This is a genomic window from Azospirillum himalayense (assembly GCF_042657465.1).
Lineage (GTDB): Bacteria > Pseudomonadota > Alphaproteobacteria > Azospirillales > Azospirillaceae > Azospirillum > Azospirillum himalayense.
In genome coordinates this window covers 1-225,032 of the sequence record NZ_JBHSLC010000007.1, presented here as the reverse complement: position 1 = coordinate 225,032, position 225,032 = coordinate 1, and the positions used below count along the sequence as shown (strand labels likewise).

The following is a 225,032-nucleotide window of genomic DNA, read 5'->3' as shown; positions in this document are numbered from 1 at the left end:
GAGCGGCGATGATCGAAAGCTAGCGCGCACAATCCGCCAGCCCGTCCCGTTCCACCACCGCCATGCGCCGCTCGATGACCCCCGCCCGCCGCGCCACATAGGCGCCGGGCGGGTTCGGGGACCAGTTGCGGGGATTGGGCAGGACGACGGCCAACAGGGCGGCCTCGCGGCGGGTCAGGGCCGAGGCCGGCTTCTTGAAATGGTGGCGGGCGGCGGCCTCGGCGCCGTAGACGCCGTCGTCCCACTCCACGCTGTTCAAATAGACCTCCAGGATGCGGCTCTTCGGCCACAGCGTCTCGATCAGCAGGGTGAACCACGCCTCCGCGCCCTTGCGGGTCCAGCTGCGGTCCGGCCAGAGGAAGGCGTTCTTGGCGGTCTGCTGGCTGATCGTGCTGCCGCCGCGCAGGCGCCGGCCCTCCTCGTTGTCCTCGAAGGCGCCCTCGATGGCCGCCCAGTCGAAGCCGCCATGACCGCAGAACAGCGTGTCCTCCGACGCGATGACCGCGCGGGCGAGGTGGGGGGATATTTGCGACATGGGCACCCAATCGTGCGCCAGCCCGGAGCCCCCGGCGGCGCGGATCAGCATCAGCGGCGTGGCCGGCACCGGCACCACGCGGTAGAGCGCCGCCCAGCCGACGCTGAAGGCCACCAGGGCGACGGCCAGGGCCATCAGGAGTCTCAGCAGACGCCGGACCGGAAACCGCATGCGCTCGACCTCTCCTCTGCGACGCTCAAGGACGGTGGAGCACTTTCGAGGGGGCGGGCCGATCGGTCAACACGGGTTTGCTCGCATTGCAGCGGCGGGGGCCACTATACTGCGCGCCATGGATCTGACCTCGGCGCCCTCCCTCCCGTCCTTCAGCCTTGATGACGCGCCGGCCCTGGTCGCCGGCGCGCGGCGCGTGGTTCTGCTGACCGGCGACGGCGAGGTGGAGGAATTGGCGCCCGCGGCGGCGGTCAAGCGGGCGCGCCGCCAGCCGCCGCTGGTCTGCCACGCCAGGGCGATGGCGCGGCGGCTGGGGACCGAGCCCTTCGCCGCCTTCGACCTGCTGGAGCTGTTCGCCTTCGTGCTGCCCGCCCGCTTCTGCGTGCCGACCCCGCGCGGGCTGGCCGAGGCGCTGGACCTGCCGATCCCCGACGGGCTGGAGGACGATGCGCTGGCCCTGCACCGGGCGGTGCGCAAGCTGCTGGGTTTGCTCGGCACGCCGGGGCGGGAGGAGGCGTCCGACCCGGTGGCCTTCGCCTGGGAGATGGGGCGCGCCGGCTGGTTGTGGGCACCCGCCGTGCTGGCGGCGCTCGGCAAGCCGGACGGGCCGGAGAAGGGCGCCGGCCGCGCCGGCCTGCGCGTCTGGACCCGCATCAAGGACTGGCAGGACGGCCCGCCCGAGCCGCCGCCGGCCCACCACCCGGTGGAGCCGGACGAGGCGCGCCGCCGGCTGTCGGTGATGCTGTCGGCCAGCGTGCCCGGCAAGGTGGCCGAGCCGCGGCCGCAGCAGGCCGACTACGCCAGCGCGGTGTCCGCCGCCTTCGCCCCGCGCTCCGCCCCCGACACGCCGAACGTCGTGCTGGCGGAGGCCGGAACGGGCGTCGGCAAGACGCTGGGCTATCTGGCGCCGGCCACGGTGTGGGCGGAGAAGAACGGCGGCACGGTGTGGATCTCCACCTACACCCGCAACCTCCAGCACCAGATCGACGCGGAACTGGACCGCCTCTACCCCGAACCGGCGACCAAGGCGCGCAAGGTCGTGCTGCGCAAGGGCCGGGAGAACTACCTGTGCCTGCTGAACCTGGAGGAGGCCGTCCGGGGCATGCCGATGCAGCCGCACCACGCCATCGGGGTGGGGCTGATGGCGCGCTGGGCCGCGGCGACGCGGGACGGCGACCTCACCGGCGGCGACTTTCCCGGCTGGCTGGTCGACATCGCCGGGCGCGGGCGGACGCTGGGCCTCGCCGACCGGCGGGGCGAGTGCATCTATTCCGCCTGCGACCATTACGCCCGCTGCTACATCGAGAAGAGCGTGCGCCGCGCCCGCAAGGCCGACGTGGTGATCGCCAACCACGCGCTGGTCATGGTGCAGGCGGCGCTCGGCGGCGGCGAGGAGCCGACGCTGCCCACCCGCTACGTCTTCGACGAGGGGCACCATGTCTTCGACGCGGCGGACAGCGCCTTCGCCGGGCATCTGACCGGGCGCGAGACCCAGGAGCTGCGGCGCTGGCTGCTGGGGGCGGAGGAGACCGGGCGCAGCCGCGCCCGCGGGCTGAAGCGCCGCATCGAGGATCTGGTGGCCAGCGACGAGCGCGCGCAGGAGCTGATGGACGCGGTGATGCTGGGCGCCCGCGTCCTGCCGGCGGAGGGCTGGGCGGCGCGGCTGTCCGCCGACAATCCGCAGGGGCCGACCGAGGCCTTCCTGCTCGCCGCGCGGCGGCAGGTCTATTCCCGCACCGCGGGGCAGGGCGGCCCCTACAGCCTGGAGGCCGACAAGGCCTATCCGGTGGACGGGCTGCTCGACGCCGCGGAGGCGCTGGAGGCGGCGCTGGTCCGGCTGGCGGAACCGTTGGCCGGGCTGGCCAAGCGGCTGGCGGCAAGGCTGGAGGACGAGACGGCGGAGCTGGACAGCGACCAGCGGCGGCGCATCGACGCCATGGCGCGCAGCCTGACCCGGCGCGGCGTGCTGACGGTCGAGGCGTGGCGGGCCATGCTGAAGACCCTGCCGGTGGAGACCCCGGCGCAGTTCGTCGATTGGTTCGCGGTGGAGCGGATCGACGGGCGCGACGTCGACGTCGGGCTCTACCGCCACTGGATCGACCCGACCGTGCCCTTCGCGGAGGCGCTGGCCGGGCCGGCGCACGGCATGGTGGTCACTTCCGCCACGCTGACCGACGGCACCGGCGACACCGCCATGGACTGGCAGGCGGCGGAGGACCGCTGCGGCGCCAGCCACCTGCCGAAGCCGGCGCTGCGCGCCCAGGTGCCCTCGCCCTTCGACTACCCCAACCGCACGCGGGTGATGGTGGTCACCGACGTGCGCAAGGACGATCTGGGGCAGGTGGCCTCGGCCTACCGCACGCTGTTCCAGGCGGCGGGGGGCGGCGGGCTCGGGCTGTTCACCGCGATCAGCCGGCTGCGCGCCGTCTACGACCGCATCGTGGAGCCGCTGGACGCCACCGGCATCCCGCTCTACGCCCAGCATGTCGACCCGCTGGACGTGGCGACCCTGATCGACATCTTCCGGGGGGAGGAGCACGCCTGCCTGCTCGGCACCGACGCGGTGCGCGACGGGGTGGACGTGCCGGGCCGCAGCTTGCGGCTGATCGTGTTCGACCGCGTGCCCTGGCCGCGCCCCGACATCCTGCACCGCGCCCGCCGCGACGCCTTCGGGCGGCGGCGCTACGAGGACATGATCGCGCGGTTGCGGCTGAAGCAGGCCTTCGGCCGGCTGGTCCGGCGGGCCGACGACACCGGGGTGTTCGTCCTGCTCGACCCGATGATGCCCAGCCGCCTGTTCGGCGCCTTCCCCGAGGGTGTGGAGGTGCGCCGCGTCGGCATCAAGGAGGCGGTGGAGGCGACGGCGGAGTTCCTGCGGGGCTGGTGAAGGCCCCGCAGGAATTGGACAGCGCCTCAGGCGGCGCGGATCGCCGCCAGGAAGCTCTCCACGTCGCGGCGCAGGTTCTCCGCCTGGGAGGCCAGCCCGCCGGCCGCACCCAGCACCTGATGGGCGGCGGCCCCGGTGGTGCCGGCGGCCTCGGTCACCTGGGCGATGTTGCTGGACACCTCGCGCGTGCCGATCGCCGCCTGCTGGACGTTGCGCGAGATCTCGTTGGTCGCCGCGGACTGCTCCTCGATCGCGGCGGCGATGGAGGTGGAGATCTCGTTGATCGCCGCGATGGTGCGGCCGATCCCCTCGATGGCGCCGACCGAGCCGGCGGTGGCCTCCTGGATCGCCTGGATCTGCGAGGCGATCTCGTCCGTCGCCCGGGCGGTCTGGTTGGCGAGCTGCTTCACCTCCGACGCCACGACGGCGAAGCCCTTGCCGGTCTCGCCCGCGCGGGCCGCCTCGATCGTCGCGTTGAGCGCCAGAAGGTTGGTCTGGCCGGCGATGTTGGTGATGAGCTGCACCACCGCGCCGATGCGGTGCGCGGCGTCGGCCAGCCCGCGCACGGAGTCGGTGGTGCGCCCGGCCTCCTGCACCGCTTGGCCGGCGATGCCGGTGGAGCGGGTGACCTGCGACCCGATCTCCCCGATGGAGCTGGACATCTCCTCCGCGGCGCTGGCCACCGTCTGCACGTTGGCGCTGGTCTGCTCCGCGGCGGCGGCGGCGTTGGCCGCCTGGTCGTTGGTCTGACGGGCGGTGGCCGCCATGCTCTGGGCGGTGGTGTCCAGCTCGGTCGCGGCGGCGGCGACGTTGCGCAGTGCGTCGGCGACCTGCTCCTCGAAGGAGGCGATCAGCCGCTCGACCGCCTCGGTCCGCCGCAGCTTGGCGGCCTGCTCGGCGGCCTGCTCGGCGGCCAGCCGGTCGGCCTCGATCAGCCCGTCCTTGAAGACCTGGACCGCGGTGGCCATGGCGCCGATCTCGTCGCCGCGGTTGGCGAAGGGGATCGCCGTCGTCTTGTCGCCGCTGGCCAGCCGGCGCATCGCCTCGGTCATCGCGCCGACCGGCGAGGAGACGCCGCGGATCATCATCAGCGCGCCGCCCAGGCAGACGGCGATGCCGATGACCAGCGCGACGATCAGCATCGTGCTGGACTGGGCGTAGACGGCGTCGGCGTCGCCGCTCGCCTTGGCGGCCCCGCGGTTGTTGTGATCGATCATGACGTTGAGCGTCCGCCCGACCTCCTGGAAGCCCTTGTCGGCCGCGTCGCGGAACAGGGCGTTGGCGGCGGCGTTCTCGTTGCGCCGCGACAGGGCGGTGATCTGACGGTGCAGGGTGAGATACTGCGCCCATTGCTGTTCGAACTGGGCGAACAGCCCGCGCCCTTCGGCGGTGCGCAGCGTCGCCTCGTAGGTCCGGCGGGCGTTGGCGATGCTGGCTTCCATCTCGTCCATCCGCTTCTCCACCGCGGTCATCTCCGTCTCGGTGGCGCTGAGAATGTGGGTGCTCTGCAGGATTCGGAAGTTCGACACGGCGTCGTTCACGACGTTGACCTGAACGACCCGCGGCATCCAGAAGCTGGCGATTTCAGTCGATCTGTCGTTGACCACCGACAACCGGTTGATTCCCAAGGCGCCGATACCAGCGAGAAGCAGGGATAGAAACGCAAAAACAGCGAACGTTTTTGTTCTGACGCTGATGTCATTCATGATGCTTTTTCACTTTTATGTTGTTTTGGTGGTCGGTTTCCTCGCGTGCTCACCGAAGCAGGGTTTTTATTTTTCTTGTCTTCGTCGAGAATTACGATTCTTGCAACGAACCGGTTGCGGCAAAATTGTTCATTGTGTGACAGTGAGGCGAAGCCTCAGACGCTCCACACGCCCGGCCGCATGGGCTCGCGGATGGGAAATGCAAAAGCCGAGATGTTCTGCGGTAAGTTGAAGAATTGGTCGGCGGCCGAGAGGCGACCGCGCGGAGAGATTCGCGGGACGCCTCTGAAGACGTCGGTCCTGAAGAAATTGGCGTCCTCCAGTCATCATGGCCGCCGTGCTCTCGCATGCGGTGAAGGAGAATTCGCTACTCTACCGGTGCAGTACCTGAACGCCCTTCGGGGATACACGGTTTATAGTGTCGTGCGCAGGCGCTGACTACGAACGGTCTCGCCGCGAGCGGGGCGCCGTGGGAGGCAAGTTTACCTTGGAAATGGAGGCTTCTTCTCAAGGTTTGGGAGAAACCGGCATGGTGCAGCTTGGGGATCGGTTCAAAACCGTGCGCGAATTTGTTGGTGAGACATAAAAAAAACAATGTTTCGCCGATTTCGTCTCGGGGAGAACACGTCTCGGGGAGAACACATGGCAGTCCCATGAGTTGAGCGGCAAGCTGCCGAAGGAGAAGACCCTGTCGGAACTGGCCGCCCTCGGCATCGACATGAACTGGCTGCTGACGGGACGGGGCAGCATGCGGACGGCGGCCGGCCGGCTGGAGTCCGCGACGGTGCCCTTCCGCTTCCGCCGCGGGAGGCCGCCTCCCGGCCGGTGCTCGACCTCGCGCTGCCGAGCGAGGCGGTCGCCCTTGTCGAGCCGGAGCTGGCCGACCGGGGGCGCCGGCTGTCACCCCGCGCCAAGGGCCACTTGGTGGCGGCGCTGTACGGCTTGACGGTGGAGAGTGGGGCGGCCCCCGTCCGGCCGGTCCGCGCCGATGCGCGAGAGGTCGAAGGGCGTCGTCTGGTAGATCTGGTTGATCCAGTTGGCGAACAGCAGATGGGCGTGGCTCCGCCACCGGTTCTCGGGCGGGCGGCTGGGATCGTCGTCGGGGAAATAGCCCTGCGGCACCGGCGTGGCCGCGTCCTTGGCGACGTCCCGGACATACTCGTTGCGCAGGGTGTCCGTGTCGTACTCGATGTGGTTGAACATGTGCAGCGAGCGGTGGGCGGCGTCTTCCAGCAGGCAGGGGCCGGTCTCCGGGGAATCCAGGAGCACGCGCAGTCCGCTTTCGGGCGGGAGGTCCTCCTCGCGCACCTCGGTCCAGCGCGAGACCGGGATGGGCACGCCGTCGGACAGGCCGCACAGGTAGGGCGAGGCGGGGGCGCGGTTGCGGTGCCGGAACACGCCGGACGCCTTGCGCGGCAGAAGATGCTTCGGCACGCCGTGGAAGTGATGAACGGCGGCTTGCGCCGCCCAGCAGATGTTCAGACAGGCATGAACGTGGCTCTGCGTCCAGTCAAAGACCGAGCACAGCTCGTCCCAGTAGGACACCTCCTCGAAGGGCATCGTCTCGACCGGGGCCCCGGTGATGATGAAGCCGTCGAACTTTTCGCGGCGCGCGTCCTCCCACGACCGGTAGAAGGCGCTCATATGGTCGGCCGCGGTGTTGCGCGGCACATGGTTGGTGATCCGGATCAGCGACAGCTCGACCTGAAGCGGCGTGCTGCCGAGAAGGCGTGCGATCTGCGTCTCGGTCCGGATCTTGTCGGGCATCAGGTTGAGCAGGCCGAAGCGCAGGGGCCGGATGTCCTGCCGGATGGCGTCGGCCTCCTGCATGACCATGACGCCCTCGGCCTGGAGGGCGGTGAAGGCGGGAAGATCGTTGGGTATCTTGATGGGCATGACTCGTCCGGCTCCGCTGTCGGTGCATCGGTCGGAACAGACGTCATGGCGAACCCCGTTTGTTTGCCGGTCCGGCCACATCCCCCTTCGGGACGCCACCTTGCTCGGGAAAGCAGGTTGGCGTTGAGCGTCCGCTCAACTCTTGATGCGCGGTGCACATTATACGGGCAGCGGCGGCTTGGCAACAGGAGTGGGGCAACGGCGGCGGAACCGGGATTTCGTCAAACGGGAAAGGCCGGGTAGAACCATGTGTTGAGCAGGAGCAGCAGCGCCCAGAAGCCGATCTCCAGCGTTTCGGTGATCGGCTGGATGCGCCGGATGGCGCCATAGACATGGACCGCCAGCATCAGCCCGAACACACAGAACAGAACGTCGAAGGCATAGGCGGTCGCCTCCACCGTCGTTGCGCCGCGCAGCATCAGGAACTCGACGATCAGGATGAACGCCCCGAGGCAGCGGCCGAAATAGACGGCGAGGTCGGTGTCCTGCGGGATGCGCCACAGCATCAGTCGAGCCCAGGCGAGCGGCGCGATGAAAATCGGGATGGCGAAGAAAAGCGTCGTGCTTGTCATCAGGACAAGCAAATAGGTCTGCGCGTGCTGCGCATAGATGCCCAGCATGGCGGCTCCTCCATTGTGTATTCTTGATGAGACAATGACCAGTGACGGTCATGGAGTGCCGCGACAGCCGCCGGTTGTCAAACCGATTGCCGCGCGCTTCTTCGAAAGTATGAGGAGACGCGGGACGCCGGAGCCCATGCCGCGGCGGGGCTGCCGGTGGACGGTCCCGCGGCCGCCCACCGGTCCTGTCTTGCGGCCCTCAGGCGGCCTTGATGGCGACGAGGAAGCTCTCCACCTCGCTCTTCAGGCGCATCGCCCCCTGGTTCAGGTCGCCGGAGGCCGACATCACCTGGCTTGCGGCGCTGCCGGTCTCGGTCGCGGCCTGCGACACGCGGCCGATGTTGCTGGTCACCTCCTGGGTGCTCTGCGCCGCCTGCTGGACGTTGCGGCTGATCTCCTGGGTCGCCGCACCCTGCTCCTCAATGGCGGCGGCGATGGAGGAGGAGATGTCGTTGATCGAGGAGATGGTCGCCCCGATCCCGCGGATGGCGCCGACCGCCCCGCCGGTGGCCGCCTGGATGGCGCCGATCTGCTGGGCGATCTCCTCCGTCGCCTTGGAGGTCTGGTTGGCGAGGCTCTTGACCTCGCTCGCCACGACGGCGAAGCCCTTGCCGGCCTCGCCCGCTCGTGCCGCCTCGATGGTGGCGTTCAGAGCCAGCAGGTTGGTCTGGGCAGCGATGTTCTGGATCAGATCCACCACGTCGCCGATGCGCTGGGCCGCTTCCGACAGCCCCTGCACGGTGGCGTTGGTGCGGTCGGCCTCGTCCACCGCCTTGCCGGCGATGCCGGCCGACTGCGACACCTGCTGGGAGATCTCGGTGATGGAGGCGGCCATCTCCTCCGACGCGGCGGCGACGGTCTGCACGTTGGCGGAGGTCAGCTCGGCCGCTGCCGCCGCACTGCCCGCCTCGGCCCGCGTGTGTTCGGCGATGTCGGTCATGCTGCGGGCGGTGGTGTCGAGCTGCGATGCCGCAGCGCCCACGGTCTGCAGGACGCTGTGCACCGCGCCGTCGAAGTTGCGGATCAGCGAATCGATCCGCTCAGTACGGCGGCGCTTGTTCTCCTCCTCGGCGGCCTGGGCGGCGGTCAGCCGTTCCGCCTCGATCAGGCCGTCCTTGAAGACCTGCACCGCGCGGGCCATGGCGCCGATCTCGTCCTGGCGGGCGCCGCCCTCCACCGCGACGCCGAGGTCGCGCTTGGCCAGACGGTCCATGATGGAGGTCAGGGCGACGATGGGCCGGGCGACCGACTTCGTCATGGCGATGCCGGCGAACAGGCAGAGAACCGCCACGAACGCGATGGCGCCCAGAATCCAGTTCCGCGCCCCGACATAGGTGGTCCGTCCCGCGTCCGCCGCCTTCGTGGCGTTCTGGACGTTGGAGGCGGTCAGCTCGTTGATGAGCGCGGAGCATTCGTCGAACGCCTTGCGCGAGTCCTCCCGGTAGATGCCCGTGGCCTTCTCGTTTTCGTTGGCCCGGGAGGAGATAAGCAGCTTGCCTTGGCTGATCTTGAGATAGCTGTCCCAGGCGGCCTCCCAGCGCTTGAAGGTCTGGGTTTCCCAACCGGGGGCCAACAGCGGTTCATACTTCCGCCGCGCCTCCGCCAAGCGGTTTAGAGCCGTGGTCATTTCCTTTTCGACCTCGGCCATTTCCGCGGGGTAGAGCGCCAGGATATGGGACGCCTCCAGGATGCGGTAATCGTTGGCCGCACCGTCGATCTCCCCGATGGCGGTGACGCTGGGCAGCCAGTTGGAGCGGATTTCCTCAGCGGCGTGGTTGACGGTGCTCAGCCGGTCAACGGCGAACAGTCCCAAGGCGACCGACATCAGCAGGACACAGACGGTGGCGGCGACCACCTTGGTCCGGATGGTCATGGAACTCAGCATGGACATGGCGCGTATCTCTTTCCCCCGAAACGATGCGGCGGTGGTCGATTGTTATGAGTCTGAACGAAAGTATTTGGCAGTCCAGACGTCCATGTGTGGGGTGTTAGACTTGCCTGTGTCAAATGATGAAGCAACAATTATTAAAAAATATGCAAGGCCGGCGCGGCGTGTTCTGCATGACACTTGTTCAATGATGTCTCTGTGTCGGGAAGGATAAGCAGCCGGAGAGGCGAGCGCGACCGGGCAACCGCAAGTCAAGGTTCAGAGCGGCGGCGCGTAGGTGGCCAGCAGGAAGGACAGGGTGACCACGCTGGCGATGGTGGACATCAGGATCGCGGCGGAGGTGCGCTCCACATAGATGCGGTACTGGCTGGCCACCACGAAGGTCAGGGCGCCGGTGGGCAGGCCGGCGAGGATGATGGCCGACCCGGCCCAGAAGGGGTCCAGCGGGAACAGCGTCTGGATGAGGAACCACGCCAGCGCCGGCTGCACCACCAGTTTCAGGGCGCTGATCCAGCCGACCTCCAGCAGGTTGGCCTTCAGGCTCTGGGTCGCCAGGAACAGGCCGATGGCGAACAGGGCGCAGGGACCGGCGGAGGCGCCCATCAGGTCGCAGTAGATGGCGATCGGGCGCGGCACCGGCACGCCGGACAGAAAGACCGACCAGGCGAGCCCCAGGGCCGTGGAGATGATCAGCGGGTTCTTGAGCAGCGCCCGGCCGACGTCGCGCAACGCCTTGCCGATGCCGCCGCCCTGGCTGTTGGCGAACTCCAGCCAGATCACCGCGATGCCGACCATGACCGCGCTCATGATGACGGTGGCGAGAATGGCCGGGGCCAGACGGTCCGGGCCGAAGGCCGCCAGGAACAGCGGGATGCCCATGTAGCCGGTGTTGGAGAAGCAGGCGTTCAGCCCCTGCATGCACTGGATCTGCGTCCGCTCCCGATGGATCAGCCAGCCGAGCAGGGCGCCCAGCGCGTAGACCGCCAGCATCGAGCCGAGAAAGGCGCCGATGAAGGGGCCGTTGAAGATCTCCGACAGCGAGCGCTTCGCGGTGCCGAGGAACAGCACCGGCGGCAGGGCCATCCAGTAGACGAACTTGTTCAACGCCTCCGACGAGGCGGGACCGAGCAGCTTCGCCTTACCGGAAAGGACGCCCGCCAGGATGATGGCGAAGACCGGGAGCGCCACGTTGAAGACCACCGACATGGGGCCCGACCTTAAGGGGCAGCCCGTCTCCTGTCGAGGGACCCACCCTTCCGTCGGAGACATGGCTCCCTTGACGGCGCGCGGGGCACGGGCAAGATTGGGCAGGGCCCTTTTCCGCAGGAGTTTCGATGATCAACCACCACAGCGCGCTCATCTACGTCATGGTGCTGGTGTCGGCGTGCGACGGCGACATGACGGACGCGGAGCTTGAGGCCATCGGCGAGAACGTCCGCTACCTGCCGATCTTCAAGGATTTCGACATCGACCGGCTGACCGACGTGACCCGCGAATGCTCCGGCCTGCTGGCCGACGCCGACGGGCTGGAGACGACGCTCCAGATCGTCAAGGAGGCCATTCCGTCCAAGCTGTCCGAGACCGCCTACGCGCTCGCCTGCGACATCGCCGCGGCGGACCCGTCGGCCTCGCAGGAGGAGCTGCGGATGCTGGAGCTGATCCGGCACAAGCTGGGCGTGGACCGGCTGTGCGCCGCCGCCATCGAACGCGGCGCGCGGGCGCGCCACACCCGCCTGTGACGGACCGGGACATGACCGGACAGACAGGTCTGGCGGGGCGGACGGTCGGCGTCATTGGGCTGGGCCTGATGGGCCGGCCGATGGCCCGCAATCTGGCGAAGGCCGGCGCTGCCCTGGTGATCAGCAGCCGCAGCCCCGGCCCGGTCGAGGAACTGGCGGCCGAGGGAATGAGCCCCGCCGCCGGACCCGCCGAGGTCGCCGCCCGCGCCGACGCCATCGTTCTGATGCTGTCGGACACGGTGGCGGTGGAAGCGGTGGCCGCGGCCCTGATCGACGCGCTGCGGCCCGGCCATCTCGTCATCGACATGGGCACCACGGCGGTCGGGGCGACCCGCAAGCTGGCCGAGGCGGTCCGTGCCAGGGGCGCGGACTGGGTCGACGCCCCGGTGTCCGGCGGCACGGTGGCGGCGGAGGCCGGCACCCTGACCATCATGGCCGGCGGCACGGAGGAGGCCTTCGCCCGCGCCCTGCCGCTGTTCCAGGCGATGGGCCAGCGCATCACCCATGTCGGCGACAGCGGGGCCGGGCAGGTCGCCAAGATGGCCAATCAGGTGATCGTCGCGCTGAGCATCGGCGCGGTGGCCGAGGCGCTGGCGCTGGCCAAGGCGGCGGGGGTGGAGCCGGGCAAGGTCCGCGACGCCATCCGAGGCGGCTTCGCCGAGTCGCGCATCCTGGAGCTGCACGGCCAGCGCATGGTCTCCGGCGACTTCACGCCGGGCGGTCGCGTGGTCACCCAGATCAAGGACCTGAAACAGGCGGAGGAACTGGCGGAGGAGTCCGGCATCCAGCTTCCCGCGCTGGGCCTGAGCCTGGAGCTGTTCGAACTGCTGGCCGAGCAGGGCGACGGCGGGCTGGACCACTCCGCCCTCTACCGGCTGTTCGTCAAGTAAGCCTTTCAGGCTTCGGTCGGTTCGCGTCGGCCGGAGCCATCGAGGGCGAGATGCAGCAAGGGAAATGGGCGGCCGCTGTCGTCCAGCGCGGAGCGCCCGATTTCCCGGAAGCCGAGGCGCCGATAGAAAGCCCGTGCGGCGCTGTTCTGCTCGTTCACGTCGACCGTCAGTCCCTGCCCGCTGTCCAACGCGTAAGCGACCAGGGCACGGCCGATCCCCTGGCCGTGCCACGCCGGATCGACGAACAGCGTGTCGATCCGGCACCCGCTCATGCCCAGGAAGCCGACCGGCCGGTCGTCGCCGTCCACCGCGACCATGAGCGCCGCCGACGGAAGATACTGGTCGCGCACGAGGTCGGCGTAGAAGCCGATGTCCTCCTCGCTCAGGAAGTCGTGCGTGCTGCGCACCGCGGCGAGCCAGACGGCAAAGAGCGCCGGGGCGTCGTCCGGGCGGGAGGGACGGATCGGGATCACGCGTCGAGATACTCCTTCACCAGCAGCTCGGCGATTTGCACGGCGTTGAGCGCGGCGCCCTTGCGCAGGTTGTCGGTGGCGGCCCAGAAGGACAGGCCGTTGTCCACCGTGTAATCCTCACGGATGCGGCTGACGAAGACCGGGTCGTCGCCGGCGACCTCGACCGGGGTGATGTAGCCCTCGTTGTCGTGCTGGTCGATCACCTGCATGCCCGGCGCCTTGCGCAGGATCTGGCGCGCCTCCTCGGCGGTCACCGGCTCCACGCATTCGATGGTGATCGCGGCGGAATGGCCGATGAAGACCGGGACGCGAACGCAGGTCGCGCTCACTTTGATCTTGGGGTCGAGGATCTTCTTCGTCTCGACGTTCATCGCCCACTCGTCCCGCGTCGCGCCGTCCTCCATGAAGGGGCCGATGTGCGGGATGACGTTGAAGGCGATCTGCTTGGAGAAGACGGACTTCTGCACCGGGTCGTTCACGTAGATGGCGCGGGTCTGGCTGAACAGCTCGTCCATGCCCTCCTTGCCGGCGTCCGAGGCCGCCTGATAGGTGGAGACGACGACGCGGCTCACCGTGACCTGCTCGTGCAGGGGCTTCAGCGCCATGGCGAGCAGGATGGCAGCACCTCCGGGGCTGGCGACGATGTTCTTCTTCGCGTAGCCGGCGAGCGCGTCGCCGTTGACCTCCGGGACCACCAGCGGGACGTCGGGGTCCATGCGGAACTGCGGGCTGGCGTCGATCACCACGGCGCCCGCCGCGGCGGCGCGCGGCGCGTGGGCCGCCGAAACCTTGGCGTCCGCGGCGAACAGCGCGATGTCCACGCCCTTGAAGTCGAAGCGGCCGACGTCCTCGACCTTCAGCACCGCGTCTTCGCCGAAGGACACCTCCTTGCCGACCGCGCTGTCGGCGGCCAGGGCGATCACCGCGTCGGCCGGGAACCGGCGGTCGGCGAGGGTGGCCAGCATTTCCCGTCCGACGTTGCCGGTGGCGCCGACGACCGCGACTGTGTAGCCCATGGCGGTTAATCCCTGTGATATGCGGTGCGAGGAGGGCTTGAGGTATGCGGTTCCCAATGGAATTGCAACAGCGCCCGCGTTGTGACACCGTGTCCGCCCTATCACGAACGACCGCGACCGGCACACCGGGGCATGGCCACTCCGCTCGAAGACATCATCGCCAAGGCGATCAAGGACGCGGACAAGTCCTTCTTCAACGAGGACTACACCAAGCAGGCGCGCTCGGTGATGAACGCGCTGAAGAAGGCCGGCTACGAGGTCGCTCCGGTCCGCCCGCCCGAGGGGCTGGTGGAGTGGGCCAAGGAGAACATCCCCTTCGGCCGGCTGCGTCCGGCGGAGCTGATTACCCAGATGTATTCGATGATGGTGGAGAATGTTCGCCGCTTCGACAAGTAATAGGCTGAACGGCAAATCAGCATCCGCGCCCTGGTAATACCAGCTGCAGCAAAGCCCGTTAGTTTTCAGGCACTTCCCGCGGTGCGCCATTTTGGCCACGGCCAAGTCCCTGCCGTTGACTCGTGTGCGGTAGAGGCGTAATTCAATCGCCAAACACAGCAGGGCTTAAAACTTTCGGTCTCGCATCACCCGCCGTCGCGGCAACAGCCCTCCTTGCCGCGACCGGTCGCCGAACTGAGGACGACGCAATGGCAAACGGCAGCGGTCGGCCGCTCTCTCCGCATCTGCAAGTCTACAAACTTCCCAGGACCGCGCTCCTGTCCATCACGCACCGCATCACGGGCGTGGGGCTGGCCGTCGGGACCCTTCTGCTGACCTGGTGGCTGGTCGCCGCCGCCACCAGCCCCGCCGCGTACGAGCGCGCGCAGCACTTCATCGGCTCGTTCTTCGGGCTGCTGCTGATGTTCGGCTGGTCGCTGGCGCTCTACTACCACCTGTGCAACGGCATCCGGCATCTGGTGTGGGACGCCGGCAAGTCGTTCGAGCTGAGCGAGGCCGAGCGCGGCAACCAGATCGTCATCGGTGCGGCGGCCGTGCTGACCGTGCTGACCTGGATCATCGGCCTGGCCGTGTGGTGAGGAGAGAAGACATGGCGTCCAACAGCAAGACCCTCCGCTCGCCGCTGCAGATCGCGCGCGGCCTGGGCTCCGCCAAGCACGGCACCGAGCATTGGTGGCACCAGCGCGTCACCGCCATCGCCCTGGTTCCGCTGACCATCTGGTTCGTCTTCGGCGTGATCCGCCATCTGGGCGCCGACCACGCGGCCTTCGTCGCGTGGCTGGAGTCGCCCTTCTCGGCGCTGATGATGGTGCTGACCGCCGTGGTCACCTTCCACCACGCCCAGGCCGGGCTGCAGGTGGTGATCGAGGACTACGTGCACAACGAGATGGCGAAGATCCTGAGCATCCTGGCCGTGAAAGCCCTGTGCTTCGTGCTGGGTGCCGCCTGCGTCATCGCCGTCCTCAAGATTTCGTTCGGAGCCTGACGAGCCATGGCCGCCTACGATATTATCGATCATTCCTATGACGTCGTCGTCGTCGGTGCCGGCGGTGCGGGCCTGCGCGCCACCTTCGGCATGGCCGAGAAGGGCCTGAAGACGGCGTGCATCACCAAGGTCTTCCCGACCCGCTCGCACACCGTGGCCGCCCAGGGCGGCATCTCCGCCGCGCTCGGCAACATGAGCGAGGACGACTGGCGCTTCCACATGTACGACACCGTCAAGGGGTCGGACTGGCTGGGCGACCAGGACGCCATCGAGTACATGTGCCGCGAGGCCATCCCGGCGATCATCGAGCTGGAGCACTACGGCGTGCCCTTCTCGCGCACGCCGGAAGGCAAGATCTACCAGCGCGCCTTCGGTGGCATGACCGCCCATTACGGCAAGCAGCAGGCCTACCGCACCTGCGCCGCCGCCGACCGCACCGGCCACGCCATCCTGCACACCCTCTACCAGCAGTCGCTGAAGCACGAGGCGGAGTTCTTCGTCGAGTATTTCGCGCTGGACCTCATCATGGAGGACGGTGTCTGCAAGGGCGTGGTGGCCTGGAACCTCGACGACGGCACCATCCACCGCTTCCGCGCCCAGCTCGTCGTTCTGGCGACGGGCGGCTACGGCCGCGCCTACTTCTCCGCCACCTCGGCCCACACCTGCACGGGCGACGGCGGCGGCATGGTGCTGCGCGCCGGCCTGCCGCTGCAGGACATGGAATTCGTGCAGTTCCACCCGACCGGCATCTACGGCTCCGGCTGCCTCATCACCGAGGGCGTGCGCGGCGAGGGCGGCTACCTCACCAACTCCAACGGCGAGCGCTTCATGGAGCGCTACGCGCCGTCGGCCAAGGACCTCGCCTCGCGCGATGTGGTGTCCCGCTCGATGACCATCGAGATCCGCGAGGGCCGCGGCGTCGGTGAGCACAAGGACCACATCCACCTGCACCTGGAGCATCTCCCGCCGGAGATCATCCACCAGCGCCTGCCCGGCATCGCCGAGACGGCCAAGATCTTCGCCGGCGTGGACGTCACCAAGGAACCGATCCCGGTTCTACCGACGGTGCACTACAACATGGGCGGCATCCCCACCAACTTCCGGTGCGAGGTGGTCAACCCGACCGCCGAGGACCCGGATCGCGTGGTGCCCGGCCTGATGGCCATCGGCGAGGCGGCCTGCGTGTCGGTGCACGGCGCGAATCGCCTGGGCTCCAACTCGCTGCTCGACCTCGTGGTGTTTGGCCGTTCGGCGGCCATCCGCGCCGCCGAGATCGTCGAGAAGGGGAAGTCGGTGTCGTCGTCCGCCGCCGCGACCGACGTCGCGCTGGAGCGCTTCGACCGAATCCGCAACGCCAAGGGCTCCATCAAGTCGTCGGAGCTTCGCCTGGAGATGCAGCGGACCATGCAGAACAACTGCGCGGTCTTCCGCACCGGCGAGGTGCTGGAGGAGGGCGTCAGGCTCATCGACCAGACCTTCGCGAAGAAGAGCGACATGGCGATCAGCGACCGGTCTCTGGTCTGGAACTCCGACCTCGTCGAAGCCATCGAGCTGGACAACCTGCTGTACCAGGCGGTCGCCACGCTCCACTCGGCGAAGAACCGGCCGGAGAGCCGCGGCGCGCATGCCCGCGAGGACTATCCGGACCGCGACGACGAGAACTGGATGAAGCACACCGTCATTGAGGTGTCGGACAAGGGCGAGACGAAGATCGGGTACCGCCCGGTCCATCTCTACACCCTGACCGACGAGGTGCAGGTGTTCCCGCCCAAGGCCCGCGTCTACTAAGGCGGCAAGAGCAAGGCAAGGATACGAACCATGGTCGAATTCAACCTGCCCGCCAATTCCAAGGTCGGCGTCGGCAAGACCATCAACGCCGCCAGCGGCGCCAAGCGGGCGAAGACCTTCAAGATCTACCGCTGGTCGCCGGATGACGGGCAGAACCCGCGGGTCGACACCTACGTCGTCGACCTCGACAAGTTCGGCCCGATGATCCTGGACGCGATCATCTACATCAAGAACAACATCGACTCGACCCTGACCTTCCGGCGGAGCTGCCGCGAGGGCATCTGCGGGTCCTGCGCGATGAACATCGACGGCACCAACACGCTGGCCTGCCTGAAGGCCATCGAGGAGGTGAAGGGCGATGTCAAGATCTACCCGCTGCCGCACATGCCGGTGGTCAAGGATCTCGTCCCCGACCTGAAGCACATCTACGCCCAGCTCGCCTCGATCAAGCCGTGGCTGCAGTCGCAGTCGCCGGCCCCGAGCCGCGAGCGCCTGCAGTCGCCGGAGGACCGCGCCAAGCTGGACGGTCTCTACGAGTGCATCCTGTGCTTCTGCTGCTCGACCTCCTGCCCCAGCTACTGGTGGAACGGCGACCGCTACCTCGGCCCGTCGATCCTGCTCCAGGCCTACCGCTGGATCGTCGACAGCCGCGACGAGATGACGGGCGAGCGCCTCGACAACCTCGAGGACCCGTTCCGCCTCTACCGCTGCCACACCATCATGAACTGCACCAAGGCGTGCCCGAAGGGTCTCAACCCGGCCAAGGCCATCGCCGAGATCAAGAAGCTGATGGTTCAGCGCCGCTGATCCGTCCGTTTCGGTTCACCGATGAGGAACGGGGCGCCTCCGCAAGGGGGCGCCCCGTTTGCTTTGGCCCTTCGGCGGTGTCGCGGCTCAGGCGAAGTCGGGATCGGTGGGCCGGGACGGCGGCAGGTCGTCGTTGGGCAGGGGGGAGGGCATGTCCTCCTGCGGGCCGGGGGTCGGCAGGTCCGGGTTGTCGGTCAGGGGGCCCGGAGTGGGAACGTCCTGGCCCGGCGGCGGGAAGGGCGGGGCCGCGCGCAGCGGCTGCGGAAAGGCGCTCGAATAGGTCCAGCCCATGGGTCGGTGGCTCCCGGTGTGATGAGGGTGTCCTGCATCAACCGTCCGGCTGGCCCGTCTGCGCAGGTTGACCGGCGGCGATGAGGGGGTATGCTTTTCGAGGGAGCGAACCATCCGGATAGAACCAACCCGAAGCCAAAAAGGGAGAGGATCATGGGCAGCACGGCCGGTCAGGCGTTGAGCTACATCCAGGGCGAATGGATCGCGGGCAACCCCGCCATTGTCGGCCCGATGACTCACGCGCTCTGGCTGTCTTCGGTCGTTTTCGACGGCGCCCGCGCCTTCCAGGGCGTCGCCCCGGACCTTGATCGCCACTGCGCCCGCGTCGTGCGCTCCGCCCAGGTGATGGGCCTCGCCCCCATGCTGACCGCCGGAGAGATCGAGGAGCTGTGCTGGGACGGCATCCGCCGCTTCCCCAAGGAAGCCGAACTGTACATCCGGCCCATGTTCTACGCGGAGGAAGGCTTCGTCGCGCCCGACGCCGAGAGCACGCGCTTCGTCCTGTCGGTCTACGAGGCGCCGCTGCCCAGCGCCGCGGGCTTCACCGCCTGCCTGTCCAGTCGCCGCCGCCCCGTACCGGACATGGCGCCGACCGAGGCCAAGGCCGCCTGCCTCTACCCCAACGCCGGGCTGGCCCTGAAGGAGGCGCGGGAGCGTGGATTCGACAACGCCATCATGCTCGACCCCATCGGCAGCGTGGCGGAGTTCGCGACGGCCAACCTGTTCATCGCCAAGGACGGGGTGGTGCGCACGCCGGTGCACAACGGGACTTTCCTCAACGGCATCACCCGCCAGCGCGTGATCGCCCTGTTGCGGGACGACGGCATGGCGGTGGAGGAGGCCACCCTGAGCGCCCGCGACGTTCTGGAAGCGGACGAGGTGTTCTCCACCGGCAACTACGCGAAGGTGGTGCCGGTCACCCGCGTCGAAGAGCGCGCCCTGCAACCCGGCCCCCTGGCGGCGCGAGCACGGGCGCTCTATTGGGAATTCGCCTTCCGCTGACCCGCGTCGATTGACCTTGGATGCCGGTTTTCGGGCGGTATGCGGCCCGAAAACCGGCTTGATAGGCGGCCCGATCCGCGGCATGATTCCTCCGAAACTGTGAATCGGTCCATCAAAGGACTTTGTCGAGGGGGAAGGGCATGCAATTCCGCGAACGGCGCCGCGTGATCCAGGTGATCCGCACCGTCTACGATCCGGACCTGAAACGCGGTCGCTCGGAACTGGTCGGGAAGATTGACAAGGCCGCGCCCGTGGCCAACGACAAGCTGCAGAAAAACTGCACGCCGGAGGAGTTGTCGGAGATCCTCACTTATCTGGACGACCGTCACAACCGCCTGCGCAACGAGGCGGTGCGCGCCGGGGCGGAAACCCTGCCGGCCCAGATGCGGGAAGCGGCGGAGTATTTCCGAACCCATCGCGACGACGACGCGCGGGCCTTCGCCACCGAAATCCGACTGGCGTGGGAGGAGTTGAAAACGGCGCTGCGCGAGTCCGGCTTTTCCAAAAGCAAGGTGTTGAAAAGGGCTGCGGACCGGAACAAGGCCGCGGAAGCGGTGGAGGCGCCGACGCTCCCCGTGTCTTCGACCGTGGAGGACGCAGCCGAACCGGTGGATGCCCCGTCCCCCGCAGCGCCGGTTCGCAAACCGCGCGCAAGGAAGGCCCGGACCATGCCCGCCACCGTGGGGACGACAGCCTCGGATACGGGCACGACCGGCATCCCTCTGGCGGTCTGAGGCGCCGGTTTACCCGCCCGCGCGGACCAGCGCGCTGGCGGCGTTGCGGTGATCGGTCAGCGCGGCGGTGAGGCGGGCCAACCAGACATCGGTGGCAGTCCGGTCAGCGGGCAGGGCGCGGCGGCGGTGCGCCGAGCCGCAACGTGCCTCTGCGGCCAGCCGGTCGTGAAGGCGAAGCGCGGCGGCATGAGCCAGCAGGGCGTAGCGCTCCGCTCCATCGAGAACCGCCGCCCGCAGCGCGCCAAGGGGCGGCGTGCCATCGTGACGGCGTTCCAAATCTTCCAGAAGCGACGGATGTGGTGGCGTTCTGGCGAATCCGGTCATGACCGGACGCTATATCCATCCGCCGCCAATGTAAAGGAAAAATATCCTAGGACCGAGTGCCGCATGGCCGACGCTTATTGGCTTGCCCAGACGATGCGCGCCATCCAGGCGACCTCGGCGCGTGGGATGCTGCGGTCCGGATGGGCGCGGTTGATGGAGATCAGTTCGATCTTCGTGGCGGTTTCGCGGATGAGCTGCTTCGCCATCACCTCGCCGCCCTTGGTGCGGACGACGACGCGGTCGTTGCGCCGGATCTGCGCGGCGGGCGAGACGATGATGGTATCGCCGTCGCGGTAGACGGGGTCCATGCTGTCCCCCGCGATCTCCAGCGCGTAGGCGTGCGGGTCGCCGATGCTGGGAAACAGCAGCTCGTCCCAACCGACGCCCGAGGGAAAGCCGGCGTCGTCGAAGAAGCCGGCGTTGCCGGCCTGCGCGTAGCCGATGACCGGCACCCGCTGGAGCGAACCGGCGCCCGCGGCATCGCCGACGAGGCTGACGAACTCCGACAGCGACGCGCCGGTCGCCTCCAGAACCTTGGACACGCTCTCCGTCGAAGGCCAGCGGAGCTTGCCGTCGCCGGTGGTCCGCTTGCTCTTGTTGAAGGTCGTCGGGTCCAGCCCGGCGCGACGCGCGAGTCCGGAGGCCGACAGCCCGTGCTGGGCCGCGAGGCGGTCGATCGCCCGCCAGATGTCCGCATGTTTGAGCATGGGAGGATAATCACATAATCACGCCGGGCCGTCCCTAGGAACCTATTCATATTTTCCTTGACGGAGGACTTTAATCAGTACATAACGTGAACATGTGTTCGCCAGCCGCGCGCGCCGCGGCCCATCCGGCGCTCCGCCCGAGAGCGAAGTTGCGCCCGCGAACGCAAAAGCTGCAATTCCCGAGGGAGACCCCACGCATGGCCCAACACCGCAACACGTCCATGGTCCTGTCCGATGCCATCGGGGAACCGTTCGGCAGCGCGGAGGAAGCGTGGTTCTGGTCGGTTCAGGCGCAGGACGCCAAGGCCGCCGGCGCGCGCATCGCCGCCGGGCGCGGGCTCGTCCAGCGCCCGTGCGAGCCCGGCGACGTGCTGTGCGCGGTGGACCGGCTGTACCGCCGCCGCCTGCTCATCCGCGACCATCTGCATGTGCTGGTTCACTATGGGCGCCGTCTGATGGCGCCGGACCCGGCGCGCCACCGCGAACAGCGCGCGCACACCCTGTGGCGGGAGGCGTTCGACCGGCTTCGCCCGGTGCTGCGCGAGAAGGGCATCGTCCAGTGAGCACGCCGCTGCCCCAGCCCTGCCGGGTGGGGACCTGCCGGGTGGGGGCGGACGCGCTGCGCGCCTGGGTGGTCTTCCGGGGCGAGGCGGAGCTGTGGTGGCTGCGCCTGCTGAAGCCGGGTTTCCGCCACTGCTTCGCGCTGCTGCATGACGGGCGCCGTTGGGTGATCGTCGATCCGCTCTCGCCCTTCACCGACGTGTCCGTCCTCGACCTCCCCGCGGCCTTCGACCTGCCGGGCTGGTACCGTGGGCTGGGCATGGCGGTGACCCCGGCGCCGGTGCGGCGCGGCCTGACCCGCCCGGCCCCCTGGGGACCCTTCACCTGCGTGGAGGCGGTCAAGCGCTTGCTGGGTCTGCACGCGCCCGACGTCCTGACGCCCTGGCAGCTCTACCGGCGCCTGACCCGGCCCACCGTCGCGCCCTGATCCGCGCCGCCGGCCTGTCCCGTTCCCAGCCGCCCTGTCTCACCACGAACAAGGAAACCCCGCCCATGGCGAACCTGTTCAAGGCCCCCCGGCCGGCGCCGCCGCCCGCCCCTGCTTCGGATTTTGCGCCCGCCTCACCGGTCGCACCGCCCCCGGCCTCCGCACCCGCCGCCGACCCGGCCCCCGCCCCCGTGCCCGTCCCCACGCCGCCGCCCGTGGAGACTCCGGCGCCGGCTCCCGTCACGACGCCGTGGTGGAACACGGCTCCTGTCCCGTCCCCGGTCCCGGCCTTAGACCCGGAACCCGCCGCCCCGGTGGTGGAGGCACCCGCCCCCGTGGTCCCGCCGGTCGCCGAGCCGGTGACTCCGGCTCCGGCGACGGAGGAGGAGAAGGACCCGACCGAGGCTGCGGAGACGCTGATCCAGCGGCGGAACCGGGGACGGGCGGGGACGGTCCAGACCTCCTGGCGGGGCGCTCTGGATGTCGGCGCGCTGGTGCCGCTGCGCAAACGCCTGCTGGGGGAGTGAGGCCATGATGGACACTGCGCCCGATACCGATCGGGGGCGCCGCGGAGGCGATATCGGCCCTGCGGCGCCGAGCGGGCCGGAGCGCCTGCTGGAACGCTACCGGGCGGCGCGGGAGCGCCGCTCGGTCTGGGAAAGCCATTGGCAGGAATGCTACGATCACGCTCTGCCCAACGGGCAACCCTTCCGCGGCGGCGGCACCCCCGGCGAACGGCGGGTGGACCGGCTGTTCGACGGCACCGCGCCGGACGCGGTGGAGCAGCTCGCCGCCAGCCTGCTCGCCGAGCTAACCCCGCCCTGGTCCCGCTGGTTCGGGCTGCAGCCCGGCCCGTCGGTGCCGGACGGGGAGCGCGACCGCGTGGCGCCGATGCTCGACCGCGCCGCCGGCATCGTGCAGGCGCATGTCGACCGCTCCAACTTCGCCGTGGAGATCCATCAGGCCTTCCTCGACCTCGTGACGGTCGGCACCGCCTGCCTGCTGATGGAGGAGGGTCCGCCCGGCGCCGCGTCCAGCCTGCGCTTCACCGCGGTGCCGCTGGCCGAGGCGGTGCTGGAGGAGGGGGCCGACGGGCGGCTGGACGGCACCTTCCGCCGCAGCGAGGCGACCCTGGCCCAGATCGGGCGGCGCTTTCCCGGCGCGACCGTTCCGGAGGAGGTGCGGAAGCGCGGCGCGGAGGAGCCGGACAGCCGCTTTCCGCTGGTCGAGGCGGTGCTGCCGGATGGGCTGGCCTACCGCTGGACGGTGGTGCTGGACAGCGGGCTCGCCGATCCGACCATGCTGGCCGAAGGGCGCTTCGCGCAGTCTCCGTTCATCAATTTCCGTTGGCTGAAGGCGCCGGGGGAGACCTATGGCCGGTCGCCGGTCATGAAGGCGTTGCCCGACATCAAGACCGCCAACAAGGTGGTCGAGCTGGTGCTGAAGAACGCCTCCGTCGCCGTCACCGGCATCTGGCAGGCCGACGACGACGGGGTGCTGAACCCCGCCACCATCCGGCTGGTGCCGGGGACGATCATCCCCAAGGCGGTGGGGTCGGCCGGGCTGACACCGCTCGCCAATCCCGGACGGTTCGACGTGTCGCAGCTCGTGCTCGACGACCTGAGGGCGCGCATCCGCCACGCGCTGCTGACCGACCGGCTGGGTCCGCTGGACCAGCCGCGGATGACCGCGACCGAGGTGGTCGAACGCTCCGCCGAGATGGCGCGGCTGCTCGGCGCGACCTATGGGCGGCTCCAGGCGGAGCTGCTCACCCCGCTGGTGCTGCGCGCCGTCGGCATCCTGCGCCGCCGCGGCGAGATCCCGGACATCGCGGTGGACGGGCGCACGGTCGCGCTGCAGCACCGTTCGCCGCTGGCCCAAGCCCAGGCGCAGCGGGACGTCCAGGCGACGCTGCGCTGGCTGGACACCGCGCGGCAACTCGGCCCGGAGGCGCTGTCCGCGGTGGACGTCGCGGCGACCGCGCGTTGGCTGGGGGAGGCCTTCGGCGTGCCCGCCAAGCTGGTGCGGGCGGAGGCCTCCCATGGCTGATCCGGCTGGTTGGCATGGAGGCGGGTGGGGCTGGCTGGAGGGCCTGCCGCCCGCCGAAACCGTTCCGACAGGCGATCCGGCGCCCAGCTTCGCCCGCTGCTTCGCCGGGCCGGACGGGGCGCGGGTGCTGGCCACGCTGACGGCGATGACGCTGGAGCGAACGCTCGGCCCCGACGCCACCGACGCCGCGTTGCGCGACCTGGAGGGCCAACGCCGTCTCGTCGCCCTCATCCTCGCCCTGAACGCCCGCGGGCAGGGCGCCTGATTCCGTCATTGATCCTGAAGGAGCTTTCCATGGCCGAAAACCTGCTGACCTCGACCGTTCCCGGCGCCCCGCCCGCGGTGCCCGAGAAGTTCCGCGACCCGGAGACCGGCGCGGTGCGCGTGGAGGCGCTGCTGAAGTCCTATCTGGAGCTGGAGCGCAAGCTGTCCGCCCCCGGCCACGGTGATGGCGAGCGGCCCGACCTGCTGGCGGCGCCGGGCGTGCCGGACGGGCCAGAGGGCTATTGCATCGCCTGCGACCACGGGCTGTTCGAGCCGGACCCGGCGATCAACGGCCGCCTGCACGGAGCCGGCTTCACGCCGGAGCAGGCGCAGCTCGTCTATGACCTCGCCGCCGAGCGGCTGGTCCCGCTGATCCAGGAGCTCGCCGCCGAGTTCCAGGCGGAGCGCGAGGTCGAACGGCTGTCCGCCCAGTTCGGCGGGGCGGAGCGCTGGCGGGAGGTGTCGCGGCAGCTCCACGCCTGGGCGGTGAAGAACCTGCCGCCCGCCGCGGTGGAGGGCCTGTCGACCACCTATGAGGGGGTGATGGCGCTTCACCGGATGATGACCGGCGGCGAGCCCGCCGCCCTGTCCATGCCGGCCGGGGCACCGTCGGCCGGCGGGGAGGCGGAGCTTCAGGCGCTGATGCGCGACCCCCGCTATTGGCGGGACCGCGACCCGGCGGTGGTGTCGCGGGTGACCGACGGGTTCCAGCGCCTTTATCCGGTCGGCTGAGGCGGCTGACCCGACGGCGCGGCGCGGCCTTGCAGGCTGGCTCCTCGGCGGGGCCTGCGAAGCCGCGCCGCGCCGGATGGGCGAAATGTCGCAGTCGGTTTGAAAAGGGCGGAGAAAGCCCGGACGGGCAACTTGCCCGTTGCGTGTTTGAAACAAAAAAGCGACGCTTTTGCGCAGAATGACAACCGGCCGAATCAGAGGCCGGGTGGGACGACCGCCGCCGGAACCGTGATGACGCTGCGCCGCAAGATCCGCTGGCTGACCTGGATCGGCCTGATCGGCTGCCTCATGGCGGCGATACCGGCGCTTTACCTTTTGCGCAGCGGATTGATCACGGAACGGGAACGGCTGACCCACGCGTTGGTCGGGTCGGCCCACGCCATGCTTGGCGAGATCAACGCGGCCATCGAGGCGGGCGCCCTGCCGCGGGACGAAGGCCAGGGGCAGGCGCGGCTGGCGCTGCGGGCGCTGGGGCGCGATCCCTTCCATGTCAGCGTGTTCACCGACGGGCGCGTGCCCGAGGGCTGGATGGGCGAGGGTCACGCGGTCCGCGCCAGCCTGACCTTCGAGCCCTGGGGCTGGGCCATCGCGGCGGCCAGCGGGACCGACGACCTCGACCGCGAATTCGCCATGGAGGCTCTGGCCTTCATCCTCTTCGTCACCGTTCTGCTGGTGCTGAGCTGGCCACTCTCGGTCTTCCTGTCGCAGCATGTGCTGGGCCCCATCGAGGCGTTGTCGGAGCGGATGGAGCGGCTGACCGAAGGGCAGACCGGCATCGACATCCCCGGCCGCGACCGCAAGGACGAGTTCGGCGCCATGGCCCGCGCCATGGACTACTTCCGTCAAGCCGCCGAGGCGCTGATCGTGCGCGACGAGCGGCTGTTCGGCATCATGAACAACATCGGCGAAGCCATCGTGCTGGTCGGCGAGGACGGTCTGGTCCAGGAGCACAACCCCGCCGCCGTCGCGTTGTTCGGCGTGCCCGCGGAGCGGCTCGGCGGCCATCGCTTCGCCGACCTGTTCGCCGAGGAGGACCGCGAGCGGGTCGCCCGGCTGCTCGGCCTGGGGACGCCGGGCGGGGACGGCGCGGCGGGAGAGGGCGCCAGCGCCGGCCGCACGGAGCGGGCCGAGGAGTTGGCGATCGAACGGGGGGACGGGCGGATCGACGCCTCGCTCTCCCTGTCCTGCCTGGACGTGCAGGGGCGGCGCAGCTACGTCTGCGCGTTGGCCGACATGACGGAGCGGATGCGCCACGAGCGGGAGCTGCTGCGGCTCGCCACGCGTGACCGCCTGACCGGCCTGCCGAACCGGGCCCTGATCGAGTCGCTGCTCGACAGCTCGATCGAGCGGGCGCGCCGGCATGGCCGCCGTTTCGCGGTGCTGTGCCTCGACCTGTCGCGCTTCAAGCTGATCACCGACACGCTGGGCCACCACGCCGGGGACCTGCTGCTGCAGGAGGTCGCCTCGCGGATCGTCGTCACGGTGCGGGCGAGCGACACGGTGGGGCGCATCGGCACCGACGACTTCGCGGTGATCCTGGACGAGGTGGGCGAGGCGAAGGAGGCGGAGATCGCCGCCCAGCGCATCCTGGCCGCCTTCGACGAGCCGGTGCTGCTGATGGGGACGGAGCATTATGTCCGCCCGTCCATCGGCATCGCCCTGTTCCCCGACCACGCCGACAGCGCGCAGGAACTGATCCGCTCCGCCGATACGGCGCTCTACGCGGCCAAGCGGGCCGGCGGCAAGCGCCACGCCTTCTTCCGCAAGGAGCTGGCCGACCAGGCGCACCGCCATCTGGCGCTGGACCGCGACCTGCGGGCGGCGCTGGCGCGCGGGGAATTCCAGCTCCACTACCAGCCCAAGGTGTCGCTGATCGACCAGTCGCTGGAAGGGTTCGAGGCGCTTCTGCGCTGGGACAAGCCCGGCTTCGGCATGATCTCCCCCGGCGAATTCATCCCGGTCGCTGAGGACACCGGCTTCATCGTGCCGCTCGGCGACTGGGTGCTCGACGAGGCCTGCCGGCAGTTGCGGGAGTGGATCGACCGCGGGCTGGAGCCGGTGCCGGTGGCCGTCAACATCTCGCCGCGCCACCTGCGCCAGCGCTCCGCCGAGGATTTCCGCCGCATCATCGACCGTCACCGCCTGTCGCCCGATCTGGTCGAGCTGGAGATCACCGAGGGCGCGGTGATGCAGGACATGGACCACGCCCTCTCCGTCCTGGCGGCGCTGAAGGCCATGGGCATCCGCGTGGCGGTGGACGATTTCGGCACCGGCCATTCCTCCCTGAGCTACCTGAAGCGGCTGCCGGTGACGACGCTGAAGATCGACCGCTCCTTCGTGAACGGCGTGCCGAGCGAGCGGGAGGACAACGGCATCGTCTCGACCATCATCGCCATGGCCGACATGCTGGGGCTCGACGTGGTGGCGGAGGGGGTGGAGAAGCAGGAGCAGGCCAATTTCCTGCGCCACCACAACTGCACCCTGGTCCAGGGCTGGCTGACCGGACGGCCGGTCCCCGCCGGGCAGGCCGCCGACCTGCTGGCCGTGCGCCTGCGCCGGTCGGCGTAAGATCCGGACGGACCGGGGACCGTCGCCCCCGGTCCGTCCTCCCGATTCGGCCCTGACGTCAGCGCAGCGCGCCCTTGACGTCCTCGTACTTGCCCTTCTGCCAGGACTCCAGGCCCTTGAGATCGTTCTCCGTCATGTCGACGGTCAGACGCTTGTCCTTCATGTGCAGCCGCTCCAGCGGCAGGACGACGTCCTTGTCGCTGATGTCGGCGATGTGATCGACATCGATCACCGCGAAGGTCTGGCCGCCCTTGCGGACGATGCCCTCGATCTCGGCGATGTCCTTGCCGTCGCTGCCGTAGACGTCCTTCCCCTTGAGCTGGGCCGCGGTCATCTTCGCGACCGCCGGGTCGAGCGAGCCGTGGGTGGCCGCGACCTGCCCGGTCGCCTTGTTGTTCGGGACCTCCTTGGCGGTGGTTCCGGACGTGCTTTCGGCCAGGGCCGGCGTGGCGAGCAGAAGCGCGGCAACGCCACAGGCGGTGATGATCGTCTTCATGGAGCGTATTCCTTTTTTATGCCGTGTTTTCGGGCCGTTGAGGCCAACCATTCAACAGCGTGGCGCCGCGGGATATTCCCTGCCCCAAGGGAGTACCGCGGCACGGGAGTGGCTCCATCATGAAGGAAAATATTCTTGACATGAGAGGGCGGATGTCCTAGAAACGGTCTTGCCAACGCCCGTCGTGCGTCCCCTCACGCGGCGGGCCGCGGCATCCCGAACCTCCCCTCCATGCCTGTCCTGAAAGAGGCTGGCCGGACAACCGAAAGGCCCGGCCAGCCTCTTTCTTTTTCGCGCTTCGCCCGCGGCCGGGCGCGCGTCTCCCCTCCCATGTCCGGGATCGGGCGCGCCTGACAACCGGGTGGCGGAATGCTTCCCGCCGGACGGGACCCCGCAGAACGCGAAAGGAATACAATCCGATGTCCACCTCGGTCGCCCAGGCTTTCGTCAAGCAGTTCGAGCGCGAAGTGCACGACGCCTACCAGCGCATGGGCTCCAAGCTGCGTAACACGGTTCGCACCAAGAACAACGTCCAGGGCGCCTCCACCGTCTTCCAGAAGGTCGGCAAGGGCACGGCGTCGACCAAGGCGCGCCACGGCGCGGTTCCGGTGATGAACCTGGACCACACGCCGGTCGAATGCACTCTCTACGACTTCTACGCCGGCGACTGGGTCGACCGGCTGGACGAGCTGAAGACCAACATCGACGAGCGGCAGATCATCGCCAGCGCCGGCGCCTACGCGCTGGGCCGCAAGACCGACGAACTGATCCTCGGCGAGCTGAACCGGTCCACCAACTTCGCGGGCGGCTCCAACGACGGGCTGACCAAGGCGAAGGTGCTGACGGCCTTCGAGAAGCTGGGCGAGTCCGACGTGCCGGACGACGGCCAGCGCTACGCCGTCGTCGGCTGGAAGCAGTGGAGCCAGCTCCTGGGCATCGACGAGTTCGCCAGCACCGAATATGTCGGCGCCGACGAGCTGCCCTGGCGCGGCACCCAGGCCAAGCGCTGGCTGGGCACGCTGTGGATGCCCCATTCCGGTCTGAAGGCGGAGGGCGGCTTGCGGCTGTGTCACTGGTACCACAAGACGGCCATCGGCCACGCCTCCGGCGCCGACGTGAAGACGGACATCTCCTGGCACGGCGACCGCGCCGCGCACTTCGTCAACAACATGATGTCGCAGGGCGCCGGCCTGATCGACGCGGCGGGCGTCGTCACCATGCGCTGCCTGGAAGCCTGACGCCCTCCCTGCCGACGATCAAAACGGAGTTTCCTCCCATGGCCTATCTTCCGAAGGACCTGAGCGTCCTCGCCTACGCCAACGGCTTCACGCTGTGGCACTACACGACGCCGGACGCCGCCACGCTGGTGGACAACAGCGGCTATTTCAACGGCGCGTCCGACCTGCTGCGCAGCGGCGACATGATCCTGGCCAACACCGGCACCGCCGGGACGCCCGCCGCCGGCGTTCTCGTGGTCGCCGCCAACACGGCCGGGGTGGTGGATGTCACCAACCTGTCGCCCTTCGGCGCGTCCAACACGGACTGACGGGGTCCCTTCGATGGTCTCTCTCCCCTCTCTCCAGAGGGGGGAGAGGGATAAGGCGACTTCTGATCCGAAGGAACGATCCCATGGCATTGACGGCTATCGGGCTGTGCAGCCGCGCGCTCATCAAGATCGGGGCGACGGCGATCACCGCCTTCGACGAGGGCACCGCCGAGGCGGAGGTCGCGGGCGCGCTCTTTGAGCCGGCGCGCGACGCGCTGCTTTCCGCCAACGCCTGGAGCTTCGCCACCCGGCAGGCCCGGCTGGCGCGGCTGGCCGACGATCCGGTTGCCGATTACGGCGCGGCCTTCCAGCTTCCCGCCGATTTCCTGCGGGCGCTCGGCGCCGGGGCGGGCGGGCGTGGCCGCGGAATCGACTACCGCATCGCCGGGCGGGCGCTGCACGCGGCGTCCGACGCGGTGGTGCTGACCTATGTCGGGCGTCCGGCGGAGGAGGACTTTCCCGCCTTCTTCGATCAGGCGCTGATCGCCCGCTTGGCCGCGGAGTTCTGCATCCCGCTGACCGAGAGCACGAGCCGGGCGGAGCTGCTGCAGCGGCTGGCCGAGAGCGAGTTCCGCCGCGCCCGGCAGATCGATGCCCTGCAGGACAACCAGCCGGGCTTCGAGGATTTCACCCTGATCGACGCGAGGGGCTGATGGCGCGGATTCGTCAGGTGAAGACCAATTTCACGGCGGGAGAGATATCCCGCCGCCTGCTCGGGCGCGGCGACCTGCGCGCCTACGACAACGGGGCGCTGGCGCTGCGCAACCTGTTCATCCATCCGACGGGCGGGGTGACGCGCCGCTCCGGCCTCGCCTTCGTCGATCCGGCCCGCGGCGACGGGCGGCTGGTCGCCTTCGAGTTCAACACGGAGCAGACCTATCTGCTGGTCTTCTCCGAAGGGCGGATCGATGTCTACGGCAACGACACGCCCATCGCCGGCGTCGCGGCTCCCTGGACCGCCGCCCAGCTTCCCCAGATCACCTGGACGCAGAGCGCCGACACGCTGCTGATCTGCCATCCCGACGTGCCGCCGCGCAAGCTGACCCGCAGCGGCGCCAATGCCTGGGCTCTGACCGACTGGAGCTACGTCGCCGAGGGGGAACGGGTGGCGATGCCCTTCTTCCGTTTCGCCGATCCCGCCGTGACGCTGGCCCCGTCGGGGACGGACGGGCTGGTGACGGTGACCGCCTCCGCCCCGGTCTTCGACCCGAGGCAGGCGGGCACGCGCCTCCGCATCCAGGGCAAGCAGCTCCGCGTCGAGGGGGTGGTGTCGGGGACGCAGGTCACCGCGACGGTGCTGGAGACGCTGGCCGGCACCGCCGCCACGACGGCCTGGGACGAGCAGTCCTTCTCGCCGCTGCGCGGCTGGCCGGTGTCGGCGGCCTTCCACCAGGACCGGCTGGTCATCGGCGGCTCGCGCGACCTGCCCAATCGGCTGTGGCTGTCGCGCTCCGCCGACCTGTGGAACTTCGACCTGGGCACCGGCAAGGACGACGAGGCTAAACAGTTCAGTAAAAATGATCATTTAAAAACAATAGGTTAGCTTTCAAATCAGCATGCACAAATCTGCACAAAAGCTTGTATCACAACTGCCTTTTCGCTATCATTTCCACAAATACTGCACAAAACAGATGTGATGTTGGAGCTGTGTGGTGGCGGATGTGGTAGTTGAAAAGCTGCGGGGCGGCGACATCGTTCTGTATACGCGCAGCGAGACGAAGAAAGCGGTTATCAGCTACCGTCTGCGAGTTCCTGGAGAAACGAACAAATACGAACGCAAGAGCACGGGCTATACTGACCTACACAACGCGCGCAGAGTGGCGGAAGAACGTTACGACCAATTGGCATTTCGGCAGAGGCGTGGGCTAAGCGCGTTCGCGCCAACGTTCGAGCAGATGGCAAAAGCGTACCTGGAGCGCATCGAGCGTCGTATAGAGGATGGCACGCTGAGCAAGACGCGCGCCCATACGCAGAAGACCATTATCAAGCACTACCTGATGCCATTTTTTGGGGAAATGGTCGCAGACGAAATCACCAAACCCGTTGTGGAGCAGTACCATAACTGGCGGCGGGACCTTTATGCGGAAAAGGTCCCTTATCCCAGCCATATCCGCAGAAGCACGAACGGGAAGAGGACCTATACCGCCAATGCTGAAACCTTTAACAACACGGTCATCAACCTAATTTTTGACCATGCTGCGGACGCCAACCTTTTAGCGCCTGCTGAAACGCTGAAGCTGTCCCGTGTTGGAAACGGTGGAAAACGGCGGGGCTACTTTACCGACGAGCAGCTACAACAGATTTATGCGGAGATGCGTGAACGCATAAAGGTTGCGGGCGGACACACGTACAGGCGCCATTACGCAGTGGTGTTTTACCATTACGTGACCATTCTCTTGCACACCGGAATGCGCGTTGGAGAACTGCGCAGCTTGCGCTGGTGCGACGTTGTGCCCTTCCGCAAAGGCGACGTTGAGTACTGCGAGCTGCGGGTGGTGGGAAAGACGGGCAAGCGCACCATGGTGGCGCTGCCGGAGGCGGTCACAAGCTTCAACGCGCTACGGGCTTTCTATCGTGAAACATCCGATACCGCTGATGAGAACCCGCTGTGCATCATCAACTTCGATAGAACGCCCGTAGGCAGCTTTCACTTACAGTTTGCGCGCATCTTGCATAAGCTGGGCTATAAGCGGGATCAGCAAGGGCAGGAGTGCAGCATCTACAGCCTGCGCCATACCTACATCACAAAGCGGCTGCTGGCAGGCGTGAACATCCATTTGCTCGCCCGAAACTGCGGCACATCAGTGCGGCAGATCGAGAAGAACTACGATCACGTGATCCCGCGCATGAAGGTTGAGGAACTGGTGCAGCTCGCCGGATAGGGAAGGGTGGCGGCTACGGCAAGCGCGTTGTTAGCACCTTATAGCTCGATGGGGCGCAGCCGCTATGCAGCAGGCATAACGTCCATTGCGCTGTCATGCAGGGCAGCGGCTTTATGGAGCACCGTATGCTAATCAGTGATGATTAATCCGCTTGATCCGCAGGCGTGCGAGTTGGATAATCCACCTCACAGAAATGCCAGTCATGAAAGGGTCGAGCAGTGGGTGCTAAAGGACAGAAGCAGGAAGTAGAGCAGGCGCAACGCTCTGTGCCGACCACAACGATCCTCGGGATCGAGGTTCCTCACTGTTCGGTTGACGAAATAAAGAAGGAAACGGACGAAGCCGCCAACGAATACAAAGCTGCAATCGGGCGTTCCGACCGTGCTCTGTACCGTTTGCTGGAAACTGCGTACCAACAATATCTATTGGCCCAAGCGGACGACCAGCATCAATCGTATGTGAACGGTAAGGTAAAGGCCGCTCTTGCTGCCGGCGGGAAGCCCGACTTAAGCTTTGACATCCGAGCGCAACCTGAAAAGAACCTTTTCTACAAGCTTCTGTCAGTAATGGTCCCGGCAGCGCAACGCGAGCGTCTCAACCATGAGCCGTTCCACCTGCCTAGAGCGGATTCGACCCATGCTCTGGCGCTGCATTGGGCCTTCCGAAACAAATGGTCTCCGGAAAAGTTGTTTGATGAGCTTTGCGCTATCGGCGTTCGCGCAATGCGCGATGAGGAGAAGAAGAAGCGAGCTGAAGGCGCGAAAGCCACGGCAGAGGTGCCGCCAATTTCCATTGATGCAGCACTTGAGGAGCTTGGGTCGTATTCCACACTGAGGCAAGCGTCCATGCCCCTTGAACATGCTGAAGGGGTGAATGTGGGGTTGACGCTGATGTTGGCAAACGTCAAAGCCGATGAGAACGGGAAGCAGGTCCAGCTGCTTCAACCCATTCGAATGACGCCTAAGCAGATCAAGGTGTTGGCCCAGAAAGAAGCAAAGTCAATAATGATCGACCGGAGTGAGCCGGTCCAAATCCTTCGCACGCTTCAAATAGCGTTCCGGATGTTGGATCGGGTTCCGCCGAAGAACGTAAGCGTTACAATTGAAACGACCGAGGCGGAAACCCTCGTCTGCGTCGCTGTCTATGAGCGATCCGACAAGCAATGGAAATTCGTCTTGAGCAAAGGGCAAGGTCATCCAGAGCCTCTTGAAGCCAACCAAAGGCTCAGCTTGAGTGGCGAAGAGGCCAAGCGCCTTGTCGATACGCTTGGGAGCGACAAAGGCTTCAGCGATTGGTACATCGACACGCAAGAGGATAAGGAGGCTAAAAGCAAAGGGATCAGCATCGAACAGGTGTCAATCATTGCAGCCGTTGATGCAGAGCAGGGTGATGTCAAGGAAGTCGAGTGCCTGCTGCGTGATGAAAGTCATATTGAGACGAAGCCGATCGCGGATGATTGGAAAGCTTTTGTAGACCTTCAGGGAATGCCGCTTTCCTACCATGCATGGAACGAATTTGTTGAAAGTGAAGAAAAGCCCGCGGTTTCAAAAGGAAAGGATAACGTCAATGCAACAAAAGAAAAAATGCTGACCTGGAGCGAAGCCACGCTGACTAAAGCGAAAGTGGAGCTTTGCAGCAATTCGGCCGTGGCGGCACGCTATGAGTGGAAACCTGACGAAGGAGCAACAATGCTGCCGGCGCTTGTGCAACTCACGGCTAACATTCCCGACCGCCTGGATGCACTCTACGAAACGCTGCGGATGGAGGAAACGCGGTGGTTGTTGGCAGATAGCTACTTGCTCATTTCTGGCACTGCGCGAGACATTCAATATGTGGTCGGTTTTGAACGCAAGAAGGTGAGCCAGAAAGAAGAGGCCCCCACCAAGCCCACCTCCAAGCGTTCTAAGAAGTCATAATGCGGTCACGCTTACTCCGCGTGCATCATCGGCACTTCTGATTCTTCAGGGAATTCCTCAAGGTCTGCACTCGACCAATCTGGGAGAGCGCCGGCCTTGAGCGCCTGGATCTGCACCGTGTCCTGTCTATCGAAGAATTGAAGAAGCTCTCTATTGCTGTAAATCGTGCGGAGCGCCTGATCCCGTGATACGCCATTAGCGAAGATACGATTCACGAATTCGCGAAATTGGCTGAATTCGTGCGTAAGCGGCAACAGAACCTTATTGGCGCTATCCTGCTCGGCACGCTTCAATTCAAGGTCCATCAGAAGGTTTAGCTGCTGGATCGCCATGATGTGTGAATATGTGTTGTGCGCGGCAACGAGTGCGCAACTGATTATATCCCAGGTCGAGCCGTTGTTGTTTGCCGGTGTGCGCACGCACAAATCCCCTACTGTCAGGCCCATGCCAATCGGACTGCTTAGCACTGGAAAAGGATCGGTGGAGTTAATGTTGGAAATGTCGCATGGCGGTGTTACATGCGAAAAGTTAAACTTCGCGACGTTCTTGCTATTCTCTTCCCGCTTCTCAATCTGCCACGGCGTGTATGCCTGTGCAGCTTGTGCAGCAAGCACCATGGGCAGCTTTGTATCGTATGTGATGATGAAGTCATCGCGAACGTCGTCGTGCTGTCTCATCGCCCGCATGAGAAGGGTCAGCGCACCGGCAAAATGAAGTCTGCTCAGCCCAAAAAGGTGAAGGATCTGACTGTTACGTAGCGCCTTGTCGTGGACCATCGCCACAAGGCGTTGTAGTAGCGAGTGAACCGAGCCATGCGCCCGCCATGGCATCGACCACCCATCAAGAGAATAGCTGCGGACTTTCTTGTACCAAGTATCTTGCTGATCCCAGTCCTTACCCTGAATGACGTTGAGGATGATGGGGCCTCCGCTGGTAGGCCGCTCCCGCCTGATGAATTCAAGGCTTTCAACAGTTGAGCCCAGAGCGGTATCGAAGTCGAGCGACCCGCCGGATTTTCTTTTGATCGCCATGGGAAAGTCGAGGGGCATCCCAACATCTGCGTGTTCAATCATCCATTTGAGGCTATTGCGGCGAAACGTCTCCATCTTCTCTGGACTGTCCAGAGGTACTCCGAGCGTCTCCGATGCAACCTGATAACCACCACTATCAACAAAGATAAATCTAGTTGGATCTTGTGATCGATCAATTATGGCAGGCTTTTTCTTGGCCGCCGCGGCGTCTGATCCAAGCCCGATTAACCCGGCAGAGTACAATGCCCATTTGTAATAAAACAGCCCATGTGTTGGGTCCAAGAAGTCGAGCGACCCATGCTTTCCGGAAATCACACCGGGAAGCCCCGTGGGGCGATGCCTGAGGTCGGGTGCTGAAGCCGCATCCATGTAGAACGGCTGCATCGCCGGCATGAACACTGCGTACGCGGACTTAGCGCCTTGGTCTGCGAAAAGAGGGTTGAGAGACGAAAGGTTGGTTCTTGTCATGTCTCGCCTGCACCGTTACGATATGCTACGCACTGATGAGTATCATGGCAAAAGGATGCCCGCAATGGAAGCGGCGGATTACGTTGTATATACGCTGTTTAATTGTTCTTCGGCTCTGGCAGAAAACATAATAGATGAAGTCATTGTGAGCAGGATGGCTCCTGAAGCCAAATGGGCGAGAGCGTCGGAAACTGGCTTGTATCCGCTCATCTCTCGCATCGTGTTTCCTTACCTTGTAAATGGCGTAGATAAGGAAGACTTAGGTGTTCTAGTTAGCAATTCACTTCGACCATCAATTTTGCTCTCCGAACGGGCGCGTGATCGACGAATTGGCATCATTGGGCCAGTCCGACGCACGGAGATAGACAGCCTCTTAGCGATGTACTCAGACGTTGAGCGCCTCATACACAAGCAGCGTCAGGAAATGATTGCGCATGAACAACTTCTTGCCGATTATAGAGGTGTCGAGCGCACTTTGCGAAACATTGCGAACCGCCTTCCCTTTATTGAGTCCAGCTTACAAGCTGCGCTTGCACGATTGAGTGAAGCATCCGAACAAATAGGGGGCGCACCACTCCTGTGTGATGCGGAGAGCCATGAACTTGCCGAGGCAATGACCCAAATTGAGACGGTTCTTGGTCAGGCTGGCTTTCGCTCCTATGGAATGAACCTTGAGCAAATCGGTGGCTTTTCGAGTCGCGTCGTTTCTCGACACTTGCATCACTCGATCAGAGTGGCCGTGATTCGGAGGCTCTGTTCATTACGAGTTGGATAAACCACGTCGTAAAAGTGCGGCAGAGGGATGTCGCAGCATGCGGCTGCTCCTTTAAGCTGTAAATCTGGATGCTGACCGATAACCAAAAATTTACGAAAAGGGCCTATTTGGTTAAGGACTTCCCTAACGCGGCAAGATAATTCTCATGGAAACGGCACTTAACTTCATATTAGGAATCATCGCATCAATCCTTGCTACCGTGATTTATGATGGTTACAAAGCTCGAAAAGGAATTGTTACCTTGGAAGGCGCCTTGGATAATAGGGGGGCGCCATTACCAGAACCGATTTTTCTTCCGACCCCACAGACTGTGAGGGAGAGAAATCGCGCCCGCTTAAAGCTGTTCTTCCAATTCGTTGGGTCCTTCTATGCTCTGTATGCTGCGATTCATTTGCCTCTGATGATGAAATCGCTCCCTGGCCATGAGCCATTATTTTTCGACCAAGCCAGATTCATTGGGGCGTTACTCCCGCACTATCCTGTTGGACCATCTCTTTTTGAGTTGGGGAGCGCCCTAGTAGCCGCGATCCTGTATTTTCCAATTCTCTACATTTCGCTCATTGGCGCCGTTCCTGTAGTGAGCATTCTCGGAAAATTCATCGAGGTGAGGAGGTCAACGGTCTTTGTTACTACAGTGGTAGTGTTCGCTTTGTCCTGCCTTGCGGTTTCTGTTGGTGTTGTTTACTTGTACTATGATGTGACTGCTGGGCAAGCTTTTGTGTCAGTATTGATGATGATCTTCTTTGGCGCAGCTATTTCTGGGTCCTCAGGACGGCGTTAAATATATGGAGGGTCAATCATTCTGCCTATGCTTGAATAGTCGTTGATATCTTTAGAGTTTCGCAACGGCTTGCCGTAGCATGTCATCATTCACATCAATGTACCGCTGTGTAGTGCTGAGGTGCTTGTGCCCTGCCAGGGTCATAATCACCTTGGCGCTCACGCTGTTGTGGGCGAGCTTGGTGATGAACCAGCGCCGCCCGCTATGACTGCTCGCCCCGTCAAAGCCCGCCTGATTGTAGATTCCGCCCATGAGCTGGCACAGCACGTTTGCCGTGAAAGGCTTGCCCTTCTGTGTAATGAGCAGGGGGCGCTCTGGCTGACGCTGTTTATCGCTCAAGCTGGCGGCGTAGCGCTCAAGCTCCTTGCGCAGCCGGTCGTTGACGAAAGCCGTGCGCGCCTGCCCACCCTTGGTAATTTCAGCGGATAGACGAACTTGCTCGCGCACACGTCCTTCGCTGTCGAGCACATCGCCAATCTTCAGCGCAGCGATCTCGCCCACGCGCAACCCGCCCATATAGCTGAGCATGAACGCCATACGATTGCGTGCGGCGTAGCGGGTGTCCGCGATCACCGCCAGCAAGCGTCGTTGTTCCTGCTCCGTAAGCACCCGAGCCTGTTTCATCGCAAACTCCATCAAATCCGCGCATCCGTGGAAATGATTATGTTTGCGGCTGCCCGATTTGCCTAGGAGGGCAGGGAAGTGTTGCGCCAGAAGGACTTAGCGAGAAACCTAACAGAAGCTGTGTTTTATTATGTTTCTGATCGGGCGCTTTCTGGGATCGAGCGAGGGGCGGATGTCGACAGCCACACAGTAGCCCCAAGCGGGGTGGTGCGAACCAGGGCATACAGCATCCCGGTATTGGATAGGCGCTTGTACACACCTGTTACAGCGGTCTTGCCCCAACCAAGTGAACGTAAAAATGCTTCGGCATCGGACTGTGCCGAGAAATGGAGCTGAGGAAGGGGAGCGCTTAACAGTGAGGGGATCATGCGGCCTCGCAATGCACAGCTATCGCTTGACCCCGATTGCGCCCCGCATGTCCGCTCCGGCAGGTCAACATTGACGAGCAATCCTTTCGCAGACTGGTTCCATGGGGATCGGTGCCAATTTTATTTCGGACGATAGGAGTATCTGGCGGAACCAAGCTGATGGTGCTATCGGCTCTCATTTTCTGAACATTGTAATGTGATAAAGCGGCCCATTCTCCTCACCGTAGACCTTCCAATCCTTATTTTCTCCAGACCAGAGTTTGCTGTTCAGGCGGTTTTGCTCCCATGTCATCCGGCCGTAGACTTTATCTACTAGGTTGCGCAGCTCATTCCGACTGGTGCTAACAGAAATATTAAGCTCGATGTAATTGACGCGACCACCTGGGCCTATATAGGTTGCTGTAGCTGTTCGAACCTCTGCTCCATGAAATTTTGAGTACCTGTTTAAACCTCCATTGTCTGACAGCCGGTCCCAATCTCCAGCTCTAGCTTTCTCAGGGTCTAGTGCAAGTTCTAAAGGATTTGGTGACGAACCCGATACAAGTTTAATTCCTCCGAACATGACATTGGTAGTATTCTCAGATGCGCTAGAAACGCTCTGTTGTGGTGATTTTGAACCAAATACCCATACTGGAAGAAGCATTAGTGCAGATCCTGCTGCGAGAAGAATGGTAGTCCTAGCACGCGTAGATTTATGCGATTTCTCAAGCACATTTATCCGCAACTGAACGTCAGAAATTTGTGTCTTGAGATTTGATATATCACGATTAACTTCAGAGCACACCTCAACAACCTGAACAAGCAGGCGTTTAAGTTCTTTCTGTTGGTCAACCCCTCTCATGTCCATTCCTAAGCCCCGTGTTTTCGTTAGTTCGTGATCAGCGATTGGTTGCACATGATATCCAATTGGATTTGATCTAATTGTGTTCGCTCATCAATCTTCATGCTCTTGCTTCCGAAGCGCGATAGACACTTGTATGGTCAGAAAAGATTCAGGATTGTCTGCTGGCTTTTGGAGGCAAGGCTCAAGGCGGTCATACTCAACTGCTGACGGGTTTGCAGCATAAGCAGGTTCGAACCCTCCTCATTCTGGTCGAGCAGAGTGAGCTTGTTTGCGCCTTCGGCCAGCACGTCAGAGAACTCCTTGGTGAAAGTCTCGCGTGTGGTGATGATGTTCAGACCGTTTGTAAGCGACTGAGAAGCGCTACGCAGGAGTTGCTCAGCCTTATCTAATCCATTACTTGCGTTCGCAATATCATCTATGTCACACCATTCATTCTGGCTGTAGTCAACCTGGAGCCCTTGGCCGCTTGCTTGAAGATTTCGTGATTTTACTGAAAAGTCTTCATGACAATCAGTGCTAAATGACAGAGAAACATCATCGGAGCTGTTTGGTGTCCTTGACATTCGGGTGATCAAGCTGCGGTGTTCTTCAGCGGTTTCCGGCGTTTTAAGAGTTCGACGACTAAAGCTTAGGTTTTGAGTTGCGCCGTTCTCAGGGGTGAATCGGATCTCAAACCAGCTGAAATATATGTCTGGGTCAGACTTGGGAACTACGGCTTCAAACGAGCCGACTCCTATTACAGGGATACCCGTTGAGCCAACCACTACGTTATCATTTACGATATCAATTTGAGTTGGAAAGCCATCGAATATTTCGAACTCAATGCTAAGCTGCGTTTCGTTGGGCCAGTGCTGCCAGCCAGAATAATTAGCTGTTGAACCCGTGCTCATCATCCACTGCTGAGGCTCCTCCCACTGAGCGGTTCCATCAGAGTGGCGCACTCCATTCATAAGTGTCTTCTGATCAACGCTTAGCCGAACTGTTCCGCTTGAGAACTCAAAGGCATTTTCACCGTTGGATAGTTTACGGTTACCACGTAATGAGTTCGCTTCTCTGACCAGGGTCTCGCCGTCGCCTTGCTTGACTTCCAAACGCAAATCGACTGCCTTCTCGATTGTGGAGATTCCCTGCCCGTAGTTTGATCCACTTCCTTCAATCCGCTCAAAATCAACGCTAAAGGATACGTGAGTACCGCTGTTGAATGTGTGGTTAAAGGAGAGTGATGTATTGGCAGCCTTCGCAGACTGCCATTGCTCCAGCGTAAATCTGACGGTGGTTTCTTCGGGCGGGTTCCCAACGGTAATCTGCTTGTCTCGGCCGGGAGGGCCTTTTACATCGATGGTAATGGGGTTAAAGTTGCCCTGAGTGCTGCTCTGCGTGCCTGTGATGATGATTGGTTGTATGCCATGTGCCTGCTCAGCATCAGCAACATCCTTCGGACTTCCAGTGATTGCGCCTGTACCCAGAACGTCAATGTGGTAAGCGTCCTCTTCTTTGACGTTGGTCACGCGGGCATTGGTGATTCCTGGAATTTTGACCACGTCCAGTTTGCTTTCAGTCGTGGCGTCAATGCGCTTTCCATCGCCCTTAATGAGGTTCTTGCCCCCATAGGCGCTGTCATCTACCACGCCGTTGATGGCGTCGAGAATGTCGTCAAATCGCTCAGCGAGGTTCTTCCGGGTTGCAAGTGACGCAGCGTCATTGCCCATTGCGCCCATTGCAGCAGTGGTCAGACCTCGGGCTTGCGCCAGCAGACTTTGGATTGTGTCGGCCCCTTTACTTCCGGCCCTCACGGTGCTGATTGCCTGCCCCATCGCGTCCTTCAGCGCCATCATATCGTTGGCACGGTTGTTCAGGTTCTTGGCGGCGAAGAAGATGGAGGGTGCGTCAACCATCGCATTGATGCGATTTCCACTGGCGAGCCGCTCTTGCGATGTGCCGATTTTCGCCTGCAAGTTCTGGAGCGTCAGCAAAGTGTTTTTCATGCCACCGCTCAGACCCAAGTCGATGCCTGCCATTCCAGTACCGATACATAGCAGTGATGAGTACTTATATACTATGCAGTGGTGCGTTAATGTATCGTTAACGGTTGCCTACCGGTGGCGCCTTCAGAAGAACGCGGATATTGTGATGACCGAATTGCCCAGAAAAGTTCAGGCAGAAGAAATGGCCTCAAAGCTATCAATGGCAGGATTGGCGACCGTCGTGGAAAACACGTCGCGCCTATTGCACGCATCCGCTCATTCGGAAGGGCTTTATCCGGCACAGTGGGTGGCGCTCCGCTATTTCGCGGAGGCATCCGAGGCACAATGCACGGCGTCTGCACTTGCACGCTATCAGGACTTGGCCATCGCCAGCGTAGCGCGCACGGTCGTCACGCTGGTGGATAAGGGACTGTTGAATAAGCTGCCCAACCCGCGCGATGCGCGAGCGGACCTTTTGGAACTCACAGAGAAGGGACGCGAGATGCTGAAGCGCGATCCACGACTTGTATTGGAGCGTGCGTTGGCGGAAATGCCTGATGAGGACATTGAAGCCTACGCGCGTACAGCAACCAAGCTCCTGCGACGGCTTCTAGAATTGAGGCAAGAGAATGTTGGCGATTAAAACAGAAAATCAAATTATGAGCGCATCTTGATAGATGCCCGCGTTGCGAAATAGCATCGGCGTACTTCAAAGTGAGCATGTTCTTAATATAGAATTTGGGTAACAATCAGCCACTATTGTCCGATTAGACTTACCTGAGGTCGGCTGTTGTTCGCCTAGTTGAGGGATCTGTCTATGGAGGGCGGTTTCTAAATGTAGTGAGCCGTACGCATCTTAAGGACGAATTTCTGTTTTGAAAAACGTTGGGACGGAAGATAGAAGGATCGACCGCACGCAGGGGTCGATTTCCCTCGCCGGAATTCGGAAAAAGCGGTAGCGTTACCCATTGGAACAGTGCGCGATCACTCAACTGCGTCCGGGGGGAACAGTGCTTCAGGAGATTAAAATTGCGGGTCACGCAAGCTATTCGAATAACGGCGAGAAGCTCTCTTCACTGAAGGCGCTCAATTTCATTTTTGGAACCAATGGAGTCGGCAAGACCACAATCTCCCGTGTTATCAACGATCCCAGCTCCTATCCCGCATGTACCTTGACGTGGGGGAAGGGGCAGCCGCTCGCCTGTCGCGTCTACAACAGCGACTTCATAATGCGGAACTTCGCGTCGCAGCTGCCTGGAATTTTTACCCTTGGCGAGGCCGTGAGTGACACTCTCGATAAGATCAATAAGGTCAAAAGCAGGATCAAAGACCTTGAGGATGGTATTGCTCAGTTAAAGGGCACACTCGGCCCGGAGGACGCCTCTTCTGGTAAGCGGGGAGAGCTAAGAACGCTGCGCTCGCAATTCGAAAGTGATTGCTGGAAGATAAAGGGCAAGTACGACCCCTTCTTCAAGGATGCCTTCATAGGAGTCCGGAATTCGCAGGCGAAGTTCTGCAACAAGGTGTTAGATGAATTGGTCGCCAATACCGCGAAGCTCATCGCCCTTGAAGCGCTGAAGCGCAAAGCGACGACGCTGTTCGAAGAAGGGCTCGAACGCCACCCAGTAATTCCCACAATCGACGTGACCGCCTTGCTGGTGATTGAACGGGCACCAGTGCTCGCGAAGAAGGTGGTCGGCAAAGAAGATGTGGATGTCGCTGCCTTGATCCGGCGGCTCGGCAACAGCGACTGGGTCAAGCAGGGCTTGCCCTATCTCGGCTTGGGTTCTCAATGTCCATTCTGCCAGCAGGAAGTCGAAGCAGAGCTCGTGGCAAGACTGAACGCCTATTTCGACGAAACTTATCTTAAAGATATGGCCGCAATTGCAGCAGTTCATGAGACTTATGAGGTTCACGCTAATACAATTTTAAAAATCCTCGAAGGAATTGTTGCTATCAACAGCCGTCATCTTGACCGGGAATTGCTGCGAGCGGAGGTTGATCGGTTCTCTGCACGCCTCGCGGTAAACAAGCGTCTGCTCGAAGGCAAGAAGCGCGAGTCAAGCACGCCCGTAACGCTGGAGCTGCTGACAGAGCTATGGGAACCAATTGCCGCCAGGATCGCTGCCGCGAATGCCTCAATCGCTGCCCATAACGCACTTCTGGACAACCTAGCCGCGGAACGCAGTACGCTTATAGGGCAAGTCTGGAAGCGCCTGCTTGACGAGAATAGTGCGTCGATTAAGAAATATCAGCAAGAGAAGGATGCACTCGACAAAGCCGTGCGGGGACTGACTGCAGGAATAACAGCGAAAGAAGGCCAGCTAAATACTGCAAAATCGGAGCTGCGAGAACTAGAAAAAAAGGTCACCAGCGTTCAGCCGACGGTGAGCGCCATTAACGCCTTGTTGGCATCGTTTGGCTTCTCCAGTTTTAGACTAAGAACGGCCGGTGAGCGCGATCATCTCTATGAGATTGTCCGTAATGATGGCAATAATGCGGCAGCTACGCTTAGCGACGGCGAGAAAAGCTTCGTTTGTTTCCTATATTTTTACTATCTGCTACGCGGCAGCGTGTCGGAGTCGGATATTACGTCAGACCGAATCGTCGTGTTTGATGATCCTGTGTCGAGCTTGGACAGCGATGTGCTGTTCATCGTCAGTTCTCTGATCAAACGCGTGCTCAAGGAGGCTTGTGAGGGCACCGGCCAGATTAAGCAAGTCTTTCTGCTGACCCACAACATCTACTTCCACAAGGAGGTATCGTTTGATCCTGACAGGGGAGTGGAATGCCGAGCGCACGAGACGTTTTGGATTGTTCGTAAGGTCGAAGGCGAATCAAAGATCGTTGGCTACAAATATAACCCTATTAAGACATCGTATGAATTACTCTGGGCAGAAGTGCGGAACCCAAACCGTTCGAACATGAGCATCCAGAACACGCTTAGACGCATTATCGAGAACTATTTTAAGATCCTGGGTAATATCAATACGGACAAAATCATCGCAAAATTTGAAGGCAAGGACCAGCAGGTTTGCGCGTCACTCTTTTCATGGGTAAACGATGGATCGCACAGCGCCCACGACGATTTTTATATCTCCGCTGATGACAGCGTAGTAATCCGCTATCTCGATGTGTTCCGCCGCATCTTCGAAAAGACGGATCATCTTGGGCACTACAAGATGATGATGGGACCCGAAGAAACGGTCGCTCCCGCTCAGAATCCGGTTGACGCGGCGCTGGTGCTAAACTCCTAGCCCTAGCAACCCATTTTACTTAACTTCTGATGGACTTGAAATCCTGGTCATCCTAGTGACAGATGTTCGGAATGGACATTTGTCACCAGATGACCGGGCAAGGTTTATCAGAAGGTTGAGAGCGTAACCAGCGGTCCCAAAGCCTTTTATTGTAAGGCGTTACTCGGTGCGGTGCTCACGAATTACAGCTATGAGCTCTTCATTGTCGAAGGGTTTGTAGAAAACTTGGTCGGCTCCCCAAGTGCGCGCCATCGCGGCGGTGATTTCGATGGGAATGCGGGCAGCCCCGCCGGTGATGACGAAGACGGGCGTACTGGGGCTGACCTTGCGCATCTGCTGAAGCAGGTCGATGCCATTCAGGCGCGGCATCCACACATCGGCAACCACCAAGTCGAAGCTATCGGATTGAAGCTTGGCAAGCGCTTCTTCCCCATCGATGGCTTCCTCTACAGCATAGCCCGCGTCTTCCAGGCTGGTGCGCAGCGAATAGCGGACATTTTCGGCGTCATCAACCACCAGAATTTTCATTATCATTCTCGCTCAGCAGTGCTCTGCATAGTTAGCACAAAGCGAGCGCTTTGGGGAGCCTGCGTGACAAGTGTGATGCTGCTGTGACGGCGCAACAACAAGTCGCGCACGATGGCAAGGCCCAAGCCCGTGCCGCGTCCATGTGGTTTGGTGGTGAAGAACGGCTCCATGATGCGTTCCGCTTCCTGAGCGGAGATGCCAGGGCCATTGTCCTCGACGGTGACGATTACGGAACCATGGGCCGGTTGACCGACGTGAATGCTGAGACGGCCTTTCTGATCGGTCGCATCCACGGCGTTGACGGCGAGATTGGTAATAATCTGGCTGATTTCTGTGCGTGTCAGGCTAACCAAGACCGTAGAGATGTCACTGGTCAGGATGATGGTGAAGGTCGGCGGGAGCGTGGATGTCAGCAGTGCCACCGTATCGCGGAGTGACGCAACCAACTCCGTACCATCGTCTTTTTCCTCGTCATTGCGGGCAAAGGAAAGCACCTGACGAACCAACTTGGCGGAGTTGCGCGCGCTGTCCTCGATGATGGTAAGAGCTTTCCCCAGTCGCTCCGGGCGATTGCTAGCATCCTTGCGAGCTTGTTGGCTGAGGTTGATGACCGGGTGAAGGAGGTTGTTGAGTTCGTGCGCCATCCCACCGGCGATTTCCCCGATGGCGACCATCCGGCGTTGGTGCTGTTCAGCCCGCTCCCTCTGCCGCTGCTCCGTCACGTCCCGTACAAGTGCAATCAGTGTTTCTCCCTGTGACGATGCTGACGCGGGCTTGACCGTCCAGTTGAGCGTTTGCTCACCAGTCTGCACGTCTCCCTCAAAGCCTTGCTGCTGTAGCCGCTGAATGATCTGGCTGGCATCGGGGCTGAAGCGCTGAAAGGTAGGGTTTGCAAAAGTTACGTGCAGTTTGTCGGGCTGGCGATCCAGCAAGGCAATGCCCAAGGGTGCTTCCTCAATGGCGCGAACCAAATGTGCGTTGCGCCCGAGCAATTCCATGCGCGTGCTGCCCAAAGCCCCCAGCAGCAAGCCCGTTGTGCCAGCGGCCAGCATGAATACCTGAAGATCGACCACATCGCGGGTGTCCAGAACCCCACGCACAAGCAGGACCAACCCGAAATTGACCAGGAAGGCGGTCAGCGTTGAAGCGCCGAATCCCCACAGGAACCCAGCAATGGCGATGGGCAGAATGAGAAGAAAGAATGAACTGGCCGGGGTGGACAGCAGATCGCGCGACAGAAGCCAGACCAGCAACGCAGCGGCGCTCAATCCGGTTGCCCGTAGCATGGTCTTCACTTTGAGTGAAGACCATGTAGTTGACGACTGGACGGCTTGCCGGTTGACGAGATGAAAGAGGGTGAGGAAGACAGGCGTGCAGAGCAACACCCCCGACATGTCTCCAAGCCAATAGGCGAAGTTGACGTTACCGGCGATGGAAATTTTCTGGGCAGTAATGAACTGAACCGTTGCCGTCGATATGACGAACAGCAGCGAGACAGAAGTTAAAGCTACAGTTATGAACGTGCTGACGCCCTTGGACGTGCTGAAGACATCTCCGCTTACCCCCCGGCGCAGCAACAATCCGGTGGCACCCACGACTATGGCTTGTGGGATAATCAGCAGGCTGAAGCTGTTGACCGTGCCGTAGGCGAGCAAATCCGAGGGGATGAACAGGAACGGGATGGCTGCCCAACCGCTATGAAGGGTGAAGGCCAGCATCAATCCGATGGGCGGATACCAAGCACTGGCGTTGGGAGCGACATCGAACATACCGGCGGCCCTGTAGAGCAGGGCTTTCAGCACCAGATAGGCGGCAGCTGAAAGGAGCAGCGAGAGCAGGCGTGAGCGGGTGATGGGCACGGGAGGCTCCGGCGAGTTCGATTATCCAACTCCCATAGCACGCCCAGGGGCGTAGCACGCGGCTGCATACGCTTTGACGCAGAGGGAGCTGTGGACGTAGCAGGGCAGCGTTCATCGAGACGGGCGGCGTGCTGTGGCAGCGGCCATGAAGAATCGATGGGACGGGCGGTGTGGGGGATTATTCATGCAAAAGCTCAGGTCACACTTTTGGTTCGTCGCGTCAGGTCAAGCAACTGTCGCTGCTTCTTCAGGGACGTCTGCTTGGCTTTCTCCGCATCGATCTGCTTAGCTCTCACTTTTAGCTGGTTCTGCTGTCGCTTGATGGCGTCGCGCTGTCGGTCAAGAGCGTCTCCATCTTCAAAAATATCATAGCCAATGATGTCTTGTAATCGCATATGCTTTCTCCCGTTAGCGTTCTGATATTTAGCGGAAGGATGCGCGTGTATAAATAAAAGCGGTTGACGCCAGCATGGTCTTTAATTTTGCGGGTGTAGGCGCAACTCTTTATAATAATGGTCGCAGCAGAAGTTAGGCAGGCTACATGCTGTAGAGATTGGCTATTTGATGTGGTGAGATCGGCCCAGGCATGGGGCGCTTTTTCATGCCAACATTCACCACATAGCCCAAGCCCTGTAGCGCCTGCCAAAACGCTACAGGGCCTTTTTGTTTTCGGAGACAGGTATGATTAACCAGAAGTTATTTAGCGAGTTGAATGAAGCCAAAGCCATTAGCATCAAGGATCAGCATGGGGTGTCCATTGCCCAACTGCTGCGCATGGTCAACTTTGAACCATCCGATACTGAAGACCTTTATGCTTATTGTCGAGAGTGGTTGGGAATTAACAGAGCGCAATTCGCCAACGCGCTTCGCGATTACCGCCTGGAGGAAGAGCATGGGGTTGCGCCCAAAAAGGCGTCCCAGTTGGTAGCGCTCGTAGCAAAGCAGAACAATGTTGAGGTGTCTTACAAGGGGGCTCTGTCTCGCAAAATGCAGGTCAAAGACCCTCAGGGGAAGCCTGTGACAGATGCTGACCTACAGAGCAAGGAAGCGCGTATTTACGTCGCAAGTTACTATTCCACTCATTACCGCGGTGATCTGTTTGCGCGTGATTGCCGCATCGCTTGTGAGGAGTTCGGCCTCTCATTCACCCGTCACGCGATTGACGATGCGGTGAGTCGTTGGATTGAGGAGCAGAGAAAAGAAGCCCGCTATCTGCTAACTGCACGCATGTTCGGAACGGTATCCGACCTGAACAAGCGTGACATAGAAGAGCAGTGGCAGGCACTTGCGCGCGCTGCATTTGATGACACGGAGCAGAGTAGCGAATTTGCAGCTGCTGTTTTGAAAAAATTTGTTTGGATGGTGAAGCGCAAGGCGCTCGGACATGAAGTTGGTCACCACATCATGCCCGTATTATTGGGAGCGCAGGGAGGCGGCAAGAGCACCTTGTTGCAGAAATTCCTTGAGCCGGTGAACGATGGCGTCGCCTACACGGACTTTGGTCAAATCACGGATGACCGAAACATTGATCTTTGGGACAATTATGTTCTTGTGCTGGACGAAATGGGTTTCGCCAATCGCGCTGACTGGGACAAGGTGAAGCACATCATCACAGCCAAGATGCTGACCCGACGCCCAATGCATACAAACCGCACAGAACACGTGCATCAGAATGCAACCTTCATCGGCAGCAGCAACAAGGACATTCAGCAGCTCATCACAGATGAAACGGGCAACAGACGCTTTGTTGCCCTGTACTGCAAGCAGAAGATGGACTTTGAGGTCGTTAACAGTACCTGTTTCCAAGCGCTCTGGGGCAGCGTAGACCCTGACGGACAAGACCCGCTCGGAGCATTTGCCGAAGAACTGTCCAAGGTGCAAGAGGCTGCGAGAGCACAAAGCCCTGTCGAGCTTTGGTCTTCAGAGCTTTCAAGCGACCTATACAGCGATGGAGTAATGGCTGCGACGCTGTTCGACGTGTATGCGCAGTGGGAGAAGGCTAAGTTCCCCATGCGAAACTCCACCATGCGTTGGTTTGGGTCCGAGATGAAGCGCCTGATGAAGCAAAACGTGAATTTTGGCTGGAGCGACAAGAAGACCAGCAAGGGAATCAAATACGTACGCAGCGCGTTCTAAGCCATTCCTGCACATCCTGCATCCATCGTGCACTGCTGTACCCCTTGTGTTTGTTGGGTTTGTGCACGAAGTGCAGGATGTGCATGTTTTTTTCTGATTCGAAAGAGAAATATTTTTTATGGGAAATGCGCCAAGGCATTTTTCGGATGTATACATGCATATCCTGCACTTCTTGCATTCTCCCACTTCAGCTTCTTACGACAGAAGAACGCGGTAGAAGGGAAGGGGGACAAATGCGGTCGATAAGGCAGCGTAGGCCGCTCAAAGACTATTGCAACGACTCGGCTCGTACGGCACGAAACAAAAGTTTCGTAGTAAAACTGTAGAGTGAACTGTTAGTACGCACCAGACAGATCATTGTGTGTAGCTTGAGGAGGCTCGCTACCATCCGTCTGGTGCGGTCCATTCAGTTCTGCCGCGGCACATGGCATGCCGGGGCTTCAATTCTTGTATCTCAGGACAGCCAAGTAGGGCGTCATGCTCGTGCAGCCGAACCACGATTGCCGAATGTACGTGGGTCGAACTGTGGAGCGAAAGCTTTTGCAACTACATCAGGGTAAACTTTGTCGTGGAATGCGCGTTCAAGCGGCTCATGTTCCATAAAATCGATAAGGCTTTGCCCGTTCTCCGAAGGCGCCAGAGCAGAATTGTATCTGCCACACGCGACCTTGAACGCGCTCAGCCATGAATCGAAAGTCGAATAGGGGAACTGATTCTCTTCTGGTGAGCGCTCGCCCAAATCAAACCGATCCTTAATAATATTCACGAAAAGTGCATTTGTCAAAAATGCAGCCGCTTGGCTTCTGTCTCCCGGAAATCCGGCTCTTCGTGCAAAGGTCTTTGCTTCTCGAACGGAGCTATAATTGTCCTCGTCCTTGAGAATTCCGTATGTAAAAAAACACATAAGGGCGGCGTTTTCAGCGCCAGATTTGAAATCATCACTTTTATGAAACGCAAGATGTGTGTAATGGCGTGCAATTTCAGCGCCATTTATGTTGGAAAGTTGAGTGAACACCTCAGAAAGCCCAAAGCCGATATCCTCATCCGATAAACGCCCATTTGCAGCAGCTTTAAGGTTGAAGCCTATCGTAAAACCAAAGAATCCAATAACGTATTCGTCTTGCCAAAAGCCTGCTGGCAGGCCGTATGTATACTGAATGAGCCCAACTAATGGGCGGATGTTTTCAACAGTAGCTTTTGTGGCTGCACGGCGTTTGATGCCAAACATTGCTGGCCCTCCCACGAGCGGTTCAGGAACTTTGAGGCGTGTCCTCCCTATTGGAAGAGCATTATTAGATCCGTTGCAAAATCTTATGGGTGTTGCTCCTTTTGGTAGGCTGGGCTCGTTTGTGTATTGGATCAGCCCTGTTCTAATGGCGGCTTCGTTGCAAGCGCGCACGAGTTCGTTTATCCAACTCGCCGAACTCTCGATCAAAACGATAGACAATAGGCCTGCCCGTGCTAGACGTTGACCAGCAACGCAAACAAAGGGTGAACAATATGGGTGGGCTCAACACGTTGAAGCTGGTGGATGCGACTCGGAAGCGTGAGGTCTCAGCCGAAGGACGGATGCGCGAGAAGGTGATTGCGTCCCTCAAGCTTCAGCAGGACCTTGCTCGGGCGGAGCTGGAAGGACGTCAGCACAGCGTGACAGTGCGCCGTTACGAGGAGAAGGACGGGCAACGGGTGCTGGTTCAGCGTTCCAAGCAGCCCCGGAAATGGTTCTGGAAGGGGACCAATGGTGCCTACCTTTTCCAGATGAGCTACTGCAACACGCCCGTCGTGATCGCCAACGGTCAGAAGGTCGTGGAGGTGGGCGCGCTGGATGCGCTGCCTGCGGTGATCGACACGCTGGTGCAGGCTGTGAACGCTGGGGAGCTTGATGCCGCGCTGAAGGCGAACCAGAAGAACAAGCCGAAGAAGCGCGTGACTGCCAAGCGGTAAGCGTCCAACATCATTATGTGCGTGCATAACGGCGCAGCTAATGGCTGCGCCGCACTCGTCTTAACTCACCGCTCATACGGTTCTGCCACCTTCCTCACACAGTCAATAAACTTCTCGGTGATAGGAAAATAATCATAAATTCACAATCCGACAGCATCGCCAGCATTGCACAAATCTTACACAAGCTTGTGCAGTAACAGCTAACACGCTGTAATCATTGCGCTAATGGTACAGGGCAGGACGACGAGGCCATCGAGTTCGGCATCCTGTCCGACCAGGTCAACGCGGTGCGCGCCGTCTTCTCCGGGCGGCATCTCCAGGTTTTCACCTCCGGCGCGGAATACATGGTGTCGGGCGATCCGCTGACTCCGCAAAACATCCAGGTCCACCGGCAGACGCGCATCGGTTCCCCGGTGGACCGCTCCGTCCCGCCGCGCGATGTGGACGGGGCCACCCTGTTCGTGTCGCGCAACGGGCGGGAGATCCGCGAGTTCCTCTACACCGACACCGAGGCCGCCTATCAGGCCAACGATCTGGCTCTGCTCGCCCGCCATCTGGTGATCAAGCCGCGCGACCAGGATTATGACCAGGGCCGCCGCCTGATGTTCGTGGTGATGGAGGACGGCGCGCTGTGCGCCCTGACCGTCTACCGGCTGGAGCAGGTGACCGCCTGGACCCGGCTGGAGACGGATGGGGCGGTGCGCTCCGTCGCGGTGGTCGGGGACGAGGTCTATGCGCTGGTCGACCGCGCCGGGCGGTGGAGCGTGGAGCGCTTCGACGACGCCCTGAACCTCGACGCCGCGCTGGTCGGCGACCATGACGTCCCGACCGCGGTGTGGAGTGGGCTGGACCATCTGGAAGGGCGCAGCGTCGCGGTGGTCGCGGACGGGACGGTGCGCGCCGACGCCACCGTCGCCGCTGGCAAGATCGTGCTCGACCCGCCGGCCCGCCATGTCGAGGCCGGGCTGCCCTACAAACACCGCATCGACCCGCTGCCGGTCAGCCTGCTCGGGCAGGCGGGCGGGACGGACGCGGTGCGGCTGGTCTCCGTCGGCTTCCGGCTGGAGGAGACGGCGGCGCTGCACGCCGACCTGGGGCGCGGCCTTCAGGAATTGCCGCTGCACCGGACGGGGCCGCAGCCCGCGGGCGGCGTTCCGGCGCTGGTTTCCGGCGACCGCAAGCTGCGGGCGCTTGGCTGGCGGCGCGACAGCGACCGGCCGTTGTGGAGCATCCGGCAGGACGCGCCGCTGCCTTTCACGCTTTTGTCCGTAACCATGGAACTGAGGGTGAACGACTGATGGGCGGAATCACGACCCTGGCCACGACGGCGCTGCCGCTGGCGAACTCCGTCGCCGACACGGTGGACCGCGTCTCGGGCAACTCGGTCAAACTGCGCGAGCAGGAGGCCGACGCTCGTCGGCAGCAGGCCGCCGACGAGCGCCGATACGCCTATCAGGCGGAGCAGCAACGGCTGCAATGGCAGCGCGAGGACGAGCTGCGCCGCCAGGACCAGGAGCTTCAGCGCCAGAAGGAGGAGCAGGCCCGCCTCGAGACGGAGCGGCAGCGCCTCCGCGAGATGGACTGGCTGGCGCAGAGCCAGAATCTGGCCGTCCAGCAACTCCGCGTCGGGCAGGCCGCCACGCTGACCGACAAGGAAGGGGACGCCCGCACGCGGCTGGCCCAGATCTCCGCCGCCGCGCAATCCGATGAGCGGCGGCGCGTGGACGCCCTGCGCCGCACCGTGGCGCGCACCCGCGCCACGCTGGGCTCCAACGGGGTCAGCGCGGCCGACGGCTCCGGCGAGGCGATCCTGCTCGGCGTCGTCAAGGACAGCGCCGCGGAGCGCGGGGAGGCGGAAGGCACCGACCGGCTGAAGCGCGAGGCCATCCAGCAGGAGGTGGACAGCGTTCGCCGCCGCAACCTGCTGGAGCAGGCGCAGCTCGCCGAGCGGCAGCGGCTGGAGTTCATGAGCCGCTTCTATTGACGCTTCCGGTCCATCCACGCAGCAGGAGGGGCGCAACCCATGCCCAGCGCAATCGACCTTCCGCGCGGCAACCCGCGCGTCCAGTATCTTGCCGACGGCGTGCAGACCGACTTCGTCTTTCCGTTCCCGGTTTTCGAGGATGGCGACCTCCAGGTCTTCCTGGGCGCGGCGCGGCAGACCACCGGCTATGCGGTGTCCGGCGCCGGGGAGACGGCGGGCGGCACGGTGGCCTTCGCGGCCCCGCCGGAAGCCGGGACGCCCGTCCTGCTGCGCCGTCGCCTGCCCATCGAGCGGATGAGCGATTTCCTGGAGAGCGGGCCGCTTCCGGCGTCCAGCCTGAACCGCGAGTTCGACCAGCTGACCGCCGCGCTCCAGCAGGTGGCCGGCGATCAGGAGCTGATGCTGCGCTACACCGACACCGACCTGCCGGCCTCCAACCGGTTGCCGGAACGGGCGGTGCGGGCCGGTCAGCTCCTCGCCTTCGATTCCACGGGCAACCCGATCGCCCGCAAGCCGGTGGACGAGGAGGCGCTGTCCACCTTCGTCGCCCCCGGCGCCGGTGCGGTGCGCCGCCCGGTGCGGGAGAAGCTGGCCGACGCGCTGTCGGTGAAGGATTTCGGGGCGGTCGGCGATGGCGTCGTCGACGACACGCGGGCGATCCAGGCCGCGCTGACCAGTGGGGATGCCGTTTATGTGCCGCCGGGCACCTACCGGCTCACCAACACGCTGACGGTGGGCTACGGCCAGACGCTGTACGGGGCGGGGCAGAGGTCGGTCATCGCCGGCTCCTCGGCCGCCTTCGACCTGATCCATCTGCCGGACGGCTACGCCACGGTGACGGGGCTGCGGCTGGAGAGGGGCGACGCGGCGGTACGGCTGTTCGGGAGGGACGGCCCCTGCGTGCACAACACGCTGAGCGACCTGACCATCTGGGACCCGCGGGTCGGGTTGCTGTTCGACGGTTACGCCGATCCCAATTGGCCCTGCTACTGGAACATGGTGTCGCGCGTGCTGGTGGCCCGCCCGTCGCTGCACGGGGTGTGGCTGACCCGGACGGGGGAGGGCGACACGCCCAACGCCAACCGCTTTTCCATGGTGCGGGTCTACTCCCTGTCGGCGCCCATCGCCGGCTGCGGCTTCTTCGTGGAGCAGGGCAAGTACAACAACAGCTTCCAGGACTGCGAGGCCAACCTGTCGACCATGGCGCTGGCCTGCTTCCGCGTCGGCGCCAACACCGACAAGACGCTGATCCTGAACTTCTACGCGGAATCGCTGGGCGGCGTGCCGAACGTGCAGCTCGACGCCGGGTCGGTGGAGACGGCCATCGTCAACCTGCTGTCGATGTCCGCCGGGCCGGCCATCTACGACAAATCCGGCGGCCGCTTCACGGCGGTGAACGCCGGCTATCCGGAAAAGAACCGGCTGGCGCGCAGCCGCGTCTCCGAACTGGTCGTCGAGGCCCTGCGCTACGACACCGAGTATGTGGAGCCTCAGGTCGGCGGGGTGATCCCGCTGGACCTGACCAGCTCCGTCTATCTTGTGAGCGCCTACAGCGGCGACGTGGAGCTTCGGCTGCCGTCCGCGGGGGCGGCGAACGGCCACGCGGTGACGGTGAAGCGGACCGACGCCTCCACCCGCCGTCTGACCATCACCGAGGAGGGCGGGCCGGGGCCGGACGGCCGGACGGTGGCGCTGGGCAACCGCTACGACTTCGTGACCGTTGTGTCGAACGGTGCGGCCTGGTGGGTGGTGGCCGGCAACAACCGGCCGGGCAACGCCCATTTCCACGACCAGCCGGGCCTGTTCGAGCCGGACCTGAACCAGGCGCTGTATCTGGTCAGCGCCTTCAGCGGCGCGGTCACGGTGCGGCTGCCGCCGCCGGGGGCGCTGCACGCGGTCGGGCGCACCGTGACGGTCAAGAAGGCCGACGTGTCGGGCAATCCGGTCACCGTCACCGTGCAGGGCGGGGGCGGGCCGGACAACGCCCCGGTGTCGCTGAATTCCACCGGCAGCGCGGTCACGGCGATGTCCAACGGCGCCGGCTGGCACATCCTGGGACGGGTGGCGTAATGGAGGGGGCGGAAACGCGCAAGAAGGGCTTCTTCGCCTTCGTCCAGGACTGGAACCGGCAATCGGAGCTGACCACCCCCCGCCACCATCTGCAGATCGCCGCGTGGCTGGAGCGGCAGGCGGTGGGAGTCGAAACGCTTGGCATCGGGCCGCGCCTGCTGCTGATGGCCTTCCGAGGGGCGGGCAAGTCCTCCATCGTCGGGCTGTTCGCGGCCTGGATGCTCTACCAGGACCCCAACCGCCGGCTGCTCGTCCTGGCGGCGGACCTGAAGCTGGCCAAGAAGATGGTGCGCAACGTCAAGCGCATCATCGAACGCCATCCCGACACCCGCGGCCTGAAGCCCCCGGCGAAGGAGCGCGACCAGTGGGCCGCCGACCAGTTCACCGTGGTGCGGGCGCAGGAACTGCGCGACCCCTCCATGGTGGCGGCGGGTGTGGGCGGCAACATCACGGGCAGCCGCGCCGACGTGGTGATCTGCGACGACGTCGAGGTGCCGCGCACCTCCGGCAGTCCGGGCAAGCGCGCCGACCTGCGCGAGAAGCTGGCGGAGATCGACTATCTGCTGGTGCCGGGCGGGGTGCAGCTCTATGTCGGGACACCGCACAGCTACTACTCCATCTACGCCGAGGAGCCGCGGACGGAGGCGGGGGAGACGCGGCCGTTCCTGGACGGCTTCGCGCGGCTGGTCCTGCCGGTCTACACCGACGGTCCGGACGGCCGGCGCCGCTACGCCTGGCCCCAGCGCTTCGGCGAGGCCCATGTCCACCGCATCCGCAAGGCGACCGGACCCAACAAATTCACCAGCCAGATGCTGCTGCGGCCGGTCAACGAGGCGGAAGGCTTCCTCGACCCCGACCGCTTGGGCCGCTACGACGGCGAGCTGGAGTACCGGGAGTCGGCGGGGCGGGCGGTGCTGACGCTCGACGGCCTGCGCATGGCCTCGGCCTCCTGCTGGTGGGACCCGGCCTTCGCACGCCCGGCGGCGGAGGGCGGCAAGCCCGGCGATTCCAGCGTCGTCGCCGCGGTGTTCGGCGGGACGGACGGGCGCTTCTACCTGCACCGCGTGCTCTACCTGTCGGTGGACCCCGGCGATCCGGACACCGAGGCGGAGCAGCAGTGCCTCCAGGTCGTCCGCTTCCTGGAGCGGCATCACCTGCCGGCGGTGCATGTCGAGATCAACGGCATCGGGCGCTTCCTGCCCGGTCTGCTGCGCAAGGCGCTGCGCACGGGGAAGGTCGGCGCCGCCGTGGTCGAGGAGGCGAGCCGCCGCGCCAAGGCCCTGCGCATCCGCGAGGCGTTCGACGCCCTGCTGGCCGACCGCCGGCTGCTGGCCCACGCCACGGTGTGGGAGACGCCCTTCATCCGCGAGATGCGCGAATGGTCGCCGGACGGACGCTACGCAGGCCGCGACGACGGGCTGGACGCGGTGGCTGGTGCCCTGTCCTGCGAGCCGTTCCGCTTCGACCGCCAACCGGCCCCGGGGCGCAAGCCGGACTGGCGCGCCGCCGCGGCGCCGACAGCGGGGGAGGTCTGGGACGTGTGACGGTGCCCGCAGTCCCGTGGTCCGTCGGGCCGTCCTTCGGGTCGCCCTCCTGAACGGTGGGCGGCCTTTTCTTTTGCCTTTTTCCTTGGGAGAACGGAGATGCAGGAATCCATCGATCTGTCCTGGTGGATCACGGCGGTCGAACTGCCGGTCATGGGCGGGCTGTTCTGGCTGATCGCACGGCTGCGCCGGGACGCCGAATCCGCGCTGGAAACCGTGCGGGCGCGCGCCGAAACCGCCCAGGCCCAGGTCCGCGAAAGCCTGGCCGCCTACAAGCTGGAGGTCGCCAAGACCTACGTCTCGGTCGCGACGCTGAAGGATGTGGAGCGGCGGCTGACCGACCATCTTCTGCGCATCGAAACCAAGCTGGAAAACGGCTGTGCGCCGTTCGTCCCGCCCTATGGGGACGGGGGCCGCCGATGAGGGGGCGCGTCCTGAAGCCGGAACCCGGACCGAAGGGGCCGCCGCCGGGTCCGTCCGCCGATGCTCCCAGCCAGGCCATCGACACGCTCGCCCGCACCCTGTGGGGGGAGGCGCGCGGTGAATCCGTGCGGGCCATGGAGGCTATGGCGGCGGTGGTGATGAACCGCGTCGGCCGGGCGCGCGACCATGGAGGGTGGTGGTGGGGCAATGACGTGGCCGCCGTCTGCCGTCTGCCGGGACAGTTCCCCTGCTGGGACCCGGACGCGCCGGGACGGCTGGGGCTGCTGTCGGTCACCGCCGCGGACCCGGTCTTCGCCGCTGCCCAGCGGATCGCCCGCCGCGCGGTGGCCGGTCTGCTCGACGATCCGACCGGCGGTGCGACTCACCTGCACCGGGCGGGGGGAAACCCGCAATGGGCGCAAGGGCGCAGCGTCTGTGCCGAGATCGGCGGCTTCCAGTTCTACAACGACGTCGAATGACGTCTCGCTCAGCAACGGCGTCTCCCTGCCGCGCTCCGGCGGGCCGGGCATCCGGTTCCGGACCGCCGCCGCGGAAGGAGAGGTTGCAATGGAGCGGTCAGGCGGCTTCCTTGATCATCGCCAGATAGATCTTCCAGGCTGTTTCGACCGAGACGCCGCCGGCGCGCGACCCGGCGGCCAGCATCGCCGCCGAGGGCTTCAGCGGAACGGGCGTGCTGCTGGGCTCGACGGAAGCGGCCAGGGGGGCGCTGTCCAGGCTGGACACGATCACCCCATGGACGCGCGAATCGAGCGCGTGTTCCACCGGGTGCCGTTCCTTCACAACATTCATCGCAATCGCATTCATGGGGCTTCTCCTTGCTTGCCCCTCTCTCAGCAATCCCGATGCCAAGTCCGAAAAGTTGCCGCCGGCAAGGTGGGGGGCTTGGGGAATCCTTGATTCTGCTGCTTTTCCGTGTGGCCGACGGGGTATGATCCGGCGGAACGGCGAATTTTCCTTCTGCAAAATGCCGTGGGATTCCCAAAGCCACATTTGCAAATTGCGAAGCAAACAGCGCAACGTCCCGTTTTGAAGTTATCAACGCTCCGTCGCGCGTCCCGAATTTGCCACGGCTGGCTTTGGCGGGCGGCTTTGCGCTAAGGTCGCCGTGCCATGACTGAACGGATCATCTTTCATATGTGCCGCGCCGCGGAGTGGGAGCAGGCGCTCGCCGCCGGGGCCTACCACGGCTCGTCGCAGGACGCGGCGGACGGCTTCATCCATTTCTCCACCGGCGCCCAGGTCGAGGAAAGTGCGGCCAAGCACCGTGCCGGCCAGGACGGCCTCGTTCTGCTGACGGTGGATGGCGCCGCGCTGGGCGCCGCGCTCCGGTGGGAGCCGTCGCGCGGCGGCCAGCTCTTCCCCCATCTCTACGGCCCGCTGCCGCCCGCGGCGGTGCTGCGCGCCGACCCGCTGCCGCTGGGGCCGGACGGCCGCCACCTTTTTCCGGCGACCTTCAAGGACACCACACCGTGATCGACCTGTTTCCCATCGTCGGCCCCGTCCTGCGCAGCTTCGATCCGGAGACGGCGCACGGGCTGACCATCAAAGCCCTGTCGAGCGGGCTGATGCCGCCGGTGCGGGAAAAGGACGATCCCATCCTGCGGACCACGGTGATGGGGCTGGACTTCGCCAACCCGGTCGGCCTCGCCGCCGGCTTCGACAAGAACGCCGAGGTGGTGGACGCCATGCTCCGGCTGGGCTTCGGCTTCGTCGAGGCGGGCAGCGTCACGCCCCGGCCGCAGCCCGGCAATCCCAAGCCGCGCCTGTTCCGCGCCCCGGAGCAGGGCGCCGTCATCAACCGCATGGGCTTCAACAACGAGGGGTTGGAGCCCTTCGCCCGGCGGCTGGAACGGCGCCTGTCCGGCGGGCGCAAGGCGCCGGGGTTCGTCGGGGCCAACCTCGGCAAGAACAAGGACACGGCGGAGGCGGCCGACGATTACGTCCTCGGCGTGACCCGGGTGGCCGCCCTGGCCGACTACCTGGTCGTCAACGTGTCCTCCCCCAACACGCCGGGCCTGCGCGCGCTCCAGGGGCGCGACCCGCTGCGCACCCTGCTGGGCCGCGTTCTGGACGCCCGGTCCGCCTGCAAGCTGGCCAAGGCGCCGCCTGTCCTGCTGAAGATCGCCCCGGACCTGACCGACGAGGACAAGGCGGACATCGCCGCGGTCGTTCTGGAGTCGGGCATCGACGGGCTGATCGTGTCCAACACCACCATCGCCCGGCCGGCGGAGATCCCGGAGCCGCTGCGCGGGGAGGCCGGCGGCCTGTCCGGCAAGCCGCTGTTCGCGCCCTCGACCGCGGTCCTGCGCGAGATGTACGGGCTGACCGGCGGCAAAGTGCCGCTGGTCGGTGTCGGCGGCATCGCGTCGGGCGCCGATGCCTACGCCAAGATCCGCGCCGGCGCCTCGCTGGTGCAACTCTACTCCGCGCTGGTCTACGCCGGGCCGGCCCTGGTGCTCGCAATTCGCCGCGACCTCGCCGCCCTGCTGCGCCGCGACGGCTTCGCCTCGCTGGGCGACGCCGTGGGGGCGGATCACCGCTGAGCGGGCGCATGGCGGCCCTGGCGGCCTTCCTGCACGGGCTGGCCGTCGCCACGGCGGCGGCCTCGGTCGCCCTCGGCCTGCCGGAATTGCGACCCGGCACCGACCCGGCGGTGGGCTGGATCGGTGGTGGGCTGGTCCTTCTGGCGGGCGGCGTCGCGGACCTGCACCGCCGCCTGGCCCGCCGGCAGCGTGACACCCTGCGCCGGCTGGACCACCTTCAGAAAAGCGTGGACGCGCTGGCCGAACGGCTGGAGCAGCGGACTGCAACGGGGGCGGAAGCCGACAACGCCGTTGCTTCATCCGCCGCCCACGAGGCCGTGCTTCAGGAGGTCAGGCTCCTGCACACGCTGATCGCCCGGCTCGGCGAATGCCAATCGTCGGGAGAGCGCGAACCGCCGGCGGCATCCCACCCGGCCCGGTCAGCGCCCCAAGCCCCGCGCATTCCGGACCCGCGGCCCGCGGCCGGACCCGAAGCGCCGCCGATGGACGACGCCGCGGTTCTGGAAGCGGTGCGCGAGGCACTGGCCGCTGACCGGATCGACATCCACCTCCAGCCCATCGTCAGCCTGCCCCAGCGCAAGCACCGCTTCTTCGAGATGTTCTCGCGCGTGCGCGCCGCCGACGGGACGCTGATCCTGCCGGACCGCTATCTGGAGATCGCGGAGCGCGCGGGCCTGATGGCCACCATCGACAACCTCCTGCTGGTCCGCTGCATCCAGCTGATCCGCGAGACGGAGCGGCGCCAGCACGCCATCGGCTTCTTCTGCAACATGTCCGCCGCCACGCTCAGCGACGCGGCGTTCATGCGGCAATTCCTGGACCTGATGGTCCGGAACCAGACGCTGGTGCCCAAGCTGGTGTTCGAGTTGAGCCAGCAGGAGCTGCGGGCGGGCGGGGCGGTGACGATGGGCATTCTGTCGCAGCTCGCCCGCATCGGCTTCCGCTTCTCCATGGACCGGGTGAGCGATCTGGACATCGACGTGGACGCGCTGCTGCGGCACGAGATCCGCTATCTGAAGCTGGACTGCACCCTGCTGCTCGACCCCGCCCTGGCCTTGAGCGTCGAGAATGTGCGCCGCCGCCTGGACGGCACGGGAATCGACCTCATCGCCGAGAAGATCGAGACGGAGGCGCAGCTCGACGCGATCCTGCGCAGCGGCATCGATTTCGGCCAGGGCTACCTGTTCGGCGAGCCCCGTCCCGCGCGCAAACCGTCCTGAAACAATTTTGCCGTGAAATAATTTTGCAAGGAAATTCGCCGTTCGGGCGGCGAATTCGGACCGGGAATGCCCCCGGCGCCCTTGACAGAAAGCCCGCCCGCATTAGAGATTTCGCCTCCCGGCATGCGCCGGGTGCGATGCAAACAGTCAAATGGTGACTTCGGTGACGTCCAACATCGCCATCACGCTGCCCGACGGCAGCGTGCGGGAGTTCGACCGGCCGGTGACGGGGCTTGAGATCGCCCAGTCCATCGGGCCGCGCCTTGCCAAGGATGCGCTTGCCGTCAAGCTCGACGGCGAGGTGAAGGACCTCACCACCACCGTCACCACCAACGCCAGGATCGAGATCGTCACGCGCAGTCATCCCGACGCGCTCGAGGTCATCCGTCACGACGCCGCCCACGTCCTCGCCGACGCCGTGCAGAAGCTCTATCCGGGCACGCAGGTGACCATCGGTCCGGCGATCGCCAACGGCTTCTATTACGACTTCGCGCGCGAGGAGCCCTTCACGCCCGACGATCTGCAGAAGATCGAGGCGAAGATGCGCGAGATCGTCGCCAAGGACGTTCCCATCGTGCGCGAGGTCTGGACCCGCGACGATGCGGTCGCCTACTTCAGGAAGCTCGGCGAGCATTACAAGGCGGAGCTGATCGAGGCGATCCCGGCGGACCAGGACATCAGCATCTACCGCCAGGACGACTGGCTGGACCTGTGCCGCGGCCCGCACGCCCCGACCACGGGCAAGGTCGGCAACGGCTTCAAGCTGATGAAGGTGGCCGGCGCCTACTGGCGCGGCGACAGCCGCAACCCCATGCTCCAGCGCATCTACGGCACCGCCTGGCGCGACGAGAAGGAGCTGAAGGCCTACCTGCACCAGCTCGAGGAGGCGGAGAAGCGCGACCACCGCCGGCTGGGCAAGGAGCTGGACCTGTTCCACGTGCAGGAGGAGGCCGTCGGCTCGGTCTTCTGGCACCCGAAGGGCTGGACGCTGTTCCGCACGCTGGAGACCTACATCCGCACCAAGCTGAGCCAGGCGGACTACGTCGAGGTCAAGACGCCGCAGCTCATCGACAGCTCGCTGTTCAAGGCGTCGGGCCACTGGGACATGTATGGCGACAACATGTTCAAGGTCTCGGCCGACGACGGCGAGAAGATGCTCGGCATCAAGCCGATGAATTGTCCGGGCCATGTGCAGATCTTCAAGCACGGGCTGCGCTCCTACCGCGACCTGCCGATCCGCATGGCGGAGTTCGGAGCCTGCCACCGCAACGAGCCGTCGGGCGCGCTGCACGGCATCCTGCGCGTGCGCGCCTTCACCCAGGACGACGCCCACATCTTCTGCACGGAAGATCAGGTGCCGACCGAGGCGGCGGACTATTTCAAGCTCCAGCTCGGCGTCTACCGGGATCTGGGCTTCGACAAGATCGCGGTGAAGCTGGCGCTGCGCCCCGACGTTCGCGCCGGCAACGATGCGGTGTGGGACCGCGCGGAGGAGGGGCTGCGCACCGCGCTGCGCTCCGCCGGCCTGGAGTTTGAGGAGTTGCCGGGCGAGGGCGCCTTCTACGGCCCGAAGGTGGAGTTCCACCTGACCGACGCCATCGGGCGCACTTGGCAGTGCGGCACGCTCCAGCTCGATTTCGTGCTGCCCGAGCGGCTGGACGCCTCCTACATCGGCGAGGACGGCGCCCGTCACCGTCCTGTGATGCTGCACCGGGCGATCCTGGGGTCGCTGGAACGCTTCATCGGCATGCTGATCGAGCATTACGCCGGCAAGTTCCCGATGTGGCTCGCCCCGGTCCAGGCGGTGGTCTGCACCATCACCAACGAGGCCGACGGCTACGGGCAGGAGGTCGTCAGCCTGCTGAAGCGCCGCGGCATCCGGGCCGAACTCGACACCCGGAACGAGAAGATCAACCTGAAGGTCCGCGAACACAGCCTTCAGAAGGTTCCCGTTCTGGTGGTCGTGGGCAAGCGCGAGGCGGAGGAACGGACGGTCGCCCTCCGTACCCTCGGTGGTAAGGATCAGGAAGTTCTTGCCCTCGACGCCGCGCTCAATAAACTGAGTGAGGAGGCGCGGTCCCCCGCGGGCGTCGCCGCTTTCGATTCGCCGTTCTAACCGACCGCACCGTTCGGGCGGGCTTCCCTCCGGGAGGTCGCGCCCCGGTGGGTTTCCAGTCATGGAGAAGCGTCCATAGCCAGGATACCGTCCGAAGCCGCTCCGACCCGCGATGGACCGCGGGTAAACCGGGAGATCACGGCTCGCTCGATCCGTCTCGTCGGTGCCGACGGCGAGATGGTGGGCGTCGTTTCGCTGCGCGATGCGCTGCTGGCCGCTGAGGATGCGGGCCTCGACCTCGTCGAGATCGCCCCCCAGGCGGAGCCTCCTGTCTGCAAGATCCTCGACTATGGCAAGTACAAGTACGAGGCGCAGAAGAAGGCTGCCGAGGCGCGCAAGAAGCAGAAGATCATCGAGGTGAAGGAGATCAAGCTCCGACCCAACATCGATGACAACGACTACGACGTGAAGATGCGCTCGGCCCGCCGTTTCCTTGAGGAAGGCGACAAGGTCAAGGTGACCATGCGCTTCCGCGGGCGCGAGATGGCGCACCAGGATCTTGGCATGAACGTGCTGGTCCGCGTGCGCGACGAGCTGGACGAGTTGGCGAAGGTCGAACAGATGCCGAAGCTCGAAGGCCGCCAGATGGTCATGGTTCTCGCTCCGAGGTGACCCTCTTCGGCGCGAGGGTCCGACCGCCTTCGGCAAAGCACACGCGTCCCAAAAAGGCCTGCCGGTTCCGGCGGGCTTTTTTGTTGGGCGGCGGGGCCGTTCCGACGCTCCGCAATTACGGGGTAGCGGCATTGCGGAAGCGGGGCGTCGCGCCGACGTGAGGCTCAGTCCGCCTCCAACATCCGGCCTATGCCCCGACCCTCCCTGTTCCGCCGCGCCGCCCTGGCTCTGACGCTCGCGCTGCCGCTGCTGTCCGGCCTCTCCGCGCCGCCTCCCGCCCGGGCGATGGACCTGTTCGGGGACGAGTTCCGCACCGTCGACGACGTGCTGGCCTACAACCGCGGTCACGGCGTGCGCTTCCTCGACCGGCAGGGGCGCTTCATCGGGTCCATCGGCGAGACGTACGGCGACACGCTGACGTTGGAGAAGCTCCCGAAGCACCTGATCCAGGCGCTGATCGCCAAGGAGGACCGGCGCTATCTGGAGCATGACGGCATCGACTACCAGGGTCTGGCCCGCGCCCTGGCCGTGGCGGTGACCTCCGGCCGCTTCAGCCAGGGCGGCAGCACGCTGACCCAGCAGACGATGAAGCTGATCTTCCTCAACCGTTACAATCGCTGGTCCCGCAAGGCGTACGAGCTGTACAGCGCCAGCGATTTCGAGGAGCAGCTCGGCAAGAAGAACGTCCTGTACCTGTACCTCAACCGTGCCTATTTCGGTTTCGGCGCGTACGGGGTGGACGCCGCCGCCCGTGTCTTCTTCGGCAAGCCGGCGGGCAAGCTGTCGCTGAAGGAGTCGGCAATGCTCATCGGCGCGCTGCCCGCCCCCTCCCGCCTGAACCCCTTCGCCGACCTGGAGAAGGCGGAGGCCAAGGCCGCCCTGGTGCTCGATGCCATGGCCGACGCGGGCTTCATCACCGAACGCACGGCGGAACAGACCAAGCGCCAGCGCCCGATGCTGGCCGCGGCCAACAAGGCGGCGGTCCTGTCCACCGGCCACTTCCGCGAGACGGCCAAGGCCCGTTTCGACCGTTTCGCCGCCGACCGCTACGGCGGCGATCTTCCAGGGCCGACCTTCACCGCGCGCACCACGCTCGACCGCGATCTTCAGGCCGCCGCCCTGCGCAGCGTGGAAACCACCCTGAAGCGCCACGCCAAGGGCCTGGGCGACGCGGAGGTCGCCCTGGTCGCTCTGGACGGCGACGGGGCGATCCTGGCGATGATCGGCGGGCGCGACGCGGCGGCCCGGCGCGACCATTTCAACCGCGCGCTCCAGGCCCGCCGCCAGCCCGGCTCGGCCTTCAAGCTGTTCGTCTTCCTGGCGGCGCTGGAGCGCGGGCTGACCCCGGACTCCCGTGTCGACGGCTCGCGCATGGAATTCACGGACGGGCGGGCCATCCGCAATTTCGACAACCGCTACCCGTCCTCGATGACGCTGGCCGACGCCTTCGCCCATTCCACCAACACGGCCTCGGCCCGGCTGACCCGCGGCCATGCGGAGGAGATCGCCGCCGCCGCCCGCCGTCTCGGCATCGAGTCGCCGTTGGAGCCGGATCTGGGCCTCGCGCTGGGGGTCAGCGAGGTGTCGCTGCTGGAGATCACCCAGGCCTACGCGGTGGTCGCCAACGGCGGCAGCAAGGTCAGCGGCCACCTGTTCCAGCGCATCGGCGATCCCGCCGGACGGACGATCTACAGCTACGCCCCGCCGAAAGCGGACCGGGTGATCGACCCGCAGACCGCGGCCACCCTGAAGGCGATGCTGGGCGAGGTGATGCGGGACGGCACCGGCAGGACGGCCCGCCTGCCGGAAGCGCTCGCCAAGCGTGGGGCGGGCGGCAAGACCGGCACCACCAACGATTACCGGGACGCCTGGTTCATCGGCTTCGCCGACGGCGTGGCCGGGCGCGGGCTGACGGTGGGGGTGTGGGTTGGCAACGACGGCAACACGCCGATGAAGGGGGTGACCGGCGGCTCCGTCCCGGCGGAAATCTGGCGCCGTTTCATGGTCGAGGCGGCCCGGGTGAAGGGTTAACGGCCTTTTGTCCCGGCGAGCAGGGAGGCCCCGACGAAGCCCAGCGACCGCCCGTTCCGCCCGACCTCGTACCAGGACCCGAAGGCGGCCATCACGGTGACCGTCTCCCCCCGCTCCAGGACGTCGGCCACCTTGGCGTCGCAGAAGGGGGCGACGCGCAGGTTCGCGGCGGCGCGGACGCGCACCCGCGTCCCCACGGCAATGGCGGCTGGGCGCCGCGTCTCGGCACCGCGCTCCTCGGCGATGGGACCGGGCAGGGCGCAGCCGCGGTCCTCTTTGGATGCCTTGGCGTAGCCGCCCTTGAAGCGGTTCGTCGCCGGGTTCGTGGTGGGGGTTTCGGTGAGCGCCGCGGGGGCAGGGCTGGCCGGTTTGCGAGCCGGCAGGGGAGCGGCGACGGTGTCGGTGTCAGTCGGCACCGGAGGCTCCTCCGTGGGCGTGGCGGTGGTGGGCGCTTCCGCTGTGGCCGCTTGCGCGGGCGCCGTCAGCACCGGCAAAGGCAGCAACGGCGTCTGGGCCTGCGGTGCCGTCGTCCCCGCCGCTCCCAGCGGTGTCAGCCGGGGCAGCACGGCCGTCGGAGGTGGGCGTGGCGTGAAGGTCGGGTCGGTCTCCTCCGCCCAGGCCGAAGCTCCGCCAAACAGCGCCAGCAGGCCGAGGAGGGGAAGGGCGACCCGGCGCATCCGCCGCCTCAATCCACGATGACGCGGGCGATGAGCGCGGGCAGGGTCTGGCAGCGGAACAGCCCGTCCAGGGTCTGCTGCTCGGTCAGACGCAGCGACAGGGCGCAGCCGTAGGCGTTCACCGTCAGGGTGGTTTGCGCCAGCGTGCCGATGGCGGCGGAGGGCTTGGCGATGCTGTAGCCGGGGGCGCCCAGCCGCCCGGCGAGCGCGCCGTTGACCGGGTTGACGGAATCGATCTCCAGCGTCAGCGGACCCAGATTGTTCAGCACCGTTTCGGAATGCGGGTCCTCCTTCGTCGCGTAGAGCTGCACCGGCACCGCCTTGCGGCGGGCGATCCAGTCCTTCAGCGCCAGATTCCCCAGCACGGGGTCACGGCTCTGCAGCGCCGCCTCCATGGCGATCTGGCGCAGCGACGGGTCGTTGCCGCCCAGCGCCGCCTCGTAGGCGGCGATCCGCGCCGGGCGGTCGGTCCCGAGAATCCGGGTGCGCAGGTCGGCGATCCGCGCGGTGCGGGCGTCCTCCTGCCGCCGTTCGGCGGCGGCGCGCTCCTCCTCCGCCTTGGTCGCGGCGGCCTGCCGGGCGAGCAGATCCTCCTCGCGGCGACGGCGGGCGTCTTCATCGGCGCCGCGGGCCTCGGCGTCGCGGGCGATCTGGTCGCGCAGGCGGTTGGCCTCGGCGGAGCCGGCCAGCACGGGGCGTCCGGGAAGCTCCTCCAACGGCTGGCCGATCCCCTCCAGCACCTCCGGGTTGCGCAATTCGATGCGTGCGCTCCAGCCGTTGGGGCCGAGCGTGGCGAGCGCGGTGGCGGAGAGAGTCTTTTCAAGCCCGGCCTCGGCGACGGGGCGGATGAAGGTCACGGTGCCGTCGCGGCTTTCGATCGCGTAGGTCGGCTTGGCGAGCCGCAGCTTGGCGCCGATTCGCACGGCGGTCCGCGAGTCGGCGGATTTCGCGGCGGTCTTGCCGTCGGGCACCGGGGTGGGCACCGGTTCCGCCGTGACCTCCTCGACGGTCCAGAGCGGCGGGACGAGGCGCGATACCTCGGCGCGGATGCGGTCGATGGGCAGGTCGGACGCGTGGGCCGGCAGGACGGAAGCCAGTCCGGCCATCAGCGTCACCGCGATCCCCCACGCCGACGGTCGCACCATTGCTCGTTCTCCACCGGAAGTGACCACTACAGCTTGTGCCGGTTCGTCCTGGCACTGGTACAGCGAAGGCGCCGGCGAAGGGAAGCGGCTTTTGCCAGGGCCAGGGCGGCGCGGAAGCTGGAACGGTGAACAGCGGACCGGGATCGCGACTCACGGTCGAAATTGGCTTTGTGTCCACACGCCGCTTGCAATATTATCATGCAAGTGAATGTATAGTCGCCGGAAACGCGAGCGCCTTTCCGCAACGGCAGGGGACCAAGGGCAACGATATGGCGGGCAGACAGGGGAACAAGGAAGGGCCGGTCCTGGTCTGTCGCAATGTCAAGGTTTCGGGCCGACGCACCAGTCTTCGGATGGAGCCCTATATTTGGGAATCCTTGAAGGAGATCTGCGAGCGTGAGGGGCTGACGCTGAACGATATCTGTACCCAGATCGATCAAAGGCGTGGAGAGGCGAATTTGACGGCTTCAATCCGTGTCTTCATTGTCAGCTATTTCCGCAACGCCATCGGGAGCCGCGGCTTCTCCGAAGACGGGCCGTCCAGCATTCTGCGCAAAGCCATGGACGACGCCATTCCTCCCTTCGACTGAACAAAGGGACGGGACGCCGTCCTACCAGCGCAGGCTGGGCAGGCCGTAGGTCGGCTGGTGGCCGGACGCGGCCGCGGCGGCGGCCAGCTTGGACGGATCGACGGCCTCGCCCCAGGCGCCGCCCAACTCTTCCCGATGAATGCCGAAGGTGACCAGCGCCACGTCGATCCCGGCGGCATTGGCTCCGGCCACGTCGGTGCGCAGGCTGTCGCCCACCGCCAGGATGCGCCGCTTGTCCTTGATCCCCATCAGCGACAGGCAGCGGTCATAGACCGGGGCGTGCGGCTTGCCGTGCCAGAAGACGTCGCCGCCCATCGCCTCGTAACGCTGGGCCAGCGTTCCGGCGCAGATGACCATCTGCTCGCCGACCATCACGATCAGGTCGGGGTTGGCGCAGACCATCGGCAGGTTGCGGCGGCGGCAGGCCTCCAGCGCCGGCTCGTAGACCGACAGCGACTCCCCGAAGTCGACGATGCCGGTGTTCATCACGAAATCGGCCTCGTCCGGCGACGCCACGTGCGTGTAGTCCAGCCCCTCATACACGTCCATGTCGCGGTCGGGGCCGATGTGGTAGAGCCGCCGGCCCAGAGCGGCGTGCCACGGGTCGTCGCGGTCGCGCAGCGCGTCGTAGGCGGCTTCGCCCGAGGTCATGACATGGTGGTAGCGCTCGCGCCCGATGCCCATGCCGTCCAGCTTGGCGATGACGCCGCCGGTGCGGCGCGGGGCATTGGACAGCAGGCAGATCACCTTGCCCGCCGCGCGCAGCTGGTCCAGGCACTCCGGCACGCCGGGATAGGGCCGCTCCCCGTCGTGCAGGACGCCCCACAGGTCGAGGATGACCCCGTCGTAACGGTCGATGACGGAGGCGATTCCGGAAAGCTGGACGATGTCGGTCATGATGTCCGGTGGTGTGACGGGCGGGAAGGGGCGGTGGCTCAGCGGCCCTGCGGGACGCGTTCGGGCCCAGCGTGTTTTGGCTCGGCGAGAAGCTCCGCATAGACGGCCAGCGTGTCGGCGCACATGCGCTGCTTGGTGTAGCGCTCGGCGACGAAGGCGCGGGCGCGGGCGCCGATGGCGTCGCGCTGCTCCGTCGTCAGGGACAGCGCCTCGTCCAGCGCCTTGGCCAGCGCGTCGGGATCGGCGGGCGGCACCACCCAGGCGGTCTCGCCGGGAATCACGGTTTCCTGATAGGCGCCGATGGCGGACACGATCACCGGGCGGCCCATGGCCTGCGCCTCGACGATCACCCGCCCGAAGGCTTCCGGCTCCTGCGAGGCGGAGACGACGACGGTGGACAGCCGATAGGCGGCGGCCATGTCGTTGCAGTGGTCGGTCATCGTGACGACGCCTTCCAGCCCGGCGCGGCGCACCTGCTCCTCCAACTCCTGCCGGTAGCCGGTGCGGCCCTGGTCGGAACCGACGAGCAGCGCGCAGACGTCCTTGCGCCCCAGCTTCGCCAGAGCGTCGATCAGCACCGTCTGGCCCTTCCAGCGGGTCAGGCGGCCGGGCAGAAGGATCACCGGCTTGTCGTCGGGCAGGCGCCATTTCTGGGCGAGCTGGATCATGCGGGCGGAACTGACCCGCTCCGGCGCGAAGGACAGCGGGTCGATGCCGCGGTGGATGGTGCGGATGACCGCCGGATCGACCGCATAATTCTCCAGGATGTGGCGGCGGATGAAGCCGGAGATCGCGATGATCCGCTCGCCCCGCGCCATCACCGAGTTGTACCAGCGCTTCAGCCCGTTCTTGTAATTGTACGGGGCGTGGAAGGTGGTCATGTAGCGCGCGCCGGTCGCCTGGCAGGCCAGCCAGGCGCTCCAGGCCGGGGCGCGGGAACGGGCGTGCACGATGTCCACGCCGTTCTCCCGGATGATCGCCTCCAGCTTGCGCGCGTTGCGGCGGATGACCAGCGGGTTCTTGGAGGCCAGCGGCAGGGTGATGTGGCGGATGCCGGCGCGGTCCAGCTCCGCGGCCATCGGCCCGCCTTCGGACGCCACCAGCGGCAGCGCCCCGGCCTGGGCCAGCGCCAGCGCCACGTCGATGCAGCCGCGCTCGGCCCCGCCGGTGACCAGCGCCGGCAGCACCTGGAGAACGACGGGCCGGCGGCCGGCGGCCGCGAAGACGCCCTCCGCGAAGACGTTGGCCGGGTTGCGCGGGTCCTCGCCGGTGCTAAGCTGGGATTCGACGTCCATAGTCACAGATTCCTAAAGTCCTGGCCCACAGAGGTGTCCGATATGACCGAACCCGCAGCCGGCCCCGTCCCGTCGCCGGGCGGCGCGCACCATAGCCTGAAGCGCGGCGCCGCGACCATAGCCTATCGTCACACCCCGGGCCGCGACCCGGAAGGTCTGGCCCCCGGCGTGATGTTCCTCGGCGGCTTCATGTCCGATATGACCGGCACCAAGGCGTTGGCCCTGGAGGAATGGGCGGCTGGCGAAGGGCTGTCCTTTACCCGGTTCGACTATCAGGGGCACGGCGCCTCCAGCGGGCGGTTCGACGAGGGCACCATCGGGCTGTGGGCCGACGACGCGCTGGCCGTCCTGGACCGCGTCACGGTGGGGCCGCAGATCCTCGTCGGTTCCTCGATGGGCGGCTGGATGATGCTGCTGACCGCGCTGCGCCGCCCGGAGCGGGTGGCCGGTCTGGTCGGCATCGCCGCCGCCCCGGACTTCACCGAGGATCTGATGTGGGACCTCTTCGACGAGTCCGTCCGCCGCGAGATCCTGGAGACGGGCCGCTGGCTGCGCCCGTCCGACTACGGCCCGGAGCCGCAGCCGATCACCCGCGCGCTGATCGAGGACGGGCGCAACCACCTGCTGCTGCGCCAGCCGATCGCTTTCGACAAGCCGGTGCGCCTGCTGCACGGCATGGCCGACCCGGATGTGCCCTGGCAGGTCAGCCTGACCCTGGCCGACCGCCTGAACAGCGCGGACGTGCGGGTGACGCTGGTGAAGGACGGCGACCACCGCCTGTCCCGCGACCAGGACATCGACCTGTTGTGCCGCACGGTGGGCGATCTGGTCCGCGGCTTGGGCTGAAGGAGAGGGCTTCGATCCGCCTCGCGGATCATCCAGAAGACGGTGCAAGATTTTTCCCCAAAAGTGATTTCAGGGGCTTGCGCACCGCCTTCTGGCTGGATATAAACGCGGCCTCTGCGGAGGGGTGGCCGAGTGGTCGAAGGCGCACGCCTGGAAAGTGTGTATACCCCAAAAGGGTATCGAGGGTTCGAATCCCTCTCCCTCCGCCAGTTCTTCCTGCTGACTTTGCTGTGGCGTCAGCAGAAGCGAGATACCGCCGTACTTCCGGGCGGTTAGGTTTATACTTGAGCCTTCTCCGGATTGGTGGACACCTTTGTTAAGCTCCCGCTGGGAGCGGAGAGGTGGGCATAACGACGGCACGGCGCTTTTCACCGACGAGTTCAAGCGGGAGTCCGTGGCCCTGTTGGAAAGCAGTGGCCGGCCCCTGGAGCATGTCGCCAAGGAGTTGGGCATCCAGCCGTCGATGAGCCGCAAGGGAAACGGCTGGGACAATGCGCCAATGGAAAGCTTCTTCGGAAGTCTGAAATCAGAACTCGTCCACCATCGACGGTATGTGACACGCGAGGACGCCAAACGCGACCTGTTCGCTTGCATCGAAGGCTACTACAATCGCCAACGCCTCTACTCGGCGATTGGTTACAGAACTCCTGAGCAGGCCGAGTTGCAGGTCGCATAACCCGGTGTCCATTGTGCCGGGGGATGCTCACGGTCTCCCTCCGCCAAACCGGACACCAACGCTTGGCACGGGTCAAGACGGTTGGGTCGGTTCGCCGGCGTCATGGATCAGCACGACGACGGACCGCGCTTCCGCCAGATAGGACGACTCACTCAGCGTCGGCGCTAAGTTCCACTCGACGATATCACATGGGGGGCCGAGCGAGGTGTCGATCCATCGGCGCCATGGGCCAACACGGCCGTCGTTTGCTGGCGGAAGTTCAAAGCGAAGCGGTTTCCAGTAGGCGTTCAGGATCAGGTAAATGCGAAGCCGGCCCTGCTCCACCTTCGCTTCGACGGCGATGCTGTGGGAATCCCGGCTCCAATCCGGTTGCTCGGGCGTCACGCCGTGCCATGTCATCGTCGCCTGCCGGAGCAACTGGCGCAATGGCATGCGCTCATACGTTACATCCCGGAGGCTCCGGCGTGTGTTGAGCACAGTCACGAACCGGTGCACGTCCGCGTGCGTCTCGACCAGCGTCCAATCAAACCAACTGGTCTCGTTGTCCTGGCAGTAGGCGTTGTTGTTGCCGGACTGGGTACGCCGCGCCTCGTCGCCCATCGTGATCATCGGGACGCCGAGCGATAGCATCGTCACGGTCAGGAAATTCTTTACCTGACGGTTTCTCAGCCGCTCGATTGCCGAATCGTCGGTCGGGCCTTCGACGCCGCAGTTCCAACTGCGGTTGTCGTCCGCGCCATCGCGGTTGCCTTCGCCGTTCGCCTCGTTGTGCTTGCGATCGTAGGACACCACGTCGTTGAGCGTAAAGCCGTCATGGCAGGTCACGAAGTTGACGCTTTGTTCAGCTTCCCGCTCCTCATGCCCATAGATCTCCGGGCTGCCCAGGATGCGGTCCGCGATCTGGGTCACCGATCCCGGTTCACCGCGGAAAAACGCACGCACGTCGTCGCGGAACCGTCCGTTCCATTCCTTCCAGCTGTCGCCGACGAAACTGCCGACCTGATAAAGGCCCGCCGCGTCCCAAGCCTCGGCGATCAGCTTCGTACCGGCAAGCGCCGGTTCCGTTTCGATGTCCCACAGGATCGGCGCGTTCGGGATCGGATGCCCCGATGTGTCGCGGGACAGAACCGAGGCCAGATCGAAGCGGAAGCCGTCCACATGCATCGTCTCGACCCAGTATCGAAGGCTGTCCACGATCATGCGCCGGACGACAGGGTGATTGGCGTTCAAGGTGTTCCCGGTGCCCGTGTAGTTGGCGTAGCGGGATCGGTCGTCTTCGAGAAGGTAGTAGGTGGGATTGTCCAACCCTCGGAAACACAGGGTCGGCCCGTTGTGGTCGCCTTCCGCCGTGTGGTTGAAAACGACGTCGAGGATGACCTCGATGCCGCCGCGGTGCAGCGCCTTGACCATGTCGCGGAACTCGTCCAGCGGACCGAGCGGATCGGAACGCGAACTGTACGCCGCATGCGGCGCAAAGAACGAGACCGGCGCGTATCCCCAGTAATTGACCTTTCCCGGCGGGCAATCCTGCGCATCGAATTGGAACACCGGCAGCAGTTCCACCGCGGTGACGCCCAATTCCTGCAGGTACGGAATCTTCTCGATCAGCCCGGCAAACGTGCCGCGGGTCTTCTCGCCGACGCCGGAACTGGGATGGCGTGTGAATCCGCGCACATGCATCTCATACACGATGGTCTGCGCGGACGACCGGCGCAACGGTGCGTCGCCTTCCCAATCGTAGGACCCCGGATCCACCACCACGCTTTTCATGGCGGCTGTGCAATCGTCACCGGGTTTGCGGGCGTCGTCGCGGCTGTAGCGGTCCGGAACGACCACCGCGCGGCCATAGGGATCAAGGAGAAGCTTGTCCCGATCGAAACGCAGGCCATGAGCGGGGTCCCATGGCCCCTCGGCGCGAAAACCATAGACTTGGCCGGCCGTCACGCCGGGAAGAAACACGTGCCAGTAATGATAGGTGCGATGGGTGGAGGGATCGAGGCGGATCACGCGCGCAGGCCCCGCATCCTCGGCTCGGTCGAACAGCAGCAGTTCGATTCCGGTCGCGTGCTTCGAAAACACGCTGAAGTTCGTCCCCTGGCCGGTGGGGATCGCGCCCAGCGGCGCCGCAGCCCCCCGCGCGGGGGGACAGGCCGCGTCGGCCCGCCCCGCATCCGCGTCCATCTGGAGCGCCGATCCGTCCCTCATGGCACCGGGCATGGCTTCGCATCCCATATCTCGGCGGCGTATTCGGCGATGGTGCGATCGCTGGAGAACCGGCCAGAGTTGGCGATGTTCATGATGACCTTGCGCGTCCAGTCCTGCGGGAGCGCGTAGGACGCCAGCAACCGCCGGTCCGCCTCCAGATAGGCTGTGAGATCGGCGAGATGCATGAATCGGTCCCCGCCCGTCAGCAGCGCGTCGCGCAGAGGTTCGAAGACGCCCGGTTCGTTGCGGCTGAAATGGTCGGAAAAGATCAGATCCAGCGCGGCGCGGGTTTCCGGTTCGTTGTGGTGATGCCAGAAAGGGCTGTACCAGCCGGTGCTGCCGGCCACCTGATCCGCCGTCAGCCCGAACAGGAAGAAGTTTTCCTCGCCTGCGGCTTGCGCCATCTCGATCGTCGCGCCATCGCGCGTGCCGATCGTCAATGCGCCGTTCATCATGAACTTCATGTTGCTGGTGCCGCTCGCCTCATAGCCTGCCGTCGAGATCTGGTTGGACACGTCGGAGGCGGGAATCAGCTTCTCGGCCAGCGACACGCCGTACTCGGGCAGGAACACCACTCTGAGGCGGCCGCGCACCACTGGGTCGTCGTCGATGGCGGCGGCGAGGTTGTTGAGGAATTTGATGATCACCTTGGCGAGACGGTAGGCGGGCGCCGCCTTTCCCGCGAAGAAGAAGGTCCGCGGCGCCATGTCGAGGCCGGGGTTCTGCCGCATCCGGTTGTAGAGCACGACGATCCGCAACGCGTTCAGAAGCTGCCGCTTGTATTCGTGGATGCGTTTGATCTGGCAGTCGAAGATCGTGTCGGGATCGACGGCGATGCCGTTGGTCGATGCGAGCCACGCCACGAAGCGGTGCTTCATGGCGCGCTTGGCCTCCCGCACGGCGTCCCGGAAAGCCCCATCGTCGGCAAGCGGCTTCAGCTTGGCCAATTGGGACAGGTCGGTGATCCATCCGTCCCCAATGGCGTCGGTGATGCAGCGGGAGAGGGCGGGGTTGGCCAGCCGAAGCCAACGCCGGGGCGTCACGCCGTTGGTCTTGTTGCTGAAGCGCTCGGGATACAGGTCGGCCAGATCCTTGACCGTCACGGTGCGCAGCAGATCGGAATGGATCGCAGCGACCCCGTTGGTGCTGTGCGATCCGACGATGGCGAGGTTGGCCATCCGGATCTTCCGCAGACCGCCCTCCTCGATCAGGCTCACACGCTCGATACGGCCCTCATCGCCGGGAAAGCGGGTCCGTACTTCGTCGAGAAGCCGGCGGTTGATCTCCAGGATGATCTCCAGGTGGCGCGGCAGCAGAAGCTCGAACCAGGGCAGCGGCCATTTTTCGAGCGCCTCGGGCAGCAGGGTGTGATTCGTGTAGGCGAGTGTTCGCCGCGTGAGATCCCACGCCTCCTCCCAGCCGAGCCCCGCATCGTCGAGCAGGATCCGCATCAGTTCGGACACCGTCAGGCTCGGGTGGGTGTCGTTGAGCTGGACGGCGACCTTGTCGGGGAGCGCCCGCCAATTGGTCGGGCTGTCGACCGGATTGGTCCGGCGGAAGCGCCCCACGAGATCCGCCAGGGAGCAGGCGACCAGAAAATACTCCTGCACGAAGCGCAGACCCTGACCCATGCTCGTCGAATCGTCGGGGTACAGGACCCGTGTGAGGGACTCCGCCGAGAGCCGTTCGGCAAGCGCGCTGACGAAGTCGCCGGCGCTGAACGCCTGGAAGTCCAGCGCGTGCGGTGCCGCCGCCGCCCAGAGCCGCAATGTGTTGATCGTCCGGCCGCCGTACCCGACGACGGGGCGGTCATACGGAATGCCGAGCAGACTGGACGGCCGGCCGGGCACGGCGGCGAACGTCCCGTTGCGCACCTCGAACGAGCAGCCGAGTGTGATCTCCACGGCCTCCTGCGGCCGGGCGACCTCCCAGGGATCGGGCCGGCGCAGCCAGTTGTCGGGCTGTTCCTGCTGCCAGCCATCCCGCAGGCACTGCCGGAAAATGCCGTATTCGTAGCGGAGCCCATATCCCATGGCCGGGATCTGCATCGTGGCCATGGAGTCGATGAAGCAGGCCGCCAGCCGGCCGAGCCCCCCGTTCCCCAGCCCGGCGTCGGGCTCCTCCTCGAGCAGGGCAAGCCAGTCGATCCCCTTCTCGGCGGCGACCTGCGCCACGATCGGATCGAGAAGAAGGTTCATGACGTTGTTGGCCAGGGAGCGCCCGATGAGGAACTCCAGGGAAAGGTAATAGACGCGTTTGGGATTCTCGCGTTCGTAGGTCTGCTCGGTGCGAAGCCACCGTTGTGACAGCACGTCGCGCACGGAGCGGGCGACCGCCTCGTAGCGTTCGCGGGGACCGACCGATGTGGGATCGACCACATGGTCGAACATCAGGTGCCGCTCGTAGAGCGCGTCGTGCGTTCCGGTGAAGTGGATCGGGCCGCACCCGTATTGCTGGAGCAGGTCCGCCGATCCGGAGACGTTCGACGCCGTTGCGTCGGCCATGGTCATGTCGCTGCTCATGGCGTTTCCTCCTCGCCCGGTCGCAGCCGCCGCGCCGTCCGACGGATGGCCCGACCATCGTCTTATGGTTCAAACATTGTCGGCTTCGGTCGAGGCGGCTTTCCCGACCGCTCCTGTCCGGCCCACTCCCGTCTGGCCCCATATCCATCCCGCGATCTCGGGCATGTCGTCGCCATACCGTCGGATGTGTTCCTTGTGCGCGATGAGCTTGTCGCGCATGGCCTGCTTGACGTAGGCGGCGCTCGCGCCGAGCGCCGGAACCCGGTCGATCACGTCGCCCACGAGGTGGAACCGGTCGAGATCGTTCAGCACGCACATGTCGAAGGGCGTGCTGGTGGTGCCTTCCTCCTTGTAGCCGCGCACATGCAGGTTCCCGTGGCCGGCCCGCCGGTACGTCAGCCGGTGAATGAGCCAGGGATAGCCGTGGAAGGCGAAGATGATCGGCTTGTCGGTGGTGAACAGCGCGTCGAAGTCGCGGTCCGGAAGCCCATGCGGATGCTCCCCCGGGGGCTGCAAGGTCATGAGATCGACGACGTTGATGACGCGGACCTTCAGGTCCGGGGCGTAATGGCGCAGGAGATCGACCGCCGCCAGGGTCTCCAGCGTCGGCACGTCGCCGCAGCAGGCCATCACCACATCGGGTTCGCCGCCGCGGTCGTTGCTGGCCCATTCCCAGATCCCCAGGCCGGCCGTGCAATGCCTGATGGCGTCATCCATCGTCAGCCACTGCGGGGCCGGCTGCTTCCCGGCGACGACGACGTTGACGCAGTTCCGGCTGCGCAGGCAATGGTCCGTGACCGACAGCAGGCAATTGGCATCGGGTGGCAGATAGACCCGGACGACGTCGGCCTTCTTGTTCACCACATGATCGATGAAGCCGGGGTCCTGGTGGCTGAAGCCGTTGTGGTCCTGGCGCCAGACATGGCTGGACAGCAGGTAGTTCAGCGAGGCGACGGGGCGCCGCCAGGGAATGGTCCGGCAGACCTTCAGCCACTTGGCGTGCTGGTTGAACATCGAATCGACGATGTGGATGAAAGCTTCGTAGCAGGAGAAGAATCCATGCCGGCCCGTCAGCAGATAGCCTTCGAGCCACCCCTGGCATTGGTGTTCGCTGAGCATCTCCATGACCCGGCCGTCCGGGGCGAGATGGTCGTCCCACGGGACGGTGTCGGCAACCCATGTCCGGTCCGTGACCTGGAGCACGTCCTGCCAGCGGTTGGAGTTGTTCTCATCGGGACTGAAGAGCCGGAAGTTCCGCGCGTCGAGGTTCAGCTTCATCACATCGCGGAGAAACTGCCCCATCACGCGGGTGGCTTCTGCGACGGCCACGCCGGGAGCCTGCACCGGGACGGCGTAGTCGCGGAAATCCGGAAGACGCAGATCGCGCAGGAGCGTGCCGCCGTTGGCGTGCGGGTTGGCGCTCATACGGCGAACGCCGCGGGGGGCCAGGTCGGCGAGGTCGGGACGGAGACGGCCTCCCTCGTCGAAAAGCTCCTCGGGACGGTAGCTTTTCATCCACTCTTCGAGAACACGCACATGGTCCGGGTTCTCATGCATTTCCCCCATCGGGACCTGATGCGAACGCCAGAAATCCTCGGCCCGCTTGCCGTCGATCTCCTTCGGGCATGTCCATCCCTTCGGTGTGCGGAGCACGATCAGGGGCCAGCGGGGACGCTGCGTGACCCCGTTGCGGCGCGCGTCGTCCTTGATCCGCCGAATGTCGGCGATGGCCGTGTCCAGGGTGGAGGCCATGCGTTCGTGCATGTCGTCCGGTTCGCGGCCTTCCACGAAATAGGGGGTGTATCCATACCCGCGGAAAAGCTGCTCCAGCTCCTCGTGGCTGATCCGGGAGAGAATGGTGGGGTTGGCGATCTTGTAGCCGTTGAGATGCAGGATCGGGAGAACGGCGCCATCGTTGAGCGGGTTGAGGAACTTGTTGGAATGCCAGCTCGTCGCCAGGGGGCCGGTTTCCGCCTCCCCGTCGCCGACGATGCAGGCGACGATCAGGTCGGGGTTGTCGAAGGCGGCTCCGTACGCGTGGGACACGGCGTATCCGAGTTCGCCGCCTTCATGAATCGAACCGGGCGTCTCCGGCGCCACGTGGCTGGGAATCCCGCCGGGAAACGAGAATTGGGTGAAGAGGCGCTTGATGCCCTCCTGGTCCGGCGAAATGTTCGGGTAGACTTCGCTGTATGTTCCCTCAAGATAGGCATTTGCGACCATGGCCGGTCCGCCATGGCCAGGACCGGCAATACAGATCATGTTCAGATCCAATTGCCTGATCGTCCGGTTCAGATGGACATAGATGAAATTCAAGCCGGGCGTGGTTCCCCAATGCCCCAGCAACCTCGGCTTTATGTGTTCGAGGGTAAGGGGAACTTTGAGCAGTGGATTGTCATAAAGATAAATTTGCCCGACGGACAAATAGTTGGCTGCCCGCCAGTATGCGTCGATGAGTGCCTTTTCCTTGACTGACAGCGCTTCGGCCATGCCCGCCTCCCGCAGCCCTGGTGATGTGACGCGGTCCTCTGCGATGCCACGCCCGACCTCTCGGCGTTGGATCGGGTCGGTGTGCGGCATCCATCATTCCACCAAGCGTGGCAGCGGTCAGAGTGCCAGTGCCCGCCCATTCCGTCTCGGTCTCATCGGTGTATGACCTGGGTCCGGCATCCGCTTCGCCGGATGCGAAAAAGCGCTTCAGTTCGGCAACGCCCCTTCAGCCGATGGAAACGATGAACTCGAAGGGCGATCCCCAGCCGCCGGCAACGACGCGGTTCTCACCGTGGTTCAGAAGGGCGGTGTCCCTCATGAAATCATGCCCGATCGGCTGCCCGTTGACGACCGTCCCAAGCGTGCTGCCAAGATCGGACACGAGCAGCCGGCCCTGGCTGCGGCTGATCATGAAGTGATCGCGCGACAGGCGAAACGGCGGCTGGTCGTCGATGGACAGATCGGGTGACCGTGGGGGCGATGCCTCGCCGTTGATCGGGAGCCGACCGACCACGAAGGGCAGTTGCCCAACCTGGATTGAGCTTGGACCGATCCGGCTGCGCAGGGAGTCCGACCCGGCGGTCAATAGAATGCGTTCGTTGTCGTTGGGAAGTGCCTCCGACGACGGCGCGCCGTTCTCCGCCGGTTCCGCCTCGCGCGTCGAGAGCAGCAGGTCGCCGGCAATCTTGTCCTCGATCGTCCGCAGGCGGATGCTGAGACGCTGAATCAACCCGCGCGCCAGGGATGCGTCCCGGCTCACCCGGTCCAGGAAGTCCTGCGGGGTGAGGACTTCCGCGGCGCCATCGCTGACGGCCCGGGCGGTGGCACTCCGGCTGCGGCCTTCAATGATGCCCATCTCGCCCAGCCACTCGCCGCCCCGCACATGCCCGATCAGGATGGCGTCATCTCCATTCTCGCGCAGGACTTCGATTTCACCGTGCCTGACCCAAAAAACGCAGTCGCTCGGGTCTCCCCGCCGGAACAGCAATTCGCCTGCCTTGAATTGGATGGATTTGGCCATGTCCGGATGTTCTCCGCTGTTCGGCCGTGCGCCATGATGGCACGGCAGACGGGGATTCTGTATGATGAAAGCAGAAGTGAAACCCACCGGAAAAATGGACGCACACGACAGAGTTCCAGCTCTCCTTTCTTTTGGTGCATCGTTTCATCGGACGACCATACGGTACATGACTGTACGGCCATCATTATTCCCATCGCGCGTTCGATTGAACACGCAGTTCATGTCATCCATCGGATCAACCCAAGCATAAACCCGCACTCTGCCGTTTCCAATGAACGATCGGGTGTTGTCAGGTTGGTGGTAAACGGTGCGGCATGACAGGTCGCCGGGCATGCCCACCAACCCGTACCGCGGTTTTCGTTTTCCCGCCGCGCTCCTCGCGCAGACACACAGGATGCTCAAGACGTACGGTTTCAAGACTACCCAGATCATCGCACCAGATCACCGCCCCAAATTCTGCAGTCCTTTGGAGCTGCGTTCTGCCGTCGGCGGATCCATCAGAATTTGGTGGTCGATGAAAAATAAAATCGCGCTTCTTTAAGCGGTAGCCAGGCGGTCAGCTTATTTCGCAACTGCAAATTCGCAAGTGCGGAATAAAACATATTGCGAAATCAAGATTTTCTTTTGACACGATAAAAGTCATCGGTCGGGATACGGTATCACATCCCTGTTCACGGCGTGACAGAAGTCTTTTTTGCCCCGTCAAGGCCTTAGAAGACAATGCAATTGCCGCAATGGCGACGTGGAAACCGTATCGAACTTATGTAACGGGCCGTCGAACAGTCAAGTTTGGGACTTCCATTCCCGGTCTCCATTCCTTGAAGGCCATTCAATGGACCATTCAATGGACGTGACCGGTCGGCGCTGGAGCGGAGGACGCCTCGCCTCATTGCCCGCCTCATTGCCCGCCTCATTGAAGGAAATTCTTGACGACAGGGAGATGAGGGCAGGGAGACGAAGACAGCGGAGAGACGGCGATGACGACGGTTGACGTGAACGATCTCGTGTCGGTGAAAGACGCTGGCGTGGCGCAGACGCAGAAGTCAGACAAGCTGACCTTGCTGCCACTCGTTGCGCTCGTTGTCGGCTCGATGATCGGCGGCGGGGTTTTCAATCTTCCGTCAGACATGTCCAAGGGCGCGTCGCCCGGTGCCATCCTGATCGGCTGGATGATCACCGGCATCGGCATGATGATGCTCGCCTTCGTGTACCCGAACCTGGCCGTACGCAAGCCGAGCCTGAACGCAGGCCCCTACGCCAAGGCCGGCTTCGGACCGTTCGTCGGCTTCAACAGCGCCTGGGGCTATTGGCTGAGCCCCTTTCTTGGAAACGTGGCCTACGCGGTGGCCATCTTCTCGGCCCTGTCCCACTTCTTCCCCATCGTCGGCGCGTCGCTGTGCCTGTGGCTGATCCACGCGCTCGTGCTCAGCGGCATCAAACAGGCGGCCTTCGTGAACGTCGTCACCTCGATCGTCAAGCTGGTGCCGCTGTTCCTGTTCGTCCTGGTGGCCATCGTCGGCTTCCATTGGGATCGCTTCACGGTGGATTTCTGGGGAACCGGCGCCGGGTCCGGCACGGGCGGCCTCGGTTCGGTCATGGAGCAGGTGAAGAGCACCATGCTGGTGACTCTGTGGGTGTTCATCGGCATCGAAGGCGCCAGCGTCTGTTCCGCCCGCGCGGCCCGCCGCTCCGACGTCGGGCGGGCGACCGTGATCGGTTTCGTCGGCGCGTTGGGAATCTACGTTCTGGTTTCGCTGCTGGCGACGGGCGTCTTGCGGCAACCCGAACTCGCCGACCTCAAGGTGCCGTCCATGGCGGGCGTGTTCGAGTCCCTCGTCGGCCCGTGGGGCGCCGCCCTGATCAACATCGGTTTGGTGATCTCGGTCGGCGGCGCCTTCCTTTCCTGGACGCTGCTGTGCGCGGAGATCCCCTACACCTGCGGCCGCGACGGGACCTTCCCAAAGAACCGGAAAGCGCCGGAATGCCCGGCAACGGCGTCGCCGCCATGCAGGACATCGTCAACGTTCCTATGGAAGCCACGGCAAGGGAGGAAACCATGGCAAAAACGATGAAAGCGGCGGTGGTCCGCCAATTCAAAATGCCGCTGTCGATCGAAGAGGTTCCGGTACCGGAGGTCGGTCCGGGCCAGATCCTGGTCAAGATCGAAGCCTCGGGTGTCTGCCACACCGACCTGCACGCGGCCGACGGCGACTGGCCGGTGAAGCCGAACCCGCCCTTCATTCCAGGCCATGAGGGCGTCGGCACCGTTGCCGCGGTGGGCGCCGGCGTGACCGCGGTGAAGGAGGGCGACCGGGTCGGCGTTCCCTGGCTGCACACGGCCTGCGGGCACTGCCGGCAGTGTCTCGCCGGGTGGGAAACCTTGTGCGACCTGCAGCAGAACACCGGCTATTCCGTCAACGGCGGCTTCGCGGAGTACACGCTCGCGGATCCCAACTATGTGGGCCACCTGCCGGACAGGCTTGGCTGGGAAATGGCCGCCCCGCTCCTGTGCGCCGGCGTAACCGTCTACAAGGGGCTGAAGGAAACCGACACCAAGCCCGGCGACACGGTTGTGATCTCCGGAATCGGCGGACTCGGCCACATCGCCGTGCAATACGCGAAGGCCATGGGGCTCGACGTGATCGCCGTCGACATCTCCGACGAAAAGCTGGCGCTCGCCCGTGCCATGGGCGCGGACGCCGCGATCAACGCGAAGACGACCGATCCGGTCGCCGAGGTCAAGGCTTTGTGCGGTGGCGCCCAGGGCGTGCTCGTCACCGCCGTGTCCCGGCATGCCTTCAACCAGGCGCTCGGCATGCTCGCCAAGCGCGGCACCATGGTTCTCGTCGGCCTGCCGCCCGGATCGTTCGAACTGGACATCTTCAGCACGGTTCTGATGCGGAAGACGATCCGCGGATCGATTGTCGGCACCCGGTTGGACCTCGCCGAATGCCTCCAGTTCGCCGGCGACGGCAAGGTTAAGGTTCACTATTCGGTCGAGCACTTGGACAACATCAACGACGTGTTCAGCCGGATGCGCAACAACGAGATCGACGGGCGGGTGGTCATGCGGATGTAAAAAGACACCAAATGATAGCCAATCCATATGACCAGCAGAACGCTCGTGACTTCGACCAAGACTTACGTTGTTCCAACCTGCAAACAAGGGAACGAACGGCATGTGGTCGCGACGCGGGTTTCTGGCGGGGGCACTGGGGATCGTCGTCCTGGCCGGCTGTGCCGGATCGGGAAGCGTTGCTTATGTGAGCGACCCTTGGGGCTACCCGTTCTATGATGACGATTGGGTCTACTACTACGATGAGGGTGACGTGGACTTCCTCGCCGGGCTGACCGACGAGCAGAAGGCCGCGCTCAAGCAGAAGTGGGACACGCTCTCACCCGAGGAGAAGGAGCAGATTCGTGACCGGTGGAACGCTTTCAGCGCCGACGAGCGCGCGCGCGTGCAACAAGCATGGAGCGGCTTGGATGCGGAGAAGCGGCAACAGGTGGTTTCCAGCATGCAGACCCGCGTCCGCGATGGGACGCTCCGTTCCGTGACGCCTGCCGCGGCCGGGCCATCGCGCTTCCCGGCGGGGTCCGGCGGTGGCCCGGATCGAAGTGGCGCCGGAACCCGGACCGGCTCGTTTGATCGCGGCAGCTTTGGTGGAGGCAGGCTGGGTGGCGGTCGGATGGGTGGTCGGCGTTAGCGGAAAGGATCAAACGGGCTTCGGCGTTCGCAGATCAGGAAGAATTGCGAACGTCCGGGCGCCTCGCGTTCCAAAAAACATTCGGTTCTCTCGGGACAATGAACATGATGCACAGCCGCAGGAAGACAATGGAAAATTCCCAGTATAAATACCTCGTCATCCTGATAGCAAAAACGGCTGTTGTCATTGGGGCAATAGCCATCGCAGGGTATCTGATTTTTGGCTATAATAGTGATGTTCACCCGCTCGAAAACAAACCGATGGTCGTGCCGCTTCTGCGATAGAGACGGGTTTTCATTGGAATTGATTTTTTGCTTTTTGTCACCGCGCTCTTGAGGCCACTTGACCAGATTCCCTCTGCGCGGAAAACGGGGATGGTCAAACTTCATTTGGTCTTTGCAGCGCGGGAAAGCCGGAGCGGATGCTCACCCGGAGCGGTTCGCCTTCCGCACACCCCTCAAATGGGGCGCCACGAGCTTTTCGTAGGCAAACTTGACCTGCCGGTACTCCTCTTCGCACAGTTCGGCCCGTTCGGCCGGCAGATAGCCCTTCTCCACGAAGTCGCCGAAGCTCTTCCGGTCGGAACCATAGCTGATACACATCAAGTTGTAGAAACGTTGGGCAGGCAAGCTGTGCTCGTTCGCGAAGTCCTTCAATTCCGTCGGCGCTTCCTTCGCCTCGCTCGCGTACATCACGGCAACGCTGGCGATCACCCGGCGGGCCTCGTCCTTGCCCAATTGCAACAACGTGTAGGCGGCGATCTGGTCGGCGGCATCCTCCTCACGGCCCAGGATCGGCACTTTCTTCAGATCAAAAATGGCGTGGGCGAGTTCGTGAAGCACGACCTCCAGAAAGGGTCCGACGATGTAGTTCGCAGGCGTCAGCCCCTCGCTGACACCGGCCGGTGGGATGTTCTGTCCGAGTTCCTGGATGTAGGCGAGATACTCGTAGCAGATGCTCAGTGTGGCGTCGGAGGTTTCGTAGGAGGCATTGATCTCACCGTCGCACCCTTCGGTCCGGATGGTCAGCACGCGCGGCAGGTCGATTCCCTCCACACGGTCGCGGATGCGTTCCAGCACGCGCTTTTCCTGCAACGTCCGGTAAATCGCCGCGTGCGAAGGGTTCTTCGGCATGGCGTAGACGATCCGGACATCGCCTGGACGGGCGTCCGCCGGGCAAGCGATGGCAACGGTCGCCAGTGCGATCAGAAGAACGCCGCAAAACCTGTAAGCGAAACGGGTGCAACGTGAATGAGCACGCATCGGCCGCGCTCCTCTGCCGGCCAAGGGGACGCTAATCGGACCCACAAACATTATCCAACATGATCTCCGAACCGCTGTACAGATATCCTGACGGAGGAAATGTAGACCCATGAGGGGCAATTACCGTTGCATGGAGTTTTCTGTGCCTGTATGGCCAGGACTTGCGTGTTCTGGTCGCGCTTCGAGAGATGCGCTCCATCAACGGCGCGGTCGTGTCCCGTGGCGTGGTGTAGGAGCTGTGGGGCACGACCAAGCGTTCTGGAGCGCGGATACAGCGAACTAGCGGATGCACCACTTGGCGTTGTTTGGCTGACACCGATCGCGCTGTCCTCAACCCGGCCCGGGCCCGCTCGTCACACCAGGGTCGCAAGCGCTTCCTTGGTGAAATCGCGCAACGTCTCCATGCGTCCTTCGCGAACCTTCCGGACCCATTGTGGGTCGGAGAGCAGGGCCCGGCCGACGGCGACGAGGTCGAAGTCACCGCGCTCGAAGCGGCGCAGCAATTCATCCAGAGGGCTGGGCTGCGAACTCTCGCCCTGGAAGGCAGCGATGAACTCGCCCGACAGACCGACGGAACCAACGGTGATCGTGGCCTTGCCGGTCAGCTTCTTGGCCCAGCCGGCGAAGTTCAGGTCCGAGCCCTCGAATTCCGGCTGCCAGAAACGCCGCTGCGAACAGTGGAAGATGTCGACGCCCGCGTCGGCCAGCGGAGCCAGCCACGCTTCCATCTCCTCCGGCGTCTTGGCGAGGCGCACCGCGAAATCCTGCTGCTTCCACTGCGAAAGGCGGAGGAGCACGGCGAAGTTCTCGCCGACCGCCGCACGCACCGCCTTGACCACCTCGACCGCGAAGCGGCTGCGTTCCGGCAGGGTGGAGCCGCCGAAGGCGTCGGTCCGCTTGTTCACTCCGGCCCAGAAGAACTGGTCGATCAGGTAGCCGTGGGCACCGTGGATCTCAACCGCATCGAAGCCCAGCCGCTTCGCATCCGCCGCGGCGCGGCCGAAGGCGGCGATGGTGTCCGCGATGTCCTGCTCGCTCATGCCGTTGCCGCCGGGCTTGCCCGGCACGACGAGGCCCGAGGGGCCTTCGAATGGCTGCGCCGGCGTCCAGCCGGACAGGTGCGGGGCCATCACGCCCATGTGCCAGATCTGCGGCGCCATCGCGCCCCCCGCCGCGTGCACACCGTCGATGACCCTCTTCCAACCGGCCAGCGCTTCCTCTCCATGGAAGCGCGGAACGTTGGGATCGTTCGAGGAGGTGGGCCGGTCGATGACGGTGCCCTCGGAAAGGATCAGGCCGACCTCGTTCTCCGCCCGGCGGCGATAGTAGGCGGCCACATCGTCCGTCGGCACGCCGCCCGGCGAAAAGGACCGGGTCATCGGGGCCATGACGATCCGGTTCTTCAGATTCAGCGACTTCAGGGCAAACGGGCGGAAGAGGATGTCCACGCTCATGGTGACGATCGCCTCTGCAATGATTTGTGAAAGAGGACGTGGAAGCCAGGGCACGGTCTTTCTCTGCGCCGATTGTCTTAGCCAACAGAGCGCCGTGACGCTTGTTGCCCAAGCGATGTCGTGCAGGATCGGCAATCGGCCATTTCGCCGCGTTGTGCAGCCACGATGCCGCTTGCCATGGATAACCCTTCCCTGGTTACTGCCCGCTCCGTCGGACCGGCCCATGCGACGTGAACACCCGTCCGCCCGCGGACAGGGCGTTTGGCAGTGGCAAGCGGCGCACGCAACAGCCGCAGCCGGCGGGATGCGCAGCCGAAACCCGGTGCGGATGGGTCGCCCCCGGCTCGGCGTCATCGTGGGCAATGCGGCCACCCGGGGTGCTGCTGGCAATGGCGGGTGCGCTGAGACAGGTTCGCGGTGCCGCGGCACCGCATTCCGGGCAGGCGCATGGGTCCCGGAACTGGGCCATGGGCCGCATCGCCGTGAACGGCCCGCACGCTTCGCACTCGTAGTCGTAGATCGGCATGACGTCCTCAGGCTCGAGCCCGTCCGGCGAGATGGCGGAGAGGCCGGGCGAGCGACGGCCCGCCCGGCCCGGCTGGTCACGCGGCGGGCTTGAGGACCACCTTGGTCCAGCCATCGTCGCGTGCGTCGAAGTGCTGGTAGGCGTTTGGCGCCTCACGCAGCGGCAGCTCATGCGAGATGATGAAGGACGGTTTCGCGCGGCCGGTCGAAATGAGGTCGCGCAGCTGCCGATTGTATGCCTTCACGTTGCACTGGCCTGTGCCGATCGTCTGACCCTTGAACCACAAGAGGCCGTAGTCGAAAACGATCTCGCCCTGCTTGTAGAGAGGGTCCTGGGGGGCCGGGTCCTGGGGCGTGTAGACGCCGACGACGCCGATGCCGCCGGTGAATTTCACCGACTTGACCAGATTGTTCATGGTCATGTTGGGGTGCTCGTGGCCCTCCGGATCGTGCGCCTGATAGCCGACGCACTCGCAGCCGCGGTCGGCGCCGATGCCGTTCGTCAACTCAAGGACCTGATCCACCGGGGAGCCCTTGGAATCGTCGATGGGCAGGGCCCCGATCGAGCCTGCAAGGCGCAGGCGGTCGGGATGACGATCGACGACCATGACCATGCAGGCGCCCTTGATCATCGCCGCGTGGGCGGCCATGAGGCCGACCGGCCCGGCCCCATAGATGACGACCGACTCGCCGGGACGCAGTCCGGCGAGCTCGGTGACATGCCAGCCGGTCGGGAAGATGTCGGCCAGCATCACATAGTCGTTCTGCCGCTCCTCCGCGTCCGGCGGCAGTTTCAGACAATTGTAGTCGCCGTAGGGAACGCGCAGAAGGTCGGCTTGGCCGCCCCGGTACGGTCCCATGTCGGCGAAGCCGTACGCGGCGCCGGCCATGTTCGGCATGACGCTTCGATCCGCCGTGGTCAGGCAGAACGCGCTCAAGCCGCGCTCGCAGTTCTTGCAGAATCCGCAGCCGATGTTGAAGGGGATGGCGACCCAGTCCCCGACCTTCACCCGATCGACGGCGTCGCCCACTTCGGCCACCTGCCCGAGGTTCTCGTGCCCGAAAACGCCGCCCCGCGGGAAGTCGGTCCGGCCCTCATACATGTGCAGGTCGGAGCCGCAGATGTTGGTGCTCGTGATCCGCACCAACACGTCGGTCGGTCTCTCGATCCGCGCGTCGGGCACGTCCTGCACCGCAACATCGCGCGGTCCGTTATAGACAACTGCTCTCATCTCGTTCTCCCGACCTGAAGCCGCATACGCGATAGGAAGGGTGTCGTGCGGTCTGCCGTCGGACCACCCGGTCGTTACCTGAGGGGATTTCCGTAGGGCGGCTCGATTCCCGCTCGCCGCTGCAGGGGACCCCGATCTCTCGCGCCATCCGATCTTGGCAACCGGGTGGAGGAGTTGATGCGCATGGCCGATCTGGCGATGTACCGCGCCATCATCGGCCTTGCCCGCAGCCTGTCGATGACCCTGGTGGCCGAGGGGGTGCAGACACCGGAGCAGCGCGCCTGGACGGCCGCCAACGGCTGCACCCTGATCCAGGGCTATCTGCTGGGCCGTCCGGAGGCACCGCAGGCCGCCGCGGACACCCTCGACCGGCTGGCCGCCGAGCACGCGCGGCGCCGGAAGGAGCGCGGCGACTTCGTGATCTGAGGAATCGACGCGGGGCGCGCGCCCGGCCGTGCCCTCCATCTTTTACCGGATCATCTTTACCGGATCACGGGGCTGAGCGGGCCAGGGCGGCGCGCCCGGCGCCGGTCAGGATCATGTCGTTCTGGGGGGCATGGACGCGGGCGCACAGCACGTCGCGGTGATGACGTTCCAGGGGGTTGTCGCGGGACAGGCCGGGATTGCCGGTGATCTCCAGCGCCTTGGCGACCGCGTCGATCGCGTTGTTGGTCACCGTGTGTTTGATCAGGAAGCTGTCGCTGGCCGGCGGGACGGTCCCGACGTCCGCCGAGGCCGACAGGGAGCGCAGAAGCACCGTGTTGGTCAGCAGCAGCGCCTCGATGGCACCCAGCGCCTCCTGAAGGCGGGGCACGGTCGCCAGCGGGGCGCCGCCCAGCGCCGTCGGCTTGCGGGCGTGCAGGAAGCTGGTCAGCCAGTCCCGCGCCGAGCGGGCGATGCCGTCGTAGACGCCGCTGAACAGGGTGGACAGCCAGGCGGAGCCAACCGGGTCGGGCACCGTCCAGCCGGCGGCGGGGCGCCGTTCGCCGACATGGTCGTCGGGAACGAAGGTGTCGTGGAAGATCACCTCGTGGCTGCCGCTGGCCCGCATGCCGATGTGGTTCCAGCTTTCGCGCACTTCGATGCCCTGTTCGGCGAGGCCGTCGCCGCGCGGCACCACCCAGGTGCCGACCAGCGGCTCCTCGTCGTCCGTGCGCGCCCAGACGCCGAGCCAGGAGAGCACCGGCAGCCCGGTGGAGTAGAGCTTGGTCCCGGAAATCCGCCAGCCCCCCGGCACCCGGCGCGCCACGGTGGCCGGCAGGCCGCCGCGGTGGGGGGTGCCCAGTTCCGGCTCGACCCGCAGCAGGTTGATGATGGCGCCCTCGGTTGCGGCGCTGCGGAGGATGCGGTCGCGCAGAGGCTCCGGCCAGCCGGCGCGGCGCTGGATCTGGTTGAGAATGGCGTATTGCAGCACCAGCACCAGGGCGGTGGACGGTTCCCCCCGCGCGAGCCCGCCGACCACGGCCAACGCGTCCCTCAGCCCGCCGCCCTTGCCGCCCAGCGGCGCCGGAACGACCAGCGCCGGCAGCCCCGCCTCCCGCAGCCATTCGAAATTCTCGAAGGGGAAGCTGGCGGCGGCGTCGTGCTCCGCGGCGCGAAGGGTGAAGCGGGCGGCCAGCGCCGCGATCTCGGCCTCGTCCACCGCCGGGGCGGGGGCGGCCTTGCCGAGGGGCGCGGGTTGGAAGGAAAAGTCGGCATGGAGCGTGTCGGGGGGCATGTCGGGTCGGTCCGCTGCGAGAAGGGAAACTGGACGGCGACGGCGGTCAGACGAGGTCCACCGTGATGCGTCCGGCGAAGCGCTGGCTGTCGGTCCCGCGCTTGATGACCGAGACGCTCTTCAGCTCGTCGGTGTAGAGGGCGAGCTGCTGGCGCAGCGCGTCGCCGACCGGCGTGACGTTGTGGGCGTGGCTGCGCAGCATCGCCTCCAGATCCTCCACCGGGAATTTCGGGGCGAAGGGGGCATAGGCCGCGGCGGCGGCCCGCGGGTCGGCGTAGGCGGCGTGCTGCGCCTCGATCAGCGCCGCGGTCAGCGCCTTGGCCGCCGGGCGGTTGTCGCGCAGCAGGCTGCCGCGCACCCCGACGAGGCAGCAGGTGCGGGTGGAGTACTCGCCGCAGACGTTGTTGGTGATCTCCACGAGATTGGGGTCCTGGGTGTGGCGCCAGACCAGCGGGTCGCCATCGGCCAGCGCCTGGATCTCGCCCTTCTCCACCGCCAGCCCCAGCAGGTCTGCGGGGTACTGGCGCCATTCGACGTCCTTGGCCGGATCGATGCCGAATTTGGACAGGACGATGGAGAAGAAGTTCTTCGACGGGCTGGCCATGTCGCTGACGCCGATGGTCTTGCCCGGCAGGTCGAGCACGGTGTTCACACCCGCCGCCCTGGACCCGATCAGCCGCATGCAGCCGCCATGCAGGCCCGCCGATATCTTCACGTCGAAGCCCTGCTCCAGCGGCTTCAGCCAGCGCAGCGCCATGCCGACCCCGGCGTCCGCCTTGGCGGTGGCGATGGCCTCCAGAAGCTGGTCGGTGGAGCCGGTGAAGTTGATCAGGTCGACCTCCAGCCCATGCTTCCTGAACAGGTCCAGCTTGAAGGCCAGCGGCACGGCGGAGAAGCAGACGGCCCCCGCGTTCCAGGACAGGCGGAGCGGCTCCGCCGCCAGCGCGCGGCGGCGCAGGACGAAGGGCGCGGAGAGCGCCACGGCGCCGGCGGCGATCACGCCGCGGCGGCTGAGAAGGGGAAAGGCGGGCGTTGCGGTCATGGTGCGGGAGCCTTTGCGGAGGAACGGGGGCGGGCGGTTGGCATCCCCTCTCCCGCCCCGGGAGAGGGGCTCAAGGTCAGTCGAGCAGGTCGGGCTCCGCCGCGACGATCCATTCCCAAAGCGGGTGGAAGTTGTAGGCGCCGCCCTGCTGGGTGCCGACCTGCGAGCGGGTCAGCAGGGCGGTCTCGTGGTCGATGGGCTGCGGCGTGCCGGCGGCCTCCGCCAGAAGCTGGGTGTGGGCGGCGTCCTCGGCGCTGATGAACCACCAGGCGGCGGCCTCGACGCTCGGGCCGAGGGTGAGCAGGCCGTGGTTCTTCAGGATCGCCAGCTTGCGGTCGCCCAGCGCCTCGACCAGCCGCCGGCCTTCGCCCTCGGTCAGCACGACGCCGGTGTAGGGGTCGAAGATCACCTGATCCTCGTAGAAGGCCGCGGCGTCCTGGCTCAGCGGGGCCAGCGGCCGCCCGAGCGACGACCACGCCTTGCCATAGGTCGAATGGGTGTGGGCGGCGGCCACCACGTCGGGGCGGGAGCGGTGGATGGCCGAATGGATGGTGAAGCCGGCCTGGTTGATGGCGCGGTCGCCGTGCAGGACGTTGCCGTCGATGTCCACCAGATGCAGGTCGGACACCCGGATGGTGCTGAAATGCTGGCCCAGCGGGTTGATCCAGAAGCGGTCGTGATGCTCCGGGTCGCGCGCGGTGACGTGGCCGGCCAGCCCCTTGTCGTAGCCGTAGCGCCCGAACAGGCGGAAGGTGGCGGCCAGCCGCTGCTTGCGGTGCTGCCGCTCCTCCTCGACGCTGGTGTGGGTGACCGGATCGACGGGCGGCCAGAACTTGCGGGGGCGGGGCTGGATGTGGGTCATCGGAAGGAGGCTCCTCAAGGGGTGGAGTCAATAGCCGGCCTGGACGTTCACCACGTCGCGCAGCGGCGCGCCGCGCGCGTAGGCGTCCAGATTGGCCAGGATTCGTTCGGCCAGCCGAGACTCGACGTCCGGGGCGGACCAGGACAGATGCGGCGTCAGGCGGATGGCCGGATGGCGGTAGAAGGGATGGCCGGCGGGCAGCGGCTCCGGCTCGGTCACGTCCAGGGTGGCCCCGGCGATCCGCCCCGCCTCGATGGCAGCCAGCAGCGCCTCCTGATCGACCAGCGCGCCGCGCGCGACGTTGACCAGATGCAGCCCCGGCTTGGCCCGCGCCAGCAGATCGGCGCCGACCACGCCGCGGGTGGCGGCGGTCAGCGGCAGGGCCAGCACCAGATGGTCGCTGACCGCGATGAGGTCTTCGAGCCGGTCGAAGGGCTCCACCTCCGGCCCCGTCTCCGACCCGGTCCAGCCGGACCGCCGCACGGCGCCGATGGACAGGCCGAAGGCCCGCGCCCGCTCCGCCACCGCTTGTCCGATGGCGCCGAAGCCGGCCAGCCCCAGCCGCCGGCCCGACAGGCCGCCCAGCGTCTCCCGCCGCCAGTCCTCCGGTCCGCGCAGGCGCACGGCGTCGAGCCGCTTCTCGAAGGCCAGCACGGCGGCCAGCACATATTCGGCGATGGGCACGGCGGAGACGCCGCGGGCGCAGGTGACCAGCGGCGCCCCGTCCAGCAGCCAGGACGGGTAGACGTCCATGCCGGTGGAGGCCGACTGTATCCAGCGCAGGCCACGCCCCCAGCCGGCGGGGCGTGCGGCGGGCGCCGCGTCCCAGCCGACCAGCGGGCGCGTCAGCAGCACCTCCACCCCGTCCGGGATGTCCCAGGGCGGACGGCCGTCCTCGTGCCGCAGCACCGTCGGGCGCGACGGGTGGGCGGCGATCCGCTCCCCCACCAGGGCGCCGATCTGATTGAGGACGACCGGCGACCGGCCCGCCACCACGCCCCTACTCCGCGGCGACGGCCTGGGCCTGCCGGCGCTCGGCCACCAGCTGGCGGACGCGCGGCAGCAGCTCCCGGCCATAGGCGATGGCGTCGGGCAGCGGGTCGAAGCCGCGGATCAGGAAGGTGGTGATGCCGAGGTCGTAATAGTCCAGCAGCGCGTCGGCCACCTGATCCGGCGTGCCGACCAGCGAGGTGGAGTTGCCCTTGGCCCCGGTCAGCCCGGCGATGGCGGTCCACAGCCGTTTGTCGTGGCGATGACCCTTGTCGGCGGCGGCATCGGCGATGGCGATCAGGCGGCGGGCACCCTCGTTGCTGGGCAGATCGCCGCGGCGGAAGCCGGTCTTGTCCAGCAGCGCCTTGGCCTTCTGGTGGATGGCGTCGGCCTTGGCCCAGGCGGCCTCCTCGGTGTCGGCCAGGATCGGGCGCAGCGACAGGCTGAAGGCCGGCTGTGGGCGGCCCGCCTTGGCGACGGCGGCGCGCACGCGGCCCAGCAGCTCGCGCACCTGCTCGTGGGTCTCGCCCCACAGGGCGAAGGTGTCGGCGTGGCGCCCCGCCACGTCGATGGCGGCCTGCGACGCGCCGGCGATCCACACCGGGATGCCCGAGGCGTTGTAGGGCTTCACCTGCGAGAAGGCCTGCTCGACGCGGTAGTATTTGCCCGCGTAGTCGAAGGGCGTCTCGCTGGTCCATTCGGCGCGCACGATGTCGAGGAACTCCGACGTGCGGGCGTAGCGGTCGTCCTTGTCGTCCACGCTGTTGCCGTCGCGCGCCAGCTCGCTGCGCTCGGCCCCGGTGATGACGTTGATGGCGACGCGGCCCCGGCTCAGCTGGTCGAGCGTGGCGAACTGGCGGGCCAGGATGGTCGGCGCCTGGAAGCCGGGGCGGTGGGCGATCAGCACGCCCAGCCGGTCGGTCACGCCGGTGATGTGCTGGCTGACCTGGAGGCTGTCCGGCGCGTCGGAATGGAAGGCCTGGAGCACCGCGTCGAAGCCGCCCAGCTCATGGGCCTTGGCGACCGTCTCGATGTAGTCGCGGTCGACCACCGGCCCCTGGCGCGGAATGATCTCCGACGCATTGTGGTTGCCGACGAAGCCGACGAAGCGCAGCGGGTGGGCGGAAGCGGTGGCGGAAGCGGTGGCTGAAACGGTGGCTGAAACGGTCATGGGGGCGATCCCTTCAAGTGCGTGGCGATGGGGCGGGATTGGGGGTGCGTCCGGTCAGCTGAGCGGACGCGACAGGATGTCGTTGAAGCGGCGGTCGAAGGCCGGGGCGATGTCGATCCGCCTGGGCAGCACGCCCAGTTCGTGGAAGGTGTCGGCGACGTTCTGGGCCGAGGCGACGTCGGCGTCGGTGATCGGGGCAAGGTCGCGCTGGCGCGAATTCTTCCGGAGGATTTCCAGGTCGATCTCGGCGGAGACGCCGATGGCCGCGGAATGGACCTGCGCCCAACGCTCCAGATGGGCGGCGCGCCAGGCGAAGGCGCGGCGCAGCCGCAGGAAATACTCCCCGATGGCCGCCGCCTTGCCCGGCTCGGCCAGCGCGTCGGGCGAGGCGAGATACAGGTAGTTGCCCGACAGGTAGCCGTTGGAGGTGACGAGGACCCGCGCCCCCTTCTTGATGGCGAAGGGCACGGAATAGCCATAGATCGCCCAGGCATCGAGCGCGCCCTGCTCGAAGGCGGCCTGTCCTTCCGCCGGGGTCAGGGCGATCGGCTGGATGTCGGTGAAGCGCAGCCCGACCTCGCCCAGCATCCTGGCGAGGTAGTATTGCGTGGTGGTGGTGCGGACATAGCCGACGCGTTTTCCCTTCAGATCGGCGACCGAGCGGATCGGGCTGTCCGGCGGAACCAGCACCACCTGCCAGTTCACATCGTCCTTGACGACGGCGACGATGGACAGGCGCGCCCCGGCGGCGATGCCGAAGGCGGGCGGGATCTCGCTGCTCGACCCCACGTCGATGGAGCCGGCATTGATCGCCTCCACGATCAGGTTGCCGGAGCCGAACTCGGCGAACTGCGACCGGAAGGGTGTCGGCAACTGGCCGGACGCCTCCAGCGCCAGCCCGTCCAACGCCTTGTAGTCGGCGATGCGGAGCACGGTTTCCGGCGTCGGGCCGGAGGCGGCGCGCGAGGGGGCGGGCAGGCCGCCCAGCGCCAGGGCGCCGCAGGCTCCGGCGGCACCGCGCAGCAGGCTGCGCCGCCCGATGCCGAACGGGGAACGGGAAACGAAAGCGGTGGTCGGGTCGAACGGCATGGGCTGGGCGTCCCGCGGTTTGAGAGTCAGTGGGAAGGGGCGGCGACGGCTCCCGCGGGCAGGGCGTAGCCGCCCACGGCCACGCCGGGCGGCGCCGGTCTGGAATCGGTCGCGCTGCGCTGCGGCTCCTGCCCGGCGAGACGCTCCTCGTCGATGCCGAGTTCGGAGAGCAGGCGGCTGCGCAGCGCGATGAATCCGGGGTCGCCGTGGCGGCGCGGGCGGGCGAGCGGGACCGGGATGTCGGCGGCGATCCGGCCGTCGGCCATCACCAGGGCGCGGTCGGCCAGCAGCAACGCCTCGTCCACGTCGTGGGTCACCAGCAGGATCGCCGGGGCGTGGGCGTGCCACAGCGTTTCGACCAGCCCCTGCATGCGCAGGCGGGTCAACGCGTCGAGCGCCGCGAAGGGCTCGTCGAGCAGCAGCAGGCGCGGCTCCCGCACCAGCGCGCGGGCCAGCGCCGCGCGCTGCGCCTCGCCGCCCGACAGGGTCAGCGGCCAAGCGCGGCTGCGGTGGGACAGCCCGACCTCCTCCAGGGCGGCGAGGCCGCGGGCTTCCGCGTCGGCATGGCGCAGCCCCAGCGTGACGTTGCGCAGAACCGGCATCCAGGGGACCAGCCGCGGTTCCTGGAACACCACGGCGCGCTCGTCGGGCAGCGTGACCGTGCCGGGCGGCGCCGGGTCCAGCTTTGCCAGCGTGCGCAGCAGCGTGGACTTGCCGCAGCCGGACCGGCCCAGCAGGGCGGTGAAGGACCCCGGCTGAAGATCCAGCGACAGGCCGTCCAGCACGTTGCCGTTGCCGAAGCCGCGGATCAGGCCGCGCACCGTCACGACGGCATCGGTCCCGAGAGCGGCGGTTTGCGGAAGGCTGTGGCTCATGGAGGGTCACTCCTTGATGAAGGCGGGGCGCCAAGCCAGGGCCGACCGCTCGATCGCCCGGACGATCAGATCGGCGAGCAGCCCCAGGATGGCGTAGACGATCAGGGCGACGATGATCACGTCGGTGCGCAGGAAGTCGCGGGCGGTCATCGCCAGATAGCCGATGCCGCTGGAGGCGTTGATCTGTTCCCCCACCACCAGGCTGAGCCACGCCACGCCGAGGGCGTAGCGCAGGCCGGTCAGGAAGGAGGGCAGCGCCCCCGGCAGGATGACCAGGGCGATCAGCTCCCGCCGGGTGAGGCCGAGGGTGGACACCGCTTCCACCACCTTGGCGTCCACGGTGCGGATGCCGGCGAACAGGTTCAGGTAGATCGGAAAGGCGGAGCCGAGCGCGACCAGGGCGATCTTCGGCGCCTCGCCGATGCCGAACCACAGGATGAACAGCGGCACCAGCGCCAGATGGGGCAAGGTGCGCAGCATCTGGAGCAGGGCGTCCAGCGCGTCCTCTCCCCGCTTCGACAGACCGGCGACCAGGGCACAAACCGTGCCGACCGACACGCCGATGGCCAACCCGCCGCTGACCCGGCCCAGCGACACCAGCAGATGAACCGCCAGCTCGCCGCTGGCCGTCAGTTCCCAGAAGGCCAGCAGGATCTGGGTGGGCGACGGGATGGACCGGGTGGAGATCCAGCCGAGCCCGACGCTGGTCTGCCACAGCGCCAGCAGGGCCAGAGGCACCGCGCAGCGGCGCAGGCCCGCCGCGAACGCGGCGGCGCGGGACGAACGTCCCGGCTTTTTCGCGGTGGCTGCCGTCATGATGCCTCCCGAAGCCGTCCAGGGTTGGCGCTACGGGAAAAGCCTATTCCTATTGCGGAAATAGGAAAAACAAAAAACACAAATTGGATTGTTCAGAAATTCTTAAGTAACGAATATTCAGTGTTATTTGTTCGATCGAGCGTCGGCCAGCATCGCGCCCAGGGACTCGGTCAGAATCCCGCACAGCCGGTCCACCGCGGGGCTGGCCGCGGACGGCGCGCGGTGCAGTTCCAGCGGCACCGTGCCGAGCGCCGGCAATGCCCCGTCCGGTTCGGGGATCGACAGCGTGTCCGGCAGGCCCAGCGGGGTGCGGACGGTCACCCCCAGCCCGGCTTCCACCGCCGCCCACAAACCGGACAGGCTGGGGCTGGTGAAGGTGATGCGCCAGGGCCGCCCGCCGCCGTCCAGCCGTTCGATCCCGTGCTGGCGGAACATGCAGGGCGCGTCGAGCAGGGCGAGCGGCAAGGAGGCTGTCGGATCGCCCCGGAATCCCTTCGGCGTCACCCAGACCACCGGCAGATGGGCGAGCGCCGACGCACCGGGAATGCCGGGCGTGCCGCCGATCTCACCGAAGGCCAAAGCCAGATCGAGCGCTCCGTGCGCGACCCTCTCGCGCAGTTCGCGCCCGCGGCCGACCTGCGCCTCCACATGGATGCGCGGATGGGCGCGGTGGAAGGAGCCGAGCACGGCGGGCAGCCAGCGTTCCGCCAGATCCTGCGGGAAGCCGACCCGCACGGTGCCGTCCATCGCCCGCCCGCGCGCGGCGGACAGCGCCTCGTCGTTCAGGGCGACGATGCGGCGGGCGTAGCCCAGCAGCAGATCCCCGGCGTCGGTCAGCGCCACCGTGCGGCCCGCCTTGCGGAACAGCGGCTGGCCGACCTGCTCCTCCAGCTTCTTCATCTGGAGGCTGATCGCCGACTGGGTGCGGCCCAGCCGCTCGGCGGCGCGGGCAAACCCGCCATGCTCCATGGCGATGACCAGCGCCCGCAGCACGTCCATGTCGAGGTTGGTGGGAAGCATCGCGACCCCGCTGCGCGTCAGCGGACCGTGCGGCGGGCGGCCAGCAGCGCGTCGGCCAACTCCACGAAGCCGTCGCCGCCGGGTCCGCGGGTGATCCAGGCGGGCGGCGCGGGAAGCTCGGGCAGGATGCCGGCCACCGTGCTGACGCCGACCGACAGCGGGAAATGGGCGAACATCGGCGCGTCGTTGAGCGAATCGCCGGCGTAGGCAACCGCATCGGCGGCGGCGTCGATGTCCAGGCCGTGGATCTCGCGCAGCACACGGCGGGCCATGGTCAGCTTGTCGTAGCCGCCGATCCAGCCCAGCACCCACAGCGAATTGACCGTCACGTCCGCCCCGGCCTCCCGAAAGCGCGCGGCCAGGGCCGCCCGCAATCCGGCATCCTCCGGCGCGCGGAAGGCGAGGCTGGTCAGGCGGAAGGGCTGGTCGCTCGCCGGTTCCACCCCCGGCAACGCCTCGCGAATGGCGTGCGACAGCCGGTCGAGCCGTTCCGCGACCGCCGCCCGCTCCGCCTCCCCGTGCCAGAAGCGGCGTTCGGCGTCGCCGTCCGGGGTGCGGCGCAGGAACAGGCCGCCGTTTTCGGCGATCACCCCGTCCACCGGCCACATGCGGGCCATCTGGTCGGCCCAGCCGGCGGGGGCGGCGGTCACCGGCAGCACCGGAAGCCCGGCGTCCCGCAACCGCTCGATGGCGTCGTAGGTGCGGGCGGACAGGCGGCCCCGGTGGGTCAGCGTGTCGTCCATGTCGGTCAGCACGAAGCGCACGCGGGCGAGGTCCGCCGCGGGCGCCTGCGCCAGCGGGCGCAAGACGGCAGGGGGGCTCACGCCTTCTCCGGGCGCCGCACCCCGGTGGGAACGGTCATGGCGTGCGCCCTCGTACCGCGGTTGGCTCACAGGATCGTCACGGCCTGGGACAGGTCCAGGCGCGGTGCGCGGGGACGGGCCGGCGGCCCCTCGGCATGGCCGAGCGCCACGAGGATGTTGGCGTGCAGGCGCAAGTCGGGGAAGAACTCCCGGTCCACCGCGTCGGCGTCGAACCCCGACATCGGCCCGGCGTCCAGCCCCAGCAGCCGGGCGGCCAGGATCAGGTAGCCGGCCTGGAGCGTGCCGCTGCGGAAGGCGGTTGCCTCCGTCAGGGCGGGATCGTTGGTGAACAGCGGCGTCGGGTCGAAATGCGGGCTCAGCACCGGCAGATGTTCGGTGAAGCGGCGGTCGTAGGCGACGATGGCAATGACTCCGGCGGCCAGCTTGGACAGGTTCCCGCGGCTCAGCGCCGGGCGCAGCCGTTCCTTGGCCTCCGGCGTCGTCAGGAAGACGAAACGCGCCGGACTGCCGTTGAAGGCGGTCGGCGCCAGCCGGACCAGCTCGTAAAGGCGGTGCAGCGTCTCCAGCGGGACCGGGCGGTCCGACCAGGACTGCGGCGTGCGGGCGTTCAGGAACAGGCGCTCGGCAGCCGGCACGAGGTCGTCCGGAAGACCGGCAATGGAAGATTCGGCGGAAACGAGGGTGTCCGGCATGAAGCGAGGCTCCGTCTGGGAGAAAGGGTGCGGTCGGGTCAGGGCAGGGCGGCCAGCGGCGCCGGGAGGACCGCGGCGCTTCGTAACAACGAATCGTGTCTGTATTTATAATACATATTCCCTATAGAAAAATAGTATTTATGCCCGACGTCAAGCGCGCGCTTCGTCCCGGATGAGGTTTTCGACGATTCCGCGACGCGGACGGGGCGCGGGCATCGCGGGAGGGCAGGGCAGGAGGGCAGGGCAGGAGGACAGGGCAGCAGGACAGGAATGAGCGTCTTTTCTCAACAAGCCGCTGCGTCGGCCTTTCCTTGCGGACGGCAACGGCGGGTGTCGCGTGGACTATTCCCGTTTCTTCGTCCGCTGCCGCGAGGCCAGGATCTCGCGGACGGTGACCGGGCGGAAATCCCACACATCCACGCCGACGTCGATTTGCCGGGGCATGCCCTTCAACTGGCCGTGGCTGTGGCCGTGCAGGTTCAGCGCACCCTTGTACATGCCGTTCCAGGTGCGGAAGGCGTAATGGCACAGCACCAGCCGCCGCTCGTCCAGCAGCAGTTCCGTGTAGGGCTGCACGCTCGCCCAGCCGGGCAGGGCCAGGGTGGCGGGGCCGTCGTTGTTGCCGGTGATCAGGTGCTTGGTGCCGTGCAGGCGCTCCAGGAGCGCCGCCATCGCGTCCGGCTTGCGGTGCAGGGCGAAGTCGCCGAGGTGCCAGACCTCGTCGTCCGGACCGACCGTGGCGTTCCAGTTGGCCGCCATGGCCTCGTCCATGTCCGCGACCGACGCAAAGGGGCGGCGGAAGCGGCTGAGCGCGCCGGCGTGGCCGAAATGCGTGTCGCTGGTGAAGAAGACCGCCATCGGGGGTCCTCAACGCAGCGGCGGCGCGGAGGGTTCCCCGCGCCGCCGGTTGCGGCCGGCCGTCAATCGTGCTTGTGCCCGTCCGCCGACGGATCGAGCAGGCGGTGCAGGTGCACGATGAAGTAGCGGGTGTGGGCGTCGTCGATGGTCATCCCGGTGGCGCCGCGCCACGCCTTGTACGCCTCGTCGTAGTTGGGGAAGATGCCCACGATATGGACCTTCGTCGGGTCGACGAACTGGTCGGAATCGGGACGGACGAGTTCGCCGCCGAAGACGAGGTGGAGAAGCTGCTTGTCGGGCATGACGCGGGCATCCTTTTTGGGATGGGGTGGGGACGGGGGTTGGGCCGGATTTTTGAGTACGTCATATCCGTCGTCCGCCCGCTTCTTCAAGTGCAATGACAGTGCTGCGCCGCCTCCTTCCCTCACGATTGTCGCTTTTTTTCCGAAAGCTGGGCAAAAGGCGCCGCCTTGGGGCATAGTCTAAGGAAGAACAGAAGAAGCGAGGGGTGATTCATGGTTGTTGGTAATACCACAAATCGGACCAAGGCCCGGCGCGAGGTGGCGGTCTGGGACTTGCCGACGCGCCTGTTTCATTGGGGCTTGGTCCTTCTGGTGACGGTCGCGGTGGTCTCCGCCAAGACCGACCGCATGACCATCCACATGCTGGCGGGGGAGGCGATCCTGGCGCTCCTGCTCTTCCGGCTGGTCTGGGGGCTGGTCGGCAGCCAGACCGCGCGCTTCAGCCACTTCGTGAAGGGGCCGCGCGCCGTCCTCGCCTACGCCCGCGGGATGCTCCGCGCCGGGCGCGGCGGCCAGGAACCGGCGCCGGTCGTCGGGCACAACCCGATGGGCGGGCTGATGGTGCTGGCGCTGCTGGGGGCGCTGACGCTCCAGGCGGTGGCCGGCCTCTTCACCTCCGATGACATCCTGGTGGACGGGCCGCTGGTGGCTCTGGCATCGGGGAGTGTCGTGGCGGGGTTCAGCACGCTGCACCGCATCCTGGCCGACGGAATCCTGATCCTGATCGGCGTGCATGTGCTGGCCGTGCTGGCCTATCTGCTGGTCAAGCGGGACAATCTGATCCGCCCGATGGTCACGGGGCGGAAGGCGATCCCGGCGGATGCGCCGGTCGAGTCGCCGAAGCGCCGTCCGGCCACTCTGGCCCTGGCGGTGCTGGCGGCGGCGGCGGGTCTGGTGGCGGCGGTGGTGCAGGCGGGCTGAGGCCCGCCGCAAGGGTCCTTCCCCACGCTCGGCGGGGAAGGACGTGTTTGCGGACCGGCCGGATCAGTCGGCGCGGTAGCGCTCGTGACAGGCCTTGCAGGCGCCGCCCACGGCGGCGAACTGCTTGGCGGTGGCGGCCTTGTCGCCGGAGGCGGCGGCGGCTTCCAGCCCCTTGGCGGCCGCCTCGTAGGCCTGGGCCTTGGCGGTGAAGTCGGCGTTGTTCGCCCAGATGTCGGCCTTGGCCTTGGTGTCGCCCTTGTCGCTGCCCGCCGGGAACAGGGTGGGGATCTGGGCGGCGAAGGCGCTCATGCGCTGGGCGGCCGGGCCGACCTGGGCGACCTTGTCGCTCCCCAGCAGGTCCTTGATCTCGGCCATCGCGTTCTTGCTGGTCTGGAAACCGTCCTTGCGCGCCTTGATCGAATCCTGGGCCATCGCCGTGCTGCCGACGAGGAGCAGGGCGGCCGTGGCGGCCAGCGTGACGCGGGTGAGCATGCAGATCCTCCGGATGATGGAATTGATTAGAAAGAGGTAAGATACCCCGTCCGCGGCGCGGGCTGTCAAGCCGGGCCTGTGCGGTGCAGCATCCGGCCTTTGCACCGAACGGCGCGCCCGCCTGCCGGGAAACCGCTCCGCTCGGGGAGTGATCGGCTTGCAAGAGCAATAAGGCGGAAGTAAGGTCCCGCGTCGCGTTCGCGCGGTCATACCAAGTTCTCACCCCAACCTTCCGCCACCTTCGTCATAGGGGCCAGTACGCCATGTCGATCATCGCGTCCCGTCTGTCGCGCATCAAGCCCTCGCCGACCATTGCCGTCACCCAGAAAGCCCGCGAGCTTGCGGCGGCCGGTCGCGACGTCATCGGCCTCGGCGCCGGCGAGCCGGACTTCGACACCCCCGACAACATCAAGGACGCCGCCATCAAGGCCATCCAGGCCGGCGACACCAAGTACACGGCCGTGGACGGCACGCCCGCGCTGAAGAAGGCCATCTGCGCCAAGTTCGAGCGCGAGAACGGCCTGACCTACGCGCCCGACCAGATCACGGTCGGCGTCGGCGGCAAGCAGGTGCTGTACAACGCCCTGATGGCGACGCTGAACGCCGGCGACGAGGTCATCATCCCGGCCCCCTACTGGGTGTCCTACCCGGACATGGTGGAACTGGCCGAAGGCACGCCGGTCTTCGTCTCCTGCCCGGCTGAGCAGGGCTTCAAGCTGCAGCCCGCCGACCTGGAGAAGGCGATCACGCCGAAGACCAAGTGGCTGATCCTGAACTCCCCGTCCAACCCGTCGGGTGCGGCCTACACGCGCGACGAGATGAAGGCCCTGACCGACGTGCTGGTGAAGCACCCGCAGGTCTGGGTGATGACCGACGACATGTATGAGCACCTGCTCTACGACGGCATCGAGTTCGTGACCCCGGCCCAGGTCGAGCCGGCACTGTACGACCGCACGCTGACCGTCAACGGCGTGTCGAAGTCCTACGCCATGACCGGTTGGCGCATCGGCTACGCCGGCGGCCCGAAGGCGCTGATCAAGGCGATGGGCGTGATCCAGAGCCAGTCGACCTCCAACCCGACCTCGATCGCCCAGGCCGCCGCCGTCGAGGCGCTGAACGGTCCGCAGGACTTCATCGCGGAGCGCGCCGCGGTGTTCGCCCAGCGCCGCGATCTGGTGGTGTCGATGCTGAACCAGGCCAAGGGCATCTCCTGCCCGAAGCCGGAAGGCGCCTTCTACGTCTACCCGTCCTGCGCCGGCACCATCGGCAAGACGACGCCGGACGGCAAGGTGATCGAGACCGACGAGGACTTCGTCACCTACCTGCTGGAGTCGGAAGGCGTTGCGGTGGTCCAGGGTTCGGCCTTCGGCCTCGCCCCGCACTTCCGCATCTCCTACGCGACCAGCACCGAGGCCCTGGAAGAGGCCTGCAAGCGCATCCAGCGCGCCTGCGGCAATCTGAGGGACTGATCTCCGGCATTTGCGACCGGTGAAAAAGGAAGAGGGGGCCGGAAGGCCCCCTCTTTTCGTTTGTGTGCTTTCGTTTTACGCGCCGCGGTCGGCGCCCGCGGCCGTCAGTGCCGGGGCGGCGTCCTTGGCCGACACCAGCCGAAGGACCAAAGCGCCCGCCGTCGCCGACAGGATCGACCCGGCGAAGACGCCCACCTTCACCGCGTCGCCCAGCTCCGGCGAGGTCGGGAAGGCTAGCGCGCCGATGAACAGGCTCATGGTGAAGCCGATGCCGCACAGCAGGGCGACGCCGTAGAGCTGCGCGGTGTTGGCGCCGGCCGGCATGTTCGCGAAGCCCAGCCGGATGGTCAGCCAGGCGGTGCCGAACACGCCGACCATCTTGCCGAGGAACAGGCCGAGCGCGATGCCCAGCGGCAGCGAGCCGGTGAGGATCGAGGCGTCCATCCCGGCGAAGGACACGCCTGCGTTGGCAAAGCCGAAGACCGGAACGATCAGGAAAGCCACCCAGGGGTGGATGGCGTGCTCCAGCCGGAGCAGCGGCGCTTGCGGGCCCGCCGCCACGCCGGAGGCGGGATGCAGCGGGATGGTCAGGGCCAGCGTCACGCCGGCCAGCGTCGCGTGCACGCCCGACAGCAGGACCGCGCCCCACAGGCCCGCGCCGAGGACCAGATAGGGCAGGAGGCTGCGCACGCCGAACCGGTTGAGGCCGATCAGCGCCGCCAGGAGCAGCGCCGCCACGCCGAGCGCGGGCAGGGACAGGTCGGCGGTGTAGAACAAGGCGATGATGATGACCGCGCCCAGGTCGTCGATGATCGCCAGGGCCGTCAGGAAGATCTTGAGCGAGACCGGAACGCGCGGCCCGAGCAGCGACAGCACGCCGAGCGCGAAGGCGATGTCGGTTGCCGCCGGGATTGCCCAGCCGTTGACCGTGACCGGGTTGCCGGCGTTGAAGGCGAGATAGACCAGCGCCGGCACCAGCATGCCGCCCGCCGCGGCGACGCCCGGCAGGATGCGGCACGACCAGGTGGAGAGCTGGCCGTCCAGCATCTCCCGCTTGATCTCCAGCCCGACCAGCAGGAAGAAGATCGCCATCAGCCCGTCGTTGATCCAATGGCCGATGCTGAGCCCCAGGACGTAAGTGTGGAGCGTGTCGAAATAGGCGGCGGACAAGGGAGAGTTCGCCACCACCAGAGCCAGCGCCGCGGCGACCATCAGCAGGATGCCGCCCGAGGCCTCGTTGCTCATGAACTCCTTGATGAAGGCTGCCGGGCGCCGGCCGGCGGGTTGCCTGTGAGCATCCATGGCGCGCCATTCCTTTCGTATACGGTCAATTAATTCGGTCGGCTGACACGTGGGGATGCGGAGGGGCCACGGACAGGTTGAATCGACCGGATTGAACCGAAAACGCCCCCCTCTCCCGCTCCCGGAATGGGGCGGGAGAGGGAATCCGAGGATTTATTGCGCGGCCAGCGTCTCCTTGCGGATCTCCACCGCCTTGTCGGCGGCCTTGCCGGTCAGCTCCTGCAGCCGTTCGAAGTTCCAGGTGAAGGTGCCGACGCCGAGCGACAGGGAGCGCAGCTCGACGATCAGGTCGTGCATCTCGGCCTGCGGCAGATAGGCCTTCACCTCGTCCCAGCCCTGCCAGCCGGGGCGCGCGTCGTAGCCGAGGATCTGCCCGCGCCGTCCGCTGACCAGCCGCTGCACCTTCGAGGTGAAGTCGCTGGGCACGGCGATGGAGACGGTCAGGATCGGCTCCAGCAGCACCGGCTCGCAGGCCGGCAGCGCCTCGGTCATCGCCTGCCGCGCCACCGTCTTGAAGGCCATTTCGGAGCTGTCCACCGCGTGGAACTGCCCGCCGGTCAGCTTCACCGCGAAATCCACCACGGGGAAGCCCAGCGGCCCGCGCACCGCGTAGTCGCGCACGCCGGTCTCCACCGCCGGGATGAACTGGCGCGGCACGACGCCGCCGACGATGCCGTCCTCGAACTGGAAGCCGGTGCCGCGGGGCAGCGGCTTGACCTCCACATGGATGTCGGCGAACTGGCCGTGGCCCCCGGTCTGCCGCTTGTAGCGGGCGTGGTGGGCGGTGCCCTTGCGGATCGACTCGCGGTAAGGCACCTGCGGCGGCACCCCCTTGACCGTGACGTTGAACTTGTTGCGCAGTCGGTCCATGGCGATCTGGAGATGGATGTCGCCCTGGCCCCACAGCACCAGCTCGCCGGTGTCGGTGGACTGCTCCAGCTTCAGCGACGGGTCCTCCTCGACCAGCTTCTGGATGGCGGCGGTCAGCTTCACCTCGTCGTTGCGGTTCTGGGCGTGCAGGGCGAGGCCGAAGACGGGCGGCGGCAATTCCGGCCACAGCGCCGACCGGCCGGCGTTGCCCTTGTCGGTCAGCAGGTCGCCGGTCGCCGCCTTGTCGAGCCGGCCGAGCGCCACCACCTCGCCGGCCGCCGCCTGGGACAGCTTCTCCTGATTGTGGCCCATCATGCGGAAGACGCCGGACACCCGCTCCCCGCCCAGCGTCATGCCGTCGCTGACCGTCCCGCGCCAGACCCGGGCGAGGCTGATCTTGCCGGCGTGTGAGCCGTTCAGCGTCTTGAAGACCTGGGCGGCCACCGTGGCATCCGCCGGGATGCCGGCGCGCTCCGCCGAGGTGGCGACGTCCGGCCCCTCGTGGCGCAGTGCCTTCAGCAGGCGGCGGATGCCGTTGTCGTTCTCCGCCGAGCCGAAGAAGACCGGGACGATCAGGTCGTCGGCCAGCTCGCTGGCCAGCCGGTCGTAGACCTCCTGCGTGTCGGGGGCGACGTCCTCCAGCAGCTTTTCCAGAAGCGCGTCGTCGTAGTCGGCCACGGCCTCCAGCATCTCCTGCCGGGCCTCGTGCTCACGGTCCTTCAGGCTGTCGGGGATCTGGACGAGGTTGGACGGCTTGTGCGGGTTGAAGTGCCAGGCGCGCTCGCTGACCAGATCGACGAAGCCGGTGATCTTCCCGCCTTCGCGGATCGGCACCTCGCGCAGCACCAGCTTGCGCGCCGACACCGCCTGATAGGCCTGCACCACGTCGCGCACCCGCAGGTCGCCCAGGCTGTCCACCTTGTTGATGAACAGCAGGTGGGGGATGCGGTTGTCGTCGAGGAACTTGAACAGCGGGGCGAGCAACACGGCCTTTTCCGGCGCCGCCTCGGCCACGATCACGGCGACGTCCGCCACCATCAGGGCGCTCTGCGTCTCGCAGGCCAGTTCCACCGAGCCGGGGCAGTCAAGCACGCTCCAGCGCTCGCCCAGGAACTCGAAGGAGGCGACGTTGACCTCGACGCTCATCTGCCGGGCCTTGGCCTCGGGGGAGCTGTCGCCGACCGCGTTGCCGTCGCGGACGCTGCCCTTGCGCGTGGTCGCCCCGGCGGCGGACAGCAGGCTTTCCAGAAGCGATGTCTTGCCGCTGAGATAGGGGCCGACCAGCGCGGCGCAGCGGGCCGTCTGGATCTGTGTATGGGGCATGCACACCTCCCGTATGGCGTCTTCCCGTGTGGGCATCGGCCGGAACGCCGGGTGGCCTGGGTGGGCCGGGTGGGACGCTGTGGCCGGAAGCACCGGCGGCGCGCATGGCCCTGACAGGGTGCCGGACTGGTCCGGTGCTTTAAAAACAGTGCCTTTTCAAGGTTATGGTCCACCCGTGGCGGGGGACCTGTCGATGGAAAAAAGGGGCGGCATGACGTCACGCCGCCCCCGCTGGGGTGTCATTCCTTAGGGCGGTCCGTCGGCGTAGGGCGCCAGGGCCGCCGCGATCACCCGGTGGACGGGCGTCGGCACCCCCAGCTCCGAGCCGAGCTGCACCACCGCCCCGGACAGCCAGGGCAGCTCCAGCCGCCCGCCCCGCATCAGGTCGTTCAGCATGGAGGAGGTCATGGCGGGCGGCACGCCGTCGAGCAGCGCCTCGACGCGGGCGACGATGCCGGTGCCCAGATCGACGTCGCGGGCGCGGGCCAGCCGGGCGACCTCCGCCACCGCGTCCAGGAACAGGGCGCGGCTTTCCGGAACGCGGCGGATCACCCCGGCGGGCTGGCGGGTCAGGGCGGTGACCCCGCTGAAGGGCGCCAGGAAGGCGAACTTCTCCCACTGCGCGCGCAGGATCGCCGCGGACAGCACCGCCTCGAACCCGGCCGCCTCGGCCAGCGCGTGGAAGGCGGTCAGCCGGGGGGAAGGGCGCCCGTCCAGCTCCCCGTAGGTCAGGCGGGCCAGCGTTCCGGTGTGGCGGATCACGCCGGGGGCGGCGATGGTGGCGCCGATGTGGGCGACGCCGCCCGCCACATGCTCCCGCCCCAGGATCTGGCACAGCGTGTCCATCCCGGTGACGCCGTTCTGCACGGTGACCACCACGGTGCCCGGCTTCACCAGGGGGCGGCAGGCCTCCGCCGCGCGGTCGGTGTCCCACAGCTTGACGGCGAACAGCACGAGGTCGACCGGCCCGACCTCCGCCGGGTCGTCGGTCGCGCGGACGTCGGTCAGGTGCAGGGGTGCGGCCTCGCTCTCGATGCGCAGGCCGTCGCGGCGGATGGCCTCCAGATGCCGGCCGCGGGCGATGAAATGCACCTCGGCTCCGTGGGTGGTGGCGAGGCGTGCGCCGAAATAGCCGCCGACCGCGCCCGCCCCCATGATTGCGATGCGCATGCGATGTTCCTCCCAAATGCGGTCCGGGCCGGCGCGCACCGTTGGATGGGGCCGATCGATCGGCGGAGGCCGGGCGGGCCTTTGGTGCCGGACGCTGGGGACAGTGTGGCGCGCGCGGAACTTTGCGGCAATAGGCCGCAGGATTGCGGATTGCCGGAGGCCTACTTTCTTTCGACAGTGGGCGAACCGATCGGCGCCCTTTTCCGCATGACGTTCCCGCATTGGCCGGTCCGGGGGATTTGCCATGAGATCTGTCGTGAGCGCCTTCGTCCGAGTGCCGCCGCTCCGCGTCTTATGGGTCTTGCTGACCGCCCTTCTGGCCGCGACGGTCCACCCCGCGGGCATCCGCGCCCAGCCCGGCGATCCGGAGCGGGAGCAGGTCCGCGCCATCGCGCTGAAGGCCGCAGACCTGATCGCCGCCAAGGGATTGGACACGGCGGCGGCGGCGTTCAACCGGGACGGCGAGTTCCGGCACGGCGCGCTCTACGTCACCGTCATCGACTTCGCCGGGGTGTGGAAGGTCTATCCGCCCCGGCCGGCCGGGGTTGGGATCAGCGTGATCAACGTGAAGGACCCGGACGGCCGCGACATCGTCCGCGACATCCTGTCGGTGGCGCGGGATGGGGGCGAGGGCTGGGTGGAGTACCGCTGGCTCAACCCGGCCAGCAACCGGATCGAGCCGAAGACCACCTTCGTGAAGCGCGTGCCGGGCCAGGATCTGGTCGCCTATGTCGGGCTGTACCATTGACAGCGCGGGGCGGGACGCTTCAATCGCTTGATACGGCTGCTGTTGCGGTGCACATCTTGACCCGCACCGGGCGCGCCCAAGCTTGTCGGGGTGGCCTTCACGGCATGCCGGGGCATGCGGGTTGCGCAGGGCTGCTTTTTAGAAAGCTTCTAAAGTAGGGTCTTTACCCGGGGCGCAGCGGGGCGTAGCCTCGATTGCAGCCAAGAATGGAAGACAACCCCTCGGAGGATTGGGAAACCATGCAGATCGACATCGGGATCGCGGAAGCCGACCGCAAGGCCATTGCCGAAGGCCTGAACAACGTGCTGGCCGACACCTTCGCCCTGTACCTGAAGACGCATTCCTTCCACTGGAACGTCACGGGGCCGATGTTCAACACGCTCCACACCATGTTCATGACCCAGTACACGGAGCTGTGGACCGCCCTGGACGAGGTGGCGGAGCGCATCCGCGCGCTCGGCTATCCGGCGCCGGGCAGCTTCTCGCAGTTCACCAAGCTCGCCTCGATCAAGGAGGAGCAGGGCGTTCCGAACGCGCAGGAGATGCTGCGCCAGCTCGTCGAGGGGCACGAGGCCGTCGCCCGCACCGCCCGGAGGGTCTTCCCGACCGCCGAGGAGGCCAACGACCAGCCGACCGCCGACCTGCTGACCCAGCGCCTGCAGATCCACGAGAAGACCGCCTGGATGCTGCGCTCCATGCTGGAGTAGTCGGCGCTGAACAGCGGTTTGCGATTCGACTTTGTGATTCGGCGGGGCGCCGTCCTTCGGGGCGGCGCTCCGTCCTTTTTGGGCCAAACAAAACAACAGGGGGAAACAACCGGGCGGGGCCGCGCGTTCTCCTGGGATGTCCGATGGACGCGGGAGAGGGCGCCATGGCCTCCTACAACTACGACCGAGCGCGCGGAGCGGACCGGGCGGCGACGGGCGGGCAGGATGTCCTGCTGCTGGCCGCAAGGCTGCTGATCGGGGCGATTTTCGTGCAGAGCGGCTTCGGCAAGCTGATGGACCTCGGCGCGTTTGCCGGAAGCCTGGAAGGGCAGGGGCTGCCCATGCCGATGCTGCTGGCCGCGCTGGGCGGTGCGGTGGAGTGCTTCGGCGGGCTGGCCGTGGTGCTGGGGGCCTGGACACGGCTGGCCGCGGCGGCGGTGGTCCTCTTCACCATCATGGCGACGCTGATCGCCCACCGCTACTGGACCTACCCGCCGGAGGCCCAGGGGATGCAGCGCATCCAGTTCATGAAGAACCTCGCCATCATCGGCGGCTTCCTCGCGCTGATCGCCGCCGGGGCCGGGCGTTTCAGCGTCGATGGGATGATGCATCGGCGGTAAGAGGGGACCGGTCGCCCGGCCCCCGCCAACAGTTTACCAGTTGCCCGCCGGGCTTGGCTCGCTCTCGTGGTGGGCCAGCCAGCGCTCGGCCTCCAGGGCGGCCATGCAGCCCATGCCGGCGGCGGTGACGGCCTGGCGGTAGATCTTGTCCTTCACGTCGCCCGCGGCGAAGACGCCCGGCACGTTGGTGGCCGTCGAATCGGGGGCGGTGACGATGTAGCCCTCGGAGTCGGTCTCCACCTTGCCCTGGAAGACGGCGGTGGCCGGGACATGGCCGATGGCGACGAAGACGCCGGCCACCGGGATCACCCGCTCCTCGCCCGACTTCACGTTCTTCACGCGCACGCCGGTGACGCCGCGCGGGTTGCCCAGCGAGCCGTCGCCCTCGCCGACGATCTCCTCGACGACGCTGTCCCAGACGACCTCGATCTTGGGGTTGCGGAACAGCCGGTCCTGCATGATCCGCTCGGCGCGGAAGCTGTCGCGGCGGTGGATGACCGTCACCTTGGAGGCGTGGTTGGTGAGGTACAGCGCCTCCTCCACCGCGGAGTTGCCGCCGCCGATCACCGCGATCTCCTTGCCGCGGAAGAAGAAGCCGTCGCAGGTGGCGCAGGCCGACACGCCGAAGCCGCGGTAGATCTCCTCGCTGGAGATGCCGAGCCAGCGCGCCTGCGCGCCGGTCGCGATGATGACGCTGTCAGCGGTGTAGGTGTCGCCCGAGTCGCCCTTGCAGACGAAGGGGCGCTGGCTGAAGTCGACGTCGGTGATCAGGTCGAAGACCATCTTGGTCCCGACATGCTCCGCCTGCTTCTGCATCTGCTCCATCAGCCACGGCCCCTGGATGGGGTCGGCGAAGCCGGGATAATTCTCGACGTCGGTGGTGATCATGAGCTGGCCGCCCGGCTGCATGCCCTGCACCATCAGCGGCTGCAGGTTGGCGCGCGCCGCGTAGATGGCGGCGGTGTAGCCGGCGGGACCGGCGCCGATGATGAGAACCTTGGTGTGGTGGGTGCTGGGCATCGCTCTGTCCGTCACGATCTGATCTGATGCGGACCATAGGGCCGCGCCGAACATATGGTCCAGTTCCGACGCGCTGTCATCGGAAAGCCTGCCATGCCGGCCCATCATGGTGACGATGCCCCACCCCGACCGCCCGGGAAATCCCCTTCAGGAGCGGGCCGGCGCGGCGCCCTTGCGGTTCTTCAGCCAGGCACCGACGCGGTGGCGCCATTGCTCATGCCAGATGTAGACGCTGTTGCGGACCCAGTTCATCTGCACGGCGCGGCGCCGGCCCTCGAAGGAATGGTGCCCGTGCCAGGAGGTGTCGGAGCGGCGGAAGCACAGCAGCGTGCCCTCGTCCGGCGGCACCTCGGCGGCATAATCCTCCAGGTTCGGGCTGCGCAGCACGCGCAGGCGCCCGCCCGCGGCCTCCCAGGGCGGGTTCATGTAGATCAGGACGGTGACGATCTTGCTGGCCGAATCGGGGTGGATCTTGCCGTCGGTCGCCCGGCACATGCCGCGGGCGGTGATCATGGTCGGGTAGCGCGACAGGTCCAGCCCGAACTTCTCCGAAAAGGCCCGGCAGACCGCCTCGCCGCGCAGCTCTTCGATCAGCGCGTCGAAGGACGGTCCCTGCGGGAAGACGCCCAGAGGGATCGAGCCGGGCTTGTCCACCTTGGGGTAGTCGCGGTGCAGGGCCTCCAGATGCTCCCGCTTCACGAAGCCGGGCACGCAGAGGAAGTCGAACGGCTCGTGCTGCAGCGGGGTGGCGCGGAAGCGGTCCAGATCCAGCATGGAGGTGGGCATGGACATGGGGCGGTCTCCAGACGGCAGCAATTCAGACCACGGGCGTGTCGGGGAAGGCCAGTTCGTGGCGGGCGCGCCATTCCGGGCCGACATAGTTCACGATGATCGACTTGCGCACGCCGCGGATCGGGCGCGGGGCGAAGCCATGCCACGTGTTCGTTCCGGGCACGAAGACCAATCCCCCGTTGAAGGCGTAGGGCGCGCGGGTGACGAGGGTGCGGGTGGCGTCCAGCAGGTCGGTGCCCCAGCCGGAGCAGTCCGGCCCCTTGGAGAGATAGATCAGCATCGTGAATTTCTTGACGCCGATGTCGGTGTGCGGCTCCAGCCAGAATCCGTCGGTGTCCTGGCAATATTCGATGCGCAGCAAGGTGCCGGCCAGATCGACGCCGCAGGTCCGTCGGATCGCCGCCGTCACCGCCCGGCGCTGGAACGCCGTGGCGACCGCGTCGCAGACGGGATGCTCGGCCCGGCTGCGGGCGCAGAAGTAGCTGCGGGTGGCGTTGTTGGTGTCCCGCCTGCCCATGGTGTCGCCGACCCGCGGCGGCGCCCAGGGCAGGGCGGCGATGCCGTCCGCGGCCGCGTCGGTGAGCGCGCGCGACAGCAGCCAATGGCGATAGGGATCATCCTTGGTCGGGGCGTCGTCCAGGCAGCGGATGAAGGCGTCCTGGACCGAGTCGGGCGAAACCATGAGAGGAGATCCAATGCGTCCAGCGGTAGAAGCGAATTACCATGGGACGGCAAACCCGCTGAATGAAATAGTGTTCATGAACCGTTTGACAGGATTCTCCCCTGAACAGCGCAAGCAAACAACGATGTGTCGTGGTATCGCGGAGTATGGCGCGCTCCGGATTTCAGGCGCCGTGCTTGGCGCGGTGGGCCAGAAGACGATGGCGCAACTCTCCGGCGACTTGCCGGGTATCGTCCAACGTTGGGTAGGTCCAATGTTCCAAGGCGCCGGTGAAGGGCCGGGTGATCCCTTCCCTGTAAAGCTCCTCGTGGAAGCTGCGGAACTTGGGCGAGCCGCCTTCCAGCTCGATCACATAGACCGGCTTTCCGGTGGAGCAGGCTTCCGAGGTCATGGACACGCTGTCGCAGGTCACCACCACCGCGTCGGCCAGCCCGAGATAGGCGAAATAGGGGTTCTCGCCGGTGCCGTCCCACACCTCCGCCGGCAGACCGTTCAGGCGGGCGCGCAGGATCGCCTCGTTGTCGGCGCCGGTGCGGCGCGACGGGGTGACCATCAGCCCGGCCCCCTTGGTGCGGGCCAGTTCCGACAGCTTCTCCGCGACGTCGCCCATGATGGTCGGGGTCAGGGCGTAGACGCCGTTGGTGCCGCCGATCAGCACGGCGACGCGCGGGTGCGGCAGGTCGGCGAGCCGGGGAGCGTGGCGCTGCGCGGCCTCGGCCAGCAGCTTGGGCGTCACGCGGTGCAGGGCGCCGCGGGTGGCCATGACGTTGGGGCCGCGCAGCCGGTCGTGGCGCGGCACCACGACGAGGCCGAAATGGCGCGGGTTGATCTGGGGGTCCTGGATGTAGACGGTGAAGGTCCGCCCGCGCGACTGCTTGCTGGCGGCCAGCAGCGGCGCGATGGCTTGGCGCCCCGACCCGATCATCAGGTCGGGCCAGGGCGCGCGGATGGGATCGCCCTCCGGCCCGGCGGCGAAGCGGTTGCCCAGCCGCAGGAACGGGCTGAGCTGGCGCCACGGGCTGCGCAGCCGCACGCGCTTCACGACGGGGGTGAGGTCCAGCGCCTCGGCGAGGCCGATGCACTGGTTTTCCATGCCGGGCTTGCCGTCCGAGACGACCCAACAGGTGAGGGAACCGGGTAGGGAGGAATGCATCGTCACACGCAGAGTTTGGGGGTGCGGCTGGTTGTCGCGTCCGGACCGGATCCATCGATGGAAAGTTTTTCCACCGGCCCGGTATGGGTTTCTTGCTTGGCGTGGATGGCTTCGCCGTGTAATATCCTTTCTTCAGATCACCCCCGGAGCTACCGAGTAAACCATGCGGCGGGTCAAACTCGACCGAATTGACCGGCGGATTTTGCGCGACCTGCAAAATGACGGCCGGATGACCAACGTTGAACTCGCGAGGCGCGCCGGCATTTCTGCCCCTCCGTGTTTGCGGCGTGTCCGCGCCTTGGAAGAGGCGGGCTTCATCCGCGGCTATCACGCCGACATCAATCCCGATGCGCTCGGGTTCGGTGTCACCGTGTTCGCCCAGGTCGGCCTGTCCAGCCAGGCTGAAGTGGACCTAAAGAAATTCGAGGAACTCGTCAACTCCTGGCCCATGGTGCGCGAGTGCAACATGCTGGCCGGCGAGTATGATTTCCTGCTGAAGATCGTGGCGGAGGACTGGGATGACTACCAGCGCTTCCTGACAACGAAGCTGACGGCGGCGCCCAACGTGGCGCACGTCAAGTCGGCCCTGTCGATCCGCACGTCGAAGCACACGCCCGGTGTGCCGATCGACGTGGACTCGCCGGACATCCCCGACTCGCTGGAGGATGACGACGAAGACGAGGACGAATCCTCGACCCGTCTGGCGCGCCGCTGACGCGGCTCCGCATCGACGGAAAGCCCTCCCCGGACAGCCGGCACCGCACCCCGCGCATGGGATGTGGTGCCGGCTGTTCGCGTTTTGGAGAACGCGGCCCTCGCGCAATTTTGTGGCGCCGAGCGTTTCCAAAAATGGATTCCTGCCCGTCTTCGCACGTGCGATGCTTCCACACGGCGAAGGTGCTAAACTTGCGCGCAACCGACTTCGCCGATTTTGCCCGTGACCGGGAGACGATGATGGCCTCATCCCGCCGCCGTGCCCTTCCGCCGCGCCTTTTCCTGCCGACGCTGGCGCTTGCCGCCGCCTTGACCCTGCCGCCCCTGCTCGGCTCTCCGCCGGCCGTGGCGGCCACGCCGGGCGTCCATGCGGAGGAGATCGTCCGTTTCCCCTCGCTCGACGCCGACCTGACCAGCGGCGCCCCGACGGCCCTGACCGGGCGCTTCCTGCGCCCCAAGGCCGGCGGCCCCTATCCCACCGTCGTCCTGCTGCACGGCTGCAGCGGCCTCTACGCCAAGACCGGGCGGGTGGCGTCCCGGCACATCGACTGGGCGCTGACGCTGCGCGAGCAGGGCTACGCGGTGCTGATGGTCGACAGCTTCGGCCCGCGCGGCGTGGCGGAGGTCTGCACGGTGAAGGAGCGCCCCGTCCGGGCGACGGAGGAGCGCAAGCGCGACGCCTGGGCGGCGCTGGCCTATCTGCGCGCGCGCAGCGACGTCGACAGCGACCGGATCGCCCTGATGGGTTGGTCGCAGGGGGCGGGCACGGTGCTGGCCGCCTATGGGCCGGGCGGGCAGGGGAACGGCTTCCGCGCCGCCATCGCCTTCTATCCCGGCTGCCGGACGCCGCTGAGCGACGCCGACTGGCAGCCGGAAGGCCCGCTGCTGATGCTGCTGGGCGGCAAGGACGAATGGACCCCGGCCGAGCGCTGCCTGGAACTGGCGAGCCGCGAGCCGGTGAAGGAGCGCACCGAGGTGGTGGTCTATCCCGACGCCCATCACGGCTTCGACTCCCCCCATGCGCCGCTGCGCAAGCGTCGCAATCTGGCGACCGCCCCGGCGGGCGAGGCGATGGTCGGCACCGACGAATCCGCCCGCAAGGACGCCATCGAACGGGTCAGCGCCTTCCTGGCCGAGCGGCTGCGGGGGTAAACGCGCAAGGCAGAGGCTGAAAACGAAACGCCCCGCACCGGTTGTCGGTGCGGGGCGTTTCGCTTCGGCTCGCGGTCGGTGGCGGGGTCGTTTCTTCTGAAAGGGCCCCTCAAGCTTGAACCGGCGCTTACTTGAAGGCGACGGTGACGATCTCGTAGACCTTGGAGCCGCCCGGCGTGGAGACTTCCACGCTGTCGCCGACCGACTTGTTGATCAGCGCACGGGCCAGCGGCGCCTGGATGGACAGCATGCCGTTCTTGATGTCGCTCTCGTCCTGGCCGACGATCTGGTAGGTGATCTCCTCGTCGGTGTCCTCGTCCGCGAGCGTGACGGTGGCGCCGAACTTCACCGAACTGCCTGACAGCTTCGTCGGGTCGATGACCTCGGCGCGGCTGATCTTGTCCTCCAACTCCGCGACGCGACCCTCGATGAAGCTCTGGCGTTCACGCGCGGCGGTGTATTCGGCGTTCTCCGACAGGTCCCCGTGCTCACGCGCCTCGGCGATCGCCTTGATGACGTTGGGCCGTTCGACAGTCTTGAGGTGCTTCAACTCCTCTTGCAGGCGGTTGTATCCCGCCGCAGTCATTGGAACTTTTTCCATCGTTCAATCCATCACCATGCCGACGCAGCGCCCTGGGAAAGCTACGGCGCGGCGGAGGAGGTCCGCCGCGCCGTAAACCGTCCTAATAGGAACCGCTAAGGTACGACTGCAACGGCGCGACTTCAAGGCTGCCGTTCCGGAGTGCGGCAATCGCTTCCACCGCCGCGCGTGCACCGGCCATGGTGGTGTAGTAAGGCAGGTTGTAGGTCAGCGCGGTGCGCCGCAGGCTGAAGCTGTCGGACAGCGCCTGCGCGCCGTCCGTGGTGTTGATGACCAGATGCACCTCGCCGTTGATCATCGCGTCGACGATGTGCGGCTGGCCTTCCACCACCTTGTTGATCGACTCCGCCGGGACGCCGGCCTGGCGCAGCGCCGCCGCGGTGCCGGTGGTCGCCAGCACGCGGAAGCCCATGGCGTGCAGCTTCTGCCCGATCTGCACGGCCGACGGCTTGTCGCGCTCCTTCACCGAGATGAAGACGGTGCCCTGGACCGGCAGGGTGACGCCGGCGCCGAGCTGCGACTTGGCGAAGGCCAGCGCGAAGTTGTGGTCGAGGCCCATCACCTCGCCCGTCGACTTCATCTCCGGGCCGAGCACGATGTCCACGCCGGGGAAGCGGGCGAAGGGGAACACGGCCTCCTTCACGGCGGTGTGCGGCGGGGTCGGGCCGTTCAGCGTGAAGTCGGCCAGCGTCTCGCCGGCCATGACGCGGGCGGCGATCTTGGCGATGGCGGTGCCGGTGGCCTTGGCGACGAAGGGCACCGTGCGGCTGGCGCGCGGGTTGACCTCCAGGATGTAGACCGTGCCGTCCTTGACCGCGAACTGGACGTTCATCAGGCCGACGACGTGCAGGGCGCGGGCCAGCGCCTCGCCCTGGCGCCCGATCTCGGCGATGGTCTCGGCGGGCAGCGAGTAGGGCGGCAGCGCGCAGGCCGAGTCGCCGGAATGGATGCCGGCCTCCTCGATGTGCTCCATGATGCCGGCGATGTAGACCTGGCCGGTGGCGTCGGCCACCACGTCCACGTCCACCTCGATGGCGTCCTGCAGGTAGCTGTCGATCAGCACCGGGTTCTTGCCCGACACCTTCACGGCGGTGCCCATGTAGCGCTTGAGCCCGGCCATGTCGTGGACGATCTCCATGGCGCGGCCGCCCAGCACGTAGGACGGGCGGATGACCACCGGGAAGCCGATCCGCGCCGCGACCGTCTCCGCCTCCTCCAGCGACCGGGCGAGACCGTTGGCCGGCTGGAGCAGGTTGAGCTGGTGCAGCAGCTTCTGGAAGCGCTCGCGGTCCTCGGCGAGGTCGATGGCGTCCGGCGAGGTGCCGAGGATCGGGATGCCGGCCTTCTCCAGCGCGTCGGCCAGCTTTAGCGGGGTCTGGCCGCCGAACTGCACGATGCAGCCGAGCACCGTGCCGTTGCGCTGCTCGACGCGGACCAGCTCGATCACGTCCTCGGCGGTCAGCGGCTCGAAATACAGGCGGTCGGCGGTGTCGTAGTCGGTGGACACCGTCTCCGGGTTGCAGTTGACCATGATGGTCTCGATGCCGGCCTCGCGCAGCGCGTAGACGGCGTGGACGCAGCAATAGTCGAACTCGATGCCCTGGCCGATGCGGTTCGGCCCGCCGCCCAGAATGACGACCTTCTTCTTCTCGGTCGGGTCCGATTCACACTCGGCGGCACCCGTGCCGTCGGTCTCGTAGGTGGAGTACATGTAGGGCGTGCGCGAGGCGAACTCGGCGGCACAGGTGTCGATGCGCTTGAAGACCGGCGTGACCCCGGCGGCGCGGCGGGCCTCGGCGACCTCGCCCTCGCTTTTGCCGGCCAGCTCGGCCAGACGGGCGTCGGAGAAGCCCATCTGCTTCAGCGCCTGCCAGCCGGCCTTGTCGGTCGGCAGGCCGCCGCTGCGGATCGCCTGCTCGCGGTCCACGATGGCCTTGATCTGCTCCAGGAACCACGGGTCGTACTTGGAGACCTGCTGGACCTCGGCGACGGTGAAGCCGTGGCGGAAGGCCTGGGCGATGACCAGCAGGCGGTCCGGCGTCGGGCGGGCCAGCGCGCCGCGGATGGCGGCGGCGTCCGGCGTGTCGCTGTCGCCGATGCGCACCTCGTTGAAGCCGGTCAGGCCGGTCTCCATGGAGCGCAGCGCCTTCTGCACCGACTCCTGGAAGGTGCGGCCGATCGACATGGCCTCGCCCACCGACTTCATCGAGGTGGTCAGCAGCGGCTCGGTGCCGGCGAACTTCTCGAAGGTGAAGCGCGGCATCTTGGTGACGACGTAGTCGATCGTCGGCTCGAAGCTGGCCGGGGTGGTGCCGGTGATGTCGTTGGTCAGCTCGTCCAGCGTGTAGCCGATGGCCAGCTTCGCGGCGATCTTGGCGATCGGGAAGCCGGTGGCCTTGGAGGCCAGCGCGGAGGAGCGCGACACGCGCGGGTTCATCTCGATGACGATCAGGCGGCCGTTCGCCGGGTTCACCGCGAACTGGACGTTGGACCCGCCGGTCTCCACCCCGATCTCGCGCAGCACCGCGATCGAGGCGTTGCGCATGATCTGGTATTCCTTGTCCGTCAGCGTCAGCGACGGGGCGACGGTGATCGAATCGCCGGTGTGCACGCCCATCGGGTCGATGTTCTCGATGGCGCAGACGATGATGCAGTTGTCCGCCTTGTCGCGGACGACCTCCATCTCATACTCCTTCCAGCCCAGCACCGATTCCTCGATCAGCACCTCGCCGACCGGGCTGGCGCGCAGGCCGCCGCGCACGATGTCCTCGAACTCGGCGCGGTTGTAGGCGATGCCGCCGCCGGTGCCGGCCAGCGTGAAGCTGGGACGGATGATCGCGGGCAGCCCGACGAACTCCAGCGCCTCGGTCGCCTCCTGCATGTTGCGCACAAGGCGCGAGCGCGGCGATTCCAGACCCAGCTTGTCCATGGCGTCGCGGAACAGGATGCGGTCCTCGGCCTTGGCGATGACGTCGCGCTTGGCGCCGATCATCTCCACGCCCAGCCGCTCCAGCGTGCCGTCGTCGGACAGGGCCATGGCGGTGTTCAGCGCGGTCTGGCCGCCCATGGTCGGCAGCAGGGCGTCGGGGCGCTCCTTCTCCAGGATCTTCGCCACCACGGCCGGGGTGATCGGCTCGATGTAGGTGGCGTCGGCCAGACCCGGATCGGTCATGATGGTGGCCGGGTTGGAGTTGACCAGGATGACGCGGAAGCCTTCCTCGCGCAGCGCCTTGCACGCCTGGACGCCGGAGTAATCGAACTCGCAAGCCTGGCCGATGACGATCGGCCCCGCGCCGATGATGCAGATGGATTTGATATCAGTGCGCTTGGGCATGGGTCCGCTTCTCGACGTTCGTGCAGCAAAAGCCCCCTCGCGCCATTGGCCCCTTGGCAGGGGCGCGGGTGTGAGGGGGCACGGATCAATATGTCGTTGCGAGGCCCCTTTATAGGGAACAAGGCGGCGCGGGGGAAGGGGTGGGATGATGCGCGGGCCACATGTCTGAAACATCGCCAGCGGGCGGCGAGGCAAGGCTTGAACCCGCGCCGAAAGGGCGTCATCAATCGGGGTGCGCCGGAAACCCGGCGTTTCCCGATTCTCGCCAGCGGGAGAAGCCCGCACATCCGTCCTGACCGCCTCCGGAGTTCGCACCCGACGATGACCCACGCTTTCGCCAAGGACAGCCGCGCCTGCGCCGCCTGCGTTTCGTGGGGGGGCGACCGCGCCCTGTCGGACGACAACACGCTCGTCCACGTCGACCGCTACAGCGCGGAGGGGGAGTGCCGGACGGCGACCAGCCAGGATTACCGGAAGGTCACGCGTTCCTACCACACCTGCCCGACCTGGGCGCCGCTGCCGATGCTGAAGAAGCACGGCGGGCGCCCGGAGCGTCAGCCGGTCTTCGCCAGCCGCCCGGCTCCGGCCCCCGCCGCACCGAAGCCGGTCCCGGAGGTCGTGGCGGTCGCGCCGGTGCGCGTGGTCACGGCCGCCGCCCCCACCGTTCCGCCGCCGCCGCCCGCGCCGCCGGTCTGCCGGTCGGAGCCGCTCGACCTCGAGCAGATCCCGCAGATCGCCAGCCTGCTCTACGTCCATTGGCGGCGCCTCCTCCGGGGGCGCGCGATGCCGGAGGCGCGCGACATCGACACCGCGCAGATCCGCGAATGCGTGCCGCGCCTGTGCCTGATGGAGCCGCTGCGCGGCGGCGAGGATTTCCTCTACCGCGCCTGCGGGCGGGCGGTGCAGCGGCGGATCGGGCAGCGCGCGGTGCCGCGCCCGGTCAGCGACTGCCACCCCGCCGAAGCAGCGGCGCGCTTCAACGCCGACCTGCGCGCCTGCCTGGAGACGGGGGAGCCGCGCGGCCTTCTGGTGCGCGACGACCCGATGCTGCCGGGCGCGCGCTTCGTCGAACTGCTGCTGCCGCTGTCCGACGAGGACGGCCGCCCGGCCCGCGTGCTGGCCTTCCGGCACGTGCCGGGGGGCTGACGGAGGCCGCGGTGCCCTGGAGCGCACAGCCCCCACCGGAGCCCCCGCCGCAGTCTCCGATGCCGGCGCCCGGCGGTGCCAGTCCGGCCGGCGGCGCCGACATGGTGGGGGTCTGGCCGTCCGCCGTCTGGATCGTCGTCGGCACGCTCTTCTATCTGGAACACCCGCAGAGCTTCGCCGGCTGGAAAGGTGCGCTCTATTATGTGGTCGGCACCGCCGTCGTGGCGCTGGTGATCGGCCTCGTCAGCCTGAACCTGCGCCGCGCCGTCGCCGGCATGCTGGCCGAGGTGTTTCCCCGCCGCGACCGTTTCACCGACCTCGTGAGCCTGATGCTGCGGCTGATGCTGGCCACGGCGGAGGGCATGCTGGTGGCCCTGTTCGCCCGCTGGACGCTGGGGGCGCTGGGCTAGGGTGGGGGGTAGGGTGATCCTTCGCCAACCAATCGGCGCTACACTGTCCTTTCCGGGACCGGTCGTCCCGTCGGAGGGGCTATGCTGAACCTGTCCGCCTACTGGTCGCCGGCCGAACTGGCCGTCAACGGCATCATCCTGCTGCATCTGGTCGGGGCGCTGGGGCTCGGCATCCTGATGGGGTACGAGCGCTCCTTCCACGGGCGGGCGGCGGGGATGCGCACCTACGCGCTGGTCTGCCTCGCCTCGACGGCGCTGACCGTCGTCAACGCCTATCCCGGCCTGTGGTACGGCGGCATCGGGAGTGGAAACGGCGGGGGCGGCGACCCGACGCGGGTCATCCAGGGCATCGTGACCGGCATCGGCTTCCTCGGCGCCGGGGTCATCATGCGGGAGGGCTTCTCGATCCGCGGCCTGTCCACCGCGGCGTCGATCTGGACGGCGGCGGCGATCGGGGTGACCGTCGGGCTGGGCTTCTACGCCGCGGCCATAGGCACCGCCTTGCTGGTCATCCTGGTGATGAGCGCCTTCCGCCGGCTGGAGGCGGTGCTGCCCCACCACACGGTGGTCCAGGTGATGCTGGTATTCGAACGCGCGCACGCTCCCCCGGCGGAAACGATCCGCGCCAAGGCGCTGGAGCACGGCTACGAGATCGTGTCCTGGGCCTTCCACCTGCGCAACGGCAGCGGCCACCTGGAGTATCAGCTCACGCTCCAGGCCAACGGCACGCCGGACCCGATGGAGTTGATCGACAAGCTCGCCCACACCAGCCAAGTCGTGGAGTTCCGCCTGTCGCCATCGCGCATGTGAGGGGCGGATGTGAAGGGCCGGCGCGCCTACTTGTCCAAGAGGAAATAGGCGAAGTCGATGCTGGGCGCAGCCAGTCCGAACTGCGTCAGCAGGGTGTGCGCCTGCCCGCGGTGGTGGGTCTGGTGGTTGAACACATGGGCCAGCACCGCGGAAAAGGGCATGGTGAAGGCCTGCCCGGCCAGCGAGCGGTAGTGGAGGTCCGCGGCGAAGCGGGCCTCCTCCTGCTCCGCCACGACGCGGATGAGGCGCTCGTCCTCCGCCTCGCGGGCGGCGCGCAGATCGTCGAAGCCGTCATAAAGGATCTCGTCCAGGGCGAAGGGCATCGGCCCGTCCCCCTCGATGCGGCGCAGCCACACCCGGTCGGCCACCAGGATGTGGTTCAGCGTTCCCCGCACCGAGCGGAAGAAGGCGCTGCGGTCCTCGCGGTACTGGGCGTCCGACAGCTCGGCCGCCACCGCGTAGAGGCGGCGGTTGGCCCAGCGGTTGTAGCGCGCGAACCGTTCGAAATGCGCCTTCATCGCCCCGTCTCCTGTTCTCAGACCCCGGCGCGCTTGGCCGACAGGCCGGCGGGGGACAGCAGCACCTCGCGCTTGCCCTGGTGGTTGGCCTGGCCGACCACGCGCTCCGTCTCCATCCGCTCGACCAGACGGGCGGCGCGGTTGTAGCCGATCTGGAGCTGGCGCTGGATGAAGCTGACCGACACCTTGCCCTCGCGCACGACGAGGTTGACGGCCTGCATGTAGAGGTCGTCGCCGGAATTGCCGCCGCCGCTCTCGTCGTCCTCGTCGGCGACCGCCTCGTCCTCTTCCTCGGTGATGGCGGTGACGTAGTTGGGCGCGCCCTGCGACTTGATGAACTGCACGATCTCCTCGACCTCCGAATCGGAGACGAAGGGGCCGTGGACGCGGGTGATGCGGCCGCCGCCGGCCATGTAGAGCATGTCGCCCTGGCCGAGAAGCTGCTCGGCCCCGGCTTCGCCCAGGATGGTGCGGCTGTCGATCTTGCTGGTCACCTGGAAGCTGATGCGGGTCGGGAAGTTGGCCTTGATGGTGCCGGTGATGACGTCCACCGACGGGCGCTGCGTCGCCATGATCAGGTGGATGCCGGCGGCGCGGGCCATCTGGGCCAGCCGCTGGATCGCCGCCTCGATCTCCTTGCCGGCCACCAGCATCAGGTCGGCCATCTCGTCCACGATGACCACGATGTAGGGAAGCGGCGTCGGCTCCTGCGGGGTCAGGTCGAAGACGGCCTCGGCCTCGCCGGGGACGTGGCGGCGGGGCATCGGCTCGCCGTTGGCGATCATCTCGGCGATGCGGGCGTTGTAGCCCTCGATGTTGCGCACGCCGAGCTTGGACATCGCCTCGTAGCGGCTCTCCATCTCGCGCACGGCCCAGCGGAGCGCGATGACGGCCTTCTTCGGGTCGGTCACCACCGGGGTCAGCAGATGCGGGATGCCGTCGTAGACCGACAGTTCCAGCATCTTCGGGTCCACCATGATGAAGCGGCAGCGGTCGGGCGGCAGCCGGTAGAGCAGCGACAGGATCATCGTGTTGATGGCGACCGACTTGCCCGAACCGGTGGTGCCGGCGACCAGCAGGTGCGGCATGCGGGCGAGGTCGGCGACCACCGGCTCCCCGCTGATGTCCTTGCCGAGCGCGATGGCGAGGTGGGCCTGCGACTCGGCGAAGGCCGCGTGGTCGAACATCTCGCGCAGATAGACCATCTCGCGCACCGGGTTCGGCAACTCCACGCCGATCACGCTGCGGCCCGGCACGATGGCGATGCGGGCGGTGACCACGCTCATGGAGCGGGCGATGTCGTCGGTCAGATTGATGACCGTGGCCGACTTGGTGCCCGGCGCGGGCTCGAACTCGTAGAGCGTCACGACGGGGCCGGGGCGCACGTCCATGATCTCGCCGCGGACGCGGAAGTTCCGCAGCACCGTCTCCAGCATCCGCGCGTTGCGGGCCAGGACCGTCTCGTCATGCTGCTGGGGCGGGCGCGGCGGCGGGTTCTGGAGGAGCGTGGTGCCGGGCAGGGCGTAGGGATCGTCCTCGCCGGCCGGCTCGCCGTAGGCCGCGCCATCCTCGTCCGTTTCGTCCCCGTCCAGGCCATCGTCATCCAGGCCATCTTCGTCCGGCGCGACGGGGTCAGCGTCGTCCTCGGTCGCCCCGTCCTCATAAGCGAGGGCGTCGTCCGCCTCATCCTCGGATTCCGCGTCCTCGGGCAACTCCTCGGCGTCGGGAATGAGGACATCCTCCACGTCCGCAGGCGCGTCCACGGCCACATCCGACGCCAAGGCCGGGGGAGTCGTCTCGGCGGCGCGCGCCTCATAGGCCCATTCGACGCCGGACAGGAAGGCGAAGCCGGCGACCACCGCCAGCGCCTCGTCGCCGAGGTTGGTCGAATAGACCGTGCCGGCCCGCGGGGTTCCGGGGAGCACCTCAACGTCCCACAGCAGCCGCCCGTCCGGGCGCGCGTTGGGGATCAGGTTGAAGGGACGGCCGTTCAGCGCGCACCACAGATTGAACTCGTCGGCGGTGACGACTCCCGACTGGGTCACGGGCGCGGTCAGGTGGGGCGTGCGCGGCGTCATGCCGGGGCTCCCGGTTTCTGTTCGGTGGAGAAGGACTCGCCGTCTTCGGCGTCGTCGTCGGGGGTATCGTCGGTCTCGGTCTCGGTCTCGGTCTCGGTTCCGGCTTCGGTGTCCGCGGCCCCGTCCGTATCGTCGTCGATGTCGGCGCCCTCGTCCGCAAGGGACTCGGATTCGCTGTCCACCGTGTCGTCCGCCTCCGGCCCGTCCGCCTCCGGCCCGTCATCATCCGGCCGGTCATCATCCGGACTGTCGATCTCCACCTCCGCCTCATCCTCCGCCGCGCCGGGGGTGAGCACAGCGCAGGGCGGTTCGTCCGGCGGCAGTTCGTAGGCGGCGACCAGGATCTTGTCGATGGTCTCGCCATCGCTGGACATCGGCAGCGCCAGCCGCTCCCACGTCCGCATGACGCCGCTGAAGTCGGCGGTGTAGACACGGGCGACCGGCAGCCGCTCGCGCAGGAGGGAGGCGTATTCGGGGCGCAGGATCGCCCGCTGCTCCTCCGGCAGATCATCCAGCGTGGCGCCCAGGCGCGAATGCCCGAAGGCCGCGGCGAGCGACTGGCCATAATAGGAATAAACGAAGTCGTCGTCTCCGATGACCTCGAAAATCACAATATTATCCTTCCACGGCCGCAAATCGGCCGGGGCGACGGTGCTGGACACCGGCGGCTTCCCGCCGATGCATTTGGTGAGCCAGAAGTCAAGCAGGCCGCTCAGGTGCGGCGTCGCCAGCTCGGTTCTTTCCTTGATCATGGATTGGGCGCGGAATTCTCGGGCGGCGCCCCGCGGGGCTACCCCCTGGAGCTTTCATGGACCGCCGGAACCATACCCGGAAGGGACGGGCAGGCGCAACCGCAAGGGACCGCCCCGTTCAAGCCGGCTTAACCCTGTCGCCCGGATGCCGCAGTGGCGGTGCGGGAACGTCTCTGCCGTTCAGCCCCCGCACCGCAAGAGCGCGTCACGCCGCGCAGGTCACCCCGGTGCCGCCCAGCCCGCAATAGCCGGCGGGATTCTTGGACAGATACTGCTGGTGGTAGTCCTCGGCGTAATAGAAGGGCGGGGCCTCGCGAAGCTCCGTCGTCACCGGGCCGAAGCCGGCCTGCTGCAGGCGGGTCTGATAGGACTCGCGGCTGGCCTCGGCGGCGGCGCGCTGGGCGTCCGTGTGGGTGTAGATGGCCGAGCGGTACTGGGTGCCGACGTCGTTGCCCTGGCGCATGCCCTGGGTCGGGTCGTGCGCCTCCCAGAAGACGCGCAGCAGCTCCTCGAACCCGACCTTGGCCGGGTCGTAGACGACGCGCACCACCTCGGTGTGGCCGGTGCGGCCGGAGCAGACCTCCTCGTAGGTCGAGTTGGGGGTGTGGCCGCCCTGATAGCCGACCATGGTCGTCCAGACGCCCGGCACCTTCCAGAACTTGCGCTCCGCCCCCCAGAAGCAGCCGAGCCCGAAGTCGGCGACCTCCAGCCCCTCCGGATAGGGCGGGGTCAGCGGGTTGCCGTTGACGTGGTGGCGCGGCGGCACGGGAACCGGCGTGTCGCGTCCGGGCAGGGCCTCCTCCGCGCTGGGCAGCGCCAGGGGCTTGCGCATGAACATTCCGAGCATCTCGGCCTCTCCGATGGCGTAGGAGTTGGGGATGGGGATTTGGGGATTATGTCGGGTCGCCCCGCCCCGGAGGCAAGTCGGCGCCTTTGCACGGGAGCCTTCCGCGGCTCCGCCTGTTTACCCTTCGGAATGTTCAGTCCAAGGTGGAACCGCGGGGAGAGAACCATGACGATCGACGACGCCACCCTCCAGCGCCTGATTAACAAGGGACGCCAGCACGGCAACCGGCTCAGCGTCGAGCAGCTCGGCCAGGACGTGCCGGTGGAGACGATGACCCCGGAGGAGGTCGCCGTGGTGGTGGAGCGGCTGGAGGCCGCGGGCATCGACGTGGAACTGACCGACGAGCGGCTGAAGCGCCCGCGCAGCGATGGCGGCGACTACCGGCGCGGGGCCGGGGTGGTCACCATCGCCAGTCCGGCGGCGCCCGCCGTCTCCGCCCCCGGCGCCCGACCGTCCGAACATGGCTGGGCCGACGAGGGGCTGGGCCACGCCCACGGCGCGCATCACGGCTCCCGCCGGGCGCCGACCTGGGACCGCGGCGGGGTGGACATGCTGCCCGTCGTCTCGGTCATCGTGGTGGCGCTGGTGCTGATCATCGCCCTGGGCGGCTGAGCAGCCAAGCCGTCAGCCCGGCTTCGCCAGCGCGTGGATGAGGATGGCCGCGGTCGCCGCGACGTTCAGCGACTGGACGCGGCCGGTGCCGGGCAGGGTCAGGATGTCCTCGCAGGCGGCGAGGGTGGCGGGGGGAAGCCCGTCCTCCTCGTTGCCCAGAACGACGGCGGCGGGCCGCTCGCCCGTGGTGAGGACCGCCGGGTCGGTGACCACCGTCCGGCCCCGACCCAGCGCCGTCCCAGCCACCCGGTAGGACTCGCGAAGCCGCTTCAGAACCGTCGGCAGGTTGGCCGCCCGGTACAGCTCCACCCATTCGAATCCGCCCTCGGCGACGCGGTAGGCGGATTCCGACGGCAGGGCCTGTCCGGGATGGTCCGACACCACGACGCGCCGCAGGCCGAAGAAGGCGGCGGTGCGCAGGATGGCGCCCAGATTGTGCGGGTTTCCGACCCCGTCGAGGATCAGCAGCGGCTGGCCGTCCGACGTCCAGCGCTTCGCCGCCTCCACGTCGAAGGCGGGGACCGGGCGCGGCGCGATCAGCGCGACGACGCCGCCATGAAGGACTGTCCCGGCAACCTTGGCCAGTTCGTCGGCCTCCACCATGCGGTAGGGCCTGCGCGCTGCGGCCATCGCCTTGCAGAAGTCGCCGGTCTTCGCCTTCAGCCGCTCTTCGAAGAACAGCCGCTCCACCCGCGCCGCATCATGGGCGAACAGGGCGGAGACGGCGGAGAGGCCGGCGACGCGGAACAGCTTGCCCGGCTCCTCCCGCGGTTCTTCCCGGCGCAGCTCCTTGCCGGCGTGGGCCGGACCCGGACGCGGGGAGCGGGCAGGGGAGGAGACGGGCGGACGGCCGCGCGGGGTCGTCGGCTTCGGCATGATGGACTCGGGGGCTTGCGGGAACGGGCCGGCATTCTGGACCAACCCGTTCCCGAACTCAAAGCCCTCAGTGGTTTCCGTTTTTGCTCCGCGCGTAGCCGGCGTAGGCAGCGGCCGCAGCGGCGGCGACCCCGGCGACGAGCAGCGGCGACACCCAGGCGGGCGGCGGGGTGCGGAAGCCGCCGGTGACTCCGCGGCCGCGCTCCACCGGGGTGAACAGGTTGCCGTCGCTCGTCGCGGCGGGCGGGGTCCGGCTGAAATGGCGGTGGGCGCCGTGGCCGGCGATCTTCTCCATCAGGCGCGGCGCCACCGCGTGCCCCAGCCGGGTCAGCGGAGTCATCGCACCGACCATCGCCTGGGCGCGCGGGCGCAGCGCCACGGCCAGCACGGTGTCCGCCACGTCCTGCGGGTCGTCGTAGAAGGGGCTTTCCGCGTCCAGCTGATGGCCGGTGTAGTTGGCGCCGTGGGACATGCCCGGCGTGTCGGTGAAGAAGGGGTAGACGCCGCAGACATGGACCCCCGGCGCGTCGACCAGCTCCGCCCGCAGGCTTTCCAGGAGCCCCTCCAGCCCGAACTTGCTGGCGGCGTAGGCGGCGGCGTAGGGGGCGGGCGCCCAGGCCCCGACCGACACCGTGTTGATGAGCACCCCGTGCCCCTGCCGGCGGAACAGCGGCAGCACGGCGTGGGCGGCGTAAAGCGGGCCGAACAGGTTGGTCTCGACGACGCGGCGGTGCGCCTCCAGCGGGGTGTCCTCGAACCGGCCGACGGCGCCGACTCCGGCGTTGCTCACCCAGACGTCGATGCCGCCGAACAGCTGCACCGCCCGGTTGGCCAGCCGGAGGACCGCCTGGGCGTCGGTGACGTCGGTGGGCACCACCTCGGCCTCGCCGCCCAGTTCCCGGCATTCCTCGGCGACCTCGCCGAGCAGGGCTTCCCGCCTTGCGGCCAGCACCAGCCGGGCGCCCTCCCGCGCGAAGGTCAGGGCGGTGGCCCGCCCGATCCCGCTCGACGCTCCGGTGATGACCACCACGGCCCCGCGCACGCTGTCCATCCATCCTCTCCCGTCAATGCCTCGATGTGGCATCAACAGGACAGGACGGCCCGGCGTCGCGGTGCCGCGACCGTTTTGGGATGGATCAGATCAGCTTGATCGCCAGGAAGCCGCCGATCAGCGCGACGGCGAAGGCGGTGGTGACCAGGGTCAGCCGCTTCTCGATGAAGGCGCGCACCGGCTCCCCGAACCAGTAAAGGAGGGCGGCGACCAGATAGAAGCGGATGGCCCGCGACAGGATCGAGGCGCCGATGAACACCCAGATGTTCAGCTTCGCCACGCCCGCGGTGATGGTCAGCAGCTTGTAGGGGATGGGCGTCATGCCCTTGATGATGAGAATCTCCGCGCCGTATTCGACGAAGGTATGGCGCAGCGTCTCGAACTGGGCTTCCAGGTGGTAGAAGTCGATGACCGCCTTGCCGATGGCCTCGTACAGGAAGAAGCCGATCATGTAGCCGGCGACGCCGCCCACCACCGAGGCCAGCGTGCAGATCGTCGCGATCCGCCACGCGGCCTGCCGGTTGGCGAGCACCATCGGCACCATCAGGATGTCCGGCGGGATCGGGAAGAAGGAGCTTTCCGCGAAGGAAACCCCCGCCAGCCAGGTGGTGGCGTTCTTCGAGGCCGCCTTGGCCATCGTCCAGTCGTAAAGGCGCTTCAGCATGCCGGTCGCAGCCCGTGTTGTGCCGGTGAGGGAGCCCCTGTTTTAGCGGGGGACCGGGCCAGCGGCTACGACCAATTCGGGGCGGCCCCGGAAAGGCTACGCCATCGGCCTAGCGGGACGCGGGGGCGCTCCCGGACCCGGCGCTGTCCGGTTCCGCGTCGTCGGGATCGGCGCGCGCCACCGGATCGCAGTCGCCGTCGCGTGAGCCGCCGGGATGGCCGCCGGGCATGCCGCGGTAGCGCGTGTCCGGGTTGGACCCGCCGCCGCCGCTCTGCTCGTCGCAGAGAGGCTCGATGTCGGTCTTGTGAATGTCCTTGGGCTCGGCGCCTTTTTGTCCTGCGGTGTCGTCGGCCATGGCCGTTCTCCGGCTGCGGGAGTGGAAACCGGGCAACAGGCCAGCGCCGCCGCGGTTCCCGCTCCGCTGACGCTCACTTGGTCGCGGCTTCCAGATAGGCGATCAGGTCGGACCGGTCCTCCGGCTTCGCCACCCCGGCGAAGGCCATGCGGCTGTCGGGAATGACCGCCTTCGGGTTGGCGAGATAGGGGTCGAGCGTCTTGGCGTCCCACGCGATGCCGGAGGCCTTCAGCCCCTCGGAGTAGTTGGCGAAGCTGTCCACCGTGCCGGCCTTGCGCCCGAACAGCCCATGCAGCGTGGGGCCGACGCGGTTCTTGCCCGCCTCCACCGTGTGGCAGGCCTTGCACTGGCGGAACAGTTTCTCGCCGTTCGCCGGATCGCCGTCGGCCAGGGCCGGGAGCGGCGCCGCGGCGAGAAGGACCAGGGTGGCCAAGGCTGTACGGGCAGCGGTGCGGGCGGCGGTGCGCATGGGTCGTGGGCCTCCTTCGTTTCACCGCGGCGGAAGGTCGCGGCGTCGAGGGAGACTTTACGGATCGCCGGAGTCCGGGCCATTGGACTTTGGATCAGCGGAGTCCGCGCCCTTTTCAAGCGCCGCCTCCGGTTTCAGCGCCTCGTCCAGCCAGGCGAGGTGGGGCGCGGCGGCGCGGCGGGCCTCCTCCTCCATGCGGCGGTAGCGGGCGATCACCTCCTGCCCGAAGGCGGTCAGGCCGGTCCCGCCGCCCTCCCGCCCGCCGACGTTGGTGCGCACCACCGGCTCGCGGAAGGCGGAGTTCATGGTTTCCACCAGGAACCACGCGCGCCGGAAGGACATGCCGAGCGCCCGCGCCGCCGCGGAGATCGAGCCGGTGCGGTCGATCTCCTCCAGCAGGGACACCTTGCCGGGGCCGATGGCGCCGGAGGGGTGGAGGAAGCGCAGCCGGATGTCGGTCGTCATGTCCTGAAGTCTCGCCGGGAAACGGAAGGGTCTCCGTCCAAGGTATCATCTGTCGGCCAACGGTCAGTCCCGAATCTGGGGCGGGCCGCGTCTGCAACCAAAGTCGAATTTACCGGCCTTCCCCGAAACCGCGATAACGGCGGGGCGCTGTGACGGATACCGATCATCGGACGAACGGACACAGGGCGCACAACCCGCCAAACGTCATTCCACGACATTCAGTTCGGGCAATCCGCTTCGGGAGGAAACCGCCGTGATCCATCAGGCCCTGGAAACGCTCAGCAAGCAGGTCGCCATCCGGCCGCGCTACGACAACTTCATCGGCGGCCAGTGGGTGGCGCCGACGAAGGGCCAGTATTTCACCAACCTGACCCCGATCACCGGCAAGCCGCTGTGCGAGGTCGCCCGCTCCACCGCGGAAGACATCGAAAAGGCGCTGGACGCGGCCCACAAGGCCAAGGACGCCTGGGGCCGCACCTCCCCGGCGGAGCGCGCCCGCGTCCTCAACAAGATCGCCGACCGGCTGGAAGAGCGTCTGGACGTGCTGGCGCTGGCCGAGACGCTGGACAACGGCAAGCCGATCCGCGAGACGACCCACGCCGACCTGCCGCTCGCCATCGACCATTTCCGCTACTTCGCGGGCTGCATCCGCGCCCAGGAAGGCTCCATCGCGGAGATCGACCACACCACCTACGCCTATCATTTCCATGAGCCGCTGGGCGTCGTCGGCCAGATCATCCCGTGGAACTTCCCGCTGCTGATGGCGGTGTGGAAGCTGGCCCCGGCGCTGGCCGCCGGCAACTGCGTCGTGCTGAAGCCCGCCGAGCAGACCCCGATGGCCATCATGGTGATGATGGACATCATCGCCGACCTGCTGCCGGACGGCGTCATCAACGTCGTCAACGGTTTCGGCGTCGAGGCCGGCAAGCCGCTGGCCCAGAGCCCGCGCATCGCCAAGATCGCCTTCACCGGCGAGACGACGACCGGCCGCCTGATCATGCAGTACGCCACGGAGAACATCATCCCGGTCACGCTGGAGCTGGGCGGCAAGTCGCCGAACATCTTCTTCAAGGACGTGATGGCCGAGGACGACGATTTCCTGGACAAGGCGCTGGAAGGCTTCGCCATGTTCGCGCTGAACCAGGGCGAGGTCTGCACCTGCCCGTCGCGCGTCCTGGTGCAGGAGAGCATCTACGACAAGTTCATGGAGAGGGCCCTGGCCCGCGTCGCGGCGGTCAAGCAGGGCAGCCCGCTCGACCCCGCCACCATGATCGGCGCCCAGGCCTCCATCGACCAGCTCGAAAAGATCCTCTCCTACATCGACATCGGCAAGGCCGAGGGCGCCAAGGTGCTGATCGGCGGCGAACGCGCCCATCTGGGCGGCGAGCTGGAGAGCGGCTACTACGTCCAGCCGACGGTCTTCGAAGGCCACAACAAGATGCGCATCTTCCAGGAGGAGATCTTCGGGCCGGTGGTGTCCGTGACGACCTTCAAGACCGAGGAAGAGGCCCTCGCCATCGCCAACGACTCGCTCTACGGCCTGGGTGCCGGCGTGTGGAGCCGTGACGGCAACCGCGCCTTCCGCATGGGCCGCGCCATCCAGGCCGGTCGCGTGTGGACCAACTGCTACCACCTCTACCCGGCCCACGCGGCTTTCGGCGGCTACAAGCAGTCCGGCATCGGCCGCGAAAACCACAAGATGATGCTCGACCACTACCAGCAGACCAAGAACCTGCTGGTCAGCTACAGCCCGAAGGCTCTGGGCTTCTTCTGATCCTTTTGTCTCCTCCCTGACGACCTTGGGCCGGCGGCCATTCGGCCTCCGGCCCTTTTCTCATCCGACGGGCCATTCACTCGGGAGCGTCCGCCCATGGTCGAACGAGTCGTCGCCACACCGGCGGCCCTGGCGCTGATCGAAAAGCTGCGCGGCCTCTACGGGCCGCTGTTCTTCCACCAGTCCGGCGGCTGCTGCGACGGCAGCGCGCCGATGTGCTTCATGGACGGCGAGTTCCGCCCCGGCGGGCAGGACGTCCGGCTGGGGGAGATCGGGGGCTGTCCCTTCTACATGGGGGCGGCGCAGTTCGAATACTGGTCGCACACCCAGCTCATCATCGACGTGGTGCCGGGGCGCGGCGCCAGCTTCTCGCTGGAGGCGCCGGAAGGCGTGCGCTTCCTCACCCGTTCCCGCCTGTTCTCCGATGGCGAGGTGGAGGCGCTGCGCTCCGATCCTGGCGATATGACGAAAAAAGCATAGCGCCGTTTCGTGGAATGCGGTATTCAGGATTCGACTTTGGGACTTCCCAGTCGGCACGGCCTCCGGGCGGTCTGATCCGTGTTCAGACCGGCTCCCCCGCGTGGTGGTGCATATGGAACCGAACTCAGGCGCCTTCCGCGACGGCGGAAGGCGCCTTTTTCGTGGCGTGGGAAAGAGGCGGTTCCTTGGACCTTTGGAGGAGGGGAGGCCGCGGCCTCCCTCATCGGATGAACGCCGGCGTGGCGTTCAGGCGCGCTTCCAGGTCGTGCCCTGCGGGCCGTCCTCCAGGACGATGCCGAGGTCGGCCAGCTCCTTGCGGATGCGGTCGGCCTCCGCGTAGTTCTTGGCCTTGCGGGCGGCCAGACGACCCTCGATGCGCTGCTGGATATCGGCGTCGGAAAGGGCGGCGGCCCCCTTCGGCGCCCAGCGGAACCACGTCTCCGGGTCCTGCTGGAGCAGGCCCAGCGCCTCACCGGCGGCGCGCAAGGCGCCCTTGGCGGCGGCCTTCCCGGCGTCTCCCGTCTTGTTCACCGCCGAGGCCAACTCGTGCAGGTGGGAGATGGCGAGCGGGCTGTTGAGGTCGTCCTCCAGCGCGGCCAATACGTCGAACGGCAGTTCGGCGTCCACCGGGGCCGGGTCGCCGCGCAACGCCTGATACCAGCGGTCGAGCGTCGCCTTGGACTGCTTCAGCCCCTCGCGGGTGAAGTCCAGCGGCTGGCGGTAATGGGCGCTCATCAGGGTCAGGCGGATGGCCTCGCCGGGGAACTCGTCCAGCAGCTCGTGCACGGTGAAGAAGTTGCCCAGCGACTTGGACATCTTCTCGCCCTCGACGGTCACGAAGCCGTTGTGGACCCAGTAGCGGGCCAGCGGCTCGCCGTCGTGGGCGCAACGGCTCTGGGCGATCTCGTTCTCATGGTGTGGGAAGATCAGGTCCAGCCCGCCGCCATGGATGTCGAAGGTGACGCCCAGATGCTCCTTGGCCATGGCCGAGCATTCGATGTGCCAGCCCGGCCGCCCGCGGCCCCACGGGCTGTCCCAGCCGGGCTGGTCGGCGGCGCTCGGCTTCCACAGCACGAAGTCGGAGGAATCGCGCTTGTAGGGGGCGACCTCGACGCGGGCGCCGGCGATCATCTCGTCCAGCGAGCGGCGGGAGAGCTGCCCGTACTCCGCCATCGACGGCACGGAGAACAGCACATGACCTTCCGCGGCATAGGCGTGGCCCCGCTCGATCAGCAGCCCGATCAGCGCGACCATGTGCGAGATGTGGTGCGTGGCGCGCGGCTCGATGGTCGGGCGCAGCGCGTTCAGCGCGTCCATGTCGGCGTGGTAGAGGTCCGCGGTGCGCTTGGTCAGCGCCTCGATCGGCTCCCCGCTGTCGCGCGAGCGGTCGATGATCTTGTCGTCCACGTCGGTGATGTTGCGGACGTAGGTCACCGCCGGATACAGCCGTTGCAGCAGCCGGAACAGCAGATCGAACACCACCACCGGGCGGGCGTTGCCGATGTGCGCGGTGTCGTAGACCGTGGGTCCACACACATACATGCCCACCCGGTCCGGAGTCATCGGCTCGAAGCGTTCCTTGCGGCGGGTCAGCGTGTTGTAGAGGTCCAGCGGCACGGCGCCATGTCTCCTGTATGGGGTCTTCGCGGTTTTACGCGGTCTCTCCCGCGAGGCGCTTTTGCGCGCGGGTTCGGCCGATCAGGGGTAGCAGGTTCTTCAATTCCGGTCCATGGTCCCGCCCGGTGAGGGCGCGGCGCAGGGGGAGGAACAAATCCTTGCCCTTCCGGCCCGTCTTCGCCTTCACCGCACCCGTCCAGGTTCCCCAGGTGGAGAGGTCCCACGGCTCCTCCGGCAGCAGGGCCGCCGCCTCGGCCAGGAAGGCGGGATCATCCGCCGCCGGGGCGACCGGGGCGTGGGTCACCGCCCACCAGTCGCGGGCCTCGGCGACGCGCGACAGGTTGGGGCGCACCGCCTCCCAGAAGGCCGCGTCGGCATCATCCAGGCCGAGCGCGGCCAGCTCCCCGGCGACCCGCTCGAAGGGCAGCAGATGGAGGATGCGGGCGTTCAGCCGCAGCAGCTCCTCCGGGTCGAATTTCGGGGTGGCGCGGGACACCTTGGCGATGTCGAACTCGGCCACCAGCTCGTCCAGCGTCAGCCGCGGCTCGATGGCGTCGGAGGTGCCGAGCTTGGCGAGCAGGCTGGCCAGCGCCATCGGCTCGATCCCCTCCTCCTCGCGCAAGCTGGCCACCGACAGGCTGCCCAGCCGCTTGGACAGGCCCTGTCCCGTCGCGTCGGTCAGCAGCGGCAGATGGGCGAAGACCGGGACGGCCCCGCCAACCGCCTGGAAGATCTGGATTTGCACCGCCGTGTTGGCGACGTGGTCCTCGCCGCGGATGACGTGGGTGATGGCGAGGTCGGCGTCGTCCACCACGCTGGTCAGGGTGTAGAGCGGGCGCCCATCCTCGCGGATCAGCACGGGGTCGCTGAGCGCCGACCCTTCGAAATGCACCGGCCCGCGCACGAGGTCGGTCCATTCGACCGGCGTGTGCTCCAGCTTGAAGCGCCAGTGCGGCTTGCGCCCCTCCGACTCCAGGCGGGCGCGGTCGGTGTCGCCCAGGCGGAGCGCCGCGCGGTCGTAGATCGGCGGACGGCCCTGCGAGACGAGGCTGGCGCGCTTGAGGTTCAGCTCCTCCGGCGTCTCGTAGCAAGGATAGAGCCGCCCGCTGGCCTTCAGCGCCGCCGCCACCTCGTCATAGCGGCCATAGCGGTCGCTCTCCCGCGCGAAGCGGTCCCAGGTCAGGCCGAGCCACGTCAGGTCCCGTTCGATCCCCTCTGCGTATTCCGGCTTGGAGCGCTCCTCGTCCGTGTCGTCGAGGCGCAGCAGGAAATTGCCGCCCGCCTTGCGCGCGAACAGCCAGTTGACCAGCGCGAGGCGCACATTGCCGACATGGAGGAGACCGGTCGGGCTGGGGGCGAAGCGGACGGCGACGGACATGCGGGCATCATTCGAAAGTCGGGAACAGGGCGGCAGTCGTAGCACGCCGCGCGCCGGTCCGAAAGACGCCCATCAGGCGCCAGGGGGCCTATCGCGTTCGGAGAACAACCCCTCTCCCGCCCCGGGAGAGGGTGGCGCCGCAGGCGCCGGGTGAGGGTCGTCCGAGGATCAGTGGACCAAGCCTTGTCGGCACCCTCACCCTTCCCACGCTGCGCGCGGGCCCCTCCCCTCTCCCGGGGCGGGAGAGGGGATTTTAATTGCCGCTCCCACCCCTCCACAATTTCCGGCGCACATGGATTGTTTCGATTGAAACAATTCTTGCGTGGAGCGGTGGCGGAGGCGATGCTGTCCCCCTGTGCGGGTTTTCGACCCGCGAAACCTATTGGAACGGGAGAGCGGCCATGAAGCTGGCCGAAGCCCTGCTGCGCGCGCTGAAGGATCGCGGCGCACAGGCCATGTTCGGGATTCCGGGCGATTTCGCCTTGCCCTTCTTCAAGGTGGCGGAGGAAACGCAAATTCTGCCGCTCCACACGCTGAGCCACGAGCCGGCGGTGGGCTTCGCGGCGGACGCGGCGGCGCGCTACAGTTCCACTCTAGGGGTGGCGGCGGTCACCTATGGCGCGGGCGCCTTCAACATGGTGAACGCGGTGGCCGGCGCCTACGCCGAGAAGTCGCCGGTCGTCGTCATCTCCGGCGCACCGGGCACGACGGAGGGCAACGCCGGCCTGCTGCTGCACCATCAGGGCCGCACGTTGGACACGCAGTTCCAGGTGTTCAAGGAGATCACCGTCGCCCAGGCCCGGCTGGACGATCCGGCCAAGGCCCCGGCGGAGATCGCCCGCGTGCTGGGGGCCGCCCGCGCGCTGTCGCGCCCGGTCTATCTGGAAATCCCCCGCAACATGGTCAACGCCGAGGTCGAGCCGGTGGGCGACGACCCCGCCTGGCCGGTGGACCGCGACGCGCTGGCCGCCTGCGCGGACGAGGTGCTGGCGGCCATGCGCTCGGCCACGTCGCCGGTGCTGATGGTCTGCGTCGAGGTCCGCCGCTACGGGCTGGAGGCCAAGGTGGCGGAGCTGGCGCAGCGGCTGGGCGTGCCGGTGGTCACCACCTTCATGGGACGCGGCCTGCTGGCCGACGCGCCGACCCCGCCGCTCGGCACCTACATCGGCGTTGCCGGCGACGCGGAGATCACCCGGCTGGTCGAGGAGTCGGACGGGCTGTTCCTGCTCGGCGCCATCCTCAGCGACACCAACTTCGCGGTGTCCCAGCGCAAGATCGACCTGCGCAAGACCATCCACGCCTTCGACCGGGCGGTGACGCTGGGCTATCACACCTACGCCGACATCCCGCTGGACGGGCTGGTGGACGCGCTGCTGGAGCGGCTGCCGCCGTCCGACCGGACGACCCGCGGCAAGGAGCCCCACGCCTATCCCACCGGTCTTCAGGCGGACGGCGAGCCGATCGCCCCGATGGACATCGCCCGCGCCGTCAACGACCGCGTCCGCGCCGGGCAGGAGCCGCTGCTGATCGCGGCGGACATGGGCGACTGCCTGTTCACCGCCATGGACATGATCGACGCCGGGCTGATGGCGCCGGGCTATTACGCGGGCATGGGCTTCGGCGTGCCGGCGGGCATCGGGGCGCAGTGCGTGTCGGGCGGCAGGCGCATCCTGACCGTTGTCGGTGACGGCGCCTTCCAGATGACCGGGTGGGAGCTTGGCAACTGCCGACGGCTGGGCATCGACCCCATCGTGATCCTGTTCAACAACGCCAGTTGGGAGATGCTGCGCACCTTCCAGCCCGAATCCGCCTTCAACGACCTGGACGACTGGCGCTTCGCCGACATGGCTGCGGGCATGGGCGGCGACGGCGTCCGCGTGCGCACGCGGGCGGAGCTGAAGGCGGCGCTGGACAAGGCCTTCACCACCCGCGGGCGCTTCCAGTTGATCGAGGCGATGATCCCGCGCGGCGTGCTGTCCGACACGCTGGCCCGCTTCGTCCAGGGGCAGAAGCGCCTGCACGCAGCACCCCGGGAGTAGGCGCAGGAACCGCGTCCGCAGGCGGGTGGCCAGCCGCGCGCTGATCGGGCTGGCCCGCTAAGCTGTTGTCGCGCTTGCGCTAAGGGCGAGGTGCCGAAGCGGAATACTCCCTTCGGCACTGCCGCTGCGCAACAATTCGTTAACCATAAAAGCCCACCCTGTCCCTGCTTTCGGGCAGAATTGATTCAGGGACGAGGACGGCGATGACCTGCATTGTTGGCTTGGTGGACGGCGATCGTGTGTGGATGGGCGGTGACAGCGCGGGCGTGAACGGCCTGGACATCACCGTGCGCGCGGACACCAAGGTGTTCCGCAACGCCGACCTGCTGATCGGCTTCACCAGCAGCTTCCGCATGGGCCAGCTGCTGCATTACCGGCTGGAGCCGCCGCACCGCGACCCCGAGGCCGACGTCTTCCGCTACATGGTCGTCGATTTCGTGGACGCCGTGCGCGGCTGCCTGAAGGACGGCGGCTACGCCCACCGCTCCAACGACGTGGAGACCGGCGGCACCTTCATGGTGGGCTATGAGGGGCGGCTCTTCTCCATCCAATCCGACTATCAGGTGGGCGAGGCGGTGCGCGGCTATCACGCCATCGGCTGCGGGTCCGACTACGCGCTGGGCTCGCTCGCCTCCACGGCCGGCCTGCCGGCGGAGGAGCGGGTGCTGAAGGCGCTGGAATGCGCCGAGTTGTTCAGCGGCGGCGTGCGCGCCCCCTTCACCATCCAGTCGATGGTCCGCCGCCCGCATCTGGCGCTGACCGAAGCGGCGTAAAGACACAATAAAAATCAGGACTTCCCGCGCCGTTTTCGCCATCCGGCAAGACGGCGCGAAGTCGTGCCCGCGCCGCGGCAAACTGTGTTATAGGGACGGCGCTCCGTCCGCCAGAGATGGAGAAGAAAAAGACCATAAATACAGTGGGTGCTAGAGAATGGTGGACCAAACTGTTGGTGATGCGGATCGTTTGATTGGCGAAGAGTCTCGCGATGTCTCGGGCCGGGTGCATGGCCTGCCGGCTTACTGCAATTCGCCTTACTTCGTGTTCCCGGCGCTGATCCTTCTGCTGATCATGCCGCTGTCGATCATTTTCCACCCGTCCTGGATCGTTCCGCTGGCCGAGCTGTACGCGGTCGGCATGATGGTGACGATCATCCGCCTGACGCGCTGACGCGCCGGTCTTCCCCCACCCCGGCCCTTCGCTTCCGCTTCCAAGGAGCGGCCGGGGTGGCGGCCCATCGCGTCCCCTTACGCCAGCAGGCCCGTCATCACCGCGCGGAGCTGGGCCGGGCGCACCGGCTTGTTCAGCACGTGGCAGCCCCTGGCCTGCGCCTCCTCCACCACCTCGGCGGTGCGGTTGGCGGTGATGAGGACTGACGGAAGGTCCGCACCGCAGCGCTCGCGCACCCGCGCGATCTCGGTGAAGCCGATCACCCCGTCGTCCAGGTGGTAGTCCGCGAACAGCACGTCCGGCGCCACCGCCCCCAGCCCGGCCAGCGCCTCGTCGCCCGACGCCGCCGTGGCGACGCTGCACCCCCAGCCCTCCAGAAGCGCGCGCATCCCGGCCAGCACCGCCGGTTCGTTGTCGATCACCAGCACCCGCGTGCCGGCCAGCCGGTTCGAGGCCGTCTGCACCGGCGCCTCCAGCGCGCGCACCGGGCGGGCGTAGCGCCCGAAGGGCACCGTCACCGCGAAGACCGAGCCCCGGCCCGGCTGGGAGCGCACGGTGATCGGGTGGTCGAGCATCCGCGCCACCCGCTCCACGATGGCGAGGCCGAGGCCCATGCCGCGCACCCGCTCGTTGGCGCAGGGCGTGTCGAGGCGGCGGAATTCCTGGAAGATCTCATCCAGCTTGTCGGCGGGCACGCCGGGGCCGGTGTCCCACACCTCGATCCGCAGGCCCTCGCGCGTCCGTCGGCAGCCGACCAGCACGCGCCCGGCGCCTCCTTTCGCCCCCCTCTTTGCCTGGGTGTAGCGCAGGGCGTTGGACAGGAAGTTCTGCAAGATCCGGCGCAGCAGACGGATGTCGCTGCGCACCACGGCGTGGCTGGGAACGACGCAGAGGTCCAGCCCGCGCTCCTTCGCCACCGCCGCGTATTCGGTGGCCAGCGCGCCGAACAGGCTCTTGATCGGGAAATCGGCGATCTCCGGCCGCACCGCCCCGGCGTCCAGCTTGGAGATGTCCAGCAGAGCCGACAGCAGGTCCTCGACCGAGGCCAGGGCGACGTCGATGTTGTCGACCAGCCCGCGGTTCGGCTCCGGCTGCTCCAGGTCGCCCAGCGCCGAGACGAACAGCCGTGCCGCGTTCAGCGGCTGCAGCAGGTCGTGGCTGGCCGCCGCCAGGAAGCGCGTCTTGGACAGGTTGGCCTGCTCCGCCTCCGCCTTGGCGAGCCGCAGCGCCTCCTCCGCGGCGATGCGCTCGGCGATCTCCTGCTGGAGCTGGCCGTTGAGCCGGGTCAACTCGGCGGTGCGCTCGACGACGCGGCGCTCTAGGCTGTCCTTGGCGTCGGCCAGAGCCTCCGCCGCCATGCGCCGCTCGGTGATGTCGTGGATCAGGCCGAAATAGCCCAGCACCTCCGGCTTGCCGCCGCCGCGCCGCTCGCCGAAATGCGGGATGTAGGTGGCGACGGCGTAGCGCGGCGACCCGTTCTCGCCGGGCAGCTCCAGGTCGAAGGTGACCTCCTCGCCGGCCAGCGCGCGCAGCACGTAGGAGCGCCGCACCTCGTAATAGAGGTCGCCCAGCGCCGCCCACATGGGCTGGCCCTCGATCTCCTCGCGCTTGCGGTTGAACCAGCCCTCGTAGGCCTTGTTGACGAAGCGGAAGCGTTGCTCGGCGTCGACATAGGCGATCAGCGCCGGCACCGCGTCAGTGACCAGCCGGATGCGCTCCTCGCTGTCGCGCAGCGCCTGCTCGGCACGCTTGCGCTCGGTGATGTCGGTGAAGGTCAGGACGAAGCCGCCGCCCGGCATGGGGTTGCGGCTGATCTCCAGCACCGTGCCGTCCAGCCAGGGCTGTTCGACGAGGCAGCTCGGCATCATCAGAGCCTTCAGCGACAGGCCATGGTCGCCGAGCGCCGCGTGGTGCAGCACGAAGTCGGCGAAGCCCGCCCCGCGTTCCGCCACGTTGGCGGGCAGGCGCAGCAGGCCGGTGAAGCGCTCGTTCCAGGCGACCAGCCGCTGGTCGCGGTCGTACACCCCGACGCCCTGGGCGATGTTGTCCAGCGTCGCCTGGAGGAGGGCCGACTTCTCGGCCAGCTCGCGCTCGCGGCGGCGGGTCTCATGCTCCTTGATGTCGGTGATGTCGGTGTAGACCCCGACCACGCCGCCGTCGCGGGTCCGCCGCTCGTTCACCTGGACCCAGCGCCCGTCGGCCAGCCGGTAGACGTAGGGGCCCTTCAGCGCCCGGTGCTGGGCCAGCCGCTCCGACAGCCAGCGGTCGGGCCGCGGGTAGGCGTCGGCGATGGTGCGCGAGGAGGCCGCCAGCTCGGCGATCTCCTGGAAACGGATGCCCGGCAGGATGCGGTCGCGGATCTCCGGCCACAGGGCCAGATACTTGCTGTTGCACAGGACCAGCCGGTCGTCGGCGTCGAAGATGGCGAAGCCCTCGTTGACCGACTCGATGGCCTCCGACAGGCGGCCGCGCATGGTGTCGGCCAGCTCCTTGGCGCGGGCCAGCGCGCGGTGGCTGTCCTCCAGCTCGCGCAGGGCGCGCTCCAGCTCCAGCGTGCGCTCGCGCACCTTCTGCTCCAGGACGATGGCGGTCTGGAACAGGGAGAAGGCGCCCCCCTGCACGTCCATCGACCGCTCGACCCGGTCCATCAGCACCTGGTTGATGCGGCGGAGCTTGGCGTTCTCGCGCTCCAGCGCCTCCAGCCGCTTGTCCTCGCCGGCGGGCGGAAGGGGGGCCGGGAGGGTGGCGGGTGGCGGGTCGGTGGAGGGGCGGGACGGTTCCCGCCAGTCGAAGATGAGCGTCATCGCGCACCTATCGCGACACCGGTGAAGGTCTGGTTGACGTGCATGGCGTTGTACTGCTCGCCGTAGGCGCAGAAGCCGACGACGTTGTGCCGCGCCAGCGCCGCCGACATGACGTGCTTGAGCTGCCGCTGCTCCAGCTCCAGCCGGCGCAGGATGCAGTCGCAGCCGAGCACGAGGTCCGGCGGCCCGCCGACCTCCGCGGCCAGCTTGCGCATCATCTCCTCCAGGTTCTCCACCGGGTCGACGCCGCGCGCGACGGTCAGCACGATCCCTTCGTCGATGGCGCAGTAGAAGGTCAGGCTCTCGTCGTCGTTGACCTTCTGGATGGAGCGGACATGGTACTCGCCCCCCACCCGCACGACGACGGGATAGGCGGCGAAGATCAGGGGAGTCAGCGGCTCCCCCTCCAGCCCGACCATGCGGGCGTATTCGCGGCCCGCCGGCTCGGCGTTGATCTCGGTGACGATGCGGCGCTGCGGATCGGCCCCGGTCACCACCATCTTGGCGTCGGACGCCACGAAATGCTCGGTCCGGAAGACCACGAAGCGGCGCGCCGTGGTGACCAGCATCAAAACGGCGGCGTTGGTGTGGAACCGCCCCTCGTGCAGGACGAAGGTGCGCTCGAAGCGCAGCTCGTCCCCGGCGGAGCCGCCGAACAGCGGGATGTCCATCAGCACGCTGTGCAGCGCGCTGACCACCATCTCCTCCGCCCGCGACATGCCGTCGATCATCAGGAAGGCGAAGCTGCCATGGTCGGGGAAGGCGTCGGCGCGGGCGGCCAGCGCGACGTCGCGCTGCTCCATCAGGCTGCGCAGGACGCGCGGCGCGTCGGCGATGGAGAAGCGGTCGAGGTCGTCGATGCGCTGGGTGGCGATGGTGAAGTCGGCGCGCGGAAAGCCGATCCCGACCAGCGACCCGGCGGCGTAGCCGAAGGGCGTGATCTCGCCCGCCGTGGTGCAGCCGACCACCGGCACCGGCCCGAACAGCTCGGCCAGGGCCGCCGCCAGCTCCACCCGGTCGTAGTGCGCGGAGCAGAAGACCAGCACCATCTCCAGTTCGGCGACGGCGGCGGGGTTCCGTCCGCACAGCCCTTCGAAGAGGTCCCGCGCGGCGGCGCGGGCATCTTCCGCCATCGAGACGGCCCTCGGCAGGGATGGGCCGGGCAAGGAGGCGTTGGGCGGAGCGTCGGAGAGGAGAGCGTCCGAGGCCGGATGGCTGGTCACAATGCGGGTCCCGAAAAGCATCGGCATGGCATCCAACACCCCAGACCGCCACCCGACGCCGGAACACCGGCCGGGGAACGTGGGCGGATGACCTATAGGTTACTTCACCACCGCCCGCCGGGCAAAGCCGGCGCGGGGGTATGGATATGCGACCATGGTCTAAGAACGCTTGGCTTTGCCTGCGCTCAGCCGGTCCGGCGCGCCATCGCCTCGCGGCCGCGCGCCGGGGTGCTTCGCTTCTTCCCTTCGCCCGGCGGGATGCCGTTCATCAGGAAGCGCAGCGTCGGCGAACGGCGGACCAGCCCGTGATGGACCGCCAGCGGCACGAACAGGCCGACCACGGTGATCGCGGCGAACTCCAGCAGGGGCGGGGCGGTGACGGCCAACAGGGCGAATCCGGCGGCCATGACCACCAGATGGTGCAGCAGGTAGATCGTGTAGGAGGCCTGCGACAGCGCCCGCACCCGGCGGTTCTCCGCCGAGAAGAAGGACTGCGTCAGGCCGAGGACGAAGCGGAAGGCCGACCAGGCGGCGACGGCGCGCAGCGCCTCGTCGAGGAAGCGCACCGGCATGGGCTTCTCCACGCCGACCATGCCGATGTGGATGGCGAAGCAGGCCAGATAGGTCAGCGCCACGCCCCAGCTCGCCCTGGCGTAGCGCGCGGCCCCGCCCGGCCAATGGGCGATCAGCACGCCGACCGCGAAGAAGCCCGCCGAAATGACGATGCTCACCGCCGTCGAGTTGGTCGGCACCAGCGGCGTCACCAGCCGGTCGGAGATGTTGTCGAAGCCCAGCACCCCCATCATGACGAGGCTGAGCAGGAGCGGCGGCAGCCAGTCCGGCGGATCGGCCAGCCAGCGGGCCAGCCCCGGCGCGCGCTCCGCCAGCCGCCGGTGCAGCGCGACCAGCAGCGGGTAGGTGAGGCAGAGCGCCAGCACGCTGATGAACAGCTCGACCAGGAACCACAGGTGATAGACGAGCCCGCCGCTCCAGAAGGCCGCGGGGATGGTCTGGGTGAGGAACTCGCCAGCGGTCAGGCCGGGGTCGATCGCGCGGCTTTCCATCCACAACTGCGCGACGTTCAGCGTCGCCGCCATGGCGACGAGCGGCACCAGCAGCCGCGAGGCGCGCGAGGTCAGGGTCGCCCGCGGCCCGTGGCGGCGCAGGCTGTGGGTGATCAGCAGGCCGGAGATCAGGAAGAAGGCCGGCATGCGGAAGCTGTGGATGAAGTCCGCGAACAGCCCGATCCAGGCGATTCCGTCGGGCGAGTTCATCACCCAGTCGTAGCCCGGCGAGTAGATCAGCGCGGCGTGGTAGGGCACGCCGAGGATCATCAGCAGGCTGCGCGCCGCGTCCAGCGAATGATCCCGTGTGCCGCCCAGTCCAATTGATACGCCCGCCGCCGCCATCGCCCTCACCTTTCGGGGTCTCTTTCGTTTCGCCTCTCCGAACGAACGCGCCAGGGCATCGTCCGGATGCGCTAGGAGCGGCGGCGCATTCGGGGAACCGAGGTGGGGGTAAGCCGTTCTTGCCGGTTGCGCTCCGTCCGCCCCGGCGCACGCCGAGGGTTCACGACGCAAGGTTTCAAGACGCAAGGGTTCACGGCGATGGCCTGACCCTGTTACAAGACCGCTGCGGAGCGCTCGCATTCACGCGGGTGGCGCCGTCGTTCGCGCCCGTATTTCCGCGGGTGGCTTTTGGAGGATTCCGTCATGCTCTGGCTCGCCGCCTACATTGGCAGCGTACTCGCCATCAACTACGCCTTCAGCCTCGCGCCGCATCTCGACCTCGTGTGGTCGTGCTGGGCCGGGTTGATCTTCATCCTGCGCGACATGGTCCAGGTCCGCTACGGCCACTGGTCGCTGGCCGCCATGCTGACCGCCACGCTGCTGTCCTTCCTGCTGGCCGACCCCTTCGTCGCGACGGCCAGCGTCACCGCCTTCGCGGTGTCGGAGCTGATCGACTGGGGCGTCTTCACCGTCACCCGCCGCCCGCTGCGCGACCGGCTGTGGATCAGCGCCGCCCTGTCGGTGCCGGTGGACACGGCGCTGTTCTTCGGCATGCTCGGCATCTGGGACCCGGCCGTCTGGGCGGCCAGCCTCGCGTCCAAGCTGGCCGGCGTGTCGGCGGTGTGGATGCTGATGCGCGCCCGTTCGGCGCGGCTGGCGACGGCCTGACGCCGAAAGGTTTGGCAATCGCCGACTCGGTGAGGCGCCGGTTCCGCCGCGGGTTTTCCGGCGGGACCGGAGGTTCGCGGCGTCGGCGATTGCCAAAAGCACCCGAGGCCGTCAGACCACCGAGGCCACCGTCCCGGAGGTCTGGCGGGGGCTGGGCGCCTCGTCGGGAATCTCGACCAGGAAGATGGCGCCGCGTCCCGGGCGCGACAGCACCCGCACCCGGTAGCCGAGCAGCCGGCTGAGCCGCGCCACGGTGGCGAGGCCGAGACCGAGGCCCTTGCGCCGGTCGCGCTCGGGATTGCCGATCTGGTAGAAGTCCTCGAAGATCAGGTGCAGCCGGTCCTGCGGGATGCCGGGGCCGGTGTCCTGCACCTTGATGGCGGTGAAGCCGCGCGCCTGCCGGCAGGTTACCCGGATGGTGCCGCTGTGCGTGTATTTCAGCGCGTTGCTCAGCAGGTTGCGGACGATCCGCTCCAGCATCGCCGGGTCGGTCGTCACGCGGGCGCCGCCACAGGTGACGCGGAAGCCCAGACCCTTGCCGGCGGCCTCCAGCCGGCCCTCCTCGCAGATTCGCTCCAGGAAGACGGGCAGGTCCAGTTCGGACAGCTGCGGGCTGATCACGCCGGTTTCCAACGTGGCGATGTCCATCAGCGAGTTCAGCAAGCGTTGGGTCGCCTCGAACCCGTCGCGGGCGGCGTCCACCAGCTTGCGCAGCCGGGGGGCGTCCGCCTGTTCGCCGATCATGTGCAGATAGATGCCCAGCGTCTGGAGCGGCTGGCGCAGGTCGTGGCTGGCGGCGGCGAGGAAGCGCGACTTGGCGGCGTTGGCCTGCTCCGCCTCCGCGCGCGCCCGCGCCAGCGCGTCGTAGCTGCGGCGCAGCTCCGCCATGCGGTCGCGATCCTGCAGCACGGAGTTGACGGTGGCGACCAGAAGCAGGGTGATGATCAGGCCGGCGAACAGCACCGCCCGCGGCGTGGCGCTGGCCACGCTCTCCTCGAAGGCGTGGGTGCCGGACAGGACGAGCGTCCAGGGACGGCCGAACACCTCGACGTAGAGAACCTCCTGAAAAGCGGCATCCTGGGTGATCGCGGAATCGAACATCAGGGAGTCCGACGTGGCCTCCGTCCCGTCATGGACACGGATGTCCAACAGTTGGGACGCGCCCTGGCCCATGATGCTGCGCATCAGGTCGTGCGCGCGGAAGGGGCTGTAGACGAAGCCCAGCAGCGCCTCGCGCCGGTCGGCGGCGGTGGTCAGGGGCAGGGTCTGGTCGTAGACGGGCACATAGATGAGGAAGCCCGGCTGCACATCCTCCTCGGTTTCCTGCACCAGCCGCAGCCGGGCGGTCGCCGCGGCGGTGCCGCTGACGCGTGCGCGCTCCATGGCGGCCTGGCGGGTCGGCTCGGCGTGCATGTCGAAGCCGAAGGCCCGCAGGTTGCGGCTGGCGAAGGGCTCGATGTAGACGATGGGGAAATACTCGGGCCGCTCCCCCTCCGGCGTCACGCGGTAGCTGTAGAAGCCGGCGGCCTGCAGCGACGCCTCGTGCTGCTCCCGGTCGGGCGCCTTCACGCGCTTGGCGTAGCCGATGCCTTGGATGCCGGGATAGCGGTCCTCCACATGCAGGCCGGTGACGTAGGCCCGCCATTCCGTGCGGCTGACCTGCCCGCCGCCGGCGTCCACCATCGCTACGGCGCCCTGGAGCATCTGCTCGTAGGTGTCGAGCCGCGCCGTGACGTCTCCGGCCAGATCGCGGGACAGCGCGCGGAAGCGCGCCTCGGCCAGCCGGTGGTTCTGCTCGGTCAGCAGCCACCAGACGAGGCCGGTCAGCAGCAGCCCCAGCCCGAAGACCACCCAGCTTTCCCATGAGCGCAACAGCCGCCCGTCGGGAACGGTGGCGCGCTTGCGCTTCGGCCCGTTGTGCCTTGCCTTGGGTGGCGTGGCGGGCGCCGGCGGTAAGGGAACGTCCATGCCGGTCCGGCCGGTCACGCCGTGCCGGCGGGCTGTTCCCGCAGGACCTTGGTCAGCACCGCCTGGAGATGGGGCGGCAGCACCGGCTTCTGCAGGACGGTCAGCCCACGGGCGCGGGCGTCGCGCAGGCCTTCGGTGGAGGTGTCGCCGGTGATGATGACGCCCGGCACCTCGGCCCCGGCCTCCGCCCGGATGCGGTCGATGGCCTGCACCCCGGTACGCCCTTCGCGCAGCCGGTAGTCGGCCAGGATGGCGTGCGGCGTTTCCCCGGCGACGGACAGGCGGTCGACGGCCTCGCCCTCGCTTTCGGCGGTGACGACACGATACCCCCACATCTCCAGCAGGAGATTGAGGGCCTGTAGAACCGTCCGCTCGTCGTCAATCACCATGACGAGCTTGTCCTGGTCGTCGTCACCCGCGGGAGTCACTGCGTCCAATCCATCCGTTCACAAAGGCCGGTGATTATACAGACCAACAGGCCGGACCAACAGGCATCCGGCCAGAAAAGAGTACCGCACCCGTGAGATGGGCGCCATGCAGAGGGGCGGCTGTGTAGCACAGACGATGGTTTGTTCGGTCAGTACATTTGTCCTATTACCTCCATTGCGCGCCTATGGCCGGCGCGGCAAAGCCCCGCATTCCTGGCGGGTTCGATCAAAAGCATTGAGCTGGCGAAGCGCATCGTCCATTCTTCCGGCCCTCCGGACAGTCCTATGACCTTCCTTCGAGCGACCAATATCTTCGGGCGGCGGCAATGACGGGCGAACGCATCTATCTGTACGACACCACGCTGCGCGACGGGGCGCAGACCCAGGACGTGGATTTCTCCGTCGCCGACAAGATCGCCATCGCCCGCGACCTCGACCGGCTGGGAATCGACTATGTGGAGGGCGGCTGGCCCGGCGCCAACCCGACCGACGACCAGTTCTTCGCCGAGGCGCCGGACCTCGCCCGCTCGACCTTCACCGCCTTCGGCATGACCCGCCGTCCCGGCCGCAGCACCGCGAACGACCCGCAGCTTGCCGCCCTGATCCAGTCGAAGGCGCGCGCCGTCTGCATCGTCGGCAAGACCTGGGACTTCCACGTCGACGTGGCGCTGGCCATCCCGCGCGAGGAGAACATCGAGCTGATCGCCGACAGCATCGCCGCGCTGAAGGCCGCCAAGGGCGAGGCGCTGTTCGACGCCGAGCATTTCTTCGACGGCTACAAGCGCAATCCGGCCTACGCCGCGTCCTGCATCAAGGCCGCCTACGAGGCGGGGGCGCGCTGGGTCGTGCTGTGCGACACCAACGGCGGCACGCTGCCCCACGAGATCGACGCGATCGTCCGGCAAGTGATCGAGGAGCATGGCATCCCCGGCGACCGGCTGGGCATCCACTGCCACAACGACACCGAGAACGCCGTCGCCAACTCGCTGGCTGCGGTGCGCGCCGGGGTGCGGATGGTGCAGGGGACGATCAACGGGCTGGGCGAGCGCTGCGGCAACGCCAACCTCGTGTCGCTGATCCCGTCGCTGATGCTGAAGATGGGCTACGACGTCGGCATCAGGCCCGCCGATCTGCCGCTGCTGACCGAGATCAGCCGCAAGTTCGACGAGCGGCTGAACCGCGCGCCCAACCGCCACGCTCCCTACGTCGGCGCCAGCGCCTTCGCCCACAAGGGCGGGCTGCACGTCTCCGCCGTGGAGAAGGACCCGTCCTCCTACGAGCATGTCGAGCCGGAGGCGGTCGGCAACCGTCGGCAGATCGTCATGTCGGACCAGGCGGGCCGCTCCAACGTCATCGCGCGGCTGCGCGAGATGGGCATGGCCGTGGATTCGAAGGACGAGCGGCTGAACCGCCTGCTCGACGTCGTGAAGCAGCGCGACACCGAGGGCTACGCCTACGACACCGCCGAAGCCAGCTTCGAGCTGCTTGTCCGCCGCGAGCTGGGCGAGGTGCCGGACTATTTCACCCTGAAGCGCTTCCACGTCACCGACGAGCGCCGCTACAACGCCAAGGGCGAGCTGGTGGTCGAGTCCGAGGCCGTCGTCCGCGTGAAGATCGGCGGCAAGGAGTATCACGAGGTGGCGTCGGGCAACGGCCCGGTGAACGCGCTGGACACCGCGATGCGCAAGGCGCTGGAGCCGCTGTACCCGCTGCTCGACGGGGTGAAGCTGTCCGACTACCGCGTGCGCATCCTGGCCGCCAAGGACGGCACCGGCGCCATGCCGCGCGTGCTGATCCGCTCGCGCAACGGCGACGGGCAGGAATGGTCGACGCTGGGCGTCTCCACCAACATCATCGAGGCGTCGATGGAGGCGCTGGTGGACAGTTACACATTCAAGCTGTTTAAAGGCGGCGCAACACCGCGAAGCTGAGACCAACGTTCCGATCATGACCTCCGGCAAAGACCCCACCCGGCCCTCCGTCCTCGGCGGCCCGACCATCATCCTGGTGCAGCCCCAGCTCGGCGAGAACATCGGCGCCTGCGCGCGGGCCATGCTGAATTGCGGCCTGACCGAGCTGCGTCTGGTGAAGCCGCGCGACGGCTGGCCGAACGACAAGGCGGTGGCCGCGGCGTCGGGCGCCGATCCGGTGCTGGACGGGGCCAAGCTCTACGAGACGACGGCGGAGGCCGTGGCCGACCTGAACGTGGTCTTCGCCACCACCGTCCGCACCCGCGGGATGATCCAGGAGTTCGTCACCCCGCGCGTCGCCGCCACGGAGCTGCGCGCCCATGTCGAGGCCGGGCACAAGACCGGCGTGCTGTTCGGGCCGGAGCGCACGGGGCTGGTCAACGACGACCTGACGCTGGCTTCAACGCTGATCACCGTTCCGCTGAACCCGGCCTTCTCCTCGCTCAATCTGGCGCAGGCGGTCCTGCTGATCGGCTACGAGTGGTTCCAGACCGGCGAGACCCCGCCCGACCGTGTTCTGCACACCGGCCAGACCCGTCCGGCGACCAAGGCGGAGCTGGTGAACTTCTTCGAGCATCTGGAAGGCGATCTCGACCGCACCGGCTTCTTCACCTCGCCGGAAAAGCGCCCCTCCATGGTCCGCACGCTGCGCAACGCGCTGGAGCGGATGCAGATGACCGAGCAGGAGGTCCGCACCTTCCATGGCGTCGTCGCGGCGCTGACCGGGCGGCGCAAGGGCGAACCGTAACCCTCTTCCCTAACCTCTTCCCTTCCGGGGCCAATCGCTGCCTATACTGCCCCATGGAATACACCTTGCAGCATATGGACGTTGGCCTCGTCCTGCTCGACGGCGACCGGCGCGTGGTGTCGGTCAACGCCTCCGTGGCGCGGATGCTGGGGCGCGACCGTCCGCTGCTGGGGGCCAGCCTGCACGACCTGCACCCGCCGGGCAGCCGCGCCAAGGTGGAACTGCTGCTGGCCGCGGCGCACGACCCGGACTCCCCGGCGGTGGCCAGCTCCATGATGGTGGCCCTGCCGGGACGGACCATCGTGGTGAAGGCCACCGCCCTGCCGCCGGGCGGCGGGGCCGCGCTGGCCCTGATGCTGTTCGAGGTGACCGGGAAAGCGCTTCCCGAGCCGGTTCCGCCGTCGACCGCGGACGCGGCGCCCGAACCGGTCACGCCGCTGGTGAAGCTGCCGATCACGACGCGCCAGGGCGTGGTGCTGATCGACCCCGCCGACGCGGTCTATGTGCAGGCCGACGGCCATTACACGCGGGTCCACACGGCGGACGGCACCTTCTTCTGTTCGCTCTCCCTGTCGGATCTGGAGGCGCGGCTCGACGGGCGGCAGTTCGTGCGGGCGCACCGCCGCTATCTGGTCAACCTGCGCCACGCCCAGGCCATCGACCGCAGCGACGGGCGCGCCGCCTTCGTCATGGCCGCCCCCGGCTCTCCCCGCGTGCCGGTCAGCCGCGGCCGGATCGAGCAGCTGAAGAAGCTGTTGGCCCTTTAGCCTTTCCCCTCACGCGCATCAGGGTTGTTCCGGCCGCCCTGTGACTTCCGGTGTCGGTTGATCCGCCTCAATCGTCCAATGACGCCGCAGGCGTAGAACAAAGCCATGGCCGGCGCCCGCATCGGGTGGGCGCCACGATGACGAGGAGATACGGCCATGGCTTTCCTGGACGACGACCGCGCCTATGTGGACCAGCTCGTGGTGGAGTATTACGGCGACCGCCTGACCGGGCTCGCGCCGGAGCGTCTCGCCGCTCTGCACGCCCTGTTCGGCGAGGTGATGTGGCACGAGGGGATCGAGGCGCTGACCCCGCAGCGGCTGAACACGCTGCTGGAGTTCTCCGAGGAAGAGCTGTCGCACGCCGCCTGAATGGGGCGCCTGAATGGGCCCCTTGAATGGTAAGGGCGCGAACCGTTCGCGCAGGATTCCCGCCGTTCACGCCGTCCGCCCGCCGTTCGTGCAGCGGGTCTTGTTCCTGGACCCGCCTTCCGCGATGAGGGATGTCAACACAACCCTCTTCCGCAGGAAGCACGACCGTGGACGCAACCGACACTCCCGACCGCTACGTCTCCTTCAAGGGCATCGACTGCGAGGGCAACTCCCGCCGCATCATCGAGCGCCTGTACATGCACATCGACGACCCGGCCAAGACCAACGCCTTCTGGGAGCGCTTCCGGGCGAAGCTGGCCGTGGCCGACGATCCGTTGAAGCGTCAGGCGGACGGGCTGTGCCTGCTCTGCGCCAACGTCTATTACATCTCCGACCTGTTCGAAGAGTATGAGGACGAGGAAGGGCTGGCCATGCTGCGCCAGCTTGAGGACGAATGCTGCTGAGGCTTCGTGGGCCGACACGACTCATGGTTTGACAAGGCGCGCCGAATCCGTATAGTGCGCGCCTTCACTCCTGGGAAAGCGGGCGTGCCTCTTGTTTGCGCCCCGTCCGCGGCCTGTTCCGCGGAACTACCGGGACAAAACCAACTCGTGTTCCATCGAGGACCAAAATGGCCAAGCGTCAACAGTCCAAGTACAAGATCGACCGCCGCCTCGGCGTAAACCTCTGGGGCCGCGGCAAGTCGCCGATCAACAAGCGTGAGTATGGCCCGGGCCAGCACGGCCAGCGCCGCAAGAAGCCGTCCGACTACGGCCTGCAGCTCATGGCGAAGCAGAAGCTGAAGGGCTACTACGGCAACATCGGCGAGAAGCAGTTCCGCCGCATCTACGCCGAGGCCGTGCGCCGCAAGGGCGACACCGGCGAGAACCTGGTGGGTCTGCTGGAGCGCCGCCTGGACGCGGTGGTCTACCGCATGAAGTTCGCGCCGACCCCGTTCGCCGCGCGCCAGATCGTCAACCACGGCCACATCCTGGTCAACGGCCGCCGCCTGAACATCCCGTCGGCCCAGATCAAGGAAGGCGACACCATCGAGGTGCGCGCCAAGTCCAAGCAGATGGCCCTCATCCTCGAGGCCGCCGCCTCGGGTGAGCGCGACACCCCGGACTACCTGGAAGTCGACACGGGCGCCCTGAAGGGCCGCTTCGTCCGCGTCCCGCTGCTGGCCGACATTCCGTACCCGGTCCAGATGGAACCGAACCTGGTCGTCGAGTTCTACTCGCGCTGACCGTTCGGCCCAACCGACACGCGAAAGGCCGCGCCTCCGGGCGCGGCCTTTTTCGTTTGGGCCTTTTTCATTTGGGATGGGCGGCCGTGTTTCAGTACGGCGTCCGCAAAACCCCTTCGGACAGGGCCGCTCCGTGGAGAATGCGCAGAACCCTCAGCGCATCCGGCCCCTGGCGGCGGTAGTAGATCAGGTGACGGTCAAACCCGGCGACAGGCCACGCCCGTATGCCTCGAAGTGCCGGATTTCGCCAAAGCCGGGTCGATCCTATGTCGGGATGCTCGGCGATCCGGGCGAAGCTGCGGTCGATGGCGGTCAAAAAGCGTTCGGCGGCCGCCTCATCCCGAAGGCCGATGTAGGTGTAATGGTCGAGAATGTCCTTCCGCGCGCGTGGGCTCGGAAGGATGCGCATGGCTTTCAGATGTCTTTGCGGGTTGCGATCAGCGTGGCCCGGCATTCGGCCCGCATTGCCTCGGCATCCCACTCTTCGCCGTCTCCTTCAAGCCCCTCCAGCAAGGCGCCTTCCAGAGCTTCATCGGATGCATCGCGGGCATCGGCGGCGATGAGATGGGCAAGATAGGAGGCGACATCCTGGAAGCCGGCTTCGCTGGCGCGGCGTTCAGCCATTTGTTCGATGTTGCGCGGCAGAATCACGCTCATGCCCGTCTCCTTCACTCGGTTCAGGATAACAGCCGATTCCTGGAACGGGCAACGTCCACGCTGGTGGCGCGGTGGAAAGAAAAAGCCGGAACCCTTGCGGGTCCCGGCCTTGAGGTGCGGGGATCGGGGGCAATCCCCGCGGGGGAGAGGGATCAGGCGTCGGCCGTTTCCAGCGCCGGATAGTCGGTGTAGCCGCGGGCGTCGCCGCCGTAGTAGCTGGCCTTGTCCGGCGTGTTCAGCGCCGCGTTGCGGCGGAAGCGCTCCGGCAGGTCCGGGTTGGCGATGAAGGGTTCGCCGAAGCTCACCGCGTCCGCCGCGCCGGCGGCGATGGCCGCCTCGGCCTGCTCCTTGCTGTAGCCGCCGTTGATGATGAAGGGGCCCTTGAAGATCCGGCGCAGCTCCGCCGCGAGGTGCGGGGCGCCCTCCGGCGGGGCCATGTGGTGGCCGGGCTGGCCTTCGATGACGTGCAGGAAGGCGAGGCCGAAGGGGTTCAGCGCCTCGGTGACATGGGTGTAGAGCGCCCGCGGGTCGCTGTCGGCCATGTCGTTGAAGGTGCCGGTCGGCGACAGGCGCACGCCGACCCGGCCGGGACCGACGGCGGTGGTCACCGCGTCCACGATCTCCAGCAGGAAGCGCGCCCGGTTCGCCACGCCGCCGCCGTAGCGGTCGGTGCGCTTGTTGCTGCGGTCCCGCAGGAACTGGTCGATCAGGTAACCGTTGGCACCGTGGATCTCCACCCCGTCCAGCCCGGCGTCGAACACCGCGCGCTTGGCGGCGTCGGCGAAGGCCTTGACCAGACCGGGAATCTCGTCGGTTTCCAGGGCGCGCGGGGTGGGGAAGGGCACCAGGCCCTTGCTGGTGTAGGACTCGCCGGCGGCGGCGATGGCCGAGGGGGCGACCGGCAGGGCGCCGTTCGGCTGGAATTCCGTGTGGGAAATGCGGCCGACGTGCCAGAGCTGCGCGGCGATCAGGCCGCCCTTGGCGTGGACCTCCTCCGCGATGCGGCGCCAGGCGAGCGTCTGGGCGTCGGTGTGGATGCCCGGCGTGCTGGGATAGCCCTGGGCGGTGGCCGAGACCTGCGTCGCCTCGGTGATGATGAGGCCGGCGGAGGCGCGCTGGCCGTAATAGTCGGCCATCAGCGGGGTGGGGACGTTGCCCTCGCCCGCGCGGCTGCGGGTCATCGGCGCCATGATGACGCGGTTCGGCAGCTCCATGGAGCCAAGACGCAGCGGCGTGAACAGATCGGCGGTGGTCATGATGCGGTTGCCCTCTCGATTCAAAAATCGGGTCCCACGTTGGGGCGTCCCAAAGTGAGGTCCGGGGGTCCGCGGGTTGGGCGGCGCCCGGTATGTATGTGGGTACATACTTGTCAGCGCCATCCGGGCTTGTCAAGTATGCACGTGCATACCTATTATCATTTCAGCCGCCACACGGATCGGCGGCCAGTGAGAGGGCCTGTATCGTGGACAAGACCGACACCCCGGCCACCGCCCCGGCGATTGACCCGGCGATTGACCCAGCGATTGACCCAGCGATTGACGGTGGCTGTTGCGGCACCGGGACCGACGCGCCCGCGCGCAAGCGCGACCGTGAGGCGACCAAGGGCGTTCTGCTGGACGCGGCCAAGATGGTGTTCGCCGAGCGCGGCTTCGACGCCGCGACCACGCGCGACATCGCGGGCCGCGCCGGCGTGAACGAGCAGTTGATCCAGCGCTATTTCTCAGGCAAGGCCGGCCTGCTGCTGGCCGTCGTGGAACGCTACGGGCGCGAGGAGGGAAGCGGCTGCGCCATGCCGCCGCCGGGAGACGACCTGGAGGAGGATCTGGCGGCCTTCCTGCTGCACCAGCTCCGCCACGCCTGGAAGTGCCGCGACTTCACGCGGGTGATGCTGGCGCGCGCGCTGGTCGATCCGGACATCGCCAACGAGATGGCGCGCACCCTGTCGGAAAGCCGCATCCCCTGCCTGCTCAGCCGGCTGGAGATCTTCCGCGAGCGCGGGGCGATTGCGGCGGACGCCGACCTCGCCCACGTTGCGGCGGGCATCGCTACGCTCAGCTTCGGGCTGGGCTTCCTCGATCAGGTGGTGTTCGGGCGCTGCCCGGACCGCGTCAACGAGGTGGTGCGGACGCTCGCCCACACCATGGCCCACGGCCTCGCGCCGCGGGCCTGAGCCACTTCAATCGGCGCGGCAGGCGGCGGCGCGGGCCTGCTCCTCCCGGTTCTGCTCCGCCCGGTTCTGCTCGGCCCGGTTCTGTTCAGCGCGGGCCTCGGCGCGGGCCGCCCGGTGGGTAAACAGCGCGTCTGCCGAATAGAGCGCCAGCGCCACCCAGATGCAGACGAAGGCCAGGAGGTGGGAGGAGGTGAAGGCTTCCCCATAGACCGCGACGCCCAGCAGCAGCTGCCCGGTCGGGCTGATGTATTGCAGGATGCCGATGGTCGACAGCTTCAGCCGGGCGGCGCCGACCATGAACAGCACCAGCGGGATGGCGGTCACCGGACCGGTCAGGATGATCAGCAGGTCGGTGCCCAGCCCGTGGACGCCGAAATTTCCCAAGCCCTGGGCGTTCAGCCACAGCAGATAGGCGATGGCCGGCGGCACCAGCAGCACCGTTTCCACCAGCAGCCCGATCACCGGGTCGATGGCCGCCTTCTTGCGCACCAGCGCGTAGACGCCGAAGGACAGTGCCAGCGACAGCGCCACCCAGGGAACCTCGCCGTAGGACAGGACGAGGCTCAGGACGCCCACCGCCGCGATCACGACCGCCACGCCCTGCCGCTTCGACAGCCGCTCCTGAAGGAAGGCCATGCCCAGCAGCACGTTGATGATCGGGTTGATGTAGTAGCCGAGGCTGGACTGCACCAAATGGCCGTTGTTCACGGCCCAGATGAAGATGGTCCAGTTGCTGCCGATCAGCGCGGTCGTCACCAGGAAGATGCCCAGGCGCCGCCAGCTTCCCACCCCGCGCACGATGCCGGACAGGCCGCGCGTCGGCACCAGCCACAGCCCGACCAGCACCACGGTCCACAGCACCCGGTGGGCGACGACTTCCACCGCCCCGACGTTGCCGAGCTGCTTGAAGAAGATCGGCGCCACCCCTCCCCAGATCAGGAAGGCGGTCAGGGCGGCGGCGAAGCCCAGGGTGGCGGGGTTGCGCCCGTCGGCCTGCGGCGAGGAGGGGGAGGGAGTCTGGGCCATGACTCCCCTTTACCATGCCCAAGAAATGGGCGATAGGAACGCCCCCTCATGCCCGCACTGCGCGCCGGGAATGCCGCATTTCGCGCAGGGGTTTTCCCGCTCAGCCTCCTCCGCCGCCTGTGGTGCCGCTTCCGCTTCCGCTGCCGGTGGGCGCTGCGTTCCGGGGCATCGAACCGGACGACCCCGACGAGCCCCGGCCGATCGGGACGTTGGTGCCGACGCCCTCGTTGCGGACCAGCGCGCGGGCCTCGCGCAGCCGGTCCACGCAGCCGTCCGGGTCGCCCTTGCCGGCGGCGGACCGCGCCTCGCCGAGCAGTCCGCGCAACCGGTCCTTCTGCTCGCCGGTCAGGGCGGTGTGGTTGCGCCCGCCGGCCACCACCTTGTCGCCCAGAAACAGGTCGGAGAAGCGGGACACCTCGTCCCGGCAGGCGGTCAGCCGCTCCTGCTTGGGCACCGTTCCGTCCTGGCCCTGCGCCAGAGCGGGAAGAGCCATCAGAGCCAGCAGCGCCGCCGCTGGAAACACGCGCCTGTCCATGACCGGGCCTCCTTATCCGTGTCCTCTCCGTGCCGACACCTCCACGGAATCGTCGATGGAAAAACAAGGGTAGGCCGGGGCCTGTTCCGCCAAAGGAAAAGGGCCCCGCGGTGGCGGAGCCCTTTGTCACATCCCTTCGACGGGGATGGCCTATCAGGCGTTGGCGCCCGTCGCGACGCCCTTGTCGGCCAGCAGCGACTGCAGCTCGCCCGACTCGTACATCTCGCGCACGATGTCGCAGCCGCCGACCAGCTCGCCCTTGACGTAGAGCTGCGGGAAGGTCGGCCAGTTCGAGTAGTCCTTCAGTCCCTGGCGCAGGCCCGGGTCCTCCAGGATGTTGATGCCCTTGAACTTCACGCCGACGGTGCTGAGCACCTGGACGACGGCGGCGGAGAAGCCGCACTGCGGGAAGACGGGCGTGCCCTTCATGTACAGCACGACATCGTTGCCCTTGATGTCCTGCTCGATGCGATCCTTGACGTTCTGGTCAACCATGTCTCTCGGCCTTCTTACGATGTGGTCGTGTCTTGCGGGGTGTCTTGCGGGGACGCCGTCCTACACGCCTTCCGGCACGGCGGTGGTCAGGGCCAGGGCGTGCAGCTCCCCGCCCATTCGGCCCTGGAGGGCGGCGTAGACCATCTGGTGCTGCTGCACGCGCGACTTGCCCTTGAAGGCGGCGGAGGTGACCAGCGCGGCGTAATGGTCGCCGTCGCCGCGCAGGTCGGCGATCTCCACCGTCGCGTCCGGGATGCCTTCCCTGATGAGCTTCTCGATCACCGCGGCTTCCATCGCCATGGCCGTCATCCTGTTCCGTCAATCCCTGCCCATGCGGGCGCTGCCCGTATAATTAGGCGGAGCGGCCGGGTTTGTCACCGGAGAAGCGACGACATTCCGCGGTGCGAAGGGTTCGCGCCACCGGCCCCCACCCTGACCCTCCCCCGCTGCGCAGGGGAGGGGACAGAATTCCCTCCCCTGCGCAGCGGGGGAGGGAAGGGGCCCGCGGCGAAGCCGTGGGAAGGGTGGGGGCATGACACCACCCCAAAACGAAAAGGCCGGGCGATGGCCCGGCCTTCCGTTCATCGACCACTCAACCGCGTCCGATCACTCGGCGGCGGCCATGTAGCCGGGCAACCAAGCCTCGTTGGCCTTCTTCAGGCGGGCGATGGTGATCGCCTCGCCGCCGCGGCCGGTCAGGGCCGTGCCGTTGGTCTTGCCGAGCAGGCTCACCGGCACGCCGGCGGCCTTGGCCTTCTCCTGCACCGCGGCGGCCTTGTCGGCGCGGACGGCCAGGACGTAGCGGCCCTGGTCCTCGCCGAACAGGGTGCCGGCGTCGGCGCCGTCGAGGCCCGACAGATTGGCGCCGATGCCGCCGGCCATGGCCATCTCGGCCACGGTGACCAGCAGGCCGCCGTCCTGGATGTCGTGGCTCGACACCACCAGACCCTCGGCGATCAGGCCGCGGACGAACTCGCCGTTGCGGCGCTCCACCGCCAGATCGACCGGCGGCGGCGGGCCCTCCTCGCGGCCCAGGATCTCCCGCAGATAGAGCGACTGGCCGAGATGGCCGGTGCCCTCGCCCACCAGCAGGATTGTGTCGCCCTCGTTCTTGAAGGCGATGCCGACGGCGATCATGGCGTCCGGCAGCAGGCCGACGGCGCCGATGGCTGGGGTCGGCAGGATCGCCTCGCCGTTGGTCTCGTTGTAGAGCGACACGTTGCCCGATACGACCGGGAAGTCCAGCGCGCGGCAGGCGTCGGCCATGCCCTGGATGGCGCCGACGAACTGGCCCATGATCCGCGGCTTCTCGGGGTTGCCGAAGTTCATGTTGTCGGTGACGGCCAGCGGCAGGGCGCCGACGGCGGACAGGTTGCGGTAGGCCTCGGCCACCGCCTGGGCGCCGCCGCGCACCGGATCGGCGAGGCAGTAGCGCGGGGTGCAGTCGGTGGTGACGGCGATGCCCTTGCTCTGGCCGGGCAGCCGCACCACGCCCGCGTCGGCCTGACCGGACATGAAGCGGGTGTCGCCGTTCACGAGGCTGTCATACTGCTCCCAGATCCAGCGCTTGGACGCCTGATCGGGGCAGGACATGATCGTTTCCAGGATGTCGCCCAGCGACTTGTCCGCCGGCAGGGCGCGCACGGCGTCCTCCAGCTCCGCGGCGGCCGGGGTCGGCTCCCACGGGCGGTCGTAGAGCGGCGAGGCGTTGGACACCGGGGCGATCGGCATGTCGCACCAGGTCTGGCCGTGCATCTTGATGACCAGCTTGCCGTTGTCGGTCAGCGTGCCGATCACGGCGAAGTCCAGCTCCCACTTGTCGAAGATCGCCTTGGCGACCTCCTCGCGGCCGGGCTTCAGGATGATCAGCATGCGCTCCTGGCTTTCGGAGAGCATGATCTCGTAGGGGGTCATCCCCTCCTCGCGCATCGGCACGTCGTCGAGCACCAGCTCGATGCCGAGGCCGCCTTTGCCGGCCATCTCGACCGAGGAGGAGGTGAGACCGGCCGCACCCATGTCCTGGATGGCGACGATGGCGTCCGTCTCCATCAGCTCCAGGCAGGCCTCGATCAGCAGCTTCTCGGTGAAGGGGTCGCCGACCTGCACGGTCGGGCGCTTCTCCTCCGAATCCTCGCTGAACTCGGCCGACGCCATGGTGGCGCCATGGATGCCGTCGCGGCCCGTCTTGGAGCCGACATAGACCACCGGGTTGCCGACGCCCGCGGCGGCCGAATAGAAGATCCGGTCGGCCTTGGCCACGCCCACGGTCATCGCATTGACCAGGATGTTGCCGTTGTAGGCCGGGTGGAAGTTGGTCTCGCCGCCGACCGTCGGCACGCCGACGCAGTTGCCGTAATGGGCGATGCCGGCCACCACGCCCGACACCAGATGGCGGGTCTTGGGATGCTCGGGCGCGCCGAAGCGCAGCGCGTTCATGTTCGCGATGGGCCGGGCGCCCATGGTGAACACGTCGCGCAGGATGCCGCCCACGCCCGTCGCCGCACCCTGGAAGGGCTCGATGTAGGACGGGTGGTTGTGGCTCTCCATCTTGAAGATGATGGCGTCGCCGTCGCCGGCATCGACCACGCCGGCGTTCTCGCCGGGGCCGCAGATGACCTGCGGGCCGGTGGTCGGCAGCGTCATCAGCCACTTCTTCGACGACTTGTAGGAGCAATGCTCCGACCACATCACCGAGATGATGCCCAGCTCCGTGTAGGTCGGCTGGCGCCCCAGGATCTCCAGGGCGTTGTTGTATTCCCCTTCGGACAGGCCGAACTCGCGGGCCATCTCCAGGGAGACTGCGGGCTGCTGCGCGGTGGTCACGACAGGGCCTCCACCAGACCATCGAACATGGGCTTGCCGTCGGTGTTGCCATGGAAGGCGGACACCGCGTCCTCGGGGTGCGGCATCAGGCCGAGCACGGTGCGCTTGGCGTTGAAGATGCCGGCGATGTTGTCCAGCGAACCGTTCGGGTTCCAGTCGGTCGGGTTCCAGCGCGGGTCGGCGCTGCCCTCGTCGCTGACGTAGCGGAAGGCCACCTGGCCCTCGCCGTCCAGCCGCTTCACCGTCTCGGCGTCGGTCCAGTAGTTGCCGTCGCCGTGCGCCACCGGGTAGCGGACGATCTGGCCCTTGCGGTACTTGGCCGTGAAGGGGCTGTCCGTGTTCTCCACCCGCAGATGCACGGTGCGGCAGATAAACTTCAGCTTGGCGTTGCGCATCAGCGCGCCGGGCAGCAGCCCCGCCTCGGTGATGATCTGGAAGCCGTTGCAGATGCCGAGCACCCGCACGCCCTGATCGGCCCGCGCCTTGACCTCGCGCATGATCGGCGAGTGCGCCGCCATGGCGCCGGAGCGCAGATAGTCGCCATAGGAGAAGCCGCCCGGCACGAGGATGAGATCGACCTTGGGCAGTTCGGTGTCGCGGTGCCAGACCAGATGCGGCTTGGTTCCGCTGGCGGTCTCCAGCGCGGCGACGGCGTCGCGTTCGCGGTTGGAGCCGGGGAAAACGATGACGGCGGCCTTCATGGGGCTTGGAAAATCCGGCGTCGTGGGGGGAACGGTTCGAAGCCGGACACTAAAGGCCCCGCCCCGTCAAAGCAAGGGCAAGGACCCATTCCGCAAAGCGAAACCCCTCTCCCGCCCCGGGAGAGGGAGGGGCCCGCCGCTTGCGGCGGGAGGGTGAGGGTGCCGTCAAGGATCAGTGCCTTGATCCTCGCACGACCCTCACCCGCCTGCTTCGCAGGCACCCTCTCCCGGGGCGGGAGAGGGATTGCCGGACGTCATGGCCTGTTCGCGCAGCCAATCGGGGAAGGCGGGCGCCTCGGTGTGGCCGCGCTGGCGGCTTTCCAGCAGGTAATAGTGGCCGGACACCACCCCCTCGGCCCCCAGCGGCGCGGTTAGCCGGCCGGTCTCCAGCGGGCGTTCCACGAACAGCCGCGGCACGATGGCGACGCCCAGCCCGTCCTCCGCCGCCTGGATGGCGAAGTAGGTGTGGTCGACCTCCATCCGGTTGCGGAAGGCGTCCAGCTCCAGCCCGTGGGCCGTGCTCCAGGCCGGCAGCAGGTCGGCGCGGGCGCGGATGGTGATGACGGTCCGGCGGGTCAGGTCGGCGGGGCTGCGCAGCGTCTCCAGCCCCGGCAGGGACGGGCTGCACACCGGCACGCAATGCTCACGCATCAGGGGCAGCGGCTTCAGCCCGGCGAAATGGGCGGGGTCGCGGCGGATGGCGTAGTCGAAGGGCCGGCCGATGTCGATCGGGCCGGGGGCGGTGGACAGCGACACCGCCAGCTCCGGAAAGCGCTGCTGGAACAGGGGCAGGCGCGGCAGCAGCCAATGCATGGCGAAGGTCGGGATGCAGTCCACCCGCAGCGTCCGCCGCCCGTCGCCGTCGAGCAGCGTGTCGGTCGCCTGCTGGATCTCGGTGAACAGGTCGGCGATGCGGGTAAAGTAGCGCGCCCCGGCCTCGGTCAGCCGGACCTGCCGCTGGCTGCGGTCGAACAGGGGAACGCCGAGGAAGAGTTCCAGGCTGCGGATCTGGCGGCTGACCGCGCCGGGGGTGACGTTCAGCTCCTCCGCGGCGAGGCGGAAGCTGGAATGGCGGGCGGCGGCGACGAAGGCGCGCAGGGCGTTCAGCGGCGGAAGGCGGGAGGGCATCCGTTGAGTTTTTCTCACCGGTTGGCGGAAGACAAGTCGTTTGTCGGTGCCCGACCGGCTGGCTAGGGTGCCTGCCGCTTTCCGTCCTCCCCTGGTCCGTCATGTCGCACATCACCCGCCGGCTGGTCTGGTTCCTTGGCGTCTCGCAGCTGCTGTGCTGGGGGATTTCCTATTACCTGATCGCCATCTTCGGGAACCCCATGGCCGCCGACCTGGGCCTGAGCCTGCCGGTGGCCTTCGGCGGCTTCACGGCGGCTCTGCTGGTCATGGGGGTGGTGTCGGGCAGCGTCGGGCGGGCCATCGACCGCTGGGGCGGGCGACCGGTGATGGTCATCGGCTCGCTGCTGACGGCGGCGGGGTGCCTGGGGCTGGCCTCCTCGACGGGGTTGGTGAGCTATTACGCCTCCTGGCTGGTGCTGGGTCTGGCGATGCGGGCGAGCCTCTACGAGGCGGCCTTCGCCGCCCTGGCCCGGCTGGGCGGCCCGCTGGCGCGGGTGCCGATCTCGCAGATCACGCTGCTGGGCGGGCTGGCCTCGACGGTGCTGTGGCCGGTGGGGCAGGCGATGGCCGACGCCTGGGGCTGGCGCGGCGCGCTGGTCGCCTACGCCGTCATCGCGCTTCTGACGATCCCGTTGCACGCCGCCATCCCGTCCGACCGCTATGAGCGCCCGGCGCCGCCCGCGGGGACGGAGCCCGCCGGACCCGCGGACCCGCGGCGGCGGGCCTGGGTGGCGCCGCTGTTCTACATGGTGATGACCACGGCGGTCGGCGTGCTGACCTCGGCGATGTCGGCGCACATGATCGGCATCCTGGTCGGGCTGGGGGCGGCGCCCGCGGCGGCGGTGTGGATATCCACGGTGCGCGGCGTCGGACAGTCCTCGGCCCGGCTGTGCGAGGTGGTGTCCGGCGGCCGCCTGCATCCCGCCTCCCTGGCGCTGATCGCCTGCGGGCTGCCGCTGCCCGGCTTTCTGATCGGCTTGTGGAGCGGCGAGGCGCTGGCCGCCGGCGTCGCCTTCTCGCTGCTGTTCGGGGCGGGGGCCGGGCTGGCGACCATCGTGCGCGGCACGCTGCCGCTGGTGCTGTTCGACCCGCAGAGCTACGGCCGGACGGTCGGGCGGCTGCTGGTGCCGAGCTTCTACGCCGCCGCTCTGGCGCCGATGGGCTACGCGGTCATCATCGAGCGGGCGGGGGAGACGGCGGCGCTTCTGCTCTCCGCCGTCCTGGCGCTGGTGGCGGTGGGGGCGGCGGGGGTGCTGTGGGCGGCCGCCCGCCGCTGAGGGATCAGTCTCCGCCGTTCAGGCGCTTGCTCCAATCCTCGACGCCCTGGGTCAGCCGGCGCTCGGCCAGCGTCCGCCACGTCTGGGCCAACACCGGCAGGGCGGCCATCTCGGCCAGCGCGTCACGATTCTGCGTGTCCACATAGAGGACGTGCAGCAGCCGGGCCAGCGTCCATTGCGGGTAGGGGCGCTCGACCAGGGTCAGCCGGTCGCCGGGGCCGATCGCGCCGGGTTCCGGCACGCGATAGTACCAGCCGGTGCGCCCGGTGGTCTGGACGCGCTTGGCCATGTCCGGCACGGCGAAGCGGTGGTTGAGCTTCCAGCAGGGCTGGCGGGCCTGGGCGACCTCCAGCAGGGCGGTGCCGGCGCGGAAGCGGTCGCCGACGCAGACATCGGCCTCGGTCAGGCCCAGCGTCGCGATGTTCTCGCCGAAGGCGCCGGGCTGGCCGAGCAGCGGCGCGTCCCCGCCCAGCTCGTCCCGCCACGCCGGGTGGTGGTCCAGCGGGTAATGGTGGATGGCCTTGTCCGGCCCGCCATGGACGCGGCGGTCGGCCTGCTCGTCTTCCAGGAAACCTTCGGGGCCGACCGCGCGCGGGCCGTCCACCGGGGACTTGGCGATGGCGCTGGTCCGCCCCGGAGGGCCGAAGGGGGCGGCCTTGCCGACGAGGACGGCGGTGATGGTGGTCTCGGTCACGGTGTCGTCTTTCCTTTGGGCGTCTTCTTGATCTTGACCGGTTTGAGGGCCCTTGCCTGCTCCTGCAGGGCCACGTAATGGTGCCAGACGAGTTGCGCGGCGAGGCTGCGGTGCGGGCGCCAGGGCTCGGCGACGGCGAGGAGCTGCGCCTGGGTCGGCTTCTCCGCCCAGCCCTTCAGCCGCTGCACGCCGAGCTGGATGGCGAGGTCCCCCACCGGCCAGATGTCCGGCCGGCCGAGCGCCATCATCAGGTAGATCTCGGCGGTCCAGCGCCCGATGCCCTTCAGCGCGATCAGGGCCGCGATGGCCTCCTCGTCGTCCATTTTGTGAATGGCGTCGAAGTCCAGCCGGCCGTCCGCGACGGTCTGGGCCAGCCCGCGGGCGTAGCCGATCTTCTGGCGCGACAGGCCGCAGGCCCGCAGATCCTCGTCGGGCAGGGCCAGGATGGCGTCGGGAGTCACCACCCCGACCATGGTCTGGAGCTTGGCCCACAACGCCGCGGCGACCGTGGTGGAGAGCTGCTGCTCGATGATCAGACAGAGCAGGCCGGAGAAGCCGTCCGGGCGGCGGAAGTCGCGCACCGTCGGGCCGCCGACGCGCAGGGACTCGGCGAAGATGGGATCGAGCGCGGAGAGATGATCGATGGACATGGCCGAACGAAAATGGGGGATGCGCAGCGGTTGCGCATCCCCCATTTTCCGACAGGCAGGATTGAGCGAGGACGGCCTCAGGCCATCAACTCTCAGGCCACCAGCTCGATCGCGTAGTCTTCGATCACGGTGTTCGCCAGCAGCTTGGTGCACATGGCCTCGACCTCCTTGCGGGCGGCGGCCTCGTCGGTGCTCTTGAGCTGAAGCTCGATGACCTTGCCGGCGCGGACGTCCTCGACGCCGTCGAAGCCCAGCGTGTGCAGCGCGTGCGCGATGGCCTTGCCCTGGGGGTCGAGAACGCCGCGCTTGAGGGTGACGTGAACCTTCGCCTTCATCGGATGTCCGCTCGCTTGATGGTGCTGATGGGTAAGGGGAAAACTGATTACTGAACGGTCTTGGGGCCCTTGACGTCCACCGGGCCGCCTTCGGGCAGGATGCCGAGGCGCCGGGCGACCTCCTGGTAGGCCTCCTCGACCTGACCGAGGTCCTGGCGGAAGCGGTCCTTGTCCAGCTTCTCGTTGGTCTTGATGTCCCACAGGCGGCAGTTGTCGGGGCTGATCTCGTCGGCCAGGACGATGCGCATCTCCTCGTTCTCCCACAGACGGCCGAACTCCAGCTTGAAGTCCACCAGCCGCAGGCCGATGCCGAGGAAGAGACCCGACAGGTAGTCGTTCACGCGGAGCGACAGCGCCACCATGTCGTCGAGGTCCTGCGGAGCCGCCCAGCCGAAGGCCGTGATGTGCTCCTCGGTGACCATGGGATTGTTCAGCTCGTCGGACTTGTAATAATACTCGATGATCGAGCGCGGCAGCGGGGTCCCCTCGGGGATGCCGAAGCGCTTGGACAGCGAGCCGGCGGCGGTGTTGCGCACGACCAGCTCGATGGGGATGATCTCGACCTCGCGAACCAGCTGCTCGCGCATGTTCAGGCGGCGCACGAAGTGCGTCGGCACGCCGATTTCCGACAAACGGCTCATCAGGTATTCGGAGATGCGGTTGTTCAGCACCCCCTTGCCGGTGATGATGCCCTTCTTCTGGTTGTTGAAGGCGGTCGCGTCGTCCTTGAAGTACTGCACCAGCGTGCCCGGCTCCGGACCTTCGAACAGGACCTTCGCCTTGCCTTCGTAGATGCGCCGACGTCGTGTCATGAGAGATCGTCCAAAAACGTGTAGCCTGGACCGGCGGGTGACCGGTCCAGGGGATATGCACGAGTGATATAGCAAGCTGGCCCAGGGAACACAATGCGCGGGGGCTGCTGCGGCCTCACCCCAGGGAGACGGGCCCCAACGAGACGGGCTGCCACGGCGCCTCGTGAGGCCGGCCGGCGGCGAAGTGCCAGACCGGGTCGAGGTCCGGGCGCTCCACCGTGGGCAGGGCGATCAGCGCGCTCGACACCGTGCCGAATCCGCTGGGCAGCAGGAAGTTCATCGCCCCGCGCTCGCCCCGCCCGCCGTCGTCCCAGATGCGGCTCGCCAGCAGTTCCGGCCAGCCGCCCCACCGGTCGCCGGCTTCGCCGCGCTCCGGGTCGGGCGGTGCGGCGTGCCGGAAGAGGGGGAGATACTGGGCCTGCCGCGGGTCCTCCGTCACGTCGTCCAGATCGCTGGCGGTGACCATGTGCACGCCTGCGGGGATCTCGATCATCTCCGGGCGGTTGCGCGGGGAGGGGCCGCGGTGGACCAGCAGCCGGGCGTCGCGGTTGTCGGCGATCAACAGGTTGAAGGGGCGGTAGGCCCGCGTGTCGAGCTGCGCCATGGCCAGCGCCGCCTCCGCCGCGTCGGCGAAATCCAGCGCGTCGAGCACCAGCTCCCCGCGCGACCGCTTGCCGGCCTCCGGCCCCAGCGTGCCCATGCGGTTCAGCACGGCGGCGACGACGCCCTCGTCGTTCATGCCCAGCCAGGAGCCGCCGGCCAGCTCGTCCAGCCCGGCGACGACGTTGGGGCGGTCGGGCCAGTGGCGCGCCGGCGCCTTCCAGGGGCGTCCGGCCATCTCGTCGCGGTTGGCGCCCAGGATCAGGGGCCATGTTGCGTCCGGTCGTCGCAGGAGGATCACACTGCACATGGGGAATCTTGCCTTCCGCTTCCCTCTTGGGTATGTCGCCGCACGCCGGATTCGCCGATTGGCCGGTGGGTGGGGGCGATGACGACGCCCGTTCCACCGGCTATATAGTCTTGTATCTGGGAGCGCAAAACCAATCCAAGGAGCCGGGTCCCATGACGACCTTCGACGAGCGCGAGAGGGCCTTCGAGAACAAGTTCCAGCACGACCAGGACCTGCTCTTCAGGATTCGCGCGCGCCGCGACCGGCTGGCGGGTCTCTGGGCGGCGGGCCTGCTGGGCCTGACCGGGGGCGAGGCCGACGCCTATGTCCGCCAGATCATCGACGCCGACATCGCGGCCACCGGTCCGCACGACGTGCGTGACCGTCTGGCCGCCGACCTGCACGCCAGGGGCGTCGACATCTCCGACCACCGCGTGGAGAAGGAGCTGGCTCGTCTGCTGGACGTCGCGCGCGTGCAGGTGCACGCGGAGTAAGGGTCTCGCCCCCACCCTGACCCTCCCCCGCTTCGCAGGGGAGGGGATTGAGCTCCCTCCCCTGCGTTGGCGGGTGAGGGAAGCGGGAAGGGTGGGGGCCCCGAGGATCATCGGCCCCCCCGAACCCTCACTCCCCGAACACGCGCTTGAACACCATGTCGACGTTCTTCGTGTGGTAGGTCATGTCGAACATCGGGGCCAGCGTCTCGCGGGAGATATGCTTCGCCACGTCGGCGTCCGACGACAGCAGGTCGAGGAAGTTGCCGCCCTTCTCCCACACCTGCATGGCGTTGCGCTGCACCGCCTTGTAGCTGTCCTCGCGGCTCATCCCGGCCTGGGTCAGGGCCAGCAGGACGCGCTGCGAGAAGACCAGCCCGCCCAGATCGTCCAGGTTCTTCTGCATGCGCTCCGGATAGACCACCAGCTTGTCCATCATGCCGGTCAGGCGGGCCAGCGCGAAGTCCAGAGTCACCGTGGCGTCGGGGCCGAACATGCGCTCGACCGAGCTGTGGGAGATGTCGCGCTCGTGCCACAGGGCGACGTTCTCCAGCGCCGGGACGACGGCGGCGCGGACGATGCGCGCCAGACCGGTCAGGTTCTCCGACAGCACCGGGTTGCGCTTGTGCGGCATCGCCGAGGAGCCCTTCTGCCCCGGATGGAAATACTCCTCCGCCTCGCGCACCTCGGTGCGCTGGAGGTGGCGGATCTCCACGGCCAGATTCTCGATCGACGAGGCGATGACGCCCAGAACCGAGAAGTAGAAGGCGTGGCGGTCGCGCGGAATGACCTGTGTGGACACCGGCTCCGGCGTCAGCCCCATCTTGGCGGCGACGTGCTGCTCCACCCGCGGGTCGATGTTGGCGAAGGTGCCGACCGCGCCCGAGATGGCGCAGGTGGCGATGTCGGCGCGCGCCTGGACCAGACGCTCCCGCCCGCGGGCGAAGGCGGCGTAATGGCCGGCCAGCTTCAGCCCGAAGGTCGTCGGCTCGGCGTGGATGCCGTGGCTGCGCCCGATGGTGACGGTGTCCTTGTGCTCGTAGGCGCGGCGCTTCAGCACGGCCAGCAGCTTGTCCATGTCGTCGAGCAGCAGGTCGGCGGCCTGGGTCATCTGCACGGCGAGGCAGGTGTCCAGCACGTCCGACGAGGTCATGCCCTGGTGGACGAAGCGCGCCTCCGGCCCGACATGCTCGGCGAGGTTGGTCAGGAAGGCGATGACGTCGTGGCGGGTCTCCCGCTCGATCTCGTCGATGCGGTCGATCTCCCACTTGCCGCGCTCCCACACGGCGGCGGCGGCCTCCTTCGGGATGACCCCCAGCTCCGCCTGCGCGTCGCAGGCGTGCGCCTCGATCTCGAACCAGATGCGGAACCGGTTTTCCGGCTCCCAGATGCGGGCCATTTCGGGGCGGGTGTAGCGGGGGATCATCGGACTCTCCGGGGGTGGCGGACCTGAACGCTTCGGGGGCGGGCGGGGGCGCATCGGGACTTTGCAGCGGCGGAAACCGCCCCCTGGTGCTCGCGCGCGGGACCATAACCGCGCCGGACGGCGCTGCAAAGCCCCTTCGCAGCTCCGTCGGGCGCGGGATGCGCGTCATAAGGTTTCCGAGGACAGTCTTGTCCTCTCGGAAAAATCGCAAAGACTGGCAATTCGTCGCGCCGGCTTCTTCAGCTTGATCTTGCCGAGCCCCTGCCACGCGCACTAATGATTTACACTGTGCGCCGCGGACGAGGTAATCCGGGCGCGGTTCCAGGAGGGCTTTCGTTGTCCGATCCGATCGCCGAGTTGATGCGCGAGCCGTCCCGGACTTCGGACGAGAGGCGCCTTTACCGTCTCCAGTTCCTGGCTTCCCTGTTCCTGGTCGCGGCGGTGGTGCTGGGCTTGGGCGCGTATTTCATCTGGCAGCACCGGATGGATTTCGAAGCCGACCTGAAGCAGACCGAGGCCCGCTACCGGGAGGAGCAGCGCCGGACCCTGCAGGAGGAACTGGAGAACGCGCGCTCCTACCTCGCCTACATGCGGTCGCGCACCGAACCGCTGCTGCGCGCCGAGCTGCGCGCCAAGGTGGACGAGGCCTACGGCATCGCCTGGACCATCTACGAGCGCGAGAAGGAGTATCTGCCGGAGGTGTCGATCCGGCAGTCGATCAAGGAAACCCTGCGGCCCCTGCGCTTCTTCGGCGGGCGCGGCTACTACTTCATCGACGACATGCAGGGCACCTGCGTGCTGCTGCCCACCGACCCGCAGCGGGAAGGCAGCTCGCTGCTCGACAACCGGGACGACCAGGGGCGCCCGATCATGCGCAACCTGATCCGTGCCGCGGACGATCCGGAGATGCAGGGCTTCACCCGCTACCGCTGGTACGCGCCGGGCAACCCGCACAGCATGTCCGACAAGTTCGCCTATGTCCGCCGGTTCGAACCGTTCAACTGGCTGATCGGCACCGGCGACTATGTCGGGGCGGTGGAGGAGAAGCTCCAGCACGAGACTCTGGAACGGCTGCGCGCCCGGCGCTTCGGGGATTCAGGCTTCATCGCCGTTCTGCGGGAGGATGGCGGGGTGCTGCTCTCCCCGACCTCCCCGGCGGCGGAGGGGATGAACGCGCGCGACCTGCCCTGGGAAACCGAGCGGGCTCTGGTCACCCGCCTGCTTGAGGCCGGGCTGTCGGGCGGTGGGGAGCTGCGATTCGACTGGGTGCATCCGGTCACCGGGCGTCCGGCGCCGAAACTGTCCTACGCCACGGCGCCGGACGTCTGGGGGTGGGTGCTGGTCGCCGGTTTCTATACGGACGACATCGACGCCGTGCTGGCGCAGCGGCGGGTCGAGATCAGCGCCGGCATGAAGAAGCGCATCCTGACCACGGTGGCGGTGCTGGCGCTGGCGCTGGGCGCGTCGGCCGGGGTGTCCTGGCTGGTCACCGGCTGGGTCCGCCGCATCGTCCGTGGCTACCAGTCCAACATGCGGGAGAGCGACAGCATGCTGCGCGAGCGGGCGCGGCAGCTCTACCTCGCCAACTTCTTCGTCGACCATGTGTCCGAGATCGTCGTGCTGGCGGACTCGGAACTGCGCATCGCCTACGTCAACCCCTTCGGCTGCGCCGCGCTGGGCGCCCCGCTGGCCGGGCTGGCCGGCACCCACGCCGACCTGCTGGAACGCTTCCGCGACGCGGCGACCGAGGCATCGGCCCATTACGAGACGCTCTACCACACGCGCGACGGGCGGGTGCTGGAGCTGGAGGTGACGGCCAGCCGCGTCACTTACGAAGGCGACGCCTACTACTGCGCGATCGCCCGCGACATCACGGAGCGCAAGCGCGCGGAGTGGGAGCTGCGGCTGTCCGCCAAGGTGTTCGACAACGCCGCCGAGGGCATGGTCGTCACCAACGAGAGGAACCGCATCGTCGCGGTCAACGACGCCTTCTGCCGCATCACCGGCTACAGCCGCGAGGAGGTGATCGGCGGCGATCCGGCCATGCTCGCCTCGGGCCGTCAGGACGGTGCCTTCTACGCCGGGATGTGGGTGAAGCTGAAGGAGGAGGGCCACTGGTCCGGGGAGATCTGGAACAAGCGCAAGTCCGGCGAGGTCTATCCGGAGTGGCTGAGCATCCAGATGGTGCGCAACGAGGCGGGGGAGGCCGTCAACTACATCGCCGCCTTCTCCGACATCACCGAGAAGCGCGCCCAGGAGGAGCGCATCCGGCATCTGGCGCAGTATGATTTCCTGACCGACCTGCCCAACCGTTTCCTGCTGCGCGACCGGCTGGAACGCGCGATGCTCGCCGCCGACCGGCACGGCACCAAGGTGGGGCTGCTGTTCGTCGATCTGGACCGCTTCAAGACGATCAACGACAGCCTGGGGCACGGCGTCGGCGACCGGCTGCTGCGCGCGGTGGGGGCACGGCTGCTGGAGACGGTGCGGGCCAGCGACACCGTCAGCCGCCAGGGCGGCGACGAGTTCGTCATCCTCCTCAACGACCTGGACGGCCCCGACGCGGCCTGCTCGGTGGCCCGAAAGGTGTTGCGGGCGATGACCGAATCCTTCCCGGTGGACGGGCACGAGCTGCAGATCTCCCCGTCCATCGGCATCGCGCTGTACCCTGACGACGCGCAATCCATCGACGCGCTTCTGAAATGCGCGGACATGGCGATGTACGCCGCCAAGGAGGCAGGGCGCGCCAATCACCAGTTCTTCACGCCGGAGCTGAACAAGCGGGCGTCGGAGCGGATGTGGCTGGAGAGCAACCTGCGCCACGCCCTGGCCGACAACGAGCTGGAGCTGCATTTCCAGCCGCAGTTCGCGGTGGACGGCCGTCGTCTGGTGGGGGCGGAGGGCCTGCTGCGCTGGCGCCGCCGCGACGGCACGATGATCCCGCCCGGCCAGTTCATCCCGGTGGCCGAGGACACCGGCCTGATCCAGCCGATCGGCGACTGGGTGCTGGGCGAGGCCTGCCGCCGCGCCGCCGACCTGCTCGCCCGCGGCCATCCGCTGCTCATCGCCATCAATCTATCGGCGGTGCAGCTTCGCCGTCCCGGTCTGGCCGACCGCGTGGCCTTCTGGCTGGACGCCTACAAGGTGCCGGCCCGCTGCCTGGAGCTGGAGGTGACGGAAAGCGTCCTGATGGACGAGTCCGATATGGTGAGCGGCACCTTCGCCCGGCTGCGCGAGATGGGGGTGGCGCTGGCCATCGACGATTTCGGCACCGGCTACTCCAGCCTCAGCTATCTGAAGCGCTTCCGCGTCGACAAGTTGAAGATCGACCGCTCCTTCGTGACCGGGCTGACCGACGGGTCCGACGGCGGAGCCATCGCCGAGGCGATCATCGGCATGGCGCGCTCGCTGCGCATGCAGACCCTGGCCGAGGGGGTGGAGACGGAGGAGCAGTTCGGCGGGCTCGCCCGGCTGGGCTGCGACCAGATCCAGGGCTACCTGCTGGGCCGCCCCATGCCCTACGACGATTTCGTGGCCTTCATCGCCCGTCACGCCGCCACTCCGGAGGCGGTCGGCTGACGGGCGATGCCTGAGAGGGCTCTTACGCGCCCAGCACGCTGCGGTCGTTCTTGGCGACCAGCGCCTGGAAATAAGGGCCGAGCTTGGCGTCGTCGAGGCCGAAGGCCTGCTGGAAGCGCGCGATCAGGTCACGCTCGCCCTGTTCGGCCTGGCCGTCGGCCATGGCGCTGTCGATCATGTTCAGCAGGATGCACAGGCGCTGCTGCTCGCTCAGATTCGGCGTGGCGGCGGCCAGGAAGGCGTCGGGCGGGGTGCTGCGCGCGTATTTGAAGCAGCGGTCCAGCTCCTCCCGCGTGGCGCTGCGGCCCATCACGGACAGCAGATGGCCGACCTCCTCCGGGTCCAGCTCCCCGTCCGATCCCATGCAGTAGATCAGCGAGACGACCAGCGTCCGGCGGGGGGTGAGATCCAGCGGCGCCGATCCCTTGAACATGTCGAAAAGGCCCATGGTGTTACCTCTGTGGTCACGAACGCCGCACATATGGGGGCGCCGGCCCGGGCGACAAGATGGGCCTGCAGGACAGGGTTGCGGCTACAGCAACCCTTGGGCTTTGAAGCTGACATGCTTGCCCTTGCCGACGATGACGTGATCGTGGACGGCGATGCCGAGGCTGTGGGCGGCGCGCAGGATCTCCTTGGTCATCTCCACGTCGGCCCGGCTGGGGGTAGGGTCGCCGGACGGGTGGTTGTGCACCAGGATGATGGCGCTGGCCGACAGCTCCAGCGCGCGCCGCACCACCTCGCGCGGGTAGACCGGGGTGTGGTCGACCGTGCCGGTCTGCTGCACCTCGTCGGCGATCAGCTTGTTCTTGCGGTCGAGGAAGAGCAGGCGGAACTGCTCCATCGGCTGGTGCGCCATGGCGGCGGTGCAGTAGTCGAGCAGCGACTGCCAGTTGGCCAGCACGGGCCGGTCCATCACCCGCTGCCGCATTCCGCGCAGCGCCGCCGCCCCGACCGCCCGCAGCGTCGCGACGGCCTTGTCGGAGGCCAGCGAGACCTCCCCCACGCAATAGCCGCGCAGGCGGGGCGGCGGGGCGTTGACGACGCTCCAGAGGTCGCCGAAATCGCGGATCAGCGCCTTGGCCAACGGCTTCACGTCGCGGCGCGGGTTCACCGCGAAGAGGATCATCTCCAGCAGCTCGTAATCCTGCAGCGCGTCCGGCCCGCCGTCGAGAAAGCGGCTGTAGAGACGCTGGCGATGGCCCTTGTGGTGGGCCTCGTGATGGGCCTCCTCCACGGAGACGTCAGGGGGCGGCTCCAGCCCGGGAAGCCCTTCAGCCTCCTCCGCATCCCCCGACCGCTTCGCGTTCTTCCGTTCCGCCATCCCGACGCCACCATACGAATGTGTGCGTCGGGACTATACCTCTTCCGCGCGAAAATCACAGCCGCGGGAATATCATACGGCGGCGGTCGCTTCCTCGGCCGGGACGGCGTAGGGGGGCTTGTGGAAGCCGGCGGGGGACAGGGTGAAGATCTCGCAGCCGTCCTTGGTCACGCCGATCGAATGCTCGAACTGGGCGGACAGCGACTTGTCCTTGGTCACCGCGGTCCAGCCGTCGCCGAGGATCTTCACGTCGTAGCGGCCGGCGTTGATCATCGGCTCGATGGTGAAGATCATGCCTTCGCGCAGGACGGCGCCGGTGCCGGGGTTGCCGAAATGCAGGACCGACGGCGGCTCGTGGAAGACACGGCCCAGCCCGTGGCCGCAGAAGTCGCGGACGACCGAATAGCGATGGCCTTCCGCGAAGGTCTGGATGGCGTGGCCGATGTCGCCCAGCGTGGCGCCCGGCTTCACCTGCGCGATGCCGACCATCAGCGCGTCGTAGGTGACGTCCACCAGCTTCTTCGCCTTCACGCCGACGTCGCCGCACAGATACATGCGGCTGCTGTCGCCGTACCAGCCGTCCAGGATCGGGGTGACGTCGATGTTCAGGATGTCGCCGTTCTGCAGCCGCTTGTCGCCGGGGATGCCGTGGCAGACCACATGGTTGACGGAGATGCAGTTGGCCTTCGGGAAGCCGCGGTAGCCGAGCGGGGCCGGGACGCCGCCATGGTCGCGGATGTGCTGTTCCAGCAGCCGGTCCAGCTCGCCGGTGGTGACGCCCGGCTGGACGTAGGGCGTGATGAAATCGAGCGTGGCCGCGGCCAGCCGTCCGGCCTTGCGCATGCCCTCGAAATCCTCCGGCCCATGAATCCGGATGCGATGGGAATCGAGGTCGTCGTGGTCCAAGAGAATCGTCCCCTACAGATCAGGTCCCAGGAAAACGCGCCGGCAGGCCCGGCGGTGAACACGTATCGCGGTCAATCCGTACGGATCGGCCCATGCAGGATCGGTAAAGGCCGTTCCAGTTCGATCACCTGCGGGGTGATCCTACAGGACCAGCACACGGCTTCCACCCCCGATTCGAGCGCGAGGCGCAATCCGGCGGCATAGGCGGGGTCGATGTCGGCGGCGACTCGGAAGTAGGCGCAGTCGGCACGCTGCACAAGATAGACCATGACCGCCCGCGCGCCCTGGCGGACCATCCCGGCCATCTCCACCAGATGCTTGGCGCCGCGGGCGGTCACGCAGTCCGGGAACTCCGCGGCCCGCCCGTCCCCCTGCGTAGGGCGGCGCAGATGCACGTTCTTGACCTCGACATAGGCCGGCGGCCGGGCCTCGTCCTCCAGCAGGATGTCGATGCGGGAATTGCGCCCGTACTTCACCTCGCGGCGCAGCCGGGCGTAGCCGGCCAGCTCCGGAATGGTGCCGGCGGCGATGGCGGCGGCGACCAGCCCGTTGGGATGCGACGTGTTGACGCCGACGAGGCAGGGGGCGTCCGGATCGTCCAGCGCCTCGACCAGTTCCAGCGTGTGGGCGAGCTTGCGCTTGGGGTTGTCCGACCGCGACAGCCAGACGACGGAGCCGGGGGCGTCCACCCCGATCATGCTGCCCGAGTTCGGCACATGGGCGGTGACCAAGGCACCGTCGAGGTCCACGTCGGCGAGGAACCGCTTGTAGCGGCGGACGAGGCGGCCTTGCAGGAGGGGGGTGGGGAAGCGCATCTTGGGCCCTAGGTTAAAGCGCGCCCCCGCCGTCCGGCAAGCCCGCCGGTCCCGCCATCACCGCATCAACCGAGAACGGAGCCGACTCCGCATGTCCTCGCCCGCCTCCTCCGCCACGCCGAACCCGACCGCCGCCGTCCTCGTCATCGGCAACGAGATCCTGTCGGGCCGCACCAAGGACGCCAACCTGCCGCACATCGCGGAGAAGCTGGCCGGCATCGGCGTCCGCCTGCGCGAGGCCCGCGTCGTCCCGGACGTGGAGGAGGAGATCGTCGCGGCGCTGGACGCCCTGCGCGGCCGCTACGGCTACGTCTTCACCACGGGCGGCATCGGGCCGACCCACGACGACATCACCTCGGCCTGCGTCGCCAAGGCCTTCGGGGTGCCGCTGGAGCGCAACGCCGAGGCGGTGGCCCGGCTGGAGCGCCATTACGGCGACCCGTCGAAGCTGAACGAGGCACGGCTGCGCATGGCCAACATCCCGGCGGGGGCGTCGCTGATCGACAACCCGATCAGCGCCGCGCCGGGCTTCCGCATCGGCAACGTCTTCGTCATGGCGGGGGTGCCCAACATCATGCAGGCGATGCTCGACGGCGTCCTGCCGCAGCTGGAGGGCGGGCCGGACCTGCACGCCCGCACGGTGGCCTGCGAACTGGCCGAGGGCCAGATCGCCGCCGACCTCGGCGCCCTGCAGGATCGCTATCAGGATTTGGAAATCGGCAGCTATCCCTATTTCCGCAACGGCTTCTTCGGCGTCAGCCTCGTGCTGCGCGGCACCGACGAGACCCGCTTGGTGGCGGCCACGGAGGAACTGGCGGGCATCGTCCTGCGCTTGGGCGGTACGCCGAACGTCACGGTGGGGACCAAAGGCTAGGGAGGTCCCTACGACGCCAAGCCATCCTTGGTCATATTGTCGCCGGCCTGGGTAATTCTATGTTGAGGGATGTGAAGTGTCGTTCATGAAAAGTCGTGCCATGAAACCCTTCGAAAAAGCGGCCATCCTGTTCTTGCTGAAGCATCTGGCATCCGGCGTGGCCGGGGCTGTTGTTCTGGCGACGGGGCTTTTGGTTCTTGACGTCGCCAATCTGGCGACTCTGATGGGAAACAGCGATCATGGCATTATTGCCGCGATCATGCTGTATGCCAGCCTCATCCTCACCTTCGGCAGCGTGGCGATGGGCATCGGCATCATGACCCTGAACGAGGACACGCGGCCCTGACCGACGCCGGACACCCGTTTGGATGAAGCCCGGCCGGGCCTGGGCCGTTCAGAACGGCCCGAAGCTGTCGTACGCCCAGACCAGCGCCACGATGGCGGCGACCCAGACCGCCGCGTAGGGCAGCCAGGTGTTGCGGTTGCGCCGCAAGGCCGCCGGGACGACCAGGGCAGCGACCATCAGCACGCTTACGACGCCCAGCCAGTTGATCGAATCCAAACTCACCTCCCTTGAACGCCAGGGTTGCGGGGATTTTTGCGTGTTCGGGAACCGAAACGCGCTCAATCCTTGACCAAACGCCCGCCGATTGTCTAAGTCAATCCAGCGGAACGGTGGGCTGCATACAATGATATGCAACTCCGGCGGGCGGGGGCAACCCGTTCTCCAGGCCGGTCCGCGACGGTGCGCGGGCGTGGCGGAATCGGTAGACGCAAAGGACTTAAAATCCTTCGCCAACGGCATGCGGGTTCGAGTCCCGCCGCCCGCACCACAAATCCAACAACGACGATGTTGAAAGTCTCACGCTCATGAGCGTTGGCTGCACTGGTGGTGGGCCGACGCCCGGCCTGTGCCGGGCTCCCGCGTGTCTTTCTTCCCTCCATAACTATTTGCAGAAGCGGCGCCCAAAGCTTCCAGATTTTCAAGAAAAGATGTTTCGTGTGCTCGGCTTGGTGAAATGGAATTGTCAAATTTGGCCGGATTGTTCTGGTGTCGTTGAGCTAATTTTCCAGTCGACCCAGAATCGTTTTTGATATTCACTCGCAATTGCGATGAGTGATCTGGTGAAGGAATGAGAATTTGTTTCGTTGACTGCCGTTCAGCCGGTTGCCAAGGCTCCACAAATGGGGCATGGTCATTCCAGAAACGTCGCGATTCAACAGACAAACCGCATGGAGGCAGGACGTGAAGGGCGATCCGCAGGTCATCACCCATTTGAACAAGATCCTGACCAACGAGCTGACGGCGATCAACCAGTACTTCCTGCATGCCCGCATGTTGAAGAACTGGGGCCTGAAGCGCATTGCGCACAAGATCTACGTAGAATCCATTGACGAGATGAAGCACGCCGACAAGATGATCGAGCGCATCCTGTTCCTGGAAGGCCTTCCCAACCTTCAGGATCTGGGCAAGCTGATGATCGGTGAAGACGTTCCGGAAATGCTCGGCAACGATCTGAAGGTGGAGCACAAGGCCCGCACCGACCTGATCGATGCCATCACCCTGTGCGAGCAGGTCCGCGACTACGAGACCCGCGCGCAGCTCACCGAACTGCTCGACGACACCGAAGAGCACATCGACTGGATCGAGACGCAGCTCGACCTGATCCAGCGCGTGGGCATCGTCGCCTACCAGCAGGAGCAGATCTACGGCGAGAGCTAAGCCGCTCGGAGTCCTTCAGGGCCGATCGGAGGGGCGCGGCTGGAAGCTGCGCCTCCCGACACCTCCCTCTTTTGCGCGGGGCGGCGGGGTGGGATCGGCAACGCCTTGTTAACCATGTTCTTGTAGCTTGCCGGTTTCCGCTTCTGTTTGTACGGGAACCGCCATCATGCTCCCCATCACGTCCTTGCAGGTTGACGACCTGACGCCGGAGGAGACCGCCGCCGTCGCGCACGCCTATCTGGCGGCGCTGGATGAGAGCGACCTGGATCAGGGCGATCATGAAAGCGCCTTCGACCGGGCGCTGGAGACGCTGCGCGGGTACCGTCCCGGCCTGCCGCTGAACGTCGCGGCGGCGGAGCTGGAATTGCTGCTGGCCTCCCTGCCGGCTGCCGCTTCCACCGCGCAGGAGCCCGCCCTGGCGTAAGGCGCGCCCGGCCGTCTTCGGTTCGGTTCATGAAAAAGGCCCGCTCCGGCTTACCGGGGCGGGCCTTTCCAGTTCCGGATGTGGGCCATAGGCCCGCCGGTCACAGCCCCGTTTGCGGCTTGCCGGTGTCGGCCGTCTTGGTCACGCCGGGGTCGATGAGGGGCTGCAGCGCCGGGGCGATGCTCTTCAGCAGCTGGGCGGGCAGGGCGCTGGTGAAGCGGTAGTTGTCGGCTTCCGGCCCATGGACGAAGGCGGTCATGGTGCCGAAGAAGCGGTCGCCGATGTAGAAGGCGAAGGTCGCCGTCCGGTTCACCGCCCGCGACTCGATCAGGTGCCCACCGGGGCCGTAGCGGTCCAGCCGGTGGTCGCCCGTGCCGGTCTTGCCGCCGATCGGGATGACCGCGCCCGAGGAGTCCTTGAAGGAGCCCCAGACCCGCTTGGCCGTGCCGTTCTGCGCCACGTCCATCAGCGCCTTGCGCAGGGTGGCCGCGACCTCCGCCTTCATCACGCGCTGGCCGCGCAACTCGCCCAGGCCGACGACGGCCTCGTAGGGCGTGCCGGCGGCGAAGTGCAGCTTGCGCACGCGGACCGTCGGCTGGCGCACGCCGTCGTTCTGGATGATGCCGACCAGCTCGGCCAGGGCCGCCGGGCGGTCGGCGGAGCTGCCGATGGCCGTGGCGAAGGACGGGACGAGCGTTTCGAACGGATAGCCCAGCTTGCGCCACTGCTCGGTGATGCGCTGGAAGGCCTCTTCCTCCAGCCCGATGCGGATGCGGGTGTTCTGGGCCGACTGCCCCTTCTTGAACAGCCAGCGATAACTTTCCTGGCGCTCCTGCACGCTGGCCTCCAGCACCTCCTGCCGCTTGGCGTCGGGGCGCTTCTGCAGGTAGGAGACCAGCCACAGCTCCAGCGGATGGACGCGCGCCAGATAGCCGAGGTCGTTCAGCGGGAACTTGTCCGGCCCGTACTTGCCGTAGAGCGCCGCGATGTCGCCGTCGTCCAGCTTGGCGTCGGGCAGGCGGGCGCGCAGGAAGGTGCCGAACTCCTTCACCCCGGCCTGCGGGCGCACGGTGCGGAAGATCACCGACAGGCGGTGCGGCATCGGCCGCGACCGGCTGGCCAGCATGTTCAGCATCGCGTCCGGCGTGTGCTTCCGGTAGCTGTTGTAGAAGCGGTTCAGGAAGTCGCTGCCTTCCTTGTCGGCGAAGCGGGCGAGATAGGCTTGGCGGGCAGGGTGGTCGGGGTTGTGCAGGATGTCGGTGCTGTCGTCGCCGCCTTCGGACAGATAAAACTGCACGACGTCGCGCATCATGCGGATGAAGGGCAGGTTGACCGAATTGCGCAGCGACTCGGTCACGGTCAGGATGCTGCCGTTGTCCTTGGCGTTGAAGTTCACGAAGCTGTGCAGCCCGCCGCCGGTGAAGAAGGCCTCGCCGGGGTTCGCCGAGTAGCGGCGCTCCATGGCGGCGTCGAGCATGGCGCTCAATCCGCGGTTGCCGGAGGCCGCCAGCCAGTTCGCCGCCCAGCGCGTCAGGTTGTCGGACGCCTCCTCCTCAACGTCAGCGAGGAAGTCCTTGGGCAGGTGGGCGTAGCGGGTGTGCAACTCCGCCACGATCTCCAGATAGGTCGCCAGCGTGCGCAGCTTCGCCGTGGAGCCGAGGTCGAGCTTGGCGCCCTCGTTGATGTCCAGCGGCTGGTCGAGGTTGTCGGCCTGGACGCGCAGGTAGTTGGCGTCCGGCCCGCGTTCATAGAGCGTGACCGAGTAGATGATCTTGGACAGGTCGCTGCCCTTGGTGTCGAGCAGCCGTTCGCCGGTCAGCCCCATCTGCGCGGCGAAGGCCGGGTCGCCCAGCTTCGCCAGCACCTCGACCACGCGCTGCTGCGCCGGAGCGTCGAGCGTCGACTCGGCGGTCAGGTCGATGCGGTCGAGCTGGTAGAGGCTGGACACGCCGAGCATGGAGAGAAGCCGGGCGCGGATGGCGTTGGGCGCCTTCTGCTCCACGAAATTGGCGGTTTGGGCCTGCGGCGGGTCCTCGCGGAACTTCAGCGTCAGGCCGAGTGCGGCGTCGCGCAGCGCGGTGTCGATCACGCCCGCCTTGTGCAGCACGCGCAGGTGGCTGTCGGCCAGCCGCTCCAGCGCCGGACGGTCCTGGATCAGGTAGTGGGAAGGGCGGCGCTGGGCGAGCAGAAGACTCAGCACCTGCTTGTAGGCCAGCGCCTTCAACTGCAGGGCGCGGGCGTCGGCGGGCTCCTCCGACAGCACCTTCTCGGCGATGGCGAGGTCGGTGCCGAACCAGGCCCACAACCCGTCGCCCAGCCCGTTCACCTCGCCGAAGCCGGGGCGCCCGGTCAGCGGGGTGGAGTTCAGATAGTCGATCAGGATGCGCCGGCGGTGGGCGCCGGTGTCCTCGCCGTCCAGATAGGCGCGCGTGCTGGCCGAGATCATCTGGCGCAGCTTCTCCGTGGCGCCGCTGGTCTGGCCGTCGGGAGAGTGGCGGTACTTCTCGATCTGGGTCGCCAGGGTCGAGCCCCCAGGCGAGCGCTGGCCGGGCTTCACCCACTGCACCGGCAGCATCGCCACGGCGCCGGCGAAGCGGTCCCACTCCACGGCGGGGTTGTGGCGCGGCTCGTCCTCGTTCAGCAACTCGCGGTTCTCGATGAACAGCAACGTGGCGGCGACCAGAGGCGGCACGTCCTCGAATTTGGCGAAGACCCGCTCCGGGTAGCGGGCGGAGAACAGAGCGGTGCCGTTGCGGTCCAGCAGGGTCAGGCCGGCGCGCGTCTTCTCGTGGTAGATCGGGAAGCCGCCGGCGGCCATGAACTGGTCGAACGTCGGCGACAGATGCGCCTGCATCTCCACCGCGTACATGTCCGAGGTCAGCGAGCGCAGATAGCCGGGGAGCCCGACATAGCCCATCCGCTCGTTGTAGGGGCCCTGGGTAGGGTGGCGCGCGGCGGGGTTCGGCCCCTCGCGCAGCGTGTAGGTCATGTCCTTGGCGTAGCCGGCGAGCAGGCGGGCCTGCAATCGCGACGTGCGCATCTCCTCCTGCGCCAGGAGGGCGCCGCCGCCCAGCGTCGCCGCCAGCGTCACACCCCAGATCGCGCGTCGCACCCACAACCGTGTCATGTCCGGCTCCAGCCATGACCGCGGGGCAAGACCCGCGAATTGGTTAAAATGCTCGGTAAAATGGCCGAGCGACAGGACCGGAATGTAGAGGTGCCTTGGTTAACAACCGGTGTAATCCCTGACCCTTCGGGTGTGCGAGTCTGCCCCGAAATCGGCGTAACTCAAATTCGTAGCTGACCGTTGCGGCGGCGCCACGAATGCTCCCAGTGGTTGTGTGGTTAAGAAACGTGACCGTGCATCGCCACGAAATCCGTTAACGCCGCGCGCAGGCGGGCGACGACGCCGGACCAGTCGCCGGAACGGTCCTGGCCGAACACCCGCATGGTCGGGTACCAGGGATTCGCCTCCCGGTTGCCCAGCCAGCGCCAGCAGGCGTCGGCGCGCGACAGCGTCCAGGTCGGCCGTCCCAGCCCGCCCGCAAGGTGACAGACCGAGGTGTCCACCGTGATGACGAGGTCCAGCGTCTCGGCCAGCGCCGCCGTGTCGGCGAAGTCGCGGACGCCGGCCACGGGATCCGCGATGTCCATCCCCGCCGGGGCTTCGGCAAGCTGCGCCGCGCCCGGCCCCATCTGGAGGCTGACGAAGCGCACCCCCGCCACATCGGCCAGGGGGGCCAGGGCGGCCAGCGGCAGGCTGCGCCGCCGGTCGATCGGGCTGGCCACCCCGCGCACGGTGCGCGGCGATCCTGCCCAGACCAGTCCGACTCGCGCACGTCCGTCCGCCGGCAGCCGTTCCCACCACGCTGCGACATCGGCGGGGTCGGCGCGCAGATAGGGCACTGCGGCCGGGATGCTGTCCAGGTCGGTCGCGAAGGCGCGTGGCAGGCTCATCATCGGGATGTGCAGGTCGAAGGCGGGAAGCTCCCCGCCCCAGGCGACGGCGCCCGACACGCCGTCCACCCGCTCCATCAACCGGACCAGCGCGGGGGAGCAGCCGACGATCACCCGCGCCCCCCGCCCGGCCAGAAGCGGCGCGTAGCGGACGAACTGCAGGGTGTCGCCCAGCCCCTGTTCGGCGTAGAGCAGGATGGTCCGGCCCGCCACATCCTCCCCTCCCGTCCATTGCGGCTGGGGGAAGGCGCGGTGCACGGGGTCGAGTTGCCGGGTCTCCCAGCGCCATTCGAACTCCTCCCATCCCTCGCGCAATTGGCCGGAGGCGAGCAGGGCGACGGCGAGCGCCAGATGGGCCTCGGCGTCGGCGGGGGCGAGGCGGATGGCCTCCCGTCCGGCGGCGACGGCTTCGTCGCGGCGGCCCTCGTGCAGCAGAAGGGACAGGCGGTTGCGGTGGAAGGCGGCCCGCTGCGGGGCGATGCGCATGGCCCGTCCGCACTGGCGCAGCGCCTCCGCGACGCGGACGGTCTGCTCCAGCAGCGGGACTTGGTTGCCATAGGCGTCGGCGTTGCCGGGGTCCAGCGCCACCGCCCGCCTCCCGGCGCGCTCCGCGTCGTCGAAGCGGCCCAGCGTGACCAGGAGATGGACAAGGTTGGTCTGCGCGTCGGCCAAGGTGGGATCGAGCCGCAGCGCCTCGTCCAGGGCCTCGACGGCGCCTTCCGGGTCGCCCGTCTGAGCCAGGGCGGCGCCAAGCTTGCGGTGGGCCTCGGCGCGCTGCGGGGCGAGGGTGCGCGCCTTGCGAAAGGCCTCGGTGGCGCCCGTCCAGTCGGCCGCGGCGTAGAGCAGCATGCCCGCCCGCTCGAAGGCTTCGGCCAGCGGCTCGCTGTCGGTGGCGACGCTGGCCGTCAGGGCGCGGGTCAGGGCGCGGTGGGCGGCAGGACCGTCACCGGTCTCGATCAGGGCGCCGCCCAGGGCGAACCAGTCACCGGCGCCATCGGGTTGCAGGGCCAGGAGGTTGCGGAAGGCGGCGGCGGCCTGCGCCGCCCCGTCCGGCGTGCCCAACGCCATCAGCGCCTTGCCGAGGTTGCCGTGGATGTCGGCGGCGAGCGGCAGCCGGGCCGCCGCCTTGCCGATCATCGCCACCCCGTCCGCCACCGCGCCGGTCTGGGCCGCCAGCAGCCCGGCGAAATGCAGGGCGTGGGGGTTGTCCGGGTCCACTTCCAGGATGCGGCCGTAGAGCAGCCGCGCCTCCTCCAGCCGCCCGGACAGATGATGGTCGAGCGCGAGGTTCAGGGCTTCGGCGACGGTGGCCATGGGCGGGGCCTTCTGTGATGGAGAGCTATGCCCCCAGCAGTTCCTTCGCCTTGGCGGCGAGGTCGGCCAGCGGGACTTCGACCTGCTCGCCCTTCACCAGATGCTTCAGCGTCGCCGTGCCGCGGGCCTTCTCGTCGGAGCCCATCAGGACGACCAGCGGGATCCCCGCCTTGTCGGCGTATTTCATCTGCTTGGCGAGCTTGCCGCCGTCGAGCTGGATTTCCGTGTTGATGCCCGCCGCCCGCAGCGCCGTCGCGAGGCCGTAATAGTCGGCGGACAGGGCCGGGTCCATCTGCGTCACCAGGACCTGGGCGGTGGCGCCGCCGTCCTTGATGATGCCGGCTTCCATCAGCTGGTAGAACAGCCGCGTCGCGCCGATGGAGATGCCCACACCCGGCAGCTTCGATTTGGTATAGTGGCTGGCAAGGTTGTCGTAGCGCCCGCCGGAGCACACGCTGCCGATTCCCGGATGGTCGTTCAGGAAGGTCTCGTAGACCGTCCCGGTGTAGTAATCCAGCCCGCGCGCGATGGCGAGGTTGATGCGCACCACGCCGTCCGGCACCTGGAGGGCCTTCAGCCCCTGGATGACGGTGGTCAGCTCCGAAACACCCTGGCGGAAGGTCTCGTTCTCGATGCCCAGCGCGCCCAGCGCGGCGAGCGTTTCCTCGTTCGTGCCCTTGGCGTCGATCAGGGACAGGATCTTTTCCGCGGCGTCGGCGGCCATGCCGAGGCCGGTCAGGCTGTCGCGCACCTTGTCGCGGCCGATCTTGTCCAGCTTGTCGATCTCGCGCAGGACCAGGACGCGCTTCTCCGCGTCGTCCACGCCCAGCCCGTCGAGCAGGCCGAGCAGGACCTTGCGGTTGTTCACGTTGATGGTGAAGCCGCCGAAGTCCAGCTCGCTGAAGACGTGGTAGATGACCGCCGGGATCTCCGCGTCGTAATGGGCGGACAGGCTGTCCTTGCCGATCACGTCGATGTCGCACTGGTAGAATTCGCGGAAGCGCCCGCGCTGCGCCCGTTCCCCGCGGTAGACGCGCTGGATCTGGTAGCGGCGGAAGGGGAAGGCGAGGTCGCGCTCATGCTCGGCCACGTAGCGGGCGAGTGGCACCGTCAGGTCGAAGCGCAGCGCGATGTCCGGCTTGTTCCCCTGCTGGAGGGCGCCGGTGGACTGCACGAAATAGACCTGCTTCTCGGTCTCGCCGCCGGACTTGGTCAGCAGGGTGTCCACCGTCTCGAACACCGGGGTTTCCACCGGCACGAAGCCGAACCGCTCGTAGCCGCGGCGGATGGTGTCGAGCAGACGCTGGAAGGCCACCTGCTGGCGCGGCAGCAGCTCCATCGTTCCGGGCGGGGTGCGGGGGGTGATCAGGCTCATCGGCGCGGGTCCGGCTTCGAATGTCCCTAGGGATTCGGCTAGGGTTCTAGCGGCTTTCGCCGGTCCCGTCACCATTGCAGTGGCCGGATACCGTTGAGTGGGGGGCCGTAAGGGGCTAGAACTCCGGCAAACTTCCTTCCGCGCCCGGAGCCGCCATGCCCACCGACCGTCTCGTCCTCCGCCGTCCCGACGACTGGCATGTGCACCTGCGCGACGGCGCCATGCTGAAGGCGGTGCTGCCCTTCACCGCCCACCAGTTCGGCCGTGCCATCATCATGCCGAACCTGAAGCCGCCGGTGACCCGCACGGCCGACGCCGTGGCCTACCGGGAGCGCATCCTGGCCGCCCTGCCGGAGGGCCACGCCTTCACGCCGCTGATGACCGCCTATCTGACCGACGGCACCGACGCCGACGATCTGGCCCAGGGCTTCGAGGACGGCGTGTTCGCCGCCGCCAAGCTCTACCCGGCCAACGCCACCACCAACAGCGCCCACGGCGTGACCGACCTCGGCAAGATCGCGCCGGTGCTGGAGCGCATGGCGGAGATCGGCATGCCGCTGCTGATCCACGGCGAGGTGACCGACGCCCATGTGGACATCTTCGACCGCGAGGCGGTGTTCCTGGAGCGCACCCTGGGCCCGCTGCTGGAGCGCTACGCGGCGCTGCGCGTGGTTCTGGAGCACGCGACCACCGCGGAGGCCGTGGCCTTCGTGCGCGAGCACGCCGCCTCGGGCCGGGTCGGCGCGACCATCACGGCGCATCACCTGCTGATCAACCGCAGCCATCTGTTCGCCGGCGGCATCCGCCCGCACCTCTACTGCCTGCCCATTGCCAAGCGCGAGACTCACCGCGTGGCGCTGGTCGAGGCGGCGACCTCGGGCGAGGGGCCGTTCTTCCTGGGCACCGACACCGCCCCGCACACGGTGACCGCGAAGGAGAGCGCCTGCGGCTGCGCCGGCTGCTTCACCGCCGCCAACGCCATGGAACTCTACGCCGAGGCCTTCGACGAGGCGGGGGCGCTGGACAAGCTGGAGGCCTTCGCCAGCCTGAATGGCCCGCGCTTCTACGGGCTGCCGGCCAACGAGGACAAGGTGGTGCTGGAGCGCACGCCGTCCACGGCGCCGGACATCGTGCTGACCGCGGACGGCGAGGCCGTGCTGCCCTTCCGCAGCGGCGAGACGACGCGCTGGACCTTTGCCGGCGCGGCCTGAGGGGCTGCGGCGCGGGCGTTGCTGCTGCGGTTGCCCCCACCCCGACCCTCCCCCGCTATCGCAGGGGAGGGTGCCTTCTGCGAAGCGGTGTCCGTTCCCTCCCCTGCGATAGCGGGGGAGGGTTAGGGTGGGGGCAGGGTCACCCTCCTCAGAAAAGACTCCCCTGAACCGGCGGGCGCTGCGGCTTCTTTGGCTCTGGCTTGGCCTTGGCCGCCTTGGCCTTCGGCTCCGGCGCGGTGGGCGGTGCATCCACCCGCGGCCCGCCGTCCACCGTCGCGGCAGCTTGGCCGTCGGCGAAGACCAGCGACACGGACAGACCCGGCGTGGCCTGGGCGGCGCTGGTCAGCGGCCGGCCGTCGCCGGACTGCACCAGGGCGAAGCCGCGCTCCAGGACGCCCTTGTAGGAATAGCTTTCCAGAAGCTGCCCCACCGCCGTGAGCTTCGCCGCGCGCTCCTCCACCGCCTTGCCGTAACTGCGGCCCAGGCGCGGCGTCAGGTCGGACAGCCGCCGGCTGCCGTCGCCGAACTTCACCCGGATCGGGCCGAGCGTCAGCCGCCCGCTCACCCGCTCAAACTGCCCACGCGCCGCGACGACGGCGTGGCGCAGCGCGCCGTCGAGCGCGCGGGATTCCGAGGCCAGCCGCTGCCCGGCCTCCGCCAGCTTCTCGCGCGGGTGGCGCAGCGCGGCGCCCAGCTCGTTCAGGCGGGTGCGGCGGCGGTCGAGCAGGGCGGCGGCGGCCAGCGCCAGCCGCTCCGCCCGGTCGTCCAGCCGCTGGGCGTGGCTTTCCAGCAGGGCGCGCGGGTCGCCGAGGCCGCGGGCCAGCCCCTCCACCCGCGTCCGCCGCTCGGCCAGCAGGCGGGTGGCGGCGCCGACCATGCGCCGCTCGTCGTCCAGCACCTGGGCCAGCAGCTCCGCCCGCACCGGCACCGCCATCTCCGCCGCCGCCGTGGGGGTGGGGGCGCGGCGGTCGGAGGCGAAGTCGATCAGGGTGGTGTCGGTCTCGTGCCCGACCGCCGAGATCAGCGGGATGCGGCTGGCCGCCGCCGCGCGGACGACGTTCTCCTCGTTGAAGGCCATCAGGTCCTCCAGCGAGCCGCCGCCGCGCGCCACGATCAGCAGGTCCGGGCGCGGCACCGGGCCGCCGGGGGCGATGCGGTTGAAGCCGTCGATTGCCGCGGTGACCTCCGCCGCCGCCCGCTCCCCCTGCACGGCGACCGGCCAGAGCAGGACCCGGCGCGGGAAGCGGTCGTGCAGCCGGTGCAGGATGTCGCGGATGACCGCCCCGGTGGGGGAGGTGACGACTCCGATCACGTCGGGCAGGAAGGGGATGGGCTTCTTGCGATCCGCGTCGAACAGGCCCTCCGCCGCGAGGCGCTTCTTGCGCTCCTCCAGCATCTTCAGCAGGGCGCCCTCGCCGGCCAGCTCCATCGACTCGATGATGAGCTGGTATTGCGAGCGTCCGGGGTAGGTCGTCATGCGCCCGGTGACGATGACCTCCAGCCCCTCCGCCGGCTGGACGGCCAGCTTCGAGGCGGTGCCGCGCCAGCACACCGCCTCGATCACCGCCGTGTCGTCCTTCAGGCGGAGGTAGCAGTGGCCGGAGCTGTGGCGCTTGGGTTGGGAGATCTCACCGCGCACGCGGACGAAGCCGAACTCCTCCTCGATGCTGCGCTTCAGGCGCCGGGCGAGGTCGCCCACCGAGAATTCCGGCAGGTTCGAGCCGGGGCGCGGCTCGGGGGCGATCAGCGGAGAGGTCATATCAAGGTCTTGAGTCATGGCGGCACCATGATACAAGGCGCGGTGTCGGCAACAAGCGTGGAAGGACGAGGTGCCATGAAAGTCCTGGTGGTCGGGTCGGGTGGGCGCGAGCATGCGCTGTGCTGGGCCATTCAGAACTCGCCGCTGTGCGACACGCTCTACTGCGCGCCGGGCAACGCCGGCATCGCGGACGTGGCCGAATGCGTTCCCATCGGCGCGGAGGACGTGGACGCCCTGGTCCGCTTCGCCCAGGACAAGGCCATCGACTTCGTGGTCGTCGGGCCGGAAGGGCCGCTGGTGCTCGGCCTCGTCGACAAGCTGACCGCCCTCGGCATCAAGGCCTTCGGCCCCAGCGCCGCGGCGGCGGAGCTTGAGGGCTCCAAGGGCTTCATGAAGGACATCCTGGCCAAGTACGGCGTGCCGACCGCCGCCTATGGCCGCTTCAAGGACGTCGAGGCCGCCAAGGACTTCGTGCGGAAGAACGGCGCCCCCATCGTGGTCAAGGCCGACGGTCTGGCCGCCGGCAAGGGCGTGACCGTCGCCCGCACCGAGGAGGAGGCCTTCGCCGCCATCGACGAGGCTCTGGTCGAGGGCCGCTTCGGCGCCGCCGGGGCCGAGGTGGTGGTCGAGGAGTTCCTGGACGGCGAAGAGGTCAGCTTCTTCGCGCTGTGCGACGGCGAATCGGCGCTGCCGCTGGCCTCGGCCCAGGACCACAAGGCGGTGGGCGACGGCGATACCGGCCCGAACACCGGCGGCATGGGCGCCTATTCCCCGGCCCCGGCGCTGACCCCGGACCTCCAGGCCCGCGTGATGCGCGAGATCGTCGAACCGACGGTCAAGGGCATGGCGGCGGAGGGGCGCCCCTTCAAGGGCGTGCTGTTCGCCGGCCTGATGATCGGCAAGGACGCCGACGGCAAGCCGGTGCCGAAGACGCTGGAGTTCAACGTGCGCTTCGGCGACCCGGAATGCCAGACGCTGATGATGCGCCTGAAGTCCGACGCTCTGGCCGCGCTGATCGCGGCGGCGGACGGCCAGTTGAAAAACATCGACCTGCGCTGGCACGACGAGACGGCGCTCTGCGTCGTCATGGCGGCGAACGGCTACCCCGGCGACTACGTGAAGAACACGGAGATCAAGGGCTTCGACGCCGCCAACGCGGTGGAGGGCGTGACCGTCTTCCACGCCGGCACGAAGCTGGCGGACGGTGGCCGGGTGCTGTCCACCGGCGGGCGCGTCCTGGGCGTGACCGCCAAGGCACCGACCGTGGCCGAGGCGCAGAAGCGCGCCTATCAGGGTGTCGACGCGCTGGATTGGCCGGACGGCTTCTGCCGCCGCGACATCGGCTGGCGGGCGGTGGGGCGCTGACGGCGCCCCGCTTTGACGCTATAATGGGGGCATTGCGACGGCGCTCCAACTGCCGGCTGGCGTGTCAGCCGAAGGCATCAAGGCTCTGGCTTCCCGCTACGGAGCCGGCAACCTGCGCGTCTTCGGCTCCCGTGCCACGGGGAGGGCGCGGCCCGACAGCGACCTGGACCTTCTCGTGGAGTTGGAGCCAGGGCGGGATTTGTTCGACCTGATCGAATTAAAGCGCGCTTTGGAGGAACGAACCGGCGCTGCCGTTGATGTGGTGACGGAGCGTGGCCTGTCGCCTTACATACGCGACGGAATTTTTCAATCGGCGTGGTCTCTGTGACCACAGACCGTGCTTATCTGGAACACGCATCCGCGAGGCCATGTGGTTGTGCACTGGTCATTCCGGACGTTGTTCGGAATTTTCCCGTTGACGCGCCGCGTGCAGAAACCGTTGACGGACGAATTGATCCAGCGTGCTTGCAGGAGGGCAGGTTTCCGGATCATTGACAGCGTTAACGAGCGGTTGGATGAGTAAATAGTCTCTATATCCGGGAATTGCATCAAGGACGAAATTCTGTCGGAGTAGGCTCGCCAGAATGTGCGCGCCATCGGAGGATTTGCAAGCCAGAAGGATGAGGAACCGGGTGTAGCTTTCCGGGGTGGTCACTGTGGCGGCTGCCATCAGACGATCACGAAACGCCCTAGCATCCGCCATATCTTTCTGGTGAGTGTTTCCTGTGTCTAACAGACGCTCCAGACGTTTCGCCGCGTTCAACTTCTGATGGCCGGTCGGTATACCTTGCAGCCAGTGGGGAATGTCTGCTGCATAGTCGGACAAATCGTTGATATCCAGAGATTCCGAGATCTTGGCGGGAAGGACGTTCTCGAACGTTGCGCTCTCCATATTGGCTTTCCACACGGCGGTCCGCCATAACACCGCACCTTGAAGCTGGGCGCCGGAGAGATCCGCGCCCTGTAGCTGAGCGTAGGGGAGGTAGGCGCCTTGGAGCTGGGCTTCGGAAAGGTTTGCGCCCTGGAGTTGGGCGCTGAAGAGGTCAGCACCTTGTAGCTGGGCACCAAAGAGGTCGACGCCCTGTAGCTGGGCGTAGGGGAGGTCGGCGCCTTGAAGCTGGGCGGACGAGAGGTTTGCGCCCTGTAGCTGGGCACCGTAGAAGTTTGCGCCCTGTAGCTGGGCGCCGAAGAGGTTTGCGCCCTGGAGATGGGCGTTGAAGAGATTGGCGCCCTGAAGTTGAGCCTGAAAGAGGTAGGCCCCTTGGAGCTGGGTGCGGGAGAGGTAAGCGCCCTGAAGTTGAGCCCGAAAGAAGTTTGCCCCCTGGAGTTGAACGTTCAAGAGGAAGGCGCCCCGGAGATCAGCGTTCCGCAAAATTGTCCGATTCAACACCGCCCCGCTCAAATCCACCTTGCGCAAACGGCGTCCGGAAAAGTCGCGGTGGCTGATGTCCAGTGGGGGCGGTCCGGCCTCCACGTTCTCGGCCGTGTTGTTTGCGGGGAGCGCCGTTGCCAGATGTGCGTTCGGGGGGCGGGGTTTCAGACTGCGTGGAACCACTCCCTCCGCCAGCAGATCGCCCAATGGCCGCCCTTCGATCACCACCTCGTCGGATAGGAACTCGCCCGGCGTGGTCGCGACCACCAGGGAAGCGGCCACCACGGCCGGCACCGCACTGGCGGCCAGCCGGCGGGACAGGCGGTCTGGCCATTGCTCGCCCTCCGCCCGTCTGCGCTCGGCGCGGCGGCGCAGCAGCCCCCCGAACAGCCCCGTCCCCAGGTCGCGCATCGCCCGCGCCGTGCCGGCCCAGGTCAGGCCCGCCTCCCGCGCCGCCGCTGCCGACAGCGCCAGACCGGCGAACAGGCTGACCCGGTGCCACCACGTGATCCATTCGTGCTGATAGGCGAGGAAGCGGATCTGGAAGGCGCCGTAAAGAAGCACCGGAGCCAGCACCAGCGTCACCGCCGCGGCCAGCACGGTCAGCGCCTGCGGCAGGGGCGGGGTCGCCGGGCCGCCGGCATCCCCGCAGCGCACGGTGTCGAACCGCGCCAGCAAGCGGGTGACGACGAAGCCGTCCACCCGGTGGCGCAACGCCTCCAGCACCGCGCCGGGCGAGGCGGTGTGCTTGGCCGCTTCCCGCTCGGCGACGGTCAGGTAATGGCGCACCGCGTCGGCGATCACCGACACCTTGCGCACCATGTACAACTGGACCAGCCAGAACAGGGCCGGCGCGCCGATGAAGAACTTCAGGAGCCCGACTTCCAGGTCGAAGATCGGCAGCTTGATCGGCTTCTCGACCAGCAGGTCGTAATCGGTGACCGCCGTCACCGTGAAGATCAGATAGAGCCACAGCAGGAGATAGGTCAGCGATTGGGTCGCGGCCGCCTTGCTGAGATCGTTCAGCGAGCCCTCAAGCTTGTCCAAACCGGGGGTATCCACCACCGGATGGGGCAAAATTGGCCGGTTCCCGTGATCCGATGGTTGATCGTCGCGCGGCATGAGGATGTTCAGATTGCTTCGACGAAAGGATATGCAATTCCATTCGGCGCGGCAACGTCCTGCCTCAACCGGGGCGGCGCTCCCTGAAGAACTCCCTCAGCATGTCCCCCGCCCGCGTCTCGTCGATGCCGCCGTAGACGTCCGGGGCGTGGTGGCAGGTCGGCTGGTGGTAGAAGCGGGGGCCATGCTCCACCCCGCCGCCCTTGGGGTCGTAGGCGCCGAAATAGACCCGCCGCAGCCGGGCGAAGCTGATCGCCGCGGCGCACAGCGCGCAGGGCTCCAGGGTCACATAGAGGTCCAGACCGGGCAGGCGCGGCTCGCCCAACGCGGCGCAGGCGGCGCGGATCGCCAATACCTCGGCGTGGGCGGTGGGATCGTTCAGCTCCTCGGTCCGGTTTCCGGCGCGGGCCAGCACGGCGCCGGTCACCGGATCGACCAGCACGGCACCCACCGGCACCTCCCCGCGGGATGCGGCGGCTTCGGCCTCGGCGAAGGCGATGTCCATGGGGGAGGGGGGGCGGCTCATGCGGGGCACCCTGCCCGGCGGTCCCTGTTTTCGTCAAGCCGCGGAACGCCCTCCGGCGTTGTTAAGCATCGGACGAAACAGGGAGGACGGTCATGAGCAGCCATGTCTACAAGAAGGTGGAAATCGTCGGCACCGCCGAGACCGCCATCGACGACGCCATCCGCAACGGCATCGAGCGGGCGTCCAAGACGCTGAAGAACGTCGACTGGTTCGAGGTGGGCGAGATCCGCGGCCACGTCAGCGGTGGAAAGGTCGCCCACTTCCAGGTGGTGATGAAGGTCGGCTTCCGCCTCGAAGAATAACGGCGGGGACCCCGTGCCGTGGGTTGCGGGCGGGGCTTGCAAGCCCTATGGTCCGTGCCCATGGACACCCCCGATTACGAACATTCCAAAGCCATGCCCGGCGCCGCCGATGCGGACGCGGGCGAGCCCGATGCCGGCGAGCGCATCGCCAAGCGGCTGGCGCGCGCGGGCCTGTGCTCGCGCCGCGACGCCGAGCGCTGGATCACCGACGGACGCGTGGCCGTCAACGGCACGACCTTGGACAGCCCGGCCTGCGTCGTGCGGTCCGGCGACGTCGTGCAGGTGGACGGCAAGGTCATCCCCGAGCCGGAGCCGGCGCGGCTGTGGCGCTATTACAAGCCGTCCGGGCTGGTCACCACCGCCCGCGACGAGAAGGGGCGCACCACCGTCTTCGAACGGCTGCCGCCGGACATGCCGCGCGTCATCTCGGTCGGTCGGCTCGACCTGACGACCGAAGGGCTGCTGCTGCTGACCAACGACGGTGAGCTGGCCCGCTTCCTGGAACTGCCGGCCACCGGCTGGACCCGCCGTTATCGCGTGCGCGTCTTCGGCGAGGTGAACGAGGTGAAGCTGGCCGAGCTGGCGAAGGGACCGACCATCGAGGGGGTGAAGTACGGTCCCATCGAAGCCGTTCTGGATCGCATCCAGGGCCGCAACGCCTGGCTGACCGTCAGCCTGAAGGAAGGCAAGAACCGCGAGATCCGCAAGGTGATGGAGGCGTTGGACCTCCAGGTGAACCGGCTGATCCGCGTCGCCTACGGCCCCTTCCAACTCGGCAAGCTGGAGGAGAGCGCCGTCGAGGAGGTCCCGAAGCGCGTCGTGCGCGAGCAGGTGTCCCGATTCTTCACCGGCGCCGATCCGGCAGACGAGGGCAAGGCCAAGGGTGCGGGCAAGACTTCTGCCGCCAAGACCGCTGCCAAGAGCGAGAGTGCCGGCGCCGAAGGCGCCAAGGGCCGTCCCGCCGCTCCGGTGAAGGCCTCCAAGCCGCGCGACGCCAAGGCCGGCTGGGCCAAGGCGGAGCCGAAGGCCGCGTCCGACCGGCGCGGCGCGGCCAAGCCGTCCTCGGGCGGCTTCGCGTCTGCAAAGCCCGCTACCGGCAAGCCCGCTTCCAACAAACCGGACGGCAAGCCCGGCACGCTGACGCTCAAGGGCGGCAAGCCCGGCGGCGGTGGGAAGCCGGGGCTGAAGCCGCGTGGCGCTGGCGGTGCTTCGGGCGGTGGCGCCTCGGGTGGCCGGGGGCCGGAGCGGACCCGTGCGGATCGTCGGCGGTAAGCACCGCGGGCGGCGGTTGGCCGCCCCGGGGGGGAGCGACACGCGGCCGACCACCGACCGCACCCGCGAATCCCTGTTCAACATCCTGTCCCACGCCGACTGGGGGCCGGACGGCGCCGACCTGCTGGAGGGCGCCGTCGTCGTGGACGCCTTCTGCGGAACCGGCGCCCTGGGGCTGGAGGCGCTGTCCCGCGGCGCTGCCCACGCCAGCTTCCTCGACGTGGGCCGCGCCGCGCTGGACGCCGTGCGGGCCAACGTCGCGGCGCTGGGGGAGGGGGCGAACACCGCGATCCTGCGCGCCGACGCCACCCGCCCGCCGCCTCCGCCGCTCCGCCCCTGCACGCTGGGCTTTCTCGACCCGCCCTACAGCCAGGATCTGGCGCCGCGGGCTCTGGCAGGGCTGGCGAAGGCCGGCTGGCTGGCCCCCGGTGCCGTCCTGGTGGTCGAGGTCGCCGGGCGCGATCCGCTGCCCCTGCCGCCCGGCTTCGCGGACCTGGACGAGCGCCGCTACGGCGACACCCGCGTCCAGTTCCTGCGTTACGGGTTGCCTCAGCCGTAGGTGAAGAAGGACGCGGTGACCTGGTTCGGAGCGATGCCGGCCAGGGTCAGCCGGTCGCCGCCGCCGAAGTCGAGCAGGGCGCTGCCGCTGCCGTCCGATCCCAGCCGGTAGGTCATGTTGGAGGCGATCTGGATGCGGTCGTTCTGCGTGGGGCCGAAGTCGGCGATGCGGTCCTGACCGCCGCCGCGCGTGAAGACGAACAGGTCCGCCCCGGCGCCGCCCCACAGCGTGTCGTTGCCGGCATCGCCCCACAGCGTGTCGTTCCCCTCGTCCCCCATCAGCAGGTCGGCGCCCGAGCCGCCGTGCAGCGCGTCGTTCCCGGCCTGCCCGCGCAGCGTGTCGTTTCCGGCGTCGCCCCACAGCAGGTCGTTGCCGGCACCGCCGAACAGCTGGTCGTTGCCGCTGAGCCCGCTCAGCGTGTCGTTGCCCGCCCCACCATAGAGGCTGTCGGCCCATGTGTTGCCGGTCAGCGTCAGGTTCTTCGGGATCTCCACGATCTGGAAGGTCTTGCCGGTGAACTGCTCGGCGTAATAGTCGATGGAGTTCATGTAGTTGGGACGCAGCGTCGCGGTCAGGTCCGACATGATGGTGCCGGTGGCGGCGAAGTTGCCGTAGGTGGCTCCGCCCGCATACTCGTCGAAGGCGCCGATCATGTGCCCGAACTCGTGGGCCGCCAGTTCGTCCTGGTAATCGGGACCCCAGTCGGTCTGGGTGCACCAGTTCAGCATGTCGCAACGACCGTAGCTGTTGCTGACGTTCACGTTGTAATGCTGGTCCCCGGCCGCCACGAACTGCACGTCGAAGCGGATGGCGTAGCTGCCGGTGCCGTCCGACAGGCTGTACTTGTCGCTCCAGATCCCCTCGATCCCCTGTTCCCACACCTGCTTCATGGCACCGGCGTCATCGCCGGTCAGGTGGATGCGGGTCTGCACGATGAAGGCCGTGCCGTCGAAGGCGAGGTCGTACTTCACGTCCCAGCCGAACCCGCCGTCCGCCCGCGTCTCCGCGTAGTTGATGGTCACCGGGGCGAAGCTGGTGGGAACCGGTGCCGCGGGAGCCGCCGCCAGGGCGCCGGCGTTGTTCCCGTAGGTGTAGCTGACGGCCTGCGTCGTGGTGGTCTGGCTGGCGCCGCCCTGGCTGGCGATGTTCTGGGCGGCGTGGTGGCGCATGGCACGCTTCATGGCACGATTCCCCTGGTTCTGTGCGTCTTGGGGGACATCATGCGGTCAGGATTGAAGGCTTTCTTGTGACCTTAACTATACATTAACCTTTTTCCTAAGGGCGTAGGACACCCCCTTACGGTTGGCTCGGCAGGGCGGAGAGACCTCGGCCGGTCGGCCCTGTTATGGCCTAGGCGGTTTTGAGCGGGGCGAGCCATGATCAAGGATCTCTGGTACAAGAACGCGGTCATCTACAACCTGTCGGTCGGCAGCTTCATGGACGCCAACGGCGACGGGATCGGCGATTTCCAGGGTTTGCAGCGCCGTCTGGACTATCTGCAGGGGCTGGGCGTGACCTGCCTATGGCTGGGGCCGTTCCAGCCGTCGCCGATGCGCGACCACGGCTACGACGTGGCCGACTACTACAACGTCGATCCGCGCTACGGCACGCTGGGCGATTTCGTGGAGTTCAGCCACGCCTGCAAGCAGCGCGGCATCCGCGTCATCATCGATCTCGTGGTCAACCACACCTCCGACCAGCACCCCTGGTTCCAGGCGGCGCGCAAGGACCCGGAGTCCCCTTACCGGGACTGGTACGTCTGGTCGGACAAGAAGCCGGCCGACGCCCACCAGGGCGTCGTCTTTCCCGGCGTGCAGAAGACGACCTGGAGCTGGGACAAGGAGGCCCGCGCCTACTACTTCCACCGATTCTACGATTTCCAGCCCGACTTGAACACCGCCAACCCGGAGGTGCAGGCCGAGCTGCTGAAGGTGATGGGCTTCTGGATCGAGCTGGGCGTGTCGGGCTTCCGCATGGACGCCGTGCCCTTCGTCATCGCGACCAAGGGGCCGGAGGTCAAGAAGCCCAAGCAGCAGTTCGACATGCTCCGCACCTTCCGGGAGTTCGTGCAGTGGCGGTGCGGCGACGCCGTGCTGCTGGCCGAGGCCAACGTGCTGCCGACCGTCGACCAGGAGTATTTCGGCGACGACGGCGACCGCATGCAGATGGTCTTCAATTTCCAGGTCAACCAGAACCTGTTCTACGCGCTGGCGTCGGCGGACACGCGGCCGCTGGCCAAGGCGTTGGAGGTCACCCGGGTGCCGCGGCCCAGCACCAACCAGTGGGGCCTGTTCCTGCGCAACCACGACGAGCTGGACCTCGGGCGCCTGACCGAGGCGCAGCGCAAGCGCGTGTTCGACGCCTTCGGCCCGGACAAGGACATGCAGCTCTACGACCGCGGCATCCGGCGCCGGCTGGCCCCGATGCTGCACGGCGACCGGCGCTGGCTGGAACTGGCCTACAGCCTGCTGTTCACGCTGCCCGGCACGCCGGTGCTGCGCTACGGCGACGAGATCGGCATGGGCGACGACCTGTCCCTGCCGGAGCGCGAGTGCGCCCGCACCCCCATGCAGTGGTCGGACGAGCCGCAGGGCGGCTTCACCAAGGCGGACGACCCCGTGCTTCCGGTCATCAGCGGCGGCGCCTTCGGCTACGAGCGGATCAACGCCGCCCACCAGCGCCGCGAGCCGACGGCCCTGCTGAACTGGACCGAGCGCATCATCCGCATGCGCAAGGAATGCCCGGAAATCGGCTGGGGCGACTTCCAGGTGCTTCCCACCGGATCGAACGCGGTGCTGGCGATCCGCTACGACTGGCGCAACAATTCGGTGCTGGTTGTCCACAACTTCGACGACCGGCCCCACGAGGTCGCGCTGGCCGTCGATGGCGAGGGGAAATCGCCGCGGCTGGTCAATCTGCTGGCGGAGGACCACAACGACCCCGAGGAGGACGGGCGGCATCGGCTGGTGCTGGAGCCCTACGGTTACCGCTGGTACCGGCTGGGCGGGCTGGACTACCTGCTGCGCCGGACGGAAGGGCCGGTGGGCGGGGCAAAGCGGTCTTGACTTCGTCCGGCCCGCTGGGGGACGCTGGCCGTGCCGTCCCCATCCGGGGGCGGCGCATCAGACGCTTGTTCTCAGGGCAGGGTGAAAATCCCGACCGGCGGTAGCCCCTCGCAAGAGGGGGAGCCCGCGAGCGCTCCCGGCCGTAAGGCGGGGAGGTCAGCAGATCCGGTTCAAGGCCGGAGCCGACGGTGACAGTCCGGATGGAAGAGGACGAGCCGGTCATCGACCGTGGTCCGCCCGCTGCGCATGGCGTTGGGCGCGGTCCCCGTGCGCTGGCCTGCGACGGCGGTCCGCGCGGGGCATCCCGTGCGCCGCCGGAAGTCTCTTTGCGCCCTGATTCAGGCTCGCCCCAACCGGAGTGAGAACCGTGAATCAGACTTTTGCCGGCAACCCGCTTTCCACCACGTCCTCCACCGGCCTTCTCGACCGCTTCGGCACCGCCGAGGAGCGGGTGATCCGCGCCGTGGAGGCCATCCGCAAGGGTGGCGGGGTCGTCGTCGTGGATGACGAGGACCGCGAGAACGAAGGCGACGTGATCTACGCCGCCGAAACCATCACCGCCGAGCAGATGGCCCTGCTGATCCGCGAAGGGTCGGGGATCGTCTGCCTGATCCTGACCGACGCCGAAGCGCGCCGCCTCGACCTGCCGCCCATGGTCGGCAGCAACACGGCGCGCTTCGGCACCGCCTTCACCGTCTCCATCGAGGCGCGGGAGGGCGTGACGACGGGCGTGTCGGCGGCGGACCGGGTGACCACCATCCGCACCGCCATCGCCGACGGCTGCCGGCCGGAGGACCTCGCCCGGCCGGGCCACGTCTTCCCGATCCGCGCGCACGCCGGGGGCTTGGCGGCGCGGCGCGGCCACACCGAGGCGACCATCGAGTTGACCACCCTGGCCGGACGCCGTCCGGCGGGGGTGCTGTGCGAGGTGATGAACCCGGACGGCACCATGGCCCGCCTGCCCGAACTGGTGGTCTTCGCCGAGCGGCACGGCATGCCGGTGGTGAGCATCGAGGATCTCGTCGGGGCGATGCGTTTGCGCGCCGCCGCGTGACCGGACCGAGCCGATGAGCCGGACCGGCTCCCCCGTTTGCGGGCGGAGCCGGTCCCCTCCGCGCCCGGAAGGAAGCCTTGAGCGCGTCTCCGGTGCGATATCACACCCGCCCGCTCTTTTCCCATTGAGGGCGACCGGATTGCCCTGTACGCGGTGCCCGGCGACAGGCGATTTCAAGATGTGAGCGGAGAGGGTTGATGAGGACGACGGTGCGCGCGTGTCTGGCGACGGTGGCGGGGCTGCTGGCTGCCGCCTTGATCCTGGCCCTGTTCCTGGCTTCGGCCCCGGCGCGCGCGGAGAACTGGACGGTTGCGTCCGAGGACTATTTCCCGCCCTACAACTTCACCGAGCGCGGCAAGCGGACGGGTATGGACACGGAGATCGTCGATGCCATGCTGAAGGACATCGGCGTCTATCCGGTCCATCGCCCCATGGCCTGGCCGGAGGTGGTGCGTGCGCACGACGAGAACGAGGTGGATGTCGCCTTTCAATTCTTCACATCGCCGCGCCGTTTGGAGCGCGGCCATCTGATCGGTCCCTATCGTGTCGGCGCGACCGTGCTCATGGTCCGCAGCAATGCGGAGATCGACTACACCCGCATCGACGATCTGCAGGGCCTGCGGATCGGCGTCGTCGACGGCTTCGAGTACACCCCCGAATTCGACAAATCCCCCCTGTTCGAAAAGGTCCGCAGCAGCAGCAACGTCGTGTCCTTCCGGCGCCTGCTTCTCGGCCGCGTCGATGCCATCGCCGGCGACCTGCAGGTGCTCCGATACCTTGCCGAGAGCGAGGGACGGACGAATTCGGTCAAGATCCTGCCCAAGCCGCTGGCCATGGTGCCGCGCTACATATCCGTTCCCAAACTGCGGGCGGACAAGGCCGAGCGGTTGCAGGCGGCCTACGAGAAGCTCAAGCGGGACGGCTCCATCGACGCCATCGTCCGCGCCTGGGAGCGGTGAGGCGTGGCCGCTTCCCGGAACCGCCTCCGCCCTGAGTTGAACTCCGCCCTGAGTTGAACTCCGCCCTGAGTTGAACTCCGCCCTGAGTTGAACTCTGCCGTGAGTTTAATTCTGCCCTGAGTTGAGCTCCGCCACGCAAGCGGAGCAACGCGGCGAGGGCAGGGAGGAAGCGCTACGCGCGGTGCCGCTCGATCTCGGCGATCGCATGGTCGGCAAGCGACGACAGCGCCTCGGCGGACGCGCCGTCCTGCGCCTGCACGGACATGCCCTGGATCATCGCGCCGATGAAGCGTGCGAGGGCCTCGGCATCGGTCTCCCGCTTCACCTGTCCCTCGGAGATGCCGCGCTCGATGCGCGTCCGGATCAGGGCGAGCGTCGTGGTGCGCAAACCGGCGACATGCCGTGCCACGGGCTCGTTTTCCGTCGCGCAGGTCAGCACGGCCGTCGACACCATGCAGCCGTGCGGGCGGTCCCGTTTGGTGAACTCCCGGGCCGACTCACGAAGGACCCGCGTCAGCGCAACCAGCGCATCACTCTCGTCAAGCGCCGCCGCCGTCGAAGCGCCCACCGTGGCCTGATACCAGTCCAGCGCCTCGCGATAGAGGTCGGCCTTGGATGCGAAGGCGGCGTAGAGGCTTTGCGGCGTGATGCCCATCGCCGCGGTCAGATCGGCGATGGAGGCGCCTTCATAGCCCAACCGCCAGAAGGTTTCCGCGGCTTTGGCCAGCGCCTCGTCCCGGTCGAAGGCGCGCGGGCGGCCGCGTGGCCGCGGCGCGGGCGCGTCATTTTTCACAATGGTCACTCTGGAAATATTCCCTCGGCTGCGCTATTCAGGAGTGATCGTTCAATATATACGGGGTTCCACCGCCATGCGCATCCCCCTTGTCGCCGCTGCCCTCACCGTCGCCGGCACAGCCTTCGCCGAGCCTGCCATCGACCCTGTGATTGACGCTCGCCTTGATCCGGTGATTGATAGGGCGCTGTCGGAAAAGCGGATCGTCGGCGCGGTCGTCCTGGTCGCGAAGGACGGCAGGATCGTCTACCGCCGCGCCGCCGGTCATGCCGACCGGGAGGCCGGCACCGTCATGCGCGAGGACGCCATCTTCCGCCTCGCCTCCGTCACCAAGCCGTTCGTGTCCGCGGCTGCCCTGCGGCTGGTCGAGAAGGGGCGGCTGGATCTCGACGCGCCGGTCACGCGCTGGCTGCCGCAATTCCGCCCCGCCTTGCCGGACGGTTCGACCCCGGACATCACCATCCACCAGCTGCTGACCCACACCTCCGGGCTGGGCTATGCCTTCCTCGAACCGGCGGACGGTCCCTATCACCGGCTGAACGTCTCGGACGGTCTCGACCAGCCGGGCCTTTCGCTGGATCAGAACCTTGCCCGCCTGTCGGCCGCTCCGTTGAATTTCGCCCCCGGCACCGGTTGGCGGTATTCGCTCGGCATCGATGTGCTCGGCGGCGTTCTGGAACGGATCGAAGGGCGGAGCCTTTCCGACATCGTTCGCGACACGGTCACGGCGCCGCTCGGCATCAACGATACCGACTTCTCGGTGCACGATGCCTCCCGGCTTGCCAAAGCTTATGCGGATGGCCACCCGCAGCCTGTTCCGATGACGGACGGGCTCGCGGTTCCGCTGATGGGGAGCGCCGCGACGTTCGCGCCGTCACGAATTCTCGACGCCAACTCCTATCCATCGGGCGGTGCGGGCATGGCCGGGACGGCTTCGGATGTTCTCCGCTTTCTCGAAGCGATCCGCACCGGCGGTTCGCCGATCCTGAAACCCGAGACGGTCCGGCTGATGGTCCGGGACCAGGTGGGCGCGAAGGCCGAAACGCAGGGGCCGGGTTGGGGCTTCGGCTATGGCTGGGCGGTGTTGGACGATCCGGCGCCGACGGGCACGCCGCAGGCCGCCGGCACGCTGCAATGGGGAGGCGCGTACGGCCATTCCTGGTTCATCGACCGGGAGAACGGCCTCTCGGTGGTTGCCCTGACGAACACCGCGTTCGAGGGCATGGCCGGGACCTTTCCGACCGATGTCAGAAACGCCGTGTATGAATAGACCGGGCGCGGATTGGGGGATATCCGATCGGTGGGCAAAGGGACCCGGCAGGGTCGAGAAAAACCAGGGTCGCGGTGTCTCCCGGCTTTCGTCACAAAATCTCCCAACGACAGGACGTTCGCCGCCACTCCTCCCCTCACTCCCTCGCTGAAAAGATATTTTTCTCCGGTCGATCTATCGATTGCGAATGATTCGCATTCATGGTTAGGAGTGACTTTCACGGGTTGGGAACAGGTGTTGCCGAGGTCATGGCTGAACGAGACCGGTCGTCCCTGCTGGGTCTGCTGCTCGACCATTACGAGGAGATGACGGGCCATCTGGCCCGGCGCCTGGGATCGCTTTGCCTGGCCGAGGACGTCGTGCAGGACACCTACCTGCGCCTGCGCAGCCTGACCGCGCTGCCGGAGATCGACAACCCGCGTTCCTACCTGTACCGCATGGCCGACAACATCGCGCTGGACCGCATGCGCGCGGAAACCCGCCGGGGACGCCGCTTCGCCCCGGCGGAGCTGGGGTTCGACCAGCCGCTGGACGAGCCGGACGCCGAGGCGACGCTGGAGCACAAGCAGCGGTTGGAACGGCTGAGTCACGCGCTGGCGGAACTGCCGCCGCGCTGCCGCGAGGTGTTTCTGCTTCACAAATTCGACGGGCTGAGCCATGCCGACATCGCCGCGCGCCTCGGCATCTCGCGCAGCATGGTGGAGAAGCATGTCATGAAGGCCCTGGCCCATTGCCGCGACCGGCTGGCGCTCTGATGGAGCGCGAGCGCGACCAGCCGGACTTACCGGACGCCCCGCGGGACGCGGCCCTGGCGTGGTTCGTGCGCATGGAGTCGGGTGACGCCGGCGCGGCGGACCGCCGGGCCTTCCACGCCTGGCTGGCGCGGGACCCGGCCCACCGGCGCGAGTACGACCGGCTGGCCGGGCTGTGGGGCGATCTCGACCGGGTGCCCGATCCGCGCAAGGTTCGCCGTGCCGCACCGACGCGCCGCCGGTTCCTGGCCTTCGGCGCCGTCGGCGGGGCGGCGGCCTGCGCCGCGGCGCTGGGCGGCGCGGTGGTCCTGACCGGCTGGCCGGGCGACCTGAAGACCGGGATCGGCGAGCGGCGTACGGTGGCGCTGGACGACGGCTCGGTCCTGACCCTGGACGCCGACAGCACGCTCTCCGTCGCGTTCACCCCCGCGGAACGGCGCGTCCGCCTGACCGAGGGGCGGGCGCATTTCGTGGCCGCTCCCGACCCGGGTCGTCCCTTCGTCGTGACCTGCGCCGACGGGCGGATCGCCACCGCCGACGCCAGCTTCGTGGTGCACCGCTGCCTGGAGTCCGTGGTCGTAGCGGTGGAATCCGGAACGGCCAGCCTGACCACCGGAATGGAGCCCCCGCTTCCCATCGCCGCCGGGCAAAGCCGGTCCTACGGTCCCGACGGCCCCGGCCCGCTGCTGAGCCAGGGCGTGGCGGTGGAGAACGCGTGGCGGCACGGCCGGCTGGTCTTCCAGGGGCAGCCGCTCGACGCGGTGATCGCCGATCTCAACCGCTATCACCCCGCCCGCATCGTGCTGTGGGACCGTCCGCTCGCCGGCCTGCGCTTCGACGGCAGCGTGGACATCAGCCGGCCGGACGCCGCCCTGAACGCCATTCTCCGCACGCTTCCCTTGCGCACGCTGCGCCCTGTTCCCGGGCTGGTCATCATCCGTTCCGTCTAGCCGTTTCGTATCAAATTTTTTCCAAATCAAGGTGAGGTGGTTTCCACCGGACAACGTCGTGACTTGCATACGCGAAAATGCAACTCATTCGCAAAATGACGGGGTCTCGGTGATGATCAATGTTGGGGGGCGCCTGCTGCGGGGGCAGACGGCGCGCGGGAACAAGGTGTGGGGGAACGAGGTGCGGACCGGTTGGGCTCCGGCTTTGTTGGGCATGCTGCTGGCATCGACCGCGCTGCACGGCGCCATGGCGGCGCCGATGACGACCGGGGAAGCGCCCGCGCAGGTGGCCCAGCAGGGCCGGACCGTCAGCTTCGCCATTGCCGCCGGCCCGCTGCCGGGCGTGCTCGCCGCCTACGGGCAGGCTACCGGCTTCCAGGTCCTCTACCCCTCCGACATCGCGCAGGGCGTCTCGTCCCCGGGGGTGACGGGAACGCTGGCGCCTCAGGACGCGCTGATCCGCCTGCTTTCCGGCACCGGCCTGATTGCGCGCTTCGTCGATGCCGACACGGTGACGCTGGAGAAGCTGCCGGCCCAGGCGGGGAATGCGGCGGTGCTCGACCCGGTGACCGTCCAGGGTGGGATTTCCCGCGATCCGGGCCGCAGCGAGGGCACCGGCTCCTACACCACCGGATCGACCGACAGCGCCACCAAGCTGACTCTGACGCCGCGCGAGACGCCGCAGTCGGTCAGCGTGATGACCCGCCAGCGCATGGACGACCAGGGGCTGAACGAGATCCGCGACGTGCTCGACCAGACGGTCGGCGTGTCGCGGATGCAGCGCGCCCCGCTGGGCAGCGACGGAGACGATGTCTTCGCCCGCGGCTTTCCGGTGACGAATTATCAGGTGAACGGCATCCCGCGCTCGACCGTGTACGGGTTCGACGATTCCATCTCGGACACGGCGGTGTTCGACCGGATCGAGGTGGTGCGCGGCGCGACCGGCCTGCTGAACGGCGTCGGCGAGCCGTCGGCCTCGGTCAATCTGGTCCGCAAACGCCCGACCCCGACCCTCCAGGCCTACGCCGAGGGCCAGATCGGCTCCTGGAACCGCTACCGCGGCGAGGCCGACCTGTCGGGTCCGCTGACCGAGAACGGCCGCCTGCGCGGACGCGTCGTCGGCGCCTATCAGGACAACGACAGCTTCATCGACCGCCTGCACGCGCGTAAGAAGGTGCTCTACGGCATCCTGGAGGCCGACGTCACCGAGGACACCACCTGGACGGTCGGCGTCGAATACCAGAAGCACCGCTCCGACGACGCCTCCAACTCCGGTTTCCCGCTGTTCTACAGCGACGGGACGAAGACGAACTTCTCCCGCTCCTACAACAGCGGCGCCCGGTGGGGGTACCACATGCACGACAACCTGACCGTCTTCAGCGAGCTGAAGCACCGCTTCGGTGACGGCTGGACGGCGACGCTGAACGTGGAGCGCAACAACCGCGAATATGACAGTCTGCTCGGCTTCGGCACGCGCGGCAGCCTGAACCGGGACGGCACCGGCATGGGCATCTGGCAGGGCCGCTGGAACTCCGACCTGGAGCAAACCTCGGTCAGCGCGGACCTGAACGGCGGCTTCGACCTGTTCGGGCGGCGGCATGACCTGATGGCCGGCATCAGCGGCTACTACGCCAAGCGCGAGGGGCTCGACTACCCGCTCTGGACCACTCCCGGCTACGATCCCTCGATCCCCAACTACTTCACCTGGAACGGCAGCATCGCCCAGCCGACGCTCAACCCGACCGGCCGGTCGCAGACCGACGAGCGGCAGGTGGCCGCCTACGCTGCCACCCGCCTGCGCCCGACCGACGCGCTGTCGGTCATCCTCGGCAGCCGCATCAGCCGGTGGCAGCAGATCGAGAAGAGCAGCCCGAACGCGGGGGCGGGAAGCTACAGCAAGCGGTCGGAGAACGGGGTGCTCACGCCCTACGCCGGCGTCGTGCTCGACCTGACCGACATCTGGTCGGTCTATGCCAGCTACACCAGCATCTTCAAGCCGCAGAACTACAAGGACGTCAGCGGCCAGTCCCTCGATCCGCTGGACGGCAACGCCTACGAGGCCGGCGTGAAGGCCGAGTTCTTCGGCGGCGCCTTGAACGCCAGCGCCGCGGTGTTCCTGATCCAGCAGGACAATCTGGGCGAGGCCGATCCCGGCCGCTTCGCTCCGGACGGCACGCAGGCCTACCGGGCGGTGAAGGGTGCGGAAAGCAAGGGCTTCGAGCTGGAAGTCGCCGGCGAGGTGATGACCGGCTGGCAGGTCGGCGGCGGCTACAGCCACACCTCGATCAAGAACGCCGACGGCCAGCGGATGATGACCTATGTGCCGCGCGACACCTTCAAGCTGTTCACCACCTACCGCCTGCCGGGCGCCTGGGACCGCGTGACGGTGGGCGGCAACCTCAAGTGGGAGGGCGAGGTCTACAGCGGCACCGGCGCCCGGCGCTACGACCGCGACGGCTACGCGGTGGTCGATCTGATGACCCGCTATCAGATCACCGACAAGGTGTCGGCCACGCTGAACCTCAACAACCTGTTCGACAAGAAGTACCTGAGCAGCGTCCAGAACTACGGCTACTACGGCGAGCCGCGCAACGTCCTGCTGTCCCTGCGGGCGACGTGGTGATGACGGCGCGGCGGTCGGCGGCGGCTTCCGGTTCCCGGCGCGGTGTGCGCCGCGGCCTCGCCGCCGCCGCGCTGGTGCTCGGCGGGCTGGCCTCCGCCGCCCTGCTGCGCCCCGGCGATCCCGCCGCCTCGGCGGAGGTGGCGGTGGTCGGCCGCGGCACGGTCGAGGACACGGTGACGGCGCTCGGCAAGATCCAGCCGCGCGCCTACGTCGATGTCGGCGCCCAGGTGTCCGGCCAGTTGACGCGGCTGCATGTGACGGTCGGGCAGATGGTCCGCGAGGGCGATCTGCTGGCCGAGATCGACCCCGCCCTGCAACAGGCCAAGGTCGAGGCCGGGCGCGCCGAGCGCGCCCGCCTGACCGCCCTTCTGGCCGAGCAGCGGGCGCGCGCCGACTTCGCCGAGGCCCAGCTCGCCCGTCAGGCGGCGCTGCGGCGCAGCGGGTCGGGGCGCGGCGAGGCCTTCGACCAGGCCCGGATGGAGGCGCGCATCGCCGCCGCCCAGGTCGAGGCCACCCAGGCGCAGATCCGCCAGACGGATTCGACCCTCCAGGCCGACGAGGCGCAGCTCGGCTACACCCGCATCTACGCGCCGATGAGCGGCACGCTGATTTCGGTTGATGCCCGCCAGGGCCAGACCATCAACTCCGCCTACGAGGCGCCGGTTCTGATGCGGATCGCCGACCTGTCGGCGATGACCGTGTGGACCCAGGTGTCGGAAGCCGACGTGACGCGGCTGACGGGCGGTATGCCGCTCTACTTCACGACGCTCGGCCATCCCGGACGGCGCTGGACCGCGCGCCTGCAGGAGATTTTGCCCGCCCCGCCGAAGCCGCCCGCATCAGGAAGTGGCGGCTCGTCCCCATCCGGCGGCGGCGGGGCGGCCAACAGCGTCGTGCTCTACACCGCACTGTTCGAAATCGCCAACGACCGGGGGGAGCTGCGCCCGGACATGACCGCCCAGGTCTTCTTCGTGGCCGCCGCGGCCAAGGACGCCGTCACCGTGCCGGTCGCCGCCCTGACCTCGGCCGACGAGGTGGCGGGACGGCACAACGTCTCCCTGATTGGCTCTGGGGGCGCCATCGAGACGCGCGAGGTCCGCGTCGGGGTGTGCGACCGCTTCAACGCCCAGATCCTGGAGGGGCTGGCCGAAGGCGAGCGGGTCGTGGTGGGCTGGAAAACCGACGACGGCCGCCCGCCCAAGATCGGGTTCCGGCTGTGAGCGGCCCGCTTCTCGTCCTGGAGGACATCCGCAAGACCTACATCAGCGGCGGCCCTGGCGGTGGCGGCCTGGCGGTCGAGGTGCTGCGCGGCGTCTCCCTGACCGTCGAGGCGGGGGAGTTCGTCGCCATCGTCGGCAGCTCCGGCTCCGGCAAATCGACGCTGATGAACATCCTCGGCGGGCTCGACCGCCCGACCTCCGGACGCTACCGCGTCGACGGGCGCGAGGTGACGGCGCTGGAAGGCGACGAGCGGGCGGCGCTGCGGCTGGACGGCTTCGGCTTCGTCTTCCAGCACTACCATCTGATCCCCGGCACGACGGCGCAGGAGAATGTCGAGATGCCGGGCCGCTACGCGGGCCTGCCCGCCGCGCTGCGCGAAGGCCGCGCCGTGGAGTTGCTGGGCCGCCTGGGGCTGGAGGAGCGGCGCCATCACCGCCCCAACCAGCTTTCGGGCGGCCAGCAACAGCGCGTGTCGATCGCGCGGGCGCTGATGAACGACGCCCCGGTGATCCTGGCCGACGAGCCGACCGGGGCGCTGGACAGCGCCAGCGGGGCGGAGGTGGTGGCGCTGCTGCGTGAGCTGTCCGCCGCCGGGCGCACGGTGATCCTCATCACCCACGACCGCAAGGTGGCGGAGGCCGCCGGCCGGGTGATCGAAATGCGCGATGGCCGAATCGTCGCCGACAGCGGTCGCCCGGCCCCGTCACCGGCGGGCACCTCCTCCAACCCGGCGGAGCGCGTGGCCGCCGGCGCCTCCCTGTGGACCGACGCGGGGGAAGCCCTGTCGGCGGCATTGCGGTCGCTGGGTGCCAACGGCTTCCGCACGGCGCTGACGCTGCTCGGCATCGTCATCGGCGTGGCGTCCGTGATCGCGCTGCTCGCCATCGGCGAGGGCGCCAAGCAGGCGGTGATGGCGCGGGTTGGCGCGCTGGGGGTGAACTTGGTCTATGTCGTGGCGGGCAGCGGCGATCCCCGCCTGCCGGCCACGCCGCTGACCGAGGCGGACGGCGAGGCCATCCTGGAACTGCCCAACGTCGAGAGCGTGATGCCCTTCCTCGACACGCCGGTGATGGTCCGCCACGGCAACATCGACCACCGGACCGAAGGGCTGGCGACCTCGGCGTCGCTGCCGCTGACCCACCGCTGGCCGGTCGCCCGAGGGGCCTTCTTCACCCGCGCCGACGAGCGGTCCGGAGCGGCGGTGGCGGTTCTCGGCCACCGCGTCGCCGAACGGCTGTTCCCGCGCGGGGAATCGCCGCTGGGCAAGCATGTGCTGGTGAACAACATTCCCTTCCTGGTCACCGGCGTGATGGCGCAGAAGGGCGACCTGACCGGCAACCAGAGCACCGACGACTGGGTGTTCGTGCCGCTGTCCACCGGCGTGCAACGGCTGATCGGCAAGCCGGACCTGGAGATGATCCTCGTCTCGGTGCACGACGTGGGGCGGATCGCGCAGACCCGCGACGCCATCAAGGCTCTGCTCTCCGAGCGTCACGGCCAGGAAGATTTCCAGATCCACGACGGGACCGCGCGCATCCAGGCGGCGGCGGAGACCCAGGACACCATGACGCTGCTGCTCGGCTGCGCCGCGGTCATCACGCTGCTGGTCGGCGGCATCGGGGTCATGAACATCATGCTGGTCAGCGTGACCGAGCGGACCCGCGAGATCGGCATCCGCATGGCCGTCGGCGCCCGCGCCGCCGACATCGAGCGGCAGTTCCTGATGGAGGCGGCGCTGGTGGCTGGACTGGGCGGGTTGGTCGGTGTGGCGCTTGGACTGGCCGGCGGCGCGGTGATCGGGCTTCTGGCGATGCCGGTGGTCTTCACCGCGACGGCGATCGCCGGGGCGGTGGCCTCCGCCGTGCTCACCGGCATGGTCTTCGGCCTGATCCCCGCCCGCCGCGCCGCGCGCCTCGACCCGGTGGCGGCGCTGGCGAGCGAGTGATCGGGAGGTTTTTAAGGGTGTAAAGGTGTCGGGGTGTTGCCCCCACCCCGGCCCTCCCCCGCTTCGCAAGGGAGGGAGTTTTGTCCCCTCCCCTGCGCCAGCGGGGGAGGGTTGGGGAGGGGGCAATGAGCTTCAGGGAGGGAGCAGCCCCGCCTCCACCCGCTCCGCCATATGCCCCAGCGCCGTGTCCATCGCCGCCGGCGGACCGCTCTCCAGACTGTCCAGCACGATCAGCCGGGCGCCGCCGTCCGCCACCGCCCGGGCGATCTCCGGCGCCGGCGGACGGTGGTGCAGCACCACCGGAATCGCCTCAGCCTTCAGGGTGGCGGTCAGCTCGGCCAGACGCTCCGGCGTCCAGTCGCGGTCGTCGCGGGTCCAGACCCGGCGCAGATCGAGCCCGAGGTCGGCGGCCAGCGTCGCGAAGCGGTCGGACAGCGCCGCCGCCGCCGGGTCCGGCAGAGCGGCGAAGGCCTGGGCCGACCGGGACGACACCGTCAGCAGCCCGCGCTTCAGCGCGGCGAGATTCGCGTCGATGGCGTCCTTGGAAGCGGGAAAGAGGCGCCGCAGGTCGGCGGCGAGGATGTCGGCCATCCGCCCGGCGTTGGCGATGCCCAGCCAGGGGAAGGCCGCACCGCCGTTGACCGCGATCCCCGGCAAGGCACCGTCCACCGGCCGGGCGGCGTCGATCTCGACGAGGCGGATGTTGGCGCGCCGCGCCAGCGGATAGAGCGGGTCCTCGACCCAGGCGGAGCGCAGGGTCAGCACCGCGTCGGCCTTGCGGGCGGCCTCCGCCAGCTTTGCTTCCCCGCGCCCGCTCAGGAAGGCGTGCTGACGCCCCATGGGGATGGCCGGCGGAACCACCACCTCCACCACCACCGGCGTGCCCTTCGTCAGCGCCTGGGCCAGCCCGGCGGTGACCGGGTGCCCGGCCAGCACCGTCTCGGCGGAAGCGCCCGCCACCGTGGACAGCAGCAGGAGCGCCGCGAGCGTGACGCGCTTCATCCCTCTTCCCCCTTCATGAACAGGCGCGCCAGCAGCGCGCCCAGGAACAGCAGCCCCGCCGCCAGGATGATGGCGCCGCCCGACGGCACCGGCAGGGCAAGTTGCACGGGCAGCAGGATCCCGGCCACCGCCGCCACGCTGGCGAAGGCGACCGACAGCAGGAAGAAGCCGCGCAGCGACGAGGCGACGACCCGCGCCGCGGCGGCGGGAATGACCAGCAGCGCCCCCACCAGGATGGCGCCGATGATCTTCACCGACGCGACGGTGACCACGGTCACCAGCACGATGAACAGATAGTCCAGCCCCCTCACCGGCACGCCGCGCACCCGCGCCAGCGCCGGGTTGAAGCTGGCCAGCAGCAGCCGGTTGAACAGCGGCAGCATCAGCGCGGTCACCCCGAGGGCCACCACCAGCAGCACGGTCAGGTCGCGGTCGTCCACCGTCAGGACCGAGCCGAACAGCACATTCTCCAGGATGTGGATGTTGACCCGGCTCGCCAGGATCAGCAGCAGGCTGGCGCCCAGCGCCAGCGACACCGACAGGAAGACGCCGATCAGCGTGTCGGCGGTCAGGTTGCTGCGGTTGCGCGTGTAGTTCACCAGCAGCGCGAACAGCAGGCAGTAGCCGAACAGGCTGGCGTAGGGACCGGTGTAGGGCTCCCCCACCAGGATGCCGATGGCCACACCGGTCAGCGCGGCGTGGCCGACCGCCTCGGAGAAGAAGGCCAGCCGCTTGGTCACCACCAGCGTGCCGAGCCCGCCGAGCACAGGACCGATGACCAGCCCGGACAGCAGCGCGTTGACGAGGAAGCCGTGGGTCAGGCCGGCGGGCAGCAGCCCGGCCCCGGCCCAGTCCTGGACCAGGGCGCGCAACGCCTCGAAGCTCATGACGCGATCCTCTCGGCCGCGTGGCCGCGCGGGACGGCCGAGAACAGGTCGAACACCCGTTCCGGCGACAGCATCTCCAGCGGGGCGCCGTCGAACAGGACGCGCCGGTTCAGGCCGGTCACCCGCGTCGCCAGCCGGCGCACCTGGGCCAGATCGTGCTCCACCCACAGGACGGTGGTTCCGGCGGCGGACAGCTCGGCCAGCAGCGTTTCGAAGATGGCGATCCCGGCCTCGTCGAGCGCGGTCATCGGCTCGTCCAGAACGATCAGGTCGGGCGCCGGGATCAGCGCCTGGGCGAGCAGGACGCGCTGCCGCTCGCCCCCCGACAGGGCGCCGAAGCGGCGGCGGGCCTTGCCGGCCATGCCGACGCGTTCCAGCGCCGCGCCGTAATTCATGCGCGGGTCCGGCCCGAGGAAGGCGGGGCGGCGCTGGCACAGCACGGCCAGGAAATCCTTCACCGTCAGCGGCAGGCCGCGGTCGAATTCCACCGATTGCGGCACGTAGGCGACGGTGCCCGGCCCGTCGCCCGGCCAGTCGAGCCGGATGGTCCCGCGGTGCGGCGCCTGACCGAGCAGGGCGCGGATCAGCGACGACTTGCCGCCGCCATTGGGGCCGACCAGCGCGTGGACGGTGCCCGCCGCGACGCGCAGGGACACGCCGTCGAGGATCACCGTGCGGCCCAGCGTCAGGTCCACCGCGTCGAACAGGATGGCGGGTCCCGTCACGGCGCCGCCTCGGCCATCGCCAGCACCAGCGTGTCGAGGTTGCGGGCCATCTCGCGCTCGAACAGGTCGGGCGCGTAGTCGCCGTGCGAGATGTGGGAAAAGGCGTAGAGCCGGATGCCGGTCTCGCGCCGGATCGTCTCGACATAGGCGCTGGGGAAGTTCAGCTCCGAGAAGATCACCTGCACGTCCAGCTTGCGCATCGTCGCGATGGTCTCGGCGAGCTGGGCCGGGCTGGGCTCGATGCCGTGGGCGGGCTCCACGACGGCGGAGACCTCCAGCCCGAACTCCCGCAGCAGGTAGTCGTAGGCGCCGTGGATGGTTGCGACGCGCAGGCTGGTGGTGCCCGCCGTCGCCAGCTTCGCCAGCGCGTCGGCCCGCAGCTGGCGCAGGCGGCGGGAATAGGCGCGGGCGTTGGCGGCGTAGGCGGCGGCGTTGTCCGGGTCGAACCGCCCCAGCTCGCGCGCGATGGTCGCGACCTGGAGGACCGAATTGGTGATCGACAGGAAGCTGTGCGGGTTGACCACCTTTCCCGCCGCCCGCGCCGCCGTTCCCGCGGCGGGCAGCAGCGGCACGTCGGCGTTGGATTCGACCACCGGCAGCGACGGCTTTGCCGAGGCGGCGATCATCCGCCCGGCGAAATCGTCGTGCCCGATGCCGTTCAGGACGATGGCGTCCAGCCCGCCGATGCGCTGGATGTCCTCCGGGCGCGGTTCGTAGGCGTGCGGGTTGAAGCCGGCCGGGATGATCGGCACCACCTCGGCCGCGTCGCCGACGATGTTGGCGACGTAGGAATAGTAGGGGTGCAGGGTGACCCCGAAGCGGCGGCGCCCGGCGGGAGCCGCAAAGGGGCGTGCAGGCATGGCCGCGGCGGTCGCGGCGCCCAGGGCTCCGGCCAGGATCAGGCGGCGGTTCGGCCGGCGGTTGGAAAGGAGGCTCATCGGGTCACCCCGGCGGTGAAGGTGGAGACGATCCGCTTCCAGCCGGCGGCGGTTAGGGCCGCGTCCTCCGGCGGGGCGGGCGGGGCTTCGGCGGCGCGCTTCAGCCAGATGTCGGCGCCATGGCCGTCCAACCGCAGGACCAGGGACCCGGCCAGTTCCGGCGCGGCGGAAACGCCGGCATAGGCGATCCCGGCATAGGCGGCGATCCCGTCGCCGGTCCCGGCGAGGGTCCAGGCGTGCCCGCCGCGGGCCGCGGCGCTGGGGTCGGCGGCGAAGGGCGGCAGGGCCTCGGCGGCCAGCTCCTCCGGCGTCGGCGCCCGGCCCTCCGCCTCCCGCAAGGCGGCGATTTCCTCGCCCGCCGCTTTCAGGTCCGCGTAGAGGCCCTGTTCGGCGGCGGTCAGGCCGGTCCGGGAGTCGATGAGGTGGGCGGCCAGCGGGGCTTCCGCGTCCGGAGCGGCGCGCAGCCCGACCGCCAGGGTGGCGGACGCGAGAATGGCGCCCGCGGCCAGCAGGACCCACAGGGTCTCGCGCTCGGCCCCGGCGCGGCGAACGATCTGGTGATGCATGGTTCCGGCTTCGCTGAGGGCGCTACTTGATCGCCGTGTGCTCGATCTCGACCGTGTGGCCGGGCCCGGCGTCGAACAGCACGTAAAAATCCTGCGCGGGGCGCTGGAAGGAGAGGGTGGAATCCGGCCCCAGCTTGCCCTTGACCAGCACCTGCTCGTCGTAGGCGATGACGTCCAGCACGACGCCGGGCGCCTTCGAGCCATCGGAGAAGCCGCCGGTGCACTGCACCGTGTCGCCCTCGACCATCCGGCATTCGCAGATCGGGTAATGGGCCTGTGCCGTGCCGGCGGCGCACAGGGCGAACAGCGCCGCCAGGGTGAGAACGCGCGGCGTCGTCATCGCTTTCCTCCGAAAATCTCGTTCAGGGGCAGGGAGGCCTGATGCACCCCGCCGCCCCAGTCTTCCACCGTCACCCACAGCTCCTCGGTGCCGGCCAGCTCGTCCGGAACGGTCACGTCGGCCTCCCGCTCATAGGGGTTGCCGAAGGCGAGCGCGCCCGCGGTTCGCAGGCTGCGCGGCTTGCCGACGCGCAGGAAGACGCCGCGCACATGGTCGATGTCGGCGGGGCGGATGTGGATGCGGTACTCCTTCAGCCGCTCCCCCGTCGGCATGCGGCGGGGCGCCTCGTCGTAGGTCGCCAGCGTGACCGGAAAGGGGCCGATGGCGACGTCCCGCCGGATCTCGGGCGGCACGAAGATCGGCTTCGGGCTGAAATAGTCGGGGAGGAAGGGCAGCGGCACCAGCATCATCAGGGCGCTGAGATGGAACTTGCCGCGCCGCCAGAGCTTACGCATTGGACGATCCCTCCGCCAAGCGCAGCCCCCGCACCGCCTCGACCGTGGCGCGGGCGGTCCGCTTCATCCAGATCAGCATGCCGCTGAAGACCAGCGTGGTCATCAGCAGGCCGAAGGCGAACCACACCAGCTTGACTGGGAGACCGCCGAAATCGCCGGTGTGCAGAGCGCGCATGATGGTGCGGGTCAGCTCGATGCCCGAGGCCGCTTCCATCCCGCCCTCGATGAGGATCACCTCGGCGGTAAAGGGGTTCACCCGGACATAGTCGGGCAGCAGCGGCACCTGCCCGCTGGACCCCGCCACTGTCGCCGGGTCGTAGGCGGTGCCGGGCAGCCACAGGTAGCGCAGCCGCATGTCCGGCAGGGCCGCCTTGGCGCTGGCCATGATGGCGTCGACGTCCGGCCTCGGAGCGGTCGCGGTCACCGGGATCTGGTCGCGCGCCAGCAGGACCGGCGCCTTCCCGCCACCCAGCCCCATCCCGAGGTGGAACAGCATCATGTAGATCAGGAACCACAGGCTGGTGACGGAGATGACCGCGATGAACCAGATCGACCATGTGCCGGCGACGCGGTGCAGGTCGCCCCACATCACGCGCGGCGCCTGCCGCCAGCGGATGCGCGGCTGGTAGAAGGATTTCCAGAACCGTTTGTAGACCACCAGCCCGGTGACCAGCGACCCGACGAGCGGGATGGCCAGCAGGGTCACGAGGTACCAGCCCACGGGGAAGGTCATCAGCCAGCCGTGCAGCGCTCGGAAGAAGCTCTGGAACGAGTTGCCGGTGGACAGCCCCTGCACCGCCCCGCTGATCGGATTCACCCAGGCGGTGGTGGAGGTTCCGTCGGGCATCGCCATTCGGGCGCTGACCGCCATGTGGGAGCCGCCCCAGCTCAGCGAGCTTACCCGACCGCCCGGTGCCGCGGTCTCCGCGGCGGCGATCAGCGCGCTGGCCGGCAGCGGCTCCCCAACACCCGACGCCCGCATGGCGGGATTGACCAGCCACATGATCTCGGTGCTGACCACGGCGATGGTGCCGGTCAGGCAGACGAAGAACAGGAACGCCCACAGGGGCATAGCCAGCCAGGAGTGCCATAGGAACCACAGCCGCGTGCGCGACTTGCCAACGCTCATCTCGTTTTCTCCGCAGGAACCACCGCTCCGACTCTCCAGACGAACGGGGCGGGCCATCGCCTCACGGTCAATTGCGAAGAATTCTCATTTTCGTTTGCGGCGCTGAGCGGCCGTCGGGAAAAATCCGCTCCCGCAGGGGACCGTTCAGGCGGAGATGCGGCGTCGCGTGGCAGATCGCGACCGCTGCGGCGTGGGACAATCGAGAAATGCGGGTTCTTTGCGTGCCGGGTCAGCTGCCGAGACGGTGCCCGTTCACGTGCTGCAATTTGTCCGGGTTTCTGGTGATGTAGATCGCGACGATCTTCCCCTGCTCGATTTGCAAGGCGGTGGTCTGCACGATCCCGCCGTCCTCGATGGAAAGGAAGCCGGGAAGCCTGTCGATGACGGCATAGCGTATGAGGAGGGACGGAGACCGTCTGAACTCCTGCGCAAGCTGGGCGTGTCGCACCATCACGTCCCTGATTCCGATCAGTGGACGCTGCGAGGCCGGCACCCTCCCGCCGCCGTCCGCGCTGGCGCTGACATCATCGGCAAGAAGCAAGCGCAGCCGGTCCATGTCGCCATTACGCGACGCTGTGAAGAACGCAGCGGCGATTTCCTGGCCATGTTCTTTCGTCACCGTGAAGCGCGGGCGGGCCGCCTGAATATGGTTACGCGCCCGGCAGGCCAATTTGCGGCAGGCCGCGGTTTCACGGCCGATGGCGTTGGCAACGTCATCAAACCCCACGCCGAAAACGTCGTGGAGCAGAAAGGCCGCTCGCTCCAACGGCGACAGACGCTCCAGCGCGATCATCAAGGGAAGCGTGATGTCGTCGATGGCGTCCAATTCCTCCGCGTCGACGATCGGCTCCGGCAGCCACGGTCCGATGTAGGTTTCGCGCCGGCGCCGTGCCGATTTCAGTTCGTTCAGGCAGAGGCGCGTGACGATGGTGTGCAGCAAGGCCGCCGGCTGCCGGACCGTCTCACGGTCGGTCGCCAGCCAGCGGAGATAGGCATCCTGAACAACGTCCTCGGCATCCGCCACCGACCCGAGCATCCGGTATGCGAGACGGACGAGGCGGGGGCGGATTTCAGAGAATGACGGGTCGGCGGGGATGTCGTTCATGGCCCTATAGCCTTGCCATTCCTTCGTTATTCCGCGTGAACGGCGCTGACCGTATAGAGGCTCGGCATGACCGATGTCGCGAGCCCCGCAAATTTCTTGAGTTGCTCCTGCGTTTCGGGCCTCCTCATGAAGGCTTCGAAGTGCTCCTTGGATGCCCACTGGGCGTAGTTCACGATCTTCTTTCCGTCGAGGCTGCTGTGGATGCAGACCGATAGGAAGCCGGGCTGGTGGCGAATGGTGTTTTCGGTCGACTCCGACAGAACCTTCGCCAGGTCGGCCTGCTTCTCCGGCTCGACCTCATAAACGTTTATCAGCGTCAGACATGAGGATTGAGGATCGATCACCGCCGTGTTCTTGGCCATCGCTGTCTCCCTTGAAGGTGTAGGCACGAAGGGGATGACAACGCCCACCCTCCGGACTGTGACATGCGGGGCGAGAAAAGCGAAAAAGCGAGGCGCTTATCGGCTCGCGGCTTGAGAGCGACGTTTCCTCCGGTCGTTTCAGGACGTTTGCGCTGGTGGGATCAGGCTGGTTTCAGGTCAGCCATTGCGCCATTCCGACGTTGCTGGACACCACCGCGTCGATGCTGTCGCGCAGCTTGGCGAGGCTGATCGGTTTCACCAGATAGCCGTTGACGTTGTGCTCCTTGGCAAAGCGCACGGTGCTGAGGTCGGCGTCGCCGGTCAGGAAGATCACGGGGGTCTTGTCCACGTCCTTGACCTTGATTCCCCGCACGCCTTGCAGGAACTGCTTGCCGTTCATCGGCGCCATGTGGATGTCGCAGAAGACGATGTCCGGGCGTGTCCGCACCACCTCCATCAGCCCGTCCTTGCCGTTGGAGGATTCCAGGATGGAGCGCACGCCGATCTCCTTCAGGACCTTGCGGATCAGGCCGCGGGTGAAGTTGTCGTCCTCGACGATCAGGATGCTCAGCTTCGAGTAATCTACCGCCATGGTGGGCTGCCCTTGTTCAAGACGTCGGTGCGGGACTGTGCGACGCCCGCATCGCGGCGGTCGCGGTGATCAGCTCGTCCAGGGTGGCGTCCAGCATGCTGGCGAGGAGCGCGGCGGTCTCCGCGTCCCCGGCGTCCAGCAGGTCCTGGGTGTCGGCGGCCAGCCGGCCCAGCCGGGCCGCCCCGATCGACAGGGCCGCCCCCTTCAGCGTGTGGACCGCGTCGCGGGCCGGGCCGGTGGCTCCGGCCTCCAGCGCCGTCACGGCGGCCTGGATCAGCCCCGGCGCCATGCCCAGGAAATCGCCGAGGAAGACCATGGCGTCCGGGTCGTCGCGGCCGAAATTCTGGCTCAGCTGGCCGAGGTCGAAGATTTGCGGATCGATGTCGGCGTCCGCCCAGCTCGGCGCGGGCGACGCTTCGGCGACGGCCGCCGGCTCCGGCTTGGCGGGCGTCCGGCGGGCCGGCAGGCGCAGCGAGCGGGCCTGCGGCAGGAAGCGGTCCAGCGTTTCGGCCAGCAGCCGGGATTCGATGGGCTTGGTCAGATAGCCGTCCATCCCCGCCTCCAGGCAGCGCTGCTGCGTGCCCGGCAGGGCATCGGCGGTCAGGGCGACGATGGGCAGCCGGGTCACGGCACCCTCGCCCAACGCCTCCGCAATCTCCCGTTCGCGGGCGCGGATGGCGTGGGTCAGGCCGAATCCGTCCATCTCCGGCATGTGGAAGTCGGTCAGCAGCAGGCCATAGCGGCCCGGCTGCAGCATCTCCAGCGCACGGGCGCCGTTGTCGGCCATTTCGATGGCGTAGCCGCGCTTGTTCAGCATGCGTCGGATCACCGTCTGGTTGATCGGGTTGTCCTCCGCCACCAGGATAAGCGCCCCGGCCGCAATGGCGGATTCGATGGGCGGCGGTTCCCAGCCGGCGGCGTCGTGCTCCCGCGGTTCCGACCGCCGTTCCAGGCTGGCCCGGCCCAGCGCCGCCGCGATGGCCAGCCAGACCCGCCGCCGCCGCAACGGCAGATTGACGGCGCACAGCAGCCCGATGCGGTCGGCTTCCGACATGGTGGAGGCCAGCGCACGCGGCACGGCCAGGATGACCGCGGGGACCGGACCGTCGGCGAAGGCGGGGGACTGCACGATGGCGCGGCAACAGGCGATGGCGGCTTCGGATTGTACTCCGCCATTGACCAGCACCACCAGCCGCCCCGGACCGGCCTGGGTTTCGGTCACCGCCCCGAGGCCGTCGGTCAGATCGTACCAGCCCAGCGGGGCGATGCCGGCGGCGGCCAGGATGCCCTGCAGCGCTTGGCGGCCGGCGCCGTCGAAACCGACGGCCACCACGCGGGCGTCGTCCACCGCCACTGCCGGGGCCGCCGGTGTCCGGGGCTGCGGGCAGTCGGCGGTCGGGGCGGCCACCGCGAAGGGCAGCTCGAACCAGAAGGTGGAGCCCTCGCCGAACACCGAGTCCACCGCGATGCCGCCCCCCATCATGGTGCACAGCTTGTGGCAGATCGTCAGACCCAGCCCGGTGCCGCCGAAGCGGCGGGAGGTCGAGCTGTCGGCCTGCTGGAAGGGCTGGAACAGCTTGGCCCGCTGCTCCTCGGTCAGGCCGATCCCGCTGTCGGCCACGGCGAAGCGCAGCATCACCCCGCCATCCGCGGCGCCCTCCGTACCGGACCGCGGTTCGGCGCTGACCGTCACGGCGACGCTGCCCTTCTCGGTGAATTTGACGGCGTTGCCCATCAGGTTGATGAGGATCTGGCGCACGCGCGTCGGATCGCCGGTCAGCCGGTCGGGAACGCCCGGCCCGACGTCGACGGACAGCTGAAGCCCCTTTTCCTCGATGCGCCCGGCCACCAGCTCCGCGGACTCCTCGACCACCTCCAGGGGGGAGAAGGGGACGGATTCGATCTCCATCTTCCCCGCCTCGATCTTGGAGAAATCCAGGATGTCGTTGATGATGATGAGAAGCGCCTGGGCCGACGACCGGATGACCCCAAGCATGCCGTGCTGCTCCTCGGTCAGGTCGGTCTGATCCAGCATCTCGGCCATCGCCGTCACGCCGTTCATCGGCGTGCGGATCTCGTGGCTCATCACGGCCAGGAAGGAGGACTTCGCCCGCGTCGCCTCCTCCGCCTGGTTCTTGGCCTCGTGCAGGGCGGTTTCCCGCTGGGCGATCTCGGTGACGAAATGCTGCACCGAGCGGGCCATGGCCCCGACCTCGTCCTGGCGTCCGGTGTCCACGATGGCGCCGGTCAGCGGGTTTCCGGCCAGATGGACCATCTGCCTTTGCAGACGGTCCAACGGACGGGTGATCGAGCGGGCGGCGTAGAAGGCCCCGGCGATGGCCAACAGCAGGCCGGCGGTGGCCCCGAGCACGAGGGCGGACCGCAGGAAGGCCCCGATGGTTTCGGCGTTGCTGCGGAACGTATCGTTCAGCGCGCTGGCGCCCGACGCCATCTCCTTCGCGTCCGCGTCCATCTGGGCGATCATCAGGTCCTGGACGCTCAGCCCCTCGCGCACCTTGTCCAGGCTGTCCCGCCAGCCGGCCACGGCGGACATCATGCCGCCGCGCACCAGCGGGGGCAGCGCGATCCGCTCGATCTGCTCCTCCACCGCCGCGCCGTCCGCGATCAGCGTGATGGTCGCGCCGATGTCCCGGCGGCTGACCGCGTCGGCGGTGGCGTGCGCCAGCTTCAGCACGGCGATGGTCACGCCCTGCGCCTGCTGTTCGGTCTCGTTGGCCGACACGGCGTGGGCAGTGAGTTCGGTGACCTCGTTCAGCGTGGCGGCGTAGGCCGTGCCGTAGACGTTCAGGATCTGGTCGATGCGCTTTTCCAGTTCCTGCGCGCTGTCCCGGATGTCGCCGCCGTCCATCAACGCGCTGGACACCTGCGCGACCGCCGCGACGATGCGCTTCTGCCCCCGGCTCCCGCGCCCTTCCGCCGCGGCGGCCCGCTCCAGCGCGTCCTCGAGCGCGTCCGCGCTGTTGCTCAGGCGCAGCATCAGCACGCCGGTGTCGTGCGCGCCGGAATTGCCGGGTGCGGTGCCGCCACCTTGAGCCTGACCGTGCTCCCTGGACAGCCGGGCCGCCTCGTGCCGCCACAGCCCGGCCAGCGCGGCGTAGATGCTGCGGGCGTTGTCCAGCACGTCGCGGTGCAGGGTCAGGCGGCGGTCGGAGTCGGCCACCGTCTCGGCATAGCCGAGGTTGGCGAGGTTCTGGCGCTGGCGGGCGGCATCGGTGATGTCGATCAGCCGGGCCGCCTGCTGGGCCATGGCGCCGATCAGGGCGTCGTTCCGCTCGGTGACCGCCTTCAGCTCCTCCATCTGCGTGGCGTAGCGGTCCAGAACCCGCCGCGTCTCGCTGACGGCGCTTTCCAGCGCATCGTCCTCGGTGGCGTCGGCCAGAGCGTCCATCTGGCGGCGCGCCTCGCCGGTGTGGGCGTCGAAACGGACGGCCTGCGCCGCCCGCCGGCTGGCCGCGGTGTTCAGATAGTCGGAGCGCGCCGCCTCCGCCCCCAGCAGTTCGCGGTAGATCGTGCCGGCGGTGACCACCGAACCGTTGGCGCGGTCGGACTGCTGCAGCAGGAACCACGCGACGATGGCGATGGCCGCCGCCACCAGCACCGGCATGCCGCCGACCGCGGCGATCCGCTGGGCGATGTTGGTGCGGGTCATCACCGCGCGCCGCCGCTCACTGGGCGAGATCGACGCGGTGGAACAGGTGCAGGCCGAAGGGATTCATCCGATAGCCCGTCACCTCCTCGCGCAGCACCATGAACACCATGGAATGGGCCAGCGGCAGCCACGGCGCCTGATCCTTGAAGATCTCCTGCGCCCGATGGTAGAGGGCGGTGCGCTTGGCGACGTCGGTGGTCTGCTTGGCCTCGATGATGACGTCGTCGAAGGAGCGGTCGCACCATTTGCCCATGTTGCCGCCGCCCTTGCGGGCTCCCTCGCAGCTCAGCAGCGTGTAGAGGAAATTGTCCGGGTCGCTGTTGTCACCGGTCCAGCCGATCATGCCCAACTGGTGGTCGCCGTTCATCAGCCGCTTCATGTAGACCGACCAGTCGTCGGTCACCAGGGTGGCCTTGACGCCGACCTGGGCCAGATCGTTGGCCATCATTTCCGCCGCCCGCTTGCCGGCGGGCATGTAGGGCCGGGCCACCGGCATGTGCCACAGCTCGATCTCGAAGCCGTTGGCGTAGCCGGCCTCGGCCAGGAGCTGGCTCGCCCCCTTGGGATCGTAGGGGATGTCGGTGATCGCGTCGTTGTAGCCCCAGCTCGTCGGCGGCAACGGATTCTTCGCCGTGCGCCCGGTGTCGCCGTAGAGCGCGTCCACCAGCGTTTCCTTGTCGATGGCCATGCTGATCGCCCGGCGCACCCGCACGTCGTCCAGCGGCTTCCGTTCCACGTTGAAGGTGAGGAAGGCGACGTTGTAGCCCTCCTGCCGCAGCAGGGTCAGCGACGGGCTGTTCCGGATCTTCGGCAGGTCGGTCAGGTTGGGATAGGGCATGACGTGGCATTCGCCGGCCTGCAGCCGGTTCAGCCGGACCGTGGCGTTGGGGGTGATGGCGAAGACCAGATTGTCCAGCGGCGGGCGCCCGGCCCAATGCCCCTCGAACGCCTTGTACTGGAGCAGATTGTCCTTCTGGTAGGAAAGGAGCTGGAAGGCGCCGGTCCCCACCGGCTCCAGATCGAACAGCTCCGGCGTGCCGCGCTTGACCATGGTGTCGGCGTATTCCGCCGAGGTGATGGCGGCGAAGACCATCGACAGGTTGGCCAGGAAGGGCGCCTGCGGCCGGTTCAGGGTGAAGCGCACCGTCAGGTCGTCCACCGCCTCGATCGACTTCAGGATCGACCCCATGGAGAGGTCGTTGAAGTAGTTGTAGGCCCCGTTTCCGACCGAATGGTACGGGTGGTCCTTGTGCCATTGCCGGAAGAAGCTGAACAGCACGTCGGCGGAGTTCAGCGTGCGCGTCGGCGTGTAGCCGGGCGTGTCGTGGAAGCGCACGCCGGGCCGCAGCTTGAACGTGTAGACGGTGCCGTCCGGCGAGATGGTCCAGGATTCCGCCAGCGCGGGCACGATGCTCTTCGACTCCGCATCGAATCGCACCAGCGTGTCGTAGGCGTGCAGGATCGCGTCGAAGCTGGTGTTGGTGCGGGCCAGCGCCGGGGCCAGATTGTCCGGGTTGCCCTCCGAACAGAAAACCAGCGTCGATGCCGCCTCGGCCGTCTGCAGCGCTCCGGCGCCCGCCAGAGCCGTCGCCGCGACCAGGGCCGCGATCAGGAATGCCCCGCCCGACCGGGCCAAACCGCTCTTCAACAAACCTGCCGTCACTGCCCCGCACTCCTTCAACCGTTCACCCGCCCGAGCCCCCAATTGGCTTGCGGAGATTAAGGCCAAGGAGCGCTTACTTGCAATTGATGATATCTTTCATAAGACAATCTTTAAGTTTCTCCGAAGAAACAATGCTTCCTCGTCGAAACTTTCTGTAACGACGCGGAGCGCGTCGGGAGAGACCGTGTGGCGATCCTCTGCAACGGAGCCCATTCCGTGGCGCGTTGCTGGAAAGGGGGTGTTGGGAATGGGCCGTTCAGCAGCGTAGCCTACGATGCAGGTGGTGAGGTGGTTCGCACGGGGCGACCCTCGATGGGGTAGGCAGGGTCGTTGTAGCCTGGAGACGAGGGATGTCCGGTCGTGACCAGCCGGTCGATCAACGCCTCGTCCTCGGCGGTGAAGGCGTAATCCAGCGCGCCGAGGTAAGCGTGCCATTGCTCTTCCGTGCGCGGCCCGGCGATCGGAGCGGTCACAAGGCGGTTGTTGAGGACCCACGCAACAGCGAATTGTCCCGGCGTGATGCCGCGCGATTCCGCATGGCGCTTGATCTCCTGGGCGATCTCCAGACTTTCCGGCCGCCATTCCGTGTTCATCATGCGCCGATCCTTGCGGCCGGCGCGGGTGTCGGCGGATGGCTCATCCCCGGGACGATATTTGCCGGTGAGCACGCCGCGGGCGAGCGGGCTGTAGGGGACCACGCCCAAGCCGTAATGGCCGCAGGCGGGCAGGATCTCGACCTCCGGCATGCGGTTGAGCGCGTTGTAATAGGGCTGGCAGGCCACCGGCCGGTCAATGCCCAGACGGTCGCACAGACGGCAGATCTCGGCGATGCGCCAGGACCGGAAATTCGACACGCCGAACGCGCGGATCTTGCCGCTACGGATCAGGTCGCCCAATGCCGCAACGGTCTCCTCCAGCGGGGTGTCGGGGTCCTCACGGTGCAAGTAGTAGAGGTCGATCCACTCCGTGCCCAGGCGCCGAAGGCTCGCGTCGCACGCCACGTTCAGCCGGCGCCGCGAGAGGCCCCGCTGGTTCGGACCGGGCCCCGTGGGATTGCCGAGCTTGGTCGCCACCACCCAACGCTCACGGTCGCTCCTCACGGCTCGGCCGACGATTTCCTCGGATCGGCCTTCGTTGTAGACGTCGGCGGTGTCGATGAAGTTGATGCCCGCTTCTGCGGCATGCGCGACGATGCGCACAGCCGTCGGCTCGTCCGTGGGGCCGCCGAACATCATGGCACCAAGGCAGAGCGGCGACACCTTCACACCACTGCGACCGAGCTTGCGATAGTTCATCCTTGCACCCTCCCGTTGTGCTGTCTTGGCCGGCTCGTCATCCTGGCTGTGGGGGACGCGAGTTGCCATGGAAATGGCTTGCGGACGCGATGATGGAGCCTGAAGCCCACCTTCGGCGAGACGATCGTTTCGCGCAAATCAGACTCCTTTGAGAGCGAACCACACATGGCAGGCCGGAGCCAGCATCGAAGAGAGGGGGCACCGCCGATGAAGGGCGCAGGCGCACTGCCCCTCATCGGCGGCCGGCGATCCGGTCAGTGATGACGTTGCGCTTCCGGCCGCACATCCGGCATGAAGCCCTTCCGATTCTTCTTCATGACCGTCCCCTTGCTCGACGAACTCCAATTCAGGGTGGTGGCGTTTCAGGGGAGCAGGGTACGCGCATCAGCGAGACTTGGTTGAGTTCAGTCCACGTCCATGCACCGAGGGCGATCATGGTGCTGTTGCCGTGTTCCGGAAGGGCAACGACGGTGTTTCAATCCACGCCCTCGCACGGAGGGCGACGAGCTGGCCGAGGACCTCATCCACCGCATGCTGGTGGTTTCAATTCACGCCCTCGCACGGAGGGCGACGACTGGAAATCGTCGGCGAGCAACATGCATGGGCAGTTTCAATCCACGCCCCCGCACGGAGGGCGACAGCCGGGACCAACGGCTCTTGCAGATCGGCGGTCGTTTCAATCCACGCCCCCGCACGGAGGGCGACATGCTGCCGCCACGCTGGCGGAGGTGTCGGCGCTGTTTCAATCCACGCCCCCGCACGGAGGGCGACGCCGCTAAGATCGGAGCGGTTCCCAAACTCAAGGGTTTCAATCCACGCCCCCGCACGGAGGGCGACGGCAGTGTGGAGCGCAGGGACCGGACGGGGCTACGGTTTCAATCCACGCCCCCGCACGGAGGGCGACCCGCATCGGCTCGCGCCTGTGGCTGCTGTCGCGTGTTTCAATCCACGCCCCCGCACGGAGGGCGACGCGGCGGAAGCGATCCAGCAGCGCAGCCGACCAGTTTCAATCCACGCCCCCGCACGGAGGGCGACACGACGCATACGCCCGCGCGACCAAGGGTTTCATGTTTCAATCCACGCCCCCGCACGGAGGGCGACGGTTGTCAAACGACTTCAGGAACTGGACCGGGGACGACACGAGGAACTGGACCCTCGAACGTCATAGCGTGTTCTCGGTGACCGCCGGGGCCGGATTCGTCTT

At 67.3% G+C, this 225,032-nt stretch carries 210 protein-coding genes, 2 tRNA genes, 1 pseudogene, 1 CRISPR repeat array and 2 riboswitches; of the genes and pseudogenes, 97 read left to right on the top strand and 116 right to left on the bottom strand.

The genetic code is table 11. The features are described 5' to 3' along the window. Positions 1–19 precede the first annotated feature (19 nt). Positions 20–706 (bottom strand): monofunctional biosynthetic peptidoglycan transglycosylase, encoded by a 687-nt coding sequence (mtgA, locus tag ACFPMG_RS06015; RefSeq protein ID WP_376994309.1) that lies wholly within the window; start codon positions 704–706, stop codon positions 20–22. A 118-nt stretch (positions 707–824) separates the two neighbouring features. Between mtgA and ACFPMG_RS06010 the strand changes: the two genes are divergently transcribed. Continuing rightward, positions 825–3,593, top strand: coding sequence for an ATP-dependent DNA helicase (locus tag ACFPMG_RS06010; protein ID WP_376994308.1), 2,769 nt, complete (start codon positions 825–827; stop codon positions 3,591–3,593). Between the two features lie 26 nt (positions 3,594–3,619). Here ACFPMG_RS06010 and ACFPMG_RS06005 read toward each other — a convergent pair whose 3' ends face one another. From ACFPMG_RS06005 to ACFPMG_RS05985, 5 genes are all read right to left on the bottom strand, one after another. Then, positions 3,620–5,299, bottom strand: a complete 1,680-nt coding sequence (locus tag ACFPMG_RS06005; RefSeq protein ID WP_376994307.1) for a methyl-accepting chemotaxis protein — start codon at positions 5,297–5,299, stop codon at positions 3,620–3,622. A gap of 900 nt (positions 5,300–6,199) precedes the next feature. After that, positions 6,200–7,195, bottom strand: coding sequence for a homoserine O-succinyltransferase (locus tag ACFPMG_RS06000; protein ID WP_376994306.1), 996 nt, complete (start codon positions 7,193–7,195; stop codon positions 6,200–6,202). A 49-nt stretch (positions 7,196–7,244) separates the two neighbouring features. Continuing rightward, positions 7,245–7,349: riboswitch (SAM-I-IV-variant riboswitch) on the bottom strand. A 67-nt stretch (positions 7,350–7,416) separates the two neighbouring features. Further along, on the bottom strand, positions 7,417–7,815 hold the full coding sequence (locus ACFPMG_RS05995) for a hypothetical protein (RefSeq protein WP_376994304.1): 399 nt from the start codon (positions 7,813–7,815) through the stop codon (positions 7,417–7,419). Between the two features lie 199 nt (positions 7,816–8,014). Next, positions 8,015–9,706 (bottom strand): methyl-accepting chemotaxis protein, encoded by a 1,692-nt coding sequence (locus ACFPMG_RS05990; RefSeq protein WP_376994302.1) that lies wholly within the window; start codon positions 9,704–9,706, stop codon positions 8,015–8,017. A gap of 255 nt (positions 9,707–9,961) precedes the next feature. Next, entirely contained in the window at positions 9,962–10,909 is a 948-nt protein-coding gene (locus ACFPMG_RS05985) for an AEC family transporter (RefSeq protein ID WP_376994301.1), read from the bottom strand. Between the two features lie 128 nt (positions 10,910–11,037). On the opposite strand from ACFPMG_RS05985, the gene ACFPMG_RS05980 reads away from it, so the two are divergent. Next, complete coding sequence (locus ACFPMG_RS05980) at positions 11,038–11,442, top strand: tellurite resistance TerB family protein (protein WP_014241609.1); 405 nt, start codon at positions 11,038–11,040, stop codon at positions 11,440–11,442. Positions 11,443–11,453: 11 nt separating this feature from the next. Further along, entirely contained in the window at positions 11,454–12,332 is an 879-nt protein-coding gene (locus ACFPMG_RS05975) for an NAD(P)-dependent oxidoreductase (protein ID WP_376994300.1), read from the top strand. Positions 12,333–12,337: 5 nt separating this feature from the next. Here the strand turns inward: ACFPMG_RS05975 and ACFPMG_RS05970 are convergent, their stop codons facing one another. Both ACFPMG_RS05970 and ACFPMG_RS05965 read right to left on the bottom strand, forming a co-directional pair. After that, positions 12,338–12,805 (bottom strand): acetyltransferase, encoded by a 468-nt coding sequence (locus ACFPMG_RS05970; protein ID WP_376994299.1) that lies wholly within the window; start codon positions 12,803–12,805, stop codon positions 12,338–12,340. Beyond that, positions 12,802–13,821 (bottom strand): aspartate-semialdehyde dehydrogenase, encoded by a 1,020-nt coding sequence (locus tag ACFPMG_RS05965; RefSeq protein WP_376994298.1) that lies wholly within the window; start codon positions 13,819–13,821, stop codon positions 12,802–12,804. The genes ACFPMG_RS05970 and ACFPMG_RS05965 overlap by 4 nt, the downstream gene beginning before the upstream one ends. Positions 13,822–13,953: 132 nt before the next feature. Between ACFPMG_RS05965 and ACFPMG_RS05960 the strand changes: the two genes are divergently transcribed. The 5 genes from ACFPMG_RS05960 to ACFPMG_RS05940 all read left to right on the top strand — a co-directional run bounded on the left by ACFPMG_RS05960 (position 13,954) and on the right by ACFPMG_RS05940 (position 17,857). Continuing rightward, on the top strand, positions 13,954–14,217 hold the full coding sequence (locus tag ACFPMG_RS05960; protein ID WP_014241604.1) for a hypothetical protein: 264 nt from the start codon (positions 13,954–13,956) through the stop codon (positions 14,215–14,217). A gap of 248 nt (positions 14,218–14,465) precedes the next feature. Continuing rightward, positions 14,466–14,855: a succinate dehydrogenase, cytochrome b556 subunit gene (gene sdhC / locus ACFPMG_RS05955; RefSeq protein WP_109072269.1), complete on the top strand. Its 390-nt coding sequence runs from the start codon at positions 14,466–14,468 to the stop codon at positions 14,853–14,855. Between the two features lie 11 nt (positions 14,856–14,866). Then, complete coding sequence (gene sdhD / locus ACFPMG_RS05950) at positions 14,867–15,262, top strand: succinate dehydrogenase, hydrophobic membrane anchor protein (protein WP_014241602.1); 396 nt, start codon at positions 14,867–14,869, stop codon at positions 15,260–15,262. 6 nt (positions 15,263–15,268) lie between these two features. Then, a complete protein-coding gene (gene sdhA / locus ACFPMG_RS05945) occupies positions 15,269–17,050 on the top strand; it encodes a succinate dehydrogenase flavoprotein subunit (RefSeq protein WP_094303059.1) in 1,782 nt (593 codons plus the stop codon). Positions 17,051–17,080: 30 nt separating this feature from the next. Further along, complete coding sequence (locus tag ACFPMG_RS05940; protein WP_014241601.1) at positions 17,081–17,857, top strand: succinate dehydrogenase iron-sulfur subunit; 777 nt, start codon at positions 17,081–17,083, stop codon at positions 17,855–17,857. A gap of 87 nt (positions 17,858–17,944) precedes the next feature. Here ACFPMG_RS05940 and ACFPMG_RS05935 read toward each other — a convergent pair whose 3' ends face one another. Continuing rightward, a complete protein-coding gene (locus tag ACFPMG_RS05935) occupies positions 17,945–18,148 on the bottom strand; it encodes a hypothetical protein (protein WP_035675800.1) in 204 nt (67 codons plus the stop codon). Between the two features lie 153 nt (positions 18,149–18,301). Between ACFPMG_RS05935 and ACFPMG_RS05930 the strand changes: the two genes are divergently transcribed. Together ACFPMG_RS05930 and ACFPMG_RS05925 are read left to right on the top strand one after the other, a co-directional pair. Continuing rightward, positions 18,302–19,150 (top strand): branched-chain amino acid aminotransferase, encoded by an 849-nt coding sequence (locus tag ACFPMG_RS05930; RefSeq protein ID WP_376994297.1) that lies wholly within the window; start codon positions 18,302–18,304, stop codon positions 19,148–19,150. Positions 19,151–19,323: 173 nt separating this feature from the next. After that, positions 19,324–19,884, top strand: a complete 561-nt coding sequence (locus ACFPMG_RS05925; protein ID WP_376994296.1) for a hypothetical protein — start codon at positions 19,324–19,326, stop codon at positions 19,882–19,884. Positions 19,885–19,893: 9 nt separating this feature from the next. Here the strand turns inward: ACFPMG_RS05925 and ACFPMG_RS05920 are convergent, their stop codons facing one another. Then, positions 19,894–20,160 (bottom strand): hypothetical protein, encoded by a 267-nt coding sequence (locus tag ACFPMG_RS05920; protein ID WP_376994295.1) that lies wholly within the window; start codon positions 20,158–20,160, stop codon positions 19,894–19,896. 122 nt (positions 20,161–20,282) lie between these two features. After that, positions 20,283–20,915 (bottom strand): S24 family peptidase, encoded by a 633-nt coding sequence (locus tag ACFPMG_RS05915; RefSeq protein ID WP_376994294.1) that lies wholly within the window; start codon positions 20,913–20,915, stop codon positions 20,283–20,285. Positions 20,916–21,112: 197 nt separating this feature from the next. On the opposite strand from ACFPMG_RS05915, the gene ACFPMG_RS05910 reads away from it, so the two are divergent. The 7 genes from ACFPMG_RS05910 (at position 21,113) to ACFPMG_RS05880 (ending at position 27,516) form a co-directional block, all read left to right on the top strand. Beyond that, the gene (locus ACFPMG_RS05910) at positions 21,113–21,478 is read left to right on the top strand and encodes a hypothetical protein (RefSeq protein ID WP_376994293.1); all 366 of its coding nucleotides are present in this window, start codon (positions 21,113–21,115) and stop codon (positions 21,476–21,478) included. Further along, the gene (locus ACFPMG_RS05905; protein ID WP_376994292.1) at positions 21,475–21,903 is read left to right on the top strand and encodes a hypothetical protein; all 429 of its coding nucleotides are present in this window, start codon (positions 21,475–21,477) and stop codon (positions 21,901–21,903) included. Before ACFPMG_RS05910 ends, ACFPMG_RS05905 begins: the two co-directional genes overlap by 4 nt. A 65-nt stretch (positions 21,904–21,968) precedes the next feature. Then, entirely contained in the window at positions 21,969–22,430 is a 462-nt protein-coding gene (locus ACFPMG_RS05900) for a hypothetical protein (protein ID WP_376994291.1), read from the top strand. A 4-nt stretch (positions 22,431–22,434) separates the two neighbouring features. Next, positions 22,435–23,952, top strand: coding sequence for a portal protein (locus tag ACFPMG_RS05895; RefSeq protein ID WP_376994290.1), 1,518 nt, complete (start codon positions 22,435–22,437; stop codon positions 23,950–23,952). Continuing rightward, positions 23,945–24,217 (top strand): Bbp19 family protein, encoded by a 273-nt coding sequence (locus ACFPMG_RS05890; protein WP_376994289.1) that lies wholly within the window; start codon positions 23,945–23,947, stop codon positions 24,215–24,217. The genes ACFPMG_RS05895 and ACFPMG_RS05890 overlap by 8 nt, the downstream gene beginning before the upstream one ends. Before the next feature lie 29 nt (positions 24,218–24,246). Continuing rightward, positions 24,247–24,948, top strand: coding sequence for a capsid assembly protein (locus ACFPMG_RS05885; protein WP_376994288.1), 702 nt, complete (start codon positions 24,247–24,249; stop codon positions 24,946–24,948). A 231-nt stretch (positions 24,949–25,179) separates the two neighbouring features. After that, on the top strand, positions 25,180–27,516 hold the full coding sequence (locus ACFPMG_RS05880; protein WP_376994287.1) for a putative bifunctional diguanylate cyclase/phosphodiesterase: 2,337 nt from the start codon (positions 25,180–25,182) through the stop codon (positions 27,514–27,516). Between the two features lie 58 nt (positions 27,517–27,574). Here the strand turns inward: ACFPMG_RS05880 and ACFPMG_RS05875 are convergent, their stop codons facing one another. Beyond that, positions 27,575–28,012 carry a PRC-barrel domain-containing protein gene (locus ACFPMG_RS05875; RefSeq protein ID WP_376994286.1) on the bottom strand — a complete coding sequence of 146 codons (438 nt, stop codon included), beginning with the start codon at positions 28,010–28,012 and terminating at the stop codon, positions 27,575–27,577. Positions 28,013–28,431: 419 nt separating this feature from the next. Here ACFPMG_RS05875 and ACFPMG_RS05870 point away from each other — a divergent pair, with 419 nt between their 5' ends. From ACFPMG_RS05870 to ACFPMG_RS05845, 6 genes are all read left to right on the top strand, one after another. After that, complete coding sequence (locus ACFPMG_RS05870) at positions 28,432–29,250, top strand: phage capsid protein (protein ID WP_376994285.1); 819 nt, start codon at positions 28,432–28,434, stop codon at positions 29,248–29,250. A gap of 38 nt (positions 29,251–29,288) precedes the next feature. Beyond that, the gene (locus ACFPMG_RS05865) at positions 29,289–29,558 is read left to right on the top strand and encodes a hypothetical protein (protein ID WP_376994284.1); all 270 of its coding nucleotides are present in this window, start codon (positions 29,289–29,291) and stop codon (positions 29,556–29,558) included. An 83-nt stretch (positions 29,559–29,641) separates the two neighbouring features. Continuing rightward, positions 29,642–30,211 (top strand): phage connector family protein, encoded by a 570-nt coding sequence (locus ACFPMG_RS05860; protein WP_376994283.1) that lies wholly within the window; start codon positions 29,642–29,644, stop codon positions 30,209–30,211. A 17-nt stretch (positions 30,212–30,228) separates the two neighbouring features. Then, positions 30,229–31,101, top strand: a complete 873-nt coding sequence (locus ACFPMG_RS05855; RefSeq protein WP_376994281.1) for a phage tail protein — start codon at positions 30,229–30,231, stop codon at positions 31,099–31,101. 109 nt (positions 31,102–31,210) lie between these two features. Next, a complete protein-coding gene (locus ACFPMG_RS05850) occupies positions 31,211–32,440 on the top strand; it encodes a tyrosine-type recombinase/integrase (protein ID WP_376994280.1) in 1,230 nt (409 codons plus the stop codon). 218 nt (positions 32,441–32,658) lie between these two features. Beyond that, a complete protein-coding gene (locus ACFPMG_RS05845; protein ID WP_376994279.1) occupies positions 32,659–34,356 on the top strand; it encodes a hypothetical protein in 1,698 nt (565 codons plus the stop codon). Positions 34,357–34,367: 11 nt separating this feature from the next. Here ACFPMG_RS05845 and ACFPMG_RS05840 read toward each other — a convergent pair whose 3' ends face one another. After that, complete coding sequence (locus ACFPMG_RS05840; RefSeq protein WP_376994278.1) at positions 34,368–35,780, bottom strand: hypothetical protein; 1,413 nt, start codon at positions 35,778–35,780, stop codon at positions 34,368–34,370. Positions 35,781–35,853: 73 nt separating this feature from the next. Here ACFPMG_RS05840 and ACFPMG_RS05835 point away from each other — a divergent pair, with 73 nt between their 5' ends. Both ACFPMG_RS05835 and ACFPMG_RS05830 read left to right on the top strand, forming a co-directional pair. Then, positions 35,854–36,630 carry a hypothetical protein gene (locus ACFPMG_RS05835; protein WP_376994277.1) on the top strand — a complete coding sequence of 259 codons (777 nt, stop codon included), beginning with the start codon at positions 35,854–35,856 and terminating at the stop codon, positions 36,628–36,630. Between the two features lie 145 nt (positions 36,631–36,775). Further along, positions 36,776–37,411 (top strand): hypothetical protein, encoded by a 636-nt coding sequence (locus ACFPMG_RS05830; RefSeq protein WP_376994276.1) that lies wholly within the window; start codon positions 36,776–36,778, stop codon positions 37,409–37,411. A gap of 51 nt (positions 37,412–37,462) precedes the next feature. Here ACFPMG_RS05830 and ACFPMG_RS05825 read toward each other — a convergent pair whose 3' ends face one another. From ACFPMG_RS05825 to ACFPMG_RS05815, 3 genes are all read right to left on the bottom strand, one after another. Continuing rightward, positions 37,463–38,035: a tyrosine-type recombinase/integrase gene (locus ACFPMG_RS05825; protein ID WP_376994320.1), complete on the bottom strand. Its 573-nt coding sequence runs from the start codon at positions 38,033–38,035 to the stop codon at positions 37,463–37,465. A 543-nt stretch (positions 38,036–38,578) separates the two neighbouring features. Beyond that, positions 38,579–39,244 (bottom strand): hypothetical protein, encoded by a 666-nt coding sequence (locus tag ACFPMG_RS05820; RefSeq protein ID WP_376994275.1) that lies wholly within the window; start codon positions 39,242–39,244, stop codon positions 38,579–38,581. A gap of 140 nt (positions 39,245–39,384) precedes the next feature. Next, positions 39,385–41,265: a flagellin gene (locus ACFPMG_RS05815; RefSeq protein ID WP_376994273.1), complete on the bottom strand. Its 1,881-nt coding sequence runs from the start codon at positions 41,263–41,265 to the stop codon at positions 39,385–39,387. Between the two features lie 112 nt (positions 41,266–41,377). On the opposite strand from ACFPMG_RS05815, the gene ACFPMG_RS05810 reads away from it, so the two are divergent. Both ACFPMG_RS05810 and ACFPMG_RS05805 read left to right on the top strand, forming a co-directional pair. Then, entirely contained in the window at positions 41,378–41,854 is a 477-nt protein-coding gene (locus ACFPMG_RS05810) for a MarR family winged helix-turn-helix transcriptional regulator (RefSeq protein WP_376994272.1), read from the top strand. Positions 41,855–42,221: 367 nt separating this feature from the next. Then, positions 42,222–44,468: an AAA family ATPase gene (locus ACFPMG_RS05805; protein WP_376994271.1), complete on the top strand. Its 2,247-nt coding sequence runs from the start codon at positions 42,222–42,224 to the stop codon at positions 44,466–44,468. A 159-nt stretch (positions 44,469–44,627) separates the two neighbouring features. On the opposite strand, the gene ACFPMG_RS05800 is transcribed toward ACFPMG_RS05805, so the two are convergent. The 3 genes from ACFPMG_RS05800 to ACFPMG_RS05790 form a co-directional block, all read right to left on the bottom strand. Continuing rightward, complete coding sequence (locus tag ACFPMG_RS05800; protein ID WP_376994270.1) at positions 44,628–44,996, bottom strand: response regulator; 369 nt, start codon at positions 44,994–44,996, stop codon at positions 44,628–44,630. Positions 44,997–44,998: 2 nt separating this feature from the next. Continuing rightward, positions 44,999–46,855: an ATP-binding protein gene (locus ACFPMG_RS05795; protein WP_376994269.1), complete on the bottom strand. Its 1,857-nt coding sequence runs from the start codon at positions 46,853–46,855 to the stop codon at positions 44,999–45,001. A gap of 194 nt (positions 46,856–47,049) precedes the next feature. Then, entirely contained in the window at positions 47,050–47,250 is a 201-nt protein-coding gene (locus tag ACFPMG_RS05790; RefSeq protein ID WP_376994268.1) for a hypothetical protein, read from the bottom strand. 286 nt (positions 47,251–47,536) lie between these two features. On the opposite strand from ACFPMG_RS05790, the gene ACFPMG_RS05785 reads away from it, so the two are divergent. After that, positions 47,537–48,991: a VapE domain-containing protein gene (locus ACFPMG_RS05785; RefSeq protein ID WP_376994266.1), complete on the top strand. Its 1,455-nt coding sequence runs from the start codon at positions 47,537–47,539 to the stop codon at positions 48,989–48,991. Between the two features lie 475 nt (positions 48,992–49,466). On the opposite strand, the gene ACFPMG_RS05780 is transcribed toward ACFPMG_RS05785, so the two are convergent. Continuing rightward, entirely contained in the window at positions 49,467–50,219 is a 753-nt protein-coding gene (locus ACFPMG_RS05780) for a hypothetical protein (RefSeq protein ID WP_376994264.1), read from the bottom strand. A 272-nt stretch (positions 50,220–50,491) separates the two neighbouring features. Here ACFPMG_RS05780 and ACFPMG_RS05775 point away from each other — a divergent pair, with 272 nt between their 5' ends. The 7 genes from ACFPMG_RS05775 to ACFPMG_RS05745 all read left to right on the top strand — a co-directional run bounded on the left by ACFPMG_RS05775 (position 50,492) and on the right by ACFPMG_RS05745 (position 57,435). Beyond that, complete coding sequence (locus ACFPMG_RS05775; protein ID WP_376994263.1) at positions 50,492–50,935, top strand: hypothetical protein; 444 nt, start codon at positions 50,492–50,494, stop codon at positions 50,933–50,935. A gap of 287 nt (positions 50,936–51,222) precedes the next feature. Next, positions 51,223–52,233: a phage tail protein gene (locus ACFPMG_RS05770; RefSeq protein WP_376994262.1), complete on the top strand. Its 1,011-nt coding sequence runs from the start codon at positions 51,223–51,225 to the stop codon at positions 52,231–52,233. After that, positions 52,233–52,919, top strand: coding sequence for a hypothetical protein (locus ACFPMG_RS05765; RefSeq protein ID WP_376994261.1), 687 nt, complete (start codon positions 52,233–52,235; stop codon positions 52,917–52,919). Before ACFPMG_RS05770 ends, ACFPMG_RS05765 begins: the two co-directional genes overlap by 1 nt. Positions 52,920–52,958: 39 nt before the next feature. Beyond that, a complete protein-coding gene (locus ACFPMG_RS05760; RefSeq protein ID WP_376994260.1) occupies positions 52,959–54,989 on the top strand; it encodes a glycosyl hydrolase family 28-related protein in 2,031 nt (676 codons plus the stop codon). Beyond that, positions 54,989–56,533: a phage terminase large subunit gene (gene terL, locus ACFPMG_RS05755; RefSeq protein ID WP_376994259.1), complete on the top strand. Its 1,545-nt coding sequence runs from the start codon at positions 54,989–54,991 to the stop codon at positions 56,531–56,533. Before ACFPMG_RS05760 ends, terL begins: the two co-directional genes overlap by 1 nt. A 99-nt stretch (positions 56,534–56,632) precedes the next feature. Next, positions 56,633–56,956 (top strand): hypothetical protein, encoded by a 324-nt coding sequence (locus ACFPMG_RS05750; protein ID WP_376994258.1) that lies wholly within the window; start codon positions 56,633–56,635, stop codon positions 56,954–56,956. Beyond that, positions 56,953–57,435 carry a cell wall hydrolase gene (locus ACFPMG_RS05745; protein ID WP_376994257.1) on the top strand — a complete coding sequence of 161 codons (483 nt, stop codon included), beginning with the start codon at positions 56,953–56,955 and terminating at the stop codon, positions 57,433–57,435. The genes ACFPMG_RS05750 and ACFPMG_RS05745 overlap by 4 nt, the downstream gene beginning before the upstream one ends. Before the next feature lie 97 nt (positions 57,436–57,532). On the opposite strand, the gene ACFPMG_RS05740 is transcribed toward ACFPMG_RS05745, so the two are convergent. Continuing rightward, positions 57,533–57,781 carry a hypothetical protein gene (locus tag ACFPMG_RS05740; RefSeq protein ID WP_376994256.1) on the bottom strand — a complete coding sequence of 83 codons (249 nt, stop codon included), beginning with the start codon at positions 57,779–57,781 and terminating at the stop codon, positions 57,533–57,535. A gap of 306 nt (positions 57,782–58,087) precedes the next feature. Between ACFPMG_RS05740 and ACFPMG_RS05735 the strand changes: the two genes are divergently transcribed. The 6 genes from ACFPMG_RS05735 to ACFPMG_RS05710 all read left to right on the top strand — a co-directional run bounded on the left by ACFPMG_RS05735 (position 58,088) and on the right by ACFPMG_RS05710 (position 65,499). Further along, positions 58,088–58,450 (top strand): DUF952 domain-containing protein, encoded by a 363-nt coding sequence (locus ACFPMG_RS05735; protein WP_376994255.1) that lies wholly within the window; start codon positions 58,088–58,090, stop codon positions 58,448–58,450. Beyond that, the gene (locus tag ACFPMG_RS05730; RefSeq protein WP_376994254.1) at positions 58,447–59,520 is read left to right on the top strand and encodes a quinone-dependent dihydroorotate dehydrogenase; all 1,074 of its coding nucleotides are present in this window, start codon (positions 58,447–58,449) and stop codon (positions 59,518–59,520) included. Before ACFPMG_RS05735 ends, ACFPMG_RS05730 begins: the two co-directional genes overlap by 4 nt. A gap of 8 nt (positions 59,521–59,528) precedes the next feature. Continuing rightward, entirely contained in the window at positions 59,529–60,740 is a 1,212-nt protein-coding gene (locus ACFPMG_RS05725) for an EAL domain-containing protein (protein WP_376994253.1), read from the top strand. Positions 60,741–60,891: 151 nt separating this feature from the next. Continuing rightward, the gene (gene thrS, locus ACFPMG_RS05720) at positions 60,892–62,856 is read left to right on the top strand and encodes a threonine--tRNA ligase (RefSeq protein ID WP_376994252.1); all 1,965 of its coding nucleotides are present in this window, start codon (positions 60,892–60,894) and stop codon (positions 62,854–62,856) included. Between the two features lie 84 nt (positions 62,857–62,940). Further along, the gene (gene infC / locus ACFPMG_RS05715) at positions 62,941–63,468 is read left to right on the top strand and encodes a translation initiation factor IF-3 (RefSeq protein ID WP_035675720.1); all 528 of its coding nucleotides are present in this window, start codon (positions 62,941–62,943) and stop codon (positions 63,466–63,468) included. 189 nt (positions 63,469–63,657) lie between these two features. Next, positions 63,658–65,499: a transglycosylase domain-containing protein gene (locus tag ACFPMG_RS05710; RefSeq protein ID WP_376994251.1), complete on the top strand. Its 1,842-nt coding sequence runs from the start codon at positions 63,658–63,660 to the stop codon at positions 65,497–65,499. Here ACFPMG_RS05710 and ACFPMG_RS05705 read toward each other — a convergent pair. Both ACFPMG_RS05705 and ACFPMG_RS05700 read right to left on the bottom strand, forming a co-directional pair. Further along, on the bottom strand, positions 65,496–66,176 hold the full coding sequence (locus ACFPMG_RS05705; protein ID WP_376994249.1) for an SH3 domain-containing protein: 681 nt from the start codon (positions 66,174–66,176) through the stop codon (positions 65,496–65,498). The genes ACFPMG_RS05710 and ACFPMG_RS05705 overlap by 4 nt on opposite strands. 8 nt (positions 66,177–66,184) lie before the next feature. After that, positions 66,185–67,321, bottom strand: coding sequence for a hypothetical protein (locus ACFPMG_RS05700; RefSeq protein WP_376994248.1), 1,137 nt, complete (start codon positions 67,319–67,321; stop codon positions 66,185–66,187). A 125-nt stretch (positions 67,322–67,446) separates the two neighbouring features. Here ACFPMG_RS05700 and ACFPMG_RS05695 point away from each other — a divergent pair, with 125 nt between their 5' ends. Further along, entirely contained in the window at positions 67,447–67,911 is a 465-nt protein-coding gene (locus tag ACFPMG_RS05695) for a ribbon-helix-helix domain-containing protein (protein ID WP_376994247.1), read from the top strand. Positions 67,912–67,932: 21 nt separating this feature from the next. Here the strand turns inward: ACFPMG_RS05695 and ACFPMG_RS05690 are convergent, their stop codons facing one another. Further along, positions 67,933–68,808: a TIGR01459 family HAD-type hydrolase gene (locus ACFPMG_RS05690; RefSeq protein WP_376994246.1), complete on the bottom strand. Its 876-nt coding sequence runs from the start codon at positions 68,806–68,808 to the stop codon at positions 67,933–67,935. A 38-nt stretch (positions 68,809–68,846) separates the two neighbouring features. After that, positions 68,847–70,103: a glycosyltransferase family 4 protein gene (locus ACFPMG_RS05685; protein WP_376994245.1), complete on the bottom strand. Its 1,257-nt coding sequence runs from the start codon at positions 70,101–70,103 to the stop codon at positions 68,847–68,849. A 42-nt stretch (positions 70,104–70,145) separates the two neighbouring features. Between ACFPMG_RS05685 and ACFPMG_RS05680 the strand changes: the two genes are divergently transcribed. The 3 genes and pseudogenes from ACFPMG_RS05680 to ACFPMG_RS05670 all read left to right on the top strand — a co-directional run. Further along, positions 70,146–70,949 carry an alpha/beta hydrolase gene (locus ACFPMG_RS05680; RefSeq protein WP_376994244.1) on the top strand — a complete coding sequence of 268 codons (804 nt, stop codon included), beginning with the start codon at positions 70,146–70,148 and terminating at the stop codon, positions 70,947–70,949. A gap of 118 nt (positions 70,950–71,067) precedes the next feature. After that, a tRNA-Ser gene (locus tag ACFPMG_RS05675) sits at positions 71,068–71,158 on the top strand. A 239-nt stretch (positions 71,159–71,397) separates the two neighbouring features. Then, a pseudogene (locus ACFPMG_RS05670) lies at positions 71,398–71,625 on the top strand (integrase core domain-containing protein); the annotation flags it as partial. Between the two features lie 72 nt (positions 71,626–71,697). Here the strand turns inward: ACFPMG_RS05670 and glgX are convergent. The 4 genes from glgX to ACFPMG_RS05650 form a co-directional block, all read right to left on the bottom strand. Next, the gene (gene glgX / locus ACFPMG_RS05665) at positions 71,698–73,842 is read right to left on the bottom strand and encodes a glycogen debranching protein GlgX (protein WP_376994243.1); all 2,145 of its coding nucleotides are present in this window, start codon (positions 73,840–73,842) and stop codon (positions 71,698–71,700) included. Next, positions 73,827–76,352 (bottom strand): glycogen/starch/alpha-glucan phosphorylase, encoded by a 2,526-nt coding sequence (locus tag ACFPMG_RS05660; protein WP_376994241.1) that lies wholly within the window; start codon positions 76,350–76,352, stop codon positions 73,827–73,829. Before ACFPMG_RS05660 ends, glgX begins: the two co-directional genes overlap by 16 nt. Before the next feature lie 69 nt (positions 76,353–76,421). After that, positions 76,422–78,932, bottom strand: coding sequence for a phosphoketolase family protein (locus ACFPMG_RS05655; protein ID WP_417281698.1), 2,511 nt, complete (start codon positions 78,930–78,932; stop codon positions 76,422–76,424). Positions 78,933–79,068: 136 nt separating this feature from the next. Beyond that, a complete protein-coding gene (locus tag ACFPMG_RS05650) occupies positions 79,069–79,863 on the bottom strand; it encodes a cyclic nucleotide-binding domain-containing protein (protein WP_376994240.1) in 795 nt (264 codons plus the stop codon). A 992-nt stretch (positions 79,864–80,855) separates the two neighbouring features. Here ACFPMG_RS05650 and ACFPMG_RS05645 point away from each other — a divergent pair. The 4 genes from ACFPMG_RS05645 to ACFPMG_RS05630 all read left to right on the top strand — a co-directional run bounded on the left by ACFPMG_RS05645 (position 80,856) and on the right by ACFPMG_RS05630 (position 83,854). Further along, positions 80,856–81,935: a basic amino acid/polyamine antiporter gene (locus tag ACFPMG_RS05645; protein ID WP_376994239.1), complete on the top strand. Its 1,080-nt coding sequence runs from the start codon at positions 80,856–80,858 to the stop codon at positions 81,933–81,935. Continuing rightward, positions 81,920–82,942 carry an alcohol dehydrogenase AdhP gene (gene adhP, locus ACFPMG_RS05640; protein ID WP_376994238.1) on the top strand — a complete coding sequence of 341 codons (1,023 nt, stop codon included), beginning with the start codon at positions 81,920–81,922 and terminating at the stop codon, positions 82,940–82,942. Before ACFPMG_RS05645 ends, adhP begins: the two co-directional genes overlap by 16 nt. A 100-nt stretch (positions 82,943–83,042) precedes the next feature. Then, a complete protein-coding gene (locus ACFPMG_RS05635) occupies positions 83,043–83,570 on the top strand; it encodes a hypothetical protein (protein WP_376994237.1) in 528 nt (175 codons plus the stop codon). Positions 83,571–83,674: 104 nt separating this feature from the next. Further along, positions 83,675–83,854, top strand: coding sequence for a hypothetical protein (locus ACFPMG_RS05630; RefSeq protein ID WP_376994236.1), 180 nt, complete (start codon positions 83,675–83,677; stop codon positions 83,852–83,854). A gap of 141 nt (positions 83,855–83,995) precedes the next feature. Here ACFPMG_RS05630 and ACFPMG_RS05625 read toward each other — a convergent pair whose 3' ends face one another. The 4 genes from ACFPMG_RS05625 to ACFPMG_RS05610 all read right to left on the bottom strand — a co-directional run bounded on the left by ACFPMG_RS05625 (position 83,996) and on the right by ACFPMG_RS05610 (position 88,043). Continuing rightward, complete coding sequence (locus ACFPMG_RS05625) at positions 83,996–84,832, bottom strand: DUF4344 domain-containing metallopeptidase (protein WP_376994235.1); 837 nt, start codon at positions 84,830–84,832, stop codon at positions 83,996–83,998. Between the two features lie 353 nt (positions 84,833–85,185). Beyond that, positions 85,186–86,421: an NADH:flavin oxidoreductase gene (locus tag ACFPMG_RS05620; protein WP_376994234.1), complete on the bottom strand. Its 1,236-nt coding sequence runs from the start codon at positions 86,419–86,421 to the stop codon at positions 85,186–85,188. Between the two features lie 61 nt (positions 86,422–86,482). Beyond that, positions 86,483–86,812, bottom strand: coding sequence for an FmdB family zinc ribbon protein (locus tag ACFPMG_RS05615; RefSeq protein WP_376994233.1), 330 nt, complete (start codon positions 86,810–86,812; stop codon positions 86,483–86,485). Positions 86,813–86,888: 76 nt separating this feature from the next. Beyond that, the gene (locus ACFPMG_RS05610) at positions 86,889–88,043 is read right to left on the bottom strand and encodes a glutathione-independent formaldehyde dehydrogenase (RefSeq protein WP_376994231.1); all 1,155 of its coding nucleotides are present in this window, start codon (positions 88,041–88,043) and stop codon (positions 86,889–86,891) included. 183 nt (positions 88,044–88,226) lie between these two features. Here ACFPMG_RS05610 and ACFPMG_RS05605 point away from each other — a divergent pair, with 183 nt between their 5' ends. Then, complete coding sequence (locus ACFPMG_RS05605) at positions 88,227–88,469, top strand: EAL domain-containing protein (RefSeq protein ID WP_376994230.1); 243 nt, start codon at positions 88,227–88,229, stop codon at positions 88,467–88,469. Between the two features lie 64 nt (positions 88,470–88,533). On the opposite strand, the gene ACFPMG_RS05600 is transcribed toward ACFPMG_RS05605, so the two are convergent. The 13 genes from ACFPMG_RS05600 to ACFPMG_RS05540 all read right to left on the bottom strand — a co-directional run bounded on the left by ACFPMG_RS05600 (position 88,534) and on the right by ACFPMG_RS05540 (position 100,301). Next, positions 88,534–89,760 carry an acyl-CoA dehydrogenase family protein gene (locus ACFPMG_RS05600; RefSeq protein WP_376994229.1) on the bottom strand — a complete coding sequence of 409 codons (1,227 nt, stop codon included), beginning with the start codon at positions 89,758–89,760 and terminating at the stop codon, positions 88,534–88,536. A gap of 46 nt (positions 89,761–89,806) precedes the next feature. After that, positions 89,807–90,802, bottom strand: a complete 996-nt coding sequence (locus ACFPMG_RS05595; RefSeq protein WP_376994228.1) for an ABC transporter substrate-binding protein — start codon at positions 90,800–90,802, stop codon at positions 89,807–89,809. Between the two features lie 76 nt (positions 90,803–90,878). Then, entirely contained in the window at positions 90,879–91,664 is a 786-nt protein-coding gene (locus ACFPMG_RS05590; RefSeq protein WP_174449761.1) for a class II aldolase/adducin family protein, read from the bottom strand. Between the two features lie 27 nt (positions 91,665–91,691). Beyond that, positions 91,692–92,657 (bottom strand): D-isomer specific 2-hydroxyacid dehydrogenase family protein, encoded by a 966-nt coding sequence (locus ACFPMG_RS05585; RefSeq protein ID WP_376994226.1) that lies wholly within the window; start codon positions 92,655–92,657, stop codon positions 91,692–91,694. 7 nt (positions 92,658–92,664) lie between these two features. Next, positions 92,665–93,825, bottom strand: coding sequence for an LLM class flavin-dependent oxidoreductase (locus ACFPMG_RS05580; protein WP_376994225.1), 1,161 nt, complete (start codon positions 93,823–93,825; stop codon positions 92,665–92,667). Between the two features lie 54 nt (positions 93,826–93,879). Beyond that, positions 93,880–94,914: an ABC transporter substrate-binding protein gene (locus ACFPMG_RS05575; protein ID WP_376994224.1), complete on the bottom strand. Its 1,035-nt coding sequence runs from the start codon at positions 94,912–94,914 to the stop codon at positions 93,880–93,882. Positions 94,915–94,940: 26 nt separating this feature from the next. Beyond that, positions 94,941–95,789, bottom strand: a complete 849-nt coding sequence (locus tag ACFPMG_RS05570) for an ABC transporter ATP-binding protein (protein ID WP_376994222.1) — start codon at positions 95,787–95,789, stop codon at positions 94,941–94,943. Positions 95,790–95,795: 6 nt separating this feature from the next. Next, a complete protein-coding gene (locus tag ACFPMG_RS05565) occupies positions 95,796–96,605 on the bottom strand; it encodes an ABC transporter permease subunit (RefSeq protein ID WP_376994221.1) in 810 nt (269 codons plus the stop codon). A gap of 123 nt (positions 96,606–96,728) precedes the next feature. Beyond that, a complete protein-coding gene (locus tag ACFPMG_RS05560) occupies positions 96,729–97,625 on the bottom strand; it encodes a LysR substrate-binding domain-containing protein (protein WP_376994220.1) in 897 nt (298 codons plus the stop codon). Between the two features lie 17 nt (positions 97,626–97,642). Continuing rightward, positions 97,643–98,449 (bottom strand): HAD family hydrolase, encoded by an 807-nt coding sequence (locus tag ACFPMG_RS05555; RefSeq protein WP_376994217.1) that lies wholly within the window; start codon positions 98,447–98,449, stop codon positions 97,643–97,645. Positions 98,450–98,514: 65 nt separating this feature from the next. Next, on the bottom strand, positions 98,515–99,141 hold the full coding sequence (locus tag ACFPMG_RS05550) for a malonic semialdehyde reductase (protein WP_376994215.1): 627 nt from the start codon (positions 99,139–99,141) through the stop codon (positions 98,515–98,517). Positions 99,142–99,483: 342 nt separating this feature from the next. Then, positions 99,484–99,999, bottom strand: a complete 516-nt coding sequence (locus tag ACFPMG_RS05545; RefSeq protein ID WP_376994213.1) for a metallophosphoesterase family protein — start codon at positions 99,997–99,999, stop codon at positions 99,484–99,486. Between the two features lie 62 nt (positions 100,000–100,061). Further along, a complete protein-coding gene (locus tag ACFPMG_RS05540) occupies positions 100,062–100,301 on the bottom strand; it encodes a DUF4170 domain-containing protein (RefSeq protein ID WP_035675610.1) in 240 nt (79 codons plus the stop codon). 213 nt (positions 100,302–100,514) lie between these two features. On the opposite strand from ACFPMG_RS05540, the gene ACFPMG_RS05535 reads away from it, so the two are divergent. Beyond that, a complete protein-coding gene (locus ACFPMG_RS05535; RefSeq protein ID WP_376994211.1) occupies positions 100,515–101,222 on the top strand; it encodes a cytochrome b/b6 domain-containing protein in 708 nt (235 codons plus the stop codon). A gap of 63 nt (positions 101,223–101,285) precedes the next feature. Here the strand turns inward: ACFPMG_RS05535 and ACFPMG_RS05530 are convergent, their stop codons facing one another. After that, on the bottom strand, positions 101,286–101,714 hold the full coding sequence (locus ACFPMG_RS05530; protein WP_376994209.1) for a c-type cytochrome: 429 nt from the start codon (positions 101,712–101,714) through the stop codon (positions 101,286–101,288). A gap of 263 nt (positions 101,715–101,977) precedes the next feature. On the opposite strand from ACFPMG_RS05530, the gene ACFPMG_RS05525 reads away from it, so the two are divergent. Further along, positions 101,978–103,183, top strand: a complete 1,206-nt coding sequence (locus ACFPMG_RS05525) for an aspartate transaminase (protein WP_103040243.1) — start codon at positions 101,978–101,980, stop codon at positions 103,181–103,183. Between the two features lie 75 nt (positions 103,184–103,258). Here the strand turns inward: ACFPMG_RS05525 and nhaA are convergent, their stop codons facing one another. The 3 genes from nhaA to ACFPMG_RS05510 form a co-directional block, all read right to left on the bottom strand. After that, positions 103,259–104,485 (bottom strand): Na+/H+ antiporter NhaA, encoded by a 1,227-nt coding sequence (gene nhaA, locus ACFPMG_RS05520; protein WP_376994208.1) that lies wholly within the window; start codon positions 104,483–104,485, stop codon positions 103,259–103,261. Between the two features lie 153 nt (positions 104,486–104,638). Beyond that, positions 104,639–106,678: an elongation factor G gene (locus ACFPMG_RS05515; RefSeq protein WP_376994205.1), complete on the bottom strand. Its 2,040-nt coding sequence runs from the start codon at positions 106,676–106,678 to the stop codon at positions 104,639–104,641. Between the two features lie 246 nt (positions 106,679–106,924). Further along, the gene (locus ACFPMG_RS05510) at positions 106,925–107,848 is read right to left on the bottom strand and encodes a ketopantoate reductase family protein (RefSeq protein ID WP_376994203.1); all 924 of its coding nucleotides are present in this window, start codon (positions 107,846–107,848) and stop codon (positions 106,925–106,927) included. Between the two features lie 244 nt (positions 107,849–108,092). Between ACFPMG_RS05510 and ACFPMG_RS05505 the strand changes: the two genes are divergently transcribed. From ACFPMG_RS05505 to ACFPMG_RS05495, 3 genes are all read left to right on the top strand, one after another. Continuing rightward, entirely contained in the window at positions 108,093–108,596 is a 504-nt protein-coding gene (locus tag ACFPMG_RS05505) for a cache domain-containing protein (RefSeq protein ID WP_376994202.1), read from the top strand. Positions 108,597–108,802: 206 nt separating this feature from the next. Continuing rightward, a complete protein-coding gene (locus ACFPMG_RS05500) occupies positions 108,803–109,303 on the top strand; it encodes a Dps family protein (RefSeq protein ID WP_465252019.1) in 501 nt (166 codons plus the stop codon). 143 nt (positions 109,304–109,446) lie between these two features. Further along, positions 109,447–109,923 carry a DoxX family protein gene (locus ACFPMG_RS05495; protein WP_376994201.1) on the top strand — a complete coding sequence of 159 codons (477 nt, stop codon included), beginning with the start codon at positions 109,447–109,449 and terminating at the stop codon, positions 109,921–109,923. A 33-nt stretch (positions 109,924–109,956) separates the two neighbouring features. On the opposite strand, the gene trxB is transcribed toward ACFPMG_RS05495, so the two are convergent. The 4 genes from trxB to ACFPMG_RS05475 form a co-directional block, all read right to left on the bottom strand. Next, positions 109,957–110,943, bottom strand: a complete 987-nt coding sequence (trxB, locus tag ACFPMG_RS05490; protein ID WP_376994199.1) for a thioredoxin-disulfide reductase — start codon at positions 110,941–110,943, stop codon at positions 109,957–109,959. A gap of 147 nt (positions 110,944–111,090) precedes the next feature. Continuing rightward, positions 111,091–111,735: a 2OG-Fe(II) oxygenase gene (locus ACFPMG_RS05485; RefSeq protein WP_376994197.1), complete on the bottom strand. Its 645-nt coding sequence runs from the start codon at positions 111,733–111,735 to the stop codon at positions 111,091–111,093. A 25-nt stretch (positions 111,736–111,760) separates the two neighbouring features. Beyond that, the gene (locus ACFPMG_RS05480; RefSeq protein WP_376994196.1) at positions 111,761–112,417 is read right to left on the bottom strand and encodes a 2OG-Fe(II) oxygenase; all 657 of its coding nucleotides are present in this window, start codon (positions 112,415–112,417) and stop codon (positions 111,761–111,763) included. 163 nt (positions 112,418–112,580) lie between these two features. Continuing rightward, positions 112,581–113,510 carry a mitochondrial fission ELM1 family protein gene (locus ACFPMG_RS05475; protein WP_376994195.1) on the bottom strand — a complete coding sequence of 310 codons (930 nt, stop codon included), beginning with the start codon at positions 113,508–113,510 and terminating at the stop codon, positions 112,581–112,583. Between the two features lie 223 nt (positions 113,511–113,733). Here ACFPMG_RS05475 and ACFPMG_RS05470 point away from each other — a divergent pair, with 223 nt between their 5' ends. Beyond that, complete coding sequence (locus ACFPMG_RS05470; protein ID WP_376994194.1) at positions 113,734–114,285, top strand: Lrp/AsnC family transcriptional regulator; 552 nt, start codon at positions 113,734–113,736, stop codon at positions 114,283–114,285. A 191-nt stretch (positions 114,286–114,476) separates the two neighbouring features. Continuing rightward, positions 114,477–115,436, top strand: a complete 960-nt coding sequence (locus ACFPMG_RS05465) for a dienelactone hydrolase family protein (RefSeq protein ID WP_376994192.1) — start codon at positions 114,477–114,479, stop codon at positions 115,434–115,436. A 127-nt stretch (positions 115,437–115,563) separates the two neighbouring features. On the opposite strand, the gene greA is transcribed toward ACFPMG_RS05465, so the two are convergent. Beyond that, entirely contained in the window at positions 115,564–116,037 is a 474-nt protein-coding gene (gene greA / locus ACFPMG_RS05460) for a transcription elongation factor GreA (protein ID WP_079285121.1), read from the bottom strand. An 82-nt stretch (positions 116,038–116,119) separates the two neighbouring features. Then, on the bottom strand, positions 116,120–119,371 hold the full coding sequence (carB, locus tag ACFPMG_RS05455) for a carbamoyl-phosphate synthase large subunit (RefSeq protein ID WP_376994190.1): 3,252 nt from the start codon (positions 119,369–119,371) through the stop codon (positions 116,120–116,122). 321 nt (positions 119,372–119,692) lie between these two features. Between carB and ACFPMG_RS05450 the strand changes: the two genes are divergently transcribed. The 3 genes from ACFPMG_RS05450 (at position 119,693) to ACFPMG_RS05440 (ending at position 121,737) form a co-directional block, all read left to right on the top strand. Further along, positions 119,693–120,517 carry a PAS domain-containing protein gene (locus ACFPMG_RS05450; RefSeq protein WP_376994189.1) on the top strand — a complete coding sequence of 275 codons (825 nt, stop codon included), beginning with the start codon at positions 119,693–119,695 and terminating at the stop codon, positions 120,515–120,517. 59 nt (positions 120,518–120,576) lie between these two features. Continuing rightward, on the top strand, positions 120,577–120,927 hold the full coding sequence (locus ACFPMG_RS05445; protein WP_376994188.1) for a hypothetical protein: 351 nt from the start codon (positions 120,577–120,579) through the stop codon (positions 120,925–120,927). Between the two features lie 81 nt (positions 120,928–121,008). Beyond that, positions 121,009–121,737 carry an MgtC/SapB family protein gene (locus ACFPMG_RS05440; protein WP_376994187.1) on the top strand — a complete coding sequence of 243 codons (729 nt, stop codon included), beginning with the start codon at positions 121,009–121,011 and terminating at the stop codon, positions 121,735–121,737. A gap of 26 nt (positions 121,738–121,763) precedes the next feature. Here the strand turns inward: ACFPMG_RS05440 and ACFPMG_RS05435 are convergent, their stop codons facing one another. From ACFPMG_RS05435 to msrA, 4 genes are all read right to left on the bottom strand, one after another. After that, complete coding sequence (locus ACFPMG_RS05435; protein ID WP_376994186.1) at positions 121,764–122,255, bottom strand: DinB family protein; 492 nt, start codon at positions 122,253–122,255, stop codon at positions 121,764–121,766. A 17-nt stretch (positions 122,256–122,272) separates the two neighbouring features. Continuing rightward, positions 122,273–124,333 (bottom strand): DNA translocase FtsK, encoded by a 2,061-nt coding sequence (locus tag ACFPMG_RS05430; RefSeq protein ID WP_376994184.1) that lies wholly within the window; start codon positions 124,331–124,333, stop codon positions 122,273–122,275. Beyond that, a complete protein-coding gene (locus ACFPMG_RS05425; RefSeq protein WP_376994182.1) occupies positions 124,330–125,085 on the bottom strand; it encodes a PAS domain-containing protein in 756 nt (251 codons plus the stop codon). Before ACFPMG_RS05425 ends, ACFPMG_RS05430 begins: the two co-directional genes overlap by 4 nt. 205 nt (positions 125,086–125,290) lie before the next feature. Next, positions 125,291–125,932, bottom strand: a complete 642-nt coding sequence (gene msrA / locus ACFPMG_RS05420) for a peptide-methionine (S)-S-oxide reductase MsrA (RefSeq protein ID WP_376994180.1) — start codon at positions 125,930–125,932, stop codon at positions 125,291–125,293. Positions 125,933–126,097: 165 nt separating this feature from the next. On the opposite strand from msrA, the gene ACFPMG_RS05415 reads away from it, so the two are divergent. Further along, complete coding sequence (locus ACFPMG_RS05415; protein ID WP_376994178.1) at positions 126,098–126,544, top strand: RNA polymerase sigma factor region1.1 domain-containing protein; 447 nt, start codon at positions 126,098–126,100, stop codon at positions 126,542–126,544. A gap of 12 nt (positions 126,545–126,556) precedes the next feature. Here ACFPMG_RS05415 and ACFPMG_RS05410 read toward each other — a convergent pair whose 3' ends face one another. The 6 genes from ACFPMG_RS05410 to ACFPMG_RS05385 all read right to left on the bottom strand — a co-directional run bounded on the left by ACFPMG_RS05410 (position 126,557) and on the right by ACFPMG_RS05385 (position 130,424). Continuing rightward, entirely contained in the window at positions 126,557–127,420 is an 864-nt protein-coding gene (locus ACFPMG_RS05410) for a TrmH family RNA methyltransferase (protein WP_376994176.1), read from the bottom strand. Between the two features lie 67 nt (positions 127,421–127,487). Next, complete coding sequence (locus tag ACFPMG_RS05405; protein WP_376994174.1) at positions 127,488–128,471, bottom strand: SDR family oxidoreductase; 984 nt, start codon at positions 128,469–128,471, stop codon at positions 127,488–127,490. Positions 128,472–128,556: 85 nt separating this feature from the next. After that, positions 128,557–129,135: a YqaA family protein gene (locus ACFPMG_RS05400; protein WP_038529360.1), complete on the bottom strand. Its 579-nt coding sequence runs from the start codon at positions 129,133–129,135 to the stop codon at positions 128,557–128,559. A gap of 109 nt (positions 129,136–129,244) precedes the next feature. Next, on the bottom strand, positions 129,245–129,490 hold the full coding sequence (locus ACFPMG_RS05395) for a hypothetical protein (RefSeq protein ID WP_376994173.1): 246 nt from the start codon (positions 129,488–129,490) through the stop codon (positions 129,245–129,247). 73 nt (positions 129,491–129,563) lie between these two features. Next, positions 129,564–129,959 carry a c-type cytochrome gene (locus ACFPMG_RS05390; RefSeq protein WP_376994172.1) on the bottom strand — a complete coding sequence of 132 codons (396 nt, stop codon included), beginning with the start codon at positions 129,957–129,959 and terminating at the stop codon, positions 129,564–129,566. Positions 129,960–130,016: 57 nt separating this feature from the next. Beyond that, positions 130,017–130,424 (bottom strand): winged helix-turn-helix domain-containing protein, encoded by a 408-nt coding sequence (locus ACFPMG_RS05385; RefSeq protein ID WP_014241340.1) that lies wholly within the window; start codon positions 130,422–130,424, stop codon positions 130,017–130,019. 253 nt (positions 130,425–130,677) lie between these two features. On the opposite strand from ACFPMG_RS05385, the gene adh reads away from it, so the two are divergent. Then, positions 130,678–132,198, top strand: coding sequence for an aldehyde dehydrogenase (gene adh / locus ACFPMG_RS05380; RefSeq protein WP_376994171.1), 1,521 nt, complete (start codon positions 130,678–130,680; stop codon positions 132,196–132,198). A 96-nt stretch (positions 132,199–132,294) separates the two neighbouring features. After that, positions 132,295–132,678 (top strand): DUF779 domain-containing protein, encoded by a 384-nt coding sequence (locus ACFPMG_RS05375; protein WP_038529350.1) that lies wholly within the window; start codon positions 132,295–132,297, stop codon positions 132,676–132,678. 246 nt (positions 132,679–132,924) lie between these two features. On the opposite strand, the gene cysS is transcribed toward ACFPMG_RS05375, so the two are convergent. Continuing rightward, positions 132,925–134,295 carry a cysteine--tRNA ligase gene (gene cysS, locus ACFPMG_RS05370; RefSeq protein ID WP_376994169.1) on the bottom strand — a complete coding sequence of 457 codons (1,371 nt, stop codon included), beginning with the start codon at positions 134,293–134,295 and terminating at the stop codon, positions 132,925–132,927. A gap of 34 nt (positions 134,296–134,329) precedes the next feature. Further along, positions 134,330–135,673: a glutamate--tRNA ligase gene (gltX, locus tag ACFPMG_RS05365; RefSeq protein WP_376994168.1), complete on the bottom strand. Its 1,344-nt coding sequence runs from the start codon at positions 135,671–135,673 to the stop codon at positions 134,330–134,332. A gap of 401 nt (positions 135,674–136,074) precedes the next feature. On the opposite strand from gltX, the gene ipdC reads away from it, so the two are divergent. The 3 genes from ipdC (at position 136,075) to ACFPMG_RS05350 (ending at position 138,879) form a co-directional block, all read left to right on the top strand. Beyond that, positions 136,075–137,712, top strand: a complete 1,638-nt coding sequence (ipdC, locus tag ACFPMG_RS05360) for an indolepyruvate/phenylpyruvate decarboxylase (RefSeq protein ID WP_376994167.1) — start codon at positions 136,075–136,077, stop codon at positions 137,710–137,712. Positions 137,713–137,915: 203 nt separating this feature from the next. Next, positions 137,916–138,485 (top strand): hypothetical protein, encoded by a 570-nt coding sequence (locus tag ACFPMG_RS05355; protein ID WP_038529345.1) that lies wholly within the window; start codon positions 137,916–137,918, stop codon positions 138,483–138,485. A 157-nt stretch (positions 138,486–138,642) separates the two neighbouring features. Next, positions 138,643–138,879, top strand: coding sequence for a hypothetical protein (locus ACFPMG_RS05350; RefSeq protein ID WP_146205863.1), 237 nt, complete (start codon positions 138,643–138,645; stop codon positions 138,877–138,879). A 77-nt stretch (positions 138,880–138,956) separates the two neighbouring features. Here the strand turns inward: ACFPMG_RS05350 and ACFPMG_RS05345 are convergent, their stop codons facing one another. The 3 genes from ACFPMG_RS05345 to ACFPMG_RS05335 all read right to left on the bottom strand — a co-directional run bounded on the left by ACFPMG_RS05345 (position 138,957) and on the right by ACFPMG_RS05335 (position 144,315). Beyond that, positions 138,957–141,683: a NahK/ErcS family hybrid sensor histidine kinase/response regulator gene (locus ACFPMG_RS05345; RefSeq protein WP_376994166.1), complete on the bottom strand. Its 2,727-nt coding sequence runs from the start codon at positions 141,681–141,683 to the stop codon at positions 138,957–138,959. Continuing rightward, positions 141,680–142,933, bottom strand: coding sequence for a nitric oxide-sensing protein NosP (nosP, locus tag ACFPMG_RS05340; RefSeq protein WP_376994165.1), 1,254 nt, complete (start codon positions 142,931–142,933; stop codon positions 141,680–141,682). Before nosP ends, ACFPMG_RS05345 begins: the two co-directional genes overlap by 4 nt. 158 nt (positions 142,934–143,091) lie before the next feature. Next, on the bottom strand, positions 143,092–144,315 hold the full coding sequence (locus ACFPMG_RS05335; RefSeq protein ID WP_376994164.1) for an acyltransferase family protein: 1,224 nt from the start codon (positions 144,313–144,315) through the stop codon (positions 143,092–143,094). 303 nt (positions 144,316–144,618) lie between these two features. Between ACFPMG_RS05335 and ACFPMG_RS05330 the strand changes: the two genes are divergently transcribed. Further along, entirely contained in the window at positions 144,619–145,083 is a 465-nt protein-coding gene (locus tag ACFPMG_RS05330) for a preQ0 transporter (RefSeq protein WP_376994163.1), read from the top strand. Positions 145,084–145,194: 111 nt separating this feature from the next. On the opposite strand, the gene ACFPMG_RS05325 is transcribed toward ACFPMG_RS05330, so the two are convergent. Both ACFPMG_RS05325 and ACFPMG_RS05320 read right to left on the bottom strand, forming a co-directional pair. Then, entirely contained in the window at positions 145,195–147,051 is a 1,857-nt protein-coding gene (locus ACFPMG_RS05325; protein ID WP_376994161.1) for a CHASE domain-containing protein, read from the bottom strand. 14 nt (positions 147,052–147,065) lie between these two features. Next, entirely contained in the window at positions 147,066–147,440 is a 375-nt protein-coding gene (locus ACFPMG_RS05320; RefSeq protein ID WP_129557171.1) for a response regulator, read from the bottom strand. A gap of 365 nt (positions 147,441–147,805) precedes the next feature. Here ACFPMG_RS05320 and cimA point away from each other — a divergent pair, with 365 nt between their 5' ends. The 6 genes from cimA (at position 147,806) to rpsD (ending at position 152,579) form a co-directional block, all read left to right on the top strand. Continuing rightward, a complete protein-coding gene (gene cimA / locus ACFPMG_RS05315; protein ID WP_376994160.1) occupies positions 147,806–149,410 on the top strand; it encodes a citramalate synthase in 1,605 nt (534 codons plus the stop codon). Positions 149,411–149,426: 16 nt separating this feature from the next. Continuing rightward, on the top strand, positions 149,427–150,197 hold the full coding sequence (locus tag ACFPMG_RS05310) for an RNA methyltransferase (RefSeq protein WP_376994158.1): 771 nt from the start codon (positions 149,427–149,429) through the stop codon (positions 150,195–150,197). Positions 150,198–150,271: 74 nt separating this feature from the next. Further along, positions 150,272–150,964, top strand: coding sequence for a LytTR family transcriptional regulator DNA-binding domain-containing protein (locus ACFPMG_RS05305; protein WP_376994156.1), 693 nt, complete (start codon positions 150,272–150,274; stop codon positions 150,962–150,964). A 156-nt stretch (positions 150,965–151,120) separates the two neighbouring features. Then, a complete protein-coding gene (locus ACFPMG_RS05300; protein WP_109070032.1) occupies positions 151,121–151,333 on the top strand; it encodes a hypothetical protein in 213 nt (70 codons plus the stop codon). Positions 151,334–151,500: 167 nt separating this feature from the next. Beyond that, complete coding sequence (gene cowN, locus ACFPMG_RS05295) at positions 151,501–151,797, top strand: N(2)-fixation sustaining protein CowN (protein ID WP_014239500.1); 297 nt, start codon at positions 151,501–151,503, stop codon at positions 151,795–151,797. 167 nt (positions 151,798–151,964) lie between these two features. Beyond that, entirely contained in the window at positions 151,965–152,579 is a 615-nt protein-coding gene (gene rpsD / locus ACFPMG_RS05290; RefSeq protein ID WP_376994155.1) for a 30S ribosomal protein S4, read from the top strand. A gap of 91 nt (positions 152,580–152,670) precedes the next feature. Here the strand turns inward: rpsD and ACFPMG_RS05285 are convergent, their stop codons facing one another. The 3 genes from ACFPMG_RS05285 to ACFPMG_RS05275 form a co-directional block, all read right to left on the bottom strand. Further along, positions 152,671–152,988 (bottom strand): type II toxin-antitoxin system RelE/ParE family toxin, encoded by a 318-nt coding sequence (locus ACFPMG_RS05285; protein WP_376994154.1) that lies wholly within the window; start codon positions 152,986–152,988, stop codon positions 152,671–152,673. A gap of 5 nt (positions 152,989–152,993) precedes the next feature. Then, positions 152,994–153,236 carry a hypothetical protein gene (locus ACFPMG_RS05280; protein ID WP_376994153.1) on the bottom strand — a complete coding sequence of 81 codons (243 nt, stop codon included), beginning with the start codon at positions 153,234–153,236 and terminating at the stop codon, positions 152,994–152,996. A 152-nt stretch (positions 153,237–153,388) separates the two neighbouring features. Further along, positions 153,389–154,492: an alkene reductase gene (locus ACFPMG_RS05275; protein ID WP_376994152.1), complete on the bottom strand. Its 1,104-nt coding sequence runs from the start codon at positions 154,490–154,492 to the stop codon at positions 153,389–153,391. A 206-nt stretch (positions 154,493–154,698) separates the two neighbouring features. Here ACFPMG_RS05275 and ACFPMG_RS05270 point away from each other — a divergent pair, with 206 nt between their 5' ends. After that, on the top strand, positions 154,699–155,406 hold the full coding sequence (locus tag ACFPMG_RS05270; RefSeq protein ID WP_376994150.1) for a TetR/AcrR family transcriptional regulator: 708 nt from the start codon (positions 154,699–154,701) through the stop codon (positions 155,404–155,406). Positions 155,407–155,412: 6 nt separating this feature from the next. On the opposite strand, the gene rarD is transcribed toward ACFPMG_RS05270, so the two are convergent. The 7 genes from rarD to ACFPMG_RS05235 all read right to left on the bottom strand — a co-directional run bounded on the left by rarD (position 155,413) and on the right by ACFPMG_RS05235 (position 162,114). Next, the gene (gene rarD, locus ACFPMG_RS05265; protein WP_376994149.1) at positions 155,413–156,432 is read right to left on the bottom strand and encodes an EamA family transporter RarD; all 1,020 of its coding nucleotides are present in this window, start codon (positions 156,430–156,432) and stop codon (positions 155,413–155,415) included. Positions 156,433–156,532: 100 nt separating this feature from the next. Continuing rightward, positions 156,533–156,967, bottom strand: coding sequence for a hypothetical protein (locus tag ACFPMG_RS05260; RefSeq protein ID WP_376994147.1), 435 nt, complete (start codon positions 156,965–156,967; stop codon positions 156,533–156,535). 153 nt (positions 156,968–157,120) lie between these two features. Continuing rightward, positions 157,121–157,462: a Grx4 family monothiol glutaredoxin gene (gene grxD, locus ACFPMG_RS05255; protein WP_014239508.1), complete on the bottom strand. Its 342-nt coding sequence runs from the start codon at positions 157,460–157,462 to the stop codon at positions 157,121–157,123. A 60-nt stretch (positions 157,463–157,522) separates the two neighbouring features. Further along, complete coding sequence (locus ACFPMG_RS05250) at positions 157,523–157,762, bottom strand: BolA family protein (protein ID WP_035671673.1); 240 nt, start codon at positions 157,760–157,762, stop codon at positions 157,523–157,525. A 306-nt stretch (positions 157,763–158,068) separates the two neighbouring features. After that, the gene (purL, locus tag ACFPMG_RS05245; protein ID WP_376994317.1) at positions 158,069–160,249 is read right to left on the bottom strand and encodes a phosphoribosylformylglycinamidine synthase subunit PurL; all 2,181 of its coding nucleotides are present in this window, start codon (positions 160,247–160,249) and stop codon (positions 158,069–158,071) included. Between the two features lie 32 nt (positions 160,250–160,281). Further along, positions 160,282–160,986 (bottom strand): phosphoribosylformylglycinamidine synthase subunit PurQ, encoded by a 705-nt coding sequence (gene purQ, locus ACFPMG_RS05240; RefSeq protein ID WP_376994146.1) that lies wholly within the window; start codon positions 160,984–160,986, stop codon positions 160,282–160,284. A 198-nt stretch (positions 160,987–161,184) separates the two neighbouring features. Beyond that, the gene (locus ACFPMG_RS05235) at positions 161,185–162,114 is read right to left on the bottom strand and encodes a LysR substrate-binding domain-containing protein (protein WP_376994144.1); all 930 of its coding nucleotides are present in this window, start codon (positions 162,112–162,114) and stop codon (positions 161,185–161,187) included. A gap of 101 nt (positions 162,115–162,215) precedes the next feature. On the opposite strand from ACFPMG_RS05235, the gene ACFPMG_RS05230 reads away from it, so the two are divergent. Then, a complete protein-coding gene (locus tag ACFPMG_RS05230; RefSeq protein ID WP_376994143.1) occupies positions 162,216–163,391 on the top strand; it encodes an MFS transporter in 1,176 nt (391 codons plus the stop codon). A 4-nt stretch (positions 163,392–163,395) separates the two neighbouring features. Here the strand turns inward: ACFPMG_RS05230 and ACFPMG_RS05225 are convergent, their stop codons facing one another. The 5 genes from ACFPMG_RS05225 to ACFPMG_RS05205 all read right to left on the bottom strand — a co-directional run bounded on the left by ACFPMG_RS05225 (position 163,396) and on the right by ACFPMG_RS05205 (position 166,792). After that, the gene (locus ACFPMG_RS05225) at positions 163,396–164,085 is read right to left on the bottom strand and encodes an MOSC domain-containing protein (protein ID WP_376994142.1); all 690 of its coding nucleotides are present in this window, start codon (positions 164,083–164,085) and stop codon (positions 163,396–163,398) included. After that, entirely contained in the window at positions 164,082–164,735 is a 654-nt protein-coding gene (locus ACFPMG_RS05220) for a DNA-3-methyladenine glycosylase family protein (protein WP_376994141.1), read from the bottom strand. Before ACFPMG_RS05220 ends, ACFPMG_RS05225 begins: the two co-directional genes overlap by 4 nt. Before the next feature lie 92 nt (positions 164,736–164,827). Then, complete coding sequence (gene purS / locus ACFPMG_RS05215; RefSeq protein WP_038529315.1) at positions 164,828–165,070, bottom strand: phosphoribosylformylglycinamidine synthase subunit PurS; 243 nt, start codon at positions 165,068–165,070, stop codon at positions 164,828–164,830. A 47-nt stretch (positions 165,071–165,117) separates the two neighbouring features. Continuing rightward, complete coding sequence (gene purC, locus ACFPMG_RS05210; protein ID WP_014239519.1) at positions 165,118–165,882, bottom strand: phosphoribosylaminoimidazolesuccinocarboxamide synthase; 765 nt, start codon at positions 165,880–165,882, stop codon at positions 165,118–165,120. Positions 165,883–165,997: 115 nt separating this feature from the next. After that, a complete protein-coding gene (locus ACFPMG_RS05205; RefSeq protein WP_376994140.1) occupies positions 165,998–166,792 on the bottom strand; it encodes an NRDE family protein in 795 nt (264 codons plus the stop codon). 152 nt (positions 166,793–166,944) lie between these two features. Between ACFPMG_RS05205 and ACFPMG_RS05200 the strand changes: the two genes are divergently transcribed. Further along, entirely contained in the window at positions 166,945–167,265 is a 321-nt protein-coding gene (locus ACFPMG_RS05200) for a DUF1476 domain-containing protein (protein WP_035671608.1), read from the top strand. Between the two features lie 127 nt (positions 167,266–167,392). On the opposite strand, the gene purB is transcribed toward ACFPMG_RS05200, so the two are convergent. Next, positions 167,393–168,688, bottom strand: a complete 1,296-nt coding sequence (purB, locus tag ACFPMG_RS05195; RefSeq protein WP_035671612.1) for an adenylosuccinate lyase — start codon at positions 168,686–168,688, stop codon at positions 167,393–167,395. A gap of 336 nt (positions 168,689–169,024) precedes the next feature. Between purB and ACFPMG_RS05190 the strand changes: the two genes are divergently transcribed. Beyond that, positions 169,025–172,267, top strand: a complete 3,243-nt coding sequence (locus ACFPMG_RS05190) for a bifunctional diguanylate cyclase/phosphodiesterase (RefSeq protein WP_376994139.1) — start codon at positions 169,025–169,027, stop codon at positions 172,265–172,267. Positions 172,268–172,289: 22 nt separating this feature from the next. Here ACFPMG_RS05190 and ACFPMG_RS05185 read toward each other — a convergent pair whose 3' ends face one another. The 4 genes from ACFPMG_RS05185 to sfsA form a co-directional block, all read right to left on the bottom strand. Further along, positions 172,290–172,715: a tellurite resistance TerB family protein gene (locus ACFPMG_RS05185; protein ID WP_376994138.1), complete on the bottom strand. Its 426-nt coding sequence runs from the start codon at positions 172,713–172,715 to the stop codon at positions 172,290–172,292. Between the two features lie 84 nt (positions 172,716–172,799). Then, positions 172,800–173,591: a RadC family protein gene (radC, locus tag ACFPMG_RS05180; protein WP_376994137.1), complete on the bottom strand. Its 792-nt coding sequence runs from the start codon at positions 173,589–173,591 to the stop codon at positions 172,800–172,802. Positions 173,592–173,663: 72 nt separating this feature from the next. Beyond that, on the bottom strand, positions 173,664–174,497 hold the full coding sequence (gene map / locus ACFPMG_RS05175; protein WP_376994136.1) for a type I methionyl aminopeptidase: 834 nt from the start codon (positions 174,495–174,497) through the stop codon (positions 173,664–173,666). Positions 174,498–174,568: 71 nt separating this feature from the next. Next, entirely contained in the window at positions 174,569–175,312 is a 744-nt protein-coding gene (gene sfsA, locus ACFPMG_RS05170) for a DNA/RNA nuclease SfsA (RefSeq protein ID WP_376994134.1), read from the bottom strand. Positions 175,313–175,403: 91 nt separating this feature from the next. On the opposite strand from sfsA, the gene ACFPMG_RS05165 reads away from it, so the two are divergent. Continuing rightward, entirely contained in the window at positions 175,404–176,186 is a 783-nt protein-coding gene (locus ACFPMG_RS05165; protein ID WP_376994133.1) for a competence/damage-inducible protein A, read from the top strand. 100 nt (positions 176,187–176,286) lie between these two features. Further along, positions 176,287–176,532 carry a hypothetical protein gene (locus ACFPMG_RS05160; RefSeq protein ID WP_145625590.1) on the top strand — a complete coding sequence of 82 codons (246 nt, stop codon included), beginning with the start codon at positions 176,287–176,289 and terminating at the stop codon, positions 176,530–176,532. 48 nt (positions 176,533–176,580) lie between these two features. On the opposite strand, the gene ACFPMG_RS05155 is transcribed toward ACFPMG_RS05160, so the two are convergent. Then, a complete protein-coding gene (locus ACFPMG_RS05155; RefSeq protein ID WP_376994321.1) occupies positions 176,581–176,748 on the bottom strand; it encodes a hypothetical protein in 168 nt (55 codons plus the stop codon). A 187-nt stretch (positions 176,749–176,935) separates the two neighbouring features. Between ACFPMG_RS05155 and ACFPMG_RS05150 the strand changes: the two genes are divergently transcribed. The 3 genes from ACFPMG_RS05150 to ACFPMG_RS05140 all read left to right on the top strand — a co-directional run bounded on the left by ACFPMG_RS05150 (position 176,936) and on the right by ACFPMG_RS05140 (position 178,333). After that, positions 176,936–177,019 (top strand) — tRNA-Leu (locus ACFPMG_RS05150). A 413-nt stretch (positions 177,020–177,432) separates the two neighbouring features. Beyond that, a complete protein-coding gene (gene bfr, locus ACFPMG_RS05145; protein ID WP_038529301.1) occupies positions 177,433–177,909 on the top strand; it encodes a bacterioferritin in 477 nt (158 codons plus the stop codon). A gap of 166 nt (positions 177,910–178,075) precedes the next feature. Then, positions 178,076–178,333 carry a hypothetical protein gene (locus tag ACFPMG_RS05140; protein ID WP_376994132.1) on the top strand — a complete coding sequence of 86 codons (258 nt, stop codon included), beginning with the start codon at positions 178,076–178,078 and terminating at the stop codon, positions 178,331–178,333. Between the two features lie 100 nt (positions 178,334–178,433). Here ACFPMG_RS05140 and ACFPMG_RS05135 read toward each other — a convergent pair whose 3' ends face one another. The 3 genes from ACFPMG_RS05135 to hisS form a co-directional block, all read right to left on the bottom strand. Then, a complete protein-coding gene (locus tag ACFPMG_RS05135; RefSeq protein WP_376994130.1) occupies positions 178,434–181,460 on the bottom strand; it encodes a transglycosylase domain-containing protein in 3,027 nt (1,008 codons plus the stop codon). Between the two features lie 218 nt (positions 181,461–181,678). Continuing rightward, complete coding sequence (locus ACFPMG_RS05130) at positions 181,679–183,604, bottom strand: tetratricopeptide repeat protein (protein ID WP_376994129.1); 1,926 nt, start codon at positions 183,602–183,604, stop codon at positions 181,679–181,681. 25 nt (positions 183,605–183,629) lie between these two features. After that, the gene (gene hisS / locus ACFPMG_RS05125; RefSeq protein WP_376994128.1) at positions 183,630–184,979 is read right to left on the bottom strand and encodes a histidine--tRNA ligase; all 1,350 of its coding nucleotides are present in this window, start codon (positions 184,977–184,979) and stop codon (positions 183,630–183,632) included. A 155-nt stretch (positions 184,980–185,134) separates the two neighbouring features. Here hisS and pyrC point away from each other — a divergent pair, with 155 nt between their 5' ends. After that, the gene (gene pyrC / locus ACFPMG_RS05120) at positions 185,135–186,190 is read left to right on the top strand and encodes a dihydroorotase (RefSeq protein WP_137102447.1); all 1,056 of its coding nucleotides are present in this window, start codon (positions 185,135–185,137) and stop codon (positions 186,188–186,190) included. A gap of 148 nt (positions 186,191–186,338) precedes the next feature. Here pyrC and xseA read toward each other — a convergent pair whose 3' ends face one another. Next, positions 186,339–187,949: an exodeoxyribonuclease VII large subunit gene (xseA, locus tag ACFPMG_RS05115; protein WP_376994127.1), complete on the bottom strand. Its 1,611-nt coding sequence runs from the start codon at positions 187,947–187,949 to the stop codon at positions 186,339–186,341. A gap of 75 nt (positions 187,950–188,024) precedes the next feature. Between xseA and purD the strand changes: the two genes are divergently transcribed. After that, a complete protein-coding gene (gene purD, locus ACFPMG_RS05110; protein WP_376994126.1) occupies positions 188,025–189,314 on the top strand; it encodes a phosphoribosylamine--glycine ligase in 1,290 nt (429 codons plus the stop codon). A gap of 61 nt (positions 189,315–189,375) precedes the next feature. Beyond that, positions 189,376–189,642 (top strand): nucleotidyltransferase family protein, encoded by a 267-nt coding sequence (locus tag ACFPMG_RS05105; RefSeq protein WP_376994124.1) that lies wholly within the window; start codon positions 189,376–189,378, stop codon positions 189,640–189,642. Positions 189,643–189,699: 57 nt separating this feature from the next. Here ACFPMG_RS05105 and ACFPMG_RS05100 read toward each other — a convergent pair whose 3' ends face one another. Then, entirely contained in the window at positions 189,700–191,808 is a 2,109-nt protein-coding gene (locus ACFPMG_RS05100) for a pentapeptide repeat-containing protein (protein WP_376994123.1), read from the bottom strand. A 64-nt stretch (positions 191,809–191,872) separates the two neighbouring features. Continuing rightward, positions 191,873–192,313 (bottom strand): nucleoside deaminase, encoded by a 441-nt coding sequence (locus ACFPMG_RS05095; protein WP_376994315.1) that lies wholly within the window; start codon positions 192,311–192,313, stop codon positions 191,873–191,875. A 113-nt stretch (positions 192,314–192,426) separates the two neighbouring features. Here ACFPMG_RS05095 and ACFPMG_RS05090 point away from each other — a divergent pair, with 113 nt between their 5' ends. From ACFPMG_RS05090 to rsmD, 3 genes are read left to right on the top strand one after another with little or no spacing between them, the layout of a single operon-like run. Then, a complete protein-coding gene (locus tag ACFPMG_RS05090; protein WP_376994122.1) occupies positions 192,427–192,636 on the top strand; it encodes a dodecin in 210 nt (69 codons plus the stop codon). 60 nt (positions 192,637–192,696) lie between these two features. Then, positions 192,697–193,908, top strand: a complete 1,212-nt coding sequence (locus ACFPMG_RS05085; RefSeq protein ID WP_376994121.1) for a pseudouridine synthase — start codon at positions 192,697–192,699, stop codon at positions 193,906–193,908. Then, on the top strand, positions 193,889–194,467 hold the full coding sequence (gene rsmD / locus ACFPMG_RS05080) for a 16S rRNA (guanine(966)-N(2))-methyltransferase RsmD (protein WP_376994120.1): 579 nt from the start codon (positions 193,889–193,891) through the stop codon (positions 194,465–194,467). Before ACFPMG_RS05085 ends, rsmD begins: the two co-directional genes overlap by 20 nt. Here rsmD and ACFPMG_RS05075 read toward each other — a convergent pair. Then, positions 194,458–195,648, bottom strand: coding sequence for a calcium-binding protein (locus ACFPMG_RS05075; protein ID WP_376994119.1), 1,191 nt, complete (start codon positions 195,646–195,648; stop codon positions 194,458–194,460). The genes rsmD and ACFPMG_RS05075 overlap by 10 nt on opposite strands. Positions 195,649–195,843: 195 nt before the next feature. On the opposite strand from ACFPMG_RS05075, the gene ACFPMG_RS05070 reads away from it, so the two are divergent. From ACFPMG_RS05070 to ACFPMG_RS05060, 3 genes are all read left to right on the top strand, one after another. Then, the gene (locus ACFPMG_RS05070) at positions 195,844–197,532 is read left to right on the top strand and encodes an alpha-amylase family protein (RefSeq protein WP_376994118.1); all 1,689 of its coding nucleotides are present in this window, start codon (positions 195,844–195,846) and stop codon (positions 197,530–197,532) included. Between the two features lie 63 nt (positions 197,533–197,595). Further along, a riboswitch (FMN riboswitch) is annotated at positions 197,596–197,748 on the top strand. 151 nt (positions 197,749–197,899) lie between these two features. Further along, positions 197,900–198,586 (top strand): 3,4-dihydroxy-2-butanone-4-phosphate synthase, encoded by a 687-nt coding sequence (gene ribB / locus ACFPMG_RS05065; RefSeq protein ID WP_376994117.1) that lies wholly within the window; start codon positions 197,900–197,902, stop codon positions 198,584–198,586. A 197-nt stretch (positions 198,587–198,783) separates the two neighbouring features. Beyond that, positions 198,784–199,545 (top strand): substrate-binding periplasmic protein, encoded by a 762-nt coding sequence (locus ACFPMG_RS05060; protein ID WP_376994116.1) that lies wholly within the window; start codon positions 198,784–198,786, stop codon positions 199,543–199,545. 172 nt (positions 199,546–199,717) lie between these two features. Here the strand turns inward: ACFPMG_RS05060 and ACFPMG_RS05055 are convergent, their stop codons facing one another. After that, a complete protein-coding gene (locus ACFPMG_RS05055; protein ID WP_376994115.1) occupies positions 199,718–200,347 on the bottom strand; it encodes a TetR/AcrR family transcriptional regulator in 630 nt (209 codons plus the stop codon). Between the two features lie 67 nt (positions 200,348–200,414). On the opposite strand from ACFPMG_RS05055, the gene ACFPMG_RS05050 reads away from it, so the two are divergent. The 6 genes from ACFPMG_RS05050 to ACFPMG_RS05025 all read left to right on the top strand — a co-directional run bounded on the left by ACFPMG_RS05050 (position 200,415) and on the right by ACFPMG_RS05025 (position 209,099). Then, entirely contained in the window at positions 200,415–201,608 is a 1,194-nt protein-coding gene (locus ACFPMG_RS05050; RefSeq protein WP_376994114.1) for a serine hydrolase domain-containing protein, read from the top strand. Positions 201,609–201,856: 248 nt separating this feature from the next. Further along, complete coding sequence (locus tag ACFPMG_RS05045) at positions 201,857–202,363, top strand: sigma-70 family RNA polymerase sigma factor (protein ID WP_376994113.1); 507 nt, start codon at positions 201,857–201,859, stop codon at positions 202,361–202,363. Next, a complete protein-coding gene (locus ACFPMG_RS05040; protein ID WP_376994112.1) occupies positions 202,363–203,310 on the top strand; it encodes a FecR family protein in 948 nt (315 codons plus the stop codon). Before ACFPMG_RS05045 ends, ACFPMG_RS05040 begins: the two co-directional genes overlap by 1 nt. A 112-nt stretch (positions 203,311–203,422) precedes the next feature. Beyond that, a complete protein-coding gene (locus ACFPMG_RS05035) occupies positions 203,423–205,933 on the top strand; it encodes a TonB-dependent siderophore receptor (protein ID WP_376994111.1) in 2,511 nt (836 codons plus the stop codon). After that, on the top strand, positions 205,933–207,153 hold the full coding sequence (locus ACFPMG_RS05030; protein ID WP_376994110.1) for an efflux RND transporter periplasmic adaptor subunit: 1,221 nt from the start codon (positions 205,933–205,935) through the stop codon (positions 207,151–207,153). Before ACFPMG_RS05035 ends, ACFPMG_RS05030 begins: the two co-directional genes overlap by 1 nt. Continuing rightward, the gene (locus ACFPMG_RS05025; RefSeq protein WP_376994109.1) at positions 207,150–209,099 is read left to right on the top strand and encodes a MacB family efflux pump subunit; all 1,950 of its coding nucleotides are present in this window, start codon (positions 207,150–207,152) and stop codon (positions 209,097–209,099) included. The genes ACFPMG_RS05030 and ACFPMG_RS05025 overlap by 4 nt, the downstream gene beginning before the upstream one ends. 132 nt (positions 209,100–209,231) lie before the next feature. On the opposite strand, the gene ACFPMG_RS05020 is transcribed toward ACFPMG_RS05025, so the two are convergent. From ACFPMG_RS05020 to ACFPMG_RS04955, 14 genes are all read right to left on the bottom strand, one after another. Next, positions 209,232–210,101, bottom strand: a complete 870-nt coding sequence (locus tag ACFPMG_RS05020) for a metal ABC transporter solute-binding protein, Zn/Mn family (RefSeq protein ID WP_376994108.1) — start codon at positions 210,099–210,101, stop codon at positions 209,232–209,234. Next, positions 210,098–210,988, bottom strand: coding sequence for a metal ABC transporter permease (locus ACFPMG_RS05015; protein ID WP_376994107.1), 891 nt, complete (start codon positions 210,986–210,988; stop codon positions 210,098–210,100). Before ACFPMG_RS05015 ends, ACFPMG_RS05020 begins: the two co-directional genes overlap by 4 nt. Next, positions 210,985–211,713 (bottom strand): metal ABC transporter ATP-binding protein, encoded by a 729-nt coding sequence (locus tag ACFPMG_RS05010; RefSeq protein ID WP_376994106.1) that lies wholly within the window; start codon positions 211,711–211,713, stop codon positions 210,985–210,987. Before ACFPMG_RS05010 ends, ACFPMG_RS05015 begins: the two co-directional genes overlap by 4 nt. After that, positions 211,710–212,651, bottom strand: a complete 942-nt coding sequence (locus ACFPMG_RS05005; RefSeq protein ID WP_376994105.1) for a metal ABC transporter solute-binding protein, Zn/Mn family — start codon at positions 212,649–212,651, stop codon at positions 211,710–211,712. Before ACFPMG_RS05005 ends, ACFPMG_RS05010 begins: the two co-directional genes overlap by 4 nt. Continuing rightward, positions 212,648–213,217 carry a DUF6162 family protein gene (locus ACFPMG_RS05000; RefSeq protein WP_376994104.1) on the bottom strand — a complete coding sequence of 190 codons (570 nt, stop codon included), beginning with the start codon at positions 213,215–213,217 and terminating at the stop codon, positions 212,648–212,650. The genes ACFPMG_RS05005 and ACFPMG_RS05000 overlap by 4 nt, the downstream gene beginning before the upstream one ends. Before the next feature lie 22 nt (positions 213,218–213,239). Then, positions 213,240–213,557, bottom strand: coding sequence for a hypothetical protein (locus ACFPMG_RS04995; RefSeq protein WP_376994103.1), 318 nt, complete (start codon positions 213,555–213,557; stop codon positions 213,240–213,242). Beyond that, positions 213,554–214,012: a hypothetical protein gene (locus ACFPMG_RS04990; protein WP_376994102.1), complete on the bottom strand. Its 459-nt coding sequence runs from the start codon at positions 214,010–214,012 to the stop codon at positions 213,554–213,556. The genes ACFPMG_RS04995 and ACFPMG_RS04990 overlap by 4 nt, the downstream gene beginning before the upstream one ends. After that, a complete protein-coding gene (locus ACFPMG_RS04985; RefSeq protein WP_376994101.1) occupies positions 214,005–215,141 on the bottom strand; it encodes a PepSY-associated TM helix domain-containing protein in 1,137 nt (378 codons plus the stop codon). Before ACFPMG_RS04985 ends, ACFPMG_RS04990 begins: the two co-directional genes overlap by 8 nt. A gap of 229 nt (positions 215,142–215,370) precedes the next feature. Continuing rightward, positions 215,371–216,246: a sigma-70 family RNA polymerase sigma factor gene (locus ACFPMG_RS04980; RefSeq protein WP_376994100.1), complete on the bottom strand. Its 876-nt coding sequence runs from the start codon at positions 216,244–216,246 to the stop codon at positions 215,371–215,373. 26 nt (positions 216,247–216,272) lie between these two features. Further along, a complete protein-coding gene (locus ACFPMG_RS04975) occupies positions 216,273–216,608 on the bottom strand; it encodes an antibiotic biosynthesis monooxygenase family protein (protein WP_376994099.1) in 336 nt (111 codons plus the stop codon). Between the two features lie 172 nt (positions 216,609–216,780). Next, positions 216,781–217,200: a response regulator gene (locus ACFPMG_RS04970; RefSeq protein WP_145682189.1), complete on the bottom strand. Its 420-nt coding sequence runs from the start codon at positions 217,198–217,200 to the stop codon at positions 216,781–216,783. A gap of 16 nt (positions 217,201–217,216) precedes the next feature. Further along, positions 217,217–220,870, bottom strand: a complete 3,654-nt coding sequence (locus tag ACFPMG_RS04965) for a hybrid sensor histidine kinase/response regulator (RefSeq protein WP_376994098.1) — start codon at positions 220,868–220,870, stop codon at positions 217,217–217,219. Between the two features lie 16 nt (positions 220,871–220,886). After that, on the bottom strand, positions 220,887–222,533 hold the full coding sequence (locus ACFPMG_RS04960) for an ABC transporter substrate-binding protein (RefSeq protein ID WP_376994097.1): 1,647 nt from the start codon (positions 222,531–222,533) through the stop codon (positions 220,887–220,889). A 269-nt stretch (positions 222,534–222,802) separates the two neighbouring features. Then, positions 222,803–223,828, bottom strand: a complete 1,026-nt coding sequence (locus tag ACFPMG_RS04955; RefSeq protein ID WP_376994096.1) for an aldo/keto reductase — start codon at positions 223,826–223,828, stop codon at positions 222,803–222,805. A 472-nt stretch (positions 223,829–224,300) separates the two neighbouring features. Further along, positions 224,301–224,929: a CRISPR direct-repeat array (repeat unit 32 nt; unit sequence GTTTCAATCCACGCCCCCGCACGGAGGGCGAC). Positions 224,930–225,032 lie beyond the last annotated feature (103 nt).

Coding starts and splice junctions, on each gene's coding strand:
- mtgA (WP_376994309.1), bottom strand. CDS start 706: ATGCGGTTTCCGGTCCGGCGTCTGCTGAGACTCCTGATGGCCCTGGCC.
- ACFPMG_RS06010 (WP_376994308.1), top strand. CDS start 825: ATGGATCTGACCTCGGCGCCCTCCCTCCCGTCCTTCAGCCTTGATGAC.
- ACFPMG_RS06005 (WP_376994307.1), bottom strand. CDS start 5,299: ATGAATGACATCAGCGTCAGAACAAAAACGTTCGCTGTTTTTGCGTTT.
- ACFPMG_RS06000 (WP_376994306.1), bottom strand. CDS start 7,195: ATGCCCATCAAGATACCCAACGATCTTCCCGCCTTCACCGCCCTCCAG.
- ACFPMG_RS05995 (WP_376994304.1), bottom strand. CDS start 7,815: ATGCTGGGCATCTATGCGCAGCACGCGCAGACCTATTTGCTTGTCCTG.
- ACFPMG_RS05990 (WP_376994302.1), bottom strand. CDS start 9,706: ATGTCCATGCTGAGTTCCATGACCATCCGGACCAAGGTGGTCGCCGCC.
- ACFPMG_RS05985 (WP_376994301.1), bottom strand. CDS start 10,909: ATGTCGGTGGTCTTCAACGTGGCGCTCCCGGTCTTCGCCATCATCCTG.
- ACFPMG_RS05980 (WP_014241609.1), top strand. CDS start 11,038: ATGATCAACCACCACAGCGCGCTCATCTACGTCATGGTGCTGGTGTCG.
- ACFPMG_RS05975 (WP_376994300.1), top strand. CDS start 11,454: ATGACCGGACAGACAGGTCTGGCGGGGCGGACGGTCGGCGTCATTGGG.
- ACFPMG_RS05965 (WP_376994298.1), bottom strand. CDS start 13,821: ATGGGCTACACAGTCGCGGTCGTCGGCGCCACCGGCAACGTCGGACGG.
- ACFPMG_RS05960 (WP_014241604.1), top strand. CDS start 13,954: ATGGCCACTCCGCTCGAAGACATCATCGCCAAGGCGATCAAGGACGCG.
- sdhC (WP_109072269.1), top strand. CDS start 14,466: ATGGCAAACGGCAGCGGTCGGCCGCTCTCTCCGCATCTGCAAGTCTAC.
- sdhD (WP_014241602.1), top strand. CDS start 14,867: ATGGCGTCCAACAGCAAGACCCTCCGCTCGCCGCTGCAGATCGCGCGC.
- sdhA (WP_094303059.1), top strand. CDS start 15,269: ATGGCCGCCTACGATATTATCGATCATTCCTATGACGTCGTCGTCGTC.
- ACFPMG_RS05940 (WP_014241601.1), top strand. CDS start 17,081: ATGGTCGAATTCAACCTGCCCGCCAATTCCAAGGTCGGCGTCGGCAAG.
- ACFPMG_RS05935 (WP_035675800.1), bottom strand. CDS start 18,148: ATGGGCTGGACCTATTCGAGCGCCTTTCCGCAGCCGCTGCGCGCGGCC.
- ACFPMG_RS05930 (WP_376994297.1), top strand. CDS start 18,302: ATGGGCAGCACGGCCGGTCAGGCGTTGAGCTACATCCAGGGCGAATGG.
- ACFPMG_RS05915 (WP_376994294.1), bottom strand. CDS start 20,915: ATGCTCAAACATGCGGACATCTGGCGGGCGATCGACCGCCTCGCGGCC.
- ACFPMG_RS05910 (WP_376994293.1), top strand. CDS start 21,113: ATGGCCCAACACCGCAACACGTCCATGGTCCTGTCCGATGCCATCGGG.
- ACFPMG_RS05900 (WP_376994291.1), top strand. CDS start 21,969: ATGGCGAACCTGTTCAAGGCCCCCCGGCCGGCGCCGCCGCCCGCCCCT.
- ACFPMG_RS05895 (WP_376994290.1), top strand. CDS start 22,435: ATGATGGACACTGCGCCCGATACCGATCGGGGGCGCCGCGGAGGCGAT.
- ACFPMG_RS05890 (WP_376994289.1), top strand. CDS start 23,945: ATGGCTGATCCGGCTGGTTGGCATGGAGGCGGGTGGGGCTGGCTGGAG.
- ACFPMG_RS05885 (WP_376994288.1), top strand. CDS start 24,247: ATGGCCGAAAACCTGCTGACCTCGACCGTTCCCGGCGCCCCGCCCGCG.
- ACFPMG_RS05880 (WP_376994287.1), top strand. CDS start 25,180: ATGACGCTGCGCCGCAAGATCCGCTGGCTGACCTGGATCGGCCTGATC.
- ACFPMG_RS05875 (WP_376994286.1), bottom strand. CDS start 28,012: ATGAAGACGATCATCACCGCCTGTGGCGTTGCCGCGCTTCTGCTCGCC.
- ACFPMG_RS05870 (WP_376994285.1), top strand. CDS start 28,432: ATGTCCACCTCGGTCGCCCAGGCTTTCGTCAAGCAGTTCGAGCGCGAA.
- ACFPMG_RS05865 (WP_376994284.1), top strand. CDS start 29,289: ATGGCCTATCTTCCGAAGGACCTGAGCGTCCTCGCCTACGCCAACGGC.
- ACFPMG_RS05860 (WP_376994283.1), top strand. CDS start 29,642: ATGGCATTGACGGCTATCGGGCTGTGCAGCCGCGCGCTCATCAAGATC.
- ACFPMG_RS05840 (WP_376994278.1), bottom strand. CDS start 35,780: ATGCCGGCGATGCAGCCGTTCTACATGGATGCGGCTTCAGCACCCGAC.
- ACFPMG_RS05835 (WP_376994277.1), top strand. CDS start 35,854: ATGTCTCGCCTGCACCGTTACGATATGCTACGCACTGATGAGTATCAT.
- ACFPMG_RS05830 (WP_376994276.1), top strand. CDS start 36,776: ATGGAAACGGCACTTAACTTCATATTAGGAATCATCGCATCAATCCTT.
- ACFPMG_RS05825 (WP_376994320.1), bottom strand. CDS start 38,035: ATGAAACAGGCTCGGGTGCTTACGGAGCAGGAACAACGACGCTTGCTG.
- ACFPMG_RS05820 (WP_376994275.1), bottom strand. CDS start 39,244: ATGAGAGGGGTTGACCAACAGAAAGAACTTAAACGCCTGCTTGTTCAG.
- ACFPMG_RS05815 (WP_376994273.1), bottom strand. CDS start 41,265: ATGGCAGGCATCGACTTGGGTCTGAGCGGTGGCATGAAAAACACTTTG.
- ACFPMG_RS05810 (WP_376994272.1), top strand. CDS start 41,378: ATGACCGAATTGCCCAGAAAAGTTCAGGCAGAAGAAATGGCCTCAAAG.
- ACFPMG_RS05800 (WP_376994270.1), bottom strand. CDS start 44,996: ATGAAAATTCTGGTGGTTGATGACGCCGAAAATGTCCGCTATTCGCTG.
- ACFPMG_RS05790 (WP_376994268.1), bottom strand. CDS start 47,250: ATGCGATTACAAGACATCATTGGCTATGATATTTTTGAAGATGGAGAC.
- ACFPMG_RS05785 (WP_376994266.1), top strand. CDS start 47,537: ATGATTAACCAGAAGTTATTTAGCGAGTTGAATGAAGCCAAAGCCATT.
- ACFPMG_RS05780 (WP_376994264.1), bottom strand. CDS start 50,219: ATGTTTGGCATCAAACGCCGTGCAGCCACAAAAGCTACTGTTGAAAAC.
- ACFPMG_RS05775 (WP_376994263.1), top strand. CDS start 50,492: ATGGGTGGGCTCAACACGTTGAAGCTGGTGGATGCGACTCGGAAGCGT.
- ACFPMG_RS05765 (WP_376994261.1), top strand. CDS start 52,233: ATGGGCGGAATCACGACCCTGGCCACGACGGCGCTGCCGCTGGCGAAC.
- ACFPMG_RS05760 (WP_376994260.1), top strand. CDS start 52,959: ATGCCCAGCGCAATCGACCTTCCGCGCGGCAACCCGCGCGTCCAGTAT.
- terL (WP_376994259.1), top strand. CDS start 54,989: ATGGAGGGGGCGGAAACGCGCAAGAAGGGCTTCTTCGCCTTCGTCCAG.
- ACFPMG_RS05750 (WP_376994258.1), top strand. CDS start 56,633: ATGCAGGAATCCATCGATCTGTCCTGGTGGATCACGGCGGTCGAACTG.
- ACFPMG_RS05745 (WP_376994257.1), top strand. CDS start 56,953: ATGAGGGGGCGCGTCCTGAAGCCGGAACCCGGACCGAAGGGGCCGCCG.
- ACFPMG_RS05740 (WP_376994256.1), bottom strand. CDS start 57,781: ATGAATGCGATTGCGATGAATGTTGTGAAGGAACGGCACCCGGTGGAA.
- ACFPMG_RS05735 (WP_376994255.1), top strand. CDS start 58,088: ATGACTGAACGGATCATCTTTCATATGTGCCGCGCCGCGGAGTGGGAG.
- ACFPMG_RS05725 (WP_376994253.1), top strand. CDS start 59,529: ATGGCGGCCCTGGCGGCCTTCCTGCACGGGCTGGCCGTCGCCACGGCG.
- thrS (WP_376994252.1), top strand. CDS start 60,892: ATGGTGACTTCGGTGACGTCCAACATCGCCATCACGCTGCCCGACGGC.
- ACFPMG_RS05710 (WP_376994251.1), top strand. CDS start 63,658: ATGCCCCGACCCTCCCTGTTCCGCCGCGCCGCCCTGGCTCTGACGCTC.
- ACFPMG_RS05705 (WP_376994249.1), bottom strand. CDS start 66,176: ATGCGCCGGGTCGCCCTTCCCCTCCTCGGCCTGCTGGCGCTGTTTGGC.
- ACFPMG_RS05700 (WP_376994248.1), bottom strand. CDS start 67,321: ATGGTGCGACCGTCGGCGTGGGGGATCGCGGTGACGCTGATGGCCGGA.
- ACFPMG_RS05690 (WP_376994246.1), bottom strand. CDS start 68,808: ATGACCGACATCGTCCAGCTTTCCGGAATCGCCTCCGTCATCGACCGT.
- ACFPMG_RS05685 (WP_376994245.1), bottom strand. CDS start 70,103: ATGGACGTCGAATCCCAGCTTAGCACCGGCGAGGACCCGCGCAACCCG.
- ACFPMG_RS05680 (WP_376994244.1), top strand. CDS start 70,146: ATGACCGAACCCGCAGCCGGCCCCGTCCCGTCGCCGGGCGGCGCGCAC.
- glgX (WP_376994243.1), bottom strand. CDS start 73,842: ATGCCCGGTGCCATGAGGGACGGATCGGCGCTCCAGATGGACGCGGAT.
- ACFPMG_RS05660 (WP_376994241.1), bottom strand. CDS start 76,352: ATGAGCAGCGACATGACCATGGCCGACGCAACGGCGTCGAACGTCTCC.
- ACFPMG_RS05655 (WP_417281698.1), bottom strand. CDS start 78,932: ATGCCGCACACCGACCCGATCCAACGCCGAGAGGTCGGGCGTGGCATC.
- ACFPMG_RS05650 (WP_376994240.1), bottom strand. CDS start 79,863: ATGGCCAAATCCATCCAATTCAAGGCAGGCGAATTGCTGTTCCGGCGG.
- adhP (WP_376994238.1), top strand. CDS start 81,920: ATGGCAAAAACGATGAAAGCGGCGGTGGTCCGCCAATTCAAAATGCCG.
- ACFPMG_RS05635 (WP_376994237.1), top strand. CDS start 83,043: ATGTGGTCGCGACGCGGGTTTCTGGCGGGGGCACTGGGGATCGTCGTC.
- ACFPMG_RS05630 (WP_376994236.1), top strand. CDS start 83,675: ATGATGCACAGCCGCAGGAAGACAATGGAAAATTCCCAGTATAAATAC.
- ACFPMG_RS05625 (WP_376994235.1), bottom strand. CDS start 84,832: ATGCGTGCTCATTCACGTTGCACCCGTTTCGCTTACAGGTTTTGCGGC.
- ACFPMG_RS05615 (WP_376994233.1), bottom strand. CDS start 86,812: ATGCCGATCTACGACTACGAGTGCGAAGCGTGCGGGCCGTTCACGGCG.
- ACFPMG_RS05610 (WP_376994231.1), bottom strand. CDS start 88,043: ATGAGAGCAGTTGTCTATAACGGACCGCGCGATGTTGCGGTGCAGGAC.
- ACFPMG_RS05605 (WP_376994230.1), top strand. CDS start 88,227: ATGGCCGATCTGGCGATGTACCGCGCCATCATCGGCCTTGCCCGCAGC.
- ACFPMG_RS05600 (WP_376994229.1), bottom strand. CDS start 89,760: ATGCCCCCCGACACGCTCCATGCCGACTTTTCCTTCCAACCCGCGCCC.
- ACFPMG_RS05595 (WP_376994228.1), bottom strand. CDS start 90,802: ATGACCGCAACGCCCGCCTTTCCCCTTCTCAGCCGCCGCGGCGTGATC.
- ACFPMG_RS05590 (WP_174449761.1), bottom strand. CDS start 91,664: ATGACCCACATCCAGCCCCGCCCCCGCAAGTTCTGGCCGCCCGTCGAT.
- ACFPMG_RS05580 (WP_376994225.1), bottom strand. CDS start 93,825: ATGACCGTTTCAGCCACCGTTTCAGCCACCGCTTCCGCCACCGCTTCC.
- ACFPMG_RS05575 (WP_376994224.1), bottom strand. CDS start 94,914: ATGCCGTTCGACCCGACCACCGCTTTCGTTTCCCGTTCCCCGTTCGGC.
- ACFPMG_RS05570 (WP_376994222.1), bottom strand. CDS start 95,789: ATGAGCCACAGCCTTCCGCAAACCGCCGCTCTCGGGACCGATGCCGTC.
- ACFPMG_RS05565 (WP_376994221.1), bottom strand. CDS start 96,605: ATGACGGCAGCCACCGCGAAAAAGCCGGGACGTTCGTCCCGCGCCGCC.
- ACFPMG_RS05560 (WP_376994220.1), bottom strand. CDS start 97,625: ATGCTTCCCACCAACCTCGACATGGACGTGCTGCGGGCGCTGGTCATC.
- ACFPMG_RS05550 (WP_376994215.1), bottom strand. CDS start 99,141: ATGCCGGACACCCTCGTTTCCGCCGAATCTTCCATTGCCGGTCTTCCG.
- ACFPMG_RS05545 (WP_376994213.1), bottom strand. CDS start 99,999: ATGGCGGTCTTCTTCACCAGCGACACGCATTTCGGCCACGCCGGCGCG.
- ACFPMG_RS05540 (WP_035675610.1), bottom strand. CDS start 100,301: ATGCCCGACAAGCAGCTTCTCCACCTCGTCTTCGGCGGCGAACTCGTC.
- ACFPMG_RS05535 (WP_376994211.1), top strand. CDS start 100,515: ATGGTTGTTGGTAATACCACAAATCGGACCAAGGCCCGGCGCGAGGTG.
- ACFPMG_RS05530 (WP_376994209.1), bottom strand. CDS start 101,714: ATGCTCACCCGCGTCACGCTGGCCGCCACGGCCGCCCTGCTCCTCGTC.
- ACFPMG_RS05525 (WP_103040243.1), top strand. CDS start 101,978: ATGTCGATCATCGCGTCCCGTCTGTCGCGCATCAAGCCCTCGCCGACC.
- nhaA (WP_376994208.1), bottom strand. CDS start 104,485: ATGGATGCTCACAGGCAACCCGCCGGCCGGCGCCCGGCAGCCTTCATC.
- ACFPMG_RS05515 (WP_376994205.1), bottom strand. CDS start 106,678: ATGCCCCATACACAGATCCAGACGGCCCGCTGCGCCGCGCTGGTCGGC.
- ACFPMG_RS05510 (WP_376994203.1), bottom strand. CDS start 107,848: ATGCGCATCGCAATCATGGGGGCGGGCGCGGTCGGCGGCTATTTCGGC.
- ACFPMG_RS05505 (WP_376994202.1), top strand. CDS start 108,093: ATGAGATCTGTCGTGAGCGCCTTCGTCCGAGTGCCGCCGCTCCGCGTC.
- ACFPMG_RS05500 (WP_465252019.1), top strand. CDS start 108,803: ATGGAAGACAACCCCTCGGAGGATTGGGAAACCATGCAGATCGACATC.
- ACFPMG_RS05495 (WP_376994201.1), top strand. CDS start 109,447: ATGGACGCGGGAGAGGGCGCCATGGCCTCCTACAACTACGACCGAGCG.
- trxB (WP_376994199.1), bottom strand. CDS start 110,943: ATGCCCAGCACCCACCACACCAAGGTTCTCATCATCGGCGCCGGTCCC.
- ACFPMG_RS05485 (WP_376994197.1), bottom strand. CDS start 111,735: ATGTCCATGCCCACCTCCATGCTGGATCTGGACCGCTTCCGCGCCACC.
- ACFPMG_RS05480 (WP_376994196.1), bottom strand. CDS start 112,417: ATGGTTTCGCCCGACTCGGTCCAGGACGCCTTCATCCGCTGCCTGGAC.
- ACFPMG_RS05475 (WP_376994195.1), bottom strand. CDS start 113,510: ATGGAAAACCAGTGCATCGGCCTCGCCGAGGCGCTGGACCTCACCCCC.
- ACFPMG_RS05470 (WP_376994194.1), top strand. CDS start 113,734: ATGCGGCGGGTCAAACTCGACCGAATTGACCGGCGGATTTTGCGCGAC.
- greA (WP_079285121.1), bottom strand. CDS start 116,037: ATGGAAAAAGTTCCAATGACTGCGGCGGGATACAACCGCCTGCAAGAG.
- carB (WP_376994190.1), bottom strand. CDS start 119,371: ATGCCCAAGCGCACTGATATCAAATCCATCTGCATCATCGGCGCGGGG.
- ACFPMG_RS05450 (WP_376994189.1), top strand. CDS start 119,693: ATGACCCACGCTTTCGCCAAGGACAGCCGCGCCTGCGCCGCCTGCGTT.
- ACFPMG_RS05445 (WP_376994188.1), top strand. CDS start 120,577: ATGCCGGCGCCCGGCGGTGCCAGTCCGGCCGGCGGCGCCGACATGGTG.
- ACFPMG_RS05440 (WP_376994187.1), top strand. CDS start 121,009: ATGCTGAACCTGTCCGCCTACTGGTCGCCGGCCGAACTGGCCGTCAAC.
- ACFPMG_RS05435 (WP_376994186.1), bottom strand. CDS start 122,255: ATGAAGGCGCATTTCGAACGGTTCGCGCGCTACAACCGCTGGGCCAAC.
- ACFPMG_RS05430 (WP_376994184.1), bottom strand. CDS start 124,333: ATGACGCCGCGCACGCCCCACCTGACCGCGCCCGTGACCCAGTCGGGA.
- ACFPMG_RS05425 (WP_376994182.1), bottom strand. CDS start 125,085: ATGATCAAGGAAAGAACCGAGCTGGCGACGCCGCACCTGAGCGGCCTG.
- msrA (WP_376994180.1), bottom strand. CDS start 125,932: ATGCTCGGAATGTTCATGCGCAAGCCCCTGGCGCTGCCCAGCGCGGAG.
- ACFPMG_RS05415 (WP_376994178.1), top strand. CDS start 126,098: ATGACGATCGACGACGCCACCCTCCAGCGCCTGATTAACAAGGGACGC.
- ACFPMG_RS05410 (WP_376994176.1), bottom strand. CDS start 127,420: ATGCCGAAGCCGACGACCCCGCGCGGCCGTCCGCCCGTCTCCTCCCCT.
- ACFPMG_RS05405 (WP_376994174.1), bottom strand. CDS start 128,471: ATGGACAGCGTGCGCGGGGCCGTGGTGGTCATCACCGGAGCGTCGAGC.
- ACFPMG_RS05400 (WP_038529360.1), bottom strand. CDS start 129,135: ATGCTGAAGCGCCTTTACGACTGGACGATGGCCAAGGCGGCCTCGAAG.
- ACFPMG_RS05395 (WP_376994173.1), bottom strand. CDS start 129,490: ATGGCCGACGACACCGCAGGACAAAAAGGCGCCGAGCCCAAGGACATT.
- ACFPMG_RS05390 (WP_376994172.1), bottom strand. CDS start 129,959: ATGCGCACCGCCGCCCGCACCGCTGCCCGTACAGCCTTGGCCACCCTG.
- ACFPMG_RS05385 (WP_014241340.1), bottom strand. CDS start 130,424: ATGACGACCGACATCCGGCTGCGCTTCCTCCACCCCTCCGGCGCCATC.
- ACFPMG_RS05375 (WP_038529350.1), top strand. CDS start 132,295: ATGGTCGAACGAGTCGTCGCCACACCGGCGGCCCTGGCGCTGATCGAA.
- gltX (WP_376994168.1), bottom strand. CDS start 135,673: ATGTCCGTCGCCGTCCGCTTCGCCCCCAGCCCGACCGGTCTCCTCCAT.
- ipdC (WP_376994167.1), top strand. CDS start 136,075: ATGAAGCTGGCCGAAGCCCTGCTGCGCGCGCTGAAGGATCGCGGCGCA.
- ACFPMG_RS05355 (WP_038529345.1), top strand. CDS start 137,916: ATGACCTGCATTGTTGGCTTGGTGGACGGCGATCGTGTGTGGATGGGC.
- ACFPMG_RS05350 (WP_146205863.1), top strand. CDS start 138,643: ATGGTGGACCAAACTGTTGGTGATGCGGATCGTTTGATTGGCGAAGAG.
- ACFPMG_RS05345 (WP_376994166.1), bottom strand. CDS start 141,683: ATGACGCTCATCTTCGACTGGCGGGAACCGTCCCGCCCCTCCACCGAC.
- nosP (WP_376994165.1), bottom strand. CDS start 142,933: ATGCCGATGCTTTTCGGGACCCGCATTGTGACCAGCCATCCGGCCTCG.
- ACFPMG_RS05335 (WP_376994164.1), bottom strand. CDS start 144,315: ATGGCGGCGGCGGGCGTATCAATTGGACTGGGCGGCACACGGGATCAT.
- ACFPMG_RS05330 (WP_376994163.1), top strand. CDS start 144,619: ATGCTCTGGCTCGCCGCCTACATTGGCAGCGTACTCGCCATCAACTAC.
- ACFPMG_RS05325 (WP_376994161.1), bottom strand. CDS start 147,051: ATGGACGTTCCCTTACCGCCGGCGCCCGCCACGCCACCCAAGGCAAGG.
- ACFPMG_RS05320 (WP_129557171.1), bottom strand. CDS start 147,440: ATGGTGATTGACGACGAGCGGACGGTTCTACAGGCCCTCAATCTCCTG.
- cimA (WP_376994160.1), top strand. CDS start 147,806: ATGACGGGCGAACGCATCTATCTGTACGACACCACGCTGCGCGACGGG.
- ACFPMG_RS05310 (WP_376994158.1), top strand. CDS start 149,427: ATGACCTCCGGCAAAGACCCCACCCGGCCCTCCGTCCTCGGCGGCCCG.
- ACFPMG_RS05305 (WP_376994156.1), top strand. CDS start 150,272: ATGGACGTTGGCCTCGTCCTGCTCGACGGCGACCGGCGCGTGGTGTCG.
- ACFPMG_RS05300 (WP_109070032.1), top strand. CDS start 151,121: ATGGCTTTCCTGGACGACGACCGCGCCTATGTGGACCAGCTCGTGGTG.
- rpsD (WP_376994155.1), top strand. CDS start 151,965: ATGGCCAAGCGTCAACAGTCCAAGTACAAGATCGACCGCCGCCTCGGC.
- ACFPMG_RS05285 (WP_376994154.1), bottom strand. CDS start 152,988: ATGCGCATCCTTCCGAGCCCACGCGCGCGGAAGGACATTCTCGACCAT.
- ACFPMG_RS05280 (WP_376994153.1), bottom strand. CDS start 153,236: ATGAGCGTGATTCTGCCGCGCAACATCGAACAAATGGCTGAACGCCGC.
- ACFPMG_RS05275 (WP_376994152.1), bottom strand. CDS start 154,492: ATGACCACCGCCGATCTGTTCACGCCGCTGCGTCTTGGCTCCATGGAG.
- rarD (WP_376994149.1), bottom strand. CDS start 156,432: ATGGCCCAGACTCCCTCCCCCTCCTCGCCGCAGGCCGACGGGCGCAAC.
- ACFPMG_RS05260 (WP_376994147.1), bottom strand. CDS start 156,967: ATGGACAGGCGCGTGTTTCCAGCGGCGGCGCTGCTGGCTCTGATGGCT.
- grxD (WP_014239508.1), bottom strand. CDS start 157,462: ATGGTTGACCAGAACGTCAAGGATCGCATCGAGCAGGACATCAAGGGC.
- ACFPMG_RS05250 (WP_035671673.1), bottom strand. CDS start 157,762: ATGGCGATGGAAGCCGCGGTGATCGAGAAGCTCATCAGGGAAGGCATC.
- purL (WP_376994317.1), bottom strand. CDS start 160,249: ATGGCCCGCGAGTTCGGCCTGTCCGAAGGGGAATACAACAACGCCCTG.
- purQ (WP_376994146.1), bottom strand. CDS start 160,986: ATGAAGGCCGCCGTCATCGTTTTCCCCGGCTCCAACCGCGAACGCGAC.
- ACFPMG_RS05235 (WP_376994144.1), bottom strand. CDS start 162,114: ATGCCCTCCCGCCTTCCGCCGCTGAACGCCCTGCGCGCCTTCGTCGCC.
- ACFPMG_RS05230 (WP_376994143.1), top strand. CDS start 162,216: ATGTCGCACATCACCCGCCGGCTGGTCTGGTTCCTTGGCGTCTCGCAG.
- ACFPMG_RS05220 (WP_376994141.1), bottom strand. CDS start 164,735: ATGTCCATCGATCATCTCTCCGCGCTCGATCCCATCTTCGCCGAGTCC.
- purS (WP_038529315.1), bottom strand. CDS start 165,070: ATGAAGGCGAAGGTTCACGTCACCCTCAAGCGCGGCGTTCTCGACCCC.
- purC (WP_014239519.1), bottom strand. CDS start 165,882: ATGACACGACGTCGGCGCATCTACGAAGGCAAGGCGAAGGTCCTGTTC.
- ACFPMG_RS05205 (WP_376994140.1), bottom strand. CDS start 166,792: ATGTGCAGTGTGATCCTCCTGCGACGACCGGACGCAACATGGCCCCTG.
- ACFPMG_RS05200 (WP_035671608.1), top strand. CDS start 166,945: ATGACGACCTTCGACGAGCGCGAGAGGGCCTTCGAGAACAAGTTCCAG.
- purB (WP_035671612.1), bottom strand. CDS start 168,688: ATGATCCCCCGCTACACCCGCCCCGAAATGGCCCGCATCTGGGAGCCG.
- ACFPMG_RS05185 (WP_376994138.1), bottom strand. CDS start 172,715: ATGGGCCTTTTCGACATGTTCAAGGGATCGGCGCCGCTGGATCTCACC.
- radC (WP_376994137.1), bottom strand. CDS start 173,591: ATGGCGGAACGGAAGAACGCGAAGCGGTCGGGGGATGCGGAGGAGGCT.
- sfsA (WP_376994134.1), bottom strand. CDS start 175,312: ATGCGCTTCCCCACCCCCCTCCTGCAAGGCCGCCTCGTCCGCCGCTAC.
- ACFPMG_RS05165 (WP_376994133.1), top strand. CDS start 175,404: ATGTCCTCGCCCGCCTCCTCCGCCACGCCGAACCCGACCGCCGCCGTC.
- ACFPMG_RS05160 (WP_145625590.1), top strand. CDS start 176,287: ATGAAACCCTTCGAAAAAGCGGCCATCCTGTTCTTGCTGAAGCATCTG.
- ACFPMG_RS05140 (WP_376994132.1), top strand. CDS start 178,076: ATGCTCCCCATCACGTCCTTGCAGGTTGACGACCTGACGCCGGAGGAG.
- ACFPMG_RS05135 (WP_376994130.1), bottom strand. CDS start 181,460: ATGACACGGTTGTGGGTGCGACGCGCGATCTGGGGTGTGACGCTGGCG.
- ACFPMG_RS05130 (WP_376994129.1), bottom strand. CDS start 183,604: ATGGCCACCGTCGCCGAAGCCCTGAACCTCGCGCTCGACCATCATCTG.
- hisS (WP_376994128.1), bottom strand. CDS start 184,979: ATGAGCCTGATCACCCCCCGCACCCCGCCCGGAACGATGGAGCTGCTG.
- pyrC (WP_137102447.1), top strand. CDS start 185,135: ATGCCCACCGACCGTCTCGTCCTCCGCCGTCCCGACGACTGGCATGTG.
- xseA (WP_376994127.1), bottom strand. CDS start 187,949: ATGACCTCTCCGCTGATCGCCCCCGAGCCGCGCCCCGGCTCGAACCTG.
- purD (WP_376994126.1), top strand. CDS start 188,025: ATGAAAGTCCTGGTGGTCGGGTCGGGTGGGCGCGAGCATGCGCTGTGC.
- ACFPMG_RS05100 (WP_376994123.1), bottom strand. CDS start 191,808: ATGCCGCGCGACGATCAACCATCGGATCACGGGAACCGGCCAATTTTG.
- ACFPMG_RS05095 (WP_376994315.1), bottom strand. CDS start 192,313: ATGGACATCGCCTTCGCCGAGGCCGAAGCCGCCGCATCCCGCGGGGAG.
- ACFPMG_RS05090 (WP_376994122.1), top strand. CDS start 192,427: ATGAGCAGCCATGTCTACAAGAAGGTGGAAATCGTCGGCACCGCCGAG.
- ACFPMG_RS05085 (WP_376994121.1), top strand. CDS start 192,697: ATGGACACCCCCGATTACGAACATTCCAAAGCCATGCCCGGCGCCGCC.
- ACFPMG_RS05075 (WP_376994119.1), bottom strand. CDS start 195,648: ATGAAGCGTGCCATGCGCCACCACGCCGCCCAGAACATCGCCAGCCAG.
- ACFPMG_RS05070 (WP_376994118.1), top strand. CDS start 195,844: ATGATCAAGGATCTCTGGTACAAGAACGCGGTCATCTACAACCTGTCG.
- ACFPMG_RS05060 (WP_376994116.1), top strand. CDS start 198,784: ATGAGGACGACGGTGCGCGCGTGTCTGGCGACGGTGGCGGGGCTGCTG.
- ACFPMG_RS05050 (WP_376994114.1), top strand. CDS start 200,415: ATGCGCATCCCCCTTGTCGCCGCTGCCCTCACCGTCGCCGGCACAGCC.
- ACFPMG_RS05045 (WP_376994113.1), top strand. CDS start 201,857: ATGGCTGAACGAGACCGGTCGTCCCTGCTGGGTCTGCTGCTCGACCAT.
- ACFPMG_RS05040 (WP_376994112.1), top strand. CDS start 202,363: ATGGAGCGCGAGCGCGACCAGCCGGACTTACCGGACGCCCCGCGGGAC.
- ACFPMG_RS05035 (WP_376994111.1), top strand. CDS start 203,423: ATGATCAATGTTGGGGGGCGCCTGCTGCGGGGGCAGACGGCGCGCGGG.
- ACFPMG_RS05030 (WP_376994110.1), top strand. CDS start 205,933: ATGACGGCGCGGCGGTCGGCGGCGGCTTCCGGTTCCCGGCGCGGTGTG.
- ACFPMG_RS05020 (WP_376994108.1), bottom strand. CDS start 210,101: ATGAAGCGCGTCACGCTCGCGGCGCTCCTGCTGCTGTCCACGGTGGCG.
- ACFPMG_RS05015 (WP_376994107.1), bottom strand. CDS start 210,988: ATGAGCTTCGAGGCGTTGCGCGCCCTGGTCCAGGACTGGGCCGGGGCC.
- ACFPMG_RS05005 (WP_376994105.1), bottom strand. CDS start 212,651: ATGAGCCTCCTTTCCAACCGCCGGCCGAACCGCCGCCTGATCCTGGCC.
- ACFPMG_RS05000 (WP_376994104.1), bottom strand. CDS start 213,217: ATGCATCACCAGATCGTTCGCCGCGCCGGGGCCGAGCGCGAGACCCTG.
- ACFPMG_RS04995 (WP_376994103.1), bottom strand. CDS start 213,557: ATGACGACGCCGCGCGTTCTCACCCTGGCGGCGCTGTTCGCCCTGTGC.
- ACFPMG_RS04990 (WP_376994102.1), bottom strand. CDS start 214,012: ATGCGTAAGCTCTGGCGGCGCGGCAAGTTCCATCTCAGCGCCCTGATG.
- ACFPMG_RS04985 (WP_376994101.1), bottom strand. CDS start 215,141: ATGAGCGTTGGCAAGTCGCGCACGCGGCTGTGGTTCCTATGGCACTCC.
- ACFPMG_RS04980 (WP_376994100.1), bottom strand. CDS start 216,246: ATGAACGACATCCCCGCCGACCCGTCATTCTCTGAAATCCGCCCCCGC.
- ACFPMG_RS04975 (WP_376994099.1), bottom strand. CDS start 216,608: ATGGCCAAGAACACGGCGGTGATCGATCCTCAATCCTCATGTCTGACG.
- ACFPMG_RS04970 (WP_145682189.1), bottom strand. CDS start 217,200: ATGGCGGTAGATTACTCGAAGCTGAGCATCCTGATCGTCGAGGACGAC.
- ACFPMG_RS04965 (WP_376994098.1), bottom strand. CDS start 220,870: ATGACCCGCACCAACATCGCCCAGCGGATCGCCGCGGTCGGCGGCATG.
- ACFPMG_RS04955 (WP_376994096.1), bottom strand. CDS start 223,828: ATGAACTATCGCAAGCTCGGTCGCAGTGGTGTGAAGGTGTCGCCGCTC.